General features: G+C 71.1%; 202 protein-coding genes, 4 tRNA genes, 3 pseudogenes and 1 riboswitch (1 of these 210 running past the window's edge). Of the genes and pseudogenes, 126 read left to right on the forward strand and 83 right to left on the reverse strand.

All coding sequences use genetic code 11. The features are described from left to right. Positions 1 to 1,230 (reverse strand): glycosyltransferase (locus tag ACIBO1_RS10010; RefSeq protein WP_396743525.1); only part of this gene is annotated, 1,230 nt, incomplete at its 3' end. A 24-nt stretch (positions 1,231 to 1,254) separates the two neighbouring features. Here ACIBO1_RS10010 and ACIBO1_RS10015 point away from each other — a divergent pair. The 8 genes from ACIBO1_RS10015 (at position 1,255) to ACIBO1_RS10050 (ending at position 10,820) form a co-directional block, all read left to right on the forward strand. Next, positions 1,255 to 2,115, forward strand: coding sequence for an Fpg/Nei family DNA glycosylase (locus tag ACIBO1_RS10015; RefSeq protein WP_396743527.1), 861 nt, complete (start codon positions 1,255 to 1,257; stop codon positions 2,113 to 2,115). A 325-nt stretch (positions 2,116 to 2,440) separates the two neighbouring features. Next, entirely contained in the window at positions 2,441 to 3,952 is a 1,512-nt protein-coding gene (locus tag ACIBO1_RS10020) for a sugar transferase (RefSeq protein ID WP_396744154.1), read from the forward strand. Positions 3,953 to 3,991: 39 nt separating this feature from the next. After that, positions 3,992 to 5,218, forward strand: coding sequence for a sensor histidine kinase (locus ACIBO1_RS10025; protein ID WP_396697371.1), 1,227 nt, complete (start codon positions 3,992 to 3,994; stop codon positions 5,216 to 5,218). Next, the gene (locus tag ACIBO1_RS10030) at positions 5,215 to 5,994 is read left to right on the forward strand and encodes a LytR/AlgR family response regulator transcription factor (RefSeq protein ID WP_396743530.1); all 780 of its coding nucleotides are present in this window, start codon (positions 5,215 to 5,217) and stop codon (positions 5,992 to 5,994) included. The genes ACIBO1_RS10025 and ACIBO1_RS10030 overlap by 4 nt, the downstream gene beginning before the upstream one ends. 220 nt (positions 5,995 to 6,214) lie before the next feature. After that, complete coding sequence (locus tag ACIBO1_RS10035; protein WP_396744157.1) at positions 6,215 to 6,583, forward strand: hypothetical protein; 369 nt, start codon at positions 6,215 to 6,217, stop codon at positions 6,581 to 6,583. Then, positions 6,584 to 8,224 (forward strand): cation acetate symporter, encoded by a 1,641-nt coding sequence (locus ACIBO1_RS10040; protein ID WP_396743533.1) that lies wholly within the window; start codon positions 6,584 to 6,586, stop codon positions 8,222 to 8,224. 158 nt (positions 8,225 to 8,382) lie between these two features. Further along, positions 8,383 to 9,147 (forward strand): ABC transporter ATP-binding protein, encoded by a 765-nt coding sequence (locus ACIBO1_RS10045; RefSeq protein ID WP_350698055.1) that lies wholly within the window; start codon positions 8,383 to 8,385, stop codon positions 9,145 to 9,147. Beyond that, on the forward strand, positions 9,132 to 10,820 hold the full coding sequence (locus tag ACIBO1_RS10050; RefSeq protein WP_396743536.1) for an ABC transporter permease: 1,689 nt from the start codon (positions 9,132 to 9,134) through the stop codon (positions 10,818 to 10,820). Before ACIBO1_RS10045 ends, ACIBO1_RS10050 begins: the two co-directional genes overlap by 16 nt. Here ACIBO1_RS10050 and ACIBO1_RS10055 read toward each other — a convergent pair. The 3 genes from ACIBO1_RS10055 to ACIBO1_RS10065 all read right to left on the reverse strand — a co-directional run bounded on the left by ACIBO1_RS10055 (position 10,804) and on the right by ACIBO1_RS10065 (position 13,547). Continuing rightward, on the reverse strand, positions 10,804 to 11,577 hold the full coding sequence (locus tag ACIBO1_RS10055; RefSeq protein ID WP_396743539.1) for an endonuclease domain-containing protein: 774 nt from the start codon (positions 11,575 to 11,577) through the stop codon (positions 10,804 to 10,806). The genes ACIBO1_RS10050 and ACIBO1_RS10055 overlap by 17 nt on opposite strands. A 981-nt stretch (positions 11,578 to 12,558) precedes the next feature. Continuing rightward, complete coding sequence (locus ACIBO1_RS10060) at positions 12,559 to 12,765, reverse strand: DUF397 domain-containing protein (protein ID WP_396743542.1); 207 nt, start codon at positions 12,763 to 12,765, stop codon at positions 12,559 to 12,561. Continuing rightward, positions 12,762 to 13,547 carry a helix-turn-helix domain-containing protein gene (locus ACIBO1_RS10065; protein ID WP_396743545.1) on the reverse strand — a complete coding sequence of 262 codons (786 nt, stop codon included), beginning with the start codon at positions 13,545 to 13,547 and terminating at the stop codon, positions 12,762 to 12,764. The genes ACIBO1_RS10060 and ACIBO1_RS10065 overlap by 4 nt, the downstream gene beginning before the upstream one ends. Positions 13,548 to 14,314: 767 nt before the next feature. On the opposite strand from ACIBO1_RS10065, the gene ACIBO1_RS10070 reads away from it, so the two are divergent. The 12 genes from ACIBO1_RS10070 (at position 14,315) to ACIBO1_RS10125 (ending at position 26,358) form a co-directional block, all read left to right on the forward strand. Further along, complete coding sequence (locus ACIBO1_RS10070; protein ID WP_396744160.1) at positions 14,315 to 15,082, forward strand: flavin reductase family protein; 768 nt, start codon at positions 14,315 to 14,317, stop codon at positions 15,080 to 15,082. Positions 15,083 to 15,317: 235 nt separating this feature from the next. Then, complete coding sequence (locus ACIBO1_RS10075) at positions 15,318 to 15,671, forward strand: DUF485 domain-containing protein (protein ID WP_396743548.1); 354 nt, start codon at positions 15,318 to 15,320, stop codon at positions 15,669 to 15,671. Beyond that, positions 15,668 to 17,344 (forward strand): cation acetate symporter, encoded by a 1,677-nt coding sequence (locus ACIBO1_RS10080; RefSeq protein ID WP_396743551.1) that lies wholly within the window; start codon positions 15,668 to 15,670, stop codon positions 17,342 to 17,344. Before ACIBO1_RS10075 ends, ACIBO1_RS10080 begins: the two co-directional genes overlap by 4 nt. Before the next feature lie 73 nt (positions 17,345 to 17,417). After that, positions 17,418 to 18,392 carry an NAD-dependent epimerase/dehydratase family protein gene (locus ACIBO1_RS10085; RefSeq protein WP_396743554.1) on the forward strand — a complete coding sequence of 325 codons (975 nt, stop codon included), beginning with the start codon at positions 17,418 to 17,420 and terminating at the stop codon, positions 18,390 to 18,392. A 68-nt stretch (positions 18,393 to 18,460) separates the two neighbouring features. Beyond that, positions 18,461 to 19,681 carry an LCP family protein gene (locus tag ACIBO1_RS10090; RefSeq protein WP_396743557.1) on the forward strand — a complete coding sequence of 407 codons (1,221 nt, stop codon included), beginning with the start codon at positions 18,461 to 18,463 and terminating at the stop codon, positions 19,679 to 19,681. 235 nt (positions 19,682 to 19,916) lie between these two features. After that, positions 19,917 to 21,107, forward strand: coding sequence for an LCP family protein (locus tag ACIBO1_RS10095; RefSeq protein ID WP_396743560.1), 1,191 nt, complete (start codon positions 19,917 to 19,919; stop codon positions 21,105 to 21,107). Positions 21,108 to 21,300: 193 nt separating this feature from the next. After that, positions 21,301 to 22,239: an LCP family protein gene (locus tag ACIBO1_RS10100; RefSeq protein WP_396744163.1), complete on the forward strand. Its 939-nt coding sequence runs from the start codon at positions 21,301 to 21,303 to the stop codon at positions 22,237 to 22,239. 48 nt (positions 22,240 to 22,287) lie between these two features. Beyond that, positions 22,288 to 22,623, forward strand: coding sequence for a rhodanese-like domain-containing protein (locus tag ACIBO1_RS10105; RefSeq protein WP_350698047.1), 336 nt, complete (start codon positions 22,288 to 22,290; stop codon positions 22,621 to 22,623). 5 nt (positions 22,624 to 22,628) lie between these two features. Beyond that, complete coding sequence (locus tag ACIBO1_RS10110) at positions 22,629 to 23,420, forward strand: glycerophosphodiester phosphodiesterase (protein WP_396743563.1); 792 nt, start codon at positions 22,629 to 22,631, stop codon at positions 23,418 to 23,420. Positions 23,421 to 23,471: 51 nt separating this feature from the next. Further along, positions 23,472 to 24,929, forward strand: coding sequence for an ATP-binding protein (locus ACIBO1_RS10115; protein WP_396743566.1), 1,458 nt, complete (start codon positions 23,472 to 23,474; stop codon positions 24,927 to 24,929). Between the two features lie 68 nt (positions 24,930 to 24,997). After that, positions 24,998 to 25,411: an ATP-binding protein gene (locus ACIBO1_RS10120; protein ID WP_396743569.1), complete on the forward strand. Its 414-nt coding sequence runs from the start codon at positions 24,998 to 25,000 to the stop codon at positions 25,409 to 25,411. Positions 25,412 to 25,470: 59 nt separating this feature from the next. After that, positions 25,471 to 26,358 carry a DUF5926 family protein gene (locus tag ACIBO1_RS10125; protein ID WP_396743572.1) on the forward strand — a complete coding sequence of 296 codons (888 nt, stop codon included), beginning with the start codon at positions 25,471 to 25,473 and terminating at the stop codon, positions 26,356 to 26,358. 89 nt (positions 26,359 to 26,447) lie between these two features. Here the strand turns inward: ACIBO1_RS10125 and ACIBO1_RS10130 are convergent, their stop codons facing one another. Further along, the gene (locus ACIBO1_RS10130; RefSeq protein WP_396743575.1) at positions 26,448 to 27,647 is read right to left on the reverse strand and encodes an arginine deiminase; all 1,200 of its coding nucleotides are present in this window, start codon (positions 27,645 to 27,647) and stop codon (positions 26,448 to 26,450) included. A 163-nt stretch (positions 27,648 to 27,810) separates the two neighbouring features. On the opposite strand from ACIBO1_RS10130, the gene ACIBO1_RS10135 reads away from it, so the two are divergent. From ACIBO1_RS10135 to pheA, 4 genes and pseudogenes are all read left to right on the forward strand, one after another. Further along, positions 27,811 to 28,551, forward strand: a complete 741-nt coding sequence (locus ACIBO1_RS10135; protein WP_350698041.1) for a hypothetical protein — start codon at positions 27,811 to 27,813, stop codon at positions 28,549 to 28,551. 166 nt (positions 28,552 to 28,717) lie between these two features. Further along, on the forward strand, positions 28,718 to 29,176 hold the full coding sequence (locus tag ACIBO1_RS10140; protein WP_350698040.1) for a PAS domain-containing protein: 459 nt from the start codon (positions 28,718 to 28,720) through the stop codon (positions 29,174 to 29,176). 53 nt (positions 29,177 to 29,229) lie between these two features. After that, positions 29,230 to 29,850: pseudogene (locus ACIBO1_RS10145) on the forward strand (hypothetical protein); the annotation flags it as partial. Between the two features lie 118 nt (positions 29,851 to 29,968). Further along, on the forward strand, positions 29,969 to 30,925 hold the full coding sequence (pheA, locus tag ACIBO1_RS10150) for a prephenate dehydratase (protein WP_396744166.1): 957 nt from the start codon (positions 29,969 to 29,971) through the stop codon (positions 30,923 to 30,925). Between the two features lie 10 nt (positions 30,926 to 30,935). Here the strand turns inward: pheA and ACIBO1_RS10155 are convergent, their stop codons facing one another. From ACIBO1_RS10155 to ACIBO1_RS10165, 3 genes are all read right to left on the reverse strand, one after another. Then, complete coding sequence (locus ACIBO1_RS10155) at positions 30,936 to 31,652, reverse strand: AIM24 family protein (RefSeq protein WP_396743579.1); 717 nt, start codon at positions 31,650 to 31,652, stop codon at positions 30,936 to 30,938. Between the two features lie 66 nt (positions 31,653 to 31,718). Then, positions 31,719 to 32,057, reverse strand: a complete 339-nt coding sequence (locus ACIBO1_RS10160) for a metallopeptidase family protein (protein ID WP_117228335.1) — start codon at positions 32,055 to 32,057, stop codon at positions 31,719 to 31,721. 107 nt (positions 32,058 to 32,164) lie between these two features. Beyond that, complete coding sequence (locus tag ACIBO1_RS10165) at positions 32,165 to 32,596, reverse strand: OsmC family protein (protein WP_350698038.1); 432 nt, start codon at positions 32,594 to 32,596, stop codon at positions 32,165 to 32,167. Positions 32,597 to 32,755: 159 nt separating this feature from the next. Between ACIBO1_RS10165 and ACIBO1_RS10170 the strand changes: the two genes are divergently transcribed. The 3 genes from ACIBO1_RS10170 (at position 32,756) to ACIBO1_RS10180 (ending at position 35,459) form a co-directional block, all read left to right on the forward strand. Next, the gene (locus ACIBO1_RS10170; RefSeq protein ID WP_396743583.1) at positions 32,756 to 33,502 is read left to right on the forward strand and encodes a hypothetical protein; all 747 of its coding nucleotides are present in this window, start codon (positions 32,756 to 32,758) and stop codon (positions 33,500 to 33,502) included. A gap of 323 nt (positions 33,503 to 33,825) precedes the next feature. Continuing rightward, positions 33,826 to 34,647 carry an HAD family hydrolase gene (locus ACIBO1_RS10175; RefSeq protein ID WP_396743586.1) on the forward strand — a complete coding sequence of 274 codons (822 nt, stop codon included), beginning with the start codon at positions 33,826 to 33,828 and terminating at the stop codon, positions 34,645 to 34,647. Then, complete coding sequence (locus ACIBO1_RS10180; RefSeq protein ID WP_396743588.1) at positions 34,647 to 35,459, forward strand: HAD family hydrolase; 813 nt, start codon at positions 34,647 to 34,649, stop codon at positions 35,457 to 35,459. Before ACIBO1_RS10175 ends, ACIBO1_RS10180 begins: the two co-directional genes overlap by 1 nt. 47 nt (positions 35,460 to 35,506) lie before the next feature. Here ACIBO1_RS10180 and ACIBO1_RS10185 read toward each other — a convergent pair whose 3' ends face one another. Further along, positions 35,507 to 36,115, reverse strand: coding sequence for a bacterial proteasome activator family protein (locus ACIBO1_RS10185; protein ID WP_396743591.1), 609 nt, complete (start codon positions 36,113 to 36,115; stop codon positions 35,507 to 35,509). 134 nt (positions 36,116 to 36,249) lie between these two features. On the opposite strand from ACIBO1_RS10185, the gene ACIBO1_RS10190 reads away from it, so the two are divergent. Together ACIBO1_RS10190 and ACIBO1_RS10195 are read left to right on the forward strand one after the other, a co-directional pair. Further along, positions 36,250 to 37,047: an alpha/beta hydrolase family protein gene (locus tag ACIBO1_RS10190; protein WP_396743594.1), complete on the forward strand. Its 798-nt coding sequence runs from the start codon at positions 36,250 to 36,252 to the stop codon at positions 37,045 to 37,047. A gap of 79 nt (positions 37,048 to 37,126) precedes the next feature. Next, on the forward strand, positions 37,127 to 38,332 hold the full coding sequence (locus ACIBO1_RS10195) for an ABC transporter substrate-binding protein (protein WP_396743597.1): 1,206 nt from the start codon (positions 37,127 to 37,129) through the stop codon (positions 38,330 to 38,332). A gap of 57 nt (positions 38,333 to 38,389) precedes the next feature. Here the strand turns inward: ACIBO1_RS10195 and ddaH are convergent, their stop codons facing one another. Beyond that, positions 38,390 to 39,223 carry a dimethylargininase gene (ddaH, locus tag ACIBO1_RS10200; protein WP_396743600.1) on the reverse strand — a complete coding sequence of 278 codons (834 nt, stop codon included), beginning with the start codon at positions 39,221 to 39,223 and terminating at the stop codon, positions 38,390 to 38,392. A 59-nt stretch (positions 39,224 to 39,282) separates the two neighbouring features. Between ddaH and ACIBO1_RS10205 the strand changes: the two genes are divergently transcribed. Next, positions 39,283 to 39,741, forward strand: coding sequence for an Lrp/AsnC family transcriptional regulator (locus ACIBO1_RS10205; protein ID WP_350698030.1), 459 nt, complete (start codon positions 39,283 to 39,285; stop codon positions 39,739 to 39,741). Positions 39,742 to 39,851: 110 nt separating this feature from the next. Then, the gene (locus ACIBO1_RS10210) at positions 39,852 to 41,774 is read left to right on the forward strand and encodes a beta-propeller domain-containing protein (RefSeq protein WP_396743603.1); all 1,923 of its coding nucleotides are present in this window, start codon (positions 39,852 to 39,854) and stop codon (positions 41,772 to 41,774) included. Positions 41,775 to 41,863: 89 nt separating this feature from the next. On the opposite strand, the gene ACIBO1_RS10215 is transcribed toward ACIBO1_RS10210, so the two are convergent. From ACIBO1_RS10215 to ACIBO1_RS10225, 3 genes are all read right to left on the reverse strand, one after another. Next, on the reverse strand, positions 41,864 to 42,946 hold the full coding sequence (locus ACIBO1_RS10215; protein ID WP_396743606.1) for a T3SS (YopN, CesT) and YbjN peptide-binding chaperone 1: 1,083 nt from the start codon (positions 42,944 to 42,946) through the stop codon (positions 41,864 to 41,866). A 90-nt stretch (positions 42,947 to 43,036) separates the two neighbouring features. Then, entirely contained in the window at positions 43,037 to 43,294 is a 258-nt protein-coding gene (locus ACIBO1_RS10220) for a DUF6457 domain-containing protein (protein WP_396743609.1), read from the reverse strand. Beyond that, complete coding sequence (locus tag ACIBO1_RS10225; protein ID WP_396743611.1) at positions 43,291 to 43,950, reverse strand: molybdenum cofactor guanylyltransferase; 660 nt, start codon at positions 43,948 to 43,950, stop codon at positions 43,291 to 43,293. The genes ACIBO1_RS10220 and ACIBO1_RS10225 overlap by 4 nt, the downstream gene beginning before the upstream one ends. A gap of 166 nt (positions 43,951 to 44,116) precedes the next feature. Between ACIBO1_RS10225 and fdhD the strand changes: the two genes are divergently transcribed. After that, positions 44,117 to 44,971 carry a formate dehydrogenase accessory sulfurtransferase FdhD gene (gene fdhD / locus ACIBO1_RS10230; protein ID WP_396743614.1) on the forward strand — a complete coding sequence of 285 codons (855 nt, stop codon included), beginning with the start codon at positions 44,117 to 44,119 and terminating at the stop codon, positions 44,969 to 44,971. Positions 44,972 to 45,005: 34 nt separating this feature from the next. Here fdhD and ACIBO1_RS10235 read toward each other — a convergent pair whose 3' ends face one another. From ACIBO1_RS10235 to ACIBO1_RS10250, 4 genes are read right to left on the reverse strand one after another with little or no spacing between them, the layout of a single operon-like run. Then, the gene (locus tag ACIBO1_RS10235; protein WP_350698024.1) at positions 45,006 to 45,716 is read right to left on the reverse strand and encodes a GAP family protein; all 711 of its coding nucleotides are present in this window, start codon (positions 45,714 to 45,716) and stop codon (positions 45,006 to 45,008) included. A 22-nt stretch (positions 45,717 to 45,738) separates the two neighbouring features. Beyond that, positions 45,739 to 47,073: an MFS transporter gene (locus ACIBO1_RS10240; protein WP_396743618.1), complete on the reverse strand. Its 1,335-nt coding sequence runs from the start codon at positions 47,071 to 47,073 to the stop codon at positions 45,739 to 45,741. Beyond that, positions 47,070 to 47,645 (reverse strand): helix-turn-helix domain-containing protein, encoded by a 576-nt coding sequence (locus tag ACIBO1_RS10245; protein ID WP_396743621.1) that lies wholly within the window; start codon positions 47,643 to 47,645, stop codon positions 47,070 to 47,072. The genes ACIBO1_RS10240 and ACIBO1_RS10245 overlap by 4 nt, the downstream gene beginning before the upstream one ends. Before the next feature lie 48 nt (positions 47,646 to 47,693). Further along, positions 47,694 to 48,725 (reverse strand): DUF4192 domain-containing protein, encoded by a 1,032-nt coding sequence (locus ACIBO1_RS10250; RefSeq protein ID WP_396743624.1) that lies wholly within the window; start codon positions 48,723 to 48,725, stop codon positions 47,694 to 47,696. A gap of 206 nt (positions 48,726 to 48,931) precedes the next feature. On the opposite strand from ACIBO1_RS10250, the gene ACIBO1_RS10255 reads away from it, so the two are divergent. From ACIBO1_RS10255 to ACIBO1_RS10285, 7 genes are all read left to right on the forward strand, one after another. Then, positions 48,932 to 49,846 carry a fructosamine kinase family protein gene (locus ACIBO1_RS10255; RefSeq protein WP_396743627.1) on the forward strand — a complete coding sequence of 305 codons (915 nt, stop codon included), beginning with the start codon at positions 48,932 to 48,934 and terminating at the stop codon, positions 49,844 to 49,846. Then, entirely contained in the window at positions 49,843 to 50,856 is a 1,014-nt protein-coding gene (moaA, locus tag ACIBO1_RS10260; protein ID WP_396743631.1) for a GTP 3',8-cyclase MoaA, read from the forward strand. Before ACIBO1_RS10255 ends, moaA begins: the two co-directional genes overlap by 4 nt. Beyond that, entirely contained in the window at positions 50,853 to 51,107 is a 255-nt protein-coding gene (locus ACIBO1_RS10265) for a MoaD/ThiS family protein (RefSeq protein WP_396743634.1), read from the forward strand. The genes moaA and ACIBO1_RS10265 overlap by 4 nt, the downstream gene beginning before the upstream one ends. 11 nt (positions 51,108 to 51,118) lie before the next feature. Beyond that, positions 51,119 to 52,402: a metallophosphoesterase gene (locus ACIBO1_RS10270; RefSeq protein ID WP_396743637.1), complete on the forward strand. Its 1,284-nt coding sequence runs from the start codon at positions 51,119 to 51,121 to the stop codon at positions 52,400 to 52,402. A 61-nt stretch (positions 52,403 to 52,463) separates the two neighbouring features. Next, positions 52,464 to 55,673, forward strand: coding sequence for a UvrD-helicase domain-containing protein (locus tag ACIBO1_RS10275; protein WP_396743640.1), 3,210 nt, complete (start codon positions 52,464 to 52,466; stop codon positions 55,671 to 55,673). A 167-nt stretch (positions 55,674 to 55,840) separates the two neighbouring features. Continuing rightward, a complete protein-coding gene (locus tag ACIBO1_RS10280; protein WP_396743643.1) occupies positions 55,841 to 56,755 on the forward strand; it encodes a flagellar basal body protein FliL in 915 nt (304 codons plus the stop codon). Positions 56,756 to 56,923: 168 nt separating this feature from the next. Then, positions 56,924 to 58,162 carry an AAA family ATPase gene (locus tag ACIBO1_RS10285; protein ID WP_396743646.1) on the forward strand — a complete coding sequence of 413 codons (1,239 nt, stop codon included), beginning with the start codon at positions 56,924 to 56,926 and terminating at the stop codon, positions 58,160 to 58,162. A 136-nt stretch (positions 58,163 to 58,298) separates the two neighbouring features. On the opposite strand, the gene ACIBO1_RS10290 is transcribed toward ACIBO1_RS10285, so the two are convergent. Continuing rightward, positions 58,299 to 58,844 carry a GNAT family N-acetyltransferase gene (locus tag ACIBO1_RS10290; protein ID WP_396743649.1) on the reverse strand — a complete coding sequence of 182 codons (546 nt, stop codon included), beginning with the start codon at positions 58,842 to 58,844 and terminating at the stop codon, positions 58,299 to 58,301. Positions 58,845 to 58,994: 150 nt separating this feature from the next. On the opposite strand from ACIBO1_RS10290, the gene ACIBO1_RS10295 reads away from it, so the two are divergent. Beyond that, on the forward strand, positions 58,995 to 59,540 hold the full coding sequence (locus ACIBO1_RS10295; protein WP_396743652.1) for a DoxX family protein: 546 nt from the start codon (positions 58,995 to 58,997) through the stop codon (positions 59,538 to 59,540). Positions 59,541 to 59,764: 224 nt separating this feature from the next. Continuing rightward, a complete protein-coding gene (locus ACIBO1_RS10300) occupies positions 59,765 to 61,207 on the forward strand; it encodes a glycosyltransferase 87 family protein (protein WP_396743655.1) in 1,443 nt (480 codons plus the stop codon). Positions 61,208 to 61,253: 46 nt separating this feature from the next. Here the strand turns inward: ACIBO1_RS10300 and ACIBO1_RS10305 are convergent, their stop codons facing one another. The 5 genes from ACIBO1_RS10305 to ACIBO1_RS10325 all read right to left on the reverse strand — a co-directional run bounded on the left by ACIBO1_RS10305 (position 61,254) and on the right by ACIBO1_RS10325 (position 67,232). Then, positions 61,254 to 61,673, reverse strand: coding sequence for a molybdenum cofactor biosynthesis protein MoaE (locus ACIBO1_RS10305; protein WP_396743658.1), 420 nt, complete (start codon positions 61,671 to 61,673; stop codon positions 61,254 to 61,256). Continuing rightward, positions 61,667 to 62,926, reverse strand: coding sequence for a molybdopterin molybdotransferase MoeA (locus ACIBO1_RS10310; RefSeq protein WP_396743661.1), 1,260 nt, complete (start codon positions 62,924 to 62,926; stop codon positions 61,667 to 61,669). Before ACIBO1_RS10310 ends, ACIBO1_RS10305 begins: the two co-directional genes overlap by 7 nt. Before the next feature lie 22 nt (positions 62,927 to 62,948). Then, the gene (locus ACIBO1_RS10315; protein ID WP_396743664.1) at positions 62,949 to 63,419 is read right to left on the reverse strand and encodes a molybdenum cofactor biosynthesis protein B; all 471 of its coding nucleotides are present in this window, start codon (positions 63,417 to 63,419) and stop codon (positions 62,949 to 62,951) included. Beyond that, the gene (moaC, locus tag ACIBO1_RS10320) at positions 63,416 to 63,907 is read right to left on the reverse strand and encodes a cyclic pyranopterin monophosphate synthase MoaC (protein ID WP_396743667.1); all 492 of its coding nucleotides are present in this window, start codon (positions 63,905 to 63,907) and stop codon (positions 63,416 to 63,418) included. The genes ACIBO1_RS10315 and moaC overlap by 4 nt, the downstream gene beginning before the upstream one ends. 238 nt (positions 63,908 to 64,145) lie before the next feature. Then, positions 64,146 to 67,232: an AfsR/SARP family transcriptional regulator gene (locus tag ACIBO1_RS10325; protein ID WP_396743670.1), complete on the reverse strand. Its 3,087-nt coding sequence runs from the start codon at positions 67,230 to 67,232 to the stop codon at positions 64,146 to 64,148. 442 nt (positions 67,233 to 67,674) lie between these two features. Between ACIBO1_RS10325 and ACIBO1_RS10330 the strand changes: the two genes are divergently transcribed. From ACIBO1_RS10330 to ACIBO1_RS10345, 4 genes are read left to right on the forward strand one after another with little or no spacing between them, the layout of a single operon-like run. Continuing rightward, positions 67,675 to 70,179, forward strand: coding sequence for a putative bifunctional diguanylate cyclase/phosphodiesterase (locus tag ACIBO1_RS10330; protein ID WP_396743673.1), 2,505 nt, complete (start codon positions 67,675 to 67,677; stop codon positions 70,177 to 70,179). A gap of 13 nt (positions 70,180 to 70,192) precedes the next feature. Beyond that, positions 70,193 to 71,518 (forward strand): glycosyltransferase family 87 protein, encoded by a 1,326-nt coding sequence (locus tag ACIBO1_RS10335; protein ID WP_396743676.1) that lies wholly within the window; start codon positions 70,193 to 70,195, stop codon positions 71,516 to 71,518. Next, positions 71,515 to 72,147: a phosphoribosyltransferase gene (locus ACIBO1_RS10340; RefSeq protein WP_396743679.1), complete on the forward strand. Its 633-nt coding sequence runs from the start codon at positions 71,515 to 71,517 to the stop codon at positions 72,145 to 72,147. Before ACIBO1_RS10335 ends, ACIBO1_RS10340 begins: the two co-directional genes overlap by 4 nt. 22 nt (positions 72,148 to 72,169) lie before the next feature. After that, positions 72,170 to 72,550 (forward strand): zf-TFIIB domain-containing protein, encoded by a 381-nt coding sequence (locus tag ACIBO1_RS10345; protein ID WP_350698004.1) that lies wholly within the window; start codon positions 72,170 to 72,172, stop codon positions 72,548 to 72,550. Between the two features lie 70 nt (positions 72,551 to 72,620). Here the strand turns inward: ACIBO1_RS10345 and ACIBO1_RS10350 are convergent, their stop codons facing one another. Further along, positions 72,621 to 75,323, reverse strand: coding sequence for a replicative DNA helicase (locus ACIBO1_RS10350; protein WP_396744170.1), 2,703 nt, complete (start codon positions 75,321 to 75,323; stop codon positions 72,621 to 72,623). Between the two features lie 374 nt (positions 75,324 to 75,697). Here ACIBO1_RS10350 and ACIBO1_RS10355 point away from each other — a divergent pair, with 374 nt between their 5' ends. Beyond that, a complete protein-coding gene (locus ACIBO1_RS10355; protein ID WP_396743682.1) occupies positions 75,698 to 77,356 on the forward strand; it encodes a hypothetical protein in 1,659 nt (552 codons plus the stop codon). A gap of 103 nt (positions 77,357 to 77,459) precedes the next feature. On the opposite strand, the gene rplI is transcribed toward ACIBO1_RS10355, so the two are convergent. From rplI to rpsF, 4 genes are all read right to left on the reverse strand, one after another. After that, a complete protein-coding gene (gene rplI, locus ACIBO1_RS10360; protein ID WP_350698001.1) occupies positions 77,460 to 77,906 on the reverse strand; it encodes a 50S ribosomal protein L9 in 447 nt (148 codons plus the stop codon). Between the two features lie 14 nt (positions 77,907 to 77,920). Beyond that, positions 77,921 to 78,160, reverse strand: a complete 240-nt coding sequence (gene rpsR, locus ACIBO1_RS10365) for a 30S ribosomal protein S18 (protein WP_007073789.1) — start codon at positions 78,158 to 78,160, stop codon at positions 77,921 to 77,923. 41 nt (positions 78,161 to 78,201) lie between these two features. Further along, positions 78,202 to 78,741 (reverse strand): single-stranded DNA-binding protein, encoded by a 540-nt coding sequence (locus ACIBO1_RS10370; RefSeq protein ID WP_396743685.1) that lies wholly within the window; start codon positions 78,739 to 78,741, stop codon positions 78,202 to 78,204. An 80-nt stretch (positions 78,742 to 78,821) separates the two neighbouring features. Beyond that, the gene (rpsF, locus tag ACIBO1_RS10375; protein WP_117228245.1) at positions 78,822 to 79,112 is read right to left on the reverse strand and encodes a 30S ribosomal protein S6; all 291 of its coding nucleotides are present in this window, start codon (positions 79,110 to 79,112) and stop codon (positions 78,822 to 78,824) included. 589 nt (positions 79,113 to 79,701) lie between these two features. Between rpsF and ACIBO1_RS10380 the strand changes: the two genes are divergently transcribed. Continuing rightward, positions 79,702 to 80,493 (forward strand): deoxyribonuclease IV, encoded by a 792-nt coding sequence (locus tag ACIBO1_RS10380; RefSeq protein WP_396743688.1) that lies wholly within the window; start codon positions 79,702 to 79,704, stop codon positions 80,491 to 80,493. Further along, positions 80,490 to 82,799 (forward strand): hypothetical protein, encoded by a 2,310-nt coding sequence (locus ACIBO1_RS10385; protein ID WP_396743691.1) that lies wholly within the window; start codon positions 80,490 to 80,492, stop codon positions 82,797 to 82,799. Before ACIBO1_RS10380 ends, ACIBO1_RS10385 begins: the two co-directional genes overlap by 4 nt. Before the next feature lie 15 nt (positions 82,800 to 82,814). On the opposite strand, the gene ACIBO1_RS10390 is transcribed toward ACIBO1_RS10385, so the two are convergent. From ACIBO1_RS10390 to ACIBO1_RS10400, 3 genes are all read right to left on the reverse strand, one after another. Then, positions 82,815 to 84,329 (reverse strand): glycosyltransferase family 87 protein, encoded by a 1,515-nt coding sequence (locus ACIBO1_RS10390; RefSeq protein ID WP_396743694.1) that lies wholly within the window; start codon positions 84,327 to 84,329, stop codon positions 82,815 to 82,817. A gap of 155 nt (positions 84,330 to 84,484) precedes the next feature. Continuing rightward, on the reverse strand, positions 84,485 to 87,385 hold the full coding sequence (locus tag ACIBO1_RS10395) for a transglycosylase domain-containing protein (protein ID WP_396743697.1): 2,901 nt from the start codon (positions 87,383 to 87,385) through the stop codon (positions 84,485 to 84,487). 196 nt (positions 87,386 to 87,581) lie between these two features. Next, positions 87,582 to 88,037 carry a DUF5318 domain-containing protein gene (locus tag ACIBO1_RS10400; RefSeq protein ID WP_396743700.1) on the reverse strand — a complete coding sequence of 152 codons (456 nt, stop codon included), beginning with the start codon at positions 88,035 to 88,037 and terminating at the stop codon, positions 87,582 to 87,584. A 174-nt stretch (positions 88,038 to 88,211) separates the two neighbouring features. Here ACIBO1_RS10400 and ACIBO1_RS10405 point away from each other — a divergent pair, with 174 nt between their 5' ends. Together ACIBO1_RS10405 and ACIBO1_RS10410 are read left to right on the forward strand one after the other, a co-directional pair. Continuing rightward, complete coding sequence (locus ACIBO1_RS10405) at positions 88,212 to 88,850, forward strand: PadR family transcriptional regulator (RefSeq protein WP_396744173.1); 639 nt, start codon at positions 88,212 to 88,214, stop codon at positions 88,848 to 88,850. A gap of 23 nt (positions 88,851 to 88,873) precedes the next feature. Further along, complete coding sequence (locus ACIBO1_RS10410) at positions 88,874 to 89,953, forward strand: inositol-3-phosphate synthase (RefSeq protein WP_350698100.1); 1,080 nt, start codon at positions 88,874 to 88,876, stop codon at positions 89,951 to 89,953. Between the two features lie 162 nt (positions 89,954 to 90,115). On the opposite strand, the gene ACIBO1_RS10415 is transcribed toward ACIBO1_RS10410, so the two are convergent. The 3 genes from ACIBO1_RS10415 to ACIBO1_RS10425 all read right to left on the reverse strand — a co-directional run bounded on the left by ACIBO1_RS10415 (position 90,116) and on the right by ACIBO1_RS10425 (position 94,765). Next, entirely contained in the window at positions 90,116 to 90,595 is a 480-nt protein-coding gene (locus tag ACIBO1_RS10415) for a methylated-DNA--[protein]-cysteine S-methyltransferase (RefSeq protein ID WP_396743703.1), read from the reverse strand. 356 nt (positions 90,596 to 90,951) lie between these two features. After that, positions 90,952 to 93,048, reverse strand: a complete 2,097-nt coding sequence (locus ACIBO1_RS10420) for a S8 family serine peptidase (RefSeq protein ID WP_396743706.1) — start codon at positions 93,046 to 93,048, stop codon at positions 90,952 to 90,954. A gap of 256 nt (positions 93,049 to 93,304) precedes the next feature. Next, positions 93,305 to 94,765, reverse strand: a complete 1,461-nt coding sequence (locus ACIBO1_RS10425; RefSeq protein ID WP_396743709.1) for a CCA tRNA nucleotidyltransferase — start codon at positions 94,763 to 94,765, stop codon at positions 93,305 to 93,307. Positions 94,766 to 94,890: 125 nt separating this feature from the next. On the opposite strand from ACIBO1_RS10425, the gene murJ reads away from it, so the two are divergent. From murJ to ACIBO1_RS10460, 7 genes are all read left to right on the forward strand, one after another. Further along, the gene (murJ, locus tag ACIBO1_RS10430) at positions 94,891 to 96,642 is read left to right on the forward strand and encodes a murein biosynthesis integral membrane protein MurJ (protein WP_396743712.1); all 1,752 of its coding nucleotides are present in this window, start codon (positions 94,891 to 94,893) and stop codon (positions 96,640 to 96,642) included. Between the two features lie 444 nt (positions 96,643 to 97,086). After that, positions 97,087 to 98,691, forward strand: a complete 1,605-nt coding sequence (locus ACIBO1_RS10435) for a protein kinase family protein (protein WP_396743715.1) — start codon at positions 97,087 to 97,089, stop codon at positions 98,689 to 98,691. A 40-nt stretch (positions 98,692 to 98,731) separates the two neighbouring features. Further along, entirely contained in the window at positions 98,732 to 99,460 is a 729-nt protein-coding gene (sigM, locus tag ACIBO1_RS10440; RefSeq protein ID WP_396743718.1) for an RNA polymerase sigma factor SigM, read from the forward strand. Beyond that, positions 99,457 to 100,527 carry a hypothetical protein gene (locus ACIBO1_RS10445; RefSeq protein ID WP_396743721.1) on the forward strand — a complete coding sequence of 357 codons (1,071 nt, stop codon included), beginning with the start codon at positions 99,457 to 99,459 and terminating at the stop codon, positions 100,525 to 100,527. Before sigM ends, ACIBO1_RS10445 begins: the two co-directional genes overlap by 4 nt. A gap of 175 nt (positions 100,528 to 100,702) precedes the next feature. Beyond that, complete coding sequence (trxB, locus tag ACIBO1_RS10450) at positions 100,703 to 101,653, forward strand: thioredoxin-disulfide reductase (protein ID WP_396744176.1); 951 nt, start codon at positions 100,703 to 100,705, stop codon at positions 101,651 to 101,653. A 31-nt stretch (positions 101,654 to 101,684) separates the two neighbouring features. Continuing rightward, positions 101,685 to 102,008, forward strand: a complete 324-nt coding sequence (trxA, locus tag ACIBO1_RS10455; RefSeq protein WP_117228228.1) for a thioredoxin — start codon at positions 101,685 to 101,687, stop codon at positions 102,006 to 102,008. Positions 102,009 to 102,216: 208 nt separating this feature from the next. After that, positions 102,217 to 103,383 carry an N-acetylmuramoyl-L-alanine amidase gene (locus ACIBO1_RS10460; RefSeq protein WP_396743726.1) on the forward strand — a complete coding sequence of 389 codons (1,167 nt, stop codon included), beginning with the start codon at positions 102,217 to 102,219 and terminating at the stop codon, positions 103,381 to 103,383. Between the two features lie 15 nt (positions 103,384 to 103,398). Here the strand turns inward: ACIBO1_RS10460 and ACIBO1_RS10465 are convergent, their stop codons facing one another. Then, positions 103,399 to 104,064, reverse strand: coding sequence for a GNAT family N-acetyltransferase (locus ACIBO1_RS10465; RefSeq protein ID WP_131052118.1), 666 nt, complete (start codon positions 104,062 to 104,064; stop codon positions 103,399 to 103,401). Between the two features lie 291 nt (positions 104,065 to 104,355). On the opposite strand from ACIBO1_RS10465, the gene ACIBO1_RS10470 reads away from it, so the two are divergent. Both ACIBO1_RS10470 and ACIBO1_RS10475 read left to right on the forward strand, forming a co-directional pair. After that, a complete protein-coding gene (locus ACIBO1_RS10470) occupies positions 104,356 to 105,669 on the forward strand; it encodes a PLP-dependent aminotransferase family protein (protein ID WP_396743730.1) in 1,314 nt (437 codons plus the stop codon). An 8-nt stretch (positions 105,670 to 105,677) separates the two neighbouring features. Further along, a complete protein-coding gene (locus ACIBO1_RS10475) occupies positions 105,678 to 106,667 on the forward strand; it encodes a D-alanine--D-alanine ligase (protein WP_396743733.1) in 990 nt (329 codons plus the stop codon). A 103-nt stretch (positions 106,668 to 106,770) separates the two neighbouring features. Here the strand turns inward: ACIBO1_RS10475 and ACIBO1_RS10480 are convergent, their stop codons facing one another. From ACIBO1_RS10480 to rpmH, 9 genes are all read right to left on the reverse strand, one after another. Further along, a complete protein-coding gene (locus tag ACIBO1_RS10480) occupies positions 106,771 to 107,766 on the reverse strand; it encodes a hypothetical protein (protein ID WP_396743736.1) in 996 nt (331 codons plus the stop codon). A gap of 1,607 nt (positions 107,767 to 109,373) precedes the next feature. Next, entirely contained in the window at positions 109,374 to 110,390 is a 1,017-nt protein-coding gene (locus ACIBO1_RS10485) for a ParB/RepB/Spo0J family partition protein (RefSeq protein ID WP_396743739.1), read from the reverse strand. A 27-nt stretch (positions 110,391 to 110,417) separates the two neighbouring features. Continuing rightward, positions 110,418 to 111,479, reverse strand: a complete 1,062-nt coding sequence (locus ACIBO1_RS10490; protein ID WP_396744179.1) for an AAA family ATPase — start codon at positions 111,477 to 111,479, stop codon at positions 110,418 to 110,420. 554 nt (positions 111,480 to 112,033) lie between these two features. Beyond that, entirely contained in the window at positions 112,034 to 112,732 is a 699-nt protein-coding gene (gene rsmG, locus ACIBO1_RS10495) for a 16S rRNA (guanine(527)-N(7))-methyltransferase RsmG (RefSeq protein ID WP_396743742.1), read from the reverse strand. A gap of 126 nt (positions 112,733 to 112,858) precedes the next feature. Beyond that, positions 112,859 to 113,446, reverse strand: a complete 588-nt coding sequence (locus ACIBO1_RS10500) for a protein jag (RefSeq protein ID WP_396743745.1) — start codon at positions 113,444 to 113,446, stop codon at positions 112,859 to 112,861. A gap of 212 nt (positions 113,447 to 113,658) precedes the next feature. Then, a complete protein-coding gene (yidC, locus tag ACIBO1_RS10505; protein WP_350697980.1) occupies positions 113,659 to 114,651 on the reverse strand; it encodes a membrane protein insertase YidC in 993 nt (330 codons plus the stop codon). Continuing rightward, positions 114,648 to 114,893 (reverse strand): membrane protein insertion efficiency factor YidD, encoded by a 246-nt coding sequence (yidD, locus tag ACIBO1_RS10510; RefSeq protein ID WP_217706055.1) that lies wholly within the window; start codon positions 114,891 to 114,893, stop codon positions 114,648 to 114,650. Before yidD ends, yidC begins: the two co-directional genes overlap by 4 nt. A gap of 44 nt (positions 114,894 to 114,937) precedes the next feature. Further along, entirely contained in the window at positions 114,938 to 115,351 is a 414-nt protein-coding gene (rnpA, locus tag ACIBO1_RS10515) for a ribonuclease P protein component (protein WP_396743749.1), read from the reverse strand. Between the two features lie 32 nt (positions 115,352 to 115,383). After that, complete coding sequence (rpmH, locus tag ACIBO1_RS10520) at positions 115,384 to 115,521, reverse strand: 50S ribosomal protein L34 (RefSeq protein ID WP_067300964.1); 138 nt, start codon at positions 115,519 to 115,521, stop codon at positions 115,384 to 115,386. 628 nt (positions 115,522 to 116,149) lie between these two features. Between rpmH and dnaA the strand changes: the two genes are divergently transcribed. From dnaA to ACIBO1_RS10545, 5 genes are all read left to right on the forward strand, one after another. Then, entirely contained in the window at positions 116,150 to 117,994 is a 1,845-nt protein-coding gene (gene dnaA, locus ACIBO1_RS10525; protein ID WP_396743752.1) for a chromosomal replication initiator protein DnaA, read from the forward strand. A gap of 777 nt (positions 117,995 to 118,771) precedes the next feature. After that, positions 118,772 to 119,905, forward strand: a complete 1,134-nt coding sequence (gene dnaN / locus ACIBO1_RS10530) for a DNA polymerase III subunit beta (protein ID WP_396743755.1) — start codon at positions 118,772 to 118,774, stop codon at positions 119,903 to 119,905. A 41-nt stretch (positions 119,906 to 119,946) separates the two neighbouring features. Beyond that, positions 119,947 to 120,819 (forward strand): phosphogluconate dehydrogenase (NAD(+)-dependent, decarboxylating), encoded by an 873-nt coding sequence (gene gnd, locus ACIBO1_RS10535; protein WP_396743758.1) that lies wholly within the window; start codon positions 119,947 to 119,949, stop codon positions 120,817 to 120,819. Between the two features lie 15 nt (positions 120,820 to 120,834). Then, a complete protein-coding gene (recF, locus tag ACIBO1_RS10540) occupies positions 120,835 to 121,968 on the forward strand; it encodes a DNA replication/repair protein RecF (RefSeq protein ID WP_396743761.1) in 1,134 nt (377 codons plus the stop codon). 130 nt (positions 121,969 to 122,098) lie between these two features. Continuing rightward, a complete protein-coding gene (locus tag ACIBO1_RS10545) occupies positions 122,099 to 122,698 on the forward strand; it encodes a DUF721 domain-containing protein (protein WP_396744182.1) in 600 nt (199 codons plus the stop codon). A 52-nt stretch (positions 122,699 to 122,750) separates the two neighbouring features. Here the strand turns inward: ACIBO1_RS10545 and ACIBO1_RS10550 are convergent, their stop codons facing one another. Further along, on the reverse strand, positions 122,751 to 123,332 hold the full coding sequence (locus ACIBO1_RS10550) for a hypothetical protein (RefSeq protein WP_396743764.1): 582 nt from the start codon (positions 123,330 to 123,332) through the stop codon (positions 122,751 to 122,753). Between the two features lie 538 nt (positions 123,333 to 123,870). Here ACIBO1_RS10550 and gyrB point away from each other — a divergent pair. From gyrB to ACIBO1_RS10595, 9 genes are all read left to right on the forward strand, one after another. Then, positions 123,871 to 125,817, forward strand: a complete 1,947-nt coding sequence (gene gyrB, locus ACIBO1_RS10555; protein WP_396743767.1) for a DNA topoisomerase (ATP-hydrolyzing) subunit B — start codon at positions 123,871 to 123,873, stop codon at positions 125,815 to 125,817. 128 nt (positions 125,818 to 125,945) lie between these two features. Then, positions 125,946 to 129,725 carry an intein-containing DNA gyrase subunit A gene (gyrA, locus tag ACIBO1_RS10560; protein WP_396743770.1) on the forward strand — a complete coding sequence of 1,260 codons (3,780 nt, stop codon included), beginning with the start codon at positions 125,946 to 125,948 and terminating at the stop codon, positions 129,723 to 129,725. Between the two features lie 4 nt (positions 129,726 to 129,729). Next, positions 129,730 to 130,656 carry a DUF3566 domain-containing protein gene (locus ACIBO1_RS10565; protein ID WP_396743773.1) on the forward strand — a complete coding sequence of 309 codons (927 nt, stop codon included), beginning with the start codon at positions 129,730 to 129,732 and terminating at the stop codon, positions 130,654 to 130,656. A 208-nt stretch (positions 130,657 to 130,864) separates the two neighbouring features. Continuing rightward, positions 130,865 to 130,938: transfer RNA gene (locus ACIBO1_RS10570), tRNA-Ile, on the forward strand. Positions 130,939 to 130,981: 43 nt separating this feature from the next. Continuing rightward, on the forward strand, positions 130,982 to 131,110 hold the full coding sequence (locus tag ACIBO1_RS10575; RefSeq protein WP_217705935.1) for a DLW-39 family protein: 129 nt from the start codon (positions 130,982 to 130,984) through the stop codon (positions 131,108 to 131,110). A gap of 40 nt (positions 131,111 to 131,150) precedes the next feature. Beyond that, a tRNA-Ala gene (locus tag ACIBO1_RS10580) sits at positions 131,151 to 131,223 on the forward strand. 155 nt (positions 131,224 to 131,378) lie between these two features. Beyond that, positions 131,379 to 132,113 (forward strand): hypothetical protein, encoded by a 735-nt coding sequence (locus ACIBO1_RS10585; protein WP_396743776.1) that lies wholly within the window; start codon positions 131,379 to 131,381, stop codon positions 132,111 to 132,113. A gap of 9 nt (positions 132,114 to 132,122) precedes the next feature. Next, positions 132,123 to 132,800 carry a hypothetical protein gene (locus tag ACIBO1_RS10590; RefSeq protein WP_396743779.1) on the forward strand — a complete coding sequence of 226 codons (678 nt, stop codon included), beginning with the start codon at positions 132,123 to 132,125 and terminating at the stop codon, positions 132,798 to 132,800. Positions 132,801 to 132,848: 48 nt separating this feature from the next. After that, on the forward strand, positions 132,849 to 133,835 hold the full coding sequence (locus tag ACIBO1_RS10595; protein ID WP_396743781.1) for an L-threonylcarbamoyladenylate synthase: 987 nt from the start codon (positions 132,849 to 132,851) through the stop codon (positions 133,833 to 133,835). Between the two features lie 3 nt (positions 133,836 to 133,838). Here ACIBO1_RS10595 and ACIBO1_RS10600 read toward each other — a convergent pair whose 3' ends face one another. Continuing rightward, positions 133,839 to 138,464, reverse strand: a complete 4,626-nt coding sequence (locus ACIBO1_RS10600) for an HAD-IC family P-type ATPase (protein WP_396743784.1) — start codon at positions 138,462 to 138,464, stop codon at positions 133,839 to 133,841. Positions 138,465 to 138,634: 170 nt separating this feature from the next. Between ACIBO1_RS10600 and ACIBO1_RS10605 the strand changes: the two genes are divergently transcribed. From ACIBO1_RS10605 to ACIBO1_RS10630, 6 genes are all read left to right on the forward strand, one after another. After that, the gene (locus ACIBO1_RS10605; RefSeq protein ID WP_396743787.1) at positions 138,635 to 138,895 is read left to right on the forward strand and encodes a hypothetical protein; all 261 of its coding nucleotides are present in this window, start codon (positions 138,635 to 138,637) and stop codon (positions 138,893 to 138,895) included. Between the two features lie 114 nt (positions 138,896 to 139,009). After that, positions 139,010 to 140,458, forward strand: coding sequence for an MFS transporter (locus tag ACIBO1_RS10610; RefSeq protein WP_396743790.1), 1,449 nt, complete (start codon positions 139,010 to 139,012; stop codon positions 140,456 to 140,458). Positions 140,459 to 140,528: 70 nt separating this feature from the next. Further along, a complete protein-coding gene (locus ACIBO1_RS10615) occupies positions 140,529 to 141,158 on the forward strand; it encodes a GAP family protein (protein WP_396743793.1) in 630 nt (209 codons plus the stop codon). A gap of 112 nt (positions 141,159 to 141,270) precedes the next feature. Further along, a complete protein-coding gene (locus ACIBO1_RS10620; RefSeq protein ID WP_396743796.1) occupies positions 141,271 to 141,588 on the forward strand; it encodes a hypothetical protein in 318 nt (105 codons plus the stop codon). Positions 141,589 to 141,625: 37 nt separating this feature from the next. After that, on the forward strand, positions 141,626 to 141,820 hold the full coding sequence (locus ACIBO1_RS10625) for a hypothetical protein (protein ID WP_396743799.1): 195 nt from the start codon (positions 141,626 to 141,628) through the stop codon (positions 141,818 to 141,820). Positions 141,821 to 141,921: 101 nt separating this feature from the next. Next, positions 141,922 to 142,470, forward strand: a complete 549-nt coding sequence (locus tag ACIBO1_RS10630) for a YbaK/EbsC family protein (RefSeq protein WP_396743802.1) — start codon at positions 141,922 to 141,924, stop codon at positions 142,468 to 142,470. A 53-nt stretch (positions 142,471 to 142,523) separates the two neighbouring features. Here ACIBO1_RS10630 and ACIBO1_RS10635 read toward each other — a convergent pair. The 6 genes and pseudogenes from ACIBO1_RS10635 to ACIBO1_RS10660 form a co-directional block, all read right to left on the reverse strand. Next, positions 142,524 to 143,177: pseudogene (locus ACIBO1_RS10635) on the reverse strand (DsbA family protein); the annotation flags it as partial. Between the two features lie 135 nt (positions 143,178 to 143,312). Beyond that, positions 143,313 to 143,741 carry a SufE family protein gene (locus tag ACIBO1_RS10640; protein ID WP_396743805.1) on the reverse strand — a complete coding sequence of 143 codons (429 nt, stop codon included), beginning with the start codon at positions 143,739 to 143,741 and terminating at the stop codon, positions 143,313 to 143,315. A 301-nt stretch (positions 143,742 to 144,042) separates the two neighbouring features. Next, a complete protein-coding gene (locus ACIBO1_RS10645) occupies positions 144,043 to 144,468 on the reverse strand; it encodes a CBS domain-containing protein (RefSeq protein WP_350697960.1) in 426 nt (141 codons plus the stop codon). Between the two features lie 56 nt (positions 144,469 to 144,524). Then, a complete protein-coding gene (locus tag ACIBO1_RS10650) occupies positions 144,525 to 146,285 on the reverse strand; it encodes a proline--tRNA ligase (RefSeq protein WP_396743809.1) in 1,761 nt (586 codons plus the stop codon). Positions 146,286 to 146,325: 40 nt separating this feature from the next. Continuing rightward, positions 146,326 to 146,988 carry a response regulator gene (locus tag ACIBO1_RS10655; RefSeq protein WP_396743812.1) on the reverse strand — a complete coding sequence of 221 codons (663 nt, stop codon included), beginning with the start codon at positions 146,986 to 146,988 and terminating at the stop codon, positions 146,326 to 146,328. Continuing rightward, entirely contained in the window at positions 146,985 to 148,154 is a 1,170-nt protein-coding gene (locus tag ACIBO1_RS10660) for a sensor histidine kinase (RefSeq protein WP_396743815.1), read from the reverse strand. The genes ACIBO1_RS10655 and ACIBO1_RS10660 overlap by 4 nt, the downstream gene beginning before the upstream one ends. 132 nt (positions 148,155 to 148,286) lie before the next feature. On the opposite strand from ACIBO1_RS10660, the gene ACIBO1_RS10665 reads away from it, so the two are divergent. From ACIBO1_RS10665 to ACIBO1_RS10675, 3 genes are all read left to right on the forward strand, one after another. Beyond that, complete coding sequence (locus ACIBO1_RS10665) at positions 148,287 to 148,730, forward strand: hypothetical protein (protein ID WP_396743818.1); 444 nt, start codon at positions 148,287 to 148,289, stop codon at positions 148,728 to 148,730. Positions 148,731 to 148,797: 67 nt separating this feature from the next. Then, a complete protein-coding gene (locus ACIBO1_RS10670) occupies positions 148,798 to 149,559 on the forward strand; it encodes an HAD family hydrolase (protein ID WP_396743820.1) in 762 nt (253 codons plus the stop codon). Between the two features lie 109 nt (positions 149,560 to 149,668). Next, positions 149,669 to 150,568 carry an alpha/beta fold hydrolase gene (locus tag ACIBO1_RS10675; RefSeq protein ID WP_396743823.1) on the forward strand — a complete coding sequence of 300 codons (900 nt, stop codon included), beginning with the start codon at positions 149,669 to 149,671 and terminating at the stop codon, positions 150,566 to 150,568. A gap of 107 nt (positions 150,569 to 150,675) precedes the next feature. Here ACIBO1_RS10675 and ACIBO1_RS10680 read toward each other — a convergent pair whose 3' ends face one another. Then, entirely contained in the window at positions 150,676 to 150,864 is a 189-nt protein-coding gene (locus ACIBO1_RS10680) for a DUF397 domain-containing protein (protein WP_396743826.1), read from the reverse strand. Further along, a complete protein-coding gene (locus ACIBO1_RS10685; protein ID WP_396743829.1) occupies positions 150,849 to 151,658 on the reverse strand; it encodes a helix-turn-helix transcriptional regulator in 810 nt (269 codons plus the stop codon). Before ACIBO1_RS10685 ends, ACIBO1_RS10680 begins: the two co-directional genes overlap by 16 nt. 217 nt (positions 151,659 to 151,875) lie before the next feature. On the opposite strand from ACIBO1_RS10685, the gene ACIBO1_RS10690 reads away from it, so the two are divergent. The 3 genes from ACIBO1_RS10690 (at position 151,876) to ACIBO1_RS10700 (ending at position 154,369) form a co-directional block, all read left to right on the forward strand. Continuing rightward, positions 151,876 to 152,262, forward strand: a complete 387-nt coding sequence (locus ACIBO1_RS10690) for a hypothetical protein (protein ID WP_396743832.1) — start codon at positions 151,876 to 151,878, stop codon at positions 152,260 to 152,262. Positions 152,263 to 152,449: 187 nt separating this feature from the next. Next, the gene (locus ACIBO1_RS10695) at positions 152,450 to 153,217 is read left to right on the forward strand and encodes an SGNH/GDSL hydrolase family protein (protein ID WP_396743835.1); all 768 of its coding nucleotides are present in this window, start codon (positions 152,450 to 152,452) and stop codon (positions 153,215 to 153,217) included. Positions 153,218 to 153,478: 261 nt separating this feature from the next. Next, positions 153,479 to 154,369, forward strand: coding sequence for a sulfurtransferase (locus ACIBO1_RS10700; protein WP_396743838.1), 891 nt, complete (start codon positions 153,479 to 153,481; stop codon positions 154,367 to 154,369). Positions 154,370 to 154,496: 127 nt separating this feature from the next. Here the strand turns inward: ACIBO1_RS10700 and ACIBO1_RS10705 are convergent, their stop codons facing one another. Then, positions 154,497 to 155,105, reverse strand: a complete 609-nt coding sequence (locus ACIBO1_RS10705) for a TetR family transcriptional regulator (protein ID WP_396743841.1) — start codon at positions 155,103 to 155,105, stop codon at positions 154,497 to 154,499. A gap of 108 nt (positions 155,106 to 155,213) precedes the next feature. Between ACIBO1_RS10705 and ACIBO1_RS10710 the strand changes: the two genes are divergently transcribed. The 6 genes from ACIBO1_RS10710 (at position 155,214) to ACIBO1_RS10735 (ending at position 164,444) form a co-directional block, all read left to right on the forward strand. Further along, positions 155,214 to 156,395 (forward strand): FAD-dependent oxidoreductase, encoded by a 1,182-nt coding sequence (locus tag ACIBO1_RS10710; protein WP_396743844.1) that lies wholly within the window; start codon positions 155,214 to 155,216, stop codon positions 156,393 to 156,395. A 75-nt stretch (positions 156,396 to 156,470) separates the two neighbouring features. Continuing rightward, the gene (locus ACIBO1_RS10715; protein WP_396743847.1) at positions 156,471 to 158,258 is read left to right on the forward strand and encodes an HSP90 family protein; all 1,788 of its coding nucleotides are present in this window, start codon (positions 156,471 to 156,473) and stop codon (positions 158,256 to 158,258) included. Positions 158,259 to 158,264: 6 nt separating this feature from the next. Beyond that, entirely contained in the window at positions 158,265 to 161,153 is a 2,889-nt protein-coding gene (locus ACIBO1_RS10720; RefSeq protein WP_396743850.1) for a hypothetical protein, read from the forward strand. A 91-nt stretch (positions 161,154 to 161,244) separates the two neighbouring features. Further along, complete coding sequence (locus ACIBO1_RS10725) at positions 161,245 to 161,871, forward strand: TetR/AcrR family transcriptional regulator (protein ID WP_396743853.1); 627 nt, start codon at positions 161,245 to 161,247, stop codon at positions 161,869 to 161,871. 156 nt (positions 161,872 to 162,027) lie between these two features. Then, positions 162,028 to 163,395, forward strand: coding sequence for an acetyl/propionyl/methylcrotonyl-CoA carboxylase subunit alpha (locus ACIBO1_RS10730; RefSeq protein ID WP_396743856.1), 1,368 nt, complete (start codon positions 162,028 to 162,030; stop codon positions 163,393 to 163,395). Between the two features lie 128 nt (positions 163,396 to 163,523). Continuing rightward, on the forward strand, positions 163,524 to 164,444 hold the full coding sequence (locus ACIBO1_RS10735) for a hydroxymethylglutaryl-CoA lyase (RefSeq protein WP_396743859.1): 921 nt from the start codon (positions 163,524 to 163,526) through the stop codon (positions 164,442 to 164,444). Between the two features lie 20 nt (positions 164,445 to 164,464). Here the strand turns inward: ACIBO1_RS10735 and ACIBO1_RS10740 are convergent, their stop codons facing one another. From ACIBO1_RS10740 to ACIBO1_RS10775, 8 genes are all read right to left on the reverse strand, one after another. Beyond that, on the reverse strand, positions 164,465 to 165,448 hold the full coding sequence (locus ACIBO1_RS10740) for an aldo/keto reductase (RefSeq protein ID WP_396743862.1): 984 nt from the start codon (positions 165,446 to 165,448) through the stop codon (positions 164,465 to 164,467). A gap of 3 nt (positions 165,449 to 165,451) precedes the next feature. Next, positions 165,452 to 166,639, reverse strand: coding sequence for a GNAT family N-acetyltransferase (locus tag ACIBO1_RS10745; protein WP_396743865.1), 1,188 nt, complete (start codon positions 166,637 to 166,639; stop codon positions 165,452 to 165,454). Next, positions 166,639 to 167,955 carry a diaminopimelate decarboxylase gene (gene lysA / locus ACIBO1_RS10750; protein WP_396743868.1) on the reverse strand — a complete coding sequence of 439 codons (1,317 nt, stop codon included), beginning with the start codon at positions 167,953 to 167,955 and terminating at the stop codon, positions 166,639 to 166,641. Before lysA ends, ACIBO1_RS10745 begins: the two co-directional genes overlap by 1 nt. Positions 167,956 to 168,015: 60 nt before the next feature. Continuing rightward, positions 168,016 to 170,244 carry a GNAT family N-acetyltransferase gene (locus ACIBO1_RS10755; RefSeq protein WP_396743871.1) on the reverse strand — a complete coding sequence of 743 codons (2,229 nt, stop codon included), beginning with the start codon at positions 170,242 to 170,244 and terminating at the stop codon, positions 168,016 to 168,018. Between the two features lie 65 nt (positions 170,245 to 170,309). After that, positions 170,310 to 171,566 carry an MFS transporter gene (locus tag ACIBO1_RS10760; RefSeq protein ID WP_396743874.1) on the reverse strand — a complete coding sequence of 419 codons (1,257 nt, stop codon included), beginning with the start codon at positions 171,564 to 171,566 and terminating at the stop codon, positions 170,310 to 170,312. 10 nt (positions 171,567 to 171,576) lie between these two features. Further along, positions 171,577 to 173,151, reverse strand: a complete 1,575-nt coding sequence (locus ACIBO1_RS10765; protein ID WP_396743877.1) for a B12-binding domain-containing radical SAM protein — start codon at positions 173,149 to 173,151, stop codon at positions 171,577 to 171,579. Positions 173,152 to 173,165: 14 nt separating this feature from the next. Continuing rightward, the gene (locus ACIBO1_RS10770; RefSeq protein WP_396743880.1) at positions 173,166 to 174,719 is read right to left on the reverse strand and encodes a B12-binding domain-containing radical SAM protein; all 1,554 of its coding nucleotides are present in this window, start codon (positions 174,717 to 174,719) and stop codon (positions 173,166 to 173,168) included. 28 nt (positions 174,720 to 174,747) lie between these two features. Further along, positions 174,748 to 177,786 carry an amino acid adenylation domain-containing protein gene (locus tag ACIBO1_RS10775; RefSeq protein WP_396743883.1) on the reverse strand — a complete coding sequence of 1,013 codons (3,039 nt, stop codon included), beginning with the start codon at positions 177,784 to 177,786 and terminating at the stop codon, positions 174,748 to 174,750. Positions 177,787 to 178,201: 415 nt separating this feature from the next. On the opposite strand from ACIBO1_RS10775, the gene ACIBO1_RS10780 reads away from it, so the two are divergent. The 5 genes from ACIBO1_RS10780 to ACIBO1_RS10800 all read left to right on the forward strand — a co-directional run bounded on the left by ACIBO1_RS10780 (position 178,202) and on the right by ACIBO1_RS10800 (position 183,486). Beyond that, positions 178,202 to 178,969, forward strand: a complete 768-nt coding sequence (locus tag ACIBO1_RS10780; protein ID WP_396743886.1) for a basic amino acid ABC transporter substrate-binding protein — start codon at positions 178,202 to 178,204, stop codon at positions 178,967 to 178,969. Continuing rightward, positions 178,966 to 179,760 carry an amino acid ABC transporter permease gene (locus tag ACIBO1_RS10785; protein ID WP_350697934.1) on the forward strand — a complete coding sequence of 265 codons (795 nt, stop codon included), beginning with the start codon at positions 178,966 to 178,968 and terminating at the stop codon, positions 179,758 to 179,760. Before ACIBO1_RS10780 ends, ACIBO1_RS10785 begins: the two co-directional genes overlap by 4 nt. A gap of 6 nt (positions 179,761 to 179,766) precedes the next feature. Beyond that, entirely contained in the window at positions 179,767 to 180,588 is an 822-nt protein-coding gene (locus ACIBO1_RS10790; protein WP_396743890.1) for an amino acid ABC transporter ATP-binding protein, read from the forward strand. Positions 180,589 to 180,714: 126 nt separating this feature from the next. Beyond that, positions 180,715 to 182,247: an acyl-CoA carboxylase subunit beta gene (locus ACIBO1_RS10795; protein ID WP_396743893.1), complete on the forward strand. Its 1,533-nt coding sequence runs from the start codon at positions 180,715 to 180,717 to the stop codon at positions 182,245 to 182,247. Between the two features lie 84 nt (positions 182,248 to 182,331). Then, positions 182,332 to 183,486: an acyl-CoA dehydrogenase family protein gene (locus ACIBO1_RS10800; RefSeq protein ID WP_396743896.1), complete on the forward strand. Its 1,155-nt coding sequence runs from the start codon at positions 182,332 to 182,334 to the stop codon at positions 183,484 to 183,486. A 54-nt stretch (positions 183,487 to 183,540) separates the two neighbouring features. Here ACIBO1_RS10800 and ACIBO1_RS10805 read toward each other — a convergent pair whose 3' ends face one another. Beyond that, positions 183,541 to 184,842 (reverse strand): hypothetical protein, encoded by a 1,302-nt coding sequence (locus ACIBO1_RS10805; RefSeq protein WP_396743899.1) that lies wholly within the window; start codon positions 184,840 to 184,842, stop codon positions 183,541 to 183,543. 153 nt (positions 184,843 to 184,995) lie between these two features. Between ACIBO1_RS10805 and ACIBO1_RS10810 the strand changes: the two are divergent. Further along, positions 184,996 to 187,455 (forward strand): annotated as a pseudogene (locus ACIBO1_RS10810) (ATP-binding protein); the annotation flags it as partial. 343 nt (positions 187,456 to 187,798) lie between these two features. Here the strand turns inward: ACIBO1_RS10810 and ACIBO1_RS10815 are convergent. Next, complete coding sequence (locus ACIBO1_RS10815; RefSeq protein WP_396743902.1) at positions 187,799 to 188,323, reverse strand: MarR family winged helix-turn-helix transcriptional regulator; 525 nt, start codon at positions 188,321 to 188,323, stop codon at positions 187,799 to 187,801. 104 nt (positions 188,324 to 188,427) lie between these two features. Between ACIBO1_RS10815 and ACIBO1_RS10820 the strand changes: the two genes are divergently transcribed. Both ACIBO1_RS10820 and ACIBO1_RS10825 read left to right on the forward strand, forming a co-directional pair. Beyond that, entirely contained in the window at positions 188,428 to 189,009 is a 582-nt protein-coding gene (locus ACIBO1_RS10820) for a YceI family protein (RefSeq protein WP_396743905.1), read from the forward strand. A gap of 304 nt (positions 189,010 to 189,313) precedes the next feature. Then, entirely contained in the window at positions 189,314 to 190,792 is a 1,479-nt protein-coding gene (locus tag ACIBO1_RS10825; RefSeq protein ID WP_396743907.1) for a glutamate--cysteine ligase, read from the forward strand. 42 nt (positions 190,793 to 190,834) lie between these two features. On the opposite strand, the gene ACIBO1_RS10830 is transcribed toward ACIBO1_RS10825, so the two are convergent. Then, entirely contained in the window at positions 190,835 to 192,373 is a 1,539-nt protein-coding gene (locus ACIBO1_RS10830; RefSeq protein WP_396743910.1) for a hypothetical protein, read from the reverse strand. 122 nt (positions 192,374 to 192,495) lie between these two features. On the opposite strand from ACIBO1_RS10830, the gene ACIBO1_RS10835 reads away from it, so the two are divergent. Beyond that, positions 192,496 to 193,173, forward strand: a complete 678-nt coding sequence (locus tag ACIBO1_RS10835) for a PASTA domain-containing protein (protein WP_396743913.1) — start codon at positions 192,496 to 192,498, stop codon at positions 193,171 to 193,173. 102 nt (positions 193,174 to 193,275) lie between these two features. Further along, complete coding sequence (locus ACIBO1_RS10840) at positions 193,276 to 194,067, forward strand: PASTA domain-containing protein (protein WP_396743916.1); 792 nt, start codon at positions 193,276 to 193,278, stop codon at positions 194,065 to 194,067. 7 nt (positions 194,068 to 194,074) lie between these two features. On the opposite strand, the gene ACIBO1_RS10845 is transcribed toward ACIBO1_RS10840, so the two are convergent. Next, on the reverse strand, positions 194,075 to 194,515 hold the full coding sequence (locus ACIBO1_RS10845) for a hypothetical protein (RefSeq protein ID WP_396743919.1): 441 nt from the start codon (positions 194,513 to 194,515) through the stop codon (positions 194,075 to 194,077). Between the two features lie 101 nt (positions 194,516 to 194,616). Further along, entirely contained in the window at positions 194,617 to 194,907 is a 291-nt protein-coding gene (locus tag ACIBO1_RS10850; protein ID WP_396743922.1) for a hypothetical protein, read from the reverse strand. Positions 194,908 to 195,471: 564 nt separating this feature from the next. Here ACIBO1_RS10850 and ACIBO1_RS10855 point away from each other — a divergent pair. The 3 genes from ACIBO1_RS10855 to ACIBO1_RS10865 all read left to right on the forward strand — a co-directional run bounded on the left by ACIBO1_RS10855 (position 195,472) and on the right by ACIBO1_RS10865 (position 197,132). After that, positions 195,472 to 196,353, forward strand: a complete 882-nt coding sequence (locus ACIBO1_RS10855; protein WP_350697921.1) for a helix-turn-helix transcriptional regulator — start codon at positions 195,472 to 195,474, stop codon at positions 196,351 to 196,353. Continuing rightward, a complete protein-coding gene (locus ACIBO1_RS10860; protein WP_131051387.1) occupies positions 196,323 to 196,544 on the forward strand; it encodes a DUF397 domain-containing protein in 222 nt (73 codons plus the stop codon). Before ACIBO1_RS10855 ends, ACIBO1_RS10860 begins: the two co-directional genes overlap by 31 nt. A 192-nt stretch (positions 196,545 to 196,736) precedes the next feature. Next, on the forward strand, positions 196,737 to 197,132 hold the full coding sequence (locus ACIBO1_RS10865; protein ID WP_350697920.1) for a hypothetical protein: 396 nt from the start codon (positions 196,737 to 196,739) through the stop codon (positions 197,130 to 197,132). Here ACIBO1_RS10865 and ACIBO1_RS10870 read toward each other — a convergent pair. Beyond that, positions 197,100 to 197,702, reverse strand: coding sequence for a hypothetical protein (locus ACIBO1_RS10870; protein ID WP_396743926.1), 603 nt, complete (start codon positions 197,700 to 197,702; stop codon positions 197,100 to 197,102). The two genes, ACIBO1_RS10865 and ACIBO1_RS10870, sit on opposite strands and share 33 nt — an antisense overlap. A 221-nt stretch (positions 197,703 to 197,923) precedes the next feature. Between ACIBO1_RS10870 and ACIBO1_RS10875 the strand changes: the two genes are divergently transcribed. Then, the gene (locus ACIBO1_RS10875) at positions 197,924 to 199,798 is read left to right on the forward strand and encodes a S8 family peptidase (protein ID WP_396743928.1); all 1,875 of its coding nucleotides are present in this window, start codon (positions 197,924 to 197,926) and stop codon (positions 199,796 to 199,798) included. 64 nt (positions 199,799 to 199,862) lie between these two features. Here the strand turns inward: ACIBO1_RS10875 and ACIBO1_RS10880 are convergent, their stop codons facing one another. The 3 genes from ACIBO1_RS10880 to ACIBO1_RS10890 form a co-directional block, all read right to left on the reverse strand. Further along, positions 199,863 to 200,660, reverse strand: a complete 798-nt coding sequence (locus ACIBO1_RS10880; RefSeq protein ID WP_396743931.1) for a WecB/TagA/CpsF family glycosyltransferase — start codon at positions 200,658 to 200,660, stop codon at positions 199,863 to 199,865. Beyond that, complete coding sequence (locus ACIBO1_RS10885) at positions 200,657 to 201,772, reverse strand: NAD-dependent epimerase/dehydratase family protein (protein ID WP_396743933.1); 1,116 nt, start codon at positions 201,770 to 201,772, stop codon at positions 200,657 to 200,659. The genes ACIBO1_RS10880 and ACIBO1_RS10885 overlap by 4 nt, the downstream gene beginning before the upstream one ends. Positions 201,773 to 201,837: 65 nt before the next feature. Then, positions 201,838 to 201,923: transfer RNA gene (locus ACIBO1_RS10890), tRNA-Leu, on the reverse strand. Between the two features lie 227 nt (positions 201,924 to 202,150). Here ACIBO1_RS10890 and ACIBO1_RS10895 point away from each other — a divergent pair. From ACIBO1_RS10895 to ACIBO1_RS10930, 8 genes are read left to right on the forward strand one after another with little or no spacing between them, the layout of a single operon-like run. Next, positions 202,151 to 202,945, forward strand: coding sequence for a DUF3662 and FHA domain-containing protein (locus ACIBO1_RS10895; protein WP_131051381.1), 795 nt, complete (start codon positions 202,151 to 202,153; stop codon positions 202,943 to 202,945). A gap of 6 nt (positions 202,946 to 202,951) precedes the next feature. After that, positions 202,952 to 203,440, forward strand: a complete 489-nt coding sequence (locus ACIBO1_RS10900) for an FHA domain-containing protein (RefSeq protein ID WP_111242783.1) — start codon at positions 202,952 to 202,954, stop codon at positions 203,438 to 203,440. Further along, positions 203,437 to 204,909 carry a PP2C family protein-serine/threonine phosphatase gene (locus ACIBO1_RS10905; protein WP_396743937.1) on the forward strand — a complete coding sequence of 491 codons (1,473 nt, stop codon included), beginning with the start codon at positions 203,437 to 203,439 and terminating at the stop codon, positions 204,907 to 204,909. The genes ACIBO1_RS10900 and ACIBO1_RS10905 overlap by 4 nt, the downstream gene beginning before the upstream one ends. A gap of 27 nt (positions 204,910 to 204,936) precedes the next feature. Continuing rightward, the gene (locus ACIBO1_RS10910) at positions 204,937 to 206,427 is read left to right on the forward strand and encodes an FtsW/RodA/SpoVE family cell cycle protein (protein ID WP_350697913.1); all 1,491 of its coding nucleotides are present in this window, start codon (positions 204,937 to 204,939) and stop codon (positions 206,425 to 206,427) included. Further along, positions 206,424 to 207,929, forward strand: a complete 1,506-nt coding sequence (locus ACIBO1_RS10915; protein WP_396743941.1) for a peptidoglycan D,D-transpeptidase FtsI family protein — start codon at positions 206,424 to 206,426, stop codon at positions 207,927 to 207,929. Before ACIBO1_RS10910 ends, ACIBO1_RS10915 begins: the two co-directional genes overlap by 4 nt. Before the next feature lies 1 nt (position 207,930). Continuing rightward, positions 207,931 to 209,352, forward strand: a complete 1,422-nt coding sequence (locus ACIBO1_RS10920) for a protein kinase (RefSeq protein ID WP_396743944.1) — start codon at positions 207,931 to 207,933, stop codon at positions 209,350 to 209,352. Beyond that, the gene (gene pknB / locus ACIBO1_RS10925; protein ID WP_396743947.1) at positions 209,349 to 211,193 is read left to right on the forward strand and encodes a Stk1 family PASTA domain-containing Ser/Thr kinase; all 1,845 of its coding nucleotides are present in this window, start codon (positions 209,349 to 209,351) and stop codon (positions 211,191 to 211,193) included. Before ACIBO1_RS10920 ends, pknB begins: the two co-directional genes overlap by 4 nt. Next, on the forward strand, positions 211,190 to 211,879 hold the full coding sequence (locus ACIBO1_RS10930; protein WP_396743950.1) for a vancomycin high temperature exclusion protein: 690 nt from the start codon (positions 211,190 to 211,192) through the stop codon (positions 211,877 to 211,879). The genes pknB and ACIBO1_RS10930 overlap by 4 nt, the downstream gene beginning before the upstream one ends. A gap of 87 nt (positions 211,880 to 211,966) precedes the next feature. On the opposite strand, the gene ACIBO1_RS10935 is transcribed toward ACIBO1_RS10930, so the two are convergent. The 4 genes from ACIBO1_RS10935 to ACIBO1_RS10950 form a co-directional block, all read right to left on the reverse strand. After that, a complete protein-coding gene (locus ACIBO1_RS10935; protein ID WP_396743953.1) occupies positions 211,967 to 212,617 on the reverse strand; it encodes an aminodeoxychorismate/anthranilate synthase component II in 651 nt (216 codons plus the stop codon). Between the two features lie 5 nt (positions 212,618 to 212,622). After that, positions 212,623 to 212,925: a hypothetical protein gene (locus ACIBO1_RS10940; protein WP_396743956.1), complete on the reverse strand. Its 303-nt coding sequence runs from the start codon at positions 212,923 to 212,925 to the stop codon at positions 212,623 to 212,625. A gap of 2 nt (positions 212,926 to 212,927) precedes the next feature. Next, positions 212,928 to 214,739 (reverse strand): class E sortase, encoded by a 1,812-nt coding sequence (locus ACIBO1_RS10945; protein WP_396743959.1) that lies wholly within the window; start codon positions 214,737 to 214,739, stop codon positions 212,928 to 212,930. Positions 214,740 to 215,205: 466 nt separating this feature from the next. Continuing rightward, positions 215,206 to 216,006: a DUF881 domain-containing protein gene (locus ACIBO1_RS10950; RefSeq protein WP_396743962.1), complete on the reverse strand. Its 801-nt coding sequence runs from the start codon at positions 216,004 to 216,006 to the stop codon at positions 215,206 to 215,208. A gap of 222 nt (positions 216,007 to 216,228) precedes the next feature. Between ACIBO1_RS10950 and ACIBO1_RS10955 the strand changes: the two genes are divergently transcribed. From ACIBO1_RS10955 to ACIBO1_RS10970, 4 genes are all read left to right on the forward strand, one after another. After that, complete coding sequence (locus ACIBO1_RS10955) at positions 216,229 to 216,492, forward strand: cell division protein CrgA (protein ID WP_396743965.1); 264 nt, start codon at positions 216,229 to 216,231, stop codon at positions 216,490 to 216,492. Positions 216,493 to 216,757: 265 nt separating this feature from the next. After that, the gene (locus ACIBO1_RS10960; RefSeq protein WP_396743968.1) at positions 216,758 to 218,959 is read left to right on the forward strand and encodes a (Fe-S)-binding protein; all 2,202 of its coding nucleotides are present in this window, start codon (positions 216,758 to 216,760) and stop codon (positions 218,957 to 218,959) included. 253 nt (positions 218,960 to 219,212) lie between these two features. Next, complete coding sequence (locus ACIBO1_RS10965; protein ID WP_396743971.1) at positions 219,213 to 220,226, forward strand: NlpC/P60 family protein; 1,014 nt, start codon at positions 219,213 to 219,215, stop codon at positions 220,224 to 220,226. Positions 220,227 to 220,405: 179 nt separating this feature from the next. Next, positions 220,406 to 220,542: riboswitch (cyclic di-AMP (ydaO/yuaA leader) on the forward strand. Positions 220,543 to 220,554: 12 nt separating this feature from the next. After that, positions 220,555 to 221,595, forward strand: coding sequence for an NlpC/P60 family protein (locus ACIBO1_RS10970; RefSeq protein WP_396743974.1), 1,041 nt, complete (start codon positions 220,555 to 220,557; stop codon positions 221,593 to 221,595). A gap of 55 nt (positions 221,596 to 221,650) precedes the next feature. Here the strand turns inward: ACIBO1_RS10970 and dcd are convergent, their stop codons facing one another. Next, positions 221,651 to 222,229 carry a dCTP deaminase gene (gene dcd / locus ACIBO1_RS10975; protein WP_396696496.1) on the reverse strand — a complete coding sequence of 193 codons (579 nt, stop codon included), beginning with the start codon at positions 222,227 to 222,229 and terminating at the stop codon, positions 221,651 to 221,653. Positions 222,230 to 222,308: 79 nt separating this feature from the next. Here dcd and ACIBO1_RS10980 point away from each other — a divergent pair, with 79 nt between their 5' ends. Beyond that, entirely contained in the window at positions 222,309 to 222,842 is a 534-nt protein-coding gene (locus tag ACIBO1_RS10980) for a pyridoxamine 5'-phosphate oxidase family protein (protein WP_396743977.1), read from the forward strand. 67 nt (positions 222,843 to 222,909) lie between these two features. Here the strand turns inward: ACIBO1_RS10980 and ACIBO1_RS10985 are convergent, their stop codons facing one another. Then, positions 222,910 to 223,911 carry a zinc metalloprotease gene (locus tag ACIBO1_RS10985; protein ID WP_396743980.1) on the reverse strand — a complete coding sequence of 334 codons (1,002 nt, stop codon included), beginning with the start codon at positions 223,909 to 223,911 and terminating at the stop codon, positions 222,910 to 222,912. A 214-nt stretch (positions 223,912 to 224,125) separates the two neighbouring features. Here ACIBO1_RS10985 and ACIBO1_RS10990 point away from each other — a divergent pair. Further along, positions 224,126 to 224,199, forward strand: a tRNA-Gly gene (locus ACIBO1_RS10990). Positions 224,200 to 224,302: 103 nt separating this feature from the next. Here ACIBO1_RS10990 and ACIBO1_RS10995 read toward each other — a convergent pair. The 3 genes from ACIBO1_RS10995 to ACIBO1_RS11005 all read right to left on the reverse strand — a co-directional run bounded on the left by ACIBO1_RS10995 (position 224,303) and on the right by ACIBO1_RS11005 (position 225,312). Beyond that, a complete protein-coding gene (locus ACIBO1_RS10995) occupies positions 224,303 to 224,497 on the reverse strand; it encodes a hypothetical protein (RefSeq protein WP_396743983.1) in 195 nt (64 codons plus the stop codon). 216 nt (positions 224,498 to 224,713) lie between these two features. Next, positions 224,714 to 225,118, reverse strand: a complete 405-nt coding sequence (locus tag ACIBO1_RS11000) for a type II toxin-antitoxin system VapC family toxin (protein WP_350697656.1) — start codon at positions 225,116 to 225,118, stop codon at positions 224,714 to 224,716. Further along, a complete protein-coding gene (locus ACIBO1_RS11005) occupies positions 225,115 to 225,312 on the reverse strand; it encodes a hypothetical protein (RefSeq protein WP_396743986.1) in 198 nt (65 codons plus the stop codon). The genes ACIBO1_RS11000 and ACIBO1_RS11005 overlap by 4 nt, the downstream gene beginning before the upstream one ends. A gap of 272 nt (positions 225,313 to 225,584) precedes the next feature. On the opposite strand from ACIBO1_RS11005, the gene ACIBO1_RS11010 reads away from it, so the two are divergent. The 4 genes from ACIBO1_RS11010 (at position 225,585) to ACIBO1_RS11025 (ending at position 227,838) form a co-directional block, all read left to right on the forward strand. Further along, complete coding sequence (locus ACIBO1_RS11010) at positions 225,585 to 225,902, forward strand: antibiotic biosynthesis monooxygenase family protein (RefSeq protein WP_396743989.1); 318 nt, start codon at positions 225,585 to 225,587, stop codon at positions 225,900 to 225,902. 66 nt (positions 225,903 to 225,968) lie between these two features. Beyond that, complete coding sequence (locus ACIBO1_RS11015; protein ID WP_396743992.1) at positions 225,969 to 226,289, forward strand: hypothetical protein; 321 nt, start codon at positions 225,969 to 225,971, stop codon at positions 226,287 to 226,289. Positions 226,290 to 226,334: 45 nt separating this feature from the next. Continuing rightward, positions 226,335 to 226,901, forward strand: coding sequence for a dienelactone hydrolase family protein (locus tag ACIBO1_RS11020; RefSeq protein WP_396743995.1), 567 nt, complete (start codon positions 226,335 to 226,337; stop codon positions 226,899 to 226,901). A 58-nt stretch (positions 226,902 to 226,959) separates the two neighbouring features. Continuing rightward, complete coding sequence (locus tag ACIBO1_RS11025; RefSeq protein WP_396743998.1) at positions 226,960 to 227,838, forward strand: LLM class flavin-dependent oxidoreductase; 879 nt, start codon at positions 226,960 to 226,962, stop codon at positions 227,836 to 227,838. 5 nt (positions 227,839 to 227,843) lie between these two features. Here ACIBO1_RS11025 and ACIBO1_RS11030 read toward each other — a convergent pair whose 3' ends face one another. Continuing rightward, the gene (locus ACIBO1_RS11030) at positions 227,844 to 228,263 is read right to left on the reverse strand and encodes an ASCH domain-containing protein (RefSeq protein ID WP_396744001.1); all 420 of its coding nucleotides are present in this window, start codon (positions 228,261 to 228,263) and stop codon (positions 227,844 to 227,846) included. 105 nt (positions 228,264 to 228,368) lie between these two features. On the opposite strand from ACIBO1_RS11030, the gene ACIBO1_RS11035 reads away from it, so the two are divergent. Continuing rightward, positions 228,369 to 228,884 (forward strand): alpha/beta hydrolase, encoded by a 516-nt coding sequence (locus ACIBO1_RS11035; RefSeq protein WP_117228054.1) that lies wholly within the window; start codon positions 228,369 to 228,371, stop codon positions 228,882 to 228,884. Positions 228,885 to 229,056: 172 nt separating this feature from the next. On the opposite strand, the gene ACIBO1_RS11040 is transcribed toward ACIBO1_RS11035, so the two are convergent. Beyond that, positions 229,057 to 229,602, reverse strand: a complete 546-nt coding sequence (locus ACIBO1_RS11040) for a phosphoribosyltransferase (protein WP_396744005.1) — start codon at positions 229,600 to 229,602, stop codon at positions 229,057 to 229,059. A gap of 277 nt (positions 229,603 to 229,879) precedes the next feature. Between ACIBO1_RS11040 and ACIBO1_RS11045 the strand changes: the two genes are divergently transcribed. Both ACIBO1_RS11045 and ACIBO1_RS11050 read left to right on the forward strand, forming a co-directional pair. Next, complete coding sequence (locus tag ACIBO1_RS11045) at positions 229,880 to 230,527, forward strand: septal ring lytic transglycosylase RlpA family protein (protein WP_396744008.1); 648 nt, start codon at positions 229,880 to 229,882, stop codon at positions 230,525 to 230,527. 98 nt (positions 230,528 to 230,625) lie between these two features. Continuing rightward, positions 230,626 to 230,686, forward strand: partial view of a PP2C family protein-serine/threonine phosphatase gene (locus tag ACIBO1_RS11050; protein WP_396744011.1) — the start only. The gene runs 1,067 nt beyond the window's last position; 61 of the gene's 1,128 nt are visible here — the first part of the coding sequence; it begins with the start codon at positions 230,626 to 230,628; its stop codon lies off the right edge, out of view.

The following is a 230,686-nucleotide window of genomic DNA, read 5'->3' on the forward strand; positions in this document are numbered from 1 at the left end:
GAGGCCACCGGGGCCGGCGAGGCCACCGGGGCCGGCGAGGCCACCGGGGCCGGCGAGGCCACCGGGGCCGGCGAGGCCACCGGGGCCGGCGAGGCCACCGGGGCCGGCGAGGCCACCGGGGCCGGCGAGGCCATCGGAGCCGACCGGAGCGGCAAGACCAACCGGGCCGGCGGGGCCGCCGGGGCTGGGCGGGGCGGCTGCCGAGGCGGCCACGGCCGGGCCGGTGCCGGCGGGTTCGCGGGGGGTGTCGGCACCGACCAGGTACGGGATGCCGCCCAGCGCGGTGCCGAGCACCGGCCTTCCGCTGGCCAGTGCCTCGATGATCACGGTGGGCAGCACGTCGTGCCAGGTGGAGGTCGCCAGCACCACGGCGCTCGCGTTCAGCGCCTCGCGGACTCCGGCCCGGTCGAGCGGGCCGAGGAAGGTGACGTCGGCACGTTCGGCCGCCGCCGCCTCGACCAGTGGGCGCAGTTCGCCGTCACCGGCCACGCGCAGCGGCCCCAGCGCGCCGTCCGGGTGTCGCCGCCACGCTTTCAGCAGCAGGTCGAGCCCTTTTTCGGGGGAGAGCCGACCGAGGAAGAGGAAGCCCCGGCCCAGCGGCGCGGGGGTGCCCGGGTCCGGGATGGCGTTGGGCTTGACCACGATCCGGTCGTCCGGGATGCCGTAGTCGCGCAGGTGGTCGGCGACGGCACTGGTCAGCGCGATGAACCGGTCCACCGACTTCCAGGTGCCCCGGTGCACGGCCAGGGTGGTCGCCATCAGTGCGCTCTGCACCCGCGAACCCCGGTAGCAACGGTGCACCACCGCAGGCACGCCAAGCGTCCGGCCCCGGCAGTCCTGGCAGATCACCCCGTCGCGGAAGTACAGGCCGGAGGAGCAGACCTGGCGATAGTTGTGCACCGTCTGCACCACGGGCACGCCGTGGCGGTGCGCGGTCCGCACCACCCAGGGCGAGAGCAGCGGGTACGGGTTGTGCAGGTGCAACACGTCCGGACGGTGCTCGGTGAGCAGCCGACTCAGCTCCTGCTGCGCCTGGGGGGCGTAGATCGGGGAGATCGGCAGCAGCGCCTTCGCCGACTTCGGCATCGACGGGATCTCGTCGGAGCTGCGCAGGAACGGCAGCACCTCGACGCCTGCCGCCGCGAGCTGGGCGATCTCCACGTCGACGATGGTGTTCTCGCCGGACGGCTGGGCTTCCCGGTACCGGTTGTGCGCCACCACAATCTTCACGGCAAAGAAGGCTACCGTTGACCTGTGCCCGAACTACCGGAGGTGGAGGCGCTCGCAGGCTACCTGCGGCAGCGCGCGGTGGGCCGGCGTGTCGACCGGCTGGAGGTCGCCGCGATCAGCGCCCTGAAGACGTACGACCCGGCACCGAGCGCGGTCGTCGGCCGGACCGTGACCGACGCCCGGCGGCACGGCAAGTTCCTCGATGTCGTCTTCGACGGCGCCCTGCACCTGGTGGTCCACCTGGCCCGCGCGGGTTGGCTGCACTACCGGGAGGCGTTCGCCTCGACCGTCCCGCTTCGTCCCGGAAAGGGGCCGATCGCCCTCCGGGTACGCCTCGACGACGGCTCCGGCTTCGACCTGACCGAGGCCGGTACGCAGAAGAAGCTCGCCGCCTATCTGGTCACCGACCCGCAGACGGTGCCCGGGGTGGCCAAGCTCGGGCCGGACGCGATCACCGCCGACCTGGGCACCTTCGCCGAGGCGCTGCGCAGCCGCCGGGGGCAGGTCAAGGGGATACTCACCGACCAGTCCGTCCTGGCCGGGGTGGGTAACGCGTACTCGGACGAGATTCTGCACGCCGCGAAGCTGTCGCCGTTCGCGCTGACCGACCGGCTCAGCGACGACCAGATGGCGACGCTGCACGCGGCGACCCGCCGGGTGCTCGGCGACGCGGTGACCCGCTCGCTGGGGCAGCGCGCCGCGGAGCTCAAGGGCGAGAAGCGCTCCGGGCTGAAGGTGCACGCCCGCACCGGGCTGCCCTGTCCGGTCTGCGGGGACACCGTCCGGGAGGTCTCGTTCGCCGATTCGAGCCTCCAGTACTGCCCCACCTGCCAGACCGGCGGCAGGCCGCTGGCTGACCGACGGTTGTCCCGACTTGTACGGTGAGTGACGTTGCTCATCGACTACGGAGCGGAATCGGACGTGGGTGCCGAACCGCCGCTCGGACGCTCTACCCGGGCCACAATCCATCGGTATAGTGGCCCGGTCCCCGGCTTCCGGACGGCGCGAAGTCGGCCAGATCCCAGGCGAACACGAGTCTGTCGCGCAATGTCCTCCGGGTCACCGACGGGCACGGACCCGCGTGGGAAGCTGGAACGGTGGGCGACGCGAGCCCTCACAGCGAGTGAGCGGCGCGTGTCATGCGGGAGGACATGGTGAGGTGACGACTAGCCTCCAGCGCCCGGTGACCAACGAAGGCCGGAGCAGATTCGTGCGGCACGTCGACAGCTTCGAGATCCAGCCGCCGACCCCACCCTCTACCAGCGGCGTACCGCGATCGGTGTGGGCGCGGGCGCGGCGACGCGTCTCCCGCTGGCACCGTCCGTACACGGCGATCCTGCTGCTGCTCGACTTCGCCGCCGTCGCCTTCTCCAGCTACACCGCGATCCACAGCTTCGACCAGGCCACCGCCGGTTTCTACGACGCGCAGAACGACCCGACCTGGTTCTTCACCGTGGCCTTCCTGCTGTTGCCGTTGGGTTGGCTGGTGGTCCTGTGGTTCAACGGCGCCTACGACCGGCGTTGTCTCGGGCTCGGGCCGGACGAGTTCAAGCGGGTGATCCGCGCGGGGGTCGCGGCCTGCGCCACGGTGTCGTTCCTCGCCTTCGCCACCAAGACCGACCTGTCCCGGTTCACCGTCGGCACCGCCCTGCTGATGGCCCTGCTGCTGATCCTGCTGGGCCGAATCCTGGCCCGTTTCGTGCTGCACGTGGTCCGGCGCAACATCCAGCAGGCGGCGCACCGGATGGTGCTGGTCGGCACGCTGCCGGACTGCCTGGAGGTCTACACGGCGGTCACCCGCAACCCGTCCGCCGGGCTGGTCCCGGTCGCCATCCACATCACCGACGGGTACGCGGCAGCCCGGGGCGTGCAGACCCCCGTCCCGGTGTACGCCGGCCGCGACGTACTGGCACTGGTCCGCGAAGTCGGTGGCGACACCATCGCGGTCTGCGGCTCGGCCAGCTCCGAGCCCGGCGAGTTGCGCCGACTGGCCTGGCAGTTGGAGGGCTCCGGGGTCGACCTGGTGGTGGCCCCGCAGTTGACCGACATCGCCGGCCCCCGGGTGCACATCCGCCCGATCGAGGGTCTGCCGCTGCTGCACGTCGAGGAGCCGACCCTGTCCGGGCCGGCGCTGCTGGCCAAGAGCATGATGGACCGGATCGCCGCCGGCCTCGGCCTGCTGATGCTGGTGCCGGTCTTCATCGCCATCGCCGTCGCGATCCGGATCTCCGACCCGGGTCCGGTCTTCTTCCGCCAGCCCCGGGTGGGGCACGAGGGACGGACGTTCCGGGTGTGGAAGTTCCGCACCATGTACGTTGACGCGGAGGACCGGCTGGCCAGCCTGACCGACCAGAACGAGACCGACGGCATGCTGTTCAAGATGAAGCAGGATCCCCGGGTCTTCCCGGTGGGCCGCTTCCTGCGCGCCTCGTCGCTGGACGAACTGCCTCAGTTGATCAACGTGCTCAAGGGTGAGATGTCGCTGGTCGGGCCGCGCCCACTGCCTGCCGACGACGGTGACTTCCTGGGCGACGTACGACGTCGACTGCTGGTCCGTCCCGGTATGACCGGCCTGTGGCAGGTCTCCGGCCGCTCGGACCTGTCCTGGGACGAGGCCGTCCGACTGGACCTCTACTACGTCGACAACTGGTCGCTGGCGTACGACCTGAGCATCCTGTGGCGCACGGTGGGCGTCGTACTGGCCCGCAAGGGCGCGTACTGACTCTTGGCCCGGCGGCCGGAAACGACCAGGATCGTCGGCGTGGGTGGCAACCTCTCCGCCGTCGTCGGCGTCATCTCCCTGGTCGCCGTGTTGGCCGGGGCGCTGTACGCCGTCGGTCGGCTGCGTGGTCGCCGTGGCATCGCCACCCCCGGGCAGCGGGCCACCTACGAGGTGCTGCACACCGCCGGGCTGGCCGCCGAACCGCTGCGTGCCGGACTGAACCCGGCCGGCGCGGCCAAGGCCGCCCGCCACCTGCGCACCCTGGTCGGTGCCGAGGGGCTGGCGTTGACCGACACCGACGATCTGCTCGCCTTGGACGGGCGGGGGGCACACCACGGTGACCAGCTACGCGCGGCGGCCCAGCGGGTGGTGGCGTCGGAGCGCTCGACGGTGCTCGGCGAGGCGGAGCTGTTCTGCGACCGCGTGGACTGCCCGGTGCGAGGCGCGGTGGTGGCCCCGCTGGCGGGCGCGGAAGGCCGGATAGCCGGTGCCCTGGTCGCCGTCACCGACGGCGTCCCCGCCCCCGGTCTGGTGCAGGCCACCCTGGAGACCGCGCACTGGGCGGGCAGCCAGCTCGCCCTCGCCGAACTGGACTCGTCCCGGGAGCGGCTGGCCCGCGCCGAGGTACGCGCACTGCGGGCGCAGATCAGCCCGCACTTCATCTACAACGCGCTGACCGCGATCGGCTCGTTCGTCCGCACCGACCCGGAGCGGGCCCGGGAGCTGATCCTGGAGTTCGCCGAGTTCACCCGCTACTCCTTCCGGGCGCACGGGGAGTTCACCACGTTGGCCGAGGAGCTGCGGTCGATCGACCGCTACCTGACCATCGAGCGGGCCAGGTTCGGCGACCGGCTCCAGGTCCGGCTCCAGATCGCCCCCGAGGTGCTGCCGGTGACCCTGCCGTTCCTCTGCCTGCAACCACTGGTGGAGAACGCGGTCCGGCACGGCTTGTCGCGCAAGCCCGGCACAGGCATGGTGAGCATCGAGGCCCGGGACGCGGGAGCCGAGTGCCACATCACGGTGGAGGACGACGGAGTGGGGATGGATCCGGCCACGTTGACCGCCGGGATCGCCGAGCTGGCCGGCGCCACCGGCGACCCCGGCGACGACCCGGGCCAGCACGTCGGCCTCTCGAACGTCGACGAACGGCTCAGGTCGGTCTTCGGTGACGGTTTCGGCCTGGTCGTGGAGACGGGCCTGGGCTCGGGAACGAAGGTGAGCATGCGGGTGCCGAAGTTCCACCCCGGCGTACGGGCCGGATCGTGACCGGCAACGGCGGCCCGGCCGCCCCCGGTTTCCTGCGCGTCCTGGCGGTGGACGACGAACCGCCCGCGCTCGACGAGTTGGCGTACCACCTGCGCGCCGACCACCGGGTGGCTCGCCTGCACACGGCCGGCGACGCCACCGAGGCGCTGCGGGTGCTCCGCGACGGCGACATCGACGTGGTCTTCCTGGACATCCGGATGCCCGGCCTGGACGGCATGGAGCTGGCCCGGGTGCTGCGCCGGTTCGCCCGGCCACCGGCGATCGTCTTCGTCACCGCGTACGACGACGGCGCGGCCGACGCCTTCGACCTCGGCGCCACCGACTACGTCCGGAAGCCGGTCCGGTCCGAGCGGCTCTCCGAGGCGTTGCGCCGGGTGGTCGGCTCGCGGGTGGTGCCCTCCCATCCGGCCGCGCTGGCCCGGGCTGAGGAGGACCCGACCATACCGGTCGAGTTGGCCGGCAGCACCCGGATGCTGCCCCGCTCGGCGGTGCGGTGGGTGGAGGCGCAGGGCGACTACGCCCGGCTGCACACCGTGGACGGCGCCCACCTGGTCCGGGTGTCGCTGGCGACGCTCGCCGAACGCTGGGCCGACGCCGGTTTCGTCCGGATCCACCGGTCGTACCTGGTGCAGCTCCGGCTGATCGCCGAGCTGCGGCTGGTCAACTCCGGGTACGTGGTGGTGGTCGACGGCACGGAGCTGTCGGTGAGCCGGCGGCACATCCGGGAACTCAAGGACAAGCTGGTCCGCGCCGCGAAACAGGAGTGGAGCCGCTGACGGTGTGACCGCCGTCCACCGGGTTATCCACAGGCTGCATCGGTTGTCCACAGGTTGTGCACAGCCCTCTTGACATTCCCGTCCGGCAGACGAGACTGCCGGGGTGGCCGCTGCCGACGATCCCGTCCCGGCGCCCGGGGCGGCGGCACGGCCCGGGGCGCAGCCCCGCCACGCCGACTCCGGTCGGGTGCCGCCGCAGGGCGGGCCCCCGACACCCGAGGTGCCCACGCGTACCCGGGTGGTGCTGGCCGAGGTGTCGCAGCGGCAGCGCCCGGCGGCCGGTACGCACACCGAGCTCACCCAGCAGACCCGGGTCGGTGAGGCCCTGGTCCGGGGACTGGTACGCGCCCAGTTGGCGCTGGCGTTGCAACTGTCGGCGGTGGTGCTGGTCGGGCTGGGCGGCCTGCCGTTGCTGTTCGCCATCGCGCCGTCGGTCGGGCGGATGACCGTGCTCGGCGTCAACCTGCCGTGGCTGCTGCTCGGCGCGCTCTCCTTCCCGTTCCTGGTGGCGGTGGGCTGGACGTACGTGCGGCTGGCCGAGCGCAACGAGCAGGACTTCACCGACCTGGTCCGGCGGCCGGAGCGCTGAATGGGCAACGACCTCGTCGTACCCGCGATCGTGGCGGTCACCCTGATCACCCTGGGGATCGGGTTCTACGGGCTGCGGCTGGCCCGCACCACCTCCGATTTCCTGGTCGCCTCGCGGGTGGTCAGCCCGACCTGGAACGCCGCCGCGATCGGCGGGGAGTACCTGTCGGCGGCGAGCTTCCTCGGCGTGGCCGGCCTGGTCCTCAAGTACGGCGTCGACGTGCTCTGGTACCCGGTCGGTTTCGCCGCCGGCTACCTGGCCCTGCTGCTGTTCGTGGCCGCACCGCTGCGCCGCTCCGGGGCGTTCACCCTGCCCGACTTCTGCGAGATGCGGCTCGGTTCCCGCCGGTTGCGGACGCTCGCCACCATCTTCGTGATCTTCATCGGGTGGCTCTATCTGGTGCCGCAGTTGCAGGGCGCCGGGCTGACGCTGGCCACGCTGGCCGGCTCGCCGTACCCGGTGGGTGCCCTGGTGGTGGCCGCGGTGGTGACCGCCAACGTGGCGCTCGGCGGGATGCGCGCGGTCACCTTCGTGCAGGCGTTCCAGTACTGGCTCAAGCTGACCGCGCTCGCCGTACCCGCGATCTTCCTCGCCCTTCAGTGGCAGTCCGACGGACGTCCGCCGGTGACGCCGCCCGACGGGCCGACGTTCCGGACCGCGACCACCGTCGTGGTCGAGCACCGCGCGGTGCTCACGCTGCCCGACGGTGAGACCCGGGAGGTACGCCCCGGCGACGAGTTGACCTTCGCGGCCGGTGAGCCGGTGCCGGAGGTCTCCGGGGTGGCAACCGGGTCCGCCGAGTGGCTGCTGCCCAGCACCGCCGCCGACGACGACCGGGGACTGTTCGCCACGTACTCGCTGATCCTGGCGACCTTTCTGGGCACCATGGGGCTCCCGCACGTCCTCGTACGCTTCTATACGAATCCGGACGGCGCGGCCGCCCGCCGGACCACGCTCGTGGTGCTGGCGCTGGTCGGGGTCTTCTACCTGTTACCCACGATCTACGGCGTACTCGGCCGGATCTACACCCCGCAACTGCTGGTCAGCGGGCAGACCGACGCGGTGGTGGTGCTGCTGCCCGAAGCGGCGCTCGGTGCCGGGACCACCGGCCGACTGCTGGCCGCCCTGGTCGCCGCCGGTGCCTTCGCGGCCTTCCTGTCCACCTCGTCCGGCCTGCTCACCAGCGTCGCCGGGGTGATCTCCACGGACGTGCTCGGCCGTGGCTCGGTACGCGGCTTCCGGCTGGCCACCGTGATCGCGGGCGGAGTGCCGACGGTGCTCGCGTTGAACGTCTCCGGGCTGGACGTCTCGCAGGTGGTCGGGCTGGCGTTCGCCGTCGCCGCGTCCAGCTTCTGCCCGCTGCTGGTGCTCGGCATCTGGTGGCGTGGGCTCACCGACGCGGGCGCGGCGGCCGGCATCCTGGTCGGCGGCGGCGCGGCGGTGACGGCGGTGCTGGTCACCGTGCTCGGCCCACCGCTGTCCGGCTGGCCCGCCACCCTGACCGCCCAGCCCGCCGCCTGGACGGTGCCGCTGGCCTTCACCGTGATGGTCGCCGTCTCGCTCGCCACCCGCCGCCGCGCCCCGACCGACATCGCCCGCACCATGCTGCGCCTGCACGCCCCCGACGCCCTCCGGCGGTAAGGAAGGGCCCCCTGTTAACGCCTGCGGTATAGGAAGGGTCCCCTGCTAACGTCCGTCGGCATGCAGGGGCGACGGGCGTGACGTCCGCCTCGCGGATGAGCCGCGAATCGTCCTCCGGTCGGTCGGTGCACTGGTCAGGACCGGATACGGTCGGGCTCATGACTGGTGAGCACCCGGCGCTGGCGCTGCGCGGCCTGGCGAAGAGGTTCGACAGCAAGATCGCGGTAGCCGGTGTGGATCTGGACGTGCCCGCCGGCTCGTTCTATGGCCTGCTCGGCCCGAACGGCGCGGGCAAGACCACCACGCTGTCGATGGCGGTCGGACTGCTGCGGCCCGACGCGGGTGGCGCCCAGGTGCTCGGGCACGACGTGTGGGCCGACCCGGTCACCGCGAAACGGCTGCTCGGCGTGATGCCGGACGGCGTACGCCTCTTCGACCGGCTGAGCGGGTCCGAGCTGTTGGCGTACCACGGCCTGCTGCGCGGCATGGACCCGGCGGTGGTCGACCAGCGCGCCGGGGAACTGCTCGACGTGCTCGCCCTCGCCGACGCCGGCCGCACCCTGGTGGTGGACTACTCGGCCGGTATGAAGAAGAAGATCGGCCTGGCCTGCGCGCTGCTGCACGGGCCGCGACTGCTGGTGCTGGACGAGCCGTTCGAGGCGGTCGACCCGGTCTCGGCCGCGTTGATCCGCGACATCCTCCAGCGGTACGTGACCGGCGGCGGCACGGTGGTCTTCTCCAGTCACGTGATGGAGGTCGTGCAGCGGCTCTGCACGCATGTGGCGATCCTCGCCGAGGGCACCATCAAGCGGGTCGGCACGCTGGAGCAGGTACGCGGCGAGCGCTCGCTGGAGGAGGTCTTCGTCGAGGTGGTCGGCGGGCGTACCGCCACCGGTGAGGAGCTGGCGTGGCTGTCTCAGTGACCGCCCCGGCGAAGCCGGTACGGGCCGTCTCGGCCCGGCACTTCGTCCGGCTCAAGCTGCGGGTGATGGCCAACAACTTCCGTGGTCAGGGCTGGCGGGTCGCGCTGTTCCTGATCGGGTCGCTGTTCGGGCTCTGGATCGCGGTGGGCGCCTTCTTCGGCCTGGCCGCCCCCGGGCTGGCGGGCAACGACACGTACGCGCTGCTGATCGCCGCGCTCGCCGGCAGCCTCACCGTGCTCGGCTGGATGCTGCTGCCGCTGGTCTTCTTCGGGGTCGACGAGACGCTCGACCCGGCCCGCTTCGCGCTGCTGCCGCTACCCCGCCGCACCCTGGTCAAGGGGCTGTTCGCGGCGGCGCTGGTGAGCGTACCGGCGATCGCCGCCCTGGTGGCGTTCTCCGGCCTGGTCGTCACCGCCGGCGTCTTCGGCGGCTGGTCCGCCGCCGTGGTGGCCGCGATCGGGGTCGTCCTGGGTCTGCTCGTCTGCGTCGCCGGTGCGCGGGCGGTGACCAGCGCGTTCGCCACCATGCTCCGCTCCCGGCGGGTCCGTGACCTGGCCGCCGTCCTGCTGGCGGTGCTGGCCGCGATGCTGGGGCCGTTGCAGATCGCGGGTGTGGCCGCGCTCGGCGAGGTCGACTGGGACCGGTTCGTCCCGGTGGCGACCGTGCTCGGCTGGACCCCGCTGGGCGCACCCTTCACGGCCGGCATCGACCTGGCTCAGGGCCGGGTCTGGGCCGCACCGCTGAAGCTGGCGATCGCCGTGCTCACCATCCTCGCGCTGTTGGCGTGGTGGTCGCGGTCGCTGGAGTCGGCGATGGTGGGTGCGGCGAGCAGCGGACCGGCCCGGGTCCAGGCGGGACCGGCCGGTGGCGCGGTCGCCCAACTGTTCCCCCGTGCGGCCGGCTGGCTGCGCCGGGACCAGTTCGGCGCGCTGGTCGCCCGGGAGGCCCGCTACTGGTGGCGGGACGCCCGGAGGCGGGCCAACCTGATCACCATCGCGGTGGTCGGTCTCTTCGTGCCGGTCATGGTCAACTTCGGCGCGCAGGGCTTCGCCTTCGACAGTGATCAGGGCTTCAGCGTCGGCGACTCGTCACCGGTGCTGGTCAGCGTCTCCATGCTCTTCGTCGGGCTGCTCGCCGCCGTCACCCTGGCCAACCAGTTCGGCTTCGACGGCAGCGCGTACGCCGCGAACGTGGTGGCCGGCGTACCCGGTCGGCAGGAACTACTCGCCCGGATGGCCGCCTTCTCGCTCTACGTACTGCCGATGCTGGCCGTGGTCGCGGTGGTGATCGCACTGGTCATCGGGGAGCCCGCGTGGATCGGGTTCATGGCGGGCGCACTGGTCGCCACGTACGGCGTCGGGCTGGCCGTCAACTCGTTCATCTCGGTGCTCGGCGCGTACTCGCTGCCGGAGACGAGCAACCCGTTCGCGATGAACAGTGGTGCCGGCGTGGTCAAGAGTCTGCTGACGCTGCTGTCGATGGTCGTCACCGCCGTGCTCGGCGTACCGATGGTGGTGGCCGCCGCGCTGCTCGGCGACACCTGGCTCTGGCTGGGCCTGCCGCTCGGCGTGGCGTACGGCGTGGGTGCGGCGCTGCTCGGCGCGTACCTGGCCGGCGACACCCTGGACCGCCGCCAGCCCGAACTGCTGGCCACGGTCACCCCGCGCCGCTGAACGACGGTGAGACGTGGCCCCGGGAGCGAAGGGCGGCCTGGACCTCGGCGACGAAGCCCGCGAAGTCCGCACGGAGGCGCTTCGCGGTGACGTGCAGGATGATCCAGTCGCGGCTGACCAGTCGGTTGAGCCGTCTGCGGTCCGAGTGGAACTGCTCCGGGTCGGCGTGCCAGAGCCCGTCGTACTCCACCGCCACCCGATAGTCCGGCCAGGCAAGATCGAGACGAGCGACGAAACGGCCTTGGTCCGACACGACCCACTGGGTACGAGGCCGGGGCAGCCCGGCCAGCACCAGCCGCACCCGGGTCCGTGATTCCTGGGGCGACTCGGCGCCAGCGTCCGCGAGGTCGACCGCCCCGAGCATCGCCCGCCAGCCACGGCGACCCGCCCTCGCGAGCGCGTACCCGCGTAGCGCAGACACGTCGGTGAGTCTGCGTGCCAACAACGCGTCGATGACCACCACCGCCTCCACCAGGTCGAGCCAGAGTGCCAGGTCCCAGCAGGTACGCACGGGGGACGTGACAGCCGTGCCCGCGCGATCGAGGACGTCCCCCGGGTCGATCGGTCCGCGATGGATGCGCAGACCAGCGATGACACCGACGCGTACGTCACGCGGCACGATGACGTCCACCGGCTCGTCGGGGGCGACCTGGGCGCACCCGTAGAGTGCCGCAGCGGATCGACCGGCGATCGCCCCGGCTGGCGGGATCAGCCACCGGCCGGCAGCAGTGCACCTGGTCCGGTGGGTGACGGGCACCTTGGCGTCCGCGTACACATCTCGAAAGAGCGGACGCCAGGCGGAACTGCGGAGATCGTTGCGGGTGAGCAGGCCACTTGTGATCGCGTGAGACCCGCGGAAGATGCGCCCCCGCAACTGCGGAGGCCGACGAGGCGATCTGGACATGCCATCGACGATTGCAGTCACCAGGCCCCGCGCGCTGCCCCTGTGGATAACGCGGCCACCCGTGCCGCCGCCTGTCGGCGGCCCCACCCGATCACGGGCGGGCCGCATGATCATGGACGGCCCACACGAACACGGGCGGCGCACGAACACGGGCGGCGCACGAACACGGGCGGCGCACGAACACGGGCGGGCCGCATGATCACGGGCGGGCCGCATGATCACGCTCGATCCTGGATCGAGCGTGATCTTCCGAGCATTGGGCACGCCGCACACGCCGCCAGTGAGGAGATCAGCCGGGTTGCGGGGCCCGATGCCTCTCGGGCCAGGTCGAGGGAGGCTCGCTCACGGCCCGCAAGACCCGGGGCGGCCCGCACAATCACGAGCAGCCCGCACAAACCCGATCGGCTCGCACGATCCCGGGAGGCCCACAGGGCCCGGGGAGGCCCACAGGGCCCGGGGAGGCCCACAGGGCCCGGGGAGGCCCACAGGGCCCGGGGAGGCCCACACGACCCGGGGAGGCCCACACGACCCGGGAGGCCCACACGATCACTGGCTCCCACATGATCACGGACTCCCCGCACGATCAAGGGAGGCCCGCACAATCAGAACTCCCCACATGACCATGGGCGACTCGGATCACGGGCGGCCCGCACGATCACGGGCGGCGCACGATCACCGACGGCTCGCACGATCGTGCTCGATGCAGGATCGAGTGGTTACCGCGCTACAACGAGGCCACTCGATCCTGGATCGAGCGTGATCTTCCGAGTGGGTCGCACGTTGCGCGACCGGTGCGCCGGGGAGTGTCGCACGTACGCCCCGGCAGGGGGTCGGTCAGCAGGCAGCGGGGGTCGATGCCTCTCGGGCCAGGTCGAGGAAGGATCGCCACGCGGTTGGCGCGAAGGTGAGCGACGGGCCGGAACGATCCTTACTGTCCCGCACCAGCACCACCCCGGGCAGGTTGTCCGCCACCTCGACACAGTTGCCGCCGGTGTCACCGGAGCGGGTCGACGTGCGCCAACGGGGTTCGGCAGCGGTCATGGCGTCACCTTGAGCTTTCGGATCAGATCCAGCGAGGCGCTCGTGGACAGTGCTTCGCCGAGCAGGCTATCCCACTTCCGGTCGATCAGGCGGACCGTCTCGGGGTCGTTGACCACGTGCCCGCGAGCGGCGTTTTCCAGGTAGATCGCCTGCTCGCCGTCCGACAGCTCGGCCAGCACGAAGCCGCCGATCAGGCCGACATGCTCGCCGACGCTGACCGGGACGATGTGCAACCGAACGTGCGGCAGTTGCGCCTCCTCCAACAGTCGGCCGAGCTGCGCATCGAGCACCGCCGGACCGCCGACGGGCCGCCGCACCACATTCTCGTCGAGCAGGAAGACGCACTGCGGTGGATCATCCCGGCGCAGCAGTTCCTGCCGCTCCATTCGGACGGCCACCAACTCGTCCACCATCGCTGGCGGCTGTAGACCTCCGGCCGAGATGACGGCTCGGGCGTACTCCTCGGTCTGGAGCAGGCCCGGCACCAGACAGGGCTCGAAGGCGCGCAGCCTGGTCGCCTCCTGCTCGTAGCCGCGCCACGCCGCGAACCAGGAGGGACCGCGTTCCCGGTCGGCCTCCTTGAGGAGTTCGGCGAGTAGGCCACCGGTTTGCAGCGCCTCGTCGGAGGCCACGGCGAATTCCATCGTCGGTCGGCGGCGGCCGGTCTCGATGGCGGCGATCAGCGACGGGCTCCATTTGATCAGAGTGGCAAGACCCTCCTGGGAGACGCCGGCGGCGGCACGGGCGGCCTTCAACGCCCTGATCCACATCTCGAAGTTCATCACTCACCCATCTGGTAAGTACGCGAACGCGCCGAGTAGTAACCGCTGGCATCCTCCCCTGCGACGAGTGCGGAGTCCAGGGTGGAATCGCGCGGCCCGGCCGGTGGAGGCGACGACCCGACGGCCGGTCCTGCGTCGGGTCGCCCCGGTCATTCCCCCGGCCGGGGCGACCCTTCGAAGCGAAGGAGGCCACCCCATGTACAACGTGTTCCGCAGGTGTCGGAACGTCGTGCTGCGGGCAAACCGCCGCGCGTCGCCATCGAGAGCGAACCCGGAAGTCGTCCCGTCGCGCCGTACCCCGTCGGGATGGCGGTGCTGGCGGCCAGTCGGCTGGTTCGCCCGCAGTACCCCGGTGCAACCGGCCGTGACCCGCACCGCCGACCCGAGAAGGCCGGCCCGCCTACCCGCGCCCATCCGGGCCGAGGGCCCGGTCGCGACGGGGACATCGTCGCCTTCGATGCCCGGGGCCAGCCCGCACACCGACCGCTCGACACCCGAGGCACACACGGGTGCCAGCCGACGGCGACCCGAGCCATGCCCGTACGTCAGCCCTTCGGCGCGCGAACGTTCGGCGTATCCGCTTCCGAACTGGGCTGCCTGGCCGACGATCGCCGAGCCCCGGCCCGGCCGAGGCGGCTGGCTCACTCTCGGGCAGGGGTGGCGGGCGAACGGGGGCCGCTGGTGACCCTGGCATCTGCCGCGCCGAAAGGATCAGCCTGGCACGGACGGTCGGCTCGATCGTGAGCCGCTTCGTGCCGCACCTGCCGATGCGACCCCTCTGGCGCTGTCGAGCGTGCGGGGCGCACTGGCCCTGCCAGCCCGCCCGCCTCTCGCTGCTGGTCGAGTACCGCGAGGATCGGATCGCGCTCCTGGTGTATCTCGGACTGCTGATGACGGAAGCCCACGCCCAGCTCAGCCAGCTCAACGGGCAGCTTCACCACACCGACCTGCACGACCGGTTCCTGACCTGGGCACGGGCCCGTGAACCGGCCGGGCGGGTCACAATGTTTCACGTGAATCATCAGCCGGGTGCCCAGATCCACCACACCGACCCGTTCGCCGTGCCGGCGGGCGACCGTTCGCCCGTACGCCGTCTCCGGGGTCGGCTCGCCGCACCGGTGACGCTCTGGACCGCACCCGGGCCGGCCGGGCTGACCGTCTCCTCCACGCTGGTGGCCGAGGGCGAGCCGGACCGACTGCTCGGCCTGATCGACGCCGAGTCCGACCTGTGGGCGGCGGTCGAGGAGGCCGGTCGGTTCGCGGTCGCGCCGCTCGGCCCGCCGCACCGGCAGCTCGCCGACCGGTTCGCCGGCCTCTTCCCGTCGCCGGGTGGCCTGTTCGCCACCGGCGACTGGACCGAGACGCCCTACGGGCCGGTGCCCGCCGACGCCGGCGGGTGGGCGGGGTGCCGGCTCGACAGCGCAAGGGAGTACGGCTGGAGCCTGCTCGTCGAGGCGACGGTCGAGCAGGTGGAGCTCGGCGACGACATCGCGCCGCTGCTGCACCATCGGGGTCGCTACCGCGAACTGGGCTGACCGCCCTGCCACCCGGAACCCGGCCCACCGTGGGGCGCCACCCGGCCATGCCCCGGCGGACGAACCTGGACGGACTTCACCTACCGCTCAACGGAGTGAGCTGGGTCACTCGGCGCAGCGATGCTGCCGTTCGGCGCAGCCGTCGACCGACACCGATCTCAGCCTTTTCCGGCGGGGAGTGCGCTTCTTACCGTGCGCGAAACTCCTGACGCCTGTGAAGGTGGTGATCCACAAGATGTCCACGGACACACCCGCGACCGCGCCGACCGATTCGACGCCGCAGCGGTACCTCGCGGTCCAACGGTCGGACGAATTCGCCGGACTGCGCCGCGCGCTGCGCGGATTCGTCTTCCCGATGACCATCGCGTTCTTCCTGTGGTACTCGCTCTACGTGATCCTCTCGGCGTACGCGCGAGACTTCATGGGCACGCGCCTGTTCGGCAGCAACATCAACGTGGCGCTGGTCTTCGGCCTGCTCCAGTTCGTCTCCACCTTCCTCATCGCCTGGCTCTACAGCCGGTACGCCGACCGGAAGATCGACCCGGTGGCCGACAAGATCCGTGAAGAGCTGACCGGAGGTGAGTCGTGACCACGACGATCCTCGCGGTCGAGGCGGGCAACACGACGGCCCGGAACCTAACCATCGTGCTCTTCCTGGCCTTCGTGGCCGCCACCCTGGGCATCACCATCTGGGCCAGCCGGCAGACCAAGACCGCCACCGACTTCTACGCGGGCGGCCGGTCGTTCTCCGGCTTCCAGAACGGCATGGCGATCGGTGGCGACTACATGTCCGCCGCGTCCTTCCTGGGCATCGCCGGCATCATCGCCCTCTACGGCTACGACGGTTTCCTCTATTCGATCGGCTTCCTGGTGGCCTGGCTGGTGGCCCTGCTGCTGGTCGCGGAGCTGCTGCGGAACTCCGGCCGGTACACGATGGCCGACGTACTGGCCTTCCGGATGCGGCAGCGTCCGGTGCGTACCGCGGCGGCGGTTTCCACCATCACCGTGTCGATCTTCTATCTGCTGGCCCAGATGGTCGGTGCGGGCGCCCTCGTGGCCCTGCTGCTCGGCATCCGCCCCGGCACCACCTTCCTGGGCATGGACGCCAGCACCGCCAAGGTGGCGACCATCATCCTGGTCGGCGCCCTCATGATCATCTACGTCACCGTGGGTGGCATGAAGGGCACCACCTACGTACAGATCGTCAAGGCGTTCCTGCTGATGGGCGGCGCGCTGTTGATGACCCTGCTGGTGCTGGCGAAGTACAAGTTCAACCTGTCGTCCCTGCTGGGTGACGCGGCGGCGAGCTCCGGCCACGGCAGCGCGTTCCTGGAACCCGGGCTGCGGTACGGCGTCGAGGTAGCCGGCAACGCGACACAGACCTTCTACAACAAGGTCGACCTGCTCTCCCTCGGCATCGCCCTGGTGCTCGGCACAGCCGGCCTGCCGCACATCCTGATCCGCTTCTACACCGTGCCGACGGCGAAGGCGGCCCGCAAGAGCGTGCTCTGGGCGATCGGCATCATCGGCTCGTTCTACCTGCTCACCCTAGCCCTCGGCTTCGGTGCGGCGGCGCTGGTGGGTGGTGACGCCATCCGGGAACAGGACGCGGCCGGCAACACCGCCGCACCACAGCTCGCCGAGGCGCTCGGGATCGACTTCTTCGGCGGCGATCTGGGCGGGGCGGCGATGCTGGCGATCATCGCGGCGGTCGCCTTCGCCACCATCCTCGCGGTGGTCGCCGGGTTGACCCTGGCGTCGTCGTCCAGCCTGGCGCACGACTTCTACGCCAACGTCATCAAGCGGGGCAACACCTCAGAGCGCCAGGAGGTACGCGTCGCCCGGATCTCCGCGTTGGTGATCGGTGCGGCCGCCATCGCCCTGTCGATCTTCGCGCAGAACCTGAACGTGGCGTTCCTGGTGGCACTGGCCTTCGCCGTCGCCGCCTCCGGCAACCTGCCGGCGATCCTCTACAGCCTGTTCTGGAAGCGGTTCAACACCTCGGGCGCGGTGTGGGCGATCTACGGCGGTCTGCTGGCGGCCGTACTGCTGGTCTTCTTCTCGCCGGTGGTCTCCGGAGCACCGACGGCGATGTTCCCGGACCACGACTGGCAGTGGTTCCCGCTGTCCAACCCGGGCATCCTGTCGATCCCGTTCGGCTTCCTCTGCGGGTGGATCGGCACCCTCGTCTCCAAGGAGAGCGACGAGGACAAGTACGCCGAACTGGAGGTGCGTTCGCTGACCGGCGCCGGCGCGCACTGACGATCGAGTGTTAGTGGGGTCCCCTGTACTACGCGAGGCGTTAGCAGGGGACCCCTCCTTTACTCTGGTCGGCGTGAAGGTTGAGCAGCGTTTTGGTCCCGGTCACCGCATCCTGGTCACCGGCGGTGCCGGTTTCGTCCCGTCGCACCTTGTGGATTCCCTGATCGGTCGCGGGTGCACGGTGGTCGCACTGGACAACTTCGTCACCGGGTCGAAGGAGAACGTCGCCCATCTGCTCGACGAACCGTCGTTCACTCTGGTGGAGGCGGACATCTCCGACGGGCTGCCGGATCATCCCGCGCTGGCCGAGCGGTTCGACGCGATCCTGCACATGGCGTCCCCGGCGAGCCCGACGGACTTCGAGAAGCTGCCGGTGGAGATCCTGCGGGTGGGCTCGGTGGCCACCCTGCACCTGCTGGAGCGTGCCGCCGCCGACGGTGCCCGGTTCCTGCTGGCCTCGACCTCCGAGGCGTACGGCGACCCGAAGGAGCACCCGCAGCGGGAGACGTACTGGGGCAACGTCAACCCGATCGGCATCCGCAGCGTGTACGACGAGGCCAAGCGCTTCTCCGAGGCCGCGACGATGGCGTACCGGCGCAGTCGGGGCGTGGACACCGCGATCGTGCGGATCTTCAACACGTACGGTCCGAGGATGCGGCCGGACGACGGGCGGGCCATCCCGACCTTCATCTCCCAGGCGCTGCGCGGTGAGTCGATCACCGTGCACGGCACCGGCAACCAGACCCGCTCGATCTGCTACGTGGCGGACCTCGTCCGGGGCATCCTGCTGCTGCTCGACTCGACCGAGAGCGGACCGGTCAACTGCGGCACCGAGCACGAGATGAGCATGCGGCAACTGGCCGAGACCATCGTGTCGCTCTGCGAGAGCAAGTCCGAGGTGACCTACGTCACGCGCAGTGCCGACGATCCGGAGATGCGCCGTCCCGATCTGACCCTCGCCCGCGAGGTCCTCGGGTACGAGCCCTCCGTCGCGCCCGAAGTCGGCCTGCGACGCACGATCGACTACTTCCGCGAGCGGATCGGGTAGCACCGGGGCCGGCACCGGCCGGGTTTCACGACGGGCGACAGTGGCGGGGCCTGCGTACCCTGAGTTACATGTCAGCCACCAACTCCGCCGCACTGCCGGCCCTCCACCTGCACCGCAGCGCCGGGCGCGCGGCGGTACCGGCCGGCTCGGGCCGGGGCGGACGCGCTGCCCGAGCGAACGAGACCAGCCGGTTCCCGGCGTACGACGAGGCACCCGGTGGGCCGGGCGGTCCGCGTGGCCCGGTGGGGCCGGGCGGCCCCGGCGGTCCGCCGCCGCCTCGTGGCCGCCGCCCGCGGTGGGGCCGGATCGCCCTGCTGACCGGCGTCGTGGTGTTGGTGCTGGCGCTGCTCGGCGGCGTCGGCGCCTGGTTCTACGCCCGCAGCCTGGACAACAACCTGGCCCGCACCGACCCGTTCTCGGAGATCACCGGCGGACGGCCGGCGAAGGCGGTGGACGGTGCGCTCAACATCCTGATGGTGGGCACCGACTCGCGGGATCCGGACGCGCCGATGGACCAGGCCGGTGAGTGGCGCGCCGACACGATCATCGTCATGCACATCCCCGCCGACCACCAGGAGGCGTACCTCGTCTCCATCCCCCGCGACCTGTACGTGCCGATCCCGGAGAGCGCCGCCTCCGACTGTGACTCCGGCCAGCGTCGCAAGATCAATGCGGCGTTCGCGTTCGGCGGCCTGCCGCTGGCGGTACGCACCGTCGAGTGCTTCACCGACGTGCACATCGACCACGTCATGGCGATCGACTTCGGGGGCTTCAAGCAGGTCACCGACGCGCTCGGCGGCGTCGAACTGGAGGTCGAGCGGACCATCACCTCGATCCACAAGCCGTACCGGAAGTTCACCAAGGGCACCAACCAGATGAACGGCACCGAGGCGCTGGACTGGATCCGGCAGCGGAAGCAGTTCCCGGACGGCGACTTCGCCCGGATGCGCCACCAGCAGGAGTTCCTGCGGGCGCTGATGGACAAGGCGGCGAGCAGCGGCACGCTGACCAACCCGAAGAAGCTCAACGCGTTCCTCCGGTCGGTCACCGACGCGGTCACGGTCGACCAGGGCTTCTCACTGACCGACATGGCGGTGCAGTTCCGCAACCTGCGAGGCGAGAACCTGACGTTCGTCACCAGCCCGCACCTGGGCAGCCAGACCATCAACGGCGAGTCGGTGGTCGTCTCCGACCGGGAGAACGCCCTGGCCATGTACCGCGCGATGTCCGGCGACACGATGACCGACTGGGTCAAGGCGAACAAGGAGTCACGGGCCGGTAACGGCTAATCACGCCACCGGCCGGCAGTCGGGCTTCTCGCTCACCGCGCGTGACCGAGAAGCCCGATTTCTGCTGTGAAAATCCTGGGAGCCAATAGTCGATCGTCCATTTTGTTCTGCCCGTTTGTCCATTTCCCCAGGATGACGTGGCGGAGAACGGTAACTGAGCGTCAGACGAACTCGCCACGGCGGGATTGCGTCCGTAAAGTGTTCCCGCCCCCCACATTCACGAGCTGGAGCACGCATGCCGGTTCAGAGCCCCTCCTTGCTCGATCCGCCTGGCGCATCGAACCCCTCGCCCTCCTCAGCCGGCAAGAAGTCCGGCAAGAGCGGCAAGAAGGGGCACACCCGGCGGAAGGACCCTCTCTGGGCCCGGATCACCCTGGTCTTCGGCGCCGTGCTGATGATGACCAGCGGCCTCGCCATCGTCGGCAGCAAGGCCGTGATCGGTCAGGCCACCGGCAACATCGCGCAGCGCAACCTGCTCGGCGAGGCGGGCAAGACGGTGGACGAGGGCGGAAACAACCTGGAAGGCCCGATCGACATGCTGCTGCTGGGCGTGGACGCCCGGGAGCGGTGGGCCGCCGACGACGTACGCGCGGACAGCATCATCGTGCTGCACATCCCGGCCACCCACGACCAGGCGTACCTGATCTCGATCCCCCGGGACACCGAGGCCCGCATCCCGGCCTTCCCCAAGACCGACTTCCCGGGCGGCACCGACAAGATCAACGCAGCGTTCCAGGCCGGTGCCCGCAACGGCGGCGGCTGGGAGGGCGGCGCCCAGTTGATGGCCCAGACCATCAAGGGCATGACCGGCGTCGGCTTCGACGGTGCGGCGATCATCAACTTCGGTGGCTTCAAGAACGTCATCGACGCTCTCGGCTCGGTGCGGATCTGCCCGAAGCAGGAGGTCAAGTCGGCCCACATGTCGTACGTGGACGGCAAGGTGATGTGGAACGCGGACGCCAAGAAGACCGGCAAGCAGCGGACCCCGGTGGTGCACAAGAAGGGCTGCCAGGAGATGGAGGGCTGGGCCGCGCTGGACTTTTCCCGGCAGCGGTACGGCCTGGCCAACAGCGACTACGACCGCCAGCAGAACCAGCAGCAGCTGATCAAGGCGATGGCGAAGAAGGCCAGCCAGAACGGCACGCTGACCAACCCGCTCAAGCTCAACGAGCTGATCAAGGCGGCCGGCAAGGCGTTCATCCTGGACACCGGCGGCGTCTCGGTGGAGGACTTCGTCTTCACCATGCGCGGGGTCACCGGCAACGAGCTGATCATGCTGAAGACCAACGGCGGCACGTTCAACGGCACGGACAGCGGCCGGGAAGCGCTGAGCGAGCAGACCCTGGACATGTTCCACGCGGTCAAGCAGGACAAGCTGGCCGAGTTCGTGTTCTACAACCCCGAGGTGATCTCCAGCCGGAAGTGACCGGCGGGAGTACCCGGAAACCGCCGTCACGCCGCCATCACCGTCCGTAGTCTGACATGAAGAAGATTCATGTCAGACGGGCGGGGAGGACGTCACGGCCAGGAGGGCACGCGACGGCGGACCACGGGCAGCGGGCGGCAAGTCCGGGCACCCGCGTTGGCCACGCGCACTGCTGGGGATCGGGCTGGCGGTGGTGCTGCTGGCCACGGTCGCCGTGGTCGGCCTCCGGGTGCTCGCCGACCGGTACGAGCGCACCATGACCCGGGCCGAACTGCTCGACCCGAGCGCCCGCGCCGACCGCACCGACCGGCACGGCCCGCTCAACTACCTGCTCGTCGGCTCGGACCGCCGCCCCGACGACACCGGCCCGGAACAGCGCACCGACACCATCCTGATGGTGCACGTACCGGCCGGGCTGCGCGAGGGCTACCTGGTCTCCGTACCGCGTGACCTGCTGGTCGACATCCCGCCCGGGTCCGGCTACCCGGGCGGGGAGGACAAGGTCAACGCCGCGTACGAGTACGGCGGCGGCGGTGAGGCCGGCGCTCGGCTGCTCTCGGCCACCCTGACCCGACTCACCGGCATCCGCTTCGACGGCGCCGCCCTGGTCGACTTCGCCGGTCTGCGCAGCGTCATCGACCTGCTCGGCGGGGTGACCATGTGCGTACGCACCGAGGTGCGCTCGATCCACACCGACCGGGTCTTCTCGCCCGGCTGCCAGCGGATGGACGGTGCCCAGGCGCTGGACTACGTCCGTCAGCGCTACGACCTGCCCGGCGGCGACTACGACCGGCAGACCCACCAGCAGCAACTGCTGGGGGCGATGCTGCAACGGGCGGGGGAGACCCGGCTCCGCGAGAATCCGGTCCAGTTGCACCGGCTCGTCCAGGCCGTCGGCGGCTCGCTGACCGTGGACACCAACGGCGTACCCGTGGAGGACCTGTTGCTGGCGCTGCGCGGCCTCTCCACCGACGCGCTGCGCGGCGTCCAGGTGCCGTCCTACCCGCAGACCATCGACCAGGTCTCCTACGTCGTGCTCGACAACGGCGGAGAGGGACTGTTCGAGGCGGTCCGGGGCACCCGGATGCCGCAGTGGGCGGGTGCCCATCCGCACTGGGTCACCCGGCTCTGACCCGCCGGCCTACGCGATCGCCCCGACGGCCCTCTAGGCTTGGTAGCCGTGTTCGGATCCCACGTACCCACCATGACGGTGCCCGAGATCAACGACGAGACCTACCTGCTCGACGTCCGGGAGGACGACGAGTGGGAGGCGGGTCACGCACCCACCGCACACCACCTGCCGATGATGGAACTGCCGGCGCGCATCGCCGAGGTGCCCGACGACCGGGACGTCGCGGTCATCTGCCGCTCCGGCGGACGGTCCGCCCAGGTGGTCGCCTACCTCATGCACAACGGCTGGGACCAGGTGCGCAACGTGGAGGGCGGGATGGGCGACTGGGAGGCGGCCGGACGACCGGTGGTCGACTCGAACGGCCAACCGGGCCGGGTCCTGTAACGGCCGTGCACACCCCGCTCGTCTTCGCGCACCGTGGCGCGTCGTACGACCTGCCGGAGCACACCCTCGCCGCCTACCTGCGCGCGCTCGACGAGGGCGTCGACGGGCTGGAGTGCGACGTCCGGCTGACCCGCGACGGCCACCTCGTCTGCGTGCACGACCGCCGACTGAACCGCACCAGCAACGGTCGCGGCCTGGTCAGCGCCCGTACCCTGGCCGAGCTGGAGGAGCTGGACTTCGGCTCCTGGCACCCGGGCTGCGTACCGGCCGACGGGGACGAGGTGCTCGACGACTCGCGGACCCGGCTGCTGACCCTTGAACGGCTGCTGGAGGCGGTCCTCGCCGCCGGGCGGCCGGTGCGGCTGCTGGTGGAGACCAAACACCCGTCCCGCTACGGCGGCGACGTGGAACGCCGGCTGGTCGCCCTGCTGCGCCGGTACGGCCTGACCGAACCGCGCCCCGACGACCCGGTACGCGTGACGGTGATGTCCTTCTCCCCGCTGGCCGTACGCCGGATGCGGGCGTTGGCCCCGGCGCTGCCGACCGTACTGCTGCTGGAGGTGCTGCCCCGCTGGCTGCGCCTGGGCCGGCTGCCGTTCGGTGTCGGCATCGCCGGTCCCGGGATCGGCCTGGTCCGGGCACGTCCGGCGCTGGTGCCGTCGCTGCGGGCCGCCGGCAACCAGGTCTACGTCTGGACCGTCAACGAGCCGGCGGACCTGGATCTCGTGCTGGCCGCCGAGGTGGACGGCGTGATCACCGACCGCCCGGCGCAGACGCTGGCCCGGTTGAGGGGATAACCGACCGTCGGGGGTGCCGAAGAAGGTGAACGGAGGTGCACACTCGGGGACATGACGGACCGTACCGATTACTCGGCTCTCATCGCCGGGCACACCGTCGTCATCGAGATGATCAACTCGGGGGACGCGGGCCTTCCGGTACTGACCCAGCTACTGCGGGTGGCGCAACCGGCACTCGGTGCCGCCGGCATGGCCTTCGTCGAGTTCGCTCCCAGCGGCGGACGGGTGATCGCCGCCACCGGTGCCGCCGAGTGGACCATCGGACGTCCACTGCCACCCAGCGACCCGATCACCGCCTGCCTGCTCGCCGGCCCCCGGGTGCAGTGCGTACGCACCGACCGGCTCGGCAGCCAGCTCGCCGACGAGCTGACCGATCGCGGCCTGCGCCGGATGGTCGCCTCCCGGGCGGAGATCGGCGGGCACGCCGTCGGCAGCCTCCAGGCCCTGTACCGGGCCGGGGACGACGAGCCCGGCCCGGAGCAGCGGGGCGTGGTCGGATTCCTGGGCGCCTGCATCGCGCACATGTACGGCGACCAGAGCGGCCTGCCGGTGCACGGCGACGGCCCGGTGGTGGCGGCTCTCGCCGACGGGCTGGCGGTCGTCGACCGGGACGCCCACGTACGCCTCTGGAACCCGGCCGCCGCCGACGTCACCGGCCGGTCCGCAGCCGAGGCGATCAACAAGCCGCTGCCCTTCCCGGTGCCCCCGTCCGGGCAGGTCCTCGACCACCGCCTGCCGGACGGACGCTGGCTGCGGGTCACCTCGGGTGAGCTGCCCGGTCCGGGCGCGCTGCGGGTGGTCACCTTCCGGGACATCACCGACCAGCAACGGCACGACCACGAGCGGGACCTCTTCGTCGCGGTGACCAGTCACGAGCTGCGCACGCCGGTGACCGTGATCAAGGGGTACGCCGACACGCTCAACGACCACTGGGAGTCGCTCAGCGACGCCGACCGACGCCAGGCCGCGCAGGTCATCGGCCAGCGCGCCAACGAGCTGGCCCGGTTGCTCGACCGGCTGCTCTCCTCCGCCGCCGAGGCCTGGCCGGACGACGGGCCGGCGGTGCCGTTCGACCTCGGCGAGACGCTGCGCGGGGCGGTCGCCAACCTGCCCGGTGAGCTGCGTCGTCGGGCGACCCTCCAGTTCCCGGCCGACCTGCCCCGGGCGATCGGGCGTCGGCAGAGCCTGGTCACCGTGCTGACCGAGCTGGTCACCAACGCCGGCAAGTACTCCCCACCCGGCTCGCCGATCGAGGTGAGCGCGGCCTCGGACGGGCCGACCGTCTGCGTCCGGGTCAGCGACCGGGGCATCGGCGTACGCCCTGAGCACGTCGAACGGGCCTTCGACCGGTTCTGGCAGGGCGACTCGGGTGACAATCGTCGCTATCCGGGCACCGGACTCGGCCTCTATCTCGTCCGCCGGATCGTTGAACAGCAGAATGGATGGGTATTCCTCCGACCGAGAACTGGTGGAGGTACGGTCGCAGAGGTGCGGCTGCCCCGTAGGTGATCGTGGGGGTCACCGGGGCGGAAGAGGGGCGGGACGTGTCGACGGGAGCGGTCGAACGAGCGTGGTGTGTGGTCGTACCGCACCACGCCAGCGGTGCGCGCGCCGCCCGGCACCGCCTCGCCGCCGAACTGGCCGAGGTCGTGTCCCCGGTGGTGCTCGCGGATCTCGTCGCGGTCCTGGCCGAGCTGGTCGGCAACGCCGTCCGGCACGCGGACCCGCTGCCGGGTGGAGTGGTCCGGGTGGCCTGGCGGTTGATGACGACCGACGACGGGGCGCACGTCCGGCTGCGGGTCACCGACGGCGGCGCGACCGGTACGCCCCGGATCCGTCCGGCGGACATCGACGCAGCCGACGGCCGGGGCCTGCACATCGTCTCCGGCCTGGCGAGCCGCTGGGGGGTCGAACGGGACGGTCTGGGGCAGAGCGTCTGGGCCGATTTCGACCCGGTCCCCGAACGACCGGACCTGGTCGTCGCCGGCTGAGCCCGCGCAGGGCGGGTCCGGCCCCCGGCATCGCGCCCGGGCCTCTAGGCTGTGTCGCCGTGAGCAAGCGTCGAAAGAACCAGCGGGCCGCCGCGCCGACGACCCCGAAGCGGGAGAAGGTGCGGGACGTCTTCGTCCCCCGGCCCTTCGAGGGGCTGACCGACGAGCCGGAGTGGATCGCGCTGCGGGAACTCGTGCCCGCCGCCTCCGCACCGCTGCGGCTCACCCCCGAGCTGGTCGAGGAGTACGGCGACCGGCCGGTGGCGCTGGCCACCGTGCTGCCGATGGCCGCCCCCGCGATGAGCCGCGCCGACGGGCAGGTGTTCGTCGGGCTCCAGCGACACCAGCAGTCCGGTGACGTGTCCCGGGACCTGGCCGAGTCGCTGCTCTGCGCGCTGCGTACCGAGCCGGGCGCCCCGGTCCAGGTGCCGCCGCTGCCCGGTCCCGGGCCACGGCTCCAGGACATCCTGGTCGACGGTCCGTTGACGGTCACCCTGCACGAGGGCTTCGAGTTCTGGCTGGTCCCCGAGGCCGTCGACGACCCGACCGTGCAGGCGTCCCTCGAACGGGCCAACGCGGCGATCTACCCGACCGTACGCCTGGCGGCGGCGCGGTCGGCGTATTGGTGCCAGGTGCCGGAGAAGGCGCACGTGCGCTGGGTCCTGCCCGAGGCCGAGGAGGCCGCGCTGGACGCGTTGGCCCGGCTGGGTGCGGCCGGCTCGCTGACTCTCGGCGAGGGGACGAAGTTCGCCGGCATGTTCCGTGCCCACGGTCGGCTGGTGCCGGTCTGGGATCTGCCCGAGGAGACCCCGGCCGCCGAGTGGGAGGCGCCGGTCGCCGACTTCGCCAAGCGGTACGCCGAGGCGTTGGCGGAGACCGAACCGCTCGACGCCGCCGCCCGCCGGTCCCGTCAGGGCCTGCTGGGTCGCCAGCTCACCCTGCGCTGAGCGCGCGCTTCTGGTGTTAGGAAGGGACCCCTGCTCTACCGGAGACGTTAGAAAGGGGCCCTTCCTTACTCCCGGGCCTGCCCGCGTCGTCACTCGCGCAGCAGTGGGCAGGACATGCAGCGCGGGCCGCCCCGACCCGACCCCAGCTCGGAGCCGGCGATCGGGATGAGTTCGATCCCGGCCCGTTCGAGCTGGGCGTTGGTCTCCACGTTGCGTTCGTAGCCGACGCAGAGCCGGGGCGCGAGCGCCAGCGTGTTGTTGCCGTCGTCCCACTGCTCCCGCTCGGCGGTCACCGGGTCGAGCCCGGTGTCGATCACCCGGAGCTGGTCGAGGTCCATCGCGTCGGCGGCGGCCCGCAGGAACGGCGCCGGGCCGTCCACCCGTGGGTCGTCGCCGTCCGTCCCGGCGATCACCGTGTACGCCGACAGCGAGTGCGCGACGTTGGGATACATCAGCACCGCGTCGACGTCGACCATGGTGCAGACCGTGTCGAGGTGCATGGTGGCCCGCTCCTGGGCGATCGGCACCACCAGGATGGTGTGCGCCAGCCCGGCCGCGAAGACCTGCCGGGCCAGCCGCTCGGCACCGGCCGGGGTGGTCCGCTCGCCGACCCCGACGGCGAGCACCCCGGGGGCGAGCAGCAGCACGTCGCCGCCTTCGAGGTGCTCCAGGTCGGGCCGGTAGACGTACTCGGTGCCGGCGAAGCGCGGATGGTGCCGGTAGATCGCGTCGGTCAGCGTGGTCTCCCGCCGCCGGGCGGGCATCGCCAGGCTGGTCACGCCGACCCGCCCGCCGATCCACAGTGACGAGTCGCGGGTGAACAACAGGTTCGGCAGGGGCGCGATGACGAAGTCGTGCCGGTCCATCAGCGTGTAGACCAGGCCACCGCGCCGGTCACCGCCGAGCCGTAGCTCCTCGTGGGCGAGGCCGGCGACGAGGACGCCGGCGAGCGCGGCCGGGTCGAGGTAGGTCAGGTGCGCGGCGACCCGGGCGCGCAGGGTGTCGCCGAGCCGGGGCGAGGCGAGGACCTGTTCGGTCAGTTCGGCGCGGGCCTCCGCCACGGCCAGGGTCTCGGTGAGCAGATCGGTGAGATAGAGCACCTCGACATCGCGCTCGCGCAGCGCGGCGGCGAAGGCGTCGTGCTCCTCCTGCGCGCGCCCCACCCAGGGGATGGCGTCGAACAGCAGGGAGTCGTTGTTGCGCGGGGTCAGGCGGGCGAGTTCCGGCCCCGGCCGGTGCAGCAGCACGGTGCCGAGCCGACCGACCTCACTGTCCACGTAGTGGGTCACACCCGAAGCCTAGGGCAGGGTTTGGCGGCATCCGATAAAACAGCTGTGGGTGAATATGGCATTCATCCACAGTCATTCCGGCGTTCCGGCTTGCCGACTACCGGGACCCGCAACGTAGGGTAGTGAGAAAGTAACTTCGAGGGACCTTTTGCCGGAGGTCGCGATGACTGTCTTCCCCGCTCGTCGAGCCGTACCGTCCGCCCGGGCGCTGCCGCAAGCGGCGGTGCCACACCCTCGGGTCGAGGCGCCGGGGGTGGTCGCGGCCCCGCGTCCGTCGCCCTTGGAGTGGGCCCGCCGACGTCGCGCCGAGCGGGGCGCTCGTCGGCTGGAGGCCGCCGGTGCCCGCGCGCTCGGTCAACTCGACCATCTCGGGCCCGCGTGGCACGTGATCGACTGGCCGCGCACGGACGCCGCGGACGCCCTGCTCGACGAGAGCGACGACAACCGGGCCGGGTTCCTCGCCATCGGCCCGAGCGGACTCTTCGCCGTCACCATCGCCGACCACGGCCGGGCCCGCGTCCTGGTCGCCGGTGACGTGGTGCAGATCAACGGCAAGCGCCCGCCGTACGTGGCCGAGGCCCGCCGCGACGCCCGACGCGCCAGCAAGGCACTGACCAGCGCGGTCGGCCATCCGATCCCGGTGACGCCGGTGCTCACCTTCGTGGGCTCCGGCGTCATCAGCGTCTACGGCCTGCCCAAGGACTGTCTGATGGCCACCCACCGGGAGCTCGACCGGATGCTCGTCGCCGGTGGCAACCGGATCAGCCCGGCCACCGCCGAGAAGCTCTCCCGGGTCGCGCAGCACCCCGGGACGTGGATGAGCGGCGGCTATCCGCCAGCAGCCGACTACCGGTGGTATGAGGACGGCCGAATGGCCGCTGACAAGCCGGCCACCCGGCGGTAACGTCTGCGGCGACGCCACGCGGCCGGGCCCCTGCACTCCGCACCGGCCGGCCGCGCCGTCGCAGACCGGCAGCGATCAGCACCGATGGCGTGGATACCAGCGCGGTCAGCGGTGGCCGAGACGACCGGCTAGCGTGGACGTTCCGTCGGTGTGCATAGGAGGCGCGGTGGCCCACGTCGAACTCTCGCTCTCGGAAGTGTTCGTGCCCGACCCGGGAACACCGACAGAGCTGGGGTACGACAACATCGGCCGGTGGGCGGCCACTGTGTCCAGTGCCGACGAGCCCTGCCTGCTGATCGACGCCGAGAGCCGCGTGGTGGCCGTCTCCGCCGCCGGTTGTGATCTGCTCGGCCTCGGCACCCCCGAGGACGTCATCGGGCTGCCGCTGCTCGACGGCGGCCTGCGGCTGCTCGACTTCACCGCGTACCGGGGCGAGTTGGCCGAGCCGGACATCGACAAGATCCCGCCGCTGCTGGCGCTCGCCTCCGGCCGGATGGCCCGTGGCCTGTTACGGATCATGGCAACCACCGAGGGTGTCTCTGACGCGACCGTCGACGCCATCTCCACTCCGGTGCTCGCCGACGGGGCCGTCGCCGGCTCGCTCACCTTCTTCTCCGAGCTCTGACCCGGGCACCGCGTACCCGGCGGACCTTCACGTCGGCGGCGGATCCTCCTACCATGGGCTCGGCTCCGGCCGCTCCCGACGCTCGCCCCCCATCGAGGATCATCCCCGTGTCGCCCACCCCGATCCGTCGTGCCGCCCCCGGCCGCCGGCCCGCCCGACCGGGCGCCCGCCGGGGCCGTACCCGGCTGCCCGCAGTCGCTGGGCTGGCCATACTCCTGCTGGCCGGCTGCGGCGAACCGCCGGACCCGCGCGACGGGTCGACCCTGCCGACGCCGCCGCCCACCACGGCCGCGGCCGGGTCGGCCACCCCGACACCACCGCCCTTCGGTGAACCGCCCAGCGCCGCACCGACCGTCACGTCGACCGACGCCGGCCTGGTCGCGGTCGCCTGCCCCGGCCAGCCGTCCCGGCAACGGATCGTCGACCTGGTCCGGGGCCGCGACGGACTGCTCCCCCGCAACGCGCGGGTGCAGGTCACCAGGGGGCCGCTCTGCGCCGCCGGCTGGCACTTCACCGGCATCGACGTCACCGGCTACGAGCCGCTCCAGGTGGTCACCCGGGACCAGGCCGGCACCCTGCGGCTGGTCACCGCCGGCACCGACGTCTGCTCGGTCGAGGTACGCGTGGCCGCGCCCGTCGGGATCAGGACGCTGGCCTGCGGCGACGAGGGGTCGGTGCCGGTACCGGTGGCGCCCGTGCCCTCTCCGCCACCGGTGCCCACGCCGACGCCGTCCGGGCAGTCACCGACGCCATCGGCGTCCACACCCTCGGCGGGTGCGTAGGCTGTTCGCCATGCCGGGAACGCCGCCGACCCGTTTCGTCTACCTCGGGCCCGAGGGCACCTTCGCCGAGCAGGCGTTGCGTACCCTGCCCGCCGCGGAGCGGGGCAGCCGTACACCGGCCCGCAGCGTCGGCGAGGCCATGGAGGCGGTACGCACCGCCGACGCCGACGCCGCGCTGGTGCCGTTGGAGAACTCGATCGGCGGCGCGGTCGGGGTCACGTTGGACGAACTGGCCGAGGGCGAACCTCTGGTGATCACCCGCGAGGTGATCCTGCCGGTGCAGTTCGTGCTCGGCGCGCGCACGGGCACCCTGCTGCCGACCATCCGCAGCGTCGCCGCCCACCCGCAGGCGTCCACCCAGTGCCGGGGGTGGCTGCGGGCACACCTGCCCGACGCGGTCGTGGTCGACGTGCTCTCCAACGGGGCGGCGGCTGCCGGCGCCGCCACCGGTGAGTACGACGCGGCGATCTGCGCACCCATCGGCGCGGCCCGGCACCGGCTCGCCGTGTTGGCCGACAAGATCGCCGACCATCCGGATGCGGTCACCCGGTTCGCGCTGCTCTCCCGCCCCGGACCGCCTCCGCCGCCCACCGGCGACGACGTGACCTCGCTGGCGGTCTACATCGCCCACGACGAGGTGGGCGCGCTGCTGTCCGTGCTGATGGAACTCGCCGTACGCGGGGTCAACCTGACCCGGATCGAGTCCCGGCCGACCGGTGAGGCGCTGGGCCGGTACGTCTTCTTCCTCGACTGCACCGGCCACGTCGCCGACAACCGGCTCGGCGAGACCCTCCAGGGACTCCGGCGGGTCTGCGCCGACGTCCGCTTCCTCGGTTCGTACCCCCGACACCGGTGGGACGGCACGGCCGGCGAACGGCCGGTGCCGGCCCCGGCGGGACTCTCCGACGCCGACTACACCGACGCGGCAGCCTGGCTCGCCCGGCTCCGTGCGGGCGAGCTGGGCTGACCGACCGGGCTCAGCGGAACAGGCCGCCGAGCACCCCGCCCTGCTCCTGCTGGCCGCTGCCCATGACCGGCGGCTCCTCGGACGGCTGGACGACGACGAAGCCGCGCCCGGCGAAACTCATCGTGTACGCCTCACCGGTGGTCCGCCCCAGCAGCGTGCCGAGCCCGAGCTGGTCGGCCCGGTGGTAGCCGGTCTGCAACCCCGCCGACCAGCAGACGGCGGCCTGCGGGTCCACGTAGGTGGGTGCGTCGACGCTGAGCACGACCGGGGTGCCCCGGGTGGTGACCGCGATCCGGCCGTGACCGGAGAAGACGCAGTTGAACAGGCCGGTCGAGGCCATGCCCGCGCCGCCGACCATCTTGATGTCGTAGCTCAACGTCGAGTCGAAGGCCAGCACGCTGGACCCGTTGATGGACAGGGCGTCGCCCGGCTCCAGGTCGATGACGTGCACGTCCTTGGCGAAGTCGGCGAGGAAGACGTCGCCGTGACCGGTCAGCTTCATCAACGGCACACCCTCGCCGGTGAGCTTCTGCTTGAGGAAGTTGCCGATACCACCGGAGCCGAGCGCCTGGAACTGCACCTGCCCCTGGTACGCGACCATCGAGCCGACGCGGGCCATCGCCTCGCCGTTCAGCTCGATCTTCAACATCTTGGCGTTCTGCAGCCGCATACCGGGCTGCGCGGACTCCTTCTCCAGGTTCGCCGCTGAGAACAGCTCGCTACGCATGGGTTCCTCCCGTACTCGCCGTGTCTGGCCGAGACGGTAGGGCAGCACCGCAAGAGGGTCGGTGGGTCAGCCCCAGCCGAGGTCGTGCAGGCGCGCGTCGTCGATGCCGAAGTGGTGGGCGATCTCGTGCACCACGGTCACCGCCACCTCGTCGATGACGTCGTCGTCGGTGTCACAGATCCGCAGGATCGGGTTGCGGTAGATCAGGATGCGGTCCGGTAGGACTCCGGCGTAGTCCCAGCCCCGGTCGGTCAACGCGTGTCCCTCGTAGAGGCCGAGCAGGTCCTCACCGGGGGGCGGGTCGTCCTCGACCAGGATCACCACGTTGCTCATCAGCGCCAGCAGTTCCTCCGGAACCTCGTCCAGCGCTTCCCCCACCAACTCCTCGAACCGCTCGCGCTCCATCTCGACCGCCACGCCCTCATTGTTCCTCACCCGACGCGCGATCTCGCGCCTCCGAGGCCCCGGACGGTGTGCCGGGGTGCCGGAGGCGCGAGATCAGCGCGGGGTGGTCAGGAGGTGAGGCGGGCGGTGAGGGTGATCTCCGCGCCGGGCGACAGCAGTCGCGAGATCGGGCAGTTCTGCTTCGCGGTCTCGGCCAGCTTGGCGAACTGCGCCTCGTCGATGCCGGGGACGTCACCGACGGTGTCCAGCTCGATGCGGGTCACCGTCATTCCGGCGTCGGTCTTGTCCAGGTGCACCGTGGCGGTGGTCTCCACCGACGTGGCGGTGGTCCCGGCGTCGGCGAGCGCCTTGGAGAAGGCCATCGAGAAGCAGCCGGCGTGCGCGGCGCCGATCAACTCCTCGGGGTTGGTGCCCTCTCCCTCTTCGAAACGAGACTTGAAGGAGTAGTTCCCCTGCAACCCGCCCTTGCCGGTACGGATCGTGCCGGAGCCCTCGGGAAGGTTGCCCTGCCAGCGTGCGGAAGCGGTACGGATAGGCATGCACCTGACGCTAGTCGACCCGACGCCGACAGGCGACCGACCAGCGAGGCTCGCCGCCGGGAACCCGACGTCACCGGCCGGCTGTGGAATGATTCACGCGGACCCGCCGACCTGGTCAGCGCCTTCCGGGGCGGCCAGGCTCCGAGGAGAGGGCGAACGATGACCAACGACCTCCCCATCCCTCGTCAGGACGAACGCGCCGACGGTGCCAGCGTCCTCGAATGGGGTACGGCGGACGAGTCGGAGGGCGGAAGCCGCCTCCGGCGGGCCGTCACCGGCCTCGGCCGGGACCACCGGGTACCGATGCTGCTGGCCGGACTGGGTGCGGCCGCCGCCGTCGCCTCGCTGCTCGGCGAGTGGGTGACCATGAACATCCCCACCGGCCCGGACCCCGCCAGTCCGCTGGAGGTGACCAACGGGGTCGCCGAGATCGGCGGAATGGGTACCGGCTACCTGGTCGGTCTCCTGGTGCTCGGTTGCGCGGTGGCGCTCGCGCTACGCGGCACCAGGTCGGCGCAGGTCAACGCCCGGATCGCCGGCCTGGCGCTCGCGGCCGGCATGATCGCGCTGCTCGCCGCCGCCACGTCGTCGCTCGGCGACGCGACCCGTCGGAGCCTGTTGTACTACTCCGGCGAGGAGAGCCTCCGCATCGAGCACGGGCGTGGTCTGTTCATGGCCTTCGCGGCCGTGCTGCTGTTCGCCGCCGCGCTCGTCCGGACCATCCCCGCCGGGGCCGAGACGCCGTCGAGCGGTGAGCCGGTCGGCCCCGACGACGCTTCCCCGGAGTCGACGTCCCGGCGTTCCCGGCGACGGTCCGAGCAGGTGGATCCGGACGAGGGACGTCCGCCGGCCGACATCACCGTCAGCCCGACGGTGCCCTTCGCCCGTGAGGCCCCGCCCGACTGAGGTGTAAGGAGGGGTCCCCTGCTAACGCCTGGTGTATAGGAAGGGTCCCTTCCTAACATCTCAACGCCGAGCCGCGCCGCGCCGAGCGCCGGATGAGCGCCGAGCCGCGCCGAACGAGCGCCGGATGCGCGCCGCGCCGCGCGTCGACAGTGCGGCGGGGGGCCTGGCCGAACGTCATCTTCGGTGCGCCGTCCGTTGGCATCCGATTCGCCGGGAAGCCATGGTTGCGACCTGTTTCCCGAGGTACGGTTGCTGCCCGCCGTCACGCCGGGTCGCCTACCGGCGACCGGCTGGCTGCGACGGCGGCGGGCGAAGGAGGAACCATGACCCGCCCGGGCCTGCCCAAGCTGATCGCCACTGACCTGGACGGGACGCTCGTCCGCAGCGACGACACCGTCTCGGCGTACACCCACGAGGTTCTCGACCGGGTGCGTGCCGCCGGCATCCCGGTGGTCGGCGCCACCGGGCGCGGCCCCCGGCTGACCGAACTGACCCGCAACGACATCCGTGCCGCGGACTTCCTGGTGCTGGCCGGCGGCGGCCGGGTGGTGGACCAGAGCGACCCGGCCGGGCCGGTGGTGCTGCGCGACGAGCGCCTCGGGAGCGAGGTGCTGGCCGCCCTGCTGGCCGATCTGGAGGTCGCGGTCGGCCCCCTGACGGTGATGGTCGAGGCCTCCGACGAGCACGACGCCCCGCTCTGGGGCGACTACCACCCGGACTGGCCCTACCAGGACCGGTTCGAAGTCCGTACCCGGGACGAGTGCCTCGCCGGTGACGTGATCAAGGCGTTCGCGCGTACCGCCGACCACCACGTCGACGAGTTGCTGGCGGTCGCTCGGGAGATCGTGCCGCCGCACCTGGCCACGGTCACCCAGGCCGGGCTCGGCTTCATCGAGATCTGCCCGCCCGGGGTGGACAAGGCCTCCGGCCTCACCGTGGTCGCGCAGTCCCTCGGCGTGGACCCGGCCGAGGTGCTGGTCTTCGGCGACATGCCGAACGACCTGCCGATGTTCGAGTGGGCCGGGTGGGCCCGGGTCGCCGTCGCCAACGCGCACCCGAGCGTGCGGGCCGCCGCCGATGACATCACTCTCCGTAACGACGACGACGGGGTGGCGGTCTACCTCGACCGGCTACTGTCCAGGTGATGGACGCGACGCCCGGCCTGATCGCCACCGACATCGACGGCACGCTGCTCCGCGACGACCGCACGCTCAGTGCGCACACCGCCGCGGTGCTGGCGCGGATCTCCGACCAGGGCACGCCGGTCGTGCTGGTCACCGGCCGTCCGATCCGCTGGCTCCGGCTCGTGTACGACCAGCTCGCCGAACCGCTGCCGGCGGTCTGCGCCAACGGCGCGGTGGTCTACGACCCGGTCGACGACCAGGTGCTGCGCGCCGATCCGCTGGCTCCCGATCTGCTCGCCGAGGTGGCCCAGCGCCTGCGGGCGGAGGTGCCGGACGTGAGTCTCGCGGTGGAGATCGTGGACAGCCGGGAGATGCGGCACGAGGCGCACTATCCCGTGCGCTGGGAGGCCGGTGACGCGGCCATCCGGGTCGTGGACAAACCGGAGGAGTTGCTGTCGGTGCCGGCGGTGAAGCTGCTGGTCCGAGCCGGCGACCAGGATCCGGACCGGTTCACCGAGCTGATCTCGGCCGCGTTGGCGGGGCTGGCGGAGGCCACCCACTCGTCGAACTCCGGGCTGGTGGAGATCTCGGCAGCCGGGGTGACGAAGGCGGCCGGGCTGGCCTGGTACTGCCACCGGATCGGCGTCGACCCGGCCGACGTGTTGGCCTTCGGCGACATGCCGAACGACGTACCGATGCTGACCTGGGCCGGGCGGGCGGTGGCGGTGGCAAACGCGCACCCCACCGTGCTGGCGATCGCCGACGACGTCACCTCGACGAACTCCACCGACGGTGTGGCCGCGTACCTGGAGAAGGTCTTCGGGGCCGACTGAGCGCGACGCGGCGTGCGACCCGGCGGGGTCGCACGCCGCGTGCGGTGTCAGAGGTACTGACCGGTGCTGTGTCCTTCGCCACCGCCCGGCTGGCCCATGCCCGGCATCCCGGGCAGCACGGCCCCGCCGCCGGGACCGCTGGGCAGCGCCTGCCGGCCGGAACGCATCTGTTCGAGCTGCACCCGGGCGGCCATCTGCTGGGCCACCAGGGCGGCCTGGATGCCGTGGAACAGCCCTTCCAGCCAGCCGACGAGCTGGGCGTGGGCGATCCGCAACTCGCCCTCGCTGGGCGCCTGGTCCTCGGCGAACGGCAGCGAGAGCCGTTCGAGTTCCTCGCGCAGCTCGGGGGCCAGCCCCTCCTTGAGCTCGACGATCGAGCGCTCGTGGATCTCCCGCATCCGGTGCCGGCTGGCGTCGTCGAGCGGAGCCGCCTTCACCTCCTCCAGGAGCTGCTTGATCATGCTGCCGATCCGCATCACCTTGGCCGGCTGCTCGACCAGGCGCGTCGGGTCCTCGCCGGGGCCGTCGTCGGTCTGCACGGTGCCGACCGGCCGGCCGTCCGGCCCGACCACCACCACCGTGCCGGAGTGCCCGGCCCCGTCCAGGCCAGGCTCGTCGTTCTGTCCAGCTGAGTGTGCTTCGGTCATGGCACCCATCTTTACCCAGTGGCCGCCGTCGCCGCCCGTCGGCCCGGCGCACCGGTCACCGTGTGTTCCGCCCGTCCGCCGACCTGGTCACCGTGCGTCGCACCCGACGGCGCATGCGGCACGTTCCGCGCTACGGTCGGCCGATGACCTCCGACCCGCGAGCCGTGCTGACCCGGCCCGCTCCCGCCCCGGACGTCACCGTCGCCTACGGCGAGCACCCCGACCAGGTCGCCGACCTGCGCCGGCCGTCCGGCACCGGGCCGCCCCGACGGCTGGTGGTCGTGGTGCACGGGGGCTTCTGGCGCCACGAGTACGACCGACGGCACACCGACTCGATGGCCGCCGCGCTTGCCGCGCTCGGTCACCCGGTGGCGCAGGTGGAGTACCGGCGGACCGGGCAACCCGGTGGCGGATGGCCCGGTACGCCGGAGGACGTCCTGGCCGCGGTGACCGCGCTGCCCCGGCTGGCGGACGAGGCGCTGCCCGGTCTGGTGACGCCGACGCCAGCGGTCCTGGTCGGTCATTCCGCCGGTGGCCACCTCGCCCTGCACGCGGCGCGACACGTGCCGGAGGCGGTGGCCGGGGTGCTCGCTCTCGCGCCGGTCGCCGACCTCGCCGAGGCGTACCGGCTCGACCTGGACGGGGGTGCGGTGGCGGCGCTGCTCGGCGGTGGTCCGGGGGACGTACCCGACCGTTACGCGGCTGCCGACCCGCGATCCGTGGTACCGCTCCCGACACGCACCGTAGTGATGCACGGCACTCTCGACGAACAGGTTCCGGTCGCCATGAGCAGGGCTTACGTGGCCGCAAACCAGGCAGCAGGGGCCGATATGCGCCTTGTAGAGCTTTCGGGATGTGAGCATTTCGGGCTCATCGACCCCGAGGCGACGGTCTGGCCCAAGGTAACCAGCGCGTTGCGGTCTCTTGGCGAAGATCATTAATCATTGACGCAGCGTCGCGAAGCAGGTAGAACGCCGATGGGGCGCACCCGCCTAGGCAACGCGTGTTGAAGGGAACCCGGTGTCGCACATGAACCGCAGGCGAGCACTACAGTTGCTGGCCGCGCTCGGAACAGGGAGCCTCGTCGCCGCGTGTGGCACGGACGGCGACGAGGGGACCACCACCGCCACCGGCGGCAGTCCGATCAAAATCGGTCTGATCGCGCCGCAGGCCGGCCCGAACAAGGCCATCGGCGACGAACTCACCAACGGCTTCCAGCTCTACCTCGACCTGAACGACCGGAGTCTCGGCGGTCACCCCGTCAATCTGGTCTCGGCAGACGAGGGAGACACCGTGAAGTCCGGTCAGGCCGCCGTGAGCAGCCTGCTCGAACAGAACGTGCTCGCGATGACCGGCGTCGCCAGCTCCGCCGTCATGTTCGGCATCCGGGACGCGGTCGAGCAGGCCCGGGTACCGCTGATCGGCTCCAACGCCTCGCCACCGAGCCTGCAGAGCGTCGTCTACATCTGGCGTACGTCGTACGTGCTGGACGAGGCGGGCCGGGCGCTCGGCCGCTACCTCAAGGACGAGCTGGGTACGGCCGACCGGGTGGCCATCATCCTGCCCGAGGGCGGTGGCGGTGGCGAGGACGTGCTGCGCGGCTTCCGCCAGGAGTTCGGCGAGTCCGACCCGAGGATCTCCGACCCGGTGATCTGGACCACCGGCAACCCGAACCCCGGCAAGACGGCCTACGTCAGCGACATCAACCAGGCATTGAACCGCAGCCCGTCGACGGTCTTCTGCTTCTACTCCGGCGCTGCGGCCGTGGAGTTCGTCATGCAGTTGCGCGACGCCGGGTTCCGGGGCCGGATCTACGCGCCCGGGTTCCTCACCGAGGGCACGGTGCTGGAGAGCATCCGGCCGGCCAACGACGCGCTCGGCATCCGGACCGCCCTGAACTACTCCGCCGACCTGAACAACGCGGCGAACCGTCGCTTCGCGTCGGCGTACCGCAAGAAGCACAACGCCTCGCCCACCACGTACGCGATGGCCTCCTACGACGCGGCCAAGGTGCTCGACCAGGCGATCCGCCTCGCCGGTGAGACGCCGACGGCGCAGGAGGTGAACCTGGCGCTCGGCCGGATCGGGCAGATCGACAGCCCGCGCGGCGCGTGGCAGTTCAACCAGCCGCGTACCCCGCAGCAGAAGTGGTACCTGCGCGAGGTGCAGCGCGACGGCCAACTGCTGTCCAACGTGCTGGTCAACGAGCTGGCCACGCTCGGCTGAGTCTCGACACGATGCCCAGGGCCGGACCGGTGCGATGGCCGGCCCTGGAGCGTCGGATCAGGGCCGCAGCTCGGCGACGCAGCACTTCACGCTGCCACCGCCCTTCTTGAGTTCGGCCAGTTCCACGGGCACCGGCGTGTAGCCGGCCGCCTTGAGCCGGCCGGTGAGCCGGGTCGCCTCGCTGTTGAGCACCACGTTGGCGCCGTCGCTGACCAGGTTCAGCCCGAACGACAGCGCATCGTCGTCGTCCGCCACCACCGCGTCGGGGAAGAGTTGGGCGAGCACCCGCTGGCTGGCGGCGGAGAAGGCGCCCGGGTAGTAGACGACGTTGCCGTCGTCGATCGAGGCGAGCGCCACGTCCAGGTGATAGAAGCGCGGGTCGACCAGGTGCAACGACACCACCGGACGGCCGAGCGCCTCCTGTGCCTCGGCGTGCGCCGGCAGCTCGGTGCGGAAGCCGTACCCGGCCAGGACCAGGCCGCCGTGCGCCTCCGGCAGGTACGCGAAGTCACCCTCGCCCTCGTTGGTCTCGTTCGGCGCGATGAACCGCCAGCCCTGCGACTCGTAGAACGCCCGGTGCGCGGCGGCCTCGGCGGCCCGCTGCGGGTGCTTGAACCGCGCTCCGTAGGCCGTGCCGTCCACCGTGAACGCGCCGTTGGCGGCGTAGACCATGTCGGGCAGGCCCGCCTCGGGAGCCAGCAGGTGCACCTCGTGGCCGAGGCCCACCAGGGTCTCCCGCAAGCGGTCCCACTGCTTGACCGCCAGTTCCGGGTCGACCGAGGCGGTCACGTCCATCCACGGGTTGATCGCGTACTCGACCGCGAAATACTCGGGCGAGCACATGAGATATGTCCGCTTTCGCGGTACTCGCTGCTGGTTCACGGTGACCAAGGGTAGGTAGGCTGCCACTTTAGTAACAGCCGCAAACATTGCTTCTCAGGAGCAGAACATTGCAGATCGACGCCGTCGACCAACGAATCATTGCGCTGCTCGTCGCGGACGCCCGCGCGTCGTACGCGGACATCGGCACCCGGGTGTCACTCTCCGCTCCGGCGGTCAAGCGACGGGTCGACCGGCTGCGGTCGGCCGGGGTGATCCGCGGATTCACCGCCATCGTCGACCCGGCCGCCGTCGGGTGGACCACCGAGGCGTTCGTCGAGCTGTTCTGCGCCGGTCGCACCACCCCGGCCCAACTCGGTGCGGCGGTACGCCGTCACCCCGAGGTCGTCGGGGCGTACACGGTCTCCGGCGAGGCCGACGCGCTCGTCCATCTGCGGGCCGCCGACATCGCCCACCTCGAAGAGGCGCTGGAACGACTGCGGGCCGAGTCGTTCGTCACCTCCAGCCGCAGCACCATCGTGCTCTCCCGGCTGGTGGAGTCCCCCGGCGTCGGACCCTCCACGAGCTGAACCAGCGTCTCGCCTGGCTGCCGTCCACTTAGCTCACCGTCCACCTCCGGTTCCCCGGCCGATGCCAGCGGTCGGGGAACCGGAGCGCCGGACGCCGCGTCGAACCGCGCATGACACGGGGAACCAAGGCCACCGCGGCCGGTGGCACGCTGATCGCACTGGCGCTGCTCGCCGGCAGTGTGTCGGCGCCACCGGTCGTGACACTGCCCATCGGCACCGACGGGCCGCGGATGGTGCCGGTCGGCCTGGTCTCCTTCGACTCCTGCGCGGACGCCCTCACCGAGCTGCGCGCGGCGGCCACCGCCTCGGTCGGCCCCTACGGCTTCGGCGGCGGCTGGCGTACGTTCAGCGACCGGGCCGCCCTCGGGGCCGGCGACGTGGCGAAGGGTGCCGAAGCCCTTCCCGCGCCGACGGGAGCCGCGCCGGAGCACTCGACGACCAACAACCACGAAGTCGGCGTCGACGAGCCGGACCTGGTCAAGACCGACGGACGGCGGATCGTCACGACCACCGGCGGCGTCCTGCGGGTGGTCGACCCGGCCAGCCGGCGGATCACCGGCGAACTCGACCTCACCGACGGCCACGAGCGCCTGCGCTGGAGGGATCAGCGACTGCTGCTGCTCGGTGACCGGGCGCTGGTCCTGACCGAGGCCACCCCGCGCGCGACGCCCACCGGCGTCGCGGGTCGCATCCGGGGCCCGGTCGACGACACCCGGCTGGTCCTGGTCGACCTCTCCGGTGCACCCCGGGTGCTCGGCACGTACCGGATCCAGGGCCGCACCATCGACGCCCGGCTGGCCGGCACGACCGCCCGGGTGGTGGTGAACTCGGCACCCCGCCTGGAGTTCCCGTTCGAGCGGACCGGCAGCGACCGGGAGCGGACCGCACGCAACCGTGCCGTCATCGCGCGGGCGGGCATCGAGGCCTGGCTGCCCGAGTACGAGTGGACGGCGGGCGCCGAACGGCACAGCGGGCGGATCGGCTGCGACCGGCTGAGCCGCCCGGAACGGATGACCGGCACGTCGACGCTGACCGTGCTCAGCTTCGACCTGGCCACCGACCGTCTCGGCGACGGCGACCCGGTCGGCGTGGTGGCCGACGCGAGCACCGTCTACGGCACCGCGACCAGTCTCTACCTCGCCGGTCGCCGTCCGATGGTCGAGCCGGCCCGCTCGCGTCCAGCGGCGTTCGACGAGGTCACCGAGATCCACCAGTTCGACACCGCAGCCCCGGGGCGTCCCCGCTTCGTCGCCTCGGGCACCGTGCCCGGCTGGCTGATCAACCAGTACGCGCTGTCGGAGTGGGACGGGCACCTGCGGGTGGCCACCACCACCGGTGACGTCTGGGGCGGCAGGGCAGAGGGCCGGACCTCCGAGTCCGCGGTGCGGGTGCTGCGCCGCGAGGGCGGATCACTGGTGCCCGCCGGAATGGTCGGCGGGCTCGGCCGGGGTGAACGGATCTACTCGGTGCGCTACCTCGGCCCGGTGGCGTACGTGGTGACCTTCCGGCAGACCGACCCGCTCTACTCGCTCGACCTGACCGACCCCGGCGCGCCCCGGGTCACCGGCGAACTCAAGATCACCGGGTACTCGGGTTACCTGCACCCGCTGCCCGAGGGCCGGTTGCTCGGGGTCGGCCAGGAGGCCGACACGCGGGGTCGGACCCAGGGCGTACAGGTGTCCCTCTTCGACGTACGCGATCCGGGCCGCCCGTACCGGCTGGACCAGTGGCACCTGCCCCGGGGACGGTCCGGTGCCGAGTACGACCCGCACGCCTTCCTGTACCGACCGGACAGCGGTCTGGTGGCCCTGCCGGTGGACGCCGGCATCCGGCTGCTGCGCGTCGGCGGCGACAGCATCCGCGAGATCGGCGAGGTGACCCATCCGGCGACAGACCGCGAGAGCCGAGGGATGTGGTCCCCGGTGCGCCGGTCGCTGGTGATCGGTGACGTGCTCTGGACCGTCTCCGACACCGGCCTGCGCGCCACCGACCCGACCACCGCACGCAGCGTCGGCTGGATCGCGACGACCTGAACCTTCCTCCCACGCGGGTGGGGCCCGGTTTCTCGGGGTTTCCGGGTCCCACCCGCCCCTACCGCCCGGCGACTCGGAACGGCCGACGGTCAGAGGTACATGCCGGTGCGGTGCTCACCCCGCCCCGGCTTGTCCCCCTCGCCGAAGAAGCGCTTGCCACCGAACTCACCGTGCAGGCGGTCGTCCAACTCGTCCGCCAGGCCGGTCATCACCTGCACGGCCAGCATCAGATGGGTGGGCTGGAAGTTCCGGCCGAAGACCGGGATCGAGGCCCACACGGTGTCGTCGGCACAGTAGAGCCGCCCGATCGGCATCCGGTTGGTCAGCTCGGAGAGCTTGACGTACAACCGCTCGGTGGGCTCGACCTCGGTCAGGACCGGGGAGAAGACGTCGACCAGCGGCGGATTGTCCCGGACCCGGACGAAGACCATCGCCGAGCCCGCGCGGATGTTGATGTCGCCGTCGGAGTCGACCTGGACCCGGTCCGAGTCCGACTTGAGCATGGTGGAGACGACCGTGCGTACCCGCTCGGCCAGGTCCAGCACCTCGGTCTCCGGGCTGTCCCCACCGGCGGCGGCCAGCGCCTCCGCCAGCTCGGTGCCGATCTCCCGCACCAGGCCGAACTCGCTGCGCGCCGTGCCCAGCGGGACACCCGCGAGCGGCTCACCCTCGGCGTCCTCGATCTGATAGACCAGGAACGCGGGATGCGGCGCGCCATAGATGTCGCGCAGCGTACGAGAGAGCACCGCAGCCAGCCGGGTGGCCTCGTCGACCCCGCAGTGCAGGCCGAACTGGTCACCGGAGCCCTCCACCACGCCCGGCGGCGACCAACCCAGCGCGACCATGTCGGCGACGGCCGCACGGTCCAGCCGGTACCCCTGCGGCAGGGTGGCGTTGCCGACCGCGCGCGCGTTGAGTCGGCCGTCCGTGCCGACATCGGCCCCGACGGCGTAGACCGCGTCGTCCGTGCCCGAGGCGGTCGGGTCGAGCGTCAGCTCCACACGCGCCCCCGCCGGCAGGTCGACCAGCCGGTCGGCCAGCGCCCTCGCGAACTCCCGCCACGCCTGGGTCACCTTCGCCCGCAGGTCGGCCGTGGTCGGCTCGTCGAGCAGGATCGACTCGTGGTGATGCGCCGGCGTGCCGGGCGGCGCCGAGGGGTGGTCTGCCGTCATGATCGCCTCCGTCCGTTCCGGTCACCCTACCCAGCCGCCGTATCGGTCGGCGCGGCCCGGACCGTGATCGGACAGCCCCCTCGGCTGCGGTCAGTCGGCCGGCCGGCCGCCGCCCAACTCCACCGGCCAGGTGCCGGCCAGGTCGGCGAGCCGGGCCGCCGCCGCGACCGGATCGGCGCCACGCCCCACGGCCAGCCCGAGCAGGTACGCGGTGACCGGGGCACCCGGACGCACCACCTGGTGGGCCACGTCCCGGGCCAGGTCGAGCACGGTCGGCACCGGCACCTGGGCGGGTTCCAGCCCCAGTTCCGCGCAGACCGCCGTGACCCAGTCGTCCAGCACCGTCATCGCGCCCACTCCTCCGCCCGGCGTACGTCACCGTCAGTGTCGCAGTCGAACCACGGCGGTGGGCCGCCACCGGACCACGTCACCTCGCGCACGGTGAGCCCGGCGAGCAACTCCCGCAGCGGCGCTCCGGAGTGCCGTCCGGCGAGCCGGTCCAGCGCCGCACGCAGGGCGTCGGTACGCCACACCCCGCACAACGTCTGCCGCCGTCCCGAGGCGTCCACGAAACACACCCCGTCCACCTGCGGCGGCATCTCCAGCGGCGTGCACGGCGGGGCGTTCGGTGGTGTGCCCGGTGGGGTGTTCGGTGGGGTGTTCGGTGGCGTGTCCAACTGGCGCAGCAGGTCACCGACGGCGGGCCGGGTCAACAGCGGCAGGTCGGCGGCGAGCAGCGCGACGACCGGTACCCCCGGTTCGAGCAGGGCCAGTCCGGCTGCGGTGGCGGCGACCGGCCCGCCACCGGGCGGCGACTCCCGTGCCGGGAGCACCCCCGCCGGGGCCGGCCCGGGACCGACCAGGATGCGGGGCGTCGCGTCGGCGACCGCCGCGAGCACCCGCTCGCGCATCGGTACGCCACCGACGGGCAGCGCCGGCTTGTCCCGCCCACCCATCCGGCGCGCCGCCCCACCCGCGAGCACGATCGCCGCGTACGTCGTCACCGGATGACGGTAACCCGCACGGCTCGGCCGTCTCCGGCGCTGCCGCCGGGCGGGGTGGCCGGGCGGGGTGGCTGTTTCCGGCGCTGCCACCGGCCAGCTTTGTGGCCGGGTGGCCGGGTGGAGCGGTCGGATGCGGTGGGGTGTGCGGGCGGGGCAGGATGGCGGGGTGGGACGGGCCAGTGACCGACGTGGGGTGCTCCGCGTCGACCTCGACGCGACGGACACCGGACGGATCCGGGTACGTCGACCGGACACTCTCGCCGCCGAGGAACCGCTGGAGATCCGGGTCGGGCCGGCCGGTCCGGACCGACGCCGCCCGCTCTCGGTCACCATGCGGACCCCCGGCGCCGACCTGGATCTGGCGCTCGGCTTCCTGTTCACCGAGGGGCTCATCCGCTCGGCCGACGACGTGTCCACCGCGCAACTCTGTGCCGGCACCGAGACGCCGAACACCTACAACGTGGTCGACGTGACGCTGGCTCCGGGCGTGCCGTCGCCCGGAGCCGAGACGACCCGGCACTTCCAGACCACCAGCGCCTGCGGGGTCTGCGGCAAGGCGAGCATCGACGCGGTCCGTACCCGGTCCCGGTTCGACGTGGCCGCCGACCCGCTCGCCGTCCCCGCCGAGATTCTGGCCGGACTCCCGGAGCGGCTACGGGCCGGTCAGCGGGGCTTCGACCGTACCGGCGGGTCGCACGCGGCGGGACTGTTCTCCGCCGACGGCGAGTTGCTGGTGCTGCGCGAGGACGTCGGCCGACACAATGCGGTGGACAAGGTGATCGGCTGGGCGCTCCGCGAGCGTCGGCTGCCGCTGGCCGGGCACCTGTTGCTGGTCTCCGGCCGGGCCAGTTTCGAGCTGACCCAGAAGGCGTGGATGGCCGGGTTGCCGCTGCTCGCGGCGGTGTCGGCGCCGAGCACGCTCGCGGTCGACCTGGCTGCCGAAGCCGGGCTCACCCTGGTCGGCTTCCTGCGCGGACGGACGATGAACATCTACACCGGCACCCACCGGGTGACCGGCTGACCGCCGCTTCGGGCGAGACCGCCCACCCGGTTGCTCAGCGGTTGGCCAGCAGCTCGAACAGTTCCAGCCGGACGGCGGCGTCCCGGGCGATGAGGAAACCCGCGATGCCCAGGATCCAGCCCAGCATGCTGCCCGACGACCGCACGATCCACGCGTTGAGGCGGGCGAGCAGTGGCTCGATCCGCCTCGGCCACGCCACCCGCGCGCCCAGCAACACCAGCGCCGGCAGGATCATGACCAGGCAGTACCCCGCCAACAACGCGATCACCTGCGGCACGCCCAGACCCGAGGTGGTGAGCAGACCCAGGGCACCGAGGTACGGCAGCATGGTCGCCACCTCGGCCAGCGCGGCGAACACCGCCAACCCGACCAGCCAACGGGCCGAGGAGTCACCGGACGTCGCCCGGTCCCGCCAGCGCAACACCCGACCGCCGCCACCGCCGCGTTTGCCGTCGTAGCGGAAGCTCAGCACGAACAACCCGACACCGAGCGCGAGCTGCCCCCACAGCACCGGCCGGTTGTCCAGCGCGCCGCCCAGCATCTCGGCCAGCCCGCTGCCGCCGAAGTAGAGCAACAAGCCGACCAGGAAGTAGAAGCAGGCGATGGTGCCCAGGTAGGTCGACACCCGCCCGAGGCGAACCGGGCCCGGGGCGAGCAGCAGCCAGACCGGGATGAACAGGGTGCCGATGCTGGTGCTGTCGACGAGCGCCAGACCCGCGAGGGACAGCAGTAGCGCGGCGCTCATGCCGGGCCTAGGGGACGCACGCTCATGCGGTGATTATCCGGGTGTCCCGGTCCGACGGCTGCCCTGGCACCGTGGCCTGTCGAGCCTTCGGGACGGTCTCCTGAGGTGGGTTCGGGGGACGGTTCATGGTGCGCCACGGGCCACCGAGGAGCGGGGTGAGGACCACCAGGAGGTAGCCGGCGCCGGCCACGACGAGGGTGGCCGTGGTGCCGGCATGTTCGCTGGCGAAACCCGCTGCGAGCGCGCCGAGCGGGATGGCGGCCCAGGCCACCGCGCCGATCACGCCGTACGCCCGGGCCCGCATCCGGGCCGGTACGCGTTCGAGCTTGATCGCGCCGATCATGGGGTTGATCGCCCCGGCGGCGAAACCGGCGCTGGCGAACACGACGAGCAGGACGGGCAACGGCAGCCCGGCGGCCATCGCCCAGAACGGCGGGGGACCGGCCACCGCGAAGGCCACCACGAAGGTGACCCGGCGGGGCAGCCGGTGACCGACGGCGCTGAACACCAACGAGCCCGCCAGCGCGCCACCGCCCATGGCACCGACGAGCAGCCCGAGGGCCGCCGCTCCGCCGAGGTCCCGGTGCGCGACGACGGGCAGCAGCACGTTGGTGTTGGTCGCGTCGAAGAAGTTGGTCACCAACACCAGCAGGACCAGGACCCGCAACAGGGGCTCGGCGAGCAGGAACCGTACGCCGGCGGCGAACTGACGCCAGTAGCCGGTGTCGTGGCTGGTCGCTGGCCCGTCGACGGTCGCGGCCTCGTCGGCACCGGGCTGGAGGTTCGCCGGCACCAGCACGGCGACGACCACTGCGGACAGCACGAACGTGGCCGCGTCGAGGACCAGCACGGGCAGCGCCCCCAGGGTGGCGACCAGCAGGCCGGCCACCGGTGCACCGAGCAGTCGGGCACCCCGCTCGGTCGCCTCGAACCAGCCGATCGCCCGCTCGGTCGGCAGGCCGGCGGCGGTGGCCGCCTCGGGCAGCAGGGCGACCCGGGCGGTCTGGCCCGGCGTGTCGAGCAGACCGCTGAGGAAGACCAGCGCGAGCAGCGCCCAGAACGGCAGACCGACCGTGGCGTGCAGGAGGGGGATCGCGGCGACCGTCAGGCAGGAGACCAGATCGGCGAGCACGCTCGCGCGACGGTAGCCGATCCGGTCGACCAGGACTCCGCCCAGTGCGCCACCGAGCACGATCGGCGCGGTCGCGACGGCAGCGGTGAGGCCGGTGGCGGCCGGCGAGCCGGTCTCGGCGAGTACGTAGAGCGGCAGCGCGATGATCGTGAGCATGTTGCCGGTCAGCGAGACCGTGTGCCCGACCAGCAGACCGATCAGCGGCGTGCGGGACGGGCGGCTCATTCGGGCCGCCGGAACGCGTGATAGATCATCGTGACCGGGCGGGCGTCGGCGCGGTCCGGGTCGCTGCGCTCCTGCCAGCGCGCGGCCAGCGCCTCCAGGTCGGCCCGCAGTTCCCGCAGTTCGGCCGCGGTGAGGTGATAGGCGTTGTCGCTGCTGGCGGTGCCGCGTACCCACTCCGGCTCGAAGGTCGCCTCGGCGGCGAGGTAACCGTTCAGGGCCGCCTGGTACCGCTCCAGCACGGCACGCCGCAACAGGTCCGAGGCGACCTTCCGCTCCGGGTCGTCGAGTGCCTCCAGTGGCTCCCAGGAGGTGGTGGCGTGCGCGGCTCGCCACCACCGTTCCCGACGGTTGCGCGCGCACTCCGGAGCCTCCCGCACGAAGCCGTGCTCGGCGAGCTTGCTCAGGTGGTAACTGACCGAGCCCACCGCCTCGTCGACGACCTCGCTGAGCATCCCGACGCTCTGCGGCCCCCGCAGCCGCAGTTCGCCGAGCAGCCGAAGCCGGGTGGGGTGGGCGAGTGCCCGCATGGCGCGGGGGTCGGTCAGGTGCAGCACGGTCTCGTCGTTCGTCATGTCGCCACCGTAGACGTACAAGAAATGACGTACAAGACTTCTTGTTTATCATCGCGGGCGACGCCCGGATCGACGCCTGCCCCGCCGCAGCGCCTTCGGCGATCTCGGCCAACCGTCCAGGCGTGACGGCGGCACTCCCCGGCGGAGCAGGTCGTCCAGCAGCAGGCCGAGCGAGTAGTCCGGGTGCTCGGCCAGCACCCGCTCCAATGCCACCGCCGCCAGCGCGCCCTGCCCCGCGCGCCAGGCGGCGAAGGCGAGCAGGGCACCGGGCGCGGCGGACAGGTCCGGCTCGGTCCGGCGCATCATCTCGGTCCAGAACGCCACGTCCTCGTCCCGGCCGTCGGTGCGTTCCCAGGCGTGGTCCCGCACCGGCAGATGGGTCAGCAGCAGGCAGAGCCACGCCACCTCATCGTCGGTCAACGGCTCGCCGTCGCGGTGACGTCGTCGGGTGGCCCGCAGCGCTGCCACCCCGGCCGTCCGCAGCGCCCGACCGCCGAGCAGGTCGGCCGGGGGTGCCTCCGCCAGCAGGTCGGCGAGTCGCCGGTCGGCCCGTTCGGCGGCGCGCCGCATCTCCGGCCCGTCGACCGGGGCCACCGCCGCGGCGAGAGCGGCCCGGTCAGGCAGCGCGACCTGGCCGGCGAAGACCGCCGCGGCCGGCACCGCACTGGCCCTCGGGTCGTACCGGGTGCCCTCGGGCGGGCAGCACTCCGGCTCCTGACAGACGTACGACCACCACCGGTCACCGGTGACCCGTAACGCGTCCAGGACAGTGAGCCCCGCGTCGGCAAGCGCGCCCCGGACCGCGTCCACGGCCGGAGTGACCCGGGCCGCCGGGCCGTACCCGATCGCCGTGGCCGAATCGGCGCCCTGCCGCGCGGTCACCCTGGCGATGTGCTCTGCCGACTCACGCGGATCACCCTCGCCGGGCAGGTCCGTCCGGGCGGCGAAGACGATCCGCGAGCCGGCCAGCGCCACCACCACGACGCTGTCGGTGGGGTGGAAGCCGAGCAGGTACGGCACGGCCGCGATGAGGTCGGCGGGCGATCTGACGGTGAGCCGGGGCAGGTCAGTGGAGTTCATGAGGGCAGCTTGCGAGCCGTCCGGTTCCCACCGCTGCCCCTGTGGACGACACGCGGGTTATCCACAGTCACCCTGCGTATCCGCCCAGCTCAACGCGATCCGACTACTCCCCCGCACCAGGGCACGGACGTTAGGAAGGGACCCTTCCTATACACGAGGCGTTAGTAGGGGACCCCTCCTTACACCCGAAGGGATACCTTGCGGGGATGGATCTGGCGTACCTGCGGGCGCATCCGGAGCAGTTGCCGACCTTCCTGACCCATCAGCGGATCCGGGAGACGCCGGTGAGCGGCGGCGACATCTGCGCCGCCAGCCGGCTGACGCTGGACGACGGGCACTCGGTGTTCGCCAAGACCTGGCCGGAGCACGCCGACCGGCAGGTGCCGGACGACTTCTTCGCCACCGAGGCGGCCGGGCTGCGCTGGTTACGGGAGGCCGGTGCCGTCGCCGTACCGGAGGTGCTGGTGGCGCTGCCCGACCTGCTCGCGTTGGAGTGGGTGCAGCCGGGTGAGCCCCAGCGGGCGGCGGCCGACCGCTTCGGGCGTGAGCTGGCCGAGATGCACCGGGCCGGAGCGTCCGCCTTCGGGGCACGCTGGCCGGGCTTCATCGGCGCGCTGCCGGCGGACAACACCCCGCACGACGGTCCCTGGCCGGTCTGGTTCGCACAGGCCCGGATCGTGCCCTACCTGCGTCGCTCGGTCGACGGAAGCGCCCTGGACGCCACCGCCGCCGCGCTCGTCGAGCAGGTCGTGACCCGGATCGACGAGTTCGGCGGTGACGAGCCGCCCGCCCGCATCCACGGCGACCTCTGGCCCGGCAACCTGCTCTGGGGCGCCGACGACCGGGTCTGGCTGGTCGACCCGGCCGCGCACGGTGGGCACCGGGAGACCGACCTCGCGCAGCTAGCGCTCTTCGGCGGGGCACCGTACGCGGACCGGATCCTGGCCGCGTACGACGAGACCTGGCCGTTGGCCGACGGCTGGCGGCACCGGGTGCCGCTGCACCAGTTACACCTGTTGCTGGTGCACACCGCCCTGTTCGGCAGCGGGTACCGGGATTCGGTCGTGCACGCCGCCCGGGCGGCCCTGAGCGGGGCCGAGCGCGCTACGGTCGACGGGTGACCGTCGCCCCGCCGACCGCCGGCGCCCTTGTCGACCGGTACGGCCGCGTCGCCCGGGACCTTCGGGTCTCGCTGACCGACAAGTGCAACCTGCGCTGTACGTACTGCATGCCCGCCGAGGGACTGCCCTGGCTGGCCGGGCCGCAGCTGCTCACCGACGACGAGGTGGTCCGGCTGATCCGGGTGGCGGTGTGCCGGCTCGGCGTGACCGAGGTCCGGTTCACCGGCGGCGAACCGCTGATCCGCCCGGGTCTCGTGGGCATCGTCTCGGCCGCCGCCGCACTCGACCCGCGTCCCCGGCTCTCGCTGACCACGAACGGCATCGGGCTGCACCGGCTGGCTCCGGCGTTGCGCGAGGCCGGGCTGGACCGGGTGAACGTCTCGCTGGACACGCTGGACCGTGAGCGCTTCACCCGGCTGACCCGACGCGACCGGCTCTCCGACGTGCTGGCCGGTCTGGCCGGTGCCGCCGACGCCGGGCTGACCCCGGTCAAGGTCAACGCGGTGCTGATGCGGGGCGTCAACGACGACGAGGCACCGGCACTGCTCCGCTTCGCCCTCGACCACGGCTACGAGCTGCGGTTCATCGAGCAGATGCCGCTGGACGCCCAGCACGGTTGGGACCGCGCCGCCATGGTCACCGCCGAGGAGATCCTGACGACGCTGCGGTCGGCGTACGCGCTGAGCCCGGACCCGACCGCGCGCGGCACCGCGCCCGCCGAGACCTGGCTGGTCGACGGCGGTCCGGCGCGGGTCGGCGTGATCGGCACGGTGACCCGGCCCTTCTGCGGCGACTGCGACCGGACCCGGCTCACCGCCGACGGTCAGATCCGCAACTGCCTGTTCGCCACCGAGGAGTCGAACCTGCGCGACGCGTTGCGGGCCGGGGCCGACGACGACGAGGTGGCCCGCCGCTGGACGGCGGCGACCTGGGGCAAGCGGGCCGGGCACGGCATCGACGACCCGACCTTCCTGCAACCGACCCGGCCGATGTCGGCCATCGGAGGGTGACCGTGGCGACCGTCACCGTGCGCTACTTCGCCGGGGCCCGCGCCGCCGCCGGTCGCGCCGAGGAGACCACCACCGCCGGGCGGTCGCTGGACGAGGTGCTGGCGGAGCTCTCCGAGCGGCACGGCGCGCGGCTGGTGCCGGTGCTCAAGGTGGCGAGTTTTCTGGTCGACGGCGTCACCTGTCATGATCGGAAGCAGCCGCTGCCGGCCGGAGCGACGATCGACGTCCTGCCTCCCTTCGCCGGTGGCTGAGGGGATCACACGTGTTCGCGGTACTCGGCTTCGTGGCCACGCTTGCCCTGATCACCGGGCTGATCCACCTCTACCTCTGGAAGCGGCTGGTCAAGGACACCACCACCGCCGGACGCTGGCGGCGGATCGGCACGGTCACCGCGGTGGTGCTGGCGCTGCTCGTACCGGCGACCATGATCGGCACCCGGTCCGGGATGTACTGGCTCGCCTGGCCGGGCTACCTCTGGCTCGCGGTGATGTTCTACCTGCTGGTGATCCTCGTCGCGCTGGAAGTGCCGATGCTGGTGACGCGGCTGGTGCTGCGCCGCCGGGCGGCGGCCGTCGCACCGGAGCCGGCCCTGGTCGGCAGCGCCACCCCGGCGGACCCGCCGGGCATCGACGACGCCGAGGCGAGCACTCCGGCAGCCGACCAGGCGGGTGACTCACCGGCCGCCGGAGCGGTCGGCCCGGACCACGACCCGTCCCGCCGGCTGCTGCTCGCCCGTGGCGCGGCGATCTTCGCCGGGCTCACCGCCACCGGCCTGGTCGGGTACGGGGTGCGGACCGCGATGGGTCCGCCCCGACTGGACCGGGTGCAGATCCCGCTGGCGAAGCTGCCGCGCAGCATGGACGGCCTGCGCATCGCCACCGTCTCCGACATCCACATCGGGCCGCTGACCGGGCGGGCGCACACCGAGCGGATCGTCGCCGCGATCAACCGCCTGGACGCCGACATCGTCGCCGTGGTCGGTGACCTGGTCGACGGCACGGTGGCCGAACTGGGCGACGACGCGGCCCCGCTGCGCGACCTGCGGGCCCGGCACGGCAGCTACTTCGTCACCGGCAACCACGAGTACTACTCCGGCGTCGAGGAGTGGGTGGCCGAGGTCGACCGGCTCGGGCTGCGGGTGCTGCAGAACCAGCGGTTGGAGATCGCCGCCCGGGGTGGCGTGCTCGACCTGGCCGGCGTCAACGACGTCAGCGCCGTGGGCACCGGTGTCTCCGCCCCGCCCGACTACGCGGCCACGCTCGCCGACCGGGACCCGTCCCGGCCGGTGGTGCTCCTCGCCCACCAGCCGGTGGCCGCGATGGAGGCCGCGAAGTACGGCGTCGACCTGCAACTGTCCGGTCACACCCACGGTGGTCAGATCGTGCCGTTCAACCTGCTGGTCAAGCTGGAGCAGCCGGTGGTCTCCGGCCTGGGCGAGGTGGACGGGACCAAGGTCTACGTGACCAACGGGGCCGGCTTCTGGGGCCCGCCGGTGCGGGTGGGCGCGGAGCCTCAGGTCACTCTCGTGGAACTGCGTTCGGCATAGCGAACCTCACGCCCGAGCGTGGCGGCGCGCACGGGCATGGCCGGTCGTGGCAGGATGCGGCGTGCCTCCGTTCAACGCCGTACCCCCCGGTGGCCGCCCGCCCTTCGTCGCGGATCTGCACATCCACTCGAAATACTCGCGGGCCTGCAGCCGTGACCTGACCCTGCCGAACCTCGGCTGGTGGGCGAAACGCAAGGGCATCGCGGTGCTCGGCACCGGTGATTTCACCCACCCCGCCTGGTACGACCACCTCCGGGAGACCCTGCGTCCCGCCGAGCCCGGTCTGTACCGATTGTCCGACGAGACCGAGCGGGACATCGCCCGCCGGTTGCCGCCCCGGCTCTCCAGTCACGCCGAGAGCGACCCGGTCCGGTTCATGCTCAGCGTGGAGATCTCGACGATCTACAAGCGGGACGACCGGACCCGCAAGGTCCACCACCTGATCTATCTGCCGGACCTGGACGCGGTGGGCCGCTTCAACACCGCGTTGGGCCGGATCGGCAATCTCGGGTCCGACGGTCGCCCGATCCTCGGCCTGGACTCCCGCGACCTGCTGGAGATCACGCTGGAGGCGAGCCCGGACGGCTACCTGGTGCCGGCGCACATCTGGACGCCGTGGTTCTCCGCGCTGGGCTCGAAGTCCGGCTTCGACGCGATCGCCGACTGCTACGCCGACCTGGCCGAACACATCTTCGCGGTGGAGACCGGCCTCTCCTCGGACCCGGCGATGAACTGGCGGGTCGGCAGCCTGGACGCCTACCGGCTGGTGTCCAACTCGGACGCCCACTCGCCGCCCGCGTTGGCCCGGGAGGCGACCGTCTTCGCCTCGGAACGGGACTACTTCGGCATGCGGGAGGCGCTGCGGACCGGCGACGGGCTCGCCGGCACGATCGAGTTCTTCCCCGAAGAGGGCAAGTACCACGCGGACGGCCACCGGCTGTGCGGGGTGAACTGGGCGCCGGAGCGGACCAGGGCGGCCGGCGGACGCTGCCCGGAGTGCGGCAAGTCGCTCACGGTGGGCGTGCTGAGCCGGGTCGAGGACCTGGCCGACCGACCTGAGGGATACCGGCCGGAGCACGCGCCCGAGGTGACCCACCTGATCCAGCTCGCCGAGATCCTCGGCGAGATCAACAAGGTCGGCCCGCGTTCCAAGAAGGTCGAGGGCAAGCTCACCGACCTGGTCGCCGCGCTCGGCTCCGAACTGGACATCCTGACGCGTACCCCGTTGGACGACATCGGGCGGGTCGGCGGTGAACTGCTCGCGGAGGGCATCGGCCGACTGCGCCGCGACGAGGTCCGCCGGGTGCCCGGCTACGACGGCGAGTACGGCGTCATCACCCTCTTCGACCCGACCGAACTGGGTGCCGGCGCGGCCTCGGGCGGGCAGGAGACGCTGTTCGACGTACCGGTGCAGGTGCCCACGCAGCGGCGACCGGCCGAGTCGAGCGGCTCGGAGACGAAGGCGAAGCGACCGACGGCCAAGGCGGAACCGAAGCGCAAGGCGGCCCCCGTGCCGGCACCGGCACCGCCGATCGCGCCGGCACCCTCCCCACACGAACCGTTCGAGCCGATGCTCGCCGGCATGGAGGAGGTGGGCAGCGGGCTGCTCGACCGGCTCGACGCCATGCAGCGGGTGGCCGCCTCGGCACCCGGCGGTCCGCTGCTGATCGTCGCCGGACCGGGCACCGGCAAGACCCGTACGCTGACCCACCGGATCGCGTACCTCTGCGCGGAGCTGAACGTCTTCCCCGAGCGGTGCCTGGCGATCACCTTCACCCGACGCGCTGCCGAGGAACTGCGGCACCGACTCGACGGGCTGCTCGGACCGGTCGCCGAGGACGTCACCGTGGGCACGTTCCACTCGCTCGGACTGACCATCCTGCGGGAGAACGCGGCCACCGCTGGTCTGCCGGACGACTTCCGGATCGCCGACGACGCCGACCGGACAGCCGCCCGCGCGGAGGCCGGGGACGATCCGGCGCGGTACACGTCGCTGCTGCGCAAGCAGGGCATGGTCGACCTGGACGGTCTGCTCACCCTGCCGGTGGCGCTGCTGCGCGACGACCGCAGGCTGGTCGAGCGCTACCGGGACCGCTGGCAGTGGATCTTCGTCGACGAGTACCAGGACGTCGACGCCGTGCAGTACGACCTGCTGCGTCTGCTCAGCCCCGCCGACGGCAACCTCTGCGCGATCGGTGACCCGGACCAGGCGATCTACTCGTTCCGGGGGGCCGACGTCGGATACTTCCTGCGCTTCTCGCAGGACTTCACCGACGCCCGCCTGGTCCGGCTGAACCGCAACTACCGGTCCTCCGCGCCGATCCTGGCCGCCGCCGTGCAGGCCATCGCGCCGTCGTCGCTGGTCCGGGGACGCCGACTGGACCCGGCCCGACTCGACCCGGAGGCCCCGCTGGTCGGACGGTACGCCGCGGCGTCCGTCGCCGACGAGGCCGACTTCGTGGTACGCACCGTCGACGAGCTGGTCGGCGGGCTGTCCCACCGGTCGCTGGACTCCGGGCGCATCGACGGTCGGTCGAGCACGCTGTCCTTCTCCGACATCGCGGTGCTCTACCGCACCGACTCGCAGGCCGCGCCGATCGTGGACGCCCTGGCCCGGGCCAACGTCCCGGTGCAGAAGCGATCGCACGACCGGTTGCGGGACCGGCCCGGCGTGATGGCCATCGCCCGCGAGCTGCGGCACGTCACCGGTGTCGACGGCGCACTGCCCGCCCGGGTACGCCTCGCTGGCCAGTCGCTCGCGGAACGGTTCGCGACCCCCACCCTCGACGGCTCGCACGGGGTCCGGCCGGAGGACGTGCGTACCGCGGTCGACCTGCTGACCCCGCTGGCCCGCCGCTGCGGTGACGACCTGGAGATGTTCCTGTCCCAGCTCGCCACCGGGGCGGAGGTGGACGCGCTCGACCCCCGTGCCGAGGCGGTCACCCTGCTGACCCTGCACGCCGCCAAGGGCCTGGAATTCCCGGTGGTCTTCCTGGTCGGGGCCGAGGACGGACTGCTGCCGTTGCGCTGGCCGGGCAGCACGCCGGACGACGAGGCGATCGCCGAGGAGCGACGGTTGTTCTTCGTCGGGCTGACCCGGGCACAGGACCGGCTCTACGTCAGCCACGCGGCACGTCGGGTCCGGCACGGGTCGGAACGCGACTGCCGACCGTCTCCGTTCCTCGACGTGATCGACGCCGGCCTCTTCGAACGACTCGGCGACGCCGCCGGACCTCGTCGACCGAAGGACCATCAGCTCCGGCTCATCTGAGCGTCCGCCGACCCGCCCCGCCCTCCGCAGGGCGGGGCGGGCGGGGGCCGCAGTGACCGGTCCGTGATCGCGTACGGACGATCAGTGAGACGGTCACACGCTACGGTGACGTGGGCGACGACCGGCTGCGGCCCACCGATTCCACCCACGGCTTCAGGAGTGCGTGCATGGCGAACTACGGACCACCGGCGGGCGGCGGTCCTTCGCCGTGGCACGAGCCGGGCCATGATGAGGGGTACGGCTCCGATCGCCGACCGCCCGACCGCCACCGCCCCTATGACGCGGCGCCACCACCCGACGACGGCCGGCCTCCCTACGGCGACGGACAGGGCCACGGCGGCCAGCCCTACGGCGGCCAGCCCTACGGCGGTCAGGGCCACGGCGGTCCGGGCTACGGCGATGGGCGGTCCCACGGCGGGCAGCCCTACGGCAGCAGCGGGCAGGGCCATGGCGGTGGCCAGCCCTACGGTGGCGGCTACGGTCCGGGGACGAGCGGGCCGCAGTACCCGGGCAGTGGACACGAGGCGGGCCACGGATCCGACTCGCAGGACACCGCGACGTACCCGGCCTATCAGGACGGCGCTGCGGAGACCGCGTACGCCGGACAGCCGCCGCCGGAACGCGGGCGCGGTCGGGGTCGGATCTTCGCGGTACTGGCGACGGTGTTGGTGCTCGTGCTCGGCGGCGCGACCGCGTTCTACCTGATCGGGCAGAACGACGAGACGCCGACGCCGGTGGCCGCTCCCACGCCCGAGGAGGCACCGGTGACCCCGGCCGGGCCGGACGACGAGGACGAGGAGCCGGCCAGCTCGCCGTCGGACGCCTCGTCCACCGATCCTCGGTTCGTCGAGCCGGGCCAGTGCGTACGCAACGAGGGCCCCGCCGGTGGCAAACCCAAGCTGGTGATCAGCGAGTGCGCGCCGAAGTCGTACGAGGTGCTGCGCCGCTTCGACGGCAAGACCAGCGGGGAGCGGGACGCCGAGGCGAAGTGTGCGCCGGTCGACGGCTACACCAACTGGTACTTCTACGACAGCGAGCTGGACTCGCTGGACTTCGTGCTCTGCCTCAAGCAGCGCGGCTGACCTCAAGCAGCGCGGCTGACCTCAGGTCCGGCGTCGACGATCGGTAAAACTAGTGCTGTCTAGCGTGGACGCTAGACAGCACTAGTTTTGGCTCGACCGGCAACACACCGGTAGCCCCGTCTATCCATGTCTAGCCTCCCACCTAGACGGCCCGATACTGTGCGATTCGTGGATCCGGTCCGCAACCCGTACGCCCCGGGCGCTGGTCAGCGCCCGCCCGAACTGGCCGGGCGGGGGCGGGAGCTGGACGTCTTCGACATCGTGCTGGAACGCATCGCCCGGGGACGTCCGGAGCGGAGTCTGATGCTCACCGGGTTGCGGGGCGTCGGCAAGACCGTGCTGCTGAACACGCTGCGCTCGCAGGCGATCAACAGCCTCTGGGGCAGCGGCAAGATCGAGGCCCGCCCAGATCAGTCGCTACGCCGACCGATCGCCGCCGCCCTGCACATGGCCGTCCGGGAACTGGCCCCACGGCATCGCGCACCGGACCGGATCGACGCGTTCCTCGGGGTACTCAAAGCCTTCGCCCAACGGGGTGCCCCGACCGGTCGCGCCGGTGCCGCCAAGCTGCGCGACCGGTGGCAGCCCGGCATCGACGTACCGGCGGCCACCGGCCGGGCCGACTCCGGCGACATCGAGATCGACCTGGTCGAGCTGCTCACCGACGCCGCCTCGGTGGCCAGCGACGTCGGCACCGGCGTCGCCGTCTTCATCGACGAGATGCAGGACCTCGGGCCGGAGGACGTCTCCGCACTCTGCGCGGCCTGCCACGAACTCTCCCAACTCGGCGCACCGCTGATCGTGGTCGGTGCCGGTCTGCCGCACCTGCCGGCGGTGCTGAGCGCCGCCAAGTCGTACTCCGAGCGGCTGTTCCGCTACCAACGCATCGACCGGCTCGACCGCATCGCCGCCGACCAGGCACTCTGCGCACCGGCCGAGCGGGAGGACGTGGAGTACGAGCCGAAGGCGCTCGACCTGCTCTACGAAAAGTCCGGCGGGTACCCGTACTTCGTCCAGGCGTACGGGAAGGCGACCTGGGACCACGCCCCCCGGTCACCGATCACCGCCGCCGACGTACGGGTGGCCGCCCCGGAGGCCGAGGCCGAGCTGGCGGTGGGCTTCTTCGGTTCGCGTTTCGAGCGGGCCACTCCCGCCGAACGCGAGTACATGCGGGCGATGGCGACGCTCTCCCTGGTCGAGGGGGCAGCCGACGGAGGCGGCCGGGACGACATGGACGCCGCGGTGCCGACCGCCGAGATCGCCCGTGCCCTCGGCCGCAAGCCCGCCAGCCTCTCGCCGGCCCGGGACGCCCTGATCAAGAAGGGTTTGATCTACTCCGGGGAACGCGGCACGGTCGCCTTCACCGTCCCGCACTTCGGCCGCTACCTGCGCACCCAACCCGCCTGACCCGACCTGCCGACCTCGCCGCGAGATCACGCTCGATCCGGGATCGAGTGGTCTCGGGGCGAGGGTGACAGCACTCGATCCTGCATCGAGCACGACCACAACTCCATGATCGCGGAGGCAGGTGAGGTGGGGCGGGTCAGACCTTGGACCACGGGGGCGGGAAGACGACCTCACCCCGTGGGGCGGCCGGCTCGCCCGAGGTCGTCGGAGGGAGGACCAGGGCCTGCCATGGTTCGCCCAGACCGGACCAGGGACTGGTCAGGCCCATCCGGTCGGCTCGGCTGAAGCCGAAGCGCCGGTAGTACGCGGGGTCGCCGAGCACCACGACCAGCCGCTCGCCGAGTTCCGTGGCCGCCTCCAGGGCGGCCTGCACCACCGCGCCACCGAGCCCGATCCGTTGCCGGTGCGGTGCCACCGCCACCGGCCCGAGCACCAGCGCCGGGGCGTTGACCCCGTCCGCGCAGACCCGAACCCGGGTCAGCAGGGCGTAGCCGACGATCTCACCGCCGTACTCGGCGACCATCGCCAGGTTCGGGAGCCACGCGTCGCCGGCCCGCAGTTCGTCGACGAGGCGTACCTCCGGCGGGGTGGTCACGTCGGGGCGGGCGAAGGCGGCGGCCAGTACCCGGCGGACCGCGCCGGTGTCTGCCGGGTCCTCGGGTCGGAGCCGCAGCGTCGTCACGCGGGGAGGTTACCGCGCGTGACGCATCCATCAGTGACGGTCGCTGGAATCGGCGTGGCGTGTCGCCACTCGGGCCACCCGGCCCACCCGATCGATCGAGATGGGCCGTTGCGGGGCATGTCGAGGTCACGGACGGGGTATGACTGTTCCATGACGCCCGTACGATCCCTCGCCCGCGCCATGTTGAGCGGCATCTTCGTGGTCAGCGGCGCCCGCAACTTCACCAGCCCCGAACGTCTGGTGCCGGCGGCGCAGCCGGTCACCGACCGGGTGGCGCCGCTGCTGCAACGGGCGGACGCCCGCATCCCCACCGACACGGTGAGCCTGATCCGAGCCAACGCAGCCGTCCAGTTCGGCGCGGGGCTGATGCTGGCCACCGGGAGGTTCACCCGGCCGGCGGCGCTGGTGTTGGCCGGCACGTTGGTGCCGGTCACCCTCGCCGGGCATCCCTTCTGGCGTAACGACGACCCGGCGGCGCGGAACAACAACCAAATTCACTTCCTGAAGAACCTCGGTCTCCTCGGTGGGCTGTTGCTCGCCGCGGCGGACACCGAAGGGAAGCCGGGACTGCGGTGGCGGGCCGGTCACCGGATCGGCCACTCCCGACGGTCGGTACGCCGTGCCGTCCGGACCGCACGTCGCGAAGCCCGGATCGCCGTCCGATCGGCGGCAACCGCGCGCCGGATCCCCGGCTGAGTCTCGTCACCCCTCGCTGACCTGCGTTTATCCCACCCCCAGTCTGGCTAAGGCCGCGAATCACCTGAACCGCCCGGTAGGCGTTAACGCGGTGGAAATGTCAAAAGATGGTGTGGGATCGGACACGGTCGCATAACGCGGGAGGCACTGACGTGAGGCGCCGTTCTAGGCTCCCTACCGGACCTGGACGGGTAGGACGACCTTGGTACGGGGGTGGCCGAGCCATGCCGACGAGCGTCGGTAGAAGGCTGGACCGCCTCGCCGCAGTCCGTCGCGTAACGCGTGGGATCGATCGTAGGACAGTCGTACGGGCTGGCATCGTCGCCGCCGTCGCCTATGCCGCATGGCTTGCCATCGGCGCTTTCGGGCGTCCGTACAACTTCTTCGACATGAAGATCTATCACGGCGCGGTGGTCTGGTGGGCGAGCGGTCACGAGCTGTACGAGTTCGTCGCGCCCGACACCACACTGGGTTTCACCTACCCACCCTTCGCCGGGCTGGCGATGCTGCCCATGGCGCACCTGCCGGTGGCCGTGGCGGGGCTGGTGAACGCGCTGGTCAGCATCGCCGCGCTGGCCGTGGTGCTGGCCGCCCTGCTGCGGCCGATCGTGGACCGGCTGGGCTGGCCACTGTGGTACACGGTGGCCATCGCCACGCCGGTCGCGCTCGCCATCGAGCCGACCCGCGAGACCCTCGGCTACGGGCAGGTCAACCTGCTGCTGTTCGCCCTGATCATGGCCGATCTGGTGGCGCTGCGCTGGCGGTCCCGGCGCGGCACGCACCAGGCGGACAGCGACGGGCCCCTGCTGCGATTCGTCTACGGTGGCGCCTGGGCCGGCGTGGGCATCGGTCTGGCCACAGCCGTGAAGCTCACCCCGGCGTTGTTCATCTTCTACCTGATGATCACTCGCCAGTGGCGGGTGGCCGCGACCGCGATCGGCACCACCGTCGCCGTGACCATCGGCAGCTTTGGCATCGTGGGCGCCGAGTCCCGGGCCTACTTCGGCAACGTGCTGTGGCAGACCGAGCGGGTCGGCGCCGCCGACATGACGCCCAACCAGTCGCTGGCCGGTCTGCTGGCGCGGCTGTACGACTCGATCGAGACCCCCACGCTGCTCTGGCTCGCCTTCGCGGTGCTGGTGCTGGCGCTGGGCCTGTCCCGGGCCTCGCAGTCGCACGCCGACGGTGACGAGCTGACCGCCTTCACCCTGGTCGGCCTGACCGCCAACGTGATCAGCCCGATCTCCTGGACGCACCACCTCGTCTGGGTGATCCCGGCGATCATCGTGCTGGCCGACGCGGCGATCCGCCGCCACGACGCCAGCCGAGGTCCGGCCCTGCGGGCCACCTCCGGCGCGTACGGCGGTCCACCGGGTGTCTCCGCGCTCCGCCCGCCGATCTGGTACCCGACGTTGACCGGGCTCCGGCACGGCATCGCCGCGCTCGGGCTCTATCTGCTCTTCCTGATCTCGCCGATCTGGCCGTACGAGCACCAACTCCCCGAGGTCTCGCACTACGAGAACGGGCTGTTCGGGGTGCTGATGGAGAACTCGCTGGCGCTGGCGCTGATCGTGCTGGTCGCCGCTCTGCCGTGGCGTCCCGGTGCGGAACCCGCCTTCTACACCGACCGGATGGCCCGCATCGCGCTGCTGCACAGCCGGCGCTGACCGGGGCGTCGACGGTGCCGGGTCGACGTGACCCGGCACCTGCGGATCACGGGCAGTTGACCCACTCCTCGGTGCCGTCGGCGAAGACCTGCCGCTTCCAGATCGGCAGCCGGGCCTTCACCTCGTCCACCAGCTTGGCGCAGGCGGCGAACGCGGCCGCCCGGTGCGCGGTGCTGACCGCCGCGACCAGCGCCGCGTCGCCGATGGCGAGCGGGCCGATCCGGTGCGACACGGCCACCGCGTAGACGTCGGGATCGGCGGCGATCTCGGCGGCCACCTCCCGCAGGATGGCGGCGGCGCTCGGGTGGCCCTCGTACTCCAGGCTCACCACTGCGCGGCCGTGGTCGTGGTCGCGTACCATCCCGGCGAAGGAGACCACCGCGCCGGCCCGCCGGTCGGCGACGGCCGCCTCGTGGGCCGCCAGGTCCAGCGGTTGCTCGGTGACGTCCCCGACCACGATCACCACGCCCGCTCCCCGGGCAGCAGCGGCAGCGGCACCAGCGGCACCCGGTCACCGGCGGCACCGGTGCTGCCCGGCCGGATCACGGCGAACCCGTCCGCGCCGGAGAGGCCGCGCAGCATCGCCGACCCGACGTGCCGGACCGGGCGGGCCGTCCCGGCGGCCCGGTCGAGCCGGACCAGGGCGAGGTGGGTGTGGTCGCCGCGTCCCGGCACCGGCTCGGCCAGCGTGACGTGCGGCAGCACCGGCGCCACCCGGCCGGCTAGGCCTGCCAGCAGCGGCGCGACCAGCGAGACCAGCGCGACGACGGCGGACTGCGGGTTGCCGGGCAGCCCGGCGACGAACCGGACCCGACCGTCGTTGCCGACCACCCGGGCCAGCAACATCGGGAAACCGGGGCGTACCGCGACGGTGTTGACCACGTAGTCCGCGCCCAGTTCGGCCAGCGCCGGATGCAGGTGGTCGACCGGCCCGTGCATCGTCCCGCCGGTGGTGCAGACCAGGTCGGCGTGGGCCAACGCGGACCGCAGCGCGGCCACGTGGTCGGGCAGCGTGTCGGCCACCGGTCCGACCACGTCGGCCGGACGGATCTGACAGCCGTACCGCCGCAGCCAACTCGGCACGGTCGGGCCCAGCGCGTCCCGGACCCGCCCGGCGGCAGGCGGACCGGCGGTGAGTAGTTCGTCCCCGAAGACCAGCAGCGCGGCCCGGGGCTGGCGGCGTACCCGCAGCGTGTCGTGGCCGCAGGAGGCGGCCAGGCCGATCACGGCCGGGTCGACCGGGGTACCGGCCGGGAGCAGTTCCTCACCGGCCGCGGCCTCCTCGCCCGGATCCCGCCACTCCGGCGTCCCGCGCGGCACGCCGTCGACCGACCCGTCGGCGGTACGCGTCGACTCCTCCACCCGCAGCACGGCGGAGGTGCCCGACGGCACCATCGCGCCGGTGGCGATCTCGACGGTCGTCCCGTCCTCGGTCAACGGGGCCGGTTTGCCGCCGGCCAGCACCCGCCCGACCACCCGCCACGGACCGGCGCCCCGGACCGCCCAGCCGTCCACACTCGACGTGGGGAACGCCGGCAGGTCCGTCCGGGTGGTGAGCGGTTCGGCGAGGGTGTACCCGTCGACGTCGGCGAGTGGGCGCTCGACTGCGGGAAGTGCGGCGGCCAGGCCCACCGCGTACACCCGGGAGCGCGCTTCCTCCCAACCGGCCGGCGGCGGCGCGGCGGCGCCCTCGGTGGCGGATGCGGTTTCCGTTCTCACCCGGCCGAGCCTATCGGTTCGCCTAGTGGTCGCCACCGCGCAACTGGTCGACGGTGTGCACGAGGATCGGCCCCAGCACGGCGAGACCGTCCCGCGCGCCACCGGTGGAGCCCGGCAGGTTCACCACCAGAGTGCGACCGGCCACCCCGGCCACCCCTCGGGACAGCACCGAGGTGGGCACCCGGTCACGGCTGTACGCGCGCAGCGCCTCGGCGATGCCGGGGATCTCGTAGTCGAGCAGGGCCCGGGTCACGTCGGGCGTGCGGTCGGTCGGCGTGACCCCGGTCCCGCCGCTGGTGACCAGCACGTCGACACCGTCGGCCAGTGCGGCTCGGATGGCCTGACCGACCGGGTCGCCGTCCGGCACCACCACCGGCTCGTCCACCTCGCAGCCCAGTTCACGCAGGCCTTCGACGAGCAGCGGACCGCTGGTGTCGGCGTAGACGCCGGCGGCGGCGCGATTGGAGGCCACCACCACCCGGGCGCGGATCACGGCCGGTCCGCCGGACGCTCCCACAGGCCGGTCTTGCCGCCCTCCTTGCGCACCACCCGGATCGCCTCGACGCTCGCCGCCGGGTCGACCGCCTTGACCATGTCCACCAGGGCCAATCCGGCGACGGCCACGGCGGTCAGCGCCTCCATCTCGACGCCGGTCCGGTCGGCCGTGCGGGCGGTGGCGGTGATCTCGACGCTGTCCGTGGTGGGTACCAGGTCGACGGTGACACCGTGCAGCGCGATCGGGTGGCACAGCGGGATCAGGTCGGGGGTGCGCTTGGCGCCCATGATCCCGGCCAGTCGGCCGACCGCGAGCGCGTCGCCCTTGGGCAACCCGTCCCGGCGGAGCAGCTCGATCACCTCGGACGTGGTGCGCAGCCGACCGGCCGCGACTGCCACCCGGCCGGAGACCTGCTTGGCGGAGACGTCGACCATGCGCGCCGCACCGGTCGCGTCGACGTGGGTGAGCTGGGCGGGTTCCGTCACGCTGGCGAGCCTATCCCTCCGCACCGACGTGCCCGGTGTGCGGTGTGCGGTGCTTCGCGGAAGGAGTGGCGCTCGCGCGCCGCCCCCTTCCGCACCCTGCCGTGGTAGTCGAGACGTACCGATGGCAGGTGTCGCGACGAGATCCGTCGGTGGCGGATCTCCCCCCGTCGGCGAACGTCGAGACGCTACCGAGCCGGTCGATAAGAAATCGATAAGCGACGGCAGCCGGGACCGAGGCTCAGGAGTACTCCGTGACGTGGCGGTGCCCGGTCTCGGTGACGTCCGCCAGCCGGCGTTCCATCTCGAACCGCTCCGGCACCCCCATCCGACGGAAGATCGCCAGCGCACGCTCCCAGTGCCGACGCGCAGCGACCGGATCGTCGGCCCACAACTGGTCGGCCAGTCCCGCGAGTGCCCTTCCCTGCTCGTACGGATGACCGATCCGCGTCGCCACCTGCAACGCCTCACGGTGCAGGCCGATCAACCGGTCGACATCGCCGGACTCGGCGAGGGTCAGCGCCAGGTCGTTCAGAGCGGCGGCTTCGACGTGGCGCTCACCTGAGTCGATCGCCAGTCTCCGGGCGGTCTCGTGCTGGTCCACCGCCTCCTCGATCCGACCAAGACACCGGAGCACTATGCCCATCTCGTTGCGTGCCTCCGGCTCGGCGTACCGGTGACCGGTGCGTTTGCGAAGGATCAGCACGGTCCTCAGGGCTCGGAGCGCCTCCTCGTACCGTCCCATCCGGCACTTCACCCCACCGATGTGACTCAGCGCGTTGAGGATGTGGAAGGTGCTGCCCGCCTGACGCCCGGAGAACAGGTGCAGGCGATGGAGGTGCAGCGCCTCGTCGTACCTGCCCAACAGCATCAGGGCGAGCCCGATGTTCGGCAGGAAGCTGGGCACCTCGTCGGCTCCGTACCCGTTGGCGCCGCGGAGGCACCGCGCACCCACCCGTACCGCTTCCTGGAGTTCACCACGCATCCAGTGCACTGCGACGAGATTCGTCCGGTACCGGCCGAGGTTCGGCAGGTCGTCGCGCCGCTCGGAGATCCGTACCGCCTCGGTGACGTGGGCGAGCGCGTCCCGATAGTTGCCGGTGCGCAGGTAGGCGGAGGCGACATAGTTGTGCATGGCGGCCACGGCATCATCCGCCCCGGCCGCCTGGGCCGCCAGGAGCCCCTGTCGGTGGGTGAAGACGATGTCGTCGAAATAGGCGCGCACGTAGAGAAATCGCCAGAGCAGCCTGGCCAGTCGCCATGCCTGTTCGTGGTGTCCCTCCTCGTACGCCCGGGCGACGAGTGCCACCAGGTTGACCCGCTCCGCCGCCATCCATTCCTCGGTGGGTTCACCCGCAGCGCTTCGCAGGTCGGGACGGCGGGGTGAATCAAGGGTCACATGCCGGCGGACGAATCTGGACTCGAGACGGTCGGCGACCGGAAAGCTCAGATGAAGCATGATGTCGATCAGATTGCCGAAGGCCTCGTCGCGAACGGCCGCCACATCGTGTCGTAACGACAGTTCGTGCGAGTACTGCCGGATGAGGTCGTGCATCCGGTAACGGCCGATCCCGACCTCCTCGACCAGATGACAATCCAGGAGGTCATCGAGTGCGTGGGCGGTGTCCGCAGCTTCGAGTCCGGACAACGCACTCGCGATCGTCATATCGAATTCGTCACCCGGATGAACGCTGAGCAGCCGGAACAGTCGCCTGGCGGCATCAGGCAACGACTCGTAGGAGGCAGCGAAGGCACCCGCGACGGTTCGGTCGCGCGACGTGAGGTGATCCAGCCGCCGGACGTTGTCCCCGAGCAGGGTCGCGAGGTCGGCCAGCCGCCAGGTTGGGCGATGTGCCAGCCGCGAGCCGGCGAGCCGGATCGCCAGCGGCAGCCGTCCGCAGTGCTCCACCACGGCCGCTGCCGCCTCCGGTTCCGCCGCCACCCGGTCCGTGCCGACGGCCGAGGCGAGCAGGGCCACACCTTCCGCTCGGTCCATCACCGGCAGGGACAACGGCGGGCTGACGTCCAGGCCGGTGATCCGTCGCCGTGACGTCACGATCACCACGCATCCCGGTGACGTGGGCAGCAACGCGGCGACCTGCTCGGCGTCCGCCGCGTTGTCGAGCACGATGATCAACTTGTGGGCGGCCAACTCCTCGCGCCAGAGGGCGAGACGGTCCTGGAGTTCAGGAGGTATGCGGTCACCGGGAATGCCGAGCTGCCGCAGCAACGTGGCGAGTGCTGCGGACGTGTCCACCTTCTCCGCACGGTCGTGCCCCTTGAGATCGATGAACAGTCCGCCGTCCGGATAGTGCTCCCGTAACCGTCCGCCCACGTGGACGGCCAGCGAGGTCTTGCCGCTGCCGGCCATACCGTCGACGAGGTGCACGACTGGGGCGCGTCCTCCGACCCGGTGCGTCTCGGTCAGCAGATGTTCGACGGCGGCATCCCGGCCCACGAAGTCCGGGACTGCGCGTGGCAGCCAGACCACCCCCCGCCGCGGCGCCGACCCGAGGCGCGGCTGCTCCCGTGGCTCGGACGTGCTGGTGGAGGAAGCCGGTGCGAGGCCAGGGCTCCCGAGAGGCGCACGTTCCTGCTCGACTATCTGCTGGTGGAGCTTCCGGAGTTCGGCCCCGGGTTCGATGCCGAGGTGTTCCCGCAGCAGACGGCGAGCCCCGGCGTACGCGGCGATGGCACCGGCGTGGTCGTTCCTGAGGTACAGGGCGCGCATCAGAAGCAGATGGGCCCGCTCCCGCAGCGGTTCCCTGGCAAGCAGTTCCCGCAGCAGCGGCAGGACGGGTTCGTAGCGACCGAGCCGGATCTGCAACTCGGCCAGAAGTTCGGTCGCCAGCATCCGGTCCTCGGTCGCCGAGGCCACGTGCGCCAGCAGGGCCGGCCCGAGGGCCACGCCGGTGAGCATGGGTCCCTGCCACCGAGCCAGAGCCTGGCCGAGCAGCCTCGCCGCCTCCTCCTCGTCCGTGCCGACGAGTGCACGTGCCGCCTCGGCCTCCGACTGGAAGGCGTAGACGTCCACCTCGGCCCGCTTCACCATGAGTCGGTAGCCGTCCCCGGCCCGGACCAGGACCTCACGCCCGGGAAGCATCGACTCGATGCCGCGACGCAGATTGGCGGCGTACGTCCGGACGTTCGGCACGGCGGAGAGAGGCGGATCGTCCGGCCACAGTTCGTCGACGAGCTGATCGACCGAGACCAGATGCCCGGGATTGCACGCGAGTACCGCGAGCACGGTCTGTTGTTTCGGCGTGCCGAGGGTGAGCGTGACCGAGCCGAGACGGACGGCGAGCCCACCGAGGACCTGAACCTGCACTTGTCCCTCTACCGCATCCACCTGATCACCGTGTGCAGTTTAGCGACCACCAACCGGACAGATACCCCGCCCCGATGTGGGCATGCTGGCCGAAGCGGCGATGATATGGACAGACACTTCGGCCACCCTTGTCGAAAGGGAAAGCCCGGCCATCACGCGCGCGAGAGAGCCACAACTCCACCAGCTACGACCTTTAGACCCTCCGTTAGGGCAGTGGGACAGACCGTCACATAACACCATCATGTTGGCCCATTCTGCGCAATACGACATTTATTATAGCTAAATTGAGCAATCGCCCCCTAGTGTTCGGTCATCGAACAGGCCGGAACAACCAGGGGGTCGAGATGAACTCGCACGAGTGGAAGTAATCCGTCTTCTGCGCCAGCGACGACAGAAGTACGATTGCGGAGCGCAGTCCCTCGGTGACGAGTGAGGACGGGGTGTGGCTCCACAGCAACGACAGACCGGGACCGATCGGCGGCTACGCCCGCTAGTCGGTCTCGTCGTCGTTTCAGCCGGGCTGGCAGGCGCCGTGGCAATCGCCCACCTGCCAAGCTACGGCGGACGAGAGGCCACCATCGTCTGGGCCACGTTGATCTCACTGATCGCCGTCGCCTTCACCGTCACGGTCAGAATTCGAATTCGCTCCACGCATCACGAGATCGCCTGGACCGAAACCGCCATCGTGATCGGCCTCGCCGTGGCACCGGCACCGGTGGTGATTCTGGCCACCGGTCTAGGCGTCGCCATCGCCACGACTCCGACCCGACTGACGCCGGTCAAACGAGCCTTCGGCATCGGCAAGAACATGCTCGTGGCAGCCGGCGCGGGGCTCGTCCTACAGAGCTTTGAATGGTCACCGAACAACCCGGGCGTAGCCCAGACGGTCATTCCGCTGGCGGCCGCCTATCTGACCGCTGTATTGCTCGACGAAATCATCACCCTGCCGGTGATCGCAATGGCGACCGGCACCTCGCTACGAAAGCTTTTCCGCGACGACTGGGATCTCCGGCTGACCGCGGCGCTGACCCGCCTCCTCGTCATCGTCGGCACCGTTCTCACGATCAAGATCGACATTCGGCTGCTGCTCGCCGTACCACCTCTGGTACTCAGCCTCCACCTGCTCTACTCGAGCAGGGTGCGCACCCGCACCGAACAACAAGCCTGGCAACGCCTCGCCCAGACCACCGACGCGCTCAACGTCGTCGCACTCGACGACGTACTCACCACGGCGGTCACCCGCGCCGCCGAACTCTTCTCCGCCGACGAAGTCGAGATCGAACTCCGCGAGGACGGCCGCGTGGTACGCGGCTCCACCGAGACCATCACGTACGACGGACCCATCGGCGAACCCACCGAGGTACACGGCGCCACCGTCCCCGTACGCCTCGAAGGCCACGACAAGACCGTCGACGTCGGCATGCTGCGCCTACGCTTCCGCGGCCCGGTACGACTCTCCGAACGAGAGCGGTACACCCTGCACACCTTCGCCTCCGCACTGTGCACGGCCGTCCGCAACGCCCAGGCGTACGCCGAACTCGCCCGGGTGGCCCAGGCCCACGCCCACGCCGCCGCACACGACGCGCTGACCGGCCTGGCCAACCGACGCCACCTGCTCGAAGAAGGCAACGAGCAGTTGCACCACCGGCACGCCGACGGCATCACCGCCCTGGTCCTCATCGACCTCAACCACTTCAAAGAGGTCAACGACACCCTCGGCCACGCCGCCGGCGACCAGATGCTGATGCAGGTCGCCGAACGACTCCGCACCGCCGCCCGCGCCGACGATCTGGTCGCCCGCCTCGGCGGCGACGAGTTCGCCGTACTCCTGCGCGCGCTGCCAGCCCCCGCGGTCGCCGCGCACCGCGCCGACACCCTCCTCGCCGCCCTGCACGAACCGTTCGACGTCGACGGCATGCGGATCAGCGTCGAAGCCAGCGGCGGCATCGCCGTCGCCCCCGCCACCGGCGGCATGGTCGAACTGCTCCGACGCGCCGACGTCGCCATGTACCAGGCCAAACGAAGCGGAAACCGGATCGCCACCTACGCACCCGCACGCGACACCGCCGACATCGGCCGACTCACACTCGGCGGCGAGCTACCCCGCGCCGTCGCCGACCAGGAATTCACGGTCAACTTCCAGCCCATCGTCGACCTCGGCACCGGCGAAGTCATCGCCGCCGAGGCACTCGCCCGCTGGCACCACCCCACCCACGGCATGATCGACCCACTGCGCTTCCTGGAAGCCGTCGAACGCTCCGGACTGCTGCCCGCGTTCGCCGAAGCCATCCTCGACCAGGCCCTGATCGCCGCCGGCACCTGGCGCGACGCCGGCTTCGACGTCCCGGTGGCGGTCAACGTCTCCCCCCGCAGCCTGCTCGACGCCCGCTTCCCCGGATCCGTACTCGCCCGCCTACGCGCCCACGACCTACCCCCCGACCGGCTGGTCCTCGAACTCACCGAGACCCTCACCCTCAGCCAACTCGACGTCGTCGACCAGGGACTCACCCGACTGCGCGACGCCGGCATCCGCCTCGCCCTCGACGACTTCGGCACCGGCTACTCCTCGCTCTCCCTGCTCTCCCGGATCCCGGTCCACGAGCTCAAGATCGACCGAAGCTTCGTGACCGCCATGGAATCCGCCACCGAAGCCGCCGCCATCATCCGCTCCACCCTCGACCTCGGCCGCAGCCTCAACCTGGCCGTCGTCGCCGAGGGAGTCGAACGCGACGCCCAACGCCGCGCCCTCTGGGAACTCGGCTGCACCGCCGGACAGGGCCACCTCTTCGCCCGCCCCCTCGCCGCCGGCACACTCCTCGCCGCCCTCCAACGCGGAGCCGGCGGCCGACCGGGACACCTCGCCGCACCCCTGCACGACGCCGGATCCGTCGTCCGACTACCCAAGGGACGACGGCAGGGGGGCCGGGGCCACCACCAGCCCGCCTGACACACTGGCCGACGTGAGCGCCGCCACCTCGACCCCACACCGCCCCGGCAGGTGGCACCGCCTCGACACCGCCGCCGACGGCCTCGCCCTCGACCTCGGCCTGTACGCCGCCGCAGCCGGCTTCGCCGCGATCACCGCCGCCACCAGCACCCTCGTACCCCACCGGGCTTGGGGCACCATCGCCGCACTCGGCTACCTCGCCGCCGCGCTCGCCGCCACCGGACAACTCCTCCTGCGCCGCCACCGACCACACTCGAAGCTGGTCACCCTGCCCGGACGCGCCCTCGTCACCGCACTCGCCTGGGCCGGCACCGCCCTGCTGCCCCTGATCTGGCAGAGCGTGCAACGCACGGCCGGACGCACCGACCGCGCCCAGGAAGAGGTCCTGGTCGTCGAGGACTCCGGCACCCGCCTCGTCGACACCGGAACGCCCTACCTGGGGCCCGACGCCATCGCCGCCCTGCCCCCCGACGAACAACTCCTCGGCTACACCCCCTACCAGCCGGGCATGGCCCTGTTCGGAATACCCCGGGCGTTCGCCGACACCTGGTGGACCGACGCCCGGGTCTGGTTCGCCGTCGGCACCGCCGTGGCGCTGCTGCTCGCCATCCGCATCCTGCGACCACCCATCGCCCGCACCGACACGACCCGGCACGACGCCCTCCTGCTGCGCGGCGTACAGGCCGCCACCGTCCTGCCCGTCTGCGCACTCACGCTCGCCACCGGCGGCGACGACCTACCCGTACTCGCGCTCTGCCTGCTGGCACTCGCCCTCGCCGCCACCGACCGACCCGGCTGGGCCGGCGTCGCCGTCGGGCTCGCCGGAGCCCTGAAACTCTTCGCCTGGCCGGTCGCCGCAGTACTCATCATCTGGGGCCTCACCCGCCGCGCCGGCCTCCGCGTCGCCGCCGGGGCCCTCGGCCTCCCCGCCGCCGCGCTGCTCCCCACCCTCCTGGTCGACCGCAACGCGCTGGTGGAGAACGTCCTGCGCTTCCCCCTCGGGCACGGCCTGGTCTCCAGCCCCGCCGCCAGCCCGTTCCCCGGCTACCTGATCGCGAACGCCCTGCCCGCCGGCCGGGTGATCGCCGCCGCGCTGCTGGTCGCCGCCGGCATCGCCATCGCCGTCCTGCTCGCCCGCCGCCCGCCGCGCACCGCCCGCAGCGTCGCCCTGATCTGCGGGTACGGCCTGCTCGTCGCCATCCTGCTGATGCCCGCCACCCGATTCGGCTACCTGCTGTACCCGATCGCGTTCCTGCTCTGGGCACCCGCACTCGACCTTCTCGGGATCCGGCAACCGCCGAGCGCGGACGACCGACAGGGCGTAGACCTGAGGACATGACCACCTACCGCGACCGCACCGAGGCAGGCCAGGCACTCGCCGACCGACTCACCGGCCTGATCGGCGAACCGGACCTCGTCGTGCTCGGCCTGGTACGCGGCGGCGTACCGGTGGCCCAGGTCGTCGCCGAACGTCTCGGCGCACCCCTCGACGTCCTGGTGGTCCGCAAACTCGGCGTGCCCTGGGCACCTGAGGTCGCCTTCGGCGCACTCGGCCCCGGTGGCGAACGCGTCCTCAACGAGGTCGTCGCCGACCGGCTCAGCCCCGACGACATCGCCGCGGTACAGGCACGCGAACAGGCCGAACTGGACCGACGGGAACAGCTCTACCGGGCCGGCCGTCCACCCCTGGACCTCACCGGCCGTACCGCCCTGATCGTCGACGACGGCCTGGCCACCGGCGCGACCGCCCGCGCCGCCGTCCAGGTCGCCCGCCACCTCGGCGCCCGCCGCGTGGTGGTCGCCATACCCGTCAGCGCGCCGCAGGCCCACGAGATGCTGGCCGCCGAGGCCGACGACGTGGTCAGCGCCCTGCGCCCCGCCGACTTCGGCGCGGTCGGCGCCTACTACGACGACTTCCACGAGGTCTCCGACCGCGAGGTGACAGCGGCGCTTACCACTATCGGGTGACCCGACCAGGTACCTTCGGGTCATGAGCCTGACCTGTCCCAAGTGTCGCGGTGAGATGCGCCAGTACGAGCGCAGTGGGGTCGTCATCGACCAGTGCGGCGAGTGCCGTGGGATCTTCCTCGACCGTGGCGAACTGGAGAAGCTGTTCGAGGCGGAGGCCAACTGGAGCGCCGCCCAGCAGCCCCCGCCCGCTCCCCAGGGTGGCTACCAGCCCCCACCGCCGCCGCCCCCGGCGCCCGCCCCGCACCAGCCCGGCTACGGTGCCGTCCCGCCGCCTCCGCCCCCGCCGCACGGCTACCCGGCACCGGCGCCCGCCTACGGCCACTCCCAGCAGCACTACGGCTACCACGGCCACTACCGGCGTAAGAAGCGCAAGAGCTTCCTGGACGACATGTTCGGCTGAGCAACATCGCGACCGGGCCGCCACCTCGGCCGGCCCGGTCGCCCGCCCGCTCGAAGCGGTCTCGGACGGCTCAGACGATGGCCATGTCGACGAATCTCGACAGGTGCAACTGAGCTGCAACGGTCACCGTGTCGGTCGGACCATTTCGATGCTTGGCAACTATGAAATCCGCTTCTCCGGCCCGAGGCGATTCCTTGTCGTAGTAGTCGTCGCGATGCAGAAGTATGACAACGTCGGCATCTTGTTCAATCGAATTGTGAGCGGCGATTCCGTTCGCGACAAAGTTGTGCGTCCCGAGCACGGTCGCGTCGAAGACATCCTGCTCACCGACTGACTCGATGGAAACGACCTCGTCCCAGAAGACGTCGTTCGTGGCATGCAGGTCCAAGTCAGCGGCGTCCAGGACCCGAGCGATGTTCGCCAGTCGGGAACGACTCGGTGCACGCTTCCACAACGCACTTCCGCAGAACTGGGTGCCGATGGCCTTGGCGAAGTCACGATGACTCATGCCATTTTCGACAAGAATCTCGCGTACCCGATCCCAGACCTCGCGCGGCACGGTGTCGACGTTGGTGTTGGCCGTGGTCTCCGCCAGGATGGCGAGCAGGGCGTTGCACTTCGCCGACCTGGCCCCGTGCACGCCGATCTCGCGCAGGAACCGCAGTTGGTCGTCCCGCCCGGAGATGTCGAGGGTGTACTGCGGGCGATGCCGGGCCACCGGCACCGTCTTCAGCCGGGCAGTGATGCCGTATCTGAGCAGGAGACGAGAGATGTCCTCCAACATCCGCCGGCTGGTCGAAGCGAAGTAGATCCGTCCACCCCGACCGGACTTGTTGACGTGCACTGACCCGTCAGTCGCCCAGATGTGCCGAAGAAAGAGGGTGACCTGCTCCTTAGGCAAGCTGAACAGGCGTTGCGGTACGAACTTCTCGTGTGACCTGAGCCCGAAGAGGCCGAACCCGTCCAACCACTCGGCGATCGGGTTCCGTCGCCCACGAGCGAGTGGGTACGGAGCGGGAAGACGAAGAGTCGTGACCCGGGCCGCCGGATAGTCGTCGCGCACCGCCGTGATGCCGAAGTACTTTGCAGCTTCCGACACCGCCTGCAGGTTCGCCTCGTCGACGCTGGCGTAGCGAATGGGTTGACGCCGTACAAAAGAACCGTCGCCCAAGAGGTGCGCCAAGAGCACCACCTCTTCCTCGGCCATGGGTCGGACAGCCAAGGGCGGGGGCAGATGCCGCGGCGTCGCGAGACGCGTCCCAGGAGTCAACTCGCCGAGCGGGACCCAGCCCGCGAACGTGAGGAACGGATGGTTCGCCGTGGCATCGACCTGCTTGCCCGACGTCAGCGTCAACCGGAACACCTCGCGATGGCCGCTCGGGAAGACGTGCGTCATCGTCCGAGGCGTGTACCGCAGGCTCTCGTCGAGTGCCCAGACCGGTACATCCTTTACACCGCCGGCCAGGAGCTGACCGAGCGTGACCTCTGAATTGTCGTCGGCTCGGATGAGCCTCGTCTCGGCGGTCAGGCAGCCACTCTCCCGCAGGTCGGACAACTGCGGGCGTTTGTCGGTGCGCTGTTCGGGGCCACGGTTCAGCTGGCTGACCGCGATGACCGGGCACTCGACCTCCTTGGCCAGCAGCTTCAGGCCTCGGGACAGGTCCGCGACCTCCTGCTGCCGGCTCTCGGTGCGCTTCGGTGAGGTCATCAGCTGGAGATAGTCGACCACGATCAGCTTGAGGTCGTGCCGCTGCTTGAGCCGGCGGGCCTTGGCCCGAATCTCCATCAGGTTCATGCTCGGCGTGTCGTCCACGAAGAGTGGCGCCTCACTGATCTCACCCATGCACCGGGCGAGCTTCGTCCAGTCGTCGTCGGAGAGCTGCCCGCTGCGCAGCACGTGCAGCGGCACCCGCGCCTCGGCCGAGAGCAACCGCATGACGATCTCGACCTTGCTCATTTCCAGCGAGAAGATGGCCGCCGCATGGTTCGCCCGAATCGCTGCATTTCGGGCAAAATCCATACTTGCCGTAGATTTTCCCAAACCCGGGCGGCCCGCCACAATGATCAATTGGCCGGCGTGCAGGCCGTTGAGCAGGCGGTCCAGGTCGGTGAAGCCGGTCGGTACGCCGGTCATCACGCCGCCCTGCGCGCCGACGGCCTCGATCTCGTCCAGGGTCGGTTGGAGCATGTCCGCCAGGACCGCGAAGTCCTCGCTGACCCGGCGTTCGGTCACGTCGTAGACGGCCTGCTGGGCCAGGTCGACGACGTCGTCGACGTCGCGAGTGCCGCCGCCTCCGGTGCCGTATCCGAGTTGGACGATCCTGGTGCCGGCCTCGACCAGCCGTCGGAGTACCGCCCGCTCACTGACGATGCGCGCGTAGTACGCGGCGTTCGCCGCGGTCGGCACGCTCGCGATCAGCGTGTGCAGGTACGGTGCGCCACCGATCCGGGCCAGGTCACCGGAGTCGGCCAGCGCCGCGGCGACGGTGATCGCGTCGGCCGGTTCACCTCGACCGTAGATCTCCAGGATGATGTCGAAGATGGTGGCGTGCACCGGCCGGTAGAAGTCGTTGGTCTTGAGGATCTCGACGACGTCGGCGATGGCGTCCTTGGACAGCAGCATCCCGCCCAGGACGCACTGCTCGGCCGCGACGTCCTGCGGTGGCGTCTTGTCGAACTGGCCGTCGCGCGGTGGCGGGCCGGACGGCTGCCCTCCGTTGGGAAACGACTCTGTCCGCATGTCATCTGTGACCGACACCGAGCCCCCCTCCACTGCGTCGGATCGCTCCTGGGCCTGCACAACCCGGGTGCGAGAGTCGACCGGCCGTCGATCGGGGGCATCTGGCGGCGGGTCGGGGGCTAACGATACGGAACCCGAGGTCAGCCACTCAACCAGACCGGTGGATGAGCCTCGGGACAACCTGTGGATGGCGGTGGACGAGCATGTGCGCAGCGTGTGCACAGCATGTGGATAACTCCTGGGGAACAGTGAGGCGCACGCCGCTGAGCTGGACAGGTAATGTCCACAGCCTGTGGACCGGAATTTCCGGGTAGGGCTTTGTCCTGAACGTCCCGTAGGATCGGTGCCCTACGGCTACACCTGGACAGCGGATTGCGCTTTCGGTTGAGAAGGGTCACGCTCCGGCCGTGAGTTACCGGGACTGGGTACGCGGGGAGGACGGCCCGCGTGAGCGGCCGACCGCTTCGTGGGCCGAGCCCGTGGAACGGGACCCGGACGAGCGGTACGACTCTGCGGTCGAGCGGTACCGCACCCCGAGTCGGCGCCGGGCCGCCGAGCGTGGACAGGAGGAGCCGGCCGAGCCGTACCTGCCGCGGTGGGCGCTGGAGTCCGGCGTGCGCAGTGTCGACGGTGGCGGGCGGCACGCTGCTCCCGATGAGGATGACGAGGTCGAGCGGCCACGGTACGCGGGTGGTCGGCGTTCGGCCGAGCGCGGCGGAAGTCGCCGGGCTGGTGAGTCGAGTTGGCGCGAGCCCACGACACGGGCTGCCCTGCCGGCGTCCGATCACACCCGGGAGTGGACGTTCGACCGTCCACAGGAAGAGGGGTACGTCGGTAGTCGTCGCGCCGAGGACGACGACCCGGTCTCCGGTGTGACGCCGCAGAGCCGGCCGCGTCGGGCTCAGTCGCGGCGTCGCCAGGTGACCTGGTCGGGGCTTGCGCAGGAGGACGCCGAGTCCGACGCGTCCGAGCCGGCTGCCGAGCCACCGACCCGGCGTCGGCGGCGTGCGGCGGAGCCCTCGACGCCGGCGGTCGACCCGTGGCAGCGGGGCACGGAGCGGGCCGCCGAGCCGGAGTACCAGCAGCCGGCGGTGGATCCGTGGGACGCGTCCGGCCTGCACGCGTGGGACCGCTCGGCGGGTGATGGTCGCCGCGTCGACCCCGCGTCGGCCGATCCCTGGGACGCGGACAGTACGAGCCAGTGGCTTCAGGCGGCGGGCACGGATCCGTGGATCGAGCCGGACAGCACCGGCCAGTGGGATCGCTTCTCGGAGCCGGAGCCGAAGTCCGCGCCTGTGCCGGAGCCACGGGAGCCACGGGAGCGGGATCGGCCCCCGGAGCGGTGGGCCGGTTCCCCCGAGCCGGACCGGTGGGACCGGACGGAGCCGCCTCGTTCGGGGGCTGCTCCGGCGACCTCGGGTGCCGGACAGCGGTCCTGGGCGGAGCGGGCGGAGCCGGAGCCGGCGCGGGAGCCCTTCTGGCCGGGTACGCGTCTGGCAGGCGACGATCCGCGGTGGGTGGACGCGCCGGAGTCGGCGCCTCGGTCGCCGGTGGTCGGGTACACCGCGCCTCGGCCACGGGCGGCGCCTCGGCGGCGCTCGTCGCCCGCTCCGGCTCCGCCTCGGCCGGTCGGTATGGCGGCCGTACGGCGGCGGATCGAGGCGGTCGGTTCCGGGGGCTGGAACCGTCGGCTCGAGGACGACCTGCTCGATCCGGATCCGGGTGGTCCGTGGTTGCCATTGCTGTACACCGCGGCCTGTTACGTGCTGCCGGCGGTGGTGATCTTCGTCTGGCTGTTGACGCTCGACGGGGCGCCGCCGGCCGGCTGTGTGACGGATATCAGTGGCGGCGGCTGTGATTCGCCGCGGGCTCGGGCGTTCGGCGCGATGGTGGGTGGGTTGCCCCGCTTCGGGCTGGCGTTGATGAGCAGTTTGGCGGTGGCGATGTTGCTGCGCCGGGTGGGTACGACGTGGCGGTCGACCACGGTGGCGCTGGCGGCCGCAGTGGTCGGTGGTGGTCTCTCCACGGTGATGATCAGTGCGGTGACGGGCCAGCCCATCGGCTGACGGGTCGGTCGCCGCGTCCCGTCGTTCGTCGGTCGGATACGCGTAGGCGACAGGGCCCGCACCGGTGATCGGTGCGGGCCCTGTCGGGTACGTCCAGCGGGGCTCAGCCCTGCACGACGTTGAGGTTGAACGTGGCGGTCACCTCGGGGTGCAGCTTGACCCGCACCGCGTGCGACCCGATCGCCTTGATGTGACCGGGAAGCTCCAGCCGACGTCGGTCGAGCGCCGGGCCGCCGGCCGCCTTGACGGCGTCGACGATCTCGGCGGAGGTGACCGAGCCGAAGAGCCGGCCACCGTCGCCGGCGCGGGCCTTCAGGTTGACCTTGAGACCCTCGAGCTGGCCCTTCACCTCGTTGGCGTGGCCCAGATCGCGGATCTCCCGTGCCGAGCGGGCCCGCTTGATCAGCGTGACCTGCTTCTCCGCGCCCTTGGTCCAGGCGATCGCGAAGCCCTGCGGGAGCAGGTAGTTACGGCCGTAGCCGTTCTTGACCTCGACGATGTCGCCGGGGGTGCCGAGCCCGGACACCTCCTGAGTCAGAATGATCTTCATGGCGGTGCCTCCTCTCAGCGGGCCGTAGCGGTGTACGGCAGGAGCGCCATCTCACGGGCGTTCTTGACCGCACGGGCGATCTGCCGCTGCTGCTGCGAGGTCACGCCGGTCACCCGCCGAGCGCGGATCTTGCCGCGGTCGGAGATGAACTTGCGCAGCAGCGCGGTGTCCTTGTAATCGATGTAGGTGATCCCGTCCTTGTCTAGCGGGTTCACCTTCTTCTTCGGCTTGCGCAGTGCCGCAGCCTTCGCCATTGCTCTTGCTCCTGGTTTACGATCACGGGCGCTCGGCGCCATTAGAACGGAGGCTCCTCGTCGAAGTTGCCGCCACCCGAACGGGAGGGGGCTGGTGCGGCCGAAGCCCAGGGGTCGTCGAAGTTGCCTCCGCCGCCGCCCTGGCCACCACCACCGCTGTTGCCGCCGCCGCCGAAGCCGCCGCCGCTACCGCCGGAGCGGGACATCTTCTGCACCTTCGCCGTGGCGTAGCGCAGAGACGGGCCGATCTCGTCGACCTCCAGCTCGATGACGGTGCGCTTCTCGCCCTCGCGGGTCTCGTAGGACCGCTGGCGTAGCCGGCCCGACACGATCACGCGGGCACCGCGCTGCAACGACTCCGCCACGTGCTCCGCGGCCTGACGCCAGACGGTGCACGCGAGGAACAAGGGCTCGCCGTCCTTCCACTCGTTGGACTGCCGGTCCATGTACCGGGGCGTCGAGGCGACCCGGAACTTGGCGACGGCTGCCCCCGAGGGGGTGAACCGCAACTCGGGGTCATCGGTCAGGTTGCCGATGACCGTGATGGTGGTGTCTCCTGCCATGACCAACTCCTCGCGCACTCAACCGTTCCGCCGTACAGGTTCTCAGAACCCTCTGACAGCGCGGCTGAGGCTGTTCCGGGTGGGGCTAGGTGGATGGATTAGCGCATTTCCGGGCGGATGACCTTGGTGCGCAGCACGGACTCGTTGAGTCGCAGCTGGCGGTCCAGCTCGGCCACCGCCTCAGGCGACGCCTGAAGGTCGACGACGGCGTAGATGCCCTCGGCCTTCTTGTTGATCTCGTACGCGAGGCGCCGGCGGCCCCACACGTCGGTCTTCTCCACCGAGCCACCCGCGGTCCTGATCACGTTCAGGTACGTGTCGAGCGACGGGGCGACGGTGCGCTCCTCGAGGCTGGGGTCGAGGATCACCATGATCTCGTAATGACGCAAGACGTGCTCACCTCCTGTGGGCTAAGCGGCCACGGTCCTTCCGTGGCAGGAGGTCGTGCGTCGCTGCCCGTCCCGCACCGGGGGAACCCGACCGGGAGCGGACAACCGGACCAGGATACCCGGCCCGGACGATCACCAGCACCGAGGTGACCGGCACAGCGAACCGGGGGTCCGCGTCGACGTCGCTGTCGACCCGGACCCCCGGTCACGGGACCGCGGGACGTCCCGTCCGCATTCCTTGGGTGGGACCTGGGGAGGAACGACCACACCGATGAGGTTGGACCGAAGACGCCCCGCGGAGCTTTATCACGTTGTTATCTGACGATATCCCGGAAGTCAGCGCTTCATGGGGCAAATCCCAGAATTACCGACATTCTTCTTCTGTTGACCTCTGTCGACGTCCCACCGATGCCGCTGCGCCGACCGGGTCCGGTCGGGCATCGACAGGCGACCGGTCCGTCGACACCGGGATCAGGAACGTCCGAAGCGCCGGATCCATCGGTATCAACGAGTTCCGGCGGCCACGGTGACGCCATCGGGCCGGTGGGCGTCACCCCGACCGTCGGTCGCGCGACGTAGGCTCCCCTGCATGCGTATCGGAGCCCACGTCGATCCGACCGACCCGCTGGCGGAGGCGACCGCCCGAACGGCCGACGCCGTGCAGTTCTTCCTCTCCGACCCGCAGGGTTGGAAGGCCCCACAACCCCGTGCGGACGCGGAACTGCTGCGCGCCGCCGAGGTCGACGTCTACGTGCACGCGCCGTACGTCGTCAACGTCGCCACCGGCAACAACCGCATCCGCATCCCGAGCCGGAAACTGCTGCTCGCACACGCACAGGCCGCCACGGCGATCGGTGCCAAGGGGCTGGTGGTGCACGGTGGCCACGTGAACGCCGGTGACGATCCGGCCAGCGGCATCGAGAACTGGCGCAAGGCTCTGGCGTACGCGGCGGACTCCGGCGGTTTCGGGCTGCCGGTGCTGATCGAGAACACGGCCGGCGGCGAGAACGCCTGCGCCCGTCGACTCGACGCGCTCGCCCGGCTCTGGGACGTCATCGGCGAGTACGACGTGGGGTTCTGTCTCGACACCTGCCACGCGCACGCGGGCGGCGAGGAACTCCTCGGCCTGGTCGACCGCGTGAAGGCGATCACCGGACGGATCGACCTGGTGCACGCCAACAACTCGAAGGACGCGTTCGACTCGGGCCGGGACCGCCACGACAATCTGCGCGGCGGCACCATCGAGCCGGACCTCCTGGTGGCCGTGGTCCGGGCGGCCGACGCCCCGATCATCGTGGAGACCCCCGGCGGGGCCGACGGGCAGAGCGGCGACATCGCCTTCCTGCGTGGCCAACTCGGCCCGGGGACGTCGGCGGCATGACCACGGACCAGTCCGCCACCGGCGGCGCACAGTCGACCCCCCAGGACAGCAGGACTGCGGCCGAGCCGTCGCCCCCGGGTGCGTCGACCGACGTCCCTCCGGCGGCGACGAGCGCAGGGACCGACGCCGACACGCGTGCCACCGTCCCGGACACCACCGCCGCCGACAGCAAGGAAGCTGCGGCCGTCGGCGACCGGGCGGGTTCCACCTCGGACCGGGGCACCGAGGCCGAGCCGACCGGCACGGCCGACCCACCGGCCATCGCCACCGGCACGGACGCCGGCAGCGGTGACACCGGAAACGGCAAGACCGCCAGGGACCACAAGAGCAGCGGGGACGACAAGACCGCCGGGAACGACAAGAGCAGCGGCAAGGACACCGCGAGCCAGAGTTCCACGAGCAAGGACGCCACGAGCAAGGACGCCACGAGCAAGGACGCCACGAGCAAGGACGCCTCCGGCAAGGGCGACGACAAGGACGCCGGCGACTCGGACAAGGAGAAGGCCGGCCAGGGCGCCACGGGCGACGCGAAGCCGGACCCCTGGGCCGCCTTCGGGCCTGCTCCCGTCCCGGTACCCACCTGGTACGGGCGGCTCGGTCGCCGCATCGGCCGGTTCGCCATCCACGAGTGGACGCTGGCCGCTCTCGGTTCTCTGGCGCTGGCCGTCCTGATGACCTGGCCGACGCTGCGCTATCCACGGCACACCCTGCCGCAGGACTACTGGGACCCGAGCCTGCAGGCATGGCAGATGGCCTGGTCGGGACACATCCTGAAGACCGACCCGGCGCAGCTCTGGCACGCCAACACGTTCTTCCCGGAGCGGTGGAGCTTCGCGTTCTCCGACACGCTGCTCGGGTACGCCCCGGCAGGCATGATCGGGACCGGCCCCGAGCACGCGCTCCTGCGCTACAACATCATCTTCGTGCTGGCCCACGCGCTCGCGACGTTCGGCGCGTACGTGCTGGCGCGGCAGCTCGGGGCCAGCCGGATCGGGTCGGCGGTGGCCGGGGTCAGCTACACCTACGCGCCGTGGTTGCTGGCGCAGGCCGGTCACCTGCACGTGATCTCCAACGGCGGTATCCCGCTGGCGCTGGCCATGCTCGCGCGGGGGCACGGTTGGTCGCTGCGGCACGGCTACCGGCCCGAACGCCGCAACCCCGGTTGGGTGTACGCCGGCTGGCTGGTCGCCGCCTGGCAGTTGAGTCTCGGCTTCGGCATCGGCCTGCCGTTCGCGTACGTCCTCGCCGGCACGGTCGTGGTGGCCGCCGTCATCTGGTACGCCAAGCGCATCTTCTGGCGGGTGAAGCGGCCCTTCGGTCAGCGGTTGCTGACCGCCGACCTGATCGGCGGACTCATCTTCGCCGGAGTCGGCATCCTGCTGGCCATCCCGTACTTCACGGTGACCCAGCTCCACCCGCACGCGGAACGCTCCATCGCCGACATCGCCGTCTTCTCCCCTCCGGCGACCGGCTTCGTCACCGCTCCCGGTGAGTCCCGCGTCTGGGGCGAGCTGCACGAGGGTGCCCGGGCGATCCTGTCCTGGCACCCGGAGATGACGCTGCTGCCCGGCTTCGTGCTGTACGCGTTGGCGGCCGGCGGCCTGTTCTTCTCGATCTGGACGGCCCGCCAGCGCCTGCTGCTCTTCCTCGGCGTGCTGGTCACGATGGTGTTGGCGATGGGCACCGAGTTCTTCGGCGGCACCTACACCTTCGTCCCGCTCTTCGAGCACCTGCCCGGCTGGAACGGCATCCGTACGCCGGGACGGCTGATGCTCTGGACCACTCTGCTGTTGGGGCTGCTCGCGGCGGGCGCGGTCAGCGCGTTCGCCGAGCGGGTACGGGAGATCTCGGCCGAGCGGATCCCGTCCTGGCCCAGCCCGTGGCTGCGCCTGGCCACGTTGGTCCCGCTGGTGCTGGTACTCGCCGAGGGAACGAACACCACTCCGCAGCCGGTGGTGCCGACGCAGCCGGCCGCCATGCGTGAGGTCGACGGTCCGATGCTGGTGCTGCCCAGCGGGCAGAGCCACGACCAGCCGGTGATGCTCTGGTCGACCTCGCGGTTCCAGCAGGTCGTCAACGGCGGCAGCGGCTTCGTGCCCCGGCAACTGGACGACGTCCGCCGCGTGACGATGGCCTTTCCGGACCAGACCAGCGTCGACTACCTGCGCACCCTGGGCGTGCAGAACGTCCTGATCCTGCGGGACCTGGTCGTCGGCACGCCCTGGGAGATCAGCATCGACGCGCCGGTCGACGGGCTCGGCATCACCCGTGAGGAGATCGGCTCGGTCGTCGTCTTCCGTCTCTGAGCGGGCCGGTGGCCGTCAGGTGGCGGTGGGTACGGGAGCCGGGGCGGGATCGGTGGTGGTGCGGCGACTTCGCCATCGGTCCAGCCAGGGCGCGTCGGGGGCACCGTCGATGACGCCGCCGTCCGGGTCGTCCGGGTAGGTGCTGCGGACCGCGTCCCGCTCGGGGTGCAGGATCTCGCGGATCACCAGCACGCACAGGACCACCACCGTGGTCAGTCGCAGGCTGGCGGCCAGCACGAAGACGCCCTCGGGGAAGACCGCCCGGCCGGTGGAGGCACCAAGCAGTTGGCCGTAGAACGCGACGAAGTAGCAGACCTCGGCGGCCTGCCAGACGAGGAACGCTCCCCACTTGGGCCGGGCCAGCACCACCAGCGGCAGCAGCCAGAGGACGAACTGCTGCGACCAGACCTTGCTGAAGATCAGGAAGGCGGCGACCACCAGGAAGGCGAGTTGACCGAGCCGGGGCCGGCGCGGCGCCAGCAGCCCGAGCGCGCCGATGCCGAGGCAGGCCAGTCCGAAGAGTACGTACGACAGGTTGTTGAGCACGGGGATGTTCGCGTCGAGCCACTGGAAGGGACCCATGCTCGCCGGATCGCCGACCTTGCCGTCCAGGTAGCGACCGATGTACCACAGCGTGCCCCAGTCGATCGGGCGCTCGGTGTTGAGTTCGAAGAAGCGTTTCCAGCCGTCGCGGGTGGCTTCCGGAATAGCCACCGGCAGGTTCACCGCCAGCACCGTGACCACTGCCGCGCCGATCGCCGTGAACGCGGCGCGTAGTCGGGCGGTGCGGAACGCGAGCACCAGGATCGGGCCGAGTATGAACAGTGGCCACATCTTCGCCGCCCCGGCCAGCCCGAGCAGGATCCCGGCCAGCACGGGTCGGCTGCGTGCCCAGGCCAGCAGCCCGAAGGCGCCCAGTCCGATGGCGAGCAGGTCCCAGTTGACCGTTGCGGTGATCAGCAGTGCGGGGGCCAGGGCGAAGAGCGCGGCGTCCCAGGGTCGTCGTTTGCGTAGCGACAGCAGCACCGCCACGGTGGCCACCGCCAGCGCCCCGAGCACGAGCACGTTCAGGTTGTAGAACCACTGCCCCTGGTTGATCTGCGGGTTGCCCTCGCCCACGGCGTGCACGGGCAGTCCCAGCGCCCCCATGAAGTACCCGGTCAGCACCGGGTACTCCACCGGGTGGTCCCGGTAGGGCACGGCACCCTCGTGGAGTCGCTCCGCGTAGTAGAGCGCCAGCACGTCGGTGTAGCAGAAGCGGGTGTACTGCTTGTTGTCCACCCAGGCGCCGTCCTGGCAGGGCGATTTCTGCACCCAGTGCAGGGCCAGGGTCAGGCAGGTCAGCGCCAGGACGATGCGTACCGCCGTCCAGAACCGGCGTTCCGCGCCGCTCTGGCGGTCGCGCGCGGTGGCGTGGTCACCGAGCGGGCCGCCGATCAGCCCGGAGAGCCCCCGCACGAAGCCGTCGGAGCGGGACGGGTGGTCGGGGACACCGGGTTCATCGATGCCTGGCGTCGACTGGGTGCTCATGACCGTGCATCCTGCCGTATCAGTTGACCGCACAGAAGTCGAACCACGGCAACGCCTACCGATCGACGGTCGACGAATGCCTATTTGTCAGCGGCTATGAACGCCGCGTGGGCGGTCCGAACCAGGTTCGGACCGCCCACCACGTGGACCGGAGATCAGTCCCGAGTGCTTCTCGGTGGCAGCAGACCACCGCCGCCACCACCCGGTCCTTCATTGTTGTCTGGTGGATCGAAGGGGTTGCCACCGCCCGGGCCGTTGTTGCCACCGCCCGGACCACCGTTGCCAGGGCCGTTGTTGCCACCGTTGTTGTTGCCGCCGCCCAGCAGGCAGCGCAGGTCCGTCGGATCGCAGCCGCCCGGGTTCGACGGCCCCGCAGGCGGCGGAGGCGGCGGCGGTTCCTCGCCGTTGCCCAACTTGTCGTCGCCGACGCCGGTCACGTTCGGCAGGTCGGACGGGTCGGAGCCCTTGAGCGCGTCGTCCATGTATTTCTTCCAGACCGCAGCCGGCAAGCCGTTACCGCCGACGTTGTCGCCGTTCTTGTCGACGATGGCCGGCCTCTTCGGGTCCTTGCTACCGACCCAGACGGCGGTGGCCACGTTCTTGTCGTAGCCCACCATCCAGGCGTGCGCGTTCTTGTCGGTGTTGTTGTGCTCCCAGGTACCGGTCTTGCCGGCCGCCTGCCGGCCGTTGCTCAGTCCGGCGTTGCTGCGGCCCGGGATCTCCTTGAGCACGGCGGTCACCTCGTCGGCGACCTCCGACCTGATCACCTGCGTGCCGCCGCCCTTCGTCAGCTTCTCACCGGCGATCTTGTCCCACTTGCCGGTCGCCTTGTTCTGCCTCTCCACCACCCGGACGAAGTGGGCCTTGTTGTACTTGCCGCTGTTGGCGAGCGTGGCCAGGCCGTTGGCGTGGTCGAAGACGGTGATCGGGTACTGCCCGAAGCCGATGACCCGGTCGAACGTCTTCTTGCCGAGCTCCTCGGGCTTGTTCTTGGTCAGGTCGAACGGCTTCGGCGGGTCGACCGACCAGATGGTCCGGATGCCGGCCCGGCGGGCGATGTCGATGACCTTGTCCTCACCGACCTGCTCGGCGATGTAGAAGAACGGCACGTTGTACGACCGCACGGTCGACTCCTGCAGCGTGCAGGACTTGTTGCAACTCTGCCGGACATCCCGGCCGGCGTTGACGATCTCGTTCGCGTAGCCCTCGGGCTTGAACGGGGTCGCGTCCCAGCGCGACTTGACCGAGATCCCGGCGTCGATCGCCGCCGCCAGGGTGTAGACCTTGAACGACGAGCCCGGCGGGTGACCGCCGACGATGTCGCCGTTGCTGTTGGTGTTCATCCCGGCGTAGTCGAAGTCCGCGCCGCTGTTACCGCCGTAGTAGGCCAGCACCCGCCCGGTCTTCGGGTCGATGGAGACCGCCGCGGCCATCAGGTTCTTGGGCTGCCCGTTGAGCACCGAACCCTTGCGGTCCGGCCGGGCCGCTGCTTCCAGGGCCTTCTGCATCTTCGGGTCGATGGTGGTGGTGATCCGGTAGCCGTTCTCACGCAGCTCCGTCACGCAGTTCGGCAACTCCGGCGCGCCGGAGTTGGAGCAGATGCCCCATTCCTCCATCTCCTTGCGCACGTAGTTGATCACGTTGCCGACCGGGGTGGCGACGCCGAACCCGTTGTCCTTCTTGATCTTCTCGACCTTCGGGTACTCGGTCGGCCGCTCGGGCTTACCGGGCGCGCCCAGCCAACCCTCCGCGACCATGCCGTTGATGACGTACTCCCACCGGGACTTGGCATCGACCTCGTTGACCGCCGGGTCGAATCCTTGGTGGGTCGCACTGGCGACCGGCTGCTTGATCAGCGCGGCGAGCACCGCCGCCTGCGCTGGGGTCAGCTTCTCGGCGGTGGTCTTGAAGAACGTCTGTGCCGCCGCCTCGATGCCGTACGCACCTCGGCCGAAGTAGATCACGTTGAGGTAGTTCTCCATGATCTGGTCTTTGGTGAAGTTGTCGTTCAGCTTGGAGGCGAGGATCGCCTCCTTCACCTTCCGGCCGTAGCTGTCGTCCTGAAGGTTCTCGTAGGCGTTGCGGGCGTACTGCTGGGTGATGGTCGAGGCGCCCTGCCGGTCACCGCCGGAGAGGTTGTTCCAGGCGGCCCGGGCGATGCCCTTGTAGTCGACGCCGGAGTGTCGGTAGAAGTTGCGGTCCTCGGCGGCGGCGACGGCGTTGCGCACGTGCTCCGGGATCTTGTCGATGGTGACGAAGGTGCGGTTCTCGTTGCCGAGCTTGGCCACGACGGTCTTGTTGTCCTTGGCGTAGACCGTGGTGGAGAGCGGCAGCGGGATCTCCTTGGGCAGCACCACGTTCGTCGAGTAGTAGGTGAATCCGACGACGCCGATACCGGCCAGCATGATGAACACCGCGAAGCTGGCGATCAGCATGTTCATCCGCTTGCGCTTACGGGCGCGGGACACCGCGTTCGGGTCGCGACCACCACGACCGGGACCGGCCGGACCGCCCGGCCCACCCGGGCCGCCGGGTCCACCCGGGCCACCGGGGCCGCCGACACTGGCCCGGGCCACCGCGGCCCGGCCACCGGCACCGCCCACGGACGCCGCACCGACACTCGCCCGGCCGGCCGACGCGGCGCCGACGGACGCCGCACCGACGGAGGCACGGCCGGCGGGCCCACCCGGTGCCGGGCTGACCGGCACCGACGCCCGACCGGACCGACCGGGGGCGGGAGAGACGGGCACCGAGGCGCGGCCGGGCGCGGCCGGCGAGACCGGCACCGAGGCCCGACCGGGGCCGGCACGACCGACGGAGGCGGAACCGGCGACGGAACCGCCATGCGGGGGTACGCTCGCCGACCCGCCGACCGAGGCCCGACCACCGACCGAGGCGCGGGCCGACGGGCCGGACGACTCCGGGCCGCTCGACCAGTTTCCGCCGCGCGGTTCACCACCCGGGTAGCGGTACGCGTCGTCCGCCTGCCCCGGGTCGTCCTGGCCCGGAATCCGGGCCCGTCCGCGCGAGGAGCTGGGATCGCCGTACGAATTCATTCCTCACACCCTGCCGTCGCGGTGGGGCACACTCGCACCGCCACCGGTTTGCCGTGAGTTGGGACACCTGAGCGCGGGGCACGGGGGTGCCGCCACAGTGGTGTCACATCCGAATCAATCGGACTATTCAGACCTACAAGCCGTCGGGCGCCCCGGTCGCGTGCAGTACGGCCGGGGCCGGCCGATCGAGCTCGAATCACCGTTGCGCCTCTCGCCTTCGCCGGGCACCTGCTCCACTGGCGGCAGCCACTCCACCCGGCGTCTCCTGCTCCGACTCGCCACCGGTCAACCCGTCCCGCCCGAGCAGGTACTGCTCGACGAGATGGTTCCAGTCACAGCCGAGACACACCTCCACCACGAAGACCTGGAACTCACGCAGCGTCATCGCCAGCACGGACAACTCCGCCACCGTACGGGCCTGGCCGGCAGACTGCTTGAGCTCGTCGCCATAAATGTAATGGACGTGCGTGAGGTTCTCGCTCCGGCAAATCGGGCAACGCTGCTCAGTGGGCTCGCCGTGGAACCGAGCCGCGTTCTTGAGGTAGGGAGACGCGTCGCACAGGTCATAGGTGCCGACGCGACCGGCGAGGAGTTCACGCAGCAGCGCTCGCTTCCGGAGCGAGTAGTCGACGACCTGGCGCTGCGTACGCATGCGGCAAAGGGTACGCGGTCTCGTCTGGTGGGGCGACCACCGTGACGATCCGTGATGAGGGGACCTCGGAGCGAGGAGTTTGCCCGCCGAGGTGTGAGACGCTACGGTGCGATGTATCGGCCCGATACATCGCGGCGGTTAGCGCTCCACGCACAGGGTAAGGGAAGGGTGGCTGTGCTCGAACTCGCCATCCTCGGCCTGTTGCAGGAGGCCCCGATGCACGGCTACGAGCTCCGTAAGGAGCTCACCGCCAAGCTCGGGGCGATCCGAGCTGCGATCAGCTACGGCTCGCTCTACCCGACCCTGCGCCGGTTGCAGGCGGCGGGATGGATCGCCGAGGCCGCCGAGACACCCGCCACCGCCGAGGAGGTTCCCGCGCTGACCAGCCGACGAGGTCGGGTGGTCTACACCATCACCGCGGAAGGAAAAGAACGCTTCGCTCAGCTCATCGCACAAACCGGGCCGGAGACCTACGGCGACACCGGTTTCGGTGTGCACTTCGCGTTCTTCTCCCGAACCGACCGAGCGACCCGACTCCGAATCCTGGAAGGTCGGCGCCGCACGATCGAGGAACGTCGCGAGGGCCTTCGCGACATGCTGGGCCGGGCGGCCGAGCGCCTCGATGCGTACACCCTGGAACTACAACGCCACGGCCTGGATGCCTGTGAGCGTGAGGTCCGGTGGCTGGAGGAGCTCATCGCCAACGAGCGCTCCGGCCGTGCCCCGACGGTCCCGCACGACGGGACGGCCGGCGGCCGACGAGATGACAACAGCCCGCCTCCGCCTGGAGAGACCAGGACAGAGCGGCCGTGACCAAGAAGAAGGAGGCACACGCGATGGGCTCCGTCCGCGTCGCCATCGTCGGTGTGGGTAACTGCGCCTCGTCCCTGGTACAGGGCGTCGAGTACTACCGGAACGCCGACCCGAACGACCGCGTCCCGGGTCTCATGCACGTCACCTTCGGCGACTACCACGTCTCTGACGTGCAGTTCGTCGCGGCGTTCGATGTCGACGCCAAGAAGGTGGGCATGGACCTCGCGGAGGCGATCGTCGCCAGCGAGAACAACACCATCAAGCTCTGCGACGTGCCGCCGACCGGCGTCACCGTGCAGCGCGGCCCGACCTTCGACGGCCTCGGGCAGTACTACCGCGAGATCATCAAGGAGTCGGACGTCGAGCCGGTCGACGTGGCCAAGGCGCTGCGCGACGCGCAGGTCGACGTGGTCGTCTCCTACCTGCCGGTGGGCTCGGAGCAGGCCGACAAGTTCTACGCACAGGCCGCCATCGACGCGGGCTGCGGGTTCGTCAACGCCCTGCCGGTCTTCATCGCCTCGGACCCGGAGTGGGCGCAGAAGTTCACCGACGCCGGTCTGCCGATCGTCGGTGACGACATCAAGAGCCAGGTCGGCGCCACCATCGTGCACCGGGCCCTCGCGAAGCTCTTCGAGGACCGGGGCGTCGAGCTGCTGCGCACGTACCAGCTCAACTTCGGCGGCAACATGGACTTCATGAACATGCTGGAGCGCAACCGCCTGGTCTCGAAGAAGATCTCGAAGACCCAGTCGGTGACCTCCCAGGTGCCGCACGAGATGGCCAAGAGCGACGTGCACATCGGCCCGTCGGACCACGTGCCGTGGCTCGACGACCGCAAGTGGGCGTACATCCGCCTGGAGGGTCGCTCGTTCGGCGACACCCCGCTCAACGCGGAGCTCAAGCTCGAGGTGTGGGACTCGCCGAACTCGGCCGGCGTCATCATCGACGCCGTCCGGGCCGCGAAGATCGCCCTGGACCGCAAGATCGGTGGCCCGATCCTGTCGGCCTCGTCGTACTTCATGAAGTCCCCGCCGGTGCAGTACGCCGACCACGAGGCGCACGCCGCCGTCGAGGGGTTCATCACCGGTGAGGTCGAGCGCTGACGCGCTGACCACCAGCAGCACCATGAAGGGCCGGGTCCATGAGGACCCGGCCCTTCATGTCGTCCGTCGTCCAAGGCGACACTCGGATCGTGGCACTGTGGCTGCTCTCGGCCCGGCGTGTCGACTTCCCACAGTGCCACGATCGAGGCGGGTACAGGACGCTCAGGACCAGGCGCGTTGCAGGGCGACCCGGGCCTCCAACTCCAGCAGCTTGATCTTGCGATCCAGACCGCCGCCGAAGCCGACCAGTTTGCCGCCGGCCCCGATGATCCGGTGACACGGCACGATGACCGGGATCGGGTTGCGGTTGCACGCCACCCCGACCGCGCGGGCGGCACCGGGATCCCCCAGCCGCCGGGCCACCTCGCCGTAGGTCAGCGTCTCGCCGTACGGGATGAGGGTCATCTCCCGCCACACCGCCCGTTCGAACTCAGACCCCCTCGGCGCCCGCACCGGCACACCGAACTCGGTCGACTCGCCGGCGAAGTATGCGCGCAGCTCCGCCACCGCCCGCCGGGACACCTCGTCGACCGGTTCCCTCGGCGCGCCCGCCGCCGCCGCGAACTGCGTCCCGCACACGCTGTCGCCCTCGATACCCACGGAGAAGTCCCCGATCGGCGAGTCCAGCACGGTCCAACGCATCCCGCCATTGTCCCCCACCCCCGACAAGCAGACGCCCACCGCCCCGAGCAGTGCCACACCCTCACCCAACCAGCGCCACGCCCCCGGCCGGTCACCCGAGCCGAGCCTGCACCCACCCGGGCGCACGACACCCACCACGCACCGCCCCCACAACCCGTGCGACGCACCCCGACCTCCGCAATCGCACCCATGATCGCGCTCGATCCAGGATCGAGTGGTGCCCCACGACGTCCGATGCCCCCTCGATCCCGGATCGAGGGGGCATCGGACGGTCCTGTGCACAGCGCAACGGCCGGCGCCCGCCGGAGCGTCCCCGTTCGGGGTGCTCCGGCGGGCGCCGGGGGTGGTACGAGAGGTCAGGCGATGGCGAAGAAGAACTTCTCGCCGTTGCCGAGACCCAGGTCTTCCCTGTTCCAGTTGATGTTCTTGCTCGAGATCAACTGCTTGTTGCCGGCCTTACCGGCGGTGACCGCCTGGCCGTCCCGGGCACCGAGATAGACCGTGCCGTCCGCGTTGTAGTCCAGGAAGTCGAACGTCTGGTAAGTGCCGGTCGACTTGCTGTTGGCGATCAGCGGCTTGGTGCCCTTGCTCGCCGCGATCACGTACCGGTTGTTGGCCAGGGCCTTCAGGTAGAAGAAGCCGTTGCCCCGGTTGACCATCTGGAACTTGGTCGACTTGGTGACCGACTTGCTGGTGGCGATCAGCGGCTTGCTGCCCGCGACCACGTACCTGTTGCTCGCCTTGGCCTTGATGGTGACCACCGGTGCCGGCGCGTCGAAGGTGAACTTCTCCGAGGAGCCGACGCTGGTCTTGCTCGCCTTCAGCGACGACTTGCCGGACTTCGCCGCGGTGACGAACTTGCCGTTCGCCTTGGCCTTGAGGCTGACCGTGCCGTCGGTGTGGTGCACGATCGTGAACTTGCCCGCGTTGACGATCGTCTTGTGGCTGGCGATCAGCGGCTTGGTGCCCTTGCTCGGCGCGACCACGTACCGGCCGGTGTTCTTGGAGCGCAGCGCGACCAGCCCGCTGCCGGCGTTGACGACGTCGTACCGCTGCGCGGTGCCCAGGCTCGAACCGTTGTTGACCAGCGCCTTCTTGGTGCTGGCCGCAGTGACGAACTTGCCGTTGGAGCTGGCCTTCAGGCCGTACCCGTTGCGGGCCTGGGTGACCGAGCCGACGGTGAGCAGCCGGTCCATCGAACCCTTCGGGTCGTACACCGCACCGGCGAGGCCGGTGGTGACGATCCGGTCGCGGACCTGCTTCGGCTTCCACGTCGGGTTGCTGTGCAGCAGCAGGGCAGCCGCGCCGGCCACGTGCGGAGCGGCCATCGAGGTGCCGCTCATCCCGACGGTACCGGTGTTGTTGTCGTGCCGGGCCGAGACGATGCTGACGCCGGGGGCGAACACGTCGAGGCACTTGCCGTAGTTCGAGAACCACGCGCGCATGTCGATCCGGTCGGTGGCACCCACCGTGATGGCGTCCGGCACCCGAGCCGGGGAGACGTTGCAGGCGTTCTGCGACTCGTTACCGGCCGCGATCGCGAAGGTGACGCCCGAGTCGATGGACTTCCGCACGGCTGCGTCGATCGCCGACGACACGCCGCCACCGAGGCTCACGTTGGCCACGGCACGCCTCGGCGCGTTCTTCTTCGCATCCTCGGTGACGAAGTTGATGCCGGCGATGACGCTGTCGGTGGTGCCCCAGCCGTCGCAGTCCAGCACCCGTACGCCGACGAGCTTGACCTGCTTCGCCACGCCGTACTTGGCGCCGCCGACGGTGCCGGCCACGTGCGTGCCGTGACCGTCGCAGTCCTCCTCCGACGCCGGCACTGGCGTGGTCGGGTCCGGGGTGGTGGGTTCCGGCTCCGGGTCGACGGGCGGCTCGGCAAAGTAGTCGAAACCGATGCTGGCCCGACCGCCGAAGTCCTGGTGCTTGGTGTTGATGCCGGTGTCCACGATGTACGCGGTGACGTTGCTGCCCGTGTTCGGGTACTTGAAGCTCTTGTTCAGCTTCGCGGACGCCTGGTCGAGCCGGTCGAGACCCCAGGACGGCGGGTTGCTCTGAGTGCCGCTGGCCGACACCCGACGGACCTGCTCCACGTAGGCGACGGCCGGATTCGCCGCCACCTTCTCGGCCTGCTGGGTGCTCATCGAGGCCGAGAAACCGCTCAGCGCCGTACCGAACACCTGCCGGACGTTGCCGCCGTTGGCTCGCGTGAGCGTGGCGGCGAGGGCCCGGACCGAGGTGTAGGTGGCCCGCTGGTCCTTCAGCACGACGATGTAGCGACCCGGTACGACGTCGGCGCGCTCGGTGCCGCGCACCGCGGCCCGCGCGGGCTCTTCAGGGGTGGTCGCCGACGCGGCTTGGCCGGTGGCGACGGTGATGATGGAGGAGGCGGTCGCGAGGGCGAGCCCGGCCGCCGCCGAGCGGCGCAGTACGCCACGGCGTTTCACTAAATGATCTCCCCGTTGTGTCGACCGTGCCGGTGGGCAGGTCGGACGGACAGTGGATCGTCTCGCTTCGGCAGTGAATCTGCGAGCTGAAGAGACGTGCCAACATCATGTACGACCGACGCAACGACCCGTCTCAACCTTTCGGTCGAAACGTCGGCGTTTCGTCGTAGCGTCCGTCCCGACGGGACGAGCCACGATGGACGTCGGGACAGCGCGGTGTCCAGATTCCGCGACGACTGCGGTCAGCGGTCGGCGATCAGCCGACGACGCCCTCCTCGCGCGCCCAGCGCAGCAGCTCGGCCTCGGCGGTGTCGCGGTCCAGCGGTCCGTGTTCCAGGCGCAGGTCCTTGAGGTGCTTCCAGGCGCGGCCCACGATCGGCCCCGGCGGGACGCCGAGCAGCTCCATGATCGCGTTGCCGTCCAGATCGGGCCGCACCCGGGCCAGGTCCTCGTCGGCCGCGATCCGGGCGATCCGCTCCTCCAGCGCGTCGTAGTCGGCGGCGAGCTGGGCGGCCTTTCGTCGGTTGCGGGTGGTGCAGTCGGACCGGGTCAGCTTGTGCAGGCGGGACAGCAGGTCACCGGCGTCTGTCACATAACGCCGTACCGCCGAGTCGGTCCACTCGCCCCGGCCGTAGCCGTAGAACCGCAGGTGCAACGCGACCAGCGCGGTGACCTTGGCGGTGACGTCCTTCGGGTAGCGCAGCGCCTTCATCCGCGCCTTGGTCAGCCGGGCGCCGACCACCTCGTGGTGGTGGAAGCTGACCCGCCCGTCCGTACCGACCGACTTGGTGGCCGGCTTGCCGACGTCGTGCATCAACGCGGCCATCCGCAGGACGAAGTCCGGTCCGTCCTGCTCGTACGAGATGGCGTTGCGGACCACCGTGAGGGTGTGCTCGTAGACGTCCTTGTGCTGGGCGTGCTCGTCGATCTCCAGCTTGAGGCCGGTCAACTCCGGCAGGAAGCGCTCGGCCAGCCCGGTGTCCACCAGCAGCCGCAGCCCGGTGATCGGGTCGGCCCCGGTGAGCAGCTTGGTGAACTCGTCCCGGATCCGCTCGGCGGTGATCCGGTCCAGGTCGGCCGCCATCCGGCTCATCGCCGCGTGCACGTCCGGGTGTACCGCGAAGCGGAGCTGGGCGGCGAACCGGGCGGCCCGCAGCATCCGCAGCGGGTCGTCACCGAACGACTCGGCGGGCGTGCCCGGGGTACGCACCACCTTCGCGGCCAGATCGGCCAGTCCGCCGTACGGGTCGGTGAACCGGTGCTCGGGCAGGCTCACCGCCATCGCGTTGACGGTGAAGTCCCGCCGCCGCAGGTCCTCGCTCAGGCTGCTGCCGTACTGGACCACCGGGTTCCGGGTGACCTGGTCGTAGGACTCGGCACGGAAGGTGGTGATCTCCAGCCGCAGGCCGTCGCGCTGACAGCCGATGGTGCCGAACTCCCGGCCGGTCTCCCAGATCGCCTCGGCCCAGCCGCGCACGACGGCGAGTGTCTGGTCCGGGTGGGCGTCGGTGCAGAAGTCGAGGTCCTCACCGAGTCGGCCGAGCAGGGCGTCGCGGACCGAACCGCCCACGAGGTGCAGTTCGTGGCCGGCAGCGGCGAACCGGCGACCCAACTCGTCGGCGACCGGCGAGACCCGGAGGAGTTCGGCGACGGCGTTGCGCTGCGCGGCGGTGAGTTCGCGGCGGTCGGTGGTGTGGGATGCGGCGGCTTCGGACATCGGACCAGCAGCCTATCGGTCCAGATCGGCATCTCATCCGCCGGGCGCGGGTAACGGGCCGGGGTTGACTAAGGTCTGTGGCGTGTGGGCCGGTACGGCTCCGGCGTACCCCTGGGAGGCACAGCATGAGCGGCGGGCTCTACCGCAGCGCGAACGCCGCACAGGGCGGCGCGCCCGGCGGCCGGCCGGACGACGGTGCCACGTTCATCTCCGCCGACCCACTGAACCAGCCGGCCGTCGAGTCGGTCGCGCCACCTCAAGAGCAGGTCGCCGAGGCCAGCGCCGCGACCAACAGCGCGGTCATGGCGATCGGCAGCCTGGTCAGCCGAGGTACGGGCTTCCTGCGCAACCTGGTGATCGGCGCGGCGCTGGGCGGGGCGTTGGTGGGCGACGCCTACACCACCGCGCAGATCCTGCCGGGAATGGTCTACGAGTTCCTGCTCGGCGGCATCCTGACCAGCGTGCTGATCCCGGTGTTGGTACGCCGACGCAAGGCGGACAGCGACGGCGGCCAGGCGTACACCCAGCGGCTGTTGACCCTGGCGCTGCTGGCCCTCGGTGCTGCCGCCCTGCTCGCGGTCGCCCTCGCCGTACCGCTGACCTGGCTCTACGGTGCCAGCGAGTCCGCAGACGGCTACTCCGATCTGGTCACCATGCTGGCCCGGCTCATGTTGCCGATGATCTTCTTCTCCGGCCTGAGCGCACTGATCAGTGCCGTGCTCAACACCCGGGGCCACTTCGCCGCACCGATGTGGGCGCCGATCCTCAACAACCTGGTGGTCATCGGCACCGCCGGCCTCTACATCGGGATCTTCGGTGCCGAGATCGTCGGGCCGGACGACATGACCACCGGGCGGGTCCTGCTGATCGGTGGCGGCACACTGCTCGGCGTCGCCGTCCAGGTCGCCGGCCTGATGCCGGCGCTGCGCAAGGTCGGCTTCACGTGGAAGCTGCGGTTCGACTTCCGCAAGCTCGGGCTGGCCGAGCTGGGCCGACTCGGCGCATGGATGATCTGCTACGTCGCGGTCAGCCAGATCGGCCTGATCGTGCTGTTCAACCTGTTGAACCGCGCCGGCAAGGAGAACTCCGCCGGTCCGCTGATCTACAACAACGTGTTCCTGCTGTTGATGACCGCGCACGGCATCATCGCCGTATCGATCATCACGGCGTTGATGCCCCGGATGAGCGCCGCCGCAGCCGACGGCCGGTACGCCGACCTCGCCGCAGACCTGTCCCGGGGCACTCGTACCGTCTCGGCGGTGCTCGCGCCGATCGCGGTCTGCTACGCCGTGCTCGCCACCCCGATCGCGTTCACGCTGTTCCGCTGGGGTGCCTTCGACCAGAACAACGCCAGCGCGACGTCCCTGGTGCTGCTCGCCGCCGCACTGGCCCTGGTGCCGTTCGCGATCAGCCAGCTCTTCACCTTCGCCTTCTACGCGCTGCCGGACACGCGTACCCCGGCCCTGATCAACATTCCGGTGGTGGCGCTGCGGATCGGCGTGCAGATCGCACTGTTCCTGGCCTTCTCGGCGAGCTTCGCGGGGGCCGGAATGATGATCGGCAACACGGTCTCGTACCTGGCCGCCGCCATCATCTCCGCCTGGCTGCTGCGGCCCCGGGTGGGCCGGATCGGACTGGGCGCGATCCTGCGGACCCTCGGCCGGGTGGCGCTCGCCGCGATGGGGGCCGCAGTGGCCGGCGCGCTGGTGGTCGCTCTGCTGCCCGGGGACGACACGCCGACCCGGCTGGAGGCGATCGTGCAGCTCGTGGTGGGTGGCGCGGTGATCGGCGGTACCTACCTCGGGCTGGCCATGGTCCTACGGATCTCCGAGATCACCGAGGTGATCGGGATGGTCCGCAGCCGTCTCGGGCGCTGATCGCCCGATGCCGGACACCGGTGCACTGAGCGTGACCGGGGATCACCAGCCTGGGGATGCGCCTGTGGATAACTCCGCGAGTCGCCGCTCAACTGCCGGATCGGCCTGTGGATAACCAACCGGAAGGCCGAGTGTGGTCAGCCGTTCGACGGGAACCCGCTGACGTCGTACTCGCCGTCGCTTTCGGTACCGCCCCTGCGGCAGCCGATTGTGGACGACCTCTAGATTGGTAACTACATGTACCGGCAACGTGGCTGACATCGGTCGCAACGGGACGAGTACGCCTGACTGCGAACTCCCCGGCCGGCGACGGCGGGAAGATGACATGTCGGGGAGCGGGCCAACCCAGGTAAGGTCGCTCTCGACGGGTACGGCAGGAACGGCGCGCGTCACATCGCGGGACCGGTCCGTCCGGTGCCACACGAATGCGGAGCGGGAAGTCAGATGCCCAGCAGCGCGGGTCCATCGATCGACACGATCACCGAGGGAGGACGGGTGACCCAGGTCGGCGAGGGTCAGGACGCGGACGAGACCACTCCGCCGGTCATGACCTTCGGTGCTCCCGCAGTCGGTGAGATCCTCGCCGAGCGGTACGAACTGGTCGAGCACATCAACAACGACAGTGCGGGCCGACTGGTCTGGCGCGGCGTCGACGTCGTGCTCCGCCGACCCGTCGCGGTCGTGATGCGCTACCCGGGTGGTGACTCCGCCACCGAGATGCTCCAGGCCGCGGTCGCCGCGAGCCGGGTCATCCACCCCAACCTGACCGGTGTCTACGACGCCATCGACGAGGCCGATCGGGCCTACGTCGTACGCGAGTGGGTCGACGGGCGCTCCCTGCGGGAACTGGTCGCGGACGGGCCGCTGGACGGAGCCCGGGCCACCGCCGTCGGCAGCGCCGTCGCCAGCGCGCTGGCCGCCGTGCACGCCACCGGCATGGTGCACGGCAACGTGCACCCCGGCACGGTGATGATCAGCGACGACGGCCGCGTGGTGCTGGCCGACGCGCGGACCGACGGTGACGACAGCCAGGAGAGCGACGTCCGGGCGGTCGGCGGTGTCCTCTACTACGCGCTGACCGGCTACTGGCCGCACACCGAGGCACCGCTGCGGGGCGCCACCGCCGGGCACGGTCGGGCGGCCATCCCCGACGCGGTACGCGACGCCAACGGCGTGGTGGCGGCTCCCCGTCAGGTCCGGGCCGGAGTGCCGGCCTACCTCGACGACCTCACCACGGACCTGCTCGACGGCGGGATCGCCCCGCCCTCGTCGGACGTGCTCGCCGCCGAACTGGCCCGACTCGACGTACCCGCCGACGACGACTACCTCGACAACAGCGGTCCGCTGCGCTTCGCCGCCGAGCCCGGTGACGAGCCCTCGCCGCTGGCTGCCGCAGGCGGCCGGAAGGTGGCCCTGGGCATCGCCGGTGTGCTGGTGGTGGCCCTGGTCGGCCTGCTCGTCGGGATCAGCGCCCTCGGTGGCGACGACGACAGCCCGCAGACCGACCCGGTCGCCGCGCCCACGTCCAGCGCCCCGGTGAGCGAGGAGCCGCCGCCGCCGGCCGCCGTACGGGACCTCCAGATCAGTGCCGCCCGCATCATCGACCCGGACAGCAACGATCGCAGCGAGGTCCGCGACGCCGAGAAGGTCTTCGACGGCAACCGGGACGAGGGTTGGTCCACGGAGACCTACAACCGGAGCAACTTCGGCAACCTCAAGGAAGGCATGGGGGTCTGGGTCGACCTCGGCACCGAGCGGACGGTCAAGTCGGTGCAGGTCCACCTCTCCAGCACCGGGGCCTCCGCGTCACTGCTCACCGGCACCGTCGACGCCCCCTCGACCAGCGCCGGTGACCGCCAGGTCGTGGACGCGTTCAAGAACAGCGTCATCGGGCAGCCCTTCGAGGAGCACGACGGCACCACGATGACCTTCAACGGCTTCGACGCCGACCAGAAGTACCGCTACCTCATGTTCTGGATCACCGAGTTGCCGTCGAACAACGGTGGCTTCAAGCTCGGCGTCCAGGAGATCACGGTCCAGGGGTCATGATCTGGTCGCCACCGGAGCGGCACACCCAGCGGACCCGGTGATGGAGGTACGCGGCCGGGACGCTGCCGGCGTACCGCCGGACGGGGTGGTCAGCGACATCGACCTGCTCCGCGCGCACGCCGACGGTGACCGGGACGCGTTCGCCACGCTGTTCCTGCGGCACCGGGACCGGCTCTGGGCGGTCGCCCTGCGTACCCTCGGCGACCGCGAGGAGGCCGCGGACGCGCTCCAGGACGCGATGCTGTCGGCTCACCGTGCCGCCGCGCGGTTCCGCGGCGACGCCGCCGTCACCACCTGGTTGCACCGGATCGTGGTGAACGCCTGCCTCGACCGCATCCGCCGTCGGCAGGCCCATCCCACGGTGCCGTTGCCCGACGGTACGCACGACTCTGAGGCCGGGGGCGGCACCGGTGGCACCGAGCCGACCGCGCCGGTACGCGACCACGACACCGCGATGGTGGTCCGGGAGGCGCTGGCCACCCTGCCGACCGAGCAGCGGGCCGCCCTGGTCCTGGTGGACGTGCAGGGCTATCCGGTCGCCGAGGTCGCGCGGATCCTCGGTGTCGCCGAGGGCACCGTGAAGAGTCGGTGTGCCCGAGGTCGCGCCCGGTTGGCACTTCTGCTCGGGCACCTGCGTACCGGCAGCGAACCAGCCCCCGCCGGTGCCGCTGAGGTGCCGCGGGTCACCCGGGGGAACCCCGGAGCCCCGCACGGCGTCCGATCGAGGTCGGGAAGCCATCGCCCGGATGCCAACCAGGAGGATTCGTGAGTACCGGGGAGTTCAGCGGGGTCGACCTCGACCTGCTCGCCGATTACCTCGGCGGCGCGCTGGACGGCACCCCGCAGCAGGCCGAGGTCGCCCGCCTCGTGGATCAGGACCCGGACTGGGCGCGGGCACATGCCCGACTCGCGCCGGCGGTGGACGAGGTCCGGGACGAGTTGGTCGACTGGGGCGCGCCACCGGTCGAGATGCCGCCTGCGGTCAGCGATCGGATCCTCGCCGCGCTGCGCGACGCCGATCTCCCGACGGCCGTGCCCTCGGTCGGCGCACCCGAGGAGGACGTCGACACCGACGACGTGACGACCACGAATGCCGACGACCACGCTTCGACGAAGCCCTCGCCGGTGCCGGCCCAGCCGCTCGGCGGTACCCGACGGCCCGGCGGCAGCCCACGCCCGGGCCAGGAGCGCGGTACCCCGAGCCACCCGGGTCGGCGTCGGCGCCGCTGGGCCCGCCTGGCCGGACCCGTCGCGCTGGCCGCCGCGGCGGTAGTCGGTCTCGGTGCCCTGCAACTGTCCCGTCCCCAACAGGGAGGTGACTCGACTGCCGGCACGGCCCTGAGCGATCGGGGCACCAGCCCGGTCATGCCGCACGCCTACCCGGAGGGATCCGCCGAGCAGGCACCGCAGGCGGCCTCGCCGGACCGTGCCGCCGCCTCGGCCCCCACCCCGTTCCGGATCGCCAGTCCGCCGCTGCGCACCGGGTCCGACTACACGCCGGAGAGCCTCACCGGGCCGACGGTGATGAACGCCCCCGGGAGCGGCGCGGAGCCCACGGACAGCACCGAGAGCGACAACCGGCCCGCCGTGCCCGGCGAACTCAGCCGGCTCGGCGACCAGGCGGCGTTGAGCGCCTGCCTGGCCGAGATCGGTGTCGAGCACGGCGATCAGCCGCTGGTCTTCGACGTCGTCGACTACGCCCGCTTCGGCGGGCTCCCGGCTCTGGTGGTGCGCTTCACCGACGGCTCCGGCGAACAGTGGGCCTGGGTCAGCGGGCCCGAGTGCGGAATCCCCCGATCCGGCTCGGACACCCGCTATCGGTCGCGGGTAGGGTGAATCGCGGCCACCGCACGTTTGGCCGACCAAGTGACGTGACCCACCGGATGACCGGCTCGGGAATCTCCGCTTCGTACGATGACGTTCTGCAGGTCAGAATGCCGCCGCGTCGGCACTCGGTTCGGCATCGGCGGATGACGCCGGTGGCGACGCTCAACACGATTGGGAGATGGCAGTGGACGAGGTCCGCAACCTGATCATCATCGGCTCCGGGCCGGCGGGTTACACCGCAGCGGTCTACGCGGCGCGGGCGAACCTCAAGCCGCTGGTCATCGAGGGCGTACAGTCCGGTGGCGCGTTGATGACCACCACCGAGGTGGAGAACTTCCCCGGCTTCGCGGACGGCATCCTCGGTCCCGAGCTGATGGACAACATGCGCAAGCAGGCCGAGCGGTTCGGTGCCGAGTTCCTGACCGACGACGTCACCCGGGTCGAGCTGGCCGACACCGGCCACCCGGGCGCGGTGAGCACCGTCTGGGTCGGTGAGAGCGCCTACCGCGCCTCGGCCGTCATCCTCGCCACCGGTTCCGCCTGGCGGCCGCTCGGCGTACCGGGTGAGCAGGAGTACCTGGGCCACGGCGTCTCGTCCTGCGCCACCTGTGACGGCTTCTTCTTCCGCAACCAGCACATCGTGGTGGTCGGCGGTGGCGACTCCGCGATGGAGGAGGCCAGCTTCCTGACCCGCTTCGCCGAGTCGGTGACCATCATCCACCGCCGCGACTCGTTCCGGGCCAGCAAGATCATGGCGGAGCGTGCGCTGGGCAACGACAAGATCAAGGTCGAGTGGAACACCGTGGTCGAGGAGGTCCTCGGCGCGGACGGCAAGGTCACCGGAGTGCGGGTACGCAACGTGCACACCGGCGAGGCCAAGGTTCTCGACGTCACCGGCGTGTTCGTGGCGATCGGGCACGACCCGCGCAGCGAGCTGTTCCGGGGCCAGGTGGAGATGGACGACGAGGGCTACGTCAAGGTCCAGGCCCCCAGCACCCGGACCAGCATCCCGGGCGTCTTCGCCGCCGGTGACCTGGTCGACCACACGTACCGGCAGGCCATCACCGCAGCCGGCACCGGCTGCGCCGCCGCACTCGACGCGGAACGTTTCATCGCCACGCTGCCCAAGGGCTGAACGAGACACATCCCGGAGGAGGGGTCACACAGTGGGAGCAACCAAGTCGGTTACCGACGCTAGTTTCGCCGCAGACGTACTCAAGTCTGACAAGCCGGTCCTGGTGGATTTCTGGGCCGAGTGGTGCGCGCCGTGCCGCAAGGTGTCGCCCTTGCTGGAGGAGATCGCCGGCGAGATGGGCGACCAGGTCAGCATCGTCAAGCTCAACATCGACGAGAACCCGGAGACCGCCCGCGCCTACCGGGTGATGTCGGTGCCGACGCTCACCGTCTTCAAGAACGGCGAGCCGGTGCAGTCGATCGCGGGTGCCAAGCCCAAGGGCGAGCTGGTCAAGCTGATCGAATCGGCGCTCTGACCCCAGCAGCATGATCGCCGACCCCGCCCCGGGACAGCCGGGGCGGGGTCGGCGCGTTTTTCCCCGCCCGCACCCGCACCCAACGCCCAACGCCTAACCTCGAACTCGGGGGCCGCCGGACGCCGGTGAGCACCTGGGTCCCCGTCGCACTGCCACGCGTGCCGACACAGGACCCGGTTAGCCACCGATCGTGCAGAGGGGGCCGAACGTGCGTCCGATCCGTCCCGGGGACCGGGGACCCGCCGTGATCGAGATCCGAGCGGTGCTGACCAGCCTCGACCTTCTCTCCAAGGCGACCGGTCCGTTCAGCGACGTGTTCGACGCCGCCACCGAGCGGGCGGTACGAGCGTTCCAACAGTCCCGTGGGCTCAGCGTCGACGGTCGGGTCGGTGCCGAGACCTGGCGGGCGCTCGACGCGGCCCGCTGGCGCCTCGGCGCCCGCACCCTCTATCACGCCGTCCCGGTGCCGCTCACCGGCGAAGACGTCCGGTCGTTGCAGGAACGCCTGCTGGAGATGGGGTACGACACCGGCCGCGCCGACGCCATCTACGGCATCCGCACCTCGCGGGCGGTGGCCCAGTTCCAGCGCGAGATGGGGCTGGCACCGGACGGGACCTGCGGCCCGCAGACCATGGACGCGCTGCGGCGACTCGGCCGCAAGGTGGTCGGCGGCCGCCCGCAGTGGCTCCGCGAGTCCGACGCGATCCGGCAGTCCGGGCCGACCCTGGTCGGTCGCACCGTGGTCATCGACCCGGGCCACGGCGGCACCGACCCGGGCGTCGTGGTTCCGGACGGCCCACTGCGCTGGACCGAGGCGGACCTGGTGCACGACCTGGCAAGCCGGCTCGAAGGGCGACTCGCCGCATCCGGCGTACGGGTGCAGCTCACCCGGGGCCCGGCGTCGGAGACCTGCCTGCCCGACATCGACCGGGCGCAACTGGCCAACTCGCTCGGCGCGGACGTGTTCATCTCGCTGCACGTCGACGGGCACGCCAACCCGGAGGCCGAGGGCGTCGCCACGTACCACTACGGCACCGACAACGGGGTGACGTCGGCGACCGGGGAACGGCTGGCCGGGCTGGTCCAGCGGGAGATCGTCGCGCGTACCGGGCTGCGGGACTGCCGTACCCACGCGAAGGCGTGGGACCTGCTGCGGATCACCCGGATGCCGGCGGTACGCGTCGAGGTCTGCTACCTCACCTCACCGGCCGACCGGGCACGGCTGATCGATCCCCGGTTCCGGGACCGGCTGGTCGAGGCGATCGTGGCGGCGGTGCAACGGATGTACCTGCCGATCGAGCGGGACGTGCCGACCGGCTCGATCGACGTGAGCGAACTGCGGGCGGCGGTCGCCGCAGGCACCGTCGTCGACTGACCGCCCGCTGCTGCCTCAGCCCGCCGTGGAGCGGGTGGCCGGTGCGGGTCGGACCGGACGCAGCAGCGACTCCGGGCTCATCGAGCCGAGCAGCTTCTCCAACGCGTACTCGACGTCCGACTTCCAGCTCAACGCCGTCCGCAACTCCAGCCGCAGACGCGGGTAGCGGGGGTGCGGTCGGACGGTCTTGAAGCCCACCGAGAGGAAGAAGTCGGCGGGTGCGACGCAGGCCCCGGCGGGATCGGCGGCGTCACCGAACTTGGCGTCGCCGAACGCCTCGATCGCCTTGATGCCCCGCTTGGTCAGGTCGCGGGCGACCCCCTGCACCAGCATCCGACCCAACCCGCCACCAGCGAAGGCCGGCACCACGTTCGCGGTGGTCAGCAGCGCCGCGTCGGCCGACACCGGTGAGGTCGGGAAGGCCATCGAGCGCGGCACGTAGGCCGGTGGGGCGTACATGACGAAACCGGCGGGCATGCCGTCGACGTAGATCAGCTTGCCGCAGGAACCCCACTCCAGCAGCGTCTGGGAGACCCACGCCTCCTTCTCCAGCCCCGGGTCACCCGCCGCGCAGGCGCGATCGGCGGAAACCGGATCAAGCTCCCAGTAGACGCACTGCCGGCACGGACGGGGCAGGTCCTCCAGCGTGTCCAGGGTCAGACTGACCAGACGTCGCGACATTGGCGCTTCCCCACACTAGGCTCGGACTCGGGACCGACCCGGACGGCTCCGCCGCATCCCCGCCCCCGACGAGCGATCGTACGCCGCCGATCGGCGACGCGGGAGGGGACGCGCAAATGCCCTCCTCAGGCACGGTCGACACCGGTCCGGCATGTGGACGCGCGGTAATCGAGGGCGCTCCTGACGGTGTATGGCGGCTACCATCGACACTCGGCGCGCCGTGTCGCCATGGTCGCCGGTGTCCTGGGTATCCCGGGACGGGAGCTGTCCGAGCAGCATCGAGGTGATGTCATGACCGGCACGACACTCGACGACTACACCGACCGGTACGCGCGCCGGGTGCGGGGCATGACCGCCTCGGAGATCCGCGCACTGTTCGCGGTCGCCAGCCGTCCGGAGGTGGTCTCGCTCGCCGGCGGCGCCCCGTACATCGCCGCGCTCCCGTTGGACGCCGTCGGCGAGATGCTCGGCCGGCTCGCCGCCGAGCACGGCACCACCAGCCTCCAGTACGGCATCGGCCAGGGCACGCTGGAGCTGCGCGAACGGATCTGCGAGGTGATGGCCCTCTCCGGGATCGACGCGGCCTGTGGCGCGTCGCCGGAGGACGTGGTGGTGACGGTCGGCGGCCAGCAGGCGCTCGACCTGGTGGCCCGGCTCTTCCTCGACCCGGGTGACGTGGTGCTCGCCGAGGGGCCGACCTACGTCGGCGCGCTCGGAGTGTTCCAGGCCGCCCAGGCACAGGTCGTGCACGTACCGATGGACGACGACGGCCTGATCCCCGAGGCGTTGGAGATCGCCATCGCCGAGCAGGCCCGGGCCGGGCGGCGGGTGAAGTTCCTCTACACCATCCCCACCTACCAGAACCCGGCCGGCGTGACGCTGAGTGAGGAGCGCCGGGAGCGGGTCCTCGACATCTGCGAGCGCGCGGGCCTGCTCGTGATCGAGGACGACCCGTACGGCCAGTTGGGTTTCGAGAGCGAGGCGCCGGCACCGCTGCGCGCACGCCGCCGGGACGGGGTCTTCTACCTCAGCACGTTCTCCAAGACGTTCGCCCCGGGGTTGCGGGTCGGTTGGATCCTCGCCCCGCACGCCGTGCGCGACAAGCTGGTCATCGCCAGCGAGGCGCAGATCCTCTGCCCCAGCGCGTACGCACAGGCCGCCGTGAGCACCTACCTGAGCACCATGCCGTGGCGCGAGCAGTTGAAGGTCTACCGGGAGGTCTACCGGGAGCGGCGGGACGCGATGCTGGCCTCCCTGGCGGACCTGATGCCGGCCGGGACGAGTTGGACCGTCCCCGGTGGCGGTCTCTTCGTCTGGGCGACGCTGCCCGAGGGCCTGGACTCGAAGGCGATGATGCCCCGGGCGATCGCCGCCCGGGTGGCGTACGTGCCGGGCACCGGCTTCTACGCCGACGGCACCGGCAACGGCCACATGCGGCTCAACTTCTCGTTCCCGCCCCCGGAGCGGATCCGCGAGGGGGTCCGTCGGCTGGCCAGCGTGATGGAGCAGGACATCGCCATGCGGCGGGTGTTCGGGGCGGTCGGCGCGCCGGACGCGCGGCGCGGTCGGGCCGGCTCCGACACCCCGGGTCCCGACTTGGCATGATGCCCGGCATGGGTGCCACCGCTGCCAGAGAATCCGCCGTGTCCGGTCCCGCCACCACCGACCTCCGCGTCCTCGTGCTCGCCGGTGGCCTGTCGTACGAACGGGACGTGTCGCTGCGTTCCGGCCGCCGGGTGCTCGACGCGCTGCGGTCCGTCGGGATGGAGGCCGAGCTGCGGGACGCGGACGTGGCCCTGCTGCCCGCGTTGGACTCCGACCCACCGGACGCCGTGGTGATCGCCTTGCACGGCGCCACCGGCGAGGACGGCTCACTGCGCGGCGTCCTCGACCTCTGCGGTGTGCCGTACGTCGGGTGTGACTCCCGCGCCTCCCGACTCGCCTGGGACAAGCCGTCGGCCAAGACGGTGCTGCGCGAGGCCGGAATCGCCACTCCGGACTGGGTGGCGCTGCCGCACGACCGGTTCAGCGAGTTGGGCGCGGTGGCCGTGCTGGACCGTATCGTCGCCCGGCTCGGACTGCCGCTGATGGTGAAGCCCGCGCAGGGCGGCTCCGGCCTGGGCGCCGCCGTGGTGCGGGACGCCGCGTCCCTGCCGGCCGCCATGGTCGGTTGTTTCGCGTACGACTCGACCGCGCTCGTCGAGCGGTACGTGGCCGGCATGGACGTCGCGGTCTCCGTCATCGACCTGGGCGACGGCCCGCAGGCCCTGCCACCGGTCGAGATCGTGCCCCGCAACGGGGTCTACGACTACGCCGCCCGCTACACCGCCGGCCGGACCACCTGGCACACACCGGCTCGGCTGGACGCGTCGGTGGCCGACGCGGTGGCGGAGGTGGCGCTGGCCGCCCACACCGCACTCGGTCTGCGGGACCTCAGCCGCGTCGACCTGATCGTCGACCTGGCCGGGCAGCCGCACGTACTGGAGGTCAACGTCTCCCCGGGGATGACCGAGACGTCGCTGCTGCCGCTCGCGGTGCAGGCCGCCGGACTGGACTTCGGCCAGGTGATCGCCGACCTCGTCGCCCGAGCCGCCACCCGCTGAGCGCCTCCTGGCGGCTCCGGCGACTCCGTCGGCACCCTCACCCCCCTGCTGATCAGCCGTACGGCCGTTCACCGCCCGCTGGACGCTGTTGCCGGGCGAGGGGTCACTGTGCCGGGCGGGTGCCTTCCCCACCGGGGCCCGCTGCTGCCGTCCCCGTGGCGGTGGACGACTCCACCGAGGTCGCCTCGGCACCCGTCTCGCGGGGCTCCTGCTTCGCCACCGGGCGCTCCGCGGCCGGATCGTCGGCCGCAGCCGACGGCTCAGCTTCCTGGTCGTCAGCGTCCTTGTCCTCGGCGGGTTCGTCCGCGACGCCCGTCGCCTCCCCGTCCGAATCCTCGACGGCCTGCTCCGGGAGCGTGGTGCCGGGCGGACCGCTCGGCCGTTCGGCCGGAGACTCGTCGTCGGCGAGCGGAACGTCCGGCGGTTCGGCCGTCTCGCCGATGGCGTCCAGGAGCGACCCGCCCTCGCTCGGCTGGGTCTTCTCGGGGGGTGCCGCCTGAGCGGCGAGGCTGGACGGTGCCTGCCACTGGATCCGGGGTGGCTCGGCCAACGGCCGACCCCCGAACTCCGCGAGCCAGGCGGCGACCAGCGCCAGGTTCTCCCGCCACTTGTCCTCGGAGATGGGCGGCAGGATCGAGTCCCAGAGAGAAAGGAACGTGCCGCGCAGTTGGAGCCGCCCGTACGGTCGGGCGAGGAACCAGAGGTGCAGGTGCGCCGACCCGTCGCCCCAGCGGTTGACGTGCACCCGGGCCACCCCATCGAGCGAGCGGATGGCGCGCTCCAGGCGCACCGTCATCACCCCCAGCTCGGCCGCGAGCAGGTTGGGCAGGTCGCCGAGATCGAGGTGCGAGCGGGACTCCAGGATGAGGACCATCGGCAGGCCCGTAGGACGGTCCATCGCCCGTACGCGCCACCTCTCACCCACCCAGATGTACGCCTCGTCGGGTGCCTGGCATGCGGTGCATTCACGATGCGCCTCGCCCTTACGGGGCGGCTCCACCGCGACCGGTTCGTCGAGTCGCTTGACTTGCAGGTCACCTTCGAAGGGGAATGACGGCCACTGGGTGAAATCCGGGACTGAGGGAGGGGTGTCGTGCACGAGGCTGACCCTAACCGAGTACGGCACCAGTGTCCCTACCCGAAGCATGTTCGATTCCGCAGCGGCTCGGATCGCGGGACAGCAGCCCACCCTCCCACTTTCCCCAGAGTTATCCACAGGCTTGCACCTCGACGTGTGGCCATCGTCATCCCCAGTTCGACAAGGGTTTTCGGCCTCTGTTTCACGTGAAACAGAGGCCGACCTGTGGAAAACCGGTGTGGATAACTTTCTGGCCGCTGGCGACCTCTGCCGCTGCCGCTCGTTTCACGTGAAACGGCGGTGTCAGCGGGCCGGTTCGATCGGCTCGGCTCCGAGTCGGACGGCACTCTCCGGGCCCGAATCCGCCACGTGAGCGGATCCCTCCGACCTTGAACCCGCCGCCCTACCCCGTCTCACAGCGGCCCTTCCTCCAGGGCGGCAACGGGGTAGTCGTCGTTGATGCCGCTTTCGCGGTAGGTGGCAACGCCCGGCTGCGGCCGACCTACCGACAGTCGGCGGCCGGTTCCCACGCTCCCTACCGCACCGAGTTCGCTCCCCATGGCGGATTCTGTGCCGGAGCGCATAGCCGCTTGGCGCGCCCGCTTTGCGATCAGGCCGGGCTCGCCCGCAGTGCCTAGGCACCGGGCGGTGGGGCATGCGGTCGAAGCCCCTCGCTCTTCAGGTTCGCGGCCCAACTGAACGCCGTCGGCCTGATTCGCGGATGCCAGACATGCCGTCGACGCGCTGCGGGCGGGATCCACTGGCGACGGGCTTTACCCCGGACCCAGTCGAGGCCGCCGGATCGCCATGCCGCGACGGAGTCGCCACTTCCCGTCCTTGGCCGCAATCAGCGTGTGAGCCGCAGATGGAAACGGCGACACCCACGCGGTGCCCAGACTGACGAAGTCGGATTGCACCGGCCCGTTTCACGTGAAATGGGCCGGTCGAGCGGAGCGTTGCCGGACATCACCGGGTCGACTGTGGCGGATACCGGAGGGGCAGGAGTGTTTCGTGGAAGAGTCGCATCGCCACCCGCACCTGGCGTACTCGCGCTCGACTCGGGCGGCAGCAGCACCTTCAGTAGGCGGCAGGAGGAGCCTCGTACCCTCCGCCGCCCGTACCCCCGGTTTCGAACTTCTCAGGTCGTCCAGGCGCCGGACGGGTCCGCGCTGGCGGCAAGTGCCTCCGCACCTCCGCCGCGAGCCCTACCACCCGCGAGCCTTCCCGTCCGCGTACCTCCCTGCCGCGAACGGGAGGCCGTCCGCCTCGGCCCGAGGCCCCACCCACGACGCGGCCCCTCCGCTCCCGCCTCCTCCTGCCACGAACCTTCCGCTCGCGCAAACCCCCGCCGCGAGCCCTTCCGCTCGCGCTCCACCGGCCTCGGACTATTGCGGTCGCCGAGTTTGCGCCGCGTCGAACGCCGCCAGCCCGGGAGGCCGCTCCTCCAGAGCGCTGAGCGGCCCGTGAGCGCCTCATGCGACGCAGTGCGTCGACAGGCTAGGGGACACCGATCTCGCGACCTCAGGCGGCTCTCAGGCGGCGTTATCGAGTGGGCCGTGCCGGTCGTCTGGGCAACGACAACGGCCGCGCCCTCTCGGGACACGGCCGTTGGTCGGAACGAGGATGGCTCAGTCCTGTGCTTCCTCGGCCTCGACCCCGATGATGCCGACGATCCGCTCCAGGTCGTCGACCGTGGCGAACTCGATCGTGATCTTGCCCTTGCTCCGCCCGATGTCGACCTTCACTCGGGTGTCGAACCGATCCGAGAGACGGTCCGCGAGGTCGTTCAGAGCAGGTGCGACGGGCTTCGGCCGGCGCTTGGCCGCCTCCTTCGTGCTGGGGCCTTCGCTGAGCGCCAGCGCGACGATCTCTTCGGTGGCGCGGACCGACAGCCCTTCGGCGACGATCCGCAGCGCGAGCTGTTCCTGCGTCTCCGCGTCCTCCAGGCTCAGCAGCGCCCGGGCGTGACCAGCGGAGAGCACTCCGGCAGCCACTCGCCGCTGCACCTGGGCCGGAAGGTTGAGCAGGCGGATGGTGTTCGAGATCTGCGGCCGGCTGCGCCCGATACGGCGAGCCAGTTCCTCGTGCGTGGCCCCGAACTCCTCCAGAAGCTGCTGATAGGCGGCCGCCTCTTCCAACGGGTTGAGGTTGGCGCGGTGGATGTTCTCCAGCAGGGCGTCGCGCAGCATCGCGTCGTCGCGGGTGTCCCGGACGATCGCCGGGATGCTCTCCCGACCGACGGCCTGGGCGGCTCGCCACCGCCGCTCGCCCATGACGAGTTCGAACTTCTCGTCGTCGAGCTGCCGCACCACGATCGGCTGGAGGAAGCCCACCTCCTGGATCGAGGTCTTCAGCTCCTCCAGCGCCTCCTCGTCGAAGACCTGCCGAGGTTGCTTCGGGTTGGGCACGATCGAGTCGACCGAGATCTCGGCGAACCGGGCGCCGGGCACCGGGCTGAGGACCGGGTCGGGAGTGACCGCGGGAAGCGGCGCTTCCGGTACGAGCGGCGCGGGTGCCTCCGGCGCTCCGACGGCGGCTCCATTCGTGATGACGCCGGCACCGGCACCATCCGGCTCCTGTACCGGACCGGTCGGGATGAGTGCCCCAAGGCCCCGCCCCAGACCGCCCCGAGGACGGTTCTTCATGCCACGCCTCCCAGCGCCTCTTCCGCACTACGCATTCCGGCTCACCGGCTCCTTGACGCCACGCTCGGCGATCTCCTGGGCGGCCTCGAAGTAACTCGTCGCCCCCCGCGATCCGGGATCGTAAGTCACCACCGACTGGCCGTAGCTGGGTGCCTCGGAGACACGTACGTTGCGCGGGATCACCGCCTGGAGCACCTTGTCGCCGAAGTGGTTCCGGACGTCCTGCTCGACCGCGTCAGCCAGGCGGGTACGCCGGTCGTACATGGTGAGCAGAATCGTGGAGACCTCGAGCTGCGGGTTGAGGTGCTGACGGACCAGGTTGATGTTGTTGATGAGCTGGTTCAGCCCTTCGAGCGCGTAGTACTCGCACTGGATCGGGATGAGCACCTCCTGAGCCGCGACCAACGCGTTCACGGTCAACAGGCCGAGCGAGGGCGGGCAGTCGATGAAGACGTAGTCGAAGTGGCCGGGGTAGGCGGTGATCGCACGGGCGAGCCGCGACTCACGGGCCACCACCGAAACCAACTCGATCTCCGCACCGGCCAGGTCGATGGTGGCCGGTACGCACCAGAGGTTGGGGATGCCCTCGACCGCCTGGGCCACGTCCTCCAGGGGGACGGAGTTGATCAGACAGTCGTAGACGTCCGGCACGCCGGTGTGGTGCGGCACGTTCAGCCCCGTGGAGGCGTTGCCCTGCGGATCGAGATCGACCACGAGCACCCGGTTGCCGTGCAGGGCCAGGGCCACTGCAAGGTTCACCGTCGTCGTGGTCTTACCTACGCCGCCCTTCTGGTTCGCGACGCACATGACCCGGGTCCGGTCCGGCCGAGGCATGGTCACCTCGCCACTGGGGTTCAGGATCTGCACGGCGCGCATCGCCTCCATTGCCAACGGTGGATCATCCTCTTCGCGCGTCGGGGTTTCACGTGAAACGTACGCGGCCCCGGTGTCGGCCGGCTCGTAGGGCCCGGCCGAAGGGCCAGGCGTGTCGGGGGCCGGACGGGGATCGGGCACCACTCCAGGGGCCGCTTGATATGTCGCCGCCTCGAACCGCGTGGCGGCCGAGGTGTTGCGGCGGATCGGGATCACACGTGCGTCAGGGGTGGCGTTCACGGGTCGACCGGTCCCGTCCGACGCGTCCCGGCCGGACGAGAACTCCGGACTCGGTGACCACGGTACGCCAGACGTCGGCCTGTCCCGCATGGACTCCGGCGGGTCCTGCGCGCTCCCCTGGGAGCGCCAGCTCGGGTAGTCGGTTTCACGTGAAACAGGGTCGCCCGCTGACCCGGTCACGCGCGGATCGTCGTACCTGCCGTCGTCATGCACCTGTCATCCCTGCCCGCTTCGGATGGTCGGTCTGCACCCGTCATCCGGGCCTCTCGCGCTGTCCTCGCAGAGGTACCGCCCGGCGGGAGCGGCCGGCCTTCGGGGAGACCCATCGCCGCCCGCTCCACACTATCGACGCGCGGTCAGCCTACGGCGCATGGGCGTGGCGGGTCCACGTCGGGTTCGCAACCCGCCGGTCAGGATGACGCGATCCGGGACAGGTAGCGGCCTCACGGAGGTGTTCGATCAGCGCTGTCCGGCCGGAGGGTTAGGAAGGGACCCTTCCTATGCACGAGGCGTTAGAAAGGGGCCCTTCCTTACATCCGGCGGCGGGATTTCTTGGAGGTGCGCTTGGCCGGCGGGGCGATCACCCGTTCACGGACGACCTCGACCACAGTGGTCGGTGGCGTGATGACGTCCTCGCCACAGCGGCGCAGCACCGGCTCCCCGCCGCCGAGGCGGTGGACCGCCCGGGCGTGCTCGGCGATCTCGTCGGCGGCCGAGGCGCCCTTGAGTGCGATCAGGCGTCCGCCCGGCGCGGCCAGCGGCAGGCACCAACCGGCGAGCCGGTCCAGCGGCGCGACCGCCCGGGCGGTGACCACGTCACTGGGAAGCAGTTCCGGTTCGGCGACCGCCTCGTCGGCCCGTCCCCGGAACACCCGCACCGAGGCGGTCAGACCCAGCGACTCCACGGCCTCGTCGAGGAAGACGGTGCGCCGGGCCAGTGGCTCGACAAGCGTCACGGTGAGGTCGGGGCGGGCGATGGCGAGCACCAGACCGGGCAGACCGGCCCCCGATCCGACGTCGACCACCGTCGCACCCTGCGGGATCAGTTCGCCGACGACGGCGCAGTTCAGCAGGTGACGGTCCCAGATCCTGGGTGTCTCGCGCGGGCCGATCAGTCCTCTTACCACGCCGTCGGTGGCCAGTAGTTCGGCGTAGGCGGCGGCGAGGTCGAGCCGGTCACCGAACAGGCGCCGGGCCGCCTCGGCCAGTTCGGGCGGCAGCACCGCCACCGCAGGGTCGGTACCGTCGGCTGCGGCCGGGGACGGGTGGGGCCGGGGCGGAACAGCCGCCGGCCCGGGCGGCGTACCACCCGGGCCGGACGGGGAAACGCCCCTGGCGTCGTCTGCGGTCACCCGTCAGCCTGCGGGCTGAACGACGATACGACGGTTCGGCTCGACGCCCTCGGACTCGCTCTCCACGCCGTCGATCGCGTTCACCACGTCGTGGACGCACTTGCGCTCGAAGGCCGACATGGGCTCCAGGCGTACCGCTTCGCCGTGCTCCTTGACCTTCTCGACCGCGTTGCGCGCCACTGCGGCGAGTTCCTTGCGCCGGTTGGCCCGGTAGCCGCCCACGTCGAGCAGCAGTCGGCTCGGCGAGCCGGTCTGCCGGAAGACGGCGAGCCGGGCCAGTTCCTGGAGTGCCTCCAGGGTGGCGCCGCGCTGGCCGACCAGGTTCTGCAGCCGGCCGCCGACGACCTCCACCACCGGACGGCCGCCCGACACCAGCTCGTCGATGTCGCCGTCGTAGTCGAGGATGTCGAGCAGCCCTTCGACGTAGTCGGCTGCGATTTCGCTCTGCCGGAAGAGGTCGCCCTCACCGGCGGCCTTGCTCGGCGCCTTCTCGGCGTCGGTCTCCTCCGGCTCGCCGTCGACCGGAGCCGCCGCCGTCGGCTCCTCGTCGTCCAGGGGCTGGTCGGCGCGGGGGATGCTGGTGTCGGTCACGGTGTCATCTCCGTACTCACTCGGCCGGACCTCGGGTCCGCTGGTTCCCCGCGGCCGGCGGGACGTCGCCGGTGCCCACGGGCACGTCTGTAGGGCAGTGTCGCCCGTTCGCCGCGTCGTTCGCGGCGCTTCCGCGCTCCGGCGCCGGCCTCTCGGCGGCAGCACGTCGCGCAACGGGCCGCCGTCGGTCTCCCGACGGCGGCCCGGACGATTCAGCCCTGCCGTTTGGCGGGGCGGCCCTTCTTCGGGTTGGCCGGCTTGGCGCCCGGCTTCGGGCCGGCGACCTTCGGCGCGGCCGGCGCGGGCGGCGCCTCGGCCGGCTTGCTGCGGCCGAACAGGCCACGGTTCTTGGCCGGCTGCGCGCCGTTCCGCGCGGCGGCGGTGGTGGCCGGCTTGCTGGTGGCGGTCACCGGCGGGGGGAACTTCCGAAGCACCCACTGCTGCTGGCCGAGGGTGAACAGGTTGTTGGTGACCCAGTAGATGATGACGCCGATCGGGAAGATGGCGCCGGAGATGAGCAGCGAGAGCGGGATACCGTAGAGCATCAGGCGCTGGATCATGCGCTGCTGCGGGTCCTCGGCCCAGCCGGTCTTGAGGATCATCTGGCGGCTGGTGAGGTAGGTGGTGCCCATCATCACCAGCACCAGGACACCGGCCATGATCTTCACGACGGTGCCGTTGGCACCGAGCTGTGCCAGCTCCGCGGCGGTGGAGCCGAACTTGCTGGCGATCGGCGCGGTGAAGAGGGTCGCGTCCGAGGCGCTGTTGAACTGGTCGACCGTCCAGCCGTAGATGTCCTTGTTGTTCTTCGCCGGGTCCGGGTTGAGGCGACGCAGGACGTGGAACAGGCCGAGGAAGACCGGGATCTGGAGGAACATCGGAAGGCAGCCCATCAACGGGTTGGCCTTTTCCTTCCGATAGAGCTCCATCATCTCCTTCTGGAGCGTCTCCCGGTCACCCTTGTGCTTCTCCTGCAGCGCCTTCACCTGCGGCTGGAGCGCCTGCATGGCCCGCTGGGACTTGATCTGCTTGACGAAGACCGGGAACAGGATCACCCGGACGGTGACCACCAGGAAGACGATGGCGAGAATCCAGGCCCAGTTCGTGCCGAGGACCGTGGCGTCGGGAATCCCGATGGCCTCCCAGGCCGAATGCCAGGCCAGCAGGATCCACGAGATCGCGTAGTAGATCCAGTCGAGACTCAATTCTCGGCTCCAGTCACGTCGGCAGGTCGGCGGCTGCCCGGCTCCGGTACCGGGTCGTATCCACCAGGATGGAATGGGTGGCAGCGCGACAGTCGCCGGACCGTCAGACCGGCTCCCCGCAGCGCGCCGTGCCGGGCAATCGCCTCCAGGGCGTACGCACTGCACGACGGGTAGAACCGACAGCGGGCCGGCAACGCCGGACTTATCCACCGACGGTACGCGATGACGGGCAGGGTCAGCACTCGGGCACCGGTGGTAGCCGGGCGCGGCGACGTGGGCTCTGAGCTCACCGTGGCCGCCGTTCCCGGCCGGCCCGGGCGGCGGCGAGCGCCGCGTCCAGGTCCGCACCGAGTCGCTGGTACGTCGCGTCGGCGGCGGCCGGCAGCGCGCGTACGACGAGGGTGCTCCCGGCCGGCAGCGCGGCGAGCCGTTCCCGGGTCAGATGCCGCAACCGGCGACGGACCCGATTACGGACCACCGCGGGCCCGACCGCCTTGGAAACCACGAAGCCGGCGCGGGACACCGGTGCGGAGTCTTCCTCCGCACCGCCCCGCGCCGGCTTCGGCGCTACGTCTGCGGCTCCGGGTGTGACCGGCAGTGTCAGGTGCACGACGAGCGTGCCCCGACCGGCTCGTCGGCCACCGCGAACCGCTGCGGCGAAGTCGATGCTGCGCCGCAGTCGTTGTGCGGCCGCCAGCACGACTGCCGTCCCCGGAGCGGACCCTGTCGGCCTCAGGCCGACAGGCGGGTGCGGCCCTTGGCGCGGCGGGTCGAAAGGATGGCGCGGCCGGCCCGGGTGCGCATGCGCAGCCGGAAGCCGTGGGTCTTCGCGCGCCGGCGGTTGTTCGGCTGGTAGGTGCGCTTGCTCACGTCAGGCTCTCCGTTGTCGGACGCCCGGACACGTGGATCGTCCGGGTCGTGGTGGTCCAGGCCGCCGCTGCGGTGGCCCCGATCGGCGCTGCCCGGATGGCTTGTCACCCCGGCGTTACGGGGCGCGACCGTGGGCAGCAAGCACCCATCACCCTAGCAGAGGGCGTGAGAGCAGCCCCTCCAGCCTAGGCCGGGGGGCAATCACCGTCAAACCGCCGCAGTCGGGCCGTCACCTGCGGCGACAACCGCCCGAAAGCGGGGGATTTCGCTGATGCCGACAACGTGCCAGGCGCGTCGACGGTTGATGATGCGGCGACATCGCTGTTACCGTGCCCGATTGCGGTCAGCGTCTCCAGTTCCGGGATGTCGCCGCCAGGCAAGACCGGACACGGTAGTGAATCGTTCGGCACGGTGAACCCGCTTCAGCGCCCGGCCACGGCAGGGGGCAGGTCCGACCCGCGCCCGGCGGGCGGCCACAATCGGTCGGTACACAGGCTGTGGATAACTTGTGGAGGACGACCGGTGCGGCGTCCGGGTGGGTGAGAAGTCACACCGCTCGGTACCAGGCATCCGGACAGCCGGGAAACGGCGGCGTCCGGGGGAGCAGAGGCGAGGGGGTGGCACGACGGTGGCCGGTACGACCGACCTTGCCGCGGTGTGGACGGCGACGACGGACGAGCTCGCCGACGAGATCATCTCCGCGCAGCAGCGGGCGTACCTGCGGCTGACCCGGCTACGGGCCATCGTCGAGGACACCGCGCTGCTCTCGGTGCCGGACGCGTTCACCCGGGACGTGATCGAGTCTCGGCTGCGCCCGGCCATCACCGAGGCGCTCACCCGTCGGCTGGGTCGGCCGATCCAGGTCGCGGTCACCGTCCGCGTACCCGAGGACGGGCACTCCACCGGCACCGTCTACCGCAGCTCGCCGGAGCCCGGCATCGGCCCCCAGGACGGCCCGGTCGACTTCGACGCTCGCGGGTCGGACGTCGGCCCCGCCGGTGACCCCGGTCGGCAACAGCTCCCGCTGATCCCGGAACAGCCGCAGCCGGGCCGGTTCGACCGGCCCGTGGCGGAGGTGCCACCGGCCGACGGCGGTGGGCGTACCGGTCACGGTCCTCCCTTGGTCGACGGCCAGGAGACGCTCTTCGGCCACGCCTTCGGCGAACCGTCCCGACCGCACGACCGGCCGACCGAGGTGCCCCGGCGGCCCGCCGACCGACTCGGCTTCACCGAGCAGGGCGGCCGGATGGACCCGCCGCCGAACGGTCCGCGCGGTTTCGCCGGACGGTACGGCGACGACCACGGGGTCTCTCCGCGCGACCAGCACGTGATCCGGGCGATGCCGAACGACGGCGGCACCGACAGCGGGCCCGGTCGGGGCAGCGCCGACCACCGCCCGGTCGGACGGGACGACCGTCGGCTGCCGACCGGCGCGGACAGCGGTGGCAACCGGCTCAACCCGAAGTACATGTTCGAGACGTTCGTCATCGGTTCCTCGAACCGGTTCGCGCACGCGGCGAGCGTGGCGGTGGCCGAGTCACCCGCGAAGGCGTACAACCCGCTGTTCATCTACGGCAGTTCGGGGCTGGGCAAGACCCACCTGCTGCACGCCATCGGGCACTACGCCACCACGCTGGGCAACGCCCGCTCGGTTCGGTACGTCTCGACCGAGGAGTTCACCAACGACTTCATCAATTCGCTACGGGACGACAAGACCAGTGCGTTCCAGCGCCGCTACCGCGACGTCGACATCCTCCTGATCGACGACATCCAGTTCCTGGAGAACCGCGAGCGCACCCAGGAGGAGTTCTTCCACACCTTCAACACGCTGCACAACGCCAACAAGCAGATCGTGATCACCTCCGACCGCTCGCCGAAGCAGTTGGCGACGCTGGAGGACCGGCTGCGGACCCGGTTCGAGTGGGGCCTGCTCGCCGACATCCAGCCGCCGGACCTGGAGACCCGGATCGCGATCCTGCAGAAGAAGGCGGCCCAGGAGCGGCTGTACGCGCCGCCGGACGTGCTGGAGTTCATCGCGTCCCGGGTGTCGAACTCGATCCGGGAACTGGAGGGCGCCCTGATCCGGGTCACCGCCTTCGCCAGCCTGACCCGGTCGAGCGTGGAGCTGTCGCTGGCCGAGGAGGTGCTGCGGGACTTCATCCCGGACGGCGCCGGCCCGGAGATCACCGCCGACCAGATCATGGTCGCCACCGCCGACTACTTCGGCGTCAGCCTGGAGGACCTGCGCGGGCACTCCCGCTCCCGGGTGCTGGTCAACGCCCGCCAGGTGGCCATGTACCTGTGCCGGGAGCTGACCGACCTGTCGCTGCCCCGGATCGGGCAGGCGTTCGGTGGACGGGACCACACCACCGTGATGCACGCCGACCGCAAGATCCGTCAGCAGATGGCCGAACGGCGTTCGCTCTACAACCAGATCGCCGAGCTGACCAACCGGATCAAGCAGAACACCTGAGGCGTACGCCCGCTGAAGCGGTGCCCACGACCCGGCCGGAACCCTCCGGCCGGGTCTCTTTTCGGTCTCGAACGTGGACTCTCGACGAGGTGTAGACCACACCATCGCAGGCGTGTCCGCTCCGGCCCGCGCTCGTTGTCCACAGCTCGTTGTCCACCGTCGGTGGATAACCACAGACCGTCGGCACCCGGTTACCCACAGGCTGTGGAGAAACCCTGGGGACAACCCTGTGGACGCCTGTGGGCGACTGGGGACAACGCGTCGCTCTGTCCACCGACGACGACCCACCTGTGGACGCCCTGTTGAAGGTTCTGGGGATGACGGGGTCCGAGACCGTCTCGGCTATCCACAGGACTGGGGAGAAAGTCGGTGGATTACCGGTGGACAACCGGTGGACGACGGTGGACAACGCGGTGCACGACGAGGGCCTGTGGACCACCAGGCGAGTTTTACCCCGGGTTCTCCACAGCAAAACCACACGTGGATAACGTCCTGACCTGCGTCGACGCGAGTTCTCCACAGTTTGCACAGGTGCGATGAAGACGATGGGTTATCTCTTCTAAGAGAACGAAAACCAATCATCACCGTTGGACTTCCTGTGGATCGGGCCGAAGCTGTCGGAGGCACCCGTCAGCATCGACTCGATCGCCAGGGGTCGGGCGCACAGCCGATACCCTCGCGCCCTAAGGTGCGATGGGTACCCGCACGCCAGGTGGGTCGGTGGGTAGCGGCCGGCATGAGAGAGTTGACGACGTCGACGTCGACGCGGAGGCATTGATGAAGTTCCGAGTGGAGCGCGACGCGCTCGCTGAGGCCGTGGCCTGGACCGCGAAGAGCCTGCCCAACCGGCCGTCCGTACCGGTGCTGGCCGGAGTGCTGCTCCGGGTGACCGAGGGCAGCCTGCAGGTCTCCGGCTTCGACTACGAGGTCTCCAGCCAGGTGACCGTGGAGGTGCAGGGCGACGCCGACGGCGCCGCGCTGGTCTCCGGTCGACTGCTCGCCGAGATCACCAAGGCACTGCCGGCCAAGCCGGTGGACATCGCCGCCGTCGGCGCGCACCTCGAACTGGTCTGCGGCAGCGCCCGGTTCACCCTGCCCACCATGCCGGTGGAGGACTACCCGACCCTGCCGGAGATGCCGGAGAGCGCCGGCACCGTCGACGCCGCCGCGTTCGCCTCCGCGGTTGCCCAGGTGGCGGTCGCCGCCAGCCGGGACGAGACGCTGCCGATGATGACCGGCGTACGCGTCGAGCTCTCCGGCGGCACGCTGGCCATGCTCGCCACCGACCGCTACCGGCTGGCGCTGCGCGAGATGGAGTGGAACCCGGACGACCCGGAGACCAGCATCAACGCGCTCGTGCCGGCGCGGACCCTCAACGACACCGCCAAGACCCTCGGGCCGCTCGGTGGGCACGTCGTCCTCGCCCTCTCCCAGGGCGCGGCCGGCGAGGGCATGATCGGTTTCTCCGGTGGCACCCGGCGGACCACGAGCCGCCTGCTGGACGGCGCGAACTATCCGCCGGTGCGATCCCTCTTCCCTGCCACCCACAACGCCGACGCCCGGGTGGCCGTCAGCACGCTCATCGAGGTCGTCAAGCGCGTCGCGCTGGTCGCCGAGCGGACCACCCCGGTGCTGCTCAGCTTCAGCGCCGACGGCCTGGTCGTCGAGGCCGGCGGCACCGAGGAGGCCCGGGCCAGCGAGGCCATGGAGGCCACCTTCACCGGCGAGCCGCTCACCATCGGCTTCAACCCGCAGTACCTGATCGACGGACTGGCCAACCTCGGGTCCCAGTTCGCCGTGTTGCAGTTCGTCGACGCCTTCAAGCCTGCGGTGATTTCCCCCGCCGGCGAGGATGGCGAGCTCATCCCTGGGTACCGGTACCTCATCATGCCGATCCGCGTGTCCCGCTGATCGGCAGAGCACACCCGAAACCCACCGAAAGGTAAGAACCGATGCAGCTCGGCCTGGTAGGACTCGGCCGGATGGGCGGCAACATGCGCGAGCGGTTGCGCGCTGCCGGTCACGAGGTGGTCGGCCTCGACCACAACTTGGAGCTGAGTGACGTCACCAGCCTGGCCGAGCTGGCGGAGAAGTTGGACGCGCCCCGGGCGGTCTGGGTGATGGTGCCCGCCGCCGTCACCGATGCCACGATCGACGAGCTGGCCGACGTGCTCGGCGCGGGCGACCTCATCATCGACGGCGGCAACTCGCGGTTCAGTGACGACGCCCTGCGCGCGGAGCGACTCAACGAGCGCGGCATCGGCTACGTGGACGTCGGAGTCTCCGGCGGCGTGTGGGGCCGTCAGAACGGCTACGGCCTGATGGTCGGCGGTGCCGAGGAGCACGTCGAGCGGCTGAAGCCGATCTTCGAGTCGCTCAAGCCCGAGGGCGAGTTCGGGTTCGTGCACGCCGGCCCGGTCGGCGCCGGCCACTACGCCAAGATGGTGCACAACGGCATCGAGTACGGCCTGATGCACGCCTACGCCGAGGGCTTCGAGCTGATGGCCGCCTCGGAGCTGGTCACCGACGTACCAGGCGTGATCAAGTCCTGGCGCGAGGGCACCGTGGTCCGCTCCTGGCTGCTGGACCTGCTCGACCGGGCGCTGGACGAGGACCCGGAGCTGAACCAGCTCAGCGACTACACCGAGGACACCGGCGAGGGCCGCTGGACAGTCGACGAGGCGGTCCGGCTCGCCGTACCGCTCCACGTCATCACCGCGTCGCTCTACGCCCGGTTCGCCTCCCGGCAGGACGAGTCACCGGCGCTGAAGGCCGTCTCCGCGCTGCGTCAGCAGTTCGGCGGGCACGCCGTCCGTAAGCGCTGACCGGCGCCCGGCCCCGTGTACGTCCGCCGGATCGAACTGGTCGACTTCCGCTCGTACGAGCGGGTCGGCGTCGACCTCGAACCGGGGCCGAACGTGCTGATCGGCGCCAACGGCGTCGGCAAGACCAACCTGGTCGAGGCGCTCGGTTACGTGGCGACGCTCGACTCGCACCGGGTCGCCACCGACGCGCCCCTGGTACGCGCCGGGGCCAGCGCCGCGGTGATCCGCTGCGCGGTGGTGCACGAGGGCCGGGAACTGCTGGTCGAGTTGGAGATCGTGCCGGGCAAGGCCAACCGGGCCCGACTCGGACGCTCCCCGGCCCGCCGCGCCCGGGACGTGCTCGGTGCGCTGCGGCTGGTGCTGTTCGCGCCAGAGGACCTGGAACTCGTCCGGGGCGACCCGGCGGAACGCCGCCGCTACCTCGACGACCTGCTGGTGTCGCGTCAGCCCCGCTACGCGGGGGTCCGCGCCGACTACGAGCGGGTGGTCAAGCAACGCAACGCCCTGCTGAGGACCGCGTACCTGGCCCGCAAGACCGGTGGCTCCCGGGGCGGTGACCTCTCCACCCTCGCCGTCTGGGACACCCACCTGACCCGGCACGGCGCCGAACTCCTCGCCGGTCGACTGGAACTGGTCGCCGCACTGGCACCGCACGTGGCCAAGGCGTACGACGCGGTGGCGGCCGGACGCGGCGCGGCGGGAATCGCGTACCGGCCGTCGGTGGAACTCGTCGAGCCGACCACCGACCGGGAGGCCCTGGCCGAGATCCTGGCCACCGCGCTCGCGGAGTCCCGGTCCGCCGAGATCGAGCGGGGCACCACCCTGGTCGGTCCGCACCGGGACGAACTCGCCCTTACCCTCGGCCCGCTGCCGGTGAAGGGGTACGCCAGCCATGGCGAGTCGTGGTCGTTCGCGCTCGCGCTCCGGCTGGCCGGCTACGACCTGCTGCGCGGCGACGGCATCGAACCGGTCCTGGTGCTCGACGACGTCTTCGCCGAGTTGGACGCCGGACGGCGGGAGCGGCTGGCCGACCTGGTCGGCGGCGCCAGCCAACTGCTGGTGACCTGTGCGGTCGCCGACGACGTACCGGCGGCCCTGCGCGGCGCCCGCTTCGAGGTGGCCGAGGGGACGGTGCGCCGTGTCGGATGAGCCGGACCGGCCGCGCACCGACGCGGCACCTGCCCGCGCCCAGCGGGCCGACGACAGCGCCGCAGCGCCCCGACGAGCGCCCCGGGGCCGGGGTACGCGTGGCGCGGGCCAGACCGCCCCGACGGGCGGCGTGGAGGCGGGTGCCGGCGGGAAGCCGGCCGATGGACGGGACGCCGGTCCGGCCGGCGTGAGCGCCGACGCGGGAAGCCCGGTAGCAGGCGCGGACGGCGCGTCCGGGCCGCAGCTCGCGCGGGCGGTGCTGGACGCGGCGAAGGCCCGCCGGGAGACCGCCGCCAAACCGCGCCGACGCGGCGTCACCGGAGCGGGTACGGGAGAGCGGCGGCTACGCGGCTACTCCGGCCCGGGACCGGATCCGCGTGATCCGCAACTGCTCGGCACGGTGCTGGCACGGCTGGTCAAGTCGCGCGGATGGCAGCAGCCGGCCGCCGAGGCGACCGTCTTCGGCGCGTGGGAGCGGGTCGTCGGGCCGGAGGTGGCCCAGCACAGCCGTCCGGTGAAGCTGGAGAACGGCGAGTTGACCGTGGAGGCCAGGTCCACCGCCTGGGCGACCCAGCTCCGCCTGCTCGCCGGATCGCTGCTGCAACAGATCGCCCGGGAGGTCGGTCACAACGTGGTGCGCAAGCTGCACATCCACGGCCCGGCCGCGCCGTCCTGGTCGCGCGGCCCACGCCGGGTACGCGGCCGTGGCCCCCGCGACACGTACGGCTGAGGAATCCGCGTGACGTACGCCGCACCCCGCGAGGTGCGGCGTACGCCTGCGGTCAGGAGTGCGCGGCGCGACGCGGCGCGGCCGACTCGGCGTAGACGGCGAAGCCCCGTTCGGCGCAACGCCGGTAGAAGGCGGCCACCACACTCAGCTCGGCGCAGGTGAACGTCCACTGCGGCGGCGCACCGCTCTCGTCCAGCAGGGCGTCCAGCCGGCTGTCCAGCCACCGCAACTGCTGCTCGGCCAGGCGACCGTCGGCGAGCAGCGACCGCAGCACGGTGCCGACCGACTCGAAGGTGACCGCCTCACCGTGCGGACGGTGTGCGATGACGAAGCGCTCGATGCCGCCCGCGATCCAGGCGCAGCCGTCCGGGTCGATGACCGGGTCCTCGTCCTCGGCCGCCGCGTCTGTGGCGTAGAGCACACCGTCGAGTCCGAGGATCAGATCGACCACCTCTGTGTACGCGGTGGCCCGGACCGTACCTGTCTTCGCGATCAGCTCGGCGAGCGCGGCGGTCGGCGCCGAGATCCCCGGCACGTCGACGATCTCGCCGAAGTCGACGAAGTCGGCCGGCGCGACCGGATCGTAGAACTGGCCGGTCCGCGGCCACTGGACCGCGACGTTGTCCAGCCCCATCTTGGTGTCACCTCTCAACGGCACGGGTGGGTCAATCGGGTCGATCGTCCGGTTCCGGCCGTGAAAGATCAAGGCCGGCCCGCCAACGCGAACGGACGGCAAGACCATGGTGGGCGATACCCGCCAGTAGCGCTGTCGGCAGCGCCGCCCGGGTCGTGTCGCCGTCACGCGACGGATCCGGCGATCATGCCCTTGCGTGTAGGGGGAGTCGCAGACAGCGCGGTTCGGCCCGCTGCGTTAATCTCAGCCGCCGCGAAGGGGTGCCGAGTGGTGGTTCTATCGCCCGCGCACAGTAAGATTGGTGTGAGACGAAGACCCGGTGCGGAGCGACGGGTCACGGGTCCGACACGGGCCCGCGATCATTGTCCGACTCGGGTCGAGCCGATCGCGATCCGCGGGCAACCGCGGCGACCGGCGCGTTCGACCCGTACCCCGGATTCTGTCCCCGGTGCCGGTCTGCGTGCCGACGTCGCGTCTGTCCGCCGAACCCGCGCCGGACGTGCCTGACGGCGCGGACGGCGCGAGAAAGTGGCCGAGGGTGGCAGCGCAGGACAATCAGCAGTACGGCGCCGAGTCGATCACCGTCCTCGAAGGTCTGGAGGCGGTCCGTAAGCGGCCCGGTATGTACATCGGGTCCACCGGCGAGCGGGGCCTGCACCACCTCGTGTGGGAGGTCGTCGACAACGCGGTGGACGAGGCGCTGGCCGGTCACTGCGACACGATCGACGTGGTGCTGCTCGCCGACGGAGGCGTCCGGGTCACCGACAACGGGCGTGGCTTCCCGGTCGACCTGCACCCCAAACTGAAGAAGCCCGGCGTCGAGGTGGCACTGACCGTGCTGCACGCCGGTGGCAAGTTCGACGGCAAGGCGTACGCGGTCTCCGGTGGTCTGCACGGCGTCGGCGTCTCGGTCGTCAACGCCCTCTCCACCAAGATGGCCGTGGAGATCCACAAGGACGGCTTCGTCTGGCGGCAGCAGTACCACCACTCCAAGCCCACCACCCTGGAGAAGGGCGAGCCGACCGACACCACCGGCTCGGCGGTCTCCTTCTGGCCCGACCCCGACGTCTTCGAGACGATCGACTTCGACTTCCAGACGATCTACCGCCGCCTCCAGGAGATGGCCTTCCTGACCCGTGGCCTCAAGATCCACCTGCTCGACGAGCGGGTCGCCGAGGGCGAGGAGGGCAAGCTCCGCGAGGTGACCTTCCAGTACGAGGGCGGCATCGCCGACTTCGTCCGGCACCTCAACGCCTCCAAGAGCCCGATGCACAAGACGGTGATCGAGTTCGGTTCCGAGGAAGAGGGCATGTCGCTCGAGATCGCCATGCAGTGGAACGAGTCGTACGGCGAGTCGGTCTACACCTTCGCGAACAACATCAACACCCATGAGGGCGGCACCCACGAGGAGGGCTTCCGGGCTGCGCTGACCAGCGTGGTCAACCGCTATGGCGCGGACAAGAAGCTGCTCAAGGGCGACGAGAAGCTCTCCGGTGAGGACATCCGCGAGGGCCTCGCGGCGATCATCTCGGTCAAGCTGACCAACCCGCAGTTCGAGGGTCAGACCAAGACCAAGCTCGGCAACACCCCGGTGAAGAGCTTCGTCCAGCGGGTCTGCAACGACCGGCTGGTCGACTGGCTGGACCGCAACCCGGCCGAGGCGAAGATCATCATCACCAAGGCGTCCCAGGCCGCCCGCGCCCGGATCGCCGCGCAGCAGGCGCGCAAGCTGGCCCGACGCAAGTCACTGCTGGAGTCCGGCTCGATGCCGGGCAAGCTGGCCGACTGCCAGTCGACCGACCCGCGCGAGTCCGAGGTGTTCATCGTCGAGGGCGACTCGGCGGGTGGCTCGGCCAAGCAGGGCCGTGACCCGCGGACCCAGGCGATCCTGCCGATCCGCGGCAAGATCCTCAACGTGGAGAAGGCCCGGATCGACCGGGTGCTCAAGAACAACGAGGTGCAGGCGCTGATCACCGCGCTGGGCACCGGCATCCACGACGACTTCGACATGGAGAAGCTGCGCTACCACAAGGTGGTGCTGATGGCCGACGCCGACGTCGACGGCCAGCACATCCAGACGCTGCTGCTCACCCTGCTGTTCCGCTTCATGCGGCCGCTGGTCGAGCTCGGTCACGTCTACCTCGCCGCCCCTCCGCTTTACAAGATCAAGTGGAACAAGAAGGGCGACGACGCGCAGTACGCGTACTCCGACCGGGAGCGCGACGGGCTGATCGCGCTGCGTCAGCAGAAGAAGCCGAACGCCAAGCCGGACGACATCCAGCGGTTCAAGGGCCTCGGCGAGATGAACTACCCGGAGCTGTGGGAGACCACGATGAACCCGGCGACCCGGACGCTGCGTCAGGTCACCCTGGACGACGCCGCCACCGCCGACGAGCTGTTCAGCGTGCTGATGGGCGAGGACGTCGAGGCGCGCCGCTCGTTCATCCAGCGCAACGCCAAGGACGTCCGCTTCCTGGACATCTGACGGGCGCGCCTGCCGGGCCGGGACTCCGGCCCGGCAGGCCGGTCCACAGAGTTATCCACAACTTGGCCGCTATCCACAGCAGTTATCCACAGGCACAAAAACGACTCTCAGTCTGATAAGGGTTAACAGTGACCGATTCCCCCGAGTCCACACCGAACGAGCCCGAGGTCCCCGAGGCGCCGGCTGCCGTGGTCGCCCACGACCGCATCGAGCCGGTCGGGCTCGAGGTGGAGATGCAGCGCTCCTACCTCGACTACGCGATGAGCGTCATCGTCGGGCGGGCGTTGCCGGACGTCCGGGACGGGCTCAAGCCGGTCCACCGCAAGATCCTCTACGCCATGTTCGACTCGGGCTACCGGCCGGACCGTGGTTACGTCAAGTGTTCGCGCGTCGTCGGCGACGTGATGGGCCAGTTCCACCCGCACGGGGACTCGGCCATCTACGACGCCCTGGTCCGGATGGCCCAGCCCTGGTCGCTGCGCTACCCGCTGGTCGACGGCAACGGCAACTTCGGTTCGCCCGGAAACGATCCGGCTGCCGCCATGAGGTACTGTATCGCCGCAGATGTCCGTATTCGTACCGCTGGTGGCAGCGTGCGGATCGGCGACGTGGTGCCGGCCGCAGCGTCGAGCAGCGAGACCGACATCGACCTCAAGGTCCGCGACCGCAACGGTGACCTGGTCCGCGCCTCGGCGTTCTTCCACTCCGGCGAGCACCCGACGCTGCGGCTGCGCACCCGCGAGGGGTACGAGCTGACCGGCACCCACAACCACCCGGTGCTCTGCCTGGTGGACGTGGCCGGTGTGCCGACGCTGCTCTGGAAGCTTCTCGCTGAGATCTCCCCCGGTGACCGGGTGGTACTCCAGCGCAGCGTGCCGGACGAGATCGGCTACCCGATGCTGGAGCACGTCGAGGCGGCCGTCCTCGCGGGTGCCTTCGTCAGCGAGGGCTGGGTCTCCGAGACCCGTGCGGGCTTCAACAACGTCGACCGCGAGTTCTTCGTCCGCGTCCTGGCGGCGTACGACCTTGCCGTCGGTGGGCGCCGGTATGCCAGCGAGCGGGTGATCGCGTCCGGGAGTGTCCTGCACGAGCTCGACATTCAGGATCTCTCCGCGCTCCGGGCCAGCATCCTCGGTGAGATGGTCGGTGCGCGCCGCGCCGACAAGTTCGTGCCGGAGTTCGTCTGGCAGGGACCGGCCGCGATCAAGCGGGCCTTCCTCCAGGCCCTCTTCGAGGGGGACGGCTCCTCCTCGCTGCTGCCGCGCAACACCATCCAGATCTCGTACTCCACGCGCAGCGAGCGGCTCGCCCGCGAGGTGCAGCAGTTGCTGCTGGAGTTCGGCGTCGTCAGCCGCCAGTGCCGGTACGACGACGGCGAGATCAAGGTCGTGGTGACCAACCGCCGGGACGCGCGGATCTTCGCCGCCCAGGTCGGCTTCCTCGGCCGCAAGCAGGCCAAGCTGGAGTCGGAGCTGGCCTCGGTCCCGGCGAGCAGCACGGCGCTCTCCAGCGACCACGTACCGCTGGTCGGTGACTTCATCCGCGAGCACGGCGCCAGCCGCTGGACCGAGCGGGACTGGCTGCGCCGGCACAACGTGGACCGGATCGAGCGCTGGGAGCGCGATCGCGACGAGATCGCCGCCCGGATCACCGAATCCGAGGTGCTCGACGTGGTCGAGCCGTTGGTGGACGGTCGCTTCTACTACGCCGAGGTGGCCGGGGTCACCGACGCGGGTGTGCAACCGGTCTACAGCATCCGGGTGGACACCGACGACCACTCGTTCGTCTCCGACGGGTTCGTCAGCCACAACACCGAGTGCAAGCTCGACCCACTCGCCATGGAGATGCTGCGGGACATCGACGAGGACACCGTCGACCTGCAGGACAACTACGACGGCCGGGCCAAGGAGCCCACCATCCTGCCGTCGCGGATCCCGAACCTGCTGATCAACGGCTCCGAGGGCATCGCGGTCGGCATGGCGACCAAGATCCCGCCGCACAACCTGCGGGAGATCGGCGCGGCGGTGCAGTGGTGCCTGGAGAACCCGGAGGCGGACGAGGCCACCACGCTTGAGGCGCTGTTGGAGATCGTCAAGGGTCCGGACTTCCCCACCCACGGTCTGATCGTCGGCCAGTCCGCGATCCAGGACGCGTACCGCACCGGTCGGGGTTCGATCCGGATGCGCGCGGTGGTGGAGGTCGAGGAGGACAAGCGCGGTCGGCCGGCGCTGGTGGTCAGCGAGCTGCCGTACCAGGTGAACCCGGACAACCTGGCTGAGCGGATCGCCGAGCTGATCAAGGAGGGCAAGCTCGGCGGGATCGCCGACATCCGCGACGAGTCCTCCGGGCGTACCGGCATGCGGATCGTGCTGGTGCTCAAGCGCGACGCTGTCGCGAAGGTCGTGCTGAACAACCTCTACAAGCACACGCAGCTCCAGGAGACCTTCGGCGCGAACATGCTGGCGCTGGTCGACGGGGTGCCGCGCACGCTGAACCTGGCGCAGTTCATCCGCTACTACGTCGAGCACCAGATCGAGGTGATCCGGCGGCGGACGGCCTTCCGGCTGCGCAAGGCCGAGGAGCGGGCGCACATCCTGCGTGGTCTGGCCAAGGCGTTGGACGCCCTGGACGAGGTGATCGCCCTGATCCGGCGTTCGCCCACGGTCGAGGACGCCCGGCAGGGCCTGATCCGGCTGCTGGAGATCGACGAGATCCAGGCGACCGCCATCCTGGACATGCAGCTTCGCCGGCTCGCCGCGCTGGAGCGGCAGCGGATCCTCGACGACCTGGCCAAGCTGGAAGTCGAGATCGCCGACCTCAAGGACATCCTGGCCAAGCCGGAGCGGCAGCGGCGGATCGTCTCGGAGGAACTGGGCGAGATCGTCGCGAAGTGGGGCGACGACCGGCGTACCCAGATCATCCCGTTCGACGGCGAGGTCTCGATGGAGGACCTCATCGCCCGCGAGGACGTGGTGGTGACCATCACCCGCACCGGGTACGCCAAGCGGACGAAGGTGGATCTCTACCGCTCGCAGCGACGTGGCGGCAAGGGTGTCAGCGGTGCCACGCTGCGGCAGGACGACATCGTCAGCCACTTCTTCGTCTGCTCGACGCACGACTGGATGCTGTTCTTCACCAACAAGGGGCGGGTGTACCGGGCCAAGGCGTACGAGCTTCCGGAGGCCAGTAGGGTGGCCAAGGGCCAGCACGTGGCCAATCTGCTCGCGTTCCAACCGGACGAGCAGATCGCACAGATCATCGAGATCCCGAATTACCAGGTGGCGCCCTACCTGGTCCTGGCGACGAAGAACGGCCTGGTGAAGAAGACGCGGCTTGAGGAGTTCGACTCCAACCGGTCCGGCGGAATCATCGCGATCAACCTGCGCGATGAGGACGAGCTGGTCGGTGCTGCGCTGGTCGATCCCGGCGAGGACCTGCTGTTGGTCTCCAAGAACGCCCAGGCGATCCGCTTCAACGCGACCGACGAGGCCCTGCGGCCGATGGGTCGGGCCACGTCGGGTGTGATCGGCATGCGCTTCAGCGACGAGGACGAGTTGCTGGCCATGGAGGTCGTTCGCGAGGGGCTGGACGTGCTCGTCGCCACGAACGGGGGATACGCGAAACGTACCCCGATCGAGGAATACCCGGTCCAGGGCCGGGGAGGTAAGGGCGTACTGACTGCGAAGATCACCGAACGGCGCGGTGGTCTGGTCGGCGCTGTGGTGATCGACCCGGACGACGAGCTGTTTGCCATCACTAGCAACGGTGGCGTTATCCGGACTCCGGTGAAGCCTGTACGCCGTACACGCGACCGGAACACAATGGGGGTCAAGCTGATGGACCTCCCGGATGGCGTGACTATCGTGGCGATTGCTCGCAATGCCGACGAGCCTGACGAACAGGACTAGTTGAATGACGGAGACACAGGCGAAGTCGGGGAACGCGGGGACCTCGGCCAACCCGGTCGACGAGGACGCCGCGAAGACCGGCACGCCAGCAACCGGCCGCGCGGCCGTGGGCCGGGCGACCGTCCCGGCCGACGCGCCTGCCCCGAAGTTCACTCGGGCCCCCGGTATGGCTCCGCCGCCCGACAAGCCCACAGACGGCAAGGACGCCGAGGCGTCCGGCGACAAGCCGGGCACCGAGGCCGCCGGCTCCCCGGGCACACCGACAGCTGCCGCCAGCGCCGCCGGCAAGCCGTCGACCGCGTCGACGACCGGGCCTCGCCCGGGTCAGTCCTCGCCGGGCACCACCGGCGTGCTGCCGGCGGCGAGCACCGGGACGACAGGTACCCAGCCCCGGATCACCGGCCTCGGGGCGAGGCCGGACACCACTCGCCCGCTCGGCACGGGTCGCCCGACGAACGGGGGCGGTCTGCCTCCGGGAGTCGGCTCGTCGGCCGTCGGCGCCGCGCGGGTGGGCGAGGCGGTACGCGCCGCGCGTACCTCGGTCAGCTCGGCCGCGTCGCGCGGACCGCGCCGGGCCCGACTGAACCTCAAGCGGATCGACCCCTGGTCCGTGATGAAGTTCGCGTTCGCGGTGTCGGTGGTGCTGTTCATCGTCATCGTGGTCGCGACGTCGGTGCTCTACCTCGCGCTGGACGCGATGGGCGTCTTCGCCAGCGTGAACGACAGCCTGGCCGACCTGGTCAACGCGGGCGGTGGGCAGGGCACCAGCGGCTTCCAGATCACCGCACGCGGCGTGATCTTCAGTTCGGCGCTGATCGGCCTGGTCAACGTCGTCCTGTTCACCGCGCTGGCCACGCTCGGTGCGTTCGTCTACAACGTCTGCGCCGACCTGGTCGGCGGCATCGAGCTGACGCTCGCCGAGCGCGACTGACACCTCAGCACCATCGCCTCCGGGCCGGCCGCTCTTCGCGGCCGGCCCGGTCGCCGTTTCCGCCCCCGACCCGAGGCGTCCCGGTATCTCGGTGGGCTCGCCACCGGCTCTCGGGTAGGTTCGAGTACGACGGTGTCGGGCAGTCCCGAGGGCCTACCCCGATTTGGGGCGGCGTGAGCGGATGGGTTAACCTTGCTCGTCGCTACGCGGGGCTATAGCTCAGTCGGTTAGAGCGCAGAGCTGATAACTCTGAGGTCGCTGGTTCGATTCCAGCTAGCCCCACCGCAATGGTCCGACGGTACGTCGAGCGTAAGGGGCAGGCCCCATGTTCAAGAAGCTGTTGATCCTGGCCGGCGTCGTCGGTGTGGCCGCCGTGGTGGCCAAGAAGATCAAGGAAGCGAACGACGAGCGCGCGCTCTGGCACGAGGCCACCACCTCCCCGGACCTGCGCTGACCGTCAGCGTTCCGACCGGCGGGCGCCCCAGCCCGCGTACGGGGCCCTAGCTCAACTGGCAGAGCACTGCCTTTGCAAGGCAGGGGTTAGGGGTTCGAGTCCCCTGGGCTCCACTTACACCTCCGCTTCCGGGAGGGCTCTCGTGGATTTGCCGAGAGTCATAAGGCGTACTCTTCATCAGCTTCAGTGGTCTGTTTTGCCTCCGCGCAGTCAGTACGGACGGTAGTCGGGACTGCGGCGAAGTGCGACACCGTCGTATGTTGCCGGCATGGTGTTTGCCGATCGACTCCGCCTCGGCGCTACCCGGATCTTGACCGGAGCGCTTCTGCTAGCGCTGGCGGCCTGCGGATCTACCGGCTCATCCGTTCCGTCGAGCAGCTTGCCGCCAGAGGTGGGAGTGGCGACGAGCGCACCTCCACAAGCACCAGAGGACGCGCCTGCGGAGGAGGGAAGGGAGCGGCTGCCCCACGAGGTGCTCGCCACCAACATCCGCCTGGCTCGTACGGCCTGCAAGGGATGTGGCGCGGAGCTGAATCTCGACGCGGCCACGCAGCAGAAGTCGATCGTGAGCTTGATGCGGGAGCACGCTCAGCACAAGGATTTCGTGCTCAGTGAGGCAAACGCAGAGCGGGCACTCTACGGCCCCGAGGGGTCGACGCCGACGCTCGCCGGTGCGAACAAGCCGCCACCGGACGTCTCGTTTCTCGACAAGAGCGGGCAGGAAGTGTATCGGCGAGAGGTCAAGACGTTCAGTGGGGCGCCCACTACCTTCGCCCGGCAGTTCGAGGACTACGCCAAGAAGCTGACCTATCGGGGTGAGTTGTTCGTACAGGTGCCCCCAGGAACCGACGTGCGTCGGTTGATGGAGGCATTCTGGGCCAAGAACCGCGACGATCGCCGGCTCGCGCGGTACGCGGACGTGTACGTTGCTTTCCACACGCCGGACGGGCGCCCATTGGGGCTGTGGATGCTGGGAGCGCGGGGCATGGGCGTACCTGGTTAGGGGATGGCAATGGGGGCTTCCGCTTTTCTCTACTGCTCGTGCAACCGGATCTGTTGGGGTCTCGGCAAGCCGCTGAGTGAACAGCCCGGCGCTGCGCTGACCCGGTACGCCGGTAACCCGGACGAGCCGGTCTTCTCGCAGTGTCGCTCCGCGTCGAGCGCCTTGTGGAAGCTGCTCGCCGATCACGGTGGGCACCGGTTGCGGGTGGCCCATGACTGGGACCCGGAGTTGCACCGGCAGATGGAGACCGGTTGTCTTCCGGCGATGCTGGACGGCGACGGGGAGGATGACATCTCCTTCTCGGCGTATCTGGCGGGCTGGCCGGAGGGTGGTTTCGCGGATCTGCTGTCTGCTGGGTTCGACGCGTCCGACGAGGGGTTCCTGCGCTGTGCGGAGTGCTCGGAGCGTCTATCGCTGGGCCGCGTGTTGCGGGATCGGGCGGGCGCGCCGTTGCTGTTCCACGCGGGTGCGGTTGACGGGGTGCCCAACTCTCGGCAGCCGGACCTGAACCGGGCGGCCTGGCGCTTCCTGGCCGTGCACTTCACCCATCCGATGCGGGTCGTCACGACCGCCGTCGGGGAGGCGGGCGAGTACGCCGAGCAGGACCTCGGGGGCGATGCCACGGTCGGCGGTACGGGACCGGGGGCGGTGCCGATCACGGCGTACGTCGCCGACTTCTCCGGGTGAGTCGGGGCATGTCGGGTGAGGCGTCGGACGCAGGCTAGCGTCGAGGGTGTGAGCACTGGATCTCCGCGTGTCCTGCCCGCCGAGGGTGACCTGACCGAGGCCGCCTCGGTGCTGCGTACCGGCGGGTTGGTGGCCTTTCCCACCGAGACCGTCTACGGCCTGGGGGCGAACGCGTTGGACGCGCGGGCAGCGGCCCGGATCTTCGAGGCGAAGGCGCGGCCGAGTTTCGATCCGTTGATCACCCACCTTGCCGACGCCGCTGACCTGGAAGCGCTGGTGGGGGTGGTCTCCGCGGGCGTAGCGGCGTTGGCGGACCGGTTCTGGCCGGGTCCGTTGACGTTGATCGTGGACCGGCCGGACGTGATCCCGCCGATCGTCACCTCCGGGTTGGCGACGATGGCGGTACGGGTGCCGGACAACGAGTACGCGCGGCGGCTGATCGCCACGGCGGGGGTGCCGGTGGCTGCGCCGAGCGCCAACCGGTTCGGGCAGCTCAGTCCGACCCGGGCGGAGCACGTGGTACGCGGGCTGGGTGGCGCGGTGGACGTGGTGCTCGACGGCGGGCCGACCCGGTGCGGGATCGAGTCGACGATCGTGGACGCCCGGGGGGACCGTCCGGTGGTGCTGCGTCTGGGCGCGTTGCCGGTCGAGGAGTTGGAGAAGGTCACCGGCCCGGTGACGGTGCGCCAGGGCAGTTCGGGGCAGCCGGTCGCGCCGGGGACGTTGGCCGCGCACTACGCGCCCCGTACGCCGCTGCGTCTGCGGGACGCGGGGACGTTGCCTGTCGAGGACGGGGTTCGGCGCGGCTACCTGGCGTTCCGGGATCGGCCGGCGGAGGGTTGGGCGGCGGTGGAGGTGCTCTCGACCGCCGGTGACCTGACCGAGGCGGCGGCACGGCTCTTCGAGGCACTGCACCGGTTGGACGCCGCCGGGGTCACCGAGATCGTCGCCGAGCCGGTGCCGGAGAGCGGGGTGGGGCGGGCGGTCAACGACCGGCTGCGTCGCGCCGCCGCGACCTGGCATTCTGCGGGCTGACGCTCAGGATTCCTGCGGCCCGGGGCCGACTTGGGAAGCCCGACCGTCCGACCACGCCGCGCTCGATGACGCACCATCGGCCCGCGCACCGTCGGCCTGAGTGTCGTCCCCCGGGTGACCGTCACCCCGCGCACCGTCCACCTGGAGACCGTGGGCCCGAGCGTCCTCGACCAGGGCACCTTCGGCCCGGCGTCCGCCAGCCGACACGCCGTCGCCACCAGCGCCGTCGGCAGGAGAGCTGTCGGCATGAGCGCGGTCGGTCTGGGGTAGGCGGGCGACCAGTTTGGTGAGGGCGCCGTTGGCGAAGGTGGCGCCGAGCGCGGAGCCGGTCGCGATGGTCCAGCCGACCGGTCCGAGCGGGGTGCACCCGAAGAACTGACTCACGCCGGGGGTCTGCACCACGACGGCCAGCACGCCGACCGAGGCGGCGGTGGAGGCGAGTACGGACGGGCTGGTGCCGCCGGCCAGTACGGTCTGGCCGAGTTGGGTGCCGACCAGCGAGACCAGGGCGACGGTGCCGGCGCGTCGGCGGCTGCCGGTGTAGCGGGCGAGCGTCCAGCCGGCGGTGGCGCCGAGGGTGGTGGCGGCGGCGCGCAGCCCGATCTCTCGGGTCATGGTCTCGCCGAGGGAAGTGTCGGGGCCCTCACGGAGCAGGCCGTCGGTGTGGTCGCCGTCGCCGGGTGGACGGACGGCGATGGCCAGTGCGGGTGCCATGTCGGTGAGCAGGTTGACCAACAGCAGTTGGCGTCCGTTGAGGGCGGCCTGACCGGTGGCGGCGGCGGTCAGCACGCTGAACGCGATCTCGCCGAGGTTGCCGCCGACCAGGATGCTCAGCGCGTGGCGGACCGAGGACCACATCGCCCGGCCTTCGACCAGGGTGGCGATGATGGTCTCCAGCCGGTCGTCCGTGACCACCAGGTCGGCGGCGGCGCGGGCGGCCGGGGTGCCCCGTTGGCCGAGGGCGATGCCCACGTCGGCCAGCCGGATGGCGGGTGCGTCGTTGGCGCCGTCGCCGGTCATCGCGACGGTCCGGCCGCACTTCTGCAACGCCTGGATGATCCGGACCTTGTGTGCAGGGGTGCAGCGGGCGACCACGTCGGTGGCGGCGAGCCGGGCGGCGAGGGCGTCGTCGTCGAGGGTGTCGAGTTCGGTGGCGGTGACCACCCGCTGGGCGTCGCCCGCGCTGATGGTGGCGGCGATGGCCTCGGCGGTCGCCGGATGGTCGCCGGTGATCATGATGGTGTGCACGCCGGCCTGCCGGATCCGGCGGACGGCGGGGGCGGCGCTGTCGCGTACGCCGTCGGCGATCGCCAGGAATCCGGTGAAGACCAGGCCGCGTACGTCGTCGTCGGTGAGGTCGGGGTCGCTGACCACGCATTCGGCGACGGCCAGGATGCGGTGTCCGGCTCCGGCGCGCTCACCGAGCAGGCGGTGCAGGTCCGCCCGGCCCGCGTCGTCGAGCGGTTCGTCGCGGCCGTTGGTGCGGCGGGCGGCACAGCGCGGCAGTACGCGCTCCGGCGCGCCCTTCACGCTGAGCAGCATCCGCCCCTCGGTCTCGCCCACGGTGGCGTGGTAGCCCCGGGACGGCTCGAACGGCAGGCCGCCGATCGCGCGCCAGCCAGGGGCCGCGTACTGCTCGGGGATGTCGGCGGAGGTCGCACCGCGCAGCACCGCGCGGTCGGTCTGCATGGACAGTTCCTCGGGATCGTCGGCGGCGGGGGTGGCGCGTAGCGCGGTGGCGAGGATCCGCCGGAGCCGGTCGTCGAGTCGGTCGGCCGGGGCGTACCCGTCGGCGTCGCCGACGCCCGCCAGCAGCAGGTGTCCCTCGGTGAGGGTGCCGGTCTTGTCGAAGCAGAGAACGTCGACCCGGCCGAGCGCCTCGATGGTGCGTGGGTTGCGGACCAACGCGCCGTGTTCGGCGAGCCGTCGGGCGGCGGCCAGTTGGGCGGCGCTGACCAGGAACGGCAGACCCTCCGGTACGGAGGCGACGGCCAGGTTCGCGGCGGTGGCCGCGGTCTGCGCCAGGGGTACGCCGCGTAGCAGCCCGGCACCGACGACGGCCAGGGCCGACCCGGCTGCCAGCGGGATCGCGGCCCGGGTCAGTCGTCCGAGCCGGGCCTCGACGCCGCTGGCGGGCGGGGCCTGCCGGGCGAGGGCGAGGCTGCGTCCGGCCTCGGTGTCGGTGCCGGTGGCCACCACCACGGCGACGCCGCGTCCGGCGGCGATGGTGGTGCCCTCGTAGAGCATCGACCGGCGGTCGGCGACGGCGGCGGCCACCACCGGCTGGTCGGTTTTGGCGACCGGCAGCGACTCGCCGGTCAGGGAGGACTCGTCGGTCTCCAGACCGACACTCTCCAGCACTCGGCAGTCGGCGGGTACGGCGTCGCCGGATTCGAGCACGATCACGTCTCCGGGCACGAGGTCCTCGGCCGGGATCACCCGTTCCGTGCCGTCCCGGCAGACCCGGGCGGTGACCGCCGAGCGGGACAGCAACGCGGCCAGCGACTTCTCGGTGTTGCGCTGGTGCACCGCGCCGACCAGCGCGGACGCGCCGACCACGCCACCGACCAGGGCGGCGTCGACGAGTGAGCCGAAGCTTGCGGAGAGGACCGCTCCGGCGGCGAGCACCGGTGTGAGCGGGTTGGCCAGTTCGTCGACGAAGGCCCGTAGCAGCCCGCCGGGGCCGGAGGTCTCGCCCGGTCCGGCGGCGCGTCGACGTTCGGCCTCGGTCTCGGTCAGGCCGCCGCGCCCGGTGCCGAGCTGGTCGAGGACGGTCGGGATCGGCATCAGGTGCCAGGCGGTGATGGCCGGGGCCGCCGATTCGGTGCGGGCGGAGAGTCGGCCGGCGCGCCACATGCCGTGCGCGAAGGCCAGTGCCGCCGCGCCGTTGACCGAGGCGAGGGAACGGCCGGGTAGCAGCGCGGGGTCGGCGGTGAAGGCCGCGAGTGCGCCGAGGCCGCTGCCGGCCAGCCCGATGCGCATGTTCTGGGCGGTCATCCGGCGGGCCACCCCGGCCGCCTCGATGATCAGTGCGACCGACCGCAGGTCGGTGCCGACCAGCAGGTGCGCGCCCCAGGGCGGGGTGGCCTCCGGGTCGGCGACGCCCAGGCCGCAGTCCGCCGCGGCGAGTGCCGCGCGGTCGCCGGATACGACCATCACCACCGCTCCCTCGCGTTGCAGGGTGCGGACCGATTCGGCCAGCCGGCCGTCGCCGGGCAGCAGCGCGTCGGCGGAGGCGTACCGCTCGGTGTCGTCGCCGGCCACGACGAGCCGCAGGCCGGCCTGTCGGGCGACGGCGGGCAGGGTGTCGACGCCGGGCGCGGGTTCCGGTTCCACCCGCAGTACGGACGCCAGGGTGTCGCCCTGCACCAGGCCGAGCAGCGTGCCGCCGCGTTCGCGTAGCCGGCGGCTGTCGTCGGTGTCGCCGGGATCGTGGGCGTCGAGGTGGTCGAGGGGGCCGAGTCGCCACCCGTCGAGTCGGCGTACGTCGGTCGGGGCGGCCGGTTCGAACAGGGCGAACGCCCGTGCCGCCACCTGGGAGGTGTCGGCGCCGGGCAGCGGGGCCAGGTCGGCCAGGACGCCCCGGTCGGAGCCGAGCACCCGGGCGTCGAGGACCAGCGTGTCGATCCGGTCGAGTTCGCGCAGCACGCTCCGGTCCATTGCGATGACGCCCCGCCGGGCGAGGATGCGGCCGAGGTGGGCGGCGTACCCCTCACGGCCGCTGCCCGGTGCCTTGGGCAGCGTGGAGAGCCCCAGCGCGGCGGCGCGTTTCGGACCGACGACGGGTGTGGCGGCGGCGAAGGCCGCCGCGCCGGTGCCGAGCATCCGGGTGACGTACCGCTCCGGGGCGCCGTCCGGTTTCGGGCAGGGACGTTCGCCGACCGGCGAGCGGGCCACGGCCCGGTCCGGCTCTCCGGTGAGCCGGGGTTCGGCCTTCTCCCAGGCGTGCAGTTGGGCGAGCCCCTCGCCCCACTGCACGATGCGCTGGGCGCCGTCCAGCACGATGCCCGTCCAGCCGCCGGTGAGGCCCTGCACCACCGCTTCGGCGAGCGGGAAGATGACCTCGGCGCGGGGGTCGCGGCGCAGGCCGAAACCGGCGAGGGCGTGCAGCTTCGGGTGCAGGTCGATGGCGCTGAGCAGGCCGGAGACCTCGGCGGGTACCGGGGTCACGGGCAGGATCCGGGTGGCCGCGGAGATGGTCAGGCCGAGCGCGTCGGAGGCGAGCGCACCGAGGGTACGGGCGGTGCGCGGCCCCTCCTCGGGTGGATGCGGGGGCGGAATCTCCGGGTCGGGCTCGTGGGGGCAGGTGCGTTCGACCCGGGAGATGGTGGCGATCAGCTCGCGTACCTTCGGTCCCGGTGTGTCGACGGCGACGACCACCCGTCCGGAGGGGGCGTTGACCCGGGCCCAGAGCACGCCGGGCGTCCGTTCCAGGGCCGCCTCGACCTGCCGGGCCAGCGTGTCGCCGCCGTCCTGGCAGACGCCGTGCACCTCGATGTGGTGGCGTCCCGGCCGGGACCACACCCGGCGGCTGGACAGACCGATGGCCCGGGCCAGCCGGGTCGCGGCGGCGCCGACGCCGCGCGTGGCGTCGCCGACCAGCGGCGGTACGGATACGGGTCGCCGCATCTCGCCTCCTACCGTTCGGCCCGGCGGCCTGGCTTCCCGGCCGGGCGTCCCTTATGCCCGTCGGGACGGGGAAGTTTCTCGCCTCGGCGGGCATGGACCGCCTCGGCGGTGGAATCCGGGGTGGGCGTCGTCGTCCACGGGAGGCGTCGTCGTTCACGGGGAGGGCCGAGATGAGTGCGCTGACACGAGAACTCAGCGGGACGCAGGAGACGCTGCGGGCGTTCGCCCACCGGGTGGAGATCCCATGGCTCGGCATGGTGGCCGTACCGCCGCCGGACAAGCTCGCCTACTACGCGGGGATCGGGGTGCTCACCGCGCTCCAGGTGATCGAGTGGCCGTTGGCGCTGGTGATCACCGCTGGGCACCTGCTGGCCGATCAGCGCCTGTCGGGCCTGGCCAAAGGCATAGGGGAGGCGCTGGAGTCGGCCTGAGGGTAAGCCGCGTCACCCTTGACCTGAACATGGCTTGAGGTCGCACGATCTGGTCATGTCGATCGTCCCGTTCCGGCGTTCCGTCGAGGTCCCGTCCTGCGCTGCGGGTGTTCGGTGACCGCCACCGCCTCGGCTGCGGGCGTGCCGTCGGCGGAGACGATCTTCGCCGCTCGGCTGCGGGCGATGACGGTGGGCAGCGTCGCCCTGGTCTCGTTGCTGGCCTTCGAGGCGCTGGCGGTGGGCACCGCGATGCCGACCGTGGCCCGTGCCCTGGACGGTCTGGCCCTGTATGGGATCGCCTTCGGTGGCCCGTTCGCGGCAGGCGTGGTGGCCATGGTGATCTCCGGCATCTGGTGCGACGCCCGGGGACCTCGCTGGCCGATGTGGTCCGGTCTCGGTGGCTTCGTCGTCGGGCTGCTGCTCGCCGGGAGCGCGATCACGATGGGCACGCTGGTGGTGGGCCGGATCGTGCAGGGATTCGGCTCCGGTCTGCTGTCGGTCGCGTTGTACGTGATCGTCGCGAAGGCGTACCCGGAGCACCTGCACCGGCGGATCTTCGCCGCGTTCGCCGCCGCGTGGGTGGTGCCGTCACTGGTGGGGCCGCTGCTGGCGGGCCTGGTGGTGGAGCACGTCGGCTGGCGGTGGGTCTTCCTGGCGGTGCCGGTGGTGGCGGTGCCGGCGGTCCTGCTGGTCCATCCGGGCCTGCTGTCGATCGGCGCGGGCCGGGCTACCGGAGCGGGCCGTTCGCCGGACGGGCCGGAGCCCGGCGTCGACGGGTCGGTGCGTCCGAGGCGTGACCCGTCCGGTCCGCTGACGCGGATCGGCTGGGCGTGCGGGGCGGGGGTGAGCGCCGCACTGCTGCACATCGGGGGTCAGCAGCGCGGCGCCACCGCCGTGGCGTTGGTCGCGTCGGCCCTGGTCGGTCTGCTGGTCTGCGCTCCGCGCCTGCTGCCCGGCGGTTTCCTCCGCGCCGGACGGGGCCTGCCCACCGTGGTCGGGCTGCGCGGGCTGGCCTCCGGCGCGTTCGTCGGCGCGGAGGTGGTGATCCCGCTGATGCTCTCCCGGGAACGCGGATTCTCGCCCACCGCAGCCGGCCTGGTGCTGACCACTGGGGCGGTCGCCTGGTCGTTCGGCTCGTGGCTCCAGGGCCGGGTCCGCGCGCCACGCAGCCGTGCCACCCTGCCGCGAACCGGCCTGGCCTGCATCACCGTCGGTGTCGCGGTGGTGGGCCTCACGGTGCTGCCGGCCGTACCGGTCGGGGTGGGCGTGGTCGGCTGGGCGGTGGCCGGGACCGGTATGGGTCTGCTCTATCCGTCTCTGTCGGTGCTGACCCTGGAGTTGTCGGCCCCCGGCGAGCAGGGTCGCAACAGTTCGTCGTTGCAGTTGTGCGACTCGCTCGCCGCCGCCGCCGTGCTGGCGCTGACCGGTGCGGTGCTGGCGGCGGGTGCGGCACCTGGCCCGGGCAGCTACGGGGTGACCCTCGCGGCGGCGGCCGGGCTGGCGTTGGTCGGCGCGCTGCTCGCCGGTCGGGTGGTGCCCGGCGTACGGGCCGGGACGGCCTGAGTCCGACTGACGTAGCGCATCCGCCGAATCCGGAGTGCGGGCTGGAGGCAGCCGGGAGGATGGGCACGCGATGAACTTCCTGGCTCTCCTGCCGCTGGCCGTGGTCATGGTCGCCGGGACCCAGTTGGTGGCGGCGGTCTTCTTCGCCTCCTCCGACCGGCCCCGGGCCGCCTCGCTGGGCTACCTGGCCGGCGCGGCCATCGTGGTGTGCGGTGGCACGACACTGGCCTGGCTGGTCACCCACCTGTTCCGGATCAGCGTCGACGACCGTGACGGCCGGTTCGAACGGATCGTCGACTGGCTCGTCCTGGTGCTGCTGGCCGTCCTGGCGGTGGTGGTGTTCCTGCGGCGCCACTCCGGGCCACCCACCTGGATGGGTCGGCTCCAACACGCCACCGGCCGGTATGCGCTCCGAGTCGGCCTGTTGCTCTTTCTGGCCATGCCGGCGGACGACCTGACCATGCTCACGGTCGGTGCCAGTGCCGCCCGGCAGGGTCTGCCGTGGTGGCACCTGCTGCCGTTCATGCTGCTCACCCTGACCCTGCTGGCTCTGCCGCTGCTGGCGTTGCTGCTCCTGGGGCGGCGGGCGGCGGCGGTGCTGCCCCGGATCCGGGACTGGGCCAACAGTCACGCCTGGCTGGTCAGCGAGGCGGTGATCGCGTTCTTCGTCGTACTCACCGTGCTGGAACTGGCCCGGTGAGGTGGCCCACAACTGTCACGCCACACGGTCCTCGATCCGTCGTCCCTGCAGTCGAACCCAGTTCCCGCAGTTCCTCGACGAGCTGCTGCAGACGTCGAGCAAGCTCGGCCAGGTGATCGCCGACCGGGCGGTGGTGGCCCAGCCGGTCGATCCCGGTGAGGTGGCGGACAAGCTGATCGAGCTGCTGCGCGCCGGTCCGCGCGACGGCATCGTGGAGTACGGCGGCCCCGAGGTGCTGCGGTTCGACGACGCGGTACGCACCTGGCGGCAGGCGCGGAAGTCCCGCCGACCGATGCTGCCGGTGCGATTCCCCGGCCGCCTCGGTCGCGAGCTGCGCGACGGTGGACTGGTCACCGAGGCCCACCCGACGGGTCGGCGGACCTGGGCGGACTACCTGGCCGACACGTACGGGGGAACGGCGACAAGATGACGCTCGCTCTCGTTCACGTTCGCCCTACCGTCGGCTCATGCTCACGTTCGTCGTCACCTGCCTCCTGTACGTCTGCGGCTTCGTCTTCCTCTACGGGGTGATCCGGCTCGCGGTCCGACACGCCTTCGAGGACATCGAGGCGCGCCGCGTGCAGGCGGAGCGGGCGGAGGAGATGGCCGTCGCCCGGGACCGGGCGATGCTCCAGGAACACGGCTTCCTGACCAACGGCTGACCGGCGATGGGACTGGCGTGTCCTGTTGCCGGTCGCTCCACGGCTGGCCGCTGCCCTCGGTGACGAGCGCACCCGCCCCGGATGCGACGATCGCATCCGTGATGGGAACTTTGCACACCGAGCCCGCCCGTGGTCGCCCCGACCTGTTGGCCGCACCGGTCGCCGACGCGCTGGCGCAGTGGCCCGCCGACGCGCCGGTGGACGTCGACGCGGTAGTGGTCGCGGCGATCGACGCCGAACTCGCCGACACCGCCGCCTTCTGTGACGCGTACCAGGTGGGGCTGGACGAGTCGGCCAACTGCGTGGTGGTCGCGGGCAAGCGGGAGGGCGTCGTCCGGTACGCGGCCTGCGTGGTGCTGGCCACCACCCGGGCCGACGTGAACGGGGTGGCCCGGCGCGCGCTGGACGTACGCAAGGCGAGCTTCGCCCCGATGGCCGACGCCGTCGAGTCGACCGGCATGGAGTACGGCGGCATCACCCCGATCGGGTTGCCGCCGGAGTGGCCGATCCTGGTCGACGCCCGGGTGGTGGCCGCACCGTACGTGATCATCGGGTCGGGTGTGCGGCACAGCAAGATCGCCCTGCCGGGCCCGGCGTTGGCCGTGTTGCCCGGCGCGCGGGTGGTGGAGGGCCTGGCCAAGTCGGTCTGACTGTCGAACGACGTCGATGTGGTTGCACGTGAAACATCGCCGCCGTCGATGGGTCAGGAGTCGGCGGACTCGCGCTCCGCGACCTCGTTGAGTGCGGCGAGCAGGGTGGCCGGTTCCTGGGCCCCGGAGACTCCGTACTTCCCGGCGAACACGAAGGTCGGCACGCTGGTGATGCCGAGCTGCCGCGCCTCGGTCAGCTCCTCGTCGAGCGTGGCGACGCCCTCCTCGGAATCGAGGAAGCGGCGGGCCTCCGCGCCGTCCAGCCCGACACCGGCGGCGATCTCGGCGAGCGCCTTCTGGTCGCCGATGTCGACGCCGTCGGTGAAGTGGGCCTTGTGCAGGGCGTTCACCGTCTCGGTGCCACGACCCCGCTCGGATGCCCAGTCGATCAGCCGGTGCGCCTGGAACGTGTTGGCCGCGATCGCCTGCGAGAAGTTCAGCTCCAGCCCGACGCTCGCACCGATCTCGGTGACCTGCGCGGCCATCTGCTGGGCACGCTCCGGACCGCCGAACTTGGCGGCCAACGCGTCGAGCAGCGGCACCGGCTCGGCCACCGGGGACGGGTCGAGCTGGAAGGGGCGATGCCGGACGGTGACCTCACCGTCGTACGAGGCGAGGGCCTCCTCCAGGCGACGCAGGCCGATCCAGCACCAGGGGCAGACCACGTCGGCGTAGATGTCGATCTCCATGCCCGGAGACAACCCGCCGGTACGCCGATCTGTTCCCGTACCTGCCGGTGAGTGATCCGGCCCGCTTCCGCGCCTGCCACATCGAGACGGTCAGGCCGCTCCCGCGTCTGCCACGTGAAGACAGCCGGCCTGCTTCCGGACCTGCTGGTGGGGTCAGCCGACCTGTTCGCGGACCTGGCGCTTGAGTCGGGCGAGGATGGCATTGCCGCCGCGTACCCGCAGCGGGCTGATCGCCTGCGCCAGACCCATCCGCTGGTACAGGTCGTCCGGGACGGCGAGCACCTGCTCCGGGCTCGCGCCGGCCAGCCCTTCGGCGAGAATGCCGGCGAACGCACGGGTGGTGGGCGCCTCCGGTGGGCAGTCGAACAGGGTGCGGACGATGCCCTCGGGCGTCACCTCGGCGCGCAGGAAGAACGACGTCTGGCACTCCGGCACCTGTTCCATGCCCTCGTGCCCGGTCTGGTCGGCGGGCAGCGGTGGCACCGCGTCGGAGTACTCCAGCAGCATCTCCAGCACCACCTCACGGGGCGCGGAGGCGAACTCGTCGACGATCTCCGCCAGCTTGCTCGGCATCTCGGGCATTCCGCCAGGCTACCGGCGGCGTGCTCGGCCCTGCGGTCGCGGCCGGAGTACGGCCGCGACCACGGTCGCGGTGCGGTGCGGTCCGCGCGATTGTGCATGGTTGCCGTGCGCGTGTCGCGCTCGAAGCGCGGTGCGCGGTGCGCGGTGCGCGGATGCGCCGTGCGGCTCACGGTGCGCTCGGTGCGCGGGCGCGGGCGCGGTGCGTGGTCGCGCGGTGCGGCTCGCGGTGTGCGGTGGCTGTTAATAGGGGACCCCTTCTCTACCGTAGGCGTTAAGAAGGGGCCCTTCCTTACACCTGGCCCTACACCTGGGGGGCCTGCTCGCTGATCTCGCTGAGGGCGGAGGTGGGGTCGAGCTGCATCGCCAGGTCGCCGAGGGAGACGATGCCGACCAGCTTGCGTTCGTGGTCGCAGACGAGGATGCGGCGGATGCCGCGCTCGCGCATCAGGGCGGCGGCCTTCGCGGCGGTGCAGAACTGCTCGATCATCACGACTTCGCGGGTGAGGATCGAGCCGATGGTGGCGGTCGTCGCACTGGCGTTCTCGGCCACCGCCCGGACCACGATGTCGCGGTCGGTGAGGATGCCGGCCAGTTCGGCGCCGTCGGTCACCACCACGTCGCCGATGTCGGCGTCCCGCATCACCCGGGCGGCCTCGTCCAGTGTGGTCTCCGCCGACAGGTAGATCACCTGCTTGGTCATCACGTCGACGACCCGATACTCGGTCATGAGAGCCTCCAGAACACCATCTGCCGATCGGAATGCCGTACCCCGTTACGTGACCGCTACACCACGTTTCGCGCCAACTCCTCGACGAGATGGTCCGTCACGTTCTCCACCGGGATCTCGGCACGTTCTCCGGTGGACCGGTCACGCACCTCGACGTACCCGTCGGTCAGGCGGCGGCCGACCACGACGGTGCGCGGGATGCCGATGAGTTCGGCGTCGGTGAACTTCACCCCGGCGGAGACTCCGGCCCGGTCGTCCACCAATACCCGCAGGCCGGCGGCGGCGAGTCGGGCGCCCAGGTCGAGCGCCGCCTCGACCTGGGGACCCTTGCCGGCCGCCACCAGGTGTACGTCGCAGGGGGCGATCGCCGCCGGCCAGACCAGGCCCCGGTCGTCGTGGTGCTGCTCGGCGATCGCGGCCACCGCCCGGGACACCCCGATGCCGTAGCAGCCCATGGTGGGGCGTACCGGCTTGCCCTGCGGCCCGAGGACGTCGACCGCGAAGGCGTCGGTGTAGCGGCGGCCGAGCTGGAAGATGTGTCCGATCTCGATGCCCCGACGCATGGTCAGGCTCCCGCCGACGCAGGCGGGGCAGGGGTCGCCGGGTCGGACGTCGGCCGCCTCGACGGTGCCGTGCGGCGTGAAGTCGCGGCCACAGACCACGTTCGTGGCGTGCCGGCCAGGCTCGTTCGCCCCGGTCAGCCAGGCGGTGCCGGTCACCACCCGGGGGTCGACCAGATAGCGGATGCCGAGTTTGTCGAAGACCTGCGGCCCGATGTAGCCCCGGACCAGATCGGGGCGCTCGTTCCAGGCGTCGAAGATGTCCACGGTGGCTGGTGCCAGCACCGCGGCCAGCCGCTTGAGGTCGACCTCACGGTCACCGGGCACGCCGATGACGAGCAGTTCGGTCTCGTCGATGCCGGGTCGGCGTACGGTCAGCACGACGTTCTTGAGGGTGTCGGCGGCGGTCCAGTCGTCGCGTCCGGCGAGTCGACGCACGTTGGCCAGCGCGACCAGGCTGGCGATGGTGGGCGTCTCCGGGGTGTCGTGCACCTCGACGGGCGGCCGGGCCAGCGGGTCACCGGCTGCCGGGGCGGGCGTGGTCACCGCCTCGGTGTTGGCCGCGTAGTGGCAGTCCGTGCAGCCCACGAAGGTGTCCTCGCCGACCGGCGCGATGGCCAGGAACTCCTCCGAGGCGGAACCGCCCATCGCGCCCGACGTCGCGTGCACCACCGTGTACTCCAGGCTAAGCCGGTCGAAGACCCGCCGGTACGCGTCCCGGTGCCGGTCGTACGCCGCGCGCAGCCCCGCCTCGTCCAGGTCGAAGGAGTACGCGTCCTTCATCAGGAACTCGCGTCCGCGCAGCAGTCCGGCGCGCGGCCGGGCCTCGTCGCGGAACTTGGTCTGGACCTGGAACAACGTGACCGGGAAGTCGCGGTAGGAGGTGAACAGGTCCTTCACCAGCAGCGCGGCCAACTCCTCGTGGGTGGGGGCGAGCAGGTGCTCGGCGCCACGCCGGTCGGCCAGCGTGAAGATGTCGTCGCCGTATTCGGTCCAGCGTCCGCTGGTGCGGTACGGCTCGGCCGGCAGCAGCGCCGGGAAGTGCACCTCCTGGTCACCGATCGCGGCCATCTCGGCCCGGACGATCTCGGCGACCCGGTCCAGCACCAGCTTGCCCAGCGGCAGCCAGGTGTACCCGCCCGGGGCGGCGCGGCGCAGGTAACCGGCGCGCAGCAGCAGCCGGTGACTCGGCACCTCCGCGTCGGCCGGGTCCTCGCGCAGTGTCCGGATCAGCGTGGTCGACATGCGCAGCAGCATGGCCGCAGCGTACGACCCGGGGTACGGGACGGCGATCCGATTAGCCGTGGTCGGGGTCGGCGAGCCCGGCGCGGTGGGCGATGACGGCCAACGCGGTCCGGTCCCGGGCGTCCAGCTTGGCCAGCAGACGGCTCACGTACGTGCGGGCGGTGGCGGGGCTGATGAACAGCGCGCGGCCGATCTCGTCGTTGGTCTCGCCCAGACCGACGCGGGCCAGCACGGCCCGTTCCCGCTCGGTGAGCACGGCCAGCCGAGGGTCCGGCGGCGGTAACCGGGGAACGGCGGCGAGTCGTTCCATCACCCGGCGGGTGACGGTGGGCGAGAGTAGGTTCCCACCGGCCGCCGCGGTGTGCACCGCTCGCCGCAGGTCGTCCGAGCCGGTGTCCTTGAGCAGGTACCCGGCGGCACCGAGCCGGACCGCCTCGACGATGTCCTCGTCGTCGTCGAAGGTGGTGAGGATCAGCACGCGCGTCGCGGCCAGCGTCTCGTCGGCGCGGATCGCGGCGGTGGCGGCCAACCCGTCCAGGATCGGCATCCGGATGTCCATCAGCACCACGTCCGGCCGCAACCGGCGGGCCAGGTGCAGGCCGGTGCGGCCGTCGGCGGCCTCCCCGACGACGCTGATCTGCGCGTCGGACTCCAGCAGCGTGCGGATTCCGGCCCGGACCAGGTCCTGGTCGTCGACGACGAGCACGGTCGTCATGTCGTACCCGCCAACGGCAGTTCGGCGCGTACGGCGAAACCGGTGGCCTGGTGCTCGGCGGTGAGTGACCCGCCGAGGCTCTGGGCCCGCTCCCGCATCCCGGCGATGCCGTGCCCGCCGCCGGTGGCCCGGTCGGTGGTCGGCCGGTCCGCGCCGGAGTCGGTGACCGACACGGTCACCTGCCGGTCGTCCTGCGCGACGTGGATCTCCACCCGGCTGCCCGCCGAGTGCCGGACCACGTTGGTGACCGCCTCCTGCACGATCCGGTACGCGGCGGCCTCCACCGGTGCCGGCAGCGCGGCGCGCAGCCGGACCTGCACGTCGACGTCGAACCCGGCGGCGCCGGCCGCCCCGGTCACCGCGTCGAGGTGCGCCAGCGACACGACCGTCCGGGGCGGGTCGTCGTCCCGGCGCAGCAGCGTCACCGTCCGCCGCAGGTCGTCCATGCTCCGGCGGGCGGTGGTGCGGATCAGCTCCAGGGCCGACCGGGTGGCCTCCTCGTCGCGGCCCAACGCCTCCCGGGCCACGTCGGCGTGCAACGCGATCACCGAGGTGGTGTGGCCGAGCGAGTCGTGCAGGTCCCGGGCGATCGCGAGCCGCTCACCCTGCACCCGGGCGTCCGCCTCCTGCCGGTATCGCTCCTCGGTCAGCTCGGCGATCCGTCGCGCGTCGGCCTGCGCGGCCCGCCGGGACCGCAGGCTGTCGCCGAGCGCGATCGCCGCGCCCATCAGCAGGACGTGACCGGCCAGCTCGTAGCCGACGACGAAGGAGAAGTTCTGGCCCTCGGCGAGACGGACCACCACCGAGACCACGACCACCAGCACGGCGGCGCCGACCGAGGCGGCGAGGCGACCCTGCTCGGCGGCGGAGAAGAGAGCGGCGGCCACCGGCACGGCCAGACCGACCGCCGGATAGCCGGCGGCGTAGTAGGCGAACAGGCCGAGCACCGTGACGGCGAGCACCACCACCGGGTAGCGGCGGCGGGCCAGCATCAGCGCGCCGAGACCGACCGCCCACAGGTACGCGATCCGGTCCGGCTCCTGCCGACCACCCTCGTTGGCGGTGATCACCACCGAGACCACGGCGGTGACGCCCACGCCGAGGAGTACGTCGGTGAGCCAGGGCCGGACCCGGCGTACCGGAGGCTGGCTCGGCTGACCGCTCACCGGCCCAGCGTACGGCGCGGACGGGGGGCGCCGGAGTCGTCGGGAGGCGACGTCCGGGGTCGCCTCCCGACGTACCGCGATCGGGTCCGCGTGCGGATGGCGGGCGGCCCGGCCGTCCCTAGCGTTGCCGGCATGACCACTGTCTCGTCGCACCGCTCCGCGCTCGGCCTGCCGCTGCTCGCCCTGGTCGGGTTGGCGCTGCTCGGCCTGCCCCGGGTGGTGCTGCACGATCTGGGCCTCGTGCACGAGGGCACCTTCGTCAACCTGCTGCTGGTGGTCGTACCGCCGGTCGTCTGGATCACGGTGGCGCTGGTGCGGCGGGTACCCAACCCGTTCCTGACCCTGCTCGCGGTCGGCCTCTGCTACGGCGTCCTGTTGGCGGTCACCCACCAGCTCCTCTGGGACGTCGCCTTCGACGAGCCGCCGACGCTCGGCGGCAACCTCACCGACCTGGCCCCGGGTGCCCAGACGGTCGTCATCCGGTTCTTCGCCACCATCAGCAGCGTCTTCACCGGCGTCATCGTGGGCGTGGTGACCGGCCTCGTCGCCTGGGCGCTGAGCCGGGTACGCCCCTGACCGGTGCAGATCGGCGCATCTCCACACCGGGCCCGTCGCCGGTGACGCTCTGGGCGAGGATGGGGGCATGATGCGGGCGCCGGGCGGACTGTTGCTGGATTTCGGGGGCGTGCTGGCGGACGCACCGGGGAACGGGTGGGCGTCGCCGGAGGTCGTCCGGCGGATGTCCGAGGTGATCGACGGTGCCCTGCCGGACGAGCGGATCGCGGCCGACCTGACCTCGGGCGCGCGGGCGTACGGGCGGTGGCGGGACGAGACCGGCGTCTCGGCCGAACCGATGGAGCTGACGCACGACCGGGTGTGGGCGGACTTCGTCACCCACACCTGGCCCGAACCGGCCCGGGCCGCCGTCGCGCGACAGGCCACCCCGCTGGCGTACGCGTCGACGTGGCGCACCGAGTGGCAGGTGCGACCCGGAATCCCCGAGGCGCTGGCGGCCGCTGCCGAGGCAGGCGTGCCGATGGCCGTGGTCAGTAACGCGCTCTGCGGTGCCGCCCACCGCGACTTCCTGGCTGCCGCCGGACTGTCCGGCCGATTCGTCGCCGAGTTCTACAGCGACGAGACGGGGCTGCGGAAGCCGAACCCGCGCTTCGCCGCGTTGGCCGCCGACGCCATCGGCGTACCGGTGGATCGGTGTTGGTTCGTCGGCGACAGCCTGCACCGGGACATCGCCTGCGCGCGGCGGGCCGGTGTCGGGGCGGCGGTCCTGATGCGCTCGCCGCGCACCGACCGCGAGCCCGACGCGCCCGAGTTGGCGCCGGACGCCTGGATCGAGGACGGTCACGGGCTGCTCGACCTGCTGCGCGGCAGCGGCGACGCGGGATTCTAGCCAGCGCCGCAGCGGCTGCCGCCGTCCTTGCCGGAACCGTCGTCCCCGCCTTCCGTCGCGTCCTACCGTCCGGGGGAGCGGTCGGTGATCGAGGGCGAGGAGTGGGGCGTTGTTCGATGACGTGCGGCAGATCGACGCGGGTGTCCTGAACGTGGGCTACATCGACGCCGGACCGCCGGACGGGCCGGTCGTCCTGCTGCTGCACGGCTGGCCGTACGACATCCACAGCTTCGCCGACGTGGTGCCGCTGCTCACCGAGGCCGGTCACCGGGTGCTCGTGCCGCACCTGCGCGGCTACGGCACGACAAGCTTCCGCTCGCCCGACGCCGTCCGCAACGGCGAACCGGCGGCCATGGCCTGCGACGCGGTCGCGTTCCTGGACGCCCTCGACGTCCGGCAGGCGACGGTGGCCGGATTCGACTGGGGTGCCCGCACCGCCGACATCCTGGCCGCCCTCTGGCCGGACCGCTGCACCGGCCTGGTCGCGGTCAGCGGTTACCTGATCGACGGACAGGAGTCGGGCAAGGCACCCTTGCCCCCTGCGGCCGAGCACGCCTGGTGGTACCAGTTCTACTTCGCCACCGACCGGGGCCGTCAGGGGTACGCCCGCAACCTGCAGGACTTCGCCAAACTGATCTGGCGGACGGCGTCCCCGCAGTGGAGCTTCGACGACGCGACGTTCGACCGGAGCGCGGCCTCCCTCGACAACCCCGATCACGTCGACATCGTGATCCACAACTACCGCTGGCGGATGGGCCTGGCCGACGGCGAACCGCAGTACGCCGACCTGGAGGACCGACTGGCCGACAAGCCCGCCGTCACGGTGCCCACCATCAGCCTCGAAGGCGACGCCAACGGCGCACCCCACCTGGAACCCGAGGTGTACGCCAAGCAGTTCACCGGCCCGTACGAGCACCGCACGATCAGCGGCGGCATCGGGCACAACCTGCCGCAGGAAGCGCCGAGGGCCTTCGCCGACGCGATCATGCAGGTGACGTCGCTGACCTGACCCCTGCCGGTCCGGCTGTGCTGGCGTTGCCGATCTGCGGCCCTACGGTCGACGACGCTGACGGCCCTGGGGCGCGCTCGTTGCCGTCCTGGTCAGGGGCGCTCGGGTCAGGGGCGCTTGGCTTCGGTGATGAAGGCGTGCCAGGCGGACGGGGTGAAGACGAGCGCGGGGCCGGTCACGTCCTTGCTGTCGCGGACGCCGACGATGCCGGGCAGGTTGTCGGCGACCTCGACGCACTCGCCGCTCGCGCTGCGGGTGGACTTGCGCCAGGCTGCGCCGGTCAGATCGTGGACCATGACTCCATCACTTCCTTCATCAGGGCTTCGGACTGTCCTTTGGGGAGTGCGACGCTGCGGACACCCTCCCACCTCACCAGCAGGGTATCGATCTGCTCGTCACGGTCGATGGTCGTGCCGCCGACATGGTTCTCCAGATGCCCCAGCCACTCACCCTCGACCCCTCGGGCCAAGGTGATCGGTCCGGCGTGTCCAACATGGACGGTGGCCTCGGCAGGAATGAGGTGCACTAGCACGCCGCCGCGCTTGACGCATTCGAGCAGGTGGCTGATCTGCTGAGCCATGATGCTCCGGAAGCTCTCGTCAGCTCGGCGCAGGGTGGTCTCCTCGATCACCGCAATGAGGGCCGGTGGGTTCGGCTGGGCGAGGATCGCCTGACGATCCATCCGTACCGCCAACCGCCGTTCGACCTCTTCGTCGCTGAGCATGTCGTCGGACTGGATCACCGCGCGGGCGTAGTGCTCGGTCTGGAGCAGGCCGGGGATCAGCGTCGGGTGGTAACAGCGCAACTGCCGCGCGTTGCGCTCGGCGTCCAGCCAGGGGCGTAGCCAGTTCGGCTGGCCGTGCAGCTCGGCGATGCGCAGAAGCCCCGACAGTAGGCCGTCGCTTTTCAGCACCTCGTCGGCCCGCTTGAGGAAGAGCCGGTCGAACGGGCGTTGCCCCAGCTCGATCGCGGAGACCTGCGAGCCGGAGAAGTGCACCAACTTGCCGAAATCCTCCTGGGTCAGGTCGGCCGAGAGTCGCAGCCTGCGCAACTGTGCCCGGATCAGTTCGGCGGTCGGCTCGGATTCCACGCTGCCTCCACGAATTCTCGGCCGCTCGGATGGATGCCCGGCCCGGCGTCACCATCGCCACGGCCGGTGTCGATGCCTTCCGACAGTAGTCGCCCGGTCAGCAGACTGTCACCCGGCGGTCCTGCTCCCATCCACCGGGGACGGGGTGGGACTGCACCGGGGCCGTCCCGGCACCTCCCCCGTGCCGGGACGGCCCCACCCGGAGGCGGAGGTCGAGATGTCCCACCCGAAGTCGTACCCGGTGCCGCGTCGTGGCCCGGCGGCCGAGCGGCCCCGGCAGCACCCGATGTCCGGCCCGCAGCATCTGCCGCTGCGCCCGCTCTGGTTGTGTCGGGCCTGCGGGCACTCGTGGCCCTGCGCCGAGGCGCGGCTGCTGCTCCGTGTCGAGTACGACGACCGCTGGCTCGACCTGGCCGTCTACCTGTCCGGGCTGTACTTCGAGGCGACCCTCGACCTGTTCCGGCTCGACCCGGACGGCGGCCCGACACCGCCTGAGCTGTTTGCCCGGTTCGTCGCCTGGGGGCCGTACCGTCGCTCGGCGGTCGACCCGCCGCGCGCCTGCACCGGCCGCTGTCGCCTCCCCGCCGCGTCGCCGGAGGGATGACGGTTGCCCGCCGCGTCGCTGGGTGGATGACGTCTGCCACGTTCGGCGAACGCGGGGCAGACCGGTGAATGCGGCCGGTGCCAGACTCCCAGGTGTTAGGAGGGGACCCCTGCTATACCGCAGACGTTAATAAGGTGCCCTTCCTTACACACACAGCAGCCTTACCCGCAGCTTCGAGGAGTGAGCAGTGCGCTGGCGCAGTTACGTCGCGGTCGGGGACAGCTTCACCGAGGGCCTGGACGACGCGTACCCGGACGGCACCTTCCGGGGCTGGGCCGACCTGGTGGCCACCCGGCTGGCCGCCGAGGCCGGGCCCGAGTTCCGGTACGCCAACCTGGCCATCCGTGGTCGACTCTTCCCGCATGTGGTGGCCGAACAGGTGCCGTCCGCGCTGGCGATGAAGCCCGACCTGATCAGCTTCGCCGCCGGTGGCAACGACGTGCTGCGCCGCAACTTCGACCCGGCCGCGCTGGTCGGCCGCTTCGACGAGGTCGTCGGTGATCTGCGCTCGGGCGGTGCCGACGTGGTGCTGTTCCGGTTCGCCGACGTGATGGCCCGACTGCCGGGGCAGCGGCTGATCGCACCCCGGATCGAGCTGCTCAACCGTGCCGTCGGAGAGACCGCCGAGCGGTACGGCGCGATCCTGGTCGACCTGTACGCCGACGACACGTACCTCAACCCGCTGCTCTGGAGCACCGACCGGCTGCACCTGTCGCCGGTAGGTCACCGCCGGGTGGCCGCCCAGGTGCTCGACGCGCTGGGCGTCGGCTGTGACGAGGAGTGGCTGCTCGTGCCCCCGGCGCCGACGCCGAGCCCGTGGCTGGCCGCCCGTACCGCCGACCTGCGCTGGGCCGGTCAACACCTGGCGCCCTGGCTGAAGCGCCGCCTCACCGGCCGCTCCTCCGGCGACACCCGCACCGCCAAACGCCCCACCCTCACCCCCCTCCCCGACTGATCCCCCACCCCGCCCAGCCCCGCCCCGCTCAGCCCCGTCGATCATGGGGTTGTGGTCGACAGTATGGGCGGATATTAGTGGCTTTGGCCGCACCACAACTCCATGATCGACGGGCAAAGGCCGACTGGGTGCTCCAGGCGGTGCTGCCGCTCGCTGCATGTTGTTAGGAGGGGTCCCCTGCTATACCGGAGGCGTTAGCAGGGGACCCCTCCTTACATACAACCCCGCGCGGACGCGGTTGCTCGGCGTACCTTGGGGCTCATGTCTGTGCCCAGTGATCCCGATCCCCGACTCCAGTCGTACGCGGACCCGCAACGGCTGGTGACCACCGAATGGCTGGCGGAGCACCTCGGCGACGAGGGTCTCGTCGTGGTCGAGTCCGACGAGGACGTGCTGCTCTACGACACCGGCCACATTCCGGGTGCTGTGAAGGTCGACTGGCATCTGGAGCTGAACGACCAGGTGACCCGCGACTACCTGGATGCCGAGCGGTTCGCCGAGTTGTGTGCGGCCAAGGGCATCGGCCGGGACGACACGGTCGTCTTCTACGGTGACAACTTCAACTGGTGGGCCGCGTACGCCCTCTGGGTCTTCACCCTCTTCGGCCACCGCGACGTGCGGTTGCTCGACGGCGGTCGGCAGAAGTGGATCGCCGAGGGGCGGGAGCTGACCCGGGACAAGCCGGCCCGGCCGAGCGCGGAGTACCCGGTGCCGCAGCGCGACGACGCGCCGGTGCGGGCGTTCCGGGAGGACGTGTCGGCGCACGTCGCCGCCGACCGGCCGCTGGTGGACGTGCGGTCGCCGGGTGAGTACACCGGCGAGATGCTGCACATGCCGGACTACCCGCAGGAGGGTGCGCTGCGCGGCGGGCACATCCCGGGCGCGGTGAGCAAGCCGTGGAAGTCCGCCGCCAACGAGGACGGCACCTTCAAGTCGGCCGACGAGTTGCGCGCGATCTACGCCGACCAGCTCGGGTTGAGCCCGGACGACGACGTGATCGCGTACTGCCGGATCGGTGAGCGCTCCAGCCACACCTGGTTCGTGCTGCGGCATCTGCTGGGTTACCCGCGCGTGCGTAACTACGACGGCTCGTGGACCGAGTGGGGCAACCTGGTCCGGGCTCCCGTCGTCAAGGGTCCCGACCCGAAGTGAGCCGTCCCGCCAAGCCCCTTCCACGGGGATGATCAAGAGGTTTTGGGGCTTCCGCCGCCCGATTGTGACCAGAACTTCTTGATCGACTCAGGGCGTCCGGCAATGCCGGACGCCCTGACCGGCCCATTCATGACCGGACCGGCGTCGGGTCGCGCAGGTAGCGCTGGATGGTGGGGGCCAGCCAGGCGACCAGGGCGGGTGGGGAGAGGTCGACCATGGGGGGCAGGTGCAGGACGTAGCGCGTCAGGGCCACGCCGAGTAGTTGGCTGGCGACCAGGCCGGCCCGGTGTGGGGCTTCGGTCGGGTCGACGACCACCCGGGCCACGGCCGTGCCGAGCTGGGTGGCGAAGATGTCGCGTACCCGCTCGGCGCCGCTCGGGTTGGTGCTGGCCGTGCGCAGCAGCGCCGGCAGCGTGGTGTCCCCCTCCCAGCGGGTGAAGAAGTAGCCGACCAGCGTCTCGCCGAGGCGGTCGGCAGGTGTGCCACTCAGGTCCGGTAGTCGCAGGTCGAACTCGGCCGCCGCCGCGAACAGGCCCTCCTTGCTGCCGTAGTAGCGCATCACCATCGACGGGTCGATGCGTGCGTCGGCGGCGATGGCCCGGATCGTCGCGCGGTCGTAGCCGTCGGCCGCGAAACGCTCGCGGGCGGCCCGCAGGATGGCCGCGCGGGTCGCGCCCGCGTTGCGCGGGCGGCCACCGCCGGGTGCCGGCTCGTTCTGCGGTACGCCTTCCGTCATGTGCACGACGGTATGCCAACACGTGTTGACTTCTCCGATCGGGGGCGCCTAGCGTTGCCAACAAGTGTTTGCCAACAGCTGTTGGCAAGCGGATCGGGGGAGGTCGTCATGCTGCCCGGAACCACGGACGTCCTGATCGTCGGAGCCGGTCCGACCGGCCTGACCGCCGCGCTCACGTTGGCCCGCCGGGGGGTCGAGGTCACCCTGGTCGACCAGCGGGAGGCACCGGCGGTGACCTCACGGGCGGCGGTCGTGCACGCGTACACGCTGGAGATGCTGGACCGGGTCGGTGCCGGCGGGCCGCTGGTCGCACGCGGACTGCCGTCGGCCCGGTTCAGCGTCCGCGACCGGGACCGGGTGCTGATCACCGTGCCGTTCGACCGGCTGCCCAGCCGCCACCGGTACGCGCTGATGGTGTCCCAGTCGGTCACCGAGGAGGTGCTCACCGAGCGGCTGGCCGAGGCGGGCGGGCGGGTGCTGCGGCCGTACCGGCTGACCGGGCTGCGTCAGGACGCCGACGGCGTGGTGGCGCAGTTCGGTGACGCGATCGTCCGGGCGCGCTGGGTCATCGCCGCCGACGGCATCCACAGCACGGTCCGCGAGTCGGCCGGTATCCCCTTCACCGGCCCGGACGGGTCGGCGGAGTCGTTCGTCCTGGCCGACGTACGCCTGGACAGCGCGCTGCCCCGCGACGGCGCGTCGGTCTTCCTCGCCCGGGGCGGACCGCTGGTCTGGGCGCCGCTGCCCGACGACCGGGTGCGGCTGGTCGCCACCGTGACCGACCCGCCCGCCGAGCCGGACCTGCCCTACCTGCAACGACTGCTCGACGAGCGCGGCCTGCGGCGGCGGCCGGACCAGGTCCGGGAGGTCCTCTGGTCCTCGCGGTTCCGGCTGCACCGACGCGTCGCGGAGACCTTCCGCGCAGGTCGGGTGCTGCTCGCCGGGGACGCCGGGCACGTGCACAGCCCGGCCGGTGGGCAGGGCATGAACCTCGGCATCTGCGACGCCGTCGACCTCGGCGAGACCCTGGCGGCGGTGCTGGCCGGGGGCACCGAGACCCTGCTGGACGAGTACGCGGCCCGGCGTCGCCCCCTCGCCCACGAGGTGGCCGGCTTCGCCGACCGGTTGACCCGGCTCGCCACCGTGCCCGCCGCCGGACGGCCGGCCCGGGACGCGCTGCTGCGCCTGTTCTCGGCGCTGCCACCGGTCCGTCGACGGGTCGCCCTGCGGCTCTCCGGGCTCAGCCAACGCGCGTCCGATAAGGTGGCCCACCCGGCGAGGTCTCGCTGAGGAATCGGGCACGCGGATGTCGGCCCGCACCGGTACGGTGGGCGCCGACATCCGGGAGCGGGGAGCGGACAAGGCGTGGACCGTACCTTCCAGGTGGACCTGCGTGGCGTGGTCGACCTGCTCAGTCATCACCTCTACGGCAGCCCACGGGTTTACGTCCGCGAGCTGATGCAGAACGCGGTGGACGCGATCACCGCACGTCGGGCCGCCGAGCCGGACGCACCGGCCCTGGTTCGGATCGAGCCGCCCGAGCTGACCGGCGACGGCACCCTGCGGGTGCACGACACCGGCATCGGGCTGACCGAGGCACAGGTGCACGAGCTACTGGCCACCATCGGCCGCAGCTCCAAACGGGACGAGCTGGGTTTCTCCCGCCACGAGTTCCTCGGCCAGTTCGGCATCGGGCTGCTCTCCTGCTTCCTCGTCGCCGACGAGATCCGGGTGGTCACCCGCAACGGCGACCACCCCACCGTGCTCTGGACCGGCTACGCCGACGGCCGCTACGCGGTGCGCCTGGCCCCGCCGCAGGAGGCCCGCGCCGAGGTCGGCACCACGGTCACCCTGGTGCCCCGTCAGGACGCCGACCAGTGGTACGCCACCGCCACCGTCACCGAGCTGGCCCGCCTCTACGGCAGCCTGCTGCCGGTGACCGTCCGGGTCGGCAGCGTGGTGACCACCGCCGGGGAACCGCCCTGGCCGACCAGCCCGGGCGCGCCCGTCGACCGGGCCGCCCTGATCGCGTACGCCCGCGAGACGCTCGGCGTCGACCCGTTCGACGTGGTGCCGCTGCGGGTGCCGGAGGCCGGGCTGACCGGCGTGGCGTTCATCCTGCCCACCGCCGTGAACCCGGCCGCCCGCGCCGGCCACCGGGTCTACCTCAAGCGGATGCTGCTCACCGAGCACGCCGACGGCCTGTTGCCGGACTGGGCCTTCTTCGCGCACTGCGTGGTCGACACCAGCGAGCTGCGGCCCACCGCCAGCCGCGAGGCGCTCTACGAGGACTCCCTGCTCACCAGCACCCGCGAGTCGCTCGGCGCGCAGATCCGTGGCTGGCTGGTCCGGCTCGCCAAGCACCAGCCGCACCGGTTGGCCGAATTCCTCCAGGTGCACCACCTCGGCGTCAAGGCGCTCGCCCTGCACGACGACGAGATGCTCACCCTGGTCGACCAGTGGTGGCCGATGGACACCAACGTCGGCACGCTCACCCTGGCCGAGTTCCGGCAGCGCTACGGCCTGGTCCGGTACGCCGCCAGCCTGGACGAGTTCCGTCAGCTCGCGGCTGTCGCCGCCGCGCAGGACCTGGCCGTGGTCAACGGCGGCTACACGTACGACAGCGAGCTGATCGAGCGACTGCCCACGGTGGACCGTACCGTGCTCATCGAACGGCTCGAATCGAGCGACCTGACCACCCGGTTCCACGCCCTCGAACCGCACGTCGAGTTGGCGTTGCGGCCGTTCCTCACCGCCGCCGGTCGGGCCCTGGAACGACTCGGCTGCGAGGTGCTGATCCGGGCCTACGATCCGGCCTCCCTCCCGGCGTTGTACCTGCTCAGCCGCTCGGCCGCGTTCACCGACCAGCTCGCCGCCAGCCGGGACAAGGCCGACGAGCTGTGGGGCGGCGTACTCGACGCGTTGGCCGCCTCCGCCCCGGCGGACCGCCCGCAGCTCGTGCTCAACCACCGCAACCCGCTGGTACGCCGGGTCACCGCACTCGGTGACCCGGAGCTGGTCGGGCTCGCCGTCGAGGCGCTCTACGGGCAGGCGCTGCTGCTCGGGCACCATCCCATCCGTGCGGCGGACGCCGCCCTGCTCAACAGTTCCTTCCTCGGCCTGCTGGGCCGGGCCGTCCCTGGACAGGAGTGAGACGTCGTGGCCGACGAGGACCTGTGGCGGATGCTGCGCCAGACCGGCGAGATGCCGTACGGCGTCGGACAGATCGCCGCGCTGGAGCAGTTGCTGCGTCGGGCGGACGCCGCCGACGACCGGCACCTCGCCTTCGCGGTCCGCATCCAGGGCATCACCACCTACATCTACGGCGGTGAGCCGGCCAAGTCGTTCGTCGTCTTCGCCTGGTGCCTGGCCGAGTTCGACAAGGACCCGCAGCCCTACCACCAGCGGTACGCCCAGCACCTGCTCTGGCACTTCAAGCACATGGTCAACGGGATGCTGAGCTTCCCCGAGGTGCCGTTGGACCGCACCCACGCGGTGCTCGACGACATGGAGCGGCGCTACCGCGAGGGCGGGCACAGCCTCCAGGCCGTGTACAAGTACCGCTACCGGGTGGCCGACCACCTTGGCGACCGGGAGCAGGCCGAGGAGTGGTACCGCAAGTGGCTTACCACGCCCCGTGACCAGCTCTCCGACTGCGCGGGCTGTGACCCGACCACCCAGGTCAACCACCTGACCCGCACCGGCCGCCACGACGAGGCCGTGGCGCTGGCCGAGCCGGTGTTGAGCGGGCGGCTGAGCTGCACCGAGCAGCCGCAGGGCATCCTCACCGCGTTGCTGCCGGCATACCTGCACAGCGGTCGGCGCGACGAGGCGCGCAACGCGCACCGGGAGGCGTACCGCCGGCACCGGGGCAGCATCGCCGACCTGTGGGACGTCAGCGAGCACATCGAGTTCTGCACGTTGACCGGCAACGAGGCGCGGGCGCTGGAGATCGTCGAGCGGCACCTGGACTGGCTGGACCGGGCCCCCTCGCCGGGTGCCGCGATGCAGTTCGCCGCGTCGGCCGCCGCCGCGCTGCGCCAGGTGGACGACCAGACGCTGACCGTGCACCGCCGCGCCTTCGGGGAGCGACCGGCCGCCGAGGTGCCGCTGGGTGCGCTCGCCGCCGAGCTGGCCGAGACGGCGACCGGTATCGCCGCCCGGTTCGACACCCGCAACGGCAACAGCACTCAGTCCGAGGGCATCGCCCAGCGACTGGCCGTGACGCCGGTCGGCGACCACCTGCCCCTCTCGGCGAGCCTGCGGCGTCGACCGGTGCCCACCACCCGCACCGCCACCGCCGCCGAGACTGTCTCCGAGGCTGACGCGCCGCGCGAGGTCACGGTCCCCGAGCCGCGCCGGTCGGCGGAGTTCGTCGTACCCGCCGAGGCGGACGCGGGCGAGCTGCTGGCGCTGGCCGAGCAGCGGTGGTCGGCCCACGACCGCGTCGGCGTGCGTGCCGTCCTGACCGCCTTCGAGGAACGCTTCGGCGAGGCGGAGCTGTCGCCGCGCGAGCGTGCCCTCCGGGGTGAACTGCGCGCCGCCGAGCTGGTTGACGCCGGGGACATTGCCGGCGCGGTGTCGGCCAACCGAACGGCCATCGCGGCGTACGAGGAGTTGTCCGACCCGGCTCGCGCCCAGGTCGTCGCCAGCCGCCTCGGCGCGCTGCTGGCGCAGGGCGAGGAGCCGGACGAGGAGGCGTACGCGTTGGCGCACACCGCCGCCGACTTCCTCGACGAGCACGGTGACGCCCGGCAGCGGGCCGCCGCGCACGATCGGCTGGCGGTGGTGCTGGCGCAGCAGGCCCGCTGGCCGGAGGCGCTGGCCGCCTCGGAGCGGGCGGCCGACGGCGCGGGAGACCCGTTCCTGGCGGCCCGGATCGCGCTGCACCGGGCGCACATCCTCGAACAGCTCGACGACGAGGACGCCTTCCGGGCCGGCGCGGAGCAGGCCCATCGGCTCGCCCAGGAGGCGGGGGTCCCGGAGCTGATCGCCACCGCCGCCCTGGCGCACGCCCGTGTCGCGCAGGATCCGGCAGAGGCGGTCGCCGCGTGCGACGAGGCACTGGCCCACGCCGGGGACGCGCTGCTCCTGCCGGCGCGGGTGACCCGTGCCCGGGCGCTGATTGCGGCACAGCGTGCCGACGAGGCGGTGGAGGACTTCGCCGAGGCGGTGGCGCTCTGCGTCGAGCGGGGCGAGGCCGGTGACGCCTACCTGCGCTGGGAGTTGGCCACCGCGTACCGGGTGGCCGGGCGGCTCGGCGAGGCGGCCGAGGTGGCCGAGGAGGCGGTGACCGGTCTGGACCGGCTCGGTCACCAGGCCGACGCCGATGCGGCCCGACACATGTTGGCCGGCGTCTACCAGGGGCTGGGCGAGATCGACGCGGCGCTGGCTCTGTTGGACCGGCTCGCCGAGAACCTCGACGGACCGGACAATCTCCCGCATCGGGCGCAGGTGCTCGAAGACGCCGGGGACATCCTCTACCAGGCCGACCGGGACGCGGCGGCGGGACAGAAGTTCGCGGCGGCCGCCTCGGCGTACCAGCTCGCCGGTCTGCACCTGGACGAGCTGCGGGCCCGACGTCGGGAGGCGTCCGCGTACCTCTACGCGAATGAGACGGCCAGTGCGCTGCGCGCGGTCGAGGCGACCGACCGGCTCGCCGGTGAGCTGACCGCCGGAGCCGCCGACGAGCCGCCGGTGATCTACGAGGTGTCGTTGGCGGCCGAGACGGCGGCGCGGGTGCTGGCTGGGGACGAACGGGAGGGCGAGGCGCTGGACCGGCTGGCCGGGGTCGCGCACCGACTGCGATCCGTGGAGGCGTTCGGCGAGGCGGCCCAGGTGGAGATCCTCTCCGGCGAGCTGCTGCTGCGGCAGGGCCGACCGGCCGAGGCGGAGCCGGTGCTGCGTGAGGTCCTGGGTGGTCTGCCGCCCGAGTCGAGGCCGGCGTCCCAGGCCGCCTGGCTGCTCGCCCGGGCGTTGGACGAGCTGGGCCGCTCGGCGGAGGCAACCGACCTGCGCAAGCAGCACGGCCTGGACCACGACCACTGACGACCTGGGGCAACAGGGAGCGTTCCCGGCAATCGGACTGGCGGGTAACCGAGGACCCACGTCTTACCCCCGGTGGGTCTACGCTGGCCCGGTGACGGTGGAGCAGCAGGCCCGGGGCGGGAGCAGCGGGGCCACGGGATCGGGGCGGCGCCGGTCCCGCAAGGACGAGATTCTGGAGATCGCGGTGGGGCTCTTCGCCTCCCGCGGCTACCACGGCGTGTCGATGGACGACATCGGCGCGGCCGCCGGGGTGACCGGCCCGGCGCTTTACCACCACTTCGCCGGCAAGGAGGCGATGCTGGTCGCCGCGCTGGTGCCGGTGAGCGAGGGCCTGCTGGAGGGCGGTCGGCAGCGGTCCGTCGCGCATCCCGGCGACCCTCGGGCGGTCCTGGAGTCGCTGATCGACTTCCACGTCGACTTCGCGTTGGCCAACCCGGCCGTCATCGCGTTGCACCTGCACGAGCTGGACCGGCTGCCCGAGGAGCCTCGGCGGCGCATCCGGCGACTCCAGCGCCTCTATGTCGAGGAGTGGGTCATCGTGCTGACCGCGCTGCATCCCGGCCTGCCGGCCGGTGAGGCGCGGGTGTTGGCGCACGCCGCTTTCGGCCTGATGAACTCGACCCCGTTCCTCGGGGGCGAGGTCGACCGTCGCCGCCGAGCCGAGCTGTTGCGCGCCGCCACCCTGGCTGCCCTGCTCGCCCCGACCGACCCGGCCTGACCCGCGCCCGCGCGCACCACCCCGCATCCTTCTCCCGGCCTGGGTGTTAGGAGGGGACCCGTGCTATACCGCAGGCGTTAGCAGGGGACCCTTCCTTACATCCGGGCCGGCGTGGTTGGCTTGCCCGCGTCCCACAAAATGGAACGCGGAGGAAGCATGATCGAGTCGTTGCTGGTCGCCAACCGAGGTGAGATAGCCCGCCGGATCATCCGTACCGCCAAGCGGCTCGGGGTACGCGCGATCGCGGTGCACTCGGAGGCCGACACCGACCTGCCGTTCGTCACCGAAGCCGACCAGGCGATCTGTGTCGGACCGGCCAACCCGGCGCAGAGCTACCGCAACGCCGACGCCATCCTCGCCGCCGCTGAGTCGACCGGTGCGCAGGCGATCCACCCCGGCTACGGCTTCCTGTCGGAGAACGCCGACTTCGCCCGCGCGGTCGAGGCGGCCGGTCTGATCTGGGTCGGACCGGACGCGGACGCGATCAGCGCGATGGGCGACAAGATCAATGCGCGGAACCTGATGGCAGCGGCCGGCGTACCGGTGGCACCCGGCACCACCGAACCGGCGGCGGACCTGCCTGCGGCGCGCGCTGCGGCGGCCGAGATTGGCTATCCGGTGATGGTGAAGGCCGCCGCGGGTGGTGGTGGCATGGGCATGGGCGTGGCCGCCGACGAGGCCGCGCTGGACACCGAGTACGACAAGGTGCGCGCGTTCGCCGAGCGGATGTTCGGCGACGGCTCTGTGCTGATCGAGCGCTACTTCCCCCGGGTACGTCACGTCGAGGTGCAGATCCTCGGGCTGGCCGACGGCCGGGTGGTGGCGTTGGGCGAACGCGAGTGCTCGGTGCAGCGCCGCAACCAGAAGCTGGTCGAGGAGTCGCCGTCACCGGCGGTCTCACCGGAGCTGCGTACCCGCCTGCTGGCGGCGGCGGTCCGGGCCGGCGAGGCGGTGAAGTACCGCAACGCGGGCACGGTGGAATGCTTGTTGGTCCCGCGTCAGCGGGATCTCAGCGGGGATAGCCCTACCTCCGAAGAATTCTTCTTCCTGGAGATGAACACCCGGCTCCAGGTGGAGCACCCGGTCACCGAGTTGGTCTACGGCCTCGACCTGGTCGAGGAGCAACTCCGGGTGGCGGCCGGGTTGGCGCCGACCTTCGACCCGGACGCGTTGACGCCGCGCGGGCACGCCATCGAACTGCGGATCAACGCCGAGGACCCGAAGCGTTTCCTGCCCGGACCGGGCGTGGTCAGGACCTGGGTGGAGCCGACCGGCGCCGGGGTACGCGTCGACTCCGGCTACGTCGCCGGCAACACCGTGACCCCGTTCTACGACAGCCTGATGGCCAAGCTCGTGGTCGACGCGCCCACCCGGGCCGAGGCGATCGACCGGGCCCGCGCGGCGGTGGCCGGATTCGAGCTGGCCGGCCCCAAGAACAACCTGCCGTTCTTCGCCGAGTTGCTGGAGAACCCGGAGTTCGTCTCCGGTGACTACGACACCGGCATCGTCTCTCGGATGCGCTGACCCCGCCAGGGTCACGAGGTGCCGCCGGGACGTCTGGACGGGCACCTCGTGACCCTGGCGGTCACCGCCCGACGTGACATGCTTGGGTGGTCAGCGACAGATAAGTGTCACAGTGAGGTGATGTCGTGATGGCGGAGCTGCCGACGTCCGTGTCCATCCGCGAGGTCGGGCCGCGCGACGGGCTGCAGAACGAGGACCCGATCCCGACCGGGGCCAAGGTGCGCCTGCTCGACGCGCTCTCCCGCACCGGCGTACGGCGGATCGAAGCGGTGTCGTTCGTTCACCCCCGGGCGATCCCCCAGATGGCCGACGCCGACGAGGTGTGGCAGCGGGCGGCCAAGGTCGACGGGGTGCGCTACTCGGCGCTGGTGCCCAACTCGAAGGGTGCGCAGCGCGCCCTGGCCGCCGGCTTCACCGAGATCGAGGTGGTCGTCTCGGCCAGCGACACGCACAACCGCCGCAACGTCAACCGGGGCACCGACGAGTCGTTGGACGACATCGCCGAGCTGATCGACATGCTGCACCAGGCCGGAGCCACCGCAGAGGTGATCATCGCGACCAGCTTCGGCTGCCCCTACGAGGGGGACGTCGACCCGGCCCGCGTCGCCGCCATCGTCGACCGCGTGGTCCGCGACGGCGCCGACCGCGTCGCGTTCGGCGACACCACCGGCATGGGTACGCCCCGACGCGTCCGTGACCTGGTCACCGCCGTACGCGACCGCGACGCGGACGTGCCGGTGCTGCTGCACTTCCACAACACCCGGGGTACCGCGTTGGCCAACCTGCTGACCGCCCTGGAACTGGGTGTCACGGAGTTCGACGCCAGTGTGGGTGGCCTCGGCGGCTGCCCCTACGCGCCCGGTGCCAGCGGCAACCTGGCGACCGAGGAGGCGGTGCACATGCTGCACGACATGGGCGTCGACACCGGCATCGACCTGGACGCCCTGATCGAGGTGGCCGAACTGGCCGAGGAGCTGACCGGTCGACGCCTGCCCTCCGGGGTGCTGCGCGCCGGTCCGCGTACCCGGCTGACCCCCTCCCCGGCCTGACCCGGCCGACGGCGGCTCGGCTACTGGGACCACCAGGTCGGTTGGCGTGACCAGCGGTGCCCGCGCAGGGTCTCCAGCAGCGCCGGGTCGAGCGGCTGCCCGTCGCTGACCGCGAGGTTGCGGTCGACGTGGGCGACCCGGCGCATCCCGGGGATGACGGTGGCGACCCGGGGCTCGGCGAGGATGAACCGCAGCGCCGCCTCCGGCATCGGCATCCCGGTCGGCAGGTCCTTGCGCAGTTCCTCGGCCCGGGCGACGCTGGCGGCGAGGTTCTCCGGCACGAAGTACGAGTTGCGCCAGTCCTCCTCCGGCCAGGTCGTCTCCGTCGTCAACGTGCCGGTCAACGTGCCCTCGTCGAACGGCACCCGGGCGATGACCGCCACGTCGTGCTCCGCCGCCGCCGGGAAGAGGTCGTCCTCGGGAGCCTGGTCGAAGATGTTGTAGATCACCTGGACCGCGTCGACCAGCCCGGTGGCCAGCGCGCGTACGCCGTTCCAGGACTCCCAGCGGTTCACCGAGATGCCGACGCCGCCGATCAGGCCCTGCTCACGCAGCCCGGTGAGGGTCCGCTGCCAGCGCGGGTCGTCCGCCCAGGAGTCCTCCCAGACGTGCAACTGCAACAGGTCGATGGTGTCCAGGCCGAGGTTGCCGAGACTCGTGTGGACGTACTCCTCGATGTGCTCCGGTGGGAAGACGTCGTCCAGGGTGGACTCGCGGGTCGACGGCCAGCGCATGTCCTTCGGCGGCACCTTGGTGGCGACGTACAGCCGGGTGTCCGGGTTGGCGCGTACCAGCTCGCCCAGCACCCGCTCGCTGTGCCCGCGTCCGTACACCCAGGCGGTGTCGAAGAAGTTGCAGCCCAGGTCCACGGCCCGCTGGAGAGCGGCGATCTTCTCGTCGTCCTCGACGCCGGTCCAGCCGTGCAGACCACCGCCGACGCCCCACATGCCGTACGAGACCTCACTGACCTGCCAGCCCAGTCGGCCGAACCTGCGGTAGCGCATGTGTCACCTCTCCGGTGCACGAGGGGGTTGAGGGGGTGTGCCGTCGCCCCACACGCGTACCGCCTGTTGATGGTCCGAGCCGGGCGACGCGAAGGAACGCACGAGTTCGGCAGGAAGGCCGACCGGCGGTCGGACCAGACCGGCCGTCCAGCGCGGTTCGGCGCCTCGCGCGCGTTTGGCGCCGTACGTGCCGGCACCGAGGTGCACCAGGCCCAGGCCGCGTTCCGCCGCCAGCTCCCGTGGCCGGTACACGCTGAGGTTGAAGTACGAGTAGGGCGCGGCCCCCTCGGCGAACCCGGCGGCGCGGACGTACACCCCGTCGGGCCACAGGTAGTTGAGGCTGAACCCGACCACGGTGTCGCCCGCGTACTCCAGGAGCACGTGGCTGTACGCGTCGAGCGCAGGCACCTGCGAGGCGAAGTAGGCGTGCATGTCGGCGTCCGTGTCGGGGCCGCCGTACTTGCGCTGGGTCGCGCCGAGCAGCGGGGCGATCACGTCCACGCAGGCGGAGAGCGGCACCGTCTCGACCCGGTCCACGGTGGCCTCGTACCGGCGGCGTTCCCGTCGCCACTCGCGGCGTCCGGCCGCCCCGGCGGAGCCCTCGCCGACGTGCACCGGCAGCACCGCCTCGGCCGACAGTGGCGCGGCCACCGGCGGCGGACCGGCCGGGCCGACCGCCCGCGTCCACGCGGCCTGGTACGCGGCGACGTTCGCCACCGGGGTGTAGAGCAGCGCGACGCTGGCCGCGCCGAGCCGCGCGGCCAGCGCCTCCACCTCGGTGAAGAGGGCGGTCAGCACGGCGTCCCGCCGGTCGGCGGTGAGGTCGTCGGCGATCGCCACCGCGCCGTGGTAGCCGGCCCGTGAGCCCACCAGCAACACCGGCAGGAACGCCGCGTGCTCCTCGGGCGACAGCGACCGCCCGAGGTTCTCCTCGGCCATGTGACTCGGGCTGTAGGCCAGGTTCATCGACGGCACGCTCGCGCCGTGCCAGAGGTAGGTGGCGACCGCCGCCAGCGTGGTGCCGGCCGCGTCCTGCACGACCAGGTAGGTGGTGTCGAACGACCTGTCGGTCTCCGACCAGGCCACCCACGGGTAGCCGAGGTAGAAGCCGTCACCGGCGGCGAGGCCGTTCCACACGTCCTCGCCGATCTCGGTGACCGAACGTCGGGTGGTGACCGACAGGTCGTCCATCAACTCCCCTGGCTGTCGCCGTCGTCGAACAGTTCCAGTGCCACCAGGTCGTCGTAGGTCTCCCGGCGGCGGATCAACGTCACCTGGTCGCCGTGCACCAGCACCTCGGCGGGCCGCTGCTGACTGTTGTAGTTGCTGGTCATCGTCATGCCGTACGCCCCGGCGGTGAAGATCGCGAAGTGCGCGCCGGGCTCCAGCTCGGGCAGCGAACGACCCCGCGCCAGGTAGTCGCTGGACTCGCAGATCGGCCCCACCACGTCGTACGAGGTCAGCCCGGCCAGGCCGGACACGTCCCGGGAGACCGGCGTGGCGTCCGCCGGAGGCTGGACCGGCCACATGAAGTGGTAGCTGTCGTACATCGCGGCCCGGGCCAGGTGCGTCATGCCCGCGTCGAGCACCACGAGCTGCCGCTCGCCGGCCTGCTTGAGGTAACGGACGGTGCTGACCAGGACACCGGCGTTGGCGGCGATGGTCCGACCCGGCTCGAAGATCACCTGACCGCCGAGGCGGGCGAACCCGGTCAGCCGGGGAATGATCGCCTCGGCGAAGTCGTCCCAGCTCGGCGCGGTGCGGTCGACGTACTCGGCGGGGAAACCGCCGCCCAGGTTGAGCGTGGTGATGCGGTGCCCGGCCTGTTCGAGCTGGGCCACCAGGGCCATCAGCCGGTCGAGGGCGGTGGCGTACACCTGCGGGTCGAAGATCGGGCTGCCCAGGTGGACGTGGAAGCCCTCGATGCGCAGCGCCTCGTCGGCGGCGGCGTGCGCGAACAGCGCGGCGGCACGGTCGATGTCCACGCCGAACTTGCCGCCCCGCGTGCCGGTGGTCGTCCGTGCCGGGGTCCGCTCGTCCGGTGCCACGTCCGGGTTGACCCGGATCGCCAGCCGGGGACGTCGGCCCTCCTGCCGGGCGATGCGGGACAGCAGCTCCACCTCGGCCTCGGACTCGACGTTGATGCAGCGGATGTTGCGGACGACCGCCTCGCGCAGCTCGGCCTCCGACTTGCCGACCCCGGCGAGCACGGTGCGCTCCGGGTCGACGCCCGCCAGCATCGCCCGGTGCAGTTCGCCGCCGCTGACCGCGTCGACTCCGGCGCCCTCCCGACCGAGCAGCCGGAGCAGGTGCACGTTGCTCAGCGCCTTCGCCGAGAAACAGACCAGCGGGTTGACCGCGTCGAACGCCTTCGTGAAGCGACGGTAGTGATCGATCAGGGTGCTCGCCGAATAGACGTAGGTGGGTGTGCCGAAACGCTCGGCCACCGAGGTCAGCGGGACCCCTTCACAGTGCAGCGTGCCGTCGCGATAGGTGAACTCGTCCATCTGTTCCTCATTCAGGAGATCAGCGCACAGGATATCCGTCCACTCAACGAAGATCGGCCCCTACCTGTGCTTGTAGAGGCGGTCCTGTTCGAGGGCACGAATACGCTGGTAATCCTCCTCCAAACGGCTCGGATCGTCCGAGATCAGATAGAGATGGCCGGGCGAGGTGAACAGGTCGACGGTCCGGTGCACCGGCGTGTCCGGCCTCAGATTCAACGCCGACCCGCACAGCACCGAGGGGATCTCGGCGAGGCGGTCGGCGGCACCGTCGGCGATCAGACCGTCGTACGGGGCGACCAGGCAGACCACCATCAGGGCCCGGTGGCGGCGGTATCCGGCGCCGAGACGGCGGCGGAAGCGTTCCGGTGCGGCGTACCGCTCGACGGTCAGCGAGAGCTGGCTCTCCCCGGTCGCCTGCGCCGGCCCGTCCGGCGTGACGCCTCCTTCGAGGCGGGCACCGGACTCGATCAGCACCGGTCCCCGGTCGTCGACGAAGAGTTCGGTGTGTGCCGGGCCGTCGTGCACGCCGAGCGCGTCCAGCACCCGTTCGACGAAGACGCGGACCTGGTCCTGGATGTCACCCGTGCCGTCCAGCAGGACCTGCCGGTCGTACACCGGCCGCCCGTCGACGAAGATCCGGTCGTCGCGCCAGATCTCGTGGACGTGGTGCCAGCCGTCGAGGCTCACGCTGTTGACGAAGTACTGCTGGCCGACCAACTGCTCCTGCACCAGTAGCGAGTCGTTGACCTGGGCCATCGCGTTGGCCGAGCCGAGCAGCTTGCCCGCAGCCGACCGGGCCTCGGTGCCGTCCGCGCAGAAGTGCACCCCCTCGGAACCGGCGCTGGCGGCGGGCTTGACCACGACCGGGAGCACCCGTGTGGCGGCCAGCCAGTCGTCGAGTTCCTCGATGCTGCGGACCTGGGTGCCGAGCGGCACCCGCAGGCCGGCGCGGGCGGCGGCGGCCATCATCGCCGGCTTCTGCCGCCGGGGGCGGTCCTCGGTCCGGGAGTTGCCCGGCAGCCCCAGCTCGGCGGCGAGGTCGTCGGCCAGGTCGACGCCCCACTCGCAGCCGGGGATCACGTGGCCCGGTCGCATCGGGGCGAGCCGGTCGGCGAGCTGCCGGACTGCCGCCGCGTCGTCGCCGGACGCGGTCAGCACGTCGACGAACTGCTCCCGGCGCAGCCCGGCGGCGTAGCGCTCGTTGATTGTGCCGGTGAGGACGGCCACGCAGCGCCGACCGTGCCGGGCGAACTCGGGTGCCAGGAGCGCGCCGGTGGAGAACGGGTCGACGATCACGATGGTCTCGTCGGTGTCGGCGACGACCGTGTCGACGCCGTGGCCGGGGCCGCCGTGCGGGGGTGCCGCGACCACCTCGGTCACGAACGACGCCCGGTAGGGACGCAGGTCCAGCCCGTCGGCGGGGCTCAACACGTCCAGCCGCATCGGCAGCGGCTCCGCCCAGGTGGCCGCCCGGTCGGGCGGTCGGGCGTAGCAGAGGCTCAGCACCGGATCGGCGAGCCGGTCGGTACGCAGCACCAGCTCGGCCTCGTCGCAGCCGTCGTCGTCCGGGTCGAGGTGGTGCAGCGGGACCGGTACGAAACCGAGGCGGCTCTTGAAGCTGAACAGCCCCGCCTGCGCGATGTGGCCGTACAGGGTCGGGTCGGTGCCGAGCGAGATCCACGGGAGGCCGCGTCGGGCGCTCTCCTCGAACGCGGCCACGTACAGCGCGCGGCTGATCATCCCGCGTCGGGCCTGCGGCCGGGCGGCCGAGTAGGCGACCCGCAGCGCCTCGGGCGTGACGCGGCACATCACCGCGCCGACCAGCTCACCGGCGGACCGGGCGGTGACCAGCACGAAGTCGGCGAGCCCGGCCTCGGTGGCGGCGACCGCGTGCGCCGCCGGCAGACCGTACGGCATGGTGGCGATCTGCGCGTCGTAGACGGTGAGGAACTCGCCGAACAGGTCCGGGTCGATCCGGTCGTGCACCTGTACGTCGAGCCCCGCCGCCTCGACGTACCGCAGCGCGTGGCGGACGTTCTGCCGTTCCGCCTTCGGCAGGGCGGCCAGGAAGTCCGCCGTCCGCTCCGGCGTACGCCGTCCCCAGGTCACCCACCGTGGCTTGAGTCGGAAACCTGACGCCGTCAGATCCGCCCACCGGTCCCGGGCCGGATCGGTGACGATCACCAGGTCGACGTCGTCGACACCGCCCCAGGCCCGGTCGAGCGCGTCCTCGGTGGACATCTCCCACCTGCGGACGCCGTAGTAGTCGCTCCCCCCGAAACCAGACACGCGTCCCCCTCGCTGCTGCTGCGGATTCCGGCCCGGTGGTGCCCGGCGACTGGTGGCTCAGCCGGTCACGGTGCGCTGCCGACGCTGGCCGGGGCATCGACGCGACTCAGCGTATCCCGCACCCACAAGATGGCCGCGAGCGCGACGAGCGCGGCCACCGGCGACAGCAGACGCGCCTCGGCGGGGCCGAACCAACCCAGGACCGCACCGGCCACCAGGGTGCCCACCGCACTGCCGACCGCCATCATCGTCGCGGCCAACGCGAACGACTCGTTGATCACCGTCTTGGGCACCAGCGTGCCGAGCAACCCGAACTCCTCGGCGCTCAGCGCCGCCAACGGCAGGCCGGCGAGGAACAGGCAGACCGCGAGCACCGGGATCGAGGTGGCGAAGACCAGCGGGATCATGCAGGCCAGCGCCACCGCCAGCAGCACGAGGTAGCGGTGCACCGGTCGGCGGGTGTGCTGTCGGGCGCCGTAGACCAGCCCGCCGAGGACGCTGGCCGCCGGGGGTAGCGACAGCAGCGCCACGCCGGTGGCCGCCGTGCTGCCCAGCGCCGACACGGTGGCCGGCACCGCGACCTCCAGGACGGCGAAGGCCGCGGCGGCGGCACCGGCGGCGACCAGGATCGCCACCACGCCCGGGATCCGCCACGGCCGTCGGGTACGCCCGGGGTCCTCGCCGGTCGTCGCGTCGGACTCCGCCGACCCGTCCGGCTTGCGCAGCGTGGCGACGGCCGGGGCGCTGGCGTAGAGCAGCGAGCCGACCACCAGCATGCCGCCGGCCAGCAGGGTGGTGGCGAGCGCGCTGAAGACACCGGTGAACAGGCCGGTCGCCGCCGGCCCGATCACGAAGAACACCTCGATCAGCACCGCTTCCAGGGCGTTGGCGGTGTTCAGCTTCGGCCCGGGCGGCAGGATCAGGGCCCAGGCCGCCCGGACGGTCGAGCCGACCGGTGCCATGGTGAGCGCCACCGGCACCACCGACGAGATCAGCAGCCAGCCGGGCCCCTGGTTCGCGGCGACGAACCCGACCAGTGCCACCGCGTGCAGCAACGCCAGCACCGGCAGCACCCGGCGCAGCCCGTGACGGTCGATCAGCCGGCCGTGCACCGGCCAGGCGACCGCCAGGGCACCGGAGAACAGGGCGAGCGCGGTCGCGCCGGCCGAGTAGGACCCCGTCTTCTCACTGACGTGCAGGAAGATCGCGAGTGGCTCGATCGCCACCGGCAGCCGGGCGAGCATCGCGGGCAGCATCACCCTGGGTACGCCGGGGGTACGCCAGAGTTCGACGTACCGCCCGACGGCGTCAACCAGCGACACAGGCGTCCAATCAGGCCACCGGGGTGGCGTCGGCACCGGCCCGCGGCCGGTAGATCCCGTCGTACTGGTCGATCAGCGACCCGTTCAGCGCCTCGGTGAGCCGGAGCCGCTGCTCGAACAACTCGTAGTACGACAGGTGCTTGGACGGCATCGGCGAGAGGTAGACGCTGATCACCTCCGGGTTCTGTTCGATGTCGAAGGCGAGCCGGTCCGCCTTCTTACGGAAGTCGGCGGTGCCGGGCAGCAGCGTCCGGTTGAACACGTTGAAGTAGTTGGTCGCCTCGGGACTGGCCTCGACCAGCCGGTCCTTGAGTTCGAGGCACCGGTCCAGATACATGTCGATCATCGATTGGTCATCGTCGTCGTGCCCGATCAGCATGTTGAACGTCAGATATCGGACTCCCAGGTCCAGCATGGACGTGATGATCCGCATCTGCTCCTGGAACGGACGCAGCTTACGGAACTTCTGGGTGGGCTCGTCACCGAGGTATTCCAACGGGATCTGGACCCGATAACAACCGACCCACCGGTCGCCGCTGGTGTCGTTCCAGAACAGCGTCTCCATCAGTTCCCGGTCCACCTCGCCCAGGTCCAGGAACTTGCCGAATTCGAGCCCGTTGGCGAACTCCCAGGAGAACTCGTACTCCCGGGCGATCCGGAAGATCTCCAGCGTGTCCTCGCGGCCGGAGTCGTGCAGCAGCGTGCCCCGACCGGACCGCTGGATCCGGGAGAGCGTGTTGTCCTCCTGGAAGAGGATGTTCGAGATGCCGACCGACCGGAAGTGGTCGAAGTGCCGGCGCACCACGTCCGGCTTCATGTAGCGGTAGTGCCCGCGCATCGGGGTCGCGCAGAACGAGCAGGTCCGGTAACAACCGCGCGAGGTCTCGAAGCAGGTGAACGGCGCCCGTACGGTCATCGGCGGCTGGCCCTCGCCGGTGTCGTCATAGATGGACAGGTCGTCGATCAGGTCCAGTGCCATCGGCGGCAGTTCGGCCAGGTTGAGCTGGGGGCCGCCCATGATGACGATGCCGTCGCCGACCCGGCGGCTCAGCACCGACTTCTCGATCGGCTTGCCGGTGGCCCGGGCCTGGATCACCCGGGCGAAGGTCTGCTCGCCTTCGAGCTGGATCACCACGTCGAAGCCGTTGGCGAGGTACCACTCGGGCCGGGCGGTGACGTCCATCCCGCCGCCCACGATCAGCGCGTCCGGGTTGGCCTTCTTGAGGAACTTGGCGAAGTCGGTCACCACCCGGGCCGAGTTGGTGAAGTTGTTCGAGATGCCGATGACGTCGGCGGCCCGGGCGTCGTCGGCGTAGTTCTCGAAGGCGCCGCCGTAGCGGATGCAGTCGATGGTGCGGGGCCCGTACGCGAACGAGGCGTAGTGCTCGGGCTCACCGGCGTCGACCTGGGTGTCGACGATCCGGAACTCCGCGTCGACACCCCACTCCCGCAGGTAGGCCCGTGCTCCGGCGGCCAACGTGACGAGAGCGCTCTTGGGGTTGCGTACCCGCACCGGGCTGATCGTGGTCTCCTCGTCCCGGAACGACTGCCCCGGGTACGGGGCGTAGAAGAGGGTGACGCGCATGGCCGGACCTCCCGTCAACCCGCGTAGATGCCGTCGTAGAGACGGTGCATCTCGCGATCGTTGAGCATGTTCGTCATTTCGAGACGCTTCTGATAGATGTCCCAGTAGGTGAAGTGATCGGTGTTGATGGCCGACAGGAAGATCCCGATCACCTCGGGGTTCTCGTCGATGTCGAACTGGAGCAGCGAGCGCAGCGTGACCCAGTCGCGGGCACCCGGCAGCAGCGACAGGTTGAACACGTTGAAGTACGGCTTGTACTTGCCCTGTCCGACCGAGGTCAGCTCCTCCTTCAACCGCATGCAGTAGTCGGTGAAGATGTCGATGCCCTCGCGGTCGTGCTCCGGGTAACCGATGAACAGGTCGTACGTCTGGTGGCCGACGCCGTGGTCGGTGAGCATGGTGGCCAGCACGTTCACCTGCTCGTCGAAGCCGAGCAGCTTGGGGAACCGGCGCTTCTTGACGTTCATGTTGTCCAGCGGGATCTGCACCCGGTAGCAGCCGATCCACCGGCCGTCGACGGTCTCGCTGCCCAGCAGCGCGTCGGCGAGTTCGTGGTCGAAGCTGCCGTTCTGCATGAACTTGCCGAACTCGATGCCGTTGGCGAACTCCCAGGCGAAGCCGTACTCGCGGAACATCCGGAACATGGCGAGGACGTCCTCGCGCCCGGAGTCGTACAGGTAGCGGCCGGCGCCGTTCTGCTGGATCCGGGAGAGCGGGTTGTCCTCCTGCCAGACGATCGTCTTGATGCCGTACTCCTGGAAGACCCGGAGGTGCTTCTCCATCATCGGCAGGCTCATGTAGCGGTAGCCGCCCCGCGACGGCGCGGTGCAGAACGAGCACCGCCACGCGCATCCTCGGGACGTCTCCCAGCAGATGAAGTTGCCCTGCACGCCCTCGGGCGGCGGCCCCTCGGCGGTGTCGTCGTAGATGGACAGGTCGGGGATGAGGTCCAGCGCCATCGGCTCGATCGAGTCCATCGGCACGGTCTCGGACGAGTCGACCTTGTTGGGGATCAGTCGGCCCGGCAGCGAGATGTTCGGCACCGTGGACAGGTCCTGCTTGCGGTAGACCGCGTCCACCAGCCGCGCGAAGGTCAGCTCACCCTCCCCGCGCACCACCGCGTCGGCGCCCCGGGCCAGGTAGTACTGCGGGCGGGCGGTGCAGTCGACGCCGCCCACCACGACGATCGCCTTGGGATTGATCCGCTTGATGTGCAGCGCCAGGTCGGCCACGATCTGCGCGCTGTTGGTGAAGTTGCAGGTGATGCCGTGCACGTCCGCCGCGCGGATCTTCTCGTCGGCCTCCTCGAACGGGGTGCCGTACCGGTAGCAGTCCATGATCCGCGGGCCGTACGGGAGCGACTTGTACTTCACCCGCTGCCCGCCGAGCTGGAGATCGATGATCTCGATGTCGCAGGAGTAGCCGAAGTGCGGCGCGTACGCCCGCAGCCCGGCGGCGATCGTGGTCAGTGCGCTCTTCGGGTTGTGCGGCCGTTCGGTGTTGATCGGCTCGCTCTCGCCCTGGAAGATCTGCGAGGGGTAGGGAGCGTAGTAGAGATTGACCTTCATGGCGTCTCCTGGACCCGTTGGTCGCGGTTCACTGAGCTGTCCCGCTGGACAGATGAGGACGGCCCACCGCTGCGTGGTACGTCCGGTTGAGACGGTCGATCATCACGTCGATCTCCCTGTCCCGGCTGGTGCCCCAGTCGAGGCCGAGTCCCCGAGCCAGCCGGGTAGCCAGGGGTGTCTCGGTGCCGACCAGGGCGTCGTGGACCACCTCGGCCAGTGGCTCGGCCTCCGCTGCGGTGCGGGGACGCAGGACGGCGAGGCAGCGCGCCACCTCGTCGTCGCCGACCGCGTCGGCGGCCCGGTCGAGGAACTCGTCGTAGCGGATCTCCGGCAGTGGTCGGTCCTCGACGCGTAGCCGGGCCAACAGGTCGGCCACGGCCACGGAGGCGGGTGCCACCACGTTCAGCACGCCCTCGGCGGGCGTGGGGCGGTGCGGGTCGGCGAGCGCGGCCACCATCCGGGCCACCACGTCGACCGGCGTCCAGTCCACCCGCAGCCCGGTCGACGGGCGTACGCCGAGCCGCAGGCAGAGCCGCAGGATCATCGTCACCGACGAGCGCGGGTTGGCGTGGCCGGTGCGGGAGTGCGCCGCCACCTCCCCGAGTCGGACGACGGCGCCGGGTACGCCCTGCGCGGTGGCGCCCCGGACGAGCTGCTCGGCGACCCACTTGGACTGGCTGTAGCCGTCGACCGGCGGTGCCGAGGTGAGCGCGAGGAACGACTCGGCCAACGGCGTACCGGGGGTGCTCCGGACCGTGGTGGTGGAGAGCGTGACCAGCCGTTTGCGGAGCTGCGTGCCGGCGAGGTCGACGAGCGTCCGCAGCCCGTGCACGTTGGTGTCGCGCAGATCGAGGTAGTCGCGGAGGGTGTCCACCCGGCCCGCCGCGTCCACGATCGTGCCGACCTCCCGGCTCAGCCGTCGCCAGTCGTCACCGGAGAGACCGAGCTGCGGTCGGGCCAGGTCACCGGCGAGCGCGGACCAGCGGTGGACCGCAGCCGATCCGCCGGTCGCGGCCAGCGCGGCGGCCACCCGACGCGAGGCGGCCTGGTCGTCGGCGGCCCGGACCAGGCAGACCACCGGCCGGTCACCGTGGGCCAGCAGCGCCGCGAGCACCTGTGCGCCGACGAAGCCGGTCGCCCCGAGCAGGAGGATCGTGCCGGGGTCCTCGGCCGGTCGCGGCGGTGCGATGCCCAGGTCGCCGAGCCTGGCGTCCCGGGCCAACTCGGGCGGCACGGCGGTGGTCGCCGGCAGCGACCGGCCGCCCCGGACCAGCTCCGCCTGGGCCGCGACGGTGGAGGCCCGGACCAGGTCGCGGGCGGCGAGCCGCACCCCGAACGTCCGCTCCAGGTCGACCGCGAGTCGGGCGGCGCCGAGCGAGGTCCCACCGAGGCAGTAGAAGTCCTCGTCGTACGCGGCGAAGCCGAGCACCCGGGCCCAGATCTGGGCGATCCGCGCCTCGACGCTCCCCGCCGGGTAGGCCGGGCCGGGCTCGCCGGTGCCCACCGGACCGTCGGCGAGGTGCCCGCGCAGGCGCTGCTGGTCCACCTTGCCGTTGGTGAGCAGCGGCAGGCTGTCGAGACGCACGAACCGGCCCGGCACCAGCTCACCGGGCAGACCGGCGCGGGCGTGCTCGCGCAGCGTCTCCTCCCCGACCTCCCCGTCCGCGGAGTAGAAGCAGACCAGCGTGGCCGTGGCGCCGGTCTCGTCCACGAGCACCTTCACCTGCCGCAGGCCGGGCAGCGTGGCGATGGTGCACTCGATCTCGCCGAGGTCGACGCGTACCCCGGCGATCTGGACCTGGGCGTCCCGTCGCCCGGTGAACATCAGCAGTCCGTCGTGGCGTACCCAGCCGAAGTCGCCGGTCCGGTAGAGCAGGTCACCGGGGACCCCGGCGTACCGGTTCGGCACGAAGACCTGGCGGGTGCGGGCGGCGTCGCCGTGGTAGCCCGCGCCGAGACACACACCCGCGAGATGGATCTGGCCGACCTCGCCGCGCGGGGTGGGCGCGCCGTGTTCGTCCAGGAGCAGCACGGACGTGTTGGGCAGCGGCAGGCCGAGCGGGATGACCTGGCGGTCGTCGTCGCCGACGGCGTGGAAGACCGAGCCGATCGAGGCTTCGGTGGGTCCGTAGGTGTTGGTCACCCGCATGTCCGGGAACATCCGCCGGAACGCCTGCACGGCCGGCGGCTTGGCGGCCTCGCCGCCGATGAAGACCTGCCGCATCGACGAGAGCAGGTGCCGGTCCTGCGGCCGGCTCCGCAGGCGCTCGACGAGCAGGTCGAAGATGCTCGGCACGAAGTCGGTCATGGTGACCCGGTGCCGGTGGATCTGCGCCAGCGTGGCGTCGAAGTCGAGGATGCCGGTGCGGTCGGGGATGACGACGGTGGCGCCACGGGTCAGCGGCCACAGCAGTTGCCAGATCGACGAGTCGAAGGTGTGCGCGGAGTTCTGGAGCACCACGGCGCCGTCGGCGGCGAACCTCTCGGTCATCGACAGGAAGCGGTTCACCAGGCCCCGGTGCAGGTTGACCGCGCACTTGGGCAGGCCGGTGGAGCCGCTGGTGAAGAACGCGTAGATCGGGTCGTCGGGTCGCGGCCGGGAGGCGACGACGGGTCCGGCGACCGCGTCCGGCTCCGTCCGTACGCCGATCACCGGCCGGCCGGTGGACGGCGGTGGCGTGCCGACGACCGCCCGGGGAGCGAGGTCGTCGAGCATTCGTAGCTGCCGCTGGGACGGCCAGGCCCGGTCGAACGGCACGAAGGCGGCGCCCGACCGCATGGTGCCGAGCATCGCGACGAGTTGTTCGACGCGGTCGTCGAGCAGCAGGGCGACGAAGTCTCCCCGGCGTGCGCCGTGGGCGAGCAGGTCGGCGGCGACCGCGTCGGCCAGCCGGTCGACGTCGCGGTAGGTCAGCGTGCCGGTGGGATGGACGACCGCCTCGGCGTCCGGGTGACGCCGTACGGCCTCGTCGACGAGGTCGACCACGGTCCGGTGGATCTGACGTGGCCGGGTGGGTCCTGTGAGGAGAGCGCCGACCTCAGCGGGATCGCGGTGGACGCGCTCCATTCCGAGAATCGTCAAAGCGCAGCTGAGGATGCCATTGAGGGCACCTCCCCCGAGGTGTGCTTCCGCGCGGCCGGCGGTGTCCGCCGACGGCGCGAGTGGTAGGTCTCCATTGACCCGGGTCGGACCCTAACGGCGGCCTCGCACACCTGTCAACGCATTGACAGGCGTGCGTCTCGCCAGGGGTGGAAAGGGCAGGTGGGAGGCTTCGGGGAAATTGTCCGGCGGCGATGGGATGTCCCTTCTGTCCGTTGCGTCCTGCGAGACGGAAAACCGATCCTTCGACGTCTGTCAGCGGACATCTGGATCAGGTACCGTGCGCTTCCACGGCCGTGGCTTCCGGCCAGCGGGGACGAACCGAAGGGACACCGCGTTGACTGTGCAGAGCCCGGTCCGAAAGGTTTGCCTGGTAGTGGCGGTGGCCGCTCTCGTCGCGACGGCGGGATGCGCCAAGGAGGACAAGAGCGAGGTCCAGGCCAGCGGCGTCAAACTCATCGAAAAGGGCAAGCTGACCGTTTGCACACATCTGCCGTATCCGCCGTTCCAGTCCAAGGACGCGGCCGGCGAGGTGATCGGCTTCGACGTCGACATGATCGACCTGGTCGCCCAGGAACTCGGCGTGGAACAACGGATCGTCGACACGCCGTTCGAGGGGATCAAGTCCGGCCAGGACCTGAACACCGGCAAGTGCGACGTGGCCGCCGCCGGAATGACGATCACCGAAGAGCGGCAGAAGGTGATGGACTTCTCCGCGCCCTATTTCGACGCGACCCAGGCGATGCTGGTAAAGACCGGTAAGCCGTACAAGTCGCTGGACGACCTGCGCGGCAAGAAGGTCGCGGTCCAGGCCGCCACCACCGGTCGCGACTACGCCCGTGGGCTCGCGGCGGAGAAGGGTCTCGAACTCGTCGAGTTCGAGGACCTGGCCGCCGAGCAGCAGGCCCTCGCCAACGGGCAGGTCGAGGCGGCCATCAACGACCTGCCGGTCTGGACCGAGTACATCAAGGAGAACCCGGGCGGGTTCGAGGTGGCGGCCGAGTTCGACACCGGTGAGCAGTACGGCTTCTCGGTCCGCAAGGACAACAACCCCGAGCTGCTCAAGACCATCAACGAGGTGCTCGACCGGGCCAAGCAGGACGGCACCTACGAGCGGGTCTACGAGAAGTGGATCGGCCCACGGCCGTGAAGCTGCGTCGTCGCCAGCGCGAGCGACTGTCCCTCTGGCTCCAGTACCTGGCCTTCGTGGCGGTCGTCGCGCTGGTGATCGGCAGCGCCGACTGGGGCAGGCTCGCCGACGCCTTCTTCCGCGTCGACATCATCAAGTCGATGTTCCCGACGATCATCACGGTCGCGTTGCGGAACACGATTCTCTATACGTTGGGCGCGTTCGCCTTCGGTCTCGTGTTCGGCACGCTGCTGGCGTTGATGCGGTTGTCCCGGGTGGCGCCGTACCGCTGGGTCGCGACCGCGTACATCGAGTTGTTCCGGGGGTTGCCCGCGCTGTTGGTGCTCTTCCTGGTCGGGTACGGCATCCCGATCGCCTTTCCGGAGCGGGAGATTCCCGGCGGCGTGTTCGGCTCGATCGCGATCGGTCTCGGGTTGACCGCTGCGGCGTACATGGCCGAGACCATTCGCGCCGGTATCCAGGCGGTTCCCAAGGGGCAGATGGAGGCGGCCCGTACGCTCGGCATGTCGCACTTCACCGCGATGCGCGCCATCGTCATCCCGCAGGCGTTCCGGATCGTGATTCCACCGTTGACGAACGAACTCATCCTGCTCACCAAGGATTCGTCGCTCGCCTACGTGCTCGGCGTGACCGCGCAGACCATCGAGATCACGAAATTCGGCCGGGACGCGCTCAACGACCGGGTGAACGCCACTCCGTTGCTGGTCGCCGGCTTCACCTATCTGATCATCACGTTGCCGTTGTCCCAGCTCGTACGGCGTCTCGAACTCCGTTACGCGAAAGCCCGGTGATCCGGAATGTCGAATGATCAGGCCCGGCCCGCCGTACGGATCAGTGATCTGCACAAGTCGTTCGGCTCGCTGGAGGTGCTTCGCGGTATCGACGTCGAGGTCGGTCACGGCGAGGTCGTCTGTGTCATCGGCCCGTCCGGTTCCGGTAAGTCGACGCTGCTGCGGTGCGTGAATCTGCTGGAGGAACCGACCTCCGGCCGGATCTGGGTCGGCGACGTCGAGATGACCGACCCGGACGTCGAGATCGACACGGTTCGCCGGGGCATCGGCATGGTGTTCCAGTCGTTCAATCTCTTCCCGCATCTGACCGTGTTGGACAACCTCACCATCGCCCAGCGTCGGGTGCTGCGACGCGGTCGCGCGGAGGCCGAGCGGATCGCGCGGGGCAACCTCGCGCGGGTCGGTCTGACGGACAAGGCCGAGGCGTTCCCGGCGCAGCTCTCCGGTGGGCAGCAGCAGCGGGCGGCGATCGCCCGGTCGTTGTCCATGGACCCGGAGCTGATGCTCTTCGACGAACCGACCTCCGCCCTCGATCCGGAGTTGGTCGGCGACGTGCTCACCGTGATGCGGAAGCTGGCCGAGGACGGTATGACGATGATGGTGGTGACCCACGAGATGGCGTTCGCCCGGGAGGTCGCCGACCGGGTGGTGTTCATGGACGGTGGGGTGGTGGTCGAACAGGGCCCGCCGCAGGAGGTGCTCGGCGCCCCCCGACACGAGCGGACCCGGGCGTTCCTCGCCCGGGTGCTCGACCCGACCCACGTCGCGGAACTGGGCCGGCCCGACCGGGCACCGGAGCAGCCTTCGGCTGGTGACGACGGTCGGTGACGCTTCACCGCGTGCCGGTGGCCGCCAGGTCGCCGGTGCCCCCCTCGATGCGTTAGCCTAACGATCGTTCAGGCTGGTTGACCCGTGCCGGAGTGCCGGTGTCGGGTATGGCGGCGAGGGGGCGGCGTGACGCTCGACGGTGAGGCTCTGGAGCAGCTACGCAAGCGGGTCCGCGCCGGTGGCGCGGAGAAGTACCACGCGGCGAACGCGGCCAAGGGCAAGATGTTCGCCCGGGAACGGGTCGCACTGCTGGTGGACGAGGGGTCGTTCGTCGAGGACGGGCTCTACGCGAACGCGCTCGCCGACGGCCTGCCGGCCGACGGCGTGGTCACCGGCACCGCCACCATCGACGGCCGCCAGGTCTGTCTGATGGCCAACGACTCGACGGTCAAGGCCGGCAGTTGGGGCGCGCGGACCGTCGAGAAGATCATCCGGACCATCGAGCGGGCGTACGACACCGGCGTGCCGATGGTCTATCTGGTCGACTCGGCCGGCGCCCGGATCACCGACCAGGTCGACCTGTTCCCGGGCCGACGCGGCGCAGGCAAGATCTTCTGGAACCAGGTACGCGCCTCCGGCTCGATCCCGCAGGTCTGCGCGCTGTTCGGGCCGAGCGCGGCGGGCGGTGCCTACATCCCGGCGTTCTGCGACGTGGTGGCGATGGTGGACGGCAACGCCAGCATGTATCTCGGCTCCGACCGGATGGTCGAGATGGTCACCGGCGAGAAGACCACGCTGGAGGCGATGGGCGGAGCCAAGGTGCACTGTGCCGAGTCCGGTGTGGGGCACTTCCTCTGCAAGTCCGAGGCCGAGGCGCTCGACGTGGTCAAGCGCTACCTGTCCTATCTGCCGGCCAACTGGACGCAGCGTCCGCCGGCCGCCGAGGCCGCCGAGGCGCCCGAGAAGGCGGACCTGGCCGCGCTGGTGCCGGCGAGCGAGCGCCAGGCGTTCGACATGCGGCGGTACGTCAAGGGCCTGCTCGACGACGGTTCCTTCTTCGAGATCCAGGCGCTCTGGGCCAAGGAGCTGACCATCGGCTTCGGTCGGCTGAACGGCGAGGTCGTCGGCGTGGTCGGCAACAACTCGATGTTCAAGGGCGGCGTGCTCTTCGTCGACTCGGCCGACAAGGCGACCCGCTTCGTGCAGCTCTGCGACGCGTTCAACGTGCCGCTGCTGTTCCTGAGCGACGTACCCGGCTTCATGGTCGGCAGCGCGGTGGAGAAGCAGGGCATCATCCGGCACGGCGCAAAGATGATCACCGCGATCTCCGAGGCGACCGTACCCAAGATCTGCGTGGTGGTCCGCAAGGCGTACGGTGCCGGGCTCTATGCCATGGCCGGGCCGGGCTTCGAGCCGGACGCCACGATCGCCCTGCCCACCGCGAAGATCGCGGTGATGGGGGCCGAGGCCGCGGTGAACGCCGTCTACGCCAACAAGATCGCCGCGATCGAGGACGAGGCCGAGCGGGCCGCCTTCGTCGCCGCGAAGCGCGAGGAGTACGAGCGGGACATCGACATCGTGCGGCTGGCCAGCGAACTGGTGGTCGACGCGATCGTGGAGCCGCATCAGCTCCGCGCCGAACTGGTCCGCCGGTTCACCGCGGCCCGGGGCAAGGAGCGGCACTTCTCCCGCCGTCGGCACGGCGTCACCCCCGTCTGAACCGTCGCACCGGCACCAGCCAGCACCGGCACCGCCCCCGGCGTCACGAGCGCCCGGCGGGCACGTCCGCACAGGAGGAACCCGATGGACTTCCGGCTCACCGAGGAACACGAGGCGCTGCGCGAGAGCGTGCGGGAATTCGCCCGCGAGGTGGTCGCGCCGGTCATCGCCGAGCACTACGAGCAGCACACCTTCCCGTACGAGGTGGTCCGGCAGATGGGCAAGATGGGCCTGTTCGGCCTGCCCTTCTCCGAGGAGTACGGCGGCATGGGCGGCGACTACTTCGCGCTCTGCCTGGTGTTGGAGGAACTGGCCCGGGTCGACTCCAGCGTGGCGATCACCCTGGAGGCGGCGGTCTCCCTGGGCGCGATGCCGATCTATCGGTTCGGCACCGCCGAGCAGAAGGCGCAGTGGCTACCGAAGCTGCTCAGCGGTGAGGCGCTGGCCGGCTTCGGGCTCACGGAGCCGGGTTTCGGCTCGGACGCCGGTGGCACCGAGACCCGGGCGGTGCTGGACGAGACGACCGGCGAGTGGGTGATCAACGGCTCGAAGGCGTTCATCACGAACTCCGGCACCGACATCACCGCGCTGGTAACCGTCACCGCCGTCACCGGCACCCGCCCGGACGGCGCAAAGGAACTCTCCACCATCATCGTGCCGAGCGGGACGCCGGGCTTCACCGTCGCGCCGGGCTACTCGAAGGTGGGGTGGAACGCCTCGGACACCCACGAGCTGACCTTCGACGACTGCCGGGTGCCGGCGGAGAACCTGCTCGGCGAGCGCGGGCGGGGCTTCGCCCAGTTCCTGCGGATCCTGGACGAGGGCCGGATCGCGATCGCCGCGTTGGCCGTCGGGCTCGCCCAGGGCTGCGTCGACGAGTCGGTCAAGTACGCCGCCGAGCGGCACGCCTTCGGTCAGCCGATCGGCAACTACCAGGCGATCCAGTTCAAGATCGCCGACATGGAGCTGCGGGCGTACACCGCTCGCCTGGCGTACTACGACGCGGCAGCCCGGATGTTGGCGGGTGAGCCGTTCAAGCGGCAGGCCGCCATCGCCAAGCTGCACGCCAGCACCGTCGCGGTGGACAACGCCCGGGAGGCGACCCAGATCCACGGCGGCTACGGCTTCATGAACGAGTACCCGGTGGCCCGGTTCTGGCGGGACTCCAAGATCCTGGAGATCGGCGAGGGCACCTCCGAGGTGCAACGCATGATCATCGCTCGCGACCTGGGGATGTGAACTCGCTCCGGCTCCCGCCCGACCCGAGGCGGTGAGCGCGGCCTCGGGGCCCGGTCAGCCCGACGTCAGGAGGCGACGCAGGGCCGACCGGTCCGCCGCGTGCCGCTCAGCACGGGCGATCAGGTCACGAGCGTCGACCTGTTCGCCCGCCGGCCCGATCAGGACACCCCGGACCGCCGGATGCGCCAACCGCCAGCCACGGCGCAGCAGGTTCTCCTCGACCAGCCACACCGACGCGGCGGGCGGTTCGTCCCACTCGCAGTCGCCCGGATCGTCCGACAGTTCGCTCACCGGCACATGCATGGCGGCGGCCAGCACCTCCCGGGGGCGGGTCCGGATCACCTCGATGGCCTCGACGTCGTCGACGGGCGGTCGGCCCAGCACCGCGGCCACGTCGGCCCGGACCGAACCGGCCTCCCCGGCGGCCCGGCGCAGCCACCAGCGCGGCGGGGAGTCGGCGAAGGTGTGCCAGCGGATGTAGCGCGGGTAGGGGATGTTCAACAGCCATCGGGCTAGCCGGCGGCGCTCCCGCCCGGACAACGGGGCGACCGGCACGGGATGGGCGGTCGGCACCACCGGCGGTGGCGTCCTGCCGAGGGCACGAAGTGCGTCGGCGAGCCGGGGATGCAGGGTGGCGAGCACCTGCGCCTCGTCCTCACCCCACTCGACGTCGGGCGTCCCGTATCGCAGCAGGTGCCGCCACCCGTCGTCCACGTCGCTGATCCCCACCTCGGCCGGCCGCCACCATCGGTGCTCGGGCAGCGCCGTGCTCTCCAGGAAGTCGGTGTACCCCTGCGCGACGGCGTCCGCCATCGCGAACGCCCGTGCCGCCGCATCGGCGCCCGCCGCGAGCACAGCGGCCTCGTCGGCGTCGCGCTGCACCTCGGCGGCGAAGCCGGCCAGCGTACGCCGGAACTCGGCGACCCGGCGCAGGTCCCGGCCCTCCTCGTACGTCTCGGCGCGCACCGCCTCGGCCCAGAGGCGCAGCAGGCCGACGACCAGACCGCAGTGGCGGTGGCGGAGCAGAGCCAGCCGGTGGCCGACCAACGCCCGCAGTTCGGTCGCGCCGAGGCAGTCGAGCAGTGGTAGGCCGATCAGCAGGTGTCGGCGCCGGTGTGCGACGGCCAGGTCCACCGTCGGGGTGCCGGTGAGCAGCACCCGGTCGGGCATCGGGGTACCCAGCCGATCGGCGGTCTCCGCCACCAGGCCGGAGAGTTCCGGGTGGGTACGCCGGGCCACCGGTACGCCACTGTGGCGGCCAGCCTGCGGCTGACGGCCGAGTAGTCCGGCATATCGGGCCAGCAACCAGCGGGCCTGTCGGGTGTCGAGGTCACCCGGCAACCTGTCGCGGGACATGGGCGGCATTGTGACCGTCGCTGGTTACCTCGATCAATGGCTGATCGTCCAGTGCTGTCGACCGGTCGGCCGCTGTCGGGTTTCTTCGCGGTGGGGTCGGGTGGCCGACGATCCCGTGTCCAGTGTCGGGTGTGGCCCGTAGTGTCCGTGGCCATGCCTCCGGGTCATGATCGTCGGGTCGGGCCGGTCACGCACGCCGGTCTCCCGGAACTGTTGCGGTCGCACCGCCTGGCCGCCGGCCTCACCCAGGCCGAGCTGGCGGTGCGCGCCGGCGTCGGCATCCGGACGGTTCGTGACCTGGAACGGGGACGATCCGTACGCCCCCAGCGCACCACCGTCGAACTGCTCGCCGGAGCGCTCGAACTGACCGGTGACGCCCGCGCCGCGTTCCTGACCGCCGCGCGGGGGAACGGCAACGCGAGCGCGCCGTCCCACCCGGGCCCGGCGCTGGGCCTGCCGCCTGCGCCGGACCTGATCGGCCGGGAACAGGACGTGGCCGAGCTGACCGCGATGTTGACCGATCCGCGTGGCCCCCGGGTGATCAGCCTGGTGGGGCTGGCAGGGGTCGGCAAGACGGCGCTGGCGTTGGCGGCGGTGCATGCCGTCGCACCGGCCCATCCGGGTGGCGTGGCCGGGGTGCTGATCGGTGCCGGGTCCGACGTCACCGACGTGCTGGCCGCCTCGGTGACGGTGTTCGGCGCCGCCCGGATCACCGAGCTGGCCGCCCGGCTCGGTGACCGTCGGGCCGTGCTGCTGGTGGACGCGGCGGAACGCGCGCCGGGACCGGTGGCCGCCACTCTGCACCGGCTCGTCGGCGGGGTGCCGTCGCTGCGGGTGCTGGTCACCGGCCGGCATCCGGTCGGGCTGCCGGGGGAACGGGTCCGTCCGGTGTCGCCGCTGGACGTACCGCCGCCGGGCGGGACCGACCCCGGTGCGCTGGCCACCTATCCGGCGGTCGCGTTGTTCACCGCGCGGTTGGCCCAGGTACGCCCGGAGCCGCCGTCCGACGCCGAGCTGCCGGCGCTGGCGTTGCTGGTCCGGCGGCTGGGCGGACTGCCGCTGGCGATCGAGTTGATGGCCGCGCGCGGGCGACTGCTCGACCTCACCGAGCTGCTCGACCGGTACGGCGACCGGGTGCTGGACCTGGACACCTCGGGCGCGGCACGCGGCGGGTGGGAGGCGGGCCCGAGCCGGGGAGACGACGTGCGGGCGGCCGTGGCGGAGACGCTCCGCGACGCAGTGGCCACCAGCTACCGGTTGCTGGCCGACGAGGAGCGGGCCGCGTTGCGTCGGCTGGCCGCGTTCGGCAACCGCTGGTCGGTCGAGATGGCCGAGGAGATGCTCGCGAGCACGGTGGCCGGCGCCGATCCGGTGCCGATGCTGAACCGCTTCCTCGACCTGGGGCTGCTGAGCGTACGCGGCACCGGACCGTTCCGGTTCCGGCTGGTCGACGCCGTCCGCGACTACGCGGTCGAGCAGGCGTCCGGTGCCGGTGAGTCGACCGCGATCCGGCGTCGGCAGGCCCGGGTGGTGACCCGGTTGGTGGAGCGGACCGTCCCGGCGCTCAGCGGTGCCGGTGCGACCGTCGCGGCGCACCGGCTGGACGAGGTCACCGGCGACATCAGCTCGGCGTTGGCGTACGCGGCGGTGGACGATCCGCTGACCGCGCTGCGCCTGGCGGCGGCGCTGTCCCGCTGGTGGCGGCTGCGGGGTCGGGACGTCCTGGGGCGGCAGTGGCTGCTGCGGTTGCTCGCCGATCCGCGTACCGCCGATGCCGATCCGGCGTTGCGGGCATGGGCGTCGCTCGGCGTCGCGATGCTCGCCGGTGAGCACGGCGCTGCGGGTGAGGAGTTGCCGACGGCACAGGCCGCGCTGGCGGCGTTCCGGCGTCTCGGTGACGTGCCGGGCGAGTTGGAGGCGCGGAACGTGCTGGGTGCGCTGCTGTCCGCGGCGGGTCGGCCGGGACAGGCCAGGGAGCAGGCGGAAGCGGTGCTGGCGGTGGCGACCGAGGCCGGCCTGCTCCGGCAGATGGCGATCGCGCAGCACCACCTGGCCTGGCACGAGATGCGGGTGGCCGACCTCGCTGCCGCCCGTCGTCGACTGGCCACCGTGGACCGTCTCGGTGGGCAGTGCGGGGAGCAGCGGTTGCGGGTGCTGGCCCGGGGCACGGTCGCGGAGGTGTTCCGCCTGGAGGGCCGGTACGTCGACGCGGTCGACGAGGCCCGGCGGGTCCTGGCGGCCCTGGCCGACCTGGGGGTGCCCCGGCACCGCCGTCGGGTGCTGGGCACGCTGGGTCTGGCGCTCGCCCAGGACGGCCGTGCGGCCGAGGCCGCCGAGGTGCTCGTCGAGCTGCGGCCGTTGGACGGGACCGGCGCGCTGATCGAGGGACACCTGGCCCGGCACCGGGGGGACCGGGAGGTCGCGGTGGAGTGGTTCGCCGCCGCGGCCGAGATGAACGGGGAGGACCGGGACCGGCGTCGGGTGGTGGAGGCGTTGGTCGGCCTCGCGGCGAGCACGGCGGACCCGGAGGTGCTCGATCGGCTGGACCTCGCCTGCCGCGCGGGCGGCGTCCGGCTGCTGTCGCAGGAGCAGGAGCTGTTGTACGCGTTGTCGGTCGGCCGTCGGGCGTCGGCGGTGAGCCGGACCGGCGCGGACGGTGCCGGAAAGCACGGCGGGCCGGGCTCGTGGCCCGGCCGACCGGCGGCGGAAACTGGGGTGGCGCGGGCGAGGAAGCCCCCTGTTACCACCCCTCGCTCATCGCCCGCGCCGATTCCCCCCAATGCGCCCCCGCTGCAGCGAGATTAGCGAGCGACCACCGCGAGGTCTGTCTGCTTTACGGTGATATGGCCGGTTCCTCGCCTGGTTCTGCCGGTCCTTCTGCCGGTGCGGTCACGCTCGGGTGTGCGGACCGGCACCGAAGGTCGGACCGGTGCGCCCGGGCGAGGTGTCGCCCCGCTCAGCACGGGGACGAATCAGGTGTTTTCCGGGTCACTTCCTCGTCCGGGGCGGCGTCGCTGCTGCCGGCGGTCGCGCAGGGATGAACGGCGTCGCGAATCTGCCGCAGACCGTCCAGCAGTGCGTTCAGCGCCGCCGGGTCGAGTTGCCCGGTGAACCAGTCCTCGATGAGTTGAAGGTGGCCGGGCAGGCTCTCGTCGAGCCGGCGCAGGCCGGCGGGGGTCACCACGGCGTACGAGCTGCGTCGGTCGGAGGGGCAGGCGCTTCGGGTGATCAGGCCGTCGCGTTCCATCCGGTCCACGACCCGGGTGACGCCGCTGGTGGAGAGCGACGTCTGCGCGGCGAGGTCGGTCATCCGCAGCTGGTTGCCGGGCGAGCGGGTGAGCCGGGTCAGCACCTCGAACTCCACCGCTGACAGCCCGTGCTCGTCGAGTTGCGTGGCGAAGCGGGCGGAGAGGCCCGCGTGCACCTCGAAGAGGAGGCCGACAGCGGTGATCCGAGGGTCGTCGAACACGTTCGGGTTCACCGGCCCATCCTATCAGTACTTGACACACGGAATATTGCTACGACTATAGTTGCTGTCGCAGTCGTTGGGCTACTAAACAATCTCTTTCCGGAGGGCAGTCTCTCATGACCAGCAGCACCGAGCCGGTTACCCGCGAGTGGAACGGCCTCACCATCCCGGCGGCCGGCACCTACCTGCTGGACGCGGCGCACAAGCGCGTGGGCTTCGTCGCCCGGCACATGATGGTAAGCAAGGTTCGCGGTGAGTTCGCCGACGCCGAGGCCACCATCACCATCGCCGAGGAGCCCCTCGGGTCCACGGTCAGCGCCACCATCCAGGCCGCCAGCATCAACACCGCGCAGGCCGACCGGGACGCGCACCTGCGCAGCCCGGAGTTCCTCGACGCCGAGCAGTTCCCCACCCTGGAGTACCGCAGCACCGGCGTGAAGTCGCACGAGGGCAACGAGTTCGTGCTCGACGGTGAGCTGACCATCAAGGGCGTGACGCGTCCGGTGGAGCTGAAGGTCGAGTTCGAGGGCGTCGGCCGCAGCCCGTTCGGCCAGGACATCTTCGGCTTCTCGGCGAGCACCGAGATCGACCGGGAGGACTTCGGTCTGACCTGGAACGTCGCCCTGGAGTCCGGCGGCGTACTGGTCGGCAAGAAGGTCAAGATCGAGATCGAGGGCGAGGGCATTCGCCAGTCCTGATCGTCCCCGTACGCCGACGGGCCCGCGCCGACCGCGCGGGCCCGTCGGCGTTCCGGTGACGGTCGCGGTGCGGTTTGTCACAGGTTGTTAGCAGGGGGTGGGTGGCGCGACGGACCCGGCCGGGTAGGAATGCCCGCGGGAGCGGCTCACCCGCCCCGTCGATGGGTCCGACCCACCCGCAAGGCGGGTGGACTGCGGCAATGGACCGATCTTCGGGCCATCCGGTTCGGCGCTTTCACCGAGTATGGTTCACACTGCGCTGCGGAACGGCACCGTTCCGTCGCGTCGCGCGCCGGGAGGAAACATGGGCAGGGACGTCGACCGAGCCGCCTTCTCCCGTGAGGATCGGATCCGGTACCGCCAGAAGGTCCGCCGCTGTCTGGACGTCTTCGCGTTGATGCTGGACGACTTCGGGTTCGACGCCGACCGACCGATGACCGGGCTGGAGATCGAGCTCAACCTGGTCGACCCGCTCGCCGAGCCGGCGATGCGCAACGAGGAGATCCTCGCCGCCATAGCCGATCCGTTGTTCCAGACCGAGTTGGGCCAGTTCAACCTGGAGTTGAACGCCAACCCCCGGCTCATCTCCAACGGCGGGTTCGCCGACTACGAGCGTGACCTGCGCGGCAGCCTGGACCGGGCGAACGAGCGGGCGGCCCGCTCGGACACCCGGATCGTCCTGGTCGGCATCCTGCCCACGCTGACCGAGCGCCACCTGGTCGCCGACAACCTCTCCACCAACGAGCGGTACCGAGTCCTCAACGACCAGATCGTCGGTGCCCGGGGCGAGGACATCGAACTCGACATCCGCGGCGTCGAACGCCTGCGTACGCACACCGACTCGATCGCGCCGGAGGCCGCCTGCACCAGCCTCCAGTTCCACCTCCAGGTCGCGCCGGACAGCTTCGCCGACTACTGGAACGCCTCCCAGGCCATCGCCGGAGTGCAGGTGGCGGTGGGCGCGAACTCACCCTTCCTGTACGGCCGCCAACTCTGGGCGGAGACCCGGATCGCCCTGTTCGAGCAGGCCACCGACACCCGGCCGGACGAGCTGAAGGCACAGGGCGTACGACCCCGGGTCTGGTTCGGGGAACGCTGGATCACGTCCATCTTCGACCTGTTCGAGGAGAACGTCCGCTACTTCCCGCCGCTGCTGCCGATCTGCGAGACCGAGGACCCGGTGGAGGTGCTGCACGCGGGCGGCGTACCGGAGCTTGCGGAGTTGCGCCTGCACAACGGCACCGTCTACCGCTGGAACCGGCCGGTCTACGACATCATGGACGGCCGTCCGCACCTGCGGGTGGAGAACCGGGTGCTGCCCGCCGGGCCGACCGTGGTCGACATGCTGGCCAACGCGGCCTTCTACTTCGGGCTGGCCCGTGGCCTGGCCGAGGCCGACCGGCCGATCTGGAGCCAGCTCACCTTCAGCTCCGCCGAGGAGAACTTCCACGCCGCCGCCCGACGGGGCATGGACGCCGTGCTGCACTGGCCACGGGTCGGTGAGGTGCCGGTCACCACGCTGGTGCTGGACGTCCTGCTGCCGATCGCCGCCGCCGGGCTCGACGGGTTCGGGGTGTCTCCGGCGGAGCGGGACCGCCTGCTCGGCATCATCGAGCAGCGCTGCCGTACCGGACGCAACGGTGCGGTCTGGCAGACCGCAGCGGTGTGGGCCGCCGAGCGGCAACACGGCCTGGACCGGACCGCCGCCCTGCACCACATGCTCCAGCGCTATGCCGAGTTGCAGCGCACCAACGAGCCGGTGCACACCTGGCCCATCGACTGACTTTCGCGACGACGCCGAGCAATCCGGCGCGTACGGCCGGGGTCAGCGGCTGCGGCGGCCCCGTCGACCGGTGCCCTCGGGTGGGGTGTCGGTGCCGGACGAGCCGCCGTCCGACGGCGTGGTGGCAGAGGTGGGCGACGTCGACGCCCCGTCCGGGGCCGGTGCACCGCCCGGGGAGGCCGGAGTGGCGGGTGCACCGTCGTCACCGGCCGACCCACTCCGCCCGCTGTCCGTGCCGCTCCTGGCGCCGAGCCGCCGCCGGGCCGGGCTGGTGCTCCGGGTGGCGGCGGGTACGGGTTCCTTGTCGGCGGCTCCCACCGGCCCGTCGACCGCCGTCGCCGCCGGGTCGGGCGAGGTCGGGTCGGCTGCGGTCGAGCCGGGCGTCGTACGGGTGCGTGCGCCGCTGTCGTCGACCACCGGCGCGGTAGCCCTGTCGTCGGCCGCCACGCGTTGCCGGGGCACCCGGGACGCGTCGCCGGTGGGCGGCAGCTCCTGCCTGCGCCGGGCGGCCCGCTGGGCGAGCGCCGCGACCAGGACCGACCCGCCGATGCCGACGATCACCGCGTACGGGGCGATCAGGTGGGCCGACACCTGCTCCGGGCTGATCGCGGTCAGCCGCGGCACGGCCAGGAAGTAGGCGACGGCCACCAGCAGCGGCCCGGCGGCACCGGACGCGGTCGCGCCGACCCGCCGGTGGGCCGGACGTACGCCGTGGCGGGCGGCCAGTGCGCCGATCAGCAGCGCCGAGCCGAGCGAGAGGACCGCCCCGGGCCAGTAGAAGTAGTCGCGGACCCAGAACTGGGGGTTGTCCGAGCTGAGTTGCCAGATGCCGAGCTGGGCCGTGGTGAGTCCGCGACCGGCGAGCACCGAGTCGACCACGGCGACCACGGCGAGCAGCCAGAGCCAACCGGCGGTGGCGATGACGTTGGTGGCGGCGGCGCGGCACCGCAGTGCCCAGACCGCCACCAGCACTCCGACCAGTACGCCGATCGCGGCGTAGCCGGCGGCCATGTTCCGTGGGGACGGGGTGTCCGGCACCTCCGCCACCCGTGCCGGCACGGCGACCAGCAGCACGGTGATCAGGGCGCCCAGCCCGGCGGCACCGGCCAGCGCGATCCACCAGAGGCCACCGCCGTCACCGACCTCCCTCGACCCGGCGGCATGGGATCGAACGTCGTCGGACCGGACGGTGTCGGTCCGAGCGGTGTCGGTCCGAGCGGTGTCGGTCCGAGCGGTGTCGGCCCCGACCGTCTCGGTCTGCGGGGCGGTGGCGGCCGACGGGACGGCCCCGGTGGGCGTACCGGCGTCGGGGGGTGCGATGGTCGGACCGGATGCGGGGTGCGGGCCGGTGCGGCGGTCGCGTAGGCGTTGCGCGCAGACCGCGCCGAAGATCGTCGAGGTGGCGGCGATCCAGGTGGCCCAGATCAGGCTCGCCACCCAGGCCGCGGTGCCGGCGGTCGCCTCGGTCGGTGCCCAGTTGAGAATGCCCAGGCCGTATCCGAAGCCCAGTTGGGCGGCCCCGGCGCCGGCTGCCACGCCGGCCGCGGTGGCGATCGATCCTCCCCAGCCCTGTCTGGCCATGCCGGGCAGCGTAACGTCCTGTGGTCGGTGCGGCGAGTCGTGTGCGGCACCCGGCGGCAACGGTGACGGACAGTGCTTGGCGTCGGCGACTACGGTCGTCGGTGATAGGGCGGTGGGCGGAGATGACGGACGGATCCACGGACCGGGACGAGGTGCGCTCCGGCACCGGCCCGGACCGCGCGAAGGTGGTGATCGGCGGCGGCCTCGCGGCGGCACTCCTCGCCGTCATCGGGGCGACCGGCGGATGGGTGCTGGCCGGCGACCAGAAGTCGTCGCGCGGCCCGACACTCGACGCGAGCGGCAGCCGGGCCCCGACCTCCGAAGGTTCGCCGACACCGCGCGAGCGGCCGACGACGGCAGCGACCAGCCAGTCCCCCCGGCCCGCGCCGAACCGCACCGGCCTGACGGTGCCGGAACTCGTCGGCATGGACTTCGAGGAGGCCCGGGAGGAGCTACGGGACCGAGGGCTGGGCTGGCAGTTCGTCTTCGGCAGCGGCGACAGTTCCAGCGTGCGCAGCACCGAGCCGGCCGGTGGTTCACCGGTGAAGCGTGGGACCACCGTGAAGGTCACCGTGACCGGCGCCGCACCGGAGAGTTCGGTACCGGACCTGATCGGTGACTCGTGTGGTGAGGCACGGGACGAACTCACCGACGACGGCTTCTATCCGCGGTACCCCACCGGTAGGTCCGGCACGGTCACCGCCCAGAACCCGACCGCCGGCTCCGTCGGGCGATGGAACGACGTGGTCCAGATCTGGTGCGGCACGACCCCGAGCCCGGAGGCCAGCGAAGAGTCGTAGTGACGCGCGTCCGACACGCTGATGCCGGCCGATGGCCCGACGAACCGTTAGGTTGACCGTCGAGGGCCATGCCGCCCGCCGGACCGGCGGAAAGGACGTGCGATGAGCGACGACCGCCAGGAGCCGCCCGGGGACGAGTCGGACGACCGGACCCGTGCGATTCCGCCGGCCACCGGACGTCCCGACGAGACCGCTCCGCTGGACCGTACGCCCGGTGACACCGCAGCCGACGCGACCGCGCCGTGGGGGCGTACGCCCGGGGAGCCCGCACCGGCGGACGCGACCGCGCCGTTGCCCCCGACGCAGCGGTCCGGCTCGCCGGCGTGGTCGGGGCGGGCGGAGGTGCCGTCGGTCCGGCCGGGTTTCGAGGGTGAGCCGGTCGGTGGCGACTGGTACCCCGACGACCAGGGGAGCCGGCGCTGGTGGTTGCCGATTCTCTGGGGTGTCGTCCTGCTGCTCCTGCTCGGCCTGCTCGGTCTGGGCCTGTGGCTGGTGCGGCAGGCGTTGGACGAGGACGGGGCGACGCCACCGTCCCCGCAGCCGACGACGCAGGCGCCGCCGACCACCGCGTCACCGTCGCCGACGACCCGGTCACCGTCACCACCGCCGACCACCAGCGCTGCCCCGGCACAGCTTCCGGTGCCGCCGCTGACCGGGCTCTCCGAGGCGGCCGCGCGGGCGCTGCTGGATCAGCTCGATCTCGGGTACGAGGTGGAGTACCGGCCGTCGGACCAGCCGCCGGGCACGGTGATCGCCACCGAGCCCGGTGCGGGTGAGCTGGTCGAGGCGGGCGACGAGATCAGGCTGGTGGTGGCCACCGCGAGCCCGAGCCCGTCGCCGACGACCGGTGCGCCGACCACCGAGCCGACCGTCACGGTCAGCCCGACCGCCTGAGCGCCGGTCACCACATCCGTCGTCTGGTGCCGACCAGTCCCAGCCCGGCCAGCGAGATCGCCAACCCGAACACGCCGGACCAGAACAGCGAGCGGCTGAGTTCCTGGCGGGGATCCGCGCGGGTGCCGTGGGCCGTCGGGTCCGTCTCCCGGTGCGGGTCGTCGACCGGCGCGGAGCCGCCGTACGCGGCGGCCGGGTCACCGCCCGGCTGGTCGGTCGTGCCGAAACCGTCCCAGCCGCCGGTCACGCCATACGGGCCGACCGGCTCGGTCTGCACGACGGTGATCTCGGGTGCCGGGACCGGCTCGGCCAGCCGGGTGGACGAGAGGGCGGGGTCCCGGAACAGCATCAGCACGGTGGTGGCGGCACCGAGTAGCGCCAGCACTCCGAAGGCGTAGGTGATGCGGGACCGATGGGGCTGTCGCGTGGGCAGATTGACCATGGCCATCCCAGGTTCAGGGCCCGGGACGCGCGGGATGGAGACTTTGCCGGGGTGGGCATACCGATTCTATGGCGTCGGCATGCCCCCACGGCGGCTGTTCGTGATGCTCAGCCGACCCGGACCGGAGTTCGGGTGACCGGCCGGCGGGCCGAGCGGACGGTGTGCGGACGAGGCTGCGGAGCGGCCTGGATCTGTTCCAGACCCGCCCGCTGGACGAAGATCGAACGCCGGTTGACCGCGTCCCCCGCCGCGTTCAACTCGTAGCCTTCGAGCCAGATCCAACCGTCGTAGGTGGGTCGGTCGAGTACCCGGATCACCCGGAACTGAATGGGTTTGCTGCGGAACTGGACACTCGCCGCGCGAGTCACGTGCAGTACGTCACCGGAGCGGGGAAGCACATGGGCTCCTGAGAGGGTTGGCCGACGGGGAAGGCCGGCGGGGGCGAACGGGGGGAGATGCGGCTCCGGCGACGAGGTCGTGTCTCGTGCGCCGGTTCGTGGCGCGGGCGTTGGTCGGTGCCGGGAACGCTGGTGGCGCGCCGCTCGACCGGTGCGGGCTCAGGTGGTGTCGCCGGAGCCGCCGCCGGGGGTGGGCCGGCTCCCACGCGGGGAATCCGGGCCCGTGGCCGACGGTCGGAGGTACGCCCCGTCCGCGCCTCCGCCGTGGAGATCACGGGGGGAGATGACGCGGAGACGGTGCGTAACCCAGGTCATACGGACAGAGTGCATCAGAGAGGTGCTGCATGCAAGTTGCACGTAGACTTTTGCCAATAAGTGAGCGGCTCGCACGAAACGGCGCTTGAACGCGCGACCACCCGAGCGGCACACTGAGGAACGGTCTCGCCGCCGCGGCCGGCCGACGACCGGCACCACCCCCAACGCCGCGAACGCTCGCCAGCCCCGACGGTCGCGCCCGAGGCGGGTGTCGAACCAGCGGCGCGTCGAGGCGAGAGGTGACATCGGGTGAGCGAGCGCCGCAGTCCGACCATCCGGCGGCGCCGGCTCGGCGCGGAACTGCGCCGCCAACGCGAGGCCGCCGGCATCACCATAGAAGCGGTCGCCGAGCAGTTGGAGTGCTCGGCGTCGAAGGTCTCCCGCATCGAGACCGGCCACACCTCCGCCACGCCCCGCGACGTGCGGGACATGCTCCGGATCTACGGTGTGGTCGGCGCCGAGAGCGACGAACTAGTGCAGATCGCCCGCGAGGCGCGACAGAAGGGCTGGTGGCACCCGTACAGCACGGTGTTGGTCGGCGCGTTCGTCGGCCTGGAGGCGGCGGCCAGCTCGATTCGCGCGTACGAGCAGCAGGTGATACCCGGACTGCTGGAGACCGAGGACTACGCCAGCGCGATGATCAAGGCCGCCCGTCCGGACTTCACCCCCGAACAAGTACAGCAACGAGTGCGTGTCCGACTCGGCCGTCAGTCGTTGTTGACCCAGGATGATCCGGTCGATCTGTGGGTGGTGCTCGATGAGGCGGTGCTGAGCCGTCCGGTTGGCGGGGACACGGTCATGCGTGACCAGCTCAAACGATTGGCGGAGGTGGCCCAGCTGCCGAACGTGACGCTCCAGGTCCTGCCGTTCGAGGTGGGAGCGCACGCCGGCATGGACGGCACCTTCACGATCCTCAGCTTCCCCGAACCCGGTGATCCGGATGTCGTGTACGCGGAGAACGCCACGGGTGGGCTCTTCCTGGAGAAGAGCGACGAGCTACAGAAGTACAGCTTCATCTTCGATCACATTCGAGCAGCGGCCCGACGTCCGGAGGAGTCCGTCGAGTACATCGCGAGACTGGCAGAGGAGCCGTTGTGGAAGTGGCGACGCAGGGATTCTCCGTGGACCTGACGCAGGCGACATGGTTCAAGAGCTCGAAGAGCGGCCCGAACTGTGACAACTGCGTGGAGGTGGCGTACGTGACCGGGGCGGTCGGCGTCCGGGATTCGAAGGACAAGGCCGGTCCGGCCCTCGTCTTCGCTCCGGGGCACTGGCACGCCTTCGTCGCCGGCACCAGGGACGGCGCGTTCGGCCGGAGCTGACTGGCGGTAAGCGGTGTGAACGGTCCCCGTCCGGCTCAGCCGGACGGGGACCGTGCGTTACGGCGCCACCCCTCCGGCGCCGCCAGGGCGGCTGCCGTCGCCACATCGACCGTGTCTCGTTGTACCTGTCGGTACGCGCTGGTCGACATCCCCCCGGCAGGGCGGGTAACCGAGCGAGACAGGCGAGACGCAATGACAAGTATCGGATCAGAGAACATCAGCAACGGTCCCGCGAAGGCGGAGCGGTTCGGCGGCCAGTACCGCGGCGCCCGCCGGGACAGCATGTTGAGCGAGGTGCCGCCGGACGGTGAACGCGGCGGGCGGGACGTCCGGGGCGAGGCGGCGCAGTCGCAGCACGCCCCACCGTCCCTGGACCCGAACCCGCTCACCGAGGGATCGTTTCCGCCGCCGGGATGGCCGATGACGGAGAATCCCTCCCTCGTGGACCATCCGCTCATGCACGGGCTCATGATGGAGTTGCCACCGCGCGGCAGCGTGCCGCCACCGGGCTGGCTGGACCGCTGGTTCGAGGCGACCCGGGCGATCCTGGAACTGCTATACGTGCAGGGCTCGGGCCGGCTGCGCTGAGGCCGCCGCCCGCTCCGGCATGGCCAACTCGGCGAGTCGGTTGTGCCGCAGCGCATGGCGTACGCCGATGGCCGCGACGCCCAACGCCCCCACGGTGACCGCCGGTCCGGCGGCATCGGGCCCGAGGAACTGACCGGCACCGCTCGCCGCGATCAGAGCCGGCAGCAGCGCCAGCCCGGTCACCTGCAACGGCAGGCCGATCAGCGGGTGGGCGGCGGCGGCCCGCAACCCGTGCGGGGCTGGGGTCCGGGGAGCCGTGGCGAGCGTGCTGGCTCCGGCCAGCAGCCGGCGTACCCGGCGGACCGTGCAGATCGCCACCACGGCGGCGGGTACGGCGGCCAGCGTGAGTCCGCTCGCGGCCCGGTCGGCCAGGGTGGCCCCGGGAGTGCTCAGTCCGGCGATCGGCAGCGCCACCGTCAGGGCGAGCCCCACCCCGGTCAGGCCGAGCAACCAGCCGGTGTGTCGGCGCAGTCCGCGGGCGTGGGTCATCCGGGGCAGCCCGTCCGCGAGGTATCCGGCGACCCACCAGACGGTGGCGACCGGGAGCAGGAGGGCGAGATGGCTCTGCATGCCCATCAGACTTGCCCGATTTCCGCGCTCGCGAATCCGGGCCCGCCCCCCGTTCGTCCCGTACCCGGTCCCCGTAGGGGGGCCATCGCACCGGCGTGATGGGAGATCCGGCATGTTTATCTGCCCGCGGGCGCACCACTACTCTCACCTCGATCGGCATTCATCGATCAACCTGCCACGAACGGGTAGACGATCGGTGCCGGTCGGAGGGAGGTAGGAAGATGGCTCTTCCACACAGGTCCGTACTCGTCGGCCTGGCCGCGCTGGCCATGGTCGCCACGGCCACCCCGGCCATGGCGGCCGAGCCGGTCGGCACGATCAGGAGCGCCGGCGGTGCCACCGCCGTCGAGGGAAGCTACATCGTCGTGTTCAAGGACGCCGAGGTGGGCCGCAGCGCCGTCGGGTCGTCGGTGGACCGGCTGCTGCGTCGGCACGGCGGCAGCACGGCCCGCACCTACACCACGGCGGTACGCGGCGCGGAACTCCGGGTCAGCGCCAAGGCTGCGGCGCGAATCGCCGCCGACCCGGCGGTGGCGTACGTCGAGCAGAACCACACCGTCACGATCAGCGGCACCCAGGCGAACCCCCCGTCCTGGGGTCTGGACCGGATCGACCAGCGGAACCTGCCGCTGAACAGCTCCTACACCTACCCGAACACCGCCTCGAACGTCACCTCGTACGTCATCGACACCGGCATCCGGACGACCCACTCCGACTTCGGCGGCCGGGCGACCTGGGGCACCAACACCGTCGACACCAACAACACCGACTGCAACGGCCACGGCACCCACGTCGCCGGTACGGTCGGCGGCACCGCGTACGGCGTCGCCAAGGCCACCCGGCTGGTGGCGGTCAAGGTGCTGAACTGCCAGGGCAGCGGCACCAACGCCGGAGTCATCGCCGGCATCGACTGGGTCACCGCGAACGCGGTCAAGCCGGCCGTCGCCAACATGAGCCTGGGCGGCGGGGCGAACACCTCGGTCGACAACGCGGTGATCAACTCGATCAACGCCGGCATCACCTACGCGGTGGCCGCCGGTAACGGCAACGCGCTCGGCCAGCGGCAGAACGCCTGCAACTACTCGCCGGCCCGGGCCGCTCCGGCGATCACCGTCGGCGCCACCCAGAACAACGACGCCGCCGCGAGCTTCTCCAACTTCGGCACCTGCGTGGACATCCTCGCGCCGGGCGTGAGCATCACGTCGGCCTGGCACACCGGCGACACCGCGACCAACTCGATCAGCGGTACGTCGATGGCCTCACCGCACGTGGCCGGCGTCGCCGCGCTGGTGCTGTCGGCCAACCCGTCGTGGACCCCGCAGCAGGTCCGGGACTACCTGGTGGCCAACTCGACCCCGAACGTGGTCACGAACGTGGGCACCGGGACCCCGAACCAACTGCTGTACGTGGTCAACGGCGACACCCCGCCGCCGACCAACGACTTCTCGGTCTCGGTGTCGCCGACCTCCGGCTCCACCGCGCCCGGCGGCTCGGTGACCGCGAGCGTGGCCACCGCGACCACCAACGGGTCGGCGCAGTCGGTGAGCCTCTCGGCGAGCGGCCTGCCGTCCGGGGCCACCGCCTCGTTCAGCCCGGCCACCGTCACCTCCGGCGGGTCGTCGACGCTGACCGTCACCACCTCGGCCAGCACCCCCGCCGGCACGTACCCGGTGACGGTGACCGGCAGCGCCGCGTCCGGCAGCAAGACCGCGACGTTCTCGCTGACGGTGACCGGCAGCGGCAGCGGCGGCTGCACGGGCACCAACGGCACCGACGTGGCGATCCCGGACGCCGGCTCGGCGGTGACCAGCTCGATCACCATCGCCGGCTGCAACCGGAACGCCGCGTCGAACTCGACCGTCGCGGTGAACATCGTGCACACCTACCGTGGTGACCTGGTCGTCGACCTGCTCGCCCCGGACGGGTCGTCCTACCGCCTGAAGAACAGCAGCATCCTCGACGGCGCGGACAACGTGATCGCCACCTACACGGTGAACCTCTCCGCCGAGGCGGCGAACGGCACCTGGCGGCTCCAGGTGCGGGACGTCTACAGCGGAGACACCGGCTACGTGAACACCTGGACGCTGACCCTCTGACGTCCGCAACGGCATCGGGCCCCCGGCATCACGCCAGGGGCCCGGTGGTCGTTCGACGCCTCGGTCAGACCGCGAACGTGTTCGGACGCTCGGTGGCCGGGGCCGGCGGCCGGGCCTTCCACAGCCCGGTCTTCTGCGCGAACAGCCGGCCGAGGTACGCCGGGTTGAGGATCACGTAGCGGCGCCAGAGCCGCTTCGGCTCCAGCCCGAGCCGCCAGAACCACTCCAGCCCGGCCCGCTGCATCCACGGCGGCGGCTGACGCAGCAGACCGGCGTGGTAGTCGAAGGCCGCGCCGACCGCCATCATCGGCATGTCCAGCAGCGGACGCATCGCGTACGTGAAGACCTCCTGGCGCGGGCAGCCGAGCCCGACCAGGACGAGCCGGGCGCCGCTGGCCTTGATCCGGTCGGCGATCTCGACGTCCTCGCCCGGCTGCACGGCGCGGAACTTCGACGCCTCCACCCCGGCGATCTTCAGCGCCGGGAACATCCGCTCCAGCTCCGGGATCAGCCGGGCCAGCGTCTCGTCGGTCGAGCCGTACAGGTAGACCGGCAGGCCCTCGTCGGCGAAGCGGGAGAGCACGTGCAGGGTCAGCAGCGGCCCGTACACCCGGTCGGTGAGGCCGGCGCCGTGCAGCAGGTTCAACGCCCAGCGCACCGGCTGGCCGTCCGGGGTCACCACGTCGAACGAGTTGAGTCGGGCGTTGTGCGGCGGGTCCAGCACACCGGTCATCACGCCGTGCACGGCCAGCGCGGTCAACGCCATCGGACGACGGTCCTGCGCGGCGGCCACCACCCGCTCGGTCGCCTCGGCGTAGTTCGTGGCGTCGACGAGCACGCCGAGGACGTTCTTCTTGGTCATGCTCCCGGCACCCACTTGTCCACGTTGGCCTCGTAGATCTCACGCATGATCATGGGTACGTCGTAGACCTGCTTCCAGTCCGGGTAGTCGGCCTGGAACGCCTCGTTGGAGCCGATCCACCACTTGTGGTCGCCGACCCGGTTGGCCTCGACGTACTCCGAGATCATCTCTTGCCCGGTGATCCGCTCGGCCTCGGTGAACGCCTCCCGCATGGAGGTGTTGGAGTGCCGGCCGCCGCCGAGGTTGTACACCGCCGCCGAGCGCGGGTTGCGGAAGAACGCCTCGAACGCGGAGACCACGTCCGAGCTGTGGATCGCGTCCCGCACCTGCTTGCCCTGGTAGCCGTAGATCTTGTACGTCCGGCGCTCCATGTTGCAGCGCATCACGTACGCCAGGAAGCCGTGCAGTTCGGTGGCCGAGTGGGCCGGGCCGGTCAGCGTCCCACCCCGGAAGCAGGCGGTCTTCATGTCGAAGTAGCGGCCGTACTCCTGCACCATCACGTCGGCGGCGACCTTGGAGGCGCCGAAGATGGAGTGCAGGCAGGCGTCGATCGACATGTCCTCGCGGATGCCCTGCTCGTACGGGTGGCCCGGCTCGATCTCCCACCGGGTCTCCAGCTCGACCAGGGGCAGGCTGTTCGGCCGGTCGCCGTAGACCTTGTTCGTCGAGCAGTGGATGACCGGCGCCTCCACGCAGTGTTCCCGGACGCTCTGCAGGACGTTCAGGGTGCCGGCGGCGTTCACGTCGAAGTCGGTGAACGGGTCACGCACCGCCCAGTCGTGCGAGGGCTGCGCGGCCGTGTGGATGACCACGGCGACGTCCCGGCCGTACCGCTTGAAGAGCGCGCCGAGCGCGCTGCGGTCGCGGATGTCGATGCTGTGGTGCGAGTACCTCTCACCCAGCTCGTCGGTCAGCCGGCGGACGTTCCAGGCGGTTGACGCCTCCTCGCCGAAGAACTCCTGCCGCATGTCGTTGTCGATGCCGACGACGTCGAGACCGAGGCCGGCGAAGTGCCGGACCGCCTCGGAGCCGATCAGCCCGCCCGAACCGGTCACGAATGCGACACTCACATGCCACTCCTGGTGCGTCGGAGGCAGAAACCATCGGAGCATAGCGTGACGTTTGGTACGCCTCGATACGGAGCGAGGGCCCCGCGTCGCCGCGGAGCCCTCGTCTGTGGTGGGGAAGGGGGGAGTTGAACCCCCACGCCCTTTCGGGCACACGGACCTGAACCGTGCGCGTCTGCCATTCCGCCACTTCCCCGTGGCATGACCTCGGACAGCGTAGCCCGGGCCGGCTTCACCGTCTCCGGCGGACCTCGGCAATGCTACGTGACCTTCGGTCGTTACCGCGAATGGCATTCGCTGCTTCCAGCGGTTACCGTTCGTGGCGGACGAAAGAGTAGCACGACGATTCGAGGCCGTCCGAACGGGCCGTGGCCTGCTGGCCGAGCGGCGTGTGAGCTGCGTGCGCTCTGGACGGATACCATCATGTCCTCGGGACCCGAGGAGGAGCCGGTGAGCGTGCTGCAACGCTTCGAGAAGCGTCTGGAAGGCCTGGTCGAAGGGGCCTTCGCCAAGGTCTTCAAGGGGGTCGTGCACCCCGTGGAGATCCTCAACGCCATGCAGCGAGAGGCCGAGGCGCACAAGGCCATCCTGGCCGGTGGGCGCACGTTGGTGCCGAACCGCTACGTGATCGATCTCTCGCCCTACGACCACAGTCGGCTGGCGCCGTACGCCGCCGCGCTGGCCCAGGAGTTGGCCCAGTCGCAGGCGGAGTTCATCGGCGAGCAGGCCTGGACGGTCTACGGCGACGTGATCGTCGAGATCGAGCGCGGTGAAGGGCTGGACACCGGCATGTTCCGGGTCACCGCCGAGGTCTACACCGGTGGCGAGGTCGCCCCGGTCTCGGCACCCGGTGGCGGGTACGACGCCGGGCCGCCCGGATACCCCTCGTACGACCAGGGCGGCGGCTACGGCCCTCCGCAGGGGCACGGTGGTGGCCGCAACGTCCGGCTGGTCTCCGGTGACGGCCGCACCTACCCGCTCCAGATGGGCTCGACCGTGATCGGTCGGGGCGACCAGGCCAACCTGCGTCTGCCCGACGTCGGCATCTCCCGGCGACACGCCCGGCTGGACTTCGACGGCGGCCAGGTCGTGCTGACCGATCTCGGCTCGACCAACGGCACGATGGTCAACGGCCAGCGGGTCTCCGCCGTGGCGCTGAACCCCGGCGACATGATCCAGCTCGGTACGACCACCCTGACCTTCCGCGTGGACGGCTGACCCGCCTTGCCGGAACTCGTCATCACCGTCGCCCGGTTCGGATTCCTCGTCCTGTTGTGGATCTTCGTGTTCACGGTGGTCGGTGTCATCCGTCGGGACCTGTTCGCAGGGGCCCGTTCGGGTCGGCTGGTGGCCGCACCCCGGGCGGTCGGCGCCTCGACCGGTCAGGCGACGGCGAAGCCGGCGAAGGTGAAGCGGGGACGGGCGGCACACCAGCTCGTGGTGACCGCGGGGCAACTGGCCGGCACCCGGATCACGCTGGGCGAGGCACAGATAACCATCGGTCGGGCCGAGGACTCCACCCTCGTCATCACCGACGACTACGCCTCCGCGCGACACGCCCGACTCGTACCGCGCGACGGACAGTGGTTCGTCGAGGATCTCGGCTCGACTAACGGGACGTACCTCGATCGCGCTAAGGTCACCGGACCGACCCCCGTTCCCCTCGGCGTGCCGATCCGGATCGGCCGCACCTCTCTCGAATTACGGCCATGACTCTGACCCTGCGCTATGCGGCCCACAGCGACCGCGGTCTGATCCGTGACGGTAACCAGGATTCCGTCTACGCCGGACCGCGGCTTCTCGCCGTCGCCGACGGCATGGGCGGCATGGCCGCCGGTGACGTCGCCAGCAACATCGTCATCGGTGCCATGGCGCCGCTCGACGAGGACGTCCCCGGTGACGCCCTCGTCGACGCGTTGCGTTCCGCCGTGAGCACCGCCAACCAGCAGCTCCGCGACACCGTGGAGGCCAACCCACAGCTGGAGGGGATGGGCACCACGCTCACCGCGACCCTCTTCTCCGGCAGCAAGCTGGGCATGGTCCACATCGGTGACTCGCGGGCCTATCTCCTGCGCGACGGCGAGTTCGCGCAGGTCACCAAGGACGACACCTACGTCCAGATGCTCGTCGACGAAGGCCGGATCAGCCCGGAGGAGGCGAGCAGCCACCCCCAGCGCTCGCTGCTCACCCGGGCCCTGGACGGCCGGGACATCGACCCCGAGTACTCCGTGCGCCAGGTGCTCACCGGTGACCGCTACCTGATCTGCTCCGACGGACTCTCCGGCGTGGTCAGTGCGGAGACCATCGCCGAGACCATGCGCGAGTACACCGATCCGCAGCAGTGCGTCGAGCGACTGGTGCAACTCGCTCTGCGCGGCGGCGGCCCGGACAACATCACGGTGATCATCGCGGACGCCACCGACCGGGACATCGTCGAGGCGGCGCCGATCGTCGGCGGCGCGGCGGCTCGCGACCGTGGCATGGCGACCTCGGCCGACGTCTCCACCCCGGCCGCCCGGGCCTCGGCGCTCTCCGCCCCCCGCCCGGCCGTGCCGGAGGAGCCCGCCGGCAACGGCGACGACGAGCCGGAGGCCCGTCGCCGCCCGCTGCGCGCGCTGGCGATGACGACCGCCCTGGCGGTGATTCTCGGCGGCAGCCTCTACGGCGGGTACACCTACACCCAGCGGCAGTACTACGTCGGCGCCACGCAGGACGGCCAGGTGGCCGTGTTCCGTGGCATCCAGGGCCAGATCGCCGGGATGGACCTCTCCACGGTCCACTCCGAGAGCAGCGCCCAGCTCGACGATCTCACCCTCGCCGCGCAGGAGCAGGTCAAGCAGGGCATTCCGGCCAAGAGCGAGCCGGACGCGGCACGCCGGCTGGCCGAGCTGACGGTGGACAGCCCCACCAACGTCAACCTCAAGCCGGTCTGCCCGCCCACCACGAGCCCGCCCCCGAGTCCGACTCCCGACGCGGGCGAGCCCTCGCCGGCACCGGAAGCGCCGAGCGGCTCGCCGAGCCCGGTCGGCAGCGCGTCGGCCTCCGCCACGGGCGCCTCCGCGACTCCACCGGCGCGCCCGTCCGACAACGGGGCGGCGGTCCTGCCCACCGGTACGCCCGACGCCCCGCCCGACACCTTCTCGCCCACCGTCGACCCGGCGGCCTGCCGGTCGCCCGAGTAGGCACCGGCACCCGAACCGAGGACGATCGTGACCGCAGCGGCCACCCCGGCAACCTCGCCCGCCAGTGCGGGCGAGCGTTCCGGCGTACGCCAGGCCCGGTCCCGGCGTAACGCCGAGCTGTCGCTGCTGTTGCTGGCGATGGCCCTGGTCGCGGCGTACGGGGCGATGGTCGAGGCGAACGTGCTCGACACGGTCACCCCGACCTTCTGGGTGCCGGCCGCCGCGCTCACCGCGGTGTTCCTCGGCATGCACCTGGTGATCCGGTTCCTGGCACCCTTCGCCGACCCGGCCCTGCTGCCGGCGGTGGCCCTGCTCAACGGGCTCGGCGTCGGCTTCCTGCACCGGCTGGACCTGGCCCGGGCGGCCCCCGAGGACCGGGTCGACATGGCCACCTTCGCGGGCACCGGCGGGCGGCAGTTGGCCTGGACGCTGGTCTCGGTGATCCTCGCCGCCGGCCTGCTGGCCATCATGCGCGACCACCGCTCGATCTCCCGGTACGCGTACACCCTGGGCCTGGCCGGCATCGTGCTGGTCATGCTGCCGGCCGTGCTGCCGGCCAGCATCTCCGAGATCAACGGTGCCAAGCTCTGGGTCCGGATCGGCAGCTTCTCCATCCAGCCCGGCGAGTTCGCCAAGCTCGCCCTGCTGGTCTTCTTCGCCTACTACCTGGTCCGCAAGCGCGAGGTGCTCTCGCTGGCCAGTCACCGGTTCCTCGGTATCGACTTCCCGCGCGGCCGCGACCTGGGCCCGGTGCTGGTGGTCTGGGTGATCAGCCTGCTGGTCCTGATCTTCGAGAAGGACCTCGGCACCTCGCTGCTCTACTTCGGCATGTTCGTGGCGACGGTATACATCGCCACCGAACGGGTCAGTTGGTTGCTCATCGGTCTGGTCCTCTTCTTCGGCGGCGCCTACCTCGCATACGTGCTCGGGGAGCAGTTCGGTGGACCGTTCGCGAACTTCTACGTGCGGGCGGAGATCTGGCTCGACCCGTTCGCCGAGCCGTACGACTCCGGCTACCAGTTGGTGCAGGGGCTGCTCGCGCTCGGCACCGGCGGGATGTTCGGTGCCGGACCGGGTGGCGGTCAACCGCTGCTGCTGCCGGAGGTGCAGAACGACTTCATCTTCGCCGGCATCGGCGAGGAGATCGGCCTGTTCGGTCTCTCCGCGCTGCTGGTGATCTATCTGCTGATCGTGGAGCGCGGGCTGCGGGCCGCCATCGCCGTCCGCGACTCCTTCGGCAAGCTGCTCGCCGGTGGTCTGGCCTTCACCCTCGCGCTCCAGGTCTTCGTGATCGTCGGCGGCATCAGCGGGCTCATCCCGCTGACCGGTCAGACCACCCCGTTCCTCTCCGCCGGTGGCTCGTCGCTGATGGCGAACTGGCTGCTGGTCGCGGTGCTGCTGCGGGTCTCCGACGCCGGGCGCCGCCCGGTGACCGGGGTCGGCGGCAAGGTGAACCGTCCGTCCGGCGGGCCGCCCGAGCAACTGCACGGTGCCCCCACGGAGGTGATCAAGCCGTGAACGCACCCCTGCGCCGGGTCGGCGTCGTCGTCATCGTTCTGTTCGCCCTGCTCTTCGCCAACCTGAACTGGATCCAGGCGTACAAGGCCGACGAGTACCGCACCAGCGACTACAACGGCCGGGTCCAGGTCGCCGAGTACGAGCGCCGTCGCGGCAACATCGAGGCGGGCGGCACCGCCCTGGCGGTCAGCAAGGAGACCGAGGGCGAGCTGAAGTTCCTGCGGACCTATCCGGGCGGGGCGAAGTACGCCCACGTGCTCGGCTACAAGCCGGTCAACCTCGGCGACACCGGGATCGAGCGCTCCGAGAACGACTTCCTCGCCGGCACCAGCGACCAGCTCATCGCCAACCGGATCAAGGACATGTTCACCGGCGACCGCACCGCCGGTGGAAACGTGCTGCTCACCCTCTCCCGGGGGGCCCAGGACGTCGCGTACGACCAGATGCGCAACAACAACCGGGGGGTGAAGAAGGGCGCGGCGATCGCCATCGACCCGAAGACCGGGGCGGTGCAGGCGCTGGTCTCCATGCCCAGCTTCGACCCGAACCCGCTGGCCAGCCACAACACCAGCGAGGCGACCAAGGCGTACAACGAGCTGGAGCAGGACCCGCAGCGTCCGCTGCGCAACCGGGCGCTGGCCGAGGTGCTGCCGCCGGGCTCCACGTTCAAGATGGTGGTGGCCGCCGCCGCGCTGGAGAACGGGATCGGCAAGGACACCAACATCCCGGCCGGGCCCAGCTACACCCCGCCGACCTCTGGCGAGGCGATCACCAACGCGGTGCCGTCGATCTGCCCGCAGTCCCAGGTCACCCTGATGAAGGCGGTCACCGACTCCTGCAACACCGGTTTCGCCAAGCTCGGTGTGCAGCTCGGCCCGGACGTGATCAAGGAGAAGGCCCGGCAGTTCGGGTTCGAGCAGGAGGACCTGACCGTCGGCCGGCTCGGCGAGGGCGGCCAGGCGGTGGCGGCCAGCCGTACCGGCGACATGCAGAACCCCGACGGCGGGGCCGACCCGGCGGCGCTGGCCCAGTCCTCCATCGGGCAGCGCGACGTGCGGATGAGCCCCCTGGAAGGGGCGATGATCGCCGCCGCGGTCGCCAACCAGGGCAGCCAGATGCGGCCCTACCTGGTACGCCAGCTCCTCGGACCGGACCGCACCACCGTCTACGACCCGGCCCAGCCGCGTGAACTGCGCCGCCCGGTCAGCCGTGAGGTCGCCGCCGACCTGCGGGACATGATGGTCAGCGTGGTGGAGAACGGCACCGCCCGTTCCGCACAGATCAACGGCTACACCGTGGGCGGCAAGACGGGTACCGCCCAGTCGGCGCCCGACCGGCCCGACCACGGCTGGTTCATCGGTTTCGCCATCGACTCCAACGGGGAACCGGTCTCGGCGGTCTGCGTGCTGCTCGAAGAGGCCGGCAGCGGCGGCAGCGCAGAGGCGGCCCGGATCTCCGGGCAGATCATGCGCGCCGTCATCGCCGACCGTGGGGGGCGTTGACATGCTCAGTCCGGGAGTTCAGCTCGGTAACCGGTACCGTCTCGACGAGCGCATCGCCAGCGGTGGCATGGGCGATGTCTGGCGCGGCCTGGACCAGGTGCTCGGCCGTACGGTCGCGGTGAAGAGCCTGCTCCCGGCGCTGCTGGACGAGCCCGGTTTCGCCGAGCGGTTCCGGGGCGAGGCCCGCACCATGGCGACGATCAACCACCCGGGTGTGGTCGACGTCTACGACTTCGGCAACGACCAGCAGATCGCCTTCCTGGTGATGGAGTACGTGGAGGGCGACCCGCTCTCGGCCACGCTGAGCCGGGTCGGTCGACTCACCCCGGCCCGGACGATGGCGTTGGTGGCGCAGGCCGCCGACGCGCTGCACGCGGCCCACCTCAAGGGGATCGTGCACCGGGACGTGAAGCCCGGCAACCTGCTGGTCCGGCCGAACGGCACGCTGGTGCTGACCGACTTCGGCATCGCCCGCTCGGAACTCGTCGGCCAGCTCACCGCCGCCGGTTCGGTGCTCGGCACCGCCTCGTACATCTCGCCCGAGCAGGCCACCGGCCAGGTCGCCACCCCCGCCTCGGACGTGTACGCCCTCGGCGTGGTCGCGTACCAGTGTCTCGCCGGCCGCCGGCCCTTCGAGGGCGACAACCCGCTCGACATCGCCATGCGGCACGTGCGGGAGACCCCGCGACAGTTGCCGTCCGACATCCCGCCGCAGGTCTGCGCCCTGGTGGAGCGGGCCATGGCGAAGGACCCGAAGGACCGCTGGCAGAGCGCCGCCGCGCTGGCCGGGGTGGCCCGGCAGCTCAAGACGGCGCTGTCCCAGCAGGCGCGTGCGGGTGGGCAGAACGCCAACCCGATCTCGGCCGCCCCCGCGTCGCCGGCTCCGGGACGCGCCCCGGTGCCGACGCCGCAGCCGCCCCGTCCTCCGGCGGCACCGCACTCGACACCGCCCGGTCGCCCTCCGGCCGTGAACCACCGGCCGCCGGTGTCGCCGATGGCGGCCCGCCCCCCGGCGGCGCAACCACTGCGCCCCACGACTGTCGCGCCGGCCGTGCCGGCGATGCCGGTCGGTCGACCGATGCCACCGCCCAACAACTACCCGCGTGCCGCCGCCGCGCCGCCCGGCTACCAGCCACGACCAGCCCCGCCACAGCAGGTGCCCGGACGGTCGCGCTCCGGAGTCCTGTTTCTGGCAGTGATGCTGGGCGTACTGGTCCTGCTCTGTTCCGGCGTGATTTCCTACCGGGTGCGGATGAACCAGGGCGCCGACCTGCCGGTCGGGGTCTCCGTGCAAACGGTGTCGTCCGTCGTGCCAGGGCACGACGGACGAGACGATCCAGCCGGTACGGCGTACCGTCGACTGGATCAGCCCCGCGTGGGGAGCCACGAGACGACGACGAGTGAAGGACGACGGACGCGATGACAGCGCAGGCCCGCCTGCTCGGTGGCAGGTACCAGGTCGGCGAGCTGCTCGGATATGGCGGCATGGCCGAGGTGCATCGCGGTCGCGACCTGCGTCTCGGTCGGGACGTCGCGATCAAGATGCTCCGGACCGACCTGGCTCGGGACGCCACCTTCCAGATGCGTTTCCGGCGGGAGGCGCAGAACGCCGCCTCGCTCAACCACCCGGCCATCGTCGCGGTCTACGACACGGGTGAGGAACAGGCGCCGACGGGCGAAACCCTTCCGTTCATCGTGATGGAGTTCGTCAACGGGCGCACCCTCAAGGAGGTGCTCGGCGCCGAGGGCCGGCTACAGCCCCGTCGGGCGCTGGAGATCTCCGCCGACATCTGCGCGGCGCTGGAGTTCAGCCACCGGCACGGCATCATCCACCGCGACATCAAGCCCGGCAACGTGATGCTCACCCAGACCGGCCAGGTCAAGGTGATGGACTTCGGTATCGCCCGGGCCCTGGCCAGCGGTGCCACCACGATGACGCAGACCAGCGCGGTCATCGGCACCGCCCAGTACCTCTCCCCGGAGCAGGCGCGCGGCGAGGCCGTGGACGCCCGCTCCGACGTGTACGCCGCCGGCTGCGTCCTCTTCGAGCTGGTCTGCGGCCACCCGCCGTTCGTCGGTGACAGCCCGGTCAGCGTCGCGTACCAACACGTGCGGGAGACTCCGCCGACGCCGAGCGACCTGAACCCGGACGTCAACCCGGCGGTCGACGCGATCGTGCTCAAGGCGCTGTCCAAGAACCCGCTCAACCGTTACCAGAGCGCCGGTGAGATGCGTGCCGACATGCTCCGGGCGGCGGCCGGTCGTCCGGTGATGGCGACGCCGGTGCTGCGCGAGGACGAGACCGTCGCGATGGCGCCGTCCCCGGGCTACTCGGCGGGCGCGGCAGGTGCCACCCAGACGCGACAGATCCCCGCCCGGGTCGGCGACCCCCGCCAGCGGCGCGCCTCGTCCTGGCTGATCGCCATGTTCGCCGCGCTCGGCGTGCTCGCGGTGATCGCGCTGGTCGCCGCTCTGTTGCTCAACCAGCGCGATGACGAGGACACTCCGGTGCCCACCCTCACCGGGCTCAGCCAACAGGACGCATTCGCCCAGATCGAGCAGAACGGCCTCACCGCAGCGCTCGGCGACCCAGTCCTCTCCTCCGACTGCACGAAGGGCGCCGTGGTCAGCCAGACCCCGGCCGCCGGCGAGCGGGTGCAGCCGAACAGCACGGTGACCGTGCAGATCTGCGACGGCAAGCCGGTGGTGACCATCCCGTCCGTGGTCGGTGGCACCCGTGAGTTCGCCGAGCAGCAGCTTGAGGAGCTGAAGCTCGACGTGGAGGTCAAGCAGGACGACAACGCCGCGCCCGAGGGCCAGGTGCTGGCGATCGATCCGGGCGCGGGCGAGCGGGTGGAGGAGGGGACCAAGGTCACTCTCACCGTCTCCAGGGGCAACGTGGTCCGGGTGCCTGACGTCGCGAACCTCACCGAGGACGAAGCGCGGAAGAGGCTGCGGGACGCGGGCTTCGAGGTCCGGGTCCAGACCGGTCGTGCGGTGCCTGCGGACCAGGCCGGTCGGGTGCTCAACCAGGATCCGAACGCCAACAGCCAGCGCACCAAGGGCAGCCGGGTGACGATCACCATCTCCGTGGAGGAGGAAGAGGAGGACCCGGAGCCGTCGCAGACGCCGCCGACCGGTACCCCGCCGACCACCCCGCCGCCGGATGAGGACGACGACGGCGGTGGCAGCGGTGGCAGCGGTGGCGGCGGCCAGGTCATGCCGACGCCGGGCTTCCCGCCGTTCCGGTTCCCCGGCGAGTGACCGACCCGGCCCCCGCCGCCCCGGTGCGGTGGCGGCGCCGCCTGATCAGGGTCGCCGCCCTCGTCGCCGTCGCACTGCTGCTGGTGAGCGTGCCGTGGCTCTGGACGACGGTGTCCGCCCGCGGACACGTCTACACCGAGGCCGACGCGCCGAGCGCCGACGTGGTGATCGTCCTGGGCACGGCGGTCACCGAGAACGGACAGCGACCCGGCATCCGGCTCGCCGGACGCCTGGAGACCGCCGCCGAGCTGGTGCGCAGCGGGCAGGCCCGGGTGGTGCTGGTGTCGGGTGACGGCGGCGGGACGTCCGGGGACGAGCCGGCGGCGATGGCCGAGCACCTGACCGGGCCGCTCGGTGTCGACCCGCAGCGCGTCGTCACCGACCCGCACGGCCTCGACACGTACGACAGTTGCCTGCGGGCACGGGACGTCTACGGGATCGAGCGGGCCCTGATCGTCACGCAGTCCTACCACCTGGATCGTGCCGTGACGCTCTGCCGACACCTCGGCATCGACACCGACGGGGTCGCCGCCCGCTGCACCGGCTGCGGATCGAGCCTGCTGGCACAGAAGGCGGCCCGTGACTACCTGGCCAGCGGCAAGGCGGTCCTGGACGCGGTTCGCCGCCGACCACCTGCGGTCAGCTCGCCCGCCGACCCGAGCGTCACCGAGGCCCTGCGTCGGTGACCGTTTCGGCACCCTGGGCGGGCGGGTCACCCGCTTCGGCCGGGCCGGGCGGTCGGTGACCGTTTCGCTGTGTCGGGCGGGCCGGTGTCAGGTGGTGACGAAGGCGGCGCGGCGGCGGGTGTCGACCTCGGCGGCCAGCGCGGGGGCACGGTCCAGCGCCTCCCGGTAGCCGCAGCCGGCCAGCCAGTTCGCCAGCATCAGGTGGCCGCCCTCGGTGAGCACCGACTCCGGGTGGAACTGCACGCCCTCGATCGGCAGCGTCCGGTGCCGCATCGCCATCACCACGCCGGACTCCGTCCGGCCGGTGACCTCCAGTTCCTCCGGCAGCGTCTCGGGCAAGACGGCGAGGGAGTGGTAGCGGGTCGCGGTGAACGGGTCGGGCAGTCCGGCGAGTACGCCGACCGAGTCGTGGCGTACCTCCGAGGTCTTGCCGTGCAGCAGCTCCGGGGCGCGGGCGACGGTGGCGCCGTACGCCTCGCCGATCGCCTGGTGACCGAGGCAGACGCCGAAGATCGGGATCTCGCCCGCGTACCGGCGGATCACGTCGAGGCAGATGCCGGCCCGGTCGGGACTGCCCGGCCCGGGCGAGAGCAGGATGCCGTCGGCACCGACCCGGCCCACCTCTGCCACGTCGATCTCGTCGTTGCGCCGCACCTCGCACTCGACGTCGAGCTGGCCGAGGTACTGCACCAGGTTGAAGACGAACGAGTCGTAGTTGTCGATCACCAGGACGCGCATCGGCCTCACTCGTCTTCGTCCGGCGGCGGGGTGTTGTTCCGGTCGGTGTCGTACGGCAGGTCGTGCTCGTCACCGGGCGGGGCGTCGTCCAGCGGGTCCTCGCCGGGCACCACGTCGCTGCCGGGTACGCCGGGACCGTCGTCCTGCTGGGTGACCTGGACGTCCTCCCCGGTGAACGGCAGCAGCGGCCCGGCCCAGGGGAAGACCACGTACCAGAGCAGCGCCACCGCGGTGGTGGCGAGCAGCAGGCTGCCGACGAGTTTGCCGGGCAACCCGAAGGGCAGCTTTCGCCAGATCCAGCCGTACATCGTCAGGCTCCCAGCTCCGCCGGGCGCCCCTCGGCCTTCGGCTGCGTACGGGTCAACTCGGCGTGGACGATCAACCGCTCGTAGTTGTCGAACTTGGGATTGCAGGTGGTCAGGGTCAGCATCCGCTTGGACGGTCGGGCTCCCGGCCGCCCCGGTACGGGTGCGACCACCTCCACCTGGGACGGCTTCACGATGTGGTTTTCGGTGACCTGGTAGACGTACCACTCGTTGCGGCCCTCGACCACGATGGCGTCACCGTCGCGCAGCTCGTCCAGTCGCCAGAAGGTGGCCCGGTTGCGGTGCCCGGCAACGGAGAAGTTGCCGACCTGACCGGGCAGGGCGCTCTCCGGGTAGTGCCCCGGCGCGTACCGGATGTCCTCCTGGCGGACACCCTCGACGACGATCCACTCCTTCTCGAACTTGGGGATGTAGAGCCCGGCGATCGGCTTGCCGTTGACCGGCGGTTTCGGGGACGCGGACGGCGAGGCACTGGCCGAGGGGGCCACCGTCGGGTCGCCCTCGGGCCCCCATGCCTGCGCGAGCTGCTGGCTCAGCTCTCCCTGGTGCGCGTCGACGATCGCCGACTTGCCCCAGATCTCGTAGCCGGCGAAGAGGAGCACCACCAGGCCGAAGGTGATCAGCAGCTCCCCGCTGAACCGCAGGCCGGTGCGGACCCGGGACCACGCGGACGGTCGGGTCAGCTCGGAGTAGACGCTCTTGTAGCCCTCACCGGTCTGGTGCGGCCGGAGCTGCACCACCCGGTCACCCCGTCGCGGCTTGGGAGGCTCGGCACCCGGGCCGGCACCGTCAGCGGGGTCGTCGGTCTTCGGCGGTCGGGGCACGGCCCCCATCAGGGCGGTGGAGTCCATCGCGGGCGGTGTGCTCGGCCGGGTGCCGGTGATCGCCGGGATCAGGGCGGTGGCACCCGGGTCGGCCGACGGCCCGCCGCCCGACCGGGAGCCGGTGGAGGCCCCGCCGGCCGGCGACAACGCCGGGGTGTTGCCGGTCGGCGACGATGCGGGGGTGTTGCCGGTCGGCGACGATGCCGAGGCACCGCGCGTCGGCGACGAGGGCGTGCCGCCGGTCGCAGAGGGCGTGGAAGCCCCGCCGGTCGTCGGCGACGGGGGCGTGCCGCCGTTCGGGGAGGCGGCGGAGCGGGCCGGGCCGCCGATCGCCGGCATCAGTGCCGTCGGCCCTTCACCCGACCAGCTCTGCTCGGTGGGCTGCCCCGAGGGCGGGGCGTCGCGGCCGTCCCGGTTGTCCGTCCGCCATGCCGCAGGCGGCTGCGGGCCCGTGGGCTGCGATGCCGGGTGGTGCTGCGATGCAGGGTGGTGCGGGGCGGTGGGCTGCTGGCGGGCGGGCCCCGACGGCGGGACCTGCCCGGGCTGCGCACCGTGCCGCGCCTGCGCCGGGTCGAGGCCGTGCCGGGCGAACGGCGGCTGTCCCGGTCCGGCAGGCGGAGTCTGGGCGGGCGGGTGACCGGGCTGCGGCGTGGCCGGTCGCACCGGGCCGGCGTCGGGCCGGGTCTGTCCGGTCGCCGGTCGTCCCTGGGCGCCACCGGGCGGCGAGTGGCGCGCCGCCTCCCCGCCGGACCAGGCCGAGGAGGCACCCGGGCCGCTCGCCTGCGGTCCCGGACCGCCGGGAGCGGTGCCGTCAGGTGGGGTGGGCGCGGCGGGGCGTCGAGCCTCGAAGGCTCCGCGCCACGGGGTCGGCTCGACGGGGATGTCCGGCTCGCTGGAGGGCAGGGGTACGCCGTTCCACTGCCCGGCGCCGGCCGGGCTCTGCCGTCGACCGGGTCCGTCGACCGGCGGCACGCTCGGTGACGGGCCCCACCGACCCGGCGACCGCTCCTGGCTCGGCGACCGCTCCTGGCTCGGAGCGGCGTCCCTGCGACCGGGTGCTCCAGAGTCACCCTGGCCGGCCGTTGCGCCGAAGCGAGGGTCCGGTCCACTACTTGCCGGGGCGGAGGTGTCCCACCGGCCGGGCGTGGTGTTCCAGCGACCGGCCGGGCCGGCGGGCTCTCCGGACCGCGTGTCGTGGGGCCCGGACGACCGATTGTCGGGCGAGACCGACGGACGGCGCTCGGGCCCGGCCGACGACCGGGTGTCGGGCGTGGCGACGCGACGGCTGTCCGGCGTGGCCAGGTGGTGGCTGTCTGGCCTGGTCGGGTGGTGACTGTCCGGCGTGGCCGGGTTCGGCCGCTCGATCTTCGGCAGGAAGGCGGTGGGTTCGTCGGCCTGGTCGCGGTGTCGACCGTCGGGGTGCGGACTCACTGCGCACTCACCGCGGCACCGTCGCCGATCGCAGGGTGGTGGAGTCCTCGAACGCGGGCACGGTGACGGTGCCGGGAAGCTCCTGGTAGCCGAGCTGGTAATTGTCGACCGCGTCCCTGAACCACCGGACTCCCTCGGAAGCGGCGAGGGCCTGCCGCAGTGCGGCGGGGTCGCCAATTGCTACGATCTTGAACGGAGGGGAGTACACCCGGCCGTGCAGCAGCAGGGTGTTACCCACGCAGCGTACCGCGCTGGTCGCCAGGACGCGGACGTTCATGATTGACATGGCCTCGGCGCCGCCGGCCCACAACGCGTTCACCACTGCCTGGACGTCACCCTGGTGTACGACCAGGTCGTCGTTGGTGGCCCCGTCGGGCAGGTTGTTGAGCCGGGGCGCGTCGTCGAGTACGACGGTCATCCCCAAGCCGGTCAGCTCGGTGAAACCGGCGGTGGCGAGGCTGGCGGTGCCGCGCTCCTGCTGCTCCCGGATCGGCCCGTCCGAGTCGGCGAGGTCGGCCGTACGGCTCTCGACCTCTTTGCGCAGCGTCGCGGCGCGCTCCTCGTTCGCCGCCACCTGGGCGCGGCGGTCCTCGATGAGTTCGGTGAGCTGGGGGCGTCGGTCCTCGCGCAGGTTCGTGCCGCCCGCGGTGGTGGCGGTGGTGGTGAAGAGCAGGCCGGCCGCGGCGGCGATCAGCGGTACCCCGATCGACCAGCCCGGACGGCGCTGACGCGGCCGGCGGGGCAGCAACCCGGCGACGAGTCGTCGCAGCGCCTTCTGCCACGACGCTGCGCCGGACGTGTACTCCACGGCCGTTCCCCCTTGTCCTCCGGCTCCGGCACCCGTGGGGTGCGGCGGAGCGACGGTCGCCCGCCCGTCCGATTCTCCGATGCGGGGCATCGGTCTGGCCTCATCCGTGGATTGGACGGGCCTTCCGGACTACGCTAGCTGTCGAACATTATTGGCCATGGACCGTCGCCCTCGCGCCCGGTTGTCAGGCCGGACGAGGTCGTAACCCCTCTGGAGAGCGTCGTGCCCAAGTCTCAGGTCCGCAAGAAGAAGGTGTACACCCCGCCCACGGATGTACGCCCGACGACGACATCGGCGTCCCGTAAGCCGAGCCCGGTCTGGCTGCCCGCCACGGCCGTGTCGTTGATCGCCTTCGGCATCGCCTGGCTGGTGGTCTACTACCTGTCTGAGCAGGAGTACCCGGTCATGGAGCTCGGGTACTGGAACCTCGCGATCGGCTTCGGCGCGATGGTCGGCTCCCTGATCCTGCTCTCCCGCTGGCGCTGATTCCCTGCTCAACGGCCACCTGCGCAGGCCCCGACCGAGCGGACTCGGCGGCGGCCTCCTAAGGTGTGCGCAGGGCGGCGTGGCCCAGGTGCGAGAAGTCTCACGTTACTGCTGAGTAACCTTGCGCGTAAGCTGCATCGCATGACCGAGTGGACCGAGGTCATCGACCGATCCGGGTCGAGGTGCGGCACCCTGGGGTGACCAACCGCACCCCGACCCCGGTCGCCGAGCCGCTCGACAGGCAGCAGACCGGGAGGCCAACTCGATGGGCAGCGTCCAGATCGTCACCACGATCCTCGCGGCCGCCATCACCGCCGTGGCGGTGTGGCTTGCGGTGCGTGCGGTCTCGAAGATGTTCGCCGTGATCCGGCTGGGTCAGCCCGATCCGTCCCGCTCCGGTGACCACGTCGAGCGTACGAAGACCATGCTCGCGGAGACGGCCGGACACACCCGGATGCTCCGCTGGAGCGTGGTCGGCGCCGCGCACTGGTTCGTGATGGTCGGCTTCCTCGTGCTGTCGCTGCTGGTGCTCGAGGCGTACTTCGAGGTGGTGTCGCCGACCGCCGGGTTGCCGCTGATCGGTGGCTGGGCGCTCTACGGGCTGGTCACCGAGTGGATCGGCATCCTCGGTGTCGTCGGCATCGTGGTGCTGATCGCGATCCGGGTGGCGAACCGGCCTAGTCAGGCCGGACGCCGGTCCCGATTCACCGGCTCCACCATGTGGCAGGGCTACTTCGTCGAGGCCGTCGTTCTCGCCGTCCTGGTCATGGGCTTCCTGATCCGCGGCTTCAAGGTGGCCACCGACCACTTCGAGTACCCGACCTGGGCCACCCCGCTGAGTCACGCGGTCGGCTCGGTGCTGCCGGACTGGGAGTCCGGGGTCAGCGTCGCCGCCCTCGTCAAGATCGCGATCTCGATGACCTGGCTCATCGTGATCTCGCTGAACGTGACCATGGGCGTCGCCTGGCACCGCTTCCTGGCCTTCCCGAACATCTATTTCAAGCGGAAGCCGGGTGCGTCCGGCTCCGGCCTCGGGCCGCTGCGGCCGATGATGAGCGAGGGCAAGCCGCTCGACTTCGAGGAGGCCGATCCGGAGAAGGATCAGTTCGGCGTCGCGCACGTCGAGCAGTTCACCTGGAAGGGCCTGCTGGACTTCAGCACCTGCACCGAGTGCGGCCGGTGCCAGTCGCAGTGCCCGGCGTGGAACACCGGCAAGCCGCTGTCGCCGAAGCTGCTGGTGCTCAGCCTGCGCGACCACGCGTACGCCAAGGCGCCCTATCTGCTGGCCGGCGGCGGCAAGGACCTCACCGGCGAGGAGAAGGCCACCGCCGCGCAGCTCGCCCACCTCGACGTGCTGGCGCTCGCCGAGGCGGAGAAGCCGCTGATCGGCGACGCCGAGGCGGGCGGCGTGATCGACCCGGACGTGCTCTGGTCGTGCACCACCTGCGGCGCCTGCGTCGAGCAGTGCCCGGTGGACATCGAGCACGTCGACCACATCGTCGACATGCGCCGCTACCAGGTGCTGATCGAGTCGAACTTCCCCTCCGAGGCCGGCGTGATGCTGCGCAACCTGGAGAACAAGGGCAACCCGTGGGGCGCGCCGCAGAACACCCGGGAGGACTGGACCAAGGGCCTCGACTTCGAGGTGCCCCGGGTCGGTGAGGTCGAGGACTTCGAGTACCTCTTCTGGGTGGGCTGTGCCGGTGCGTTCGAGGACCGGGCGAAGGAGACCACCCGGGCGGTCGCCACACTGCTGAACGAGGCGGGCGTCTCGTTCGCCATCCTCGGTGAGGGCGAGACCTGCTCCGGCGACCCGGCCCGCCGCATCGGCAACGAGTTCGTCTTCCAGATGCTCGCCCAGCAGAACGTGGAGACGCTCAACGAGGCTTTCGAGGGCCGCGAGAAGGCCAAGCGGAAGATCGTCGCGACCTGTCCGCACTGCTTCAACACCCTGGGCAACGAGTACGGCCAGCTCGGCGGCGAGTTCGAGGTGGTGCACCACACCCAGTTGCTGGCGCACCTGGTCGCCACCGGCAAGCTGACCCCGGTGCAGCCGGTCGACGGCGGCGTCACCTACCACGACCCGTGCTACCTGGGCCGGCACAACCGGGTCTTCACCCCGCCACGCGAGGTGCTGGGCAGCGCCGTCGGCGCCGACGACGGCCTGGTCGAGATGCCGCGCAACAGCGAGCGCTCCTTCTGCTGCGGCGCCGGTGGCGCGCGCATGTGGATGGAGGAGCGGATCGGCAAGCGGATCAATGTGGATCGGGTCGAGGAGGCCATGTCCACCGGTGCGAGGACCGTCGCGGTCGGCTGTCCGTTCTGCTCGACGATGCTGAGTGACGGAGTCAACGGCAAAGGCGCCGGCGACCAGGTCGAGGTGGTCGACGTGGCCAGCGTGCTGTTGCGTTCGGTCAAGCCCGAGCAGGCCCGGGGCGCCGAGGAGGGCGAGCCGGTCGCCGGGTGACCAGCGCGTACGTCGGGACGTGGCGGCATCTGTACGGATGCCGACACGTCCCGATTTTTATATTGGCGTAGATAACTGTAACGAATTGGTCGACACCCTTTGTGTGCGATCGGTCGCGCAAAGGTGAATGAGCCGTTGGTCGCCTTGATTCCGCCGCGCGCGTTCCCCTAATGTGAGGCACCGACCGCCGTGGGTCGTCTGTCTCGCCCCTTACCGCTAGCGGGACGCCCGGTGGTCGGTCGCAAAGGAGTCGGTGCCGGTGGCAACCATGCCCCTCCATCGTCATGCGCCGGGACGCCCCACCCCCGCGCGCGGGCTGCGCAAGGTCGCTCGCCGTCTGGTCGTCCTGGTCGCCGCCGCTGCGGTCGGTGCTGGTCTGGTCGCCGCGCCCGCGTACGCCGAGCCGTCGGTGGACGAGATCGAGCGCCAGATCGACAAGCAGTGGCAGCAGCTCGAACCCACCATCGAGCAGTTCAACAAGGTGCGCTCGGAGCTGCGGGTCAACCGCGAGAAGGCCGAGAAGCTGGAGAAGAAGATCCAGCCGCTGGCCCTGGAAACGGAGCTGGCGATGAACCGGGTCGCGGGCCTCGCCTCCCGGTACTACATCACCGGCCCGTCGCAGGAACTCGGCGCGGTGCTGCTCAACGCGAAGCCGGACCAGCTCGGTGAGCAGATGGCCCTCCTCGACCGGCTCGCCTGGGAGGAGCGCCGCCAGCTCGAGGGCGTCATGAAGATCCGCAAGAAGTACGACGACCAGAAGGCCACGCTCGACGCGTTGATCGTCGACCAGGAGGCCAAGCAGAAGCAGCTTGCGGCGAAGAAGAAGCAGATCGACGCCGAGATCAAGCGGCTGGAGCGGTCCCTTCCGGTGACCACGGTCAAGACCACCAACTGCCCGACCATCAACGGTGTGGTCAGCGACGCGGCCCGGACGGCCATCCGGACCGCCTGCGCGCAGGTCGGCAAGCCGTACGTCTGGGGTGCCACCGGGCCGAACTCGTTCGACTGCTCCGGTCTCACCCAGTACGCGTACCGGGCGGCGGGTATCTCCCTGACCCACTTCACCGGCGCCCAGTGGCGCGAGGGCAAGGCGATCTCGCGGGCCGACGCCCGCCCCGGTGACCTCGTGTTCTTCCGCAGCGACGTGAGTCACGTCGGGATCTATCTGGGCAACAACACGATGGTGCACGCGGCGCGTGCCGGTGTCCCGGTCAACGTCTCGCCGATCACGACGATGCCGGTCGCCGGGTTCCGTCGACCAGGCTGACGCCTGAGCGCGTACGCAGGAACCACGGAAGGCCCTCGGTCAAGCGACCGGGGGCCTTCTTCGTTGTCGGATTAATGCACCGAGAGTGACGGTGTGGGTGTGTTGCGTATCGACGCTGGTCGTCCCTACGCTGGTCAATCGTCGGGCCGCTGGCACAACCGCCCACCCGGGGCGGTGACGGTCCGACACCGCCGAGTCGCTGTCCGAGCGAGCCGGGGACCCAGGTTCCCGGGGTGAGTCCGCGATGGTCGCGGTAGGGCGTCCCCTTCCCGCCCGAACCCGTCAGCTAACCCGGTAGGCGGTCTGGGAAGAAGGAGTACGCAGCCCGGTGGCACACCATGCCCCGCGGCCTCCGTCGTACCGGTCGGCGAAGCCCGGCCCGACGACGGATGCGCCGCGATTCCGCTGGTACCGCTGCACCACCGCACTCGCCGCACTCGCCGCGACCGCCGTCCTGCTGACCGGCGGCGCGACGGCGGCCCACGCCGACCCCACGGTCGACGACATCGAGCGCCAGATCGACGAGGACTGGAACCGGCTCGAAGCCGTCATCGAACGACACAACGCGACCCGGCAGGACCTGGCCGGCACCCGCCGGGAGGCGGACGCCCTGACCGCTCGCATAGCCCCGCTGCAACAGCAGGTGGACGAGGCGATGAAGCGGGTCGGCGCGCTGGCCGCGCGGGCGTACCGCGGCGAGCCGGTGCGCGCCGTGAACACGCTGCTGGGCAGCCGGTCGCCGGGCGAGGTCGTCGCCCAGCTCGGCGTGCTCGACCGGTACGCCCGCTTCCAGCAGGAGGATGTACGCCAGGCGCGTGAGCTGCGGGACGAACTCGCCGCCGCCCGAGCCGGACTGGACCGCACCATCGCCGAGCTGACCCGCACCGAGGCTGACCTGGCCGGGAAGCGGCGGCAGATCGACACCGAGATCGAGCGGCTGCAACGGTTGCGGCTGCGGGCGTACGACGACGGGGGTGGTGGTCCGTTGCGGCCGGCGCCCTGTCCGGCCACCTATCCGGGTGGCCCGGCCGGTGAGGCGGTCACCTTCGCGTGCGCCCAGATCGGCAAGCCGTACTCGTGGGGTGCCGAGGGGCCGCACGCGTACGACTGCTCGGGGTTGATGTTGGCCGCGTGGGCGCGGGCCGGGGTGGCGCTGCCGCACAACGCGGCGCGGCAGCGGCAGGTCACCGCCTCGGTCGGTCGCGGCGACCTGCGCCCGGGTGACCTGGTCTTCTACTTCCGAGACCTGCACCACGTCGGGATGTACGTCGGCGGCGGCTGGGTGGTGCACGCCTCCCGCGCCGGCAAGCCGATCGCGATGAAGCGGATGGACACCAGTCCGATCCACAGTTTCGGCCGACCCGGCTGAGTCGCCGGGCGGACGACCACGGGCCCGCGTCTGCGCAGCGCGGGCCCGCCGGTCGTCAGCGGGTCGGCCAGGTACGCCAGTTCTGCCAGGCGCGGCTCGGCGTCGGGCCGCGCTGCCCCTGGTAGCGCGAGCCGTAGACGAGCGAGCCGTACGGGTGCTCGGCGGGCGACGAGAGCCGGAAGATGCAGAGCTGGCCGATCTTCATACCGGGCCAGAGCGTGATCGGCAGGTTGGCCACGTTGGACAGCTCCAGCGTGACGTGACCGGAGAAGCCGGGGTCGATGAAGCCGGCGGTGGAGTGCGTCAGCAGGCCGAGGCGACCGAGGCTGGACTTGCCTTCGAGCCGGCCGGCGAGCTGGTCGCCGAGCGAGATCACCTCAAGCGTGGAGGCGAGCACGAACTCGCCCGGGTGCAGCACGAACGGCTCGCCGTCGGGCACCTCCACCGGCGAGGTGAGATCGTCCTGCTGGGTGGCCGGGTCGATGTGTGTGTAGAGGTGGTTGTTGAACACCCGGAACAGCTTGTCCAGGCGGACGTCGATGCTGGACGGCTGCACCAGGGTGGGCTCGAAGGGCTCCAGCGCCAGGGTGCCGGCCTTGATCTCGGAGACCAGGTCGCGGTCGGAGAGCAGCATCGCCACACCTTAGCGGCCGGTAGTCGTGACCTGCGTGTCGGACTACCTGCTTAGAACGTATGTTCGATAGGATGTCGGCATGGCTTCCTGGTCCGATTTCGCCGTCGACGAGCCCCGACTCGCCGACGGGATCCGCCTTCTCATGCAGCAGTACGGCCCGGGCTTCGGCTACCTGGCCACGGTCCGCGCCGACGGCGGGCCCCGGGTGCACCCGGTCTCCCCGGTGATCACCGCCGACGGTCTCTTCTGCTTCGTGATCGACTCGCCGAAGCGGCGCGACCTGGAACGCGACGGGCGCTACGCGCTGCACTCGTTCCCGGCGGAGGAGAGCGACGACGAGGCGTACGTCGCTGGCCGCGCCCGACCCGTCACCGACGACGCCACGGTGGCCCGGTTGGCGCTCGCGGCCCGCGCCGCCCCGCACGCCGACTGGCGTCTGTTCGAGTTCACCGTCGACGTGGCGATGCTCGCCCGGCACGAGCGCGCCGCCACCGGCGGGCTGGTCGGTGAGCCGGCCGTGCAGGTCTGGCTCGACCCGGCCGGCGCCACCCCGCAGGCCGCCCGGCCCACGCCCCACCGGACCCGCGCGGCCCGACATGTCCGCGCCGCCTGAACCGACCGGTGCCGGTCCCGCCTGACGGCGGGACCGGCACCGGAGGTACGCGCCGACGACTGCCGCGCTACGCGCGGTAGGTGTTCCACGCGTTGATCATCCGGGTCGCCTGGCCCGGGGTGAACTGGTACATGCAGGTGTCGTACGTGTAGTCCATGAAGTTGGTGATCGGGTCCAGCCCCGTGGTGGAGCAGGTGTCCCGACCGGTCGGGCACTGGTAGGCCGCCGACGCCTCCGCCGGAGTGTCCGAGACCTGGTCGCCGCTGCCCGAGCAGCCGCCCTGGAACGTGTGATAGAGGTTCAGCCAGTGGCCGACCTCGTGGGTGCCGGTGTCACCCTGGTTGTAGTTGGTGGCGGTGCCACCCGGCAGCGACTCGCTGAGCACGACCACGCCGTCCATCACGTTCAGCGTGGTCTGCGGGAAGGTCGCCCAGCCGAGCAGGCCATTGCTCAGCGCACCCAGATAGATGTTGAGCGTGCCCTTGGTGCCCTGACGGAGCTGGGTCTTCATCTGCCGCTCGGCCGTGGAGCCCTGCCGGATCGGGTACCACGACGTGTTGGTGACCCGGTTGATGCTCTGCAACTGGAAGGCGAAGGCGGTGGCGGCACCGCCGGTCGCACCGGCGAACGACTGGTTCAGCACGCTGATCTGCGACTGGATCATCGAGTCGGGGATGTTCCCGCCGGCCCGGGTGGTGTCCTTGCGGATCACGTGCACCACCACCGGGATGGTGACCGAGGCCGCGGCGGCCTGGGCGCTGAGCGTACGCTGACCGACCCGCTTGGCCCGCTCCTGCAACAGGTCGGCGAACTCCGACTCCCGCTGGTGCAGTTGAGCCATGGTCAACTCGTTCGGGTCGTGCTTGACGACCGCGTCGCCCCGGACCCGGGCCGCAGTGCCCGTCGGGTCCTCACACACCTCGTCGGCGGAGACGGCGGCAGCCGTCGGAATGGCAGCCGTGGTGGCCGCCGGCAGCAGACCGACCGTGGCCACACCGAGCGCCACCGCCAGCGACGTCGAAGCGATGCCGGCGATCCGCCGGTTCAGCAGGACGGGACGGAGTCCCATAAGCCCACCTCTTTCTGGCGACGCGACTGGGGGGTTGTGTCGCGCCGTGCGGGAAACGTGGGCCAGACGTTACAACGCATAGACAAATTTGAGAATGGCTATGTGTTGCCGGCATGCAACTTCTTGCGCAGCGTGCGGAGGCGGGCCGGGCGGGGTGGTCGGCGGGGGTGGCTGGGTGCACCGGGGCGGTGGCTCAGGTACAGTGGTGCCGCTTGCGGGTGTAGTTCAATGGCAGAACATCAGCTTCCCAAGCTGACAGTGCGGGTTCGATTCCCGTCACCCGCTCCAGCGTGAAGCCCAGGTCAGGATGCGCTCCCGACCTGGGCTTCATTCATGCCGACCGCTCTTCCGACTGGCTGTGCCCGCTGCGGGCACTTCGGTTGAGGTGTGGTCATGCACGGAAGTCCCTGATCGCGGCTTCGATGCGCAGCCCGATCCCTGTGGCAACGAGGAAACCCGCCAGGACGTGTGGCTCAGCCGACCCGGCGTCGCTCGACAGCGTGATGATCGAGACCAGCACTCCGGCGACCAGTGCGACGTTGCCGATGATGCGGACGGTGGAGGCGCGTCTCCCAGCAGGGTTCATCCGGCGGACCGTACCGGAGGCTCACCTGCAGCGCTGTCCTGATCTGTACTTCACGAGGCGGAGGCACGATCGCGGGGTGGCCGGCCGTTGCCGAGGTCGGGTCGATCGACTACTGCGCCGCTTTGCGGCTTGCCATCGGGTAAGCAGTCCGGCCAGTCGCGGACGGCCAGGAGCAGCCAGTGCAGTTCGGCCAATGTCAGGCCAGGAGCGGTGGAGCTACGAGACGTCGAACAGCCGTAGCCCGTCGTACTCGGCGAAGTCGGCGTAGTCCTTGCTGTTGAAGGTCGCCAGTGGCAGCCGGTCGACCAGGCAGCAGGCCGCGATCCAGGAGTCATTCGTCGGGCGGGGACGCCCCCGATGCTGCGCGCGCGCCTGGAGATGCCCCCAGGTCGTCGCCACCGACTCGTCGAAGGGCAGCACCACCACGCCGGATCGCCACTGTGCGAGGTCGGCCAGCTTGCGCGGCCCCCAGCTCCGCAGCGCGGTCCACTTGGTCAACTCCCCGAGCGTGACGAACGTGATGCACAGGGTCTTACCCGCTAAGCGGGCACGAAGCCGGTCATGCAGCCGACCCCTCAGGATCGCCGACGCCACGTCGGTGTCCAGGACGACCGGGCTCACGCCGCGCTGGCCCGCCGAGAGGCGTACAGGTCGGCCAGGAATTCGTCCAACTCGTCGTCGGACTCGAACAGGTCCGGCCGAGCCAGGTCGTCGACGGAGGCTACCGGCCGCACACCCTGACGACGGGCCAACTCCTCCACCGGCACATGCTCAGCAGTCGGCCACTCGGGCGTCCGCTCCGCATTGCTCGACATCACGACTCACCTCCTCCACCACACACCGCCACTCATTGTCGCACGGTCAGCACCGACACCACCCTCACTCAAACGCGCGGGGAGCCAGCGACACGGCAAGGCGGCCCGCAAGCGAGGCCGCCTCGTCCGGCATGTCCGGGTGTAAGAACTAGGAGTCGGCACCAGCGTGAGCATTTGATCGTGGTGAGGGTTGTCGCTCCGAACTGTTGATCTCAAGTCGGGTTGAGGTTCTAGCCTCGGTCTGACCGATTTTCGGCACGAAGGAGGGCGGCATGACCGTCGTCTACCGAGTGGACAAGTTCGACGTCCCGGAACCCGCACGCGCGGAGTTCTGGCGACACGTACGGCGAACTCACGCGATCCTGCGGGATCAACCGGGATTCCTCGACGATGCCCTGCTGGAACAGCACTCCGGCCCGGGTCGCTTCAATGCCGTCACCATTGTGCGGTGGTCGTCTGCGGACGATCTCCCCTCGGCCCGTGCTGCCGTGCAGGCGGTGCATCGCGCGGAGGGGTTCGAGCCGGCTGCCTTCTTCACGGCGGCCGGCATCGAGGCGGACCTGGCGAACTATGTGGAGATCGAGACCTGATGCGCGACGCCGGGGCGGGAGAGCAGTGATGACCATGGGAGGTGGCGGACTTCTACGCTGCCGTCCATGACTGATGGCGAGATCTGGCGGCTGTGTCATCGCGACGAGGTGGTAGCCGAGATCGAGGTGCGGAGCCGTGACTTCCCGTGGACGTATGGGCGGCTTCGTCCGCTGGCGGGGTTCGAGCCGTTCCGTCCGCTCTTCGTGGCGCGGAACGTCGCTCTCGACGCGGACGACGACGAGGCCATGATGCGGATCGACGACGAGATCGGGGCTGCCCTCACCCTGGCCCGCCCGGATGGCAGCCGGGTCGCCGAGTTCCTGTTGAGCGTCGAGGACGACGAGGCCGGATTCCGCTGGTTGGACGAGCCTGTCACGGACGAGTAGACGTACCTCCCGGTTCTTGTCGGGTGGTGGTCTTACGGTGGGCGCATGGTCGAGATTCTGTTGTTTCACCATGCTCAGGGGCAGACGCCGGGGTTCCTGGCGCTGGCCGATCGGTGGCGGGCCGTCGGGCACACCGTGCACACCCCTGACCTGTACGACGGGGCCACCTTCGGCACGGTCGACGAGGGGGTCGTGCACGCCGAGTCGATCGGGTTCGGGGAGATCATCCGGCGTGGGACGGCGGCGGCCGAGGGGCTGCCCGAGCGGCTCGTCTACGCGGGTTGCTCGCTCGGGAACCTGCCCGCGCAGTCGCTCACCCAGACCCGTCCGGGTGCCCTGGGCGCGCTGCTGCTCTACGGTGCGGTGCCGCCGGAGGAGTTCGACAGCCCGTGGCCGGACGGTACGCCGGTGCAGATGCACGCGATGGCCGACGACGAGTGGGCCGAGGTGCCGGCGATGCGGGCGATGGCGGCGGAGCTCGACGGCGCGGAGCTGTATCTCTACCCCGGTGCCGGGCACCTCTTCGCCGATGCGGGTGGCGTCGACTACGACGAGCCGGCCGCCGAGCTGCTGATCGGGCGCACGCTGGAGTTCCTCGACCGGCTGGGCTGAGCCCTCAGGCAGGCCGGCTCGGCTGAGGTCGCAGGCCGGTCGCCGTACCCTGGCGATCATGAGATTCGGCATCGTGATCCTGCCCGACCAGCGGTGGTCGGTGGCCCGGCACCGGTGGCAGCAGGCGGAGGAGTGGGGCTTCGACCACGCCTGGACGTACGACCACCTGGGTTGGCGGGATCTGGTGGACGGCCCGTGGTTCGACTCGATGGGTACGCTGACCGCCGCCGCGACGGTGACCTCGCGGATCCGGCTCGGCACGCTCGTGGCGTCCCCGAACTTCCGGCATCCGGCGGCCTTCGCCCGGCAGGTGACCTCGCTCGACGACGTGTCCGACGGGCGGGTGCTGCTCGGGCTCGGCGCGGGCGGCATCGGCTTCGACTCGGCGGTGCTCGGTGGCGAGACGCTGCCGCCGCGACAGCGGGTGGAGCGGTTCGCCGAGTTCACCGAGCTGCTCGACGCGATCCTGCGCACCGACGGTACGACCTGGCGGGGCGAGTGGTTCACGGCGGTGGACGCGCGGAACAACCCGGGCTGCGTACAGGAGCCTCGGGTGCCGTTCGTGATGGCCGCCAACGGTCCCCGGTCGATGCGGCTGGTCAGCCGGTTCGGACAGGGCTGGGTGACCACCGGACCGGACGTCAACGACCTGGGCGAGTGGTGGGACGGCGTGGCCGAGCTGGTGGCCCGGATGGACGCCCGACTCGCTGCCGACGGGCGTGACCCGGCCAGCCTGGACCGCTACCTCTCGCTGGACTCGGCACCGGTCTTCTCGCTGAGCAGCGCGCAGTTCTTCGCCGACCAGGTGGGCCGCGCGGCGGAGCTGGGTTTCACCGACGTGATCACGCACTGGCCCCGGCAGAGCAGCTGGTACGCGGGCGACGAAGCGGTGCTCGTCGACGTGGCCACCCGGCTGCTGCCCGAGCTGCGCGGTTGAGGGTCCTACGTCCCGTACGCGCCCTCGTCGCCTCGGCTGACCAGCCGGAAGCGTACGCAGACGATCTCGGTGTCGTCGGTGACCGGCGTGCCGAGCCGGGCCCAGTAGGCGGCGTGCCCGGCCCGCCACTCCTCGATCGAGCGGTCGCCCTCCCCCTCGGAGCGGGCGAAGTCCCAGCTCACCTCGGTGAAGCGGGTCACCTCCACACCTGTCACCTCGACCACGGCCACCAGGGAGTCCTGGTCGTCGACCACGACCAGTCGTTCGCCGACGTGCTCGAGGTCCTCGTGCTCCTCGGCGTACTCGGTGAGCAAGCCGGCGGTGGCGGTCTTCACCTCGCCCAGGACCAGGGTGTTGAGCCTCGCACGAAGCTCGCCGGGCGTGCCGAGGGCGAGGGTGCGTAGTCCGCCGACGCGTGGCCACATGACGCGAGATTACCGGTGGGACCGACGGATTCCGGTCGGTTCTCGACGGGTGGAGAGTCCGCATGGGAGCGGTACGGTCGATGCCCGACGAACGAGGAGATGTCGATGGCGGACCGACGCGCGGTGCTCATTCCCGGACGCGGCTACGACACCCGGTATCCGCTCTTCCTCTATCTGGGCGAGGCGCTGCGTCGGCTCGGTTTCGGGCTGCACGGCATCGCCTGGCAGGTGCCGGAGGACTTCGACCCGAACACCATCGGCCGGTGGGTCTGCGACGAGGTCGCGCCGACGCTGACCGAGCGCACCGACCTGCTGGTCGGCAAGTCGCTCGGCTCGCTGGCCGCGCCGCTGGCCGTCGAGCGGCGGCTGCCCGCCGTCTGGCTGACGCCGCTGCTGCACCGGGGCGAGGTGGTCGACGCGCTGCGCCGGTCGACCGCACCGTTCCTGCTGGTGGGGGGTACGGCCGACTCGTCCTGGGACGGTGGGATCGCTCGCCGGTTGACCCCGCACGTACTGGAGATCACGGCCGCCGACCACGCGCTGATGGTGCCGGGGCCGTTGGCCCGGTCCGCCGAGGTGCTCGGCAAGGTCTGCACGGTGGTGGAGGACTTCGTGCGCTGATCCGCTCGGTTCGGCCGGGTGCCGTCTTCCGGCGGCGGCTGGTGTTCGGCGATGCCGGGTGTTCGGCGGCTGGTGCCGGCTTCCGGCGGCGGGTTCCCGGCGGCGCGGCGGGGTTCGGTTGTTAGCAGGGGACCCCTGCTATGCACGAGGCGTTAATAAGGTGCCCTTCCTTTCACAAGTCGGCGCTGGTGAGCAGGCCGCTTATGCGGAGTTCGGCGCTCAGCGCCGGTGCGCAGTCGACCACCACCGCGCAGGTGCCCAGCGCCTCGGCACCCAGGGTGGTGCAGATGTCGTAGAGCGCGCGGACCTGGGCGGCGGTCGCCACCCAGTCGTCCACGACCAGCACCCGGTCGCCGGGGCCGAGGTGCCGGTCCCGGACGGCCAGGTCGACCTGCCGGCCCCGGAAGTCGGGCGGGCTCTGCGCCCAGGTCAGCGGCCCGGCGGGCAGTCGGCCGTCGCCGGGCTTGTGTGCCGCCACGAACCCGACGCCGAGGGCGGTGGCGGCCAGCGGGCCGAGTAGGAAGCCGGTGACGGCCGGAGAGACGACCACGGTGGGCCGGGCGGCCCGGAACGGCGCGACGAGCGCGGGACCGAGAGCGGCGAGTACGTCGGGATCGCGCCACCAGCCGGAGACATCGCTGACCAGGTGGCTCGCCCCGGGACCGGGGTCGATCCAGCGGAACAGCTCGACCAGACGGGCTCTCAACTCGGCGGACATTCCCTCATCCTGCGGCACGCCATTCCTGCGCAGGCAGCGACAGCCCGTGGCGGTGCCGGTGGCAGCCCATCGCGGGCGGGCCGACGACGCAGCTCCACGGGGTGTGGGCCAGCGGCAGCTCACTGCTTTGGGGGCCGGCTGGCCCACCTCGGATCGGATGATCGGCTTCACGTATCGCCGCAATTACGATCATACCATCATGATCACGTTGACGTCGGATGTGCTTCTCTCGTTATGGTCCGACCCGATTTGATCTGCCAAGGAAAGGACCGGGCCGGTGACTGGTAGGCACTCCCGTACCCGCAGGATCACCTCGCCGGCCGGGTTGACGGCCACGGCGGTGCTCGCCGTCGCGCTCGCCGTCGGCGGGACGGTCGGTGCGGTGCGCCTGGCCGGTGACTCGGAGCCGGCCCGCCCGACCGCGATCGACCTGCCGACCATCCCGGACGCCACCGACCCGGCGACCGGCTCGCCGAGCGCGTCGCCGAGCGCCAGCCCGAGCCCGAGCGCCAGCGCCTCACCGAGCGCCACGGCGAGCCCGACGCCGGTCCGGACCACGCAGGCGCCGTCGCGGAGCAAGACGCGTACGGCCAGCCCGACGCCGAAGCCGACGGCCACGAAGACGACCTCCCGTCCGGTGGTCGACACCGGCTCGTGCGGTGCCTCCTTCTATTGGCAGGGCCAGATGACCGCCAACGGCGAGACGTTCAACCCGGAGGCGATGACCGCCGCGCACAAGACCCTGCCGTTCGACACCCGGGTCCGCGTGACCAACCCCGCCAACGGCAAGTCGATCACCGTACGCATCAACGACCGTGGACCGTTCATCGAGGGGCGCTGCCTGGACCTGTCCCGTGCCGCGTTCGGCGAGATCGCCTCGCACGACCTCGGTCACATCCAGGTGCGCTACGAGGTGCTGGGCTGAGCACGTTCGGGCGGCGATCGGCGCGCGGGATGATCCTCGCGGCCAGATCATTCTCGTCCGACGGGTCAGGTTCATTTTTTCGTTCACGTCCATCGGGCATGCTGTCGGGTGTACGTACGCAACTCCTCCAGCCGGGCCGTGGCCGGCTGAGTCCCGGAT

The organism is Micromonospora sp. NPDC049903 (genome assembly GCF_044460945.1).
In the GTDB taxonomy this organism is placed as follows: domain Bacteria; phylum Actinomycetota; class Actinomycetes; order Mycobacteriales; family Micromonosporaceae; genus Micromonospora.

Bases quoted from the DNA above. Each gene is read 5' to 3' on its own strand.
- ACIBO1_RS10040 (WP_396743533.1), top strand. From the start codon at position 6,584: ATGGGCAACGACCTCGTCGTACCCGCGATCGTGGCGGTCACCCTGATC.
- ACIBO1_RS10045 (WP_350698055.1), top strand. From the start codon at position 8,383: ATGACTGGTGAGCACCCGGCGCTGGCGCTGCGCGGCCTGGCGAAGAGG.
- ACIBO1_RS10060 (WP_396743542.1), bottom strand. From the start codon at position 12,765: ATGACCGCTGCCGAACCCCGTTGGCGCACGTCGACCCGCTCCGGTGAC.
- ACIBO1_RS10065 (WP_396743545.1), bottom strand. From the start codon at position 13,547: ATGAACTTCGAGATGTGGATCAGGGCGTTGAAGGCCGCCCGTGCCGCC.
- ACIBO1_RS10070 (WP_396744160.1), top strand. From the start codon at position 14,315: ATGCGACCCCTCTGGCGCTGTCGAGCGTGCGGGGCGCACTGGCCCTGC.
- ACIBO1_RS10075 (WP_396743548.1), top strand. From the start codon at position 15,318: ATGTCCACGGACACACCCGCGACCGCGCCGACCGATTCGACGCCGCAG.
- ACIBO1_RS10090 (WP_396743557.1), top strand. From the start codon at position 18,461: ATGTCAGCCACCAACTCCGCCGCACTGCCGGCCCTCCACCTGCACCGC.
- ACIBO1_RS10095 (WP_396743560.1), top strand. From the start codon at position 19,917: ATGCCGGTTCAGAGCCCCTCCTTGCTCGATCCGCCTGGCGCATCGAAC.
- ACIBO1_RS10115 (WP_396743566.1), top strand. From the start codon at position 23,472: ATGACGGACCGTACCGATTACTCGGCTCTCATCGCCGGGCACACCGTC.
- ACIBO1_RS10135 (WP_350698041.1), top strand. From the start codon at position 27,811: ATGACTGTCTTCCCCGCTCGTCGAGCCGTACCGTCCGCCCGGGCGCTG.
- pheA (WP_396744166.1), top strand. From the start codon at position 29,969: ATGCCGGGAACGCCGCCGACCCGTTTCGTCTACCTCGGGCCCGAGGGC.
- ACIBO1_RS10155 (WP_396743579.1), bottom strand. From the start codon at position 31,652: ATGCGTAGCGAGCTGTTCTCAGCGGCGAACCTGGAGAAGGAGTCCGCG.
- ACIBO1_RS10160 (WP_117228335.1), bottom strand. From the start codon at position 32,057: ATGGAGCGCGAGCGGTTCGAGGAGTTGGTGGGGGAAGCGCTGGACGAG.
- ACIBO1_RS10165 (WP_350698038.1), bottom strand. From the start codon at position 32,596: ATGCCTATCCGTACCGCTTCCGCACGCTGGCAGGGCAACCTTCCCGAG.
- ACIBO1_RS10170 (WP_396743583.1), top strand. From the start codon at position 32,756: ATGACCAACGACCTCCCCATCCCTCGTCAGGACGAACGCGCCGACGGT.
- ACIBO1_RS10175 (WP_396743586.1), top strand. From the start codon at position 33,826: ATGACCCGCCCGGGCCTGCCCAAGCTGATCGCCACTGACCTGGACGGG.
- ACIBO1_RS10180 (WP_396743588.1), top strand. From the start codon at position 34,647: ATGGACGCGACGCCCGGCCTGATCGCCACCGACATCGACGGCACGCTG.
- ACIBO1_RS10185 (WP_396743591.1), bottom strand. From the start codon at position 36,115: ATGGGTGCCATGACCGAAGCACACTCAGCTGGACAGAACGACGAGCCT.
- ACIBO1_RS10190 (WP_396743594.1), top strand. From the start codon at position 36,250: ATGACCTCCGACCCGCGAGCCGTGCTGACCCGGCCCGCTCCCGCCCCG.
- ACIBO1_RS10210 (WP_396743603.1), top strand. From the start codon at position 39,852: ATGACACGGGGAACCAAGGCCACCGCGGCCGGTGGCACGCTGATCGCA.
- ACIBO1_RS10215 (WP_396743606.1), bottom strand. From the start codon at position 42,946: ATGACGGCAGACCACCCCTCGGCGCCGCCCGGCACGCCGGCGCATCAC.
- ACIBO1_RS10220 (WP_396743609.1), bottom strand. From the start codon at position 43,294: ATGACGGTGCTGGACGACTGGGTCACGGCGGTCTGCGCGGAACTGGGG.
- ACIBO1_RS10235 (WP_350698024.1), bottom strand. From the start codon at position 45,716: ATGAGCGCCGCGCTACTGCTGTCCCTCGCGGGTCTGGCGCTCGTCGAC.
- ACIBO1_RS10240 (WP_396743618.1), bottom strand. From the start codon at position 47,073: ATGAGCCGCCCGTCCCGCACGCCGCTGATCGGTCTGCTGGTCGGGCAC.
- ACIBO1_RS10245 (WP_396743621.1), bottom strand. From the start codon at position 47,645: ATGACGAACGACGAGACCGTGCTGCACCTGACCGACCCCCGCGCCATG.
- ACIBO1_RS10250 (WP_396743624.1), bottom strand. From the start codon at position 48,725: ATGAACTCCACTGACCTGCCCCGGCTCACCGTCAGATCGCCCGCCGAC.
- ACIBO1_RS10255 (WP_396743627.1), top strand. From the start codon at position 48,932: ATGGATCTGGCGTACCTGCGGGCGCATCCGGAGCAGTTGCCGACCTTC.
- ACIBO1_RS10280 (WP_396743643.1), top strand. From the start codon at position 55,841: ATGGCGAACTACGGACCACCGGCGGGCGGCGGTCCTTCGCCGTGGCAC.
- ACIBO1_RS10295 (WP_396743652.1), top strand. From the start codon at position 58,995: ATGACGCCCGTACGATCCCTCGCCCGCGCCATGTTGAGCGGCATCTTC.
- ACIBO1_RS10300 (WP_396743655.1), top strand. From the start codon at position 59,765: ATGCCGACGAGCGTCGGTAGAAGGCTGGACCGCCTCGCCGCAGTCCGT.
- ACIBO1_RS10340 (WP_396743679.1), top strand. From the start codon at position 71,515: ATGACCACCTACCGCGACCGCACCGAGGCAGGCCAGGCACTCGCCGAC.
- ACIBO1_RS10345 (WP_350698004.1), top strand. From the start codon at position 72,170: ATGAGCCTGACCTGTCCCAAGTGTCGCGGTGAGATGCGCCAGTACGAG.
- rplI (WP_350698001.1), bottom strand. From the start codon at position 77,906: ATGAAGATCATTCTGACTCAGGAGGTGTCCGGGCTCGGCACCCCCGGC.
- rpsR (WP_007073789.1), bottom strand. From the start codon at position 78,160: ATGGCGAAGGCTGCGGCACTGCGCAAGCCGAAGAAGAAGGTGAACCCG.
- ACIBO1_RS10380 (WP_396743688.1), top strand. From the start codon at position 79,702: ATGCGTATCGGAGCCCACGTCGATCCGACCGACCCGCTGGCGGAGGCG.
- ACIBO1_RS10385 (WP_396743691.1), top strand. From the start codon at position 80,490: ATGACCACGGACCAGTCCGCCACCGGCGGCGCACAGTCGACCCCCCAG.
- ACIBO1_RS10390 (WP_396743694.1), bottom strand. From the start codon at position 84,329: ATGAGCACCCAGTCGACGCCAGGCATCGATGAACCCGGTGTCCCCGAC.
- ACIBO1_RS10395 (WP_396743697.1), bottom strand. From the start codon at position 87,385: ATGAATTCGTACGGCGATCCCAGCTCCTCGCGCGGACGGGCCCGGATT.
- ACIBO1_RS10400 (WP_396743700.1), bottom strand. From the start codon at position 88,037: ATGCGTACGCAGCGCCAGGTCGTCGACTACTCGCTCCGGAAGCGAGCG.
- ACIBO1_RS10410 (WP_350698100.1), top strand. From the start codon at position 88,874: ATGGGCTCCGTCCGCGTCGCCATCGTCGGTGTGGGTAACTGCGCCTCG.
- ACIBO1_RS10415 (WP_396743703.1), bottom strand. From the start codon at position 90,595: ATGCGTTGGACCGTGCTGGACTCGCCGATCGGGGACTTCTCCGTGGGT.
- ACIBO1_RS10425 (WP_396743709.1), bottom strand. From the start codon at position 94,765: ATGTCCGAAGCCGCCGCATCCCACACCACCGACCGCCGCGAACTCACC.
- murJ (WP_396743712.1), top strand. From the start codon at position 94,891: ATGAGCGGCGGGCTCTACCGCAGCGCGAACGCCGCACAGGGCGGCGCG.
- ACIBO1_RS10435 (WP_396743715.1), top strand. From the start codon at position 97,087: ATGCCCAGCAGCGCGGGTCCATCGATCGACACGATCACCGAGGGAGGA.
- sigM (WP_396743718.1), top strand. From the start codon at position 98,732: ATGGAGGTACGCGGCCGGGACGCTGCCGGCGTACCGCCGGACGGGGTG.
- ACIBO1_RS10465 (WP_131052118.1), bottom strand. From the start codon at position 104,064: ATGTCGCGACGTCTGGTCAGTCTGACCCTGGACACGCTGGAGGACCTG.
- ACIBO1_RS10470 (WP_396743730.1), top strand. From the start codon at position 104,356: ATGACCGGCACGACACTCGACGACTACACCGACCGGTACGCGCGCCGG.
- ACIBO1_RS10475 (WP_396743733.1), top strand. From the start codon at position 105,678: ATGGGTGCCACCGCTGCCAGAGAATCCGCCGTGTCCGGTCCCGCCACC.
- ACIBO1_RS10485 (WP_396743739.1), bottom strand. From the start codon at position 110,390: ATGAAGAACCGTCCTCGGGGCGGTCTGGGGCGGGGCCTTGGGGCACTC.
- dnaN (WP_396743755.1), top strand. From the start codon at position 118,772: ATGAAGTTCCGAGTGGAGCGCGACGCGCTCGCTGAGGCCGTGGCCTGG.
- gnd (WP_396743758.1), top strand. From the start codon at position 119,947: ATGCAGCTCGGCCTGGTAGGACTCGGCCGGATGGGCGGCAACATGCGC.
- ACIBO1_RS10550 (WP_396743764.1), bottom strand. From the start codon at position 123,332: ATGGGGCTGGACAACGTCGCGGTCCAGTGGCCGCGGACCGGCCAGTTC.
- ACIBO1_RS10565 (WP_396743773.1), top strand. From the start codon at position 129,730: ATGACGGAGACACAGGCGAAGTCGGGGAACGCGGGGACCTCGGCCAAC.
- ACIBO1_RS10575 (WP_217705935.1), top strand. From the start codon at position 130,982: ATGTTCAAGAAGCTGTTGATCCTGGCCGGCGTCGTCGGTGTGGCCGCC.
- ACIBO1_RS10585 (WP_396743776.1), top strand. From the start codon at position 131,379: ATGGTGTTTGCCGATCGACTCCGCCTCGGCGCTACCCGGATCTTGACC.
- ACIBO1_RS10590 (WP_396743779.1), top strand. From the start codon at position 132,123: ATGGGGGCTTCCGCTTTTCTCTACTGCTCGTGCAACCGGATCTGTTGG.
- ACIBO1_RS10600 (WP_396743784.1), bottom strand. From the start codon at position 138,464: ATGCGGCGACCCGTATCCGTACCGCCGCTGGTCGGCGACGCCACGCGC.
- ACIBO1_RS10605 (WP_396743787.1), top strand. From the start codon at position 138,635: ATGAGTGCGCTGACACGAGAACTCAGCGGGACGCAGGAGACGCTGCGG.
- ACIBO1_RS10615 (WP_396743793.1), top strand. From the start codon at position 140,529: ATGAACTTCCTGGCTCTCCTGCCGCTGGCCGTGGTCATGGTCGCCGGG.
- ACIBO1_RS10625 (WP_396743799.1), top strand. From the start codon at position 141,626: ATGCTCACGTTCGTCGTCACCTGCCTCCTGTACGTCTGCGGCTTCGTC.
- ACIBO1_RS10630 (WP_396743802.1), top strand. From the start codon at position 141,922: ATGGGAACTTTGCACACCGAGCCCGCCCGTGGTCGCCCCGACCTGTTG.
- ACIBO1_RS10640 (WP_396743805.1), bottom strand. From the start codon at position 143,741: ATGCCCGAGATGCCGAGCAAGCTGGCGGAGATCGTCGACGAGTTCGCC.
- ACIBO1_RS10645 (WP_350697960.1), bottom strand. From the start codon at position 144,468: ATGACCGAGTATCGGGTCGTCGACGTGATGACCAAGCAGGTGATCTAC.
- ACIBO1_RS10650 (WP_396743809.1), bottom strand. From the start codon at position 146,285: ATGCTGCTGCGCATGTCGACCACGCTGATCCGGACACTGCGCGAGGAC.
- ACIBO1_RS10655 (WP_396743812.1), bottom strand. From the start codon at position 146,988: ATGACGACCGTGCTCGTCGTCGACGACCAGGACCTGGTCCGGGCCGGA.
- ACIBO1_RS10665 (WP_396743818.1), top strand. From the start codon at position 148,287: ATGACCACTGTCTCGTCGCACCGCTCCGCGCTCGGCCTGCCGCTGCTC.
- ACIBO1_RS10670 (WP_396743820.1), top strand. From the start codon at position 148,798: ATGATGCGGGCGCCGGGCGGACTGTTGCTGGATTTCGGGGGCGTGCTG.
- ACIBO1_RS10680 (WP_396743826.1), bottom strand. From the start codon at position 150,864: ATGGTCCACGATCTGACCGGCGCAGCCTGGCGCAAGTCCACCCGCAGC.
- ACIBO1_RS10690 (WP_396743832.1), top strand. From the start codon at position 151,876: ATGTCCCACCCGAAGTCGTACCCGGTGCCGCGTCGTGGCCCGGCGGCC.
- ACIBO1_RS10700 (WP_396743838.1), top strand. From the start codon at position 153,479: ATGTCTGTGCCCAGTGATCCCGATCCCCGACTCCAGTCGTACGCGGAC.
- ACIBO1_RS10705 (WP_396743841.1), bottom strand. From the start codon at position 155,105: ATGACGGAAGGCGTACCGCAGAACGAGCCGGCACCCGGCGGTGGCCGC.
- ACIBO1_RS10710 (WP_396743844.1), top strand. From the start codon at position 155,214: ATGCTGCCCGGAACCACGGACGTCCTGATCGTCGGAGCCGGTCCGACC.
- ACIBO1_RS10730 (WP_396743856.1), top strand. From the start codon at position 162,028: ATGATCGAGTCGTTGCTGGTCGCCAACCGAGGTGAGATAGCCCGCCGG.
- ACIBO1_RS10735 (WP_396743859.1), top strand. From the start codon at position 163,524: ATGGCGGAGCTGCCGACGTCCGTGTCCATCCGCGAGGTCGGGCCGCGC.
- ACIBO1_RS10740 (WP_396743862.1), bottom strand. From the start codon at position 165,448: ATGCGCTACCGCAGGTTCGGCCGACTGGGCTGGCAGGTCAGTGAGGTC.
- ACIBO1_RS10745 (WP_396743865.1), bottom strand. From the start codon at position 166,639: ATGGACGACCTGTCGGTCACCACCCGACGTTCGGTCACCGAGATCGGC.
- lysA (WP_396743868.1), bottom strand. From the start codon at position 167,955: ATGGACGAGTTCACCTATCGCGACGGCACGCTGCACTGTGAAGGGGTC.
- ACIBO1_RS10765 (WP_396743877.1), bottom strand. From the start codon at position 173,151: ATGCGCGTCACCCTCTTCTACGCCCCGTACCCGGGGCAGTCGTTCCGG.
- ACIBO1_RS10770 (WP_396743880.1), bottom strand. From the start codon at position 174,719: ATGAAGGTCAATCTCTACTACGCTCCCTACCCCTCGCAGATCTTCCAG.
- ACIBO1_RS10775 (WP_396743883.1), bottom strand. From the start codon at position 177,786: ATGGAGCGCGTCCACCGCGATCCCGCTGAGGTCGGCGCTCTCCTCACA.
- ACIBO1_RS10790 (WP_396743890.1), top strand. From the start codon at position 179,767: ATGTCGAATGATCAGGCCCGGCCCGCCGTACGGATCAGTGATCTGCAC.
- ACIBO1_RS10800 (WP_396743896.1), top strand. From the start codon at position 182,332: ATGGACTTCCGGCTCACCGAGGAACACGAGGCGCTGCGCGAGAGCGTG.
- ACIBO1_RS10805 (WP_396743899.1), bottom strand. From the start codon at position 184,842: ATGTCCCGCGACAGGTTGCCGGGTGACCTCGACACCCGACAGGCCCGC.
- ACIBO1_RS10820 (WP_396743905.1), top strand. From the start codon at position 188,428: ATGACCAGCAGCACCGAGCCGGTTACCCGCGAGTGGAACGGCCTCACC.
- ACIBO1_RS10825 (WP_396743907.1), top strand. From the start codon at position 189,314: ATGGGCAGGGACGTCGACCGAGCCGCCTTCTCCCGTGAGGATCGGATC.
- ACIBO1_RS10830 (WP_396743910.1), bottom strand. From the start codon at position 192,373: ATGGCCAGACAGGGCTGGGGAGGATCGATCGCCACCGCGGCCGGCGTG.
- ACIBO1_RS10835 (WP_396743913.1), top strand. From the start codon at position 192,496: ATGACGGACGGATCCACGGACCGGGACGAGGTGCGCTCCGGCACCGGC.
- ACIBO1_RS10840 (WP_396743916.1), top strand. From the start codon at position 193,276: ATGAGCGACGACCGCCAGGAGCCGCCCGGGGACGAGTCGGACGACCGG.
- ACIBO1_RS10845 (WP_396743919.1), bottom strand. From the start codon at position 194,515: ATGGCCATGGTCAATCTGCCCACGCGACAGCCCCATCGGTCCCGCATC.
- ACIBO1_RS10865 (WP_350697920.1), top strand. From the start codon at position 196,737: ATGACAAGTATCGGATCAGAGAACATCAGCAACGGTCCCGCGAAGGCG.
- ACIBO1_RS10870 (WP_396743926.1), bottom strand. From the start codon at position 197,702: ATGCAGAGCCATCTCGCCCTCCTGCTCCCGGTCGCCACCGTCTGGTGG.
- ACIBO1_RS10875 (WP_396743928.1), top strand. From the start codon at position 197,924: ATGGCTCTTCCACACAGGTCCGTACTCGTCGGCCTGGCCGCGCTGGCC.
- ACIBO1_RS10880 (WP_396743931.1), bottom strand. From the start codon at position 200,660: ATGACCAAGAAGAACGTCCTCGGCGTGCTCGTCGACGCCACGAACTAC.
- ACIBO1_RS10885 (WP_396743933.1), bottom strand. From the start codon at position 201,772: ATGCTCCGATGGTTTCTGCCTCCGACGCACCAGGAGTGGCATGTGAGT.
- ACIBO1_RS10895 (WP_131051381.1), top strand. From the start codon at position 202,151: ATGTCCTCGGGACCCGAGGAGGAGCCGGTGAGCGTGCTGCAACGCTTC.
- ACIBO1_RS10905 (WP_396743937.1), top strand. From the start codon at position 203,437: ATGACTCTGACCCTGCGCTATGCGGCCCACAGCGACCGCGGTCTGATC.
- ACIBO1_RS10920 (WP_396743944.1), top strand. From the start codon at position 207,931: ATGCTCAGTCCGGGAGTTCAGCTCGGTAACCGGTACCGTCTCGACGAG.
- pknB (WP_396743947.1), top strand. From the start codon at position 209,349: ATGACAGCGCAGGCCCGCCTGCTCGGTGGCAGGTACCAGGTCGGCGAG.
- ACIBO1_RS10935 (WP_396743953.1), bottom strand. From the start codon at position 212,617: ATGCGCGTCCTGGTGATCGACAACTACGACTCGTTCGTCTTCAACCTG.
- ACIBO1_RS10940 (WP_396743956.1), bottom strand. From the start codon at position 212,925: ATGTACGGCTGGATCTGGCGAAAGCTGCCCTTCGGGTTGCCCGGCAAA.
- ACIBO1_RS10960 (WP_396743968.1), top strand. From the start codon at position 216,758: ATGGGCAGCGTCCAGATCGTCACCACGATCCTCGCGGCCGCCATCACC.
- dcd (WP_396696496.1), bottom strand. From the start codon at position 222,229: ATGCTGCTCTCCGACCGCGACCTGGTCTCCGAGATCAAGGCCGGCACC.
- ACIBO1_RS10980 (WP_396743977.1), top strand. From the start codon at position 222,309: ATGGCTTCCTGGTCCGATTTCGCCGTCGACGAGCCCCGACTCGCCGAC.
- ACIBO1_RS10985 (WP_396743980.1), bottom strand. From the start codon at position 223,911: ATGGGACTCCGTCCCGTCCTGCTGAACCGGCGGATCGCCGGCATCGCT.
- ACIBO1_RS10995 (WP_396743983.1), bottom strand. From the start codon at position 224,497: ATGAACCCTGCTGGGAGACGCGCCTCCACCGTCCGCATCATCGGCAAC.
- ACIBO1_RS11005 (WP_396743986.1), bottom strand. From the start codon at position 225,312: ATGTCGAGCAATGCGGAGCGGACGCCCGAGTGGCCGACTGCTGAGCAT.
- ACIBO1_RS11010 (WP_396743989.1), top strand. From the start codon at position 225,585: ATGACCGTCGTCTACCGAGTGGACAAGTTCGACGTCCCGGAACCCGCA.
- ACIBO1_RS11015 (WP_396743992.1), top strand. From the start codon at position 225,969: ATGACTGATGGCGAGATCTGGCGGCTGTGTCATCGCGACGAGGTGGTA.
- ACIBO1_RS11020 (WP_396743995.1), top strand. From the start codon at position 226,335: ATGGTCGAGATTCTGTTGTTTCACCATGCTCAGGGGCAGACGCCGGGG.
- ACIBO1_RS11025 (WP_396743998.1), top strand. From the start codon at position 226,960: ATGAGATTCGGCATCGTGATCCTGCCCGACCAGCGGTGGTCGGTGGCC.
- ACIBO1_RS11030 (WP_396744001.1), bottom strand. From the start codon at position 228,263: ATGTGGCCACGCGTCGGCGGACTACGCACCCTCGCCCTCGGCACGCCC.
- ACIBO1_RS11035 (WP_117228054.1), top strand. From the start codon at position 228,369: ATGGCGGACCGACGCGCGGTGCTCATTCCCGGACGCGGCTACGACACC.
- ACIBO1_RS11040 (WP_396744005.1), bottom strand. From the start codon at position 229,602: ATGTCCGCCGAGTTGAGAGCCCGTCTGGTCGAGCTGTTCCGCTGGATC.